The organism is Flavobacterium sp. C3NV, from assembly GCF_046825355.2.
In the GTDB taxonomy this organism is placed as follows: Bacteria; Bacteroidota; Bacteroidia; order Flavobacteriales; family Flavobacteriaceae; genus Flavobacterium.
Genome location: NZ_JBKQBJ020000003.1, coordinates 115,344 through 346,029 on the forward strand (window position 1 = coordinate 115,344; position 230,686 = coordinate 346,029).

Consider the following 230,686-nt stretch of genomic DNA (forward strand, 5'->3'; position numbering starts at 1 on the left):
TCCTCGGTAGTTTTTCGGCTTAAGCAATAAACAATCCCGGATTCATTGGGTTTATTTTCTACAAAATCAATAATTTGTTTTACACGATCTAGTGCAGGGCGAACTTCGAGACTTAAGTTTTTTCGATCAAAAGAAGCTACAAAAGTTTTAGGATTTCTTAAATTTAATTGCTTTGTAATATCTGTTCGCGTCGCTTTATCAGCTGTTGCTGTCAAAGCCAGAACAGGAGTAGAAGGGAAGCGGCTTTTTAAATACCCTAAATTAGTGTAAGCTGGACGAAAATCGTGTCCCCATGACGAAATACAATGCGCTTCATCAATTGCAATTAAACTGACTGTCAGTTCATTGAAAACAACATCAAGATAAGACAAGCTTTCCGGTGCAATATAAACGAGTTTGAATTTGTTAGATTTTAAATTATCAATATAAAATTGCTGCTCTTCGCTGGATTGGCTGCTATTGATATAACAAGCATTGATTCCGTTGGTTTTTAAGCTGTCAACCTGATCTTTCATCAGAGCGATTAGAGGCGAAATAACAATCGTGATTCCTGGCAAAACCAAAGCAGGTAATTGAAAACATATCGATTTTCCTCCACCAGTAGGCATTATTGCTAAAGTATCCTGACCTGAAAGTATTGTATTAATAATCGTTTCCTGATTGGGTCTGAATTTTTCAAAACCGAAATTCTCTTTTAGTTTGGCGTGTAAAATTTCTGAATTCATAAGGCTGATATTTACTGATTTTTAAATATAATAAAAGTTTAAATATAGTATTTTTCTTATATTTAAAAAATATGATTTTCTGCAATTAATAAAAAAAGGAACCCGAATAGAGTTCCTTTAGTTTATTTTGAAAGATGAGAATTAATCTTCGTCGTCTTCATCATCTTCGTCAGCAATATCATCTGGATCTTTATCCTCATCGTCATCATCATCTCCGCCGTCAGTATCTGGTTTGTCTATTGCATCATCGTCATCGTCATCATCAATATCGTCATCAAGATCAAGACCTTTTACTGGTTCGATTACATCAACATCTACATCGATATCATCGTCTTCATCGTAATTCTCTATTCTGTCAGCAAGTTTAGTACTAATTTTTACTAAATAAATAGTGTCTTCAGTACGAACTTCAACAGCTTCGATCAATTCGTTTTTAGCATTTCTAAAACGGATTACATCCGAATCATCATAACCATCAGGAAATTTTTCTACCAAAAGGTTCAAAATTTCGTTGGTAAGTTTAGCGTAGTCTACTATAACTCTTTTCATAAATATCCTATAAATCTAATAAGTAAGCAAAAATTAACGGAGCAACAATTGTAGCATCCGACTCAATAATGAATTTTGGAGTTTTAATATCTAATTTACCCCAAGTGATTTTCTCGTTAGGAACCGCTCCGGAATATGATCCGTAACTTGTTGTTGAATCTGAAATCTGACAGAAATAACTCCAAAACGGAATATCATGCATTTCCATATCCTGGTACAACATTGGCACCACACAAATAGGAAAATCTCCTGCAATACCACCACCAATTTGGAAAAATCCAATTCCGTTAGCACTGTTTTTTGGATACCAGTCTGAAAGGAAAACCATATATTCGATTCCTGACTTCATGGTAGAAGCTTTTAAGTCTCCCTTGATCACATATGAAGCAAAGATGTTCCCCATCGTACTATCTTCCCAACCTGGTACAATAATAGGTAAGTTTTTCTCTGCAGCTGCATACATCCAGCTATCTTTTAAATCTATTTCATAATATTCTTCTAAAACGCCAGATAACAACATTTTATACATGAATTCATGCGGAAAATAACGTTCTCCTTTGTCATCAGCATCTTTCCAGATTTTGTAAATGTGTTTTTGTAAACGACGGAATGCTTCATGCTCAGGAATACAAGTATCTGTAACACGGTTTAATCCTCTTTCAAGTAAAGCCCATTCGTCTTCTGGTGTTAAATCACGATAGTTTGGCACTCTTTCGTAGTGAGAGTGTGCTACTAAATTCATGATGTCTTCTTCTAGATTGGCTCCAGTACATGAAATAATCTGTACTTTATCTTGTCTAATTATTTCGGCAAAAATTTTACCAATTTCTGCTGTACTCATAGCGCCAGCCATACTTACCATCATTTTTGCACCATTTGCCAATTGTTGTTCGTATGCTTTTGCAGCATCAACTAAAGAAGCAGAGTTAAAGTGTAAATAATGTTTTTCAATAAACTGACTGATTGGTCCTTTCATTTTGTTTTTGTTTTTTTTTGTTTTTTTTTGAATTAAAAGTTTAACCTTTTAGATGGTACTGCAAATTAATAATTTTATAGATATTAACATTTAATTCACAGGTTTTTTTTTATACTTTTTTAGTATATCCTAAAATCTTCAATACATCGTCAGAAGTTTGTTGTTCTGAGAAAACTTCGGTGGCTAAAATACCATTTTCGTCACGATCTATTAAAATATGTTTAGGCTGCGGAATCAAACAGTGGTGTAATCCACCGTAACCTCCAATGGTTTCCTGATACGCACCAGTATTAAAGAAACCAATATACAATGGCTTTTCTTTGTTATATTTAGGCAAATAAATGGCGTTCATATTTTGCTCTGAGTTGTAATAATCGTCACTATCACAAGTCAAACCTCCTAATAAAACCCGTTCGTAAGTATCATTCCAACGGTTGACCGCCAGCATGATAAAACGTTTGTTTATAGCCCAAGTATCCGGCAAAGTCGTAATGAAAGACGAATCGATCATATTCCATTTTTCTCTATCATTTTGTTGTTTTTGATACAAAATCTGATAGATAGCGCCACCGCTTTCACCTACAGTAAATGATCCAAATTCAGTAAAAATATTAGGAACATCAACTTCGGCTTCATCGCATGCTATTTTGATCTGATTGATAATTTCATCAATCATGTATTGGTAATCATATTCGAATGCCAATGAATTTTTAATTGGAAAACCACCTCCAATGTTCAGGCCATCAAGAGTAGGACATTCCTTTTTAAGTGCAATGTATACTTTGATACATTTTACCAACTCATTCCAGTAATATGACGTATCGTTTATTCCGGTATTAATGAAAAAGTGAAGCATTTTAAGCTCTAATTTATCATTTTCCTGGATTTGTTTTTTATAGAATGCAACTATGTTTTTGTATCCAATCCCTAATCTTGAAGTATAAAACTCAAATTTAGGCTCTTCTTCAGCTGCAATACGAATTCCAATTTTGAATTTCCCTTTAATTTCAGCCTGTAACAAATCCAGCTCTTCATAATTATCAATTATCGGAATAGTATTTTTATGTCCGCTATTGATTAATCGCGCTATATTAGTAATGTATTCGTCTCTTTTAAATCCGTTACAAATAACATAGGTACTTTTGTTTATTTTACCATTTTCAAGCAAATTTTCTACTATATTAACATCAAAAGCTGATGATGTCTCAATGTGAATGTTATTCTTGAAAGCTTCATTCATAATATATTCAAAATGAGAGCTTTTCGTGCAATAACAATAGTAGTATTTAGCATCGTATTTATTCTTTTCCATTGATTTTCTGAACCAGGATTTTGCCTTGTTGATGTTTTCAGAAATTTGTGGTAAGTAAGTAAATTTTAAAGGCGTACCGTATTGTTCAACCAATTTCATCAAATCGATATTGTGAAATTGTAAGTTGTCTTTGTTTAATTTAAATTCCGTTTGTGGAAAATAGTAAGTTTGATTAATTAGATCAGAATATTTTGTATTCATTTAGTTTTCGATATTTAGAATTGTAATTTTTTAATTTAGTAAACTGTGCTAAATCTAAAATTCAAACCCTAATATTCGCAAATACAATTTGCAGTTTTTCGTTTTCTGCTTTTGAACATTGAAAAACATCAAAACAAAGCGGACTTTTACTATTATAAAAACGGTTCAACATCCTTAGTAAGGAACTATTGAGCCGGTTTCTATAAGAACTGAATTGTCTTTGTTTATTGTTTGTTTTCATCGTGGCAAATGTAAAAAATAATATATACCTAAAGCAAAGCTTTTTATTAAAAAAAGTTTAAGATTTATAATCTTGAAACGCGTCTAGAATCAATTTATTTTCAACGGATTGATTAATTTTTATTTTCCCGATTCCTTCAATTAATGCAAATTGAATCAAACCGTATTCATTTTTTTTGTCATGAATCAGCAATTCAAGGATCGGATCGATGTCATTTTCTTCTATTATAACATCGTCATAAATGCTTTTAATTGCGGTTTTAATTTCAGCATATTCGTCTGCTGTGATTAAGTTTTTATGTAAAGAGATATAACTTTCCAAAATCATTCCAATCGCAATGGCTTCACCATGTAACAATGTTTTTTTGGATTCACTTTCTAAAAAATAACTTTCTATCGCGTGACCTAAAGTGTGACCAAAATTCAGTGCTTTACGAATGTTTTTCTCTGTTGGATCCTGAATTACAATATCATTTTTAATTTCTACAGAACGATATATTAATTCATCGAAATCAGCAAAATCAATGGCTTTTAAGTCTAAAAATTGTTTCCAGTACGCTGCATCATATATAAGACCGTGTTTTAGCATTTCGGCCAAACCGGAACGCATTTCGCTTTGTGGTAAAGTTTCAAGGTAATTAGTATCAATAAGCACCATTTGAGGCACGTTGATAACACCAATTTGGTTTTTAAGATTTCCTAAATCCACTCCGGTTTTACCTCCTACAGAGGCATCAACCATAGATAATAGGGTAGTAGGGATATTAATAAAATCTACTCCGCGTTTGAAAGTCGAAGCTACAAATCCACCTAAATCAGTAACTACACCGCCGCCAAGATTGATAACAAGTGATTTTCTATCAGCGCCAAGTTCTGTTAATACCTTCCAGATTTCGATACAGGTTTCAATATTTTTATTGATTTCACCAGATTCAAACTCAATAATTTCTATTGTTAAATCGGTTTCAAGTAAAGGCAAAAACTTTGGTAAACAATACTCATTTGTTTCATTATCAACTATAATAAACAAATTAGAGTATTTATTTTCTTTTAAATGATTATTTAGGGCTTCGTAGGCATTTTGGTTAAAATGCACGAGATAATTATTAGCTTGAATCGATTGCATATTTCTGTAGTTAATTGAAACCGCAAAATAAGGCATTTTTAACTAAATAATATTCAAAGTTTTGTTCTAATTTGTTTTAAAATGAATGATTCTAATTAAGGTTTGGGTTATTTGTTTTTAATTTTTTAAAACCAATATTTCATAATAACGTAAACTCTTACTTAATAAATTAAGGTATTACATAATTTTGTTATCGATATTAAAAATTATGCTATGTTTTAGTAAATAATATTCAAAACTCTATCTATATTTGCACAAAAAACTGACCTTAATGGAAAAAATATTCGATAACACCCAAGTTGCATTTTCGTTAAAAAGCGATACAGAACTTGACAGAGCTTATTTTCTTTTTAAAATGATCGACAGCCAACCTTTAGTAAGGATAGGAACTGCTGTTACCAATTTTGCTATAAAAGCAAATCTTCCGGTAGAAGGATTAATTCGTGCAACTGTTTTTGACCATTTTTGTGGTGGTGTAAACGAAAATGATTGTATTACAGTCGTAGACAAAATGTTTACCAAAGGTGTTTCATCTGTATTAGATTATTCTGTTGAAGGAAAAGAAGAAGAGGAGCAATTTGATGCTGCTTTAGAAATGACTTTAAAAACGATTGAATTTGCCAAAGAACGTTTAGCGATTCCGTTTGCTGTATTTAAGCCAACAGGTTTTGGTCGTTTTGAATTGTATGAAAAATTAGGAGAAAAACAAACGTTGACTCCGGCAGAACAAGCAGAGTGGGATAGAGTAGTAGCCCGTTTTGATCATGTTTGTGGTGAAGCGCACAAAAAAGATGTGGCTTTATTAATTGATGGTGAAGAAAGCTGGATGCAGGATGCTGCTGATGATTTGGTTACCGAGATGATGCGCAAATACAACAAAGAGAAAGCGATTGTTTTTAATACTTTACAAATGTACCGTTGGGATCGTTTGGATTATTTAAAAAATCTACATGAAGTTGCCAAAAAAGAAGGTTTCTTTATCGGGATGAAATTGGTTCGTGGTGCTTACATGGAAAAAGAAAACAAACGTGCGGAAGAGAAAAATTATGTTTCGCCAATTTGTGTTTCTAAAGAAGCTACAGATATAAATTATGATGCTGCTGTACATTATATGTTAGAGCATTTAGAAATAATGTCAATTTTTGCAGGAACTCACAACGAATTGAGTTCTTATAAATTGATGGAAATGATGCAGGAAAAAGGAATTGCCAAAAATGATAACAAAATCTGGTTTGGACAATTATACGGAATGAGTGATAATATTAGTTACAACCTTGCTGAAAACGGTTATAATGTAGCGAAGTATTTGCCATTTGGACCTGTAAAAGATGTTATGCCGTACCTGATTCGTCGTGCTGAAGAAAATACTTCGGTAGCCGGGCAAACAAGCCGCGAATTGTCTATGATTAAAGCAGAACGTAAACGTAGAAAAGGGAAGTAGTTTTTAGTCTCAGTCTCGGTTTACAGTTTACATAAAAAAAAATCCAAATTCCAATCTTAACAATTGGAGTTTGGATTTTTTTTTATTGGAATTTTTAAGCTTTTTTAGAAAGAAACCTGGCATTGTAAAACGACCATTCCTAAGCGATCGCTTTGTTTGTATGCGCCAATAAGTGTTTTGTCGTAAACTGCTCTGTTTTGGTAATTCAAACTAAACTTTGGCCCCAAAGTTCCGGTTGTATAATAATTAACACCCAATTCATACATTGTCATTGGTGTGTCTAAAGCTTCTAAATCGGCAATTTGTGTTGCTGCGTAAGGCTGAAAACGACCTTTTTTAGCTTCATTATCTGATTTACCAAAAAGATATCCTAATTGAGCATAATAAATATTTCCAGTACCAACGCCAATAAATCCGGCACCAGAACCATTAATTAACGTATTATCTCCAATTGCAGGATTTGGTGTATTTACAGACTGAATATAGTTTTTACCGTAATCATTATTATTAAAAGCCGCATAAGCTGTTAGTGCAGCTCCTTTAGTGTTAATTGGACTATCATAAAAAACATCAAATCCTAAAACCTTCATATCATCATAAGCTACAGTTGCATCCGGCGTTAAATGCCACATCGCTTTGGCTTGCGTCATATAACCTAACGCTACATTGAAAACCTTTTTTGTTCCTAAATAAGTTCCTTTATGATACGCATCTTCAAGTGACTCCTTATCCAGGAAAGAATACGTTAGAATTCCGGAATATTGTGCTCTTGGAGTTTCAGTACTTACGGTAGAATTTAATCCAAGATTATTGTTTGAATTTCGATACGGATTTGTAATTGCTGCACGGTAATTAAATTTTCCTAAATATCCTTTTGCATAAATACTTAAATTTCGATTTCCAAAAGTTGATGATGTATTGGCAAATTGCTGATACATTGGCGTATCTAAAGTAAGTTGCGAAGAAGAACTATTTGCCGAATAACGGGTTGTTCCTGCTCCCCAAGCGGTTAATCCACCACCAATATGAAGTTTTTCGTTAAAATGATATTCTCCCAAGGCATCCATTACAGAAAGAGGTGCATTTGAAGGGCCGTTATTTTGGGTGAAATTAATATTATTTTGCCCTAACTGAAGGTGAAAAAAGATATTATCCGTAAGCATTCCCATGGCTTGTAAGCGCAGACGTCTAATTACAATATCATAGGCATCATTGACCTCTGTAGTTCCAATTTTACTATTAGGATTCAATTCTGAATATCTTCCCCAAACCTGAAGATTCATTCCAAATTTGATATATTTCGAACCGTCGGGAGTGATATTTACAACGTTAAAAGGTTTTTCCTGAGCAAGAACACTTATGGTGTTTAGGATAATAAATAATAAAATCAGGGCGAGTCTTAAATGTGGCATTTAGTTGTATTTAAAATTAATTATAGGCTTTTAGTTTTTAATAGTTGCTAAATTGAAGATTACTTAGGTTTTTATAAGTACCGTTTTCAAGATTTATTAATTCCTGATGTGTACCTTCTTCGGTTATTTTTCCATTATCTAAAACTAAAATTTTATCAGCATTTCTAATAGTTGACAGACGGTGAGCAATAATAATACTTGTTCTTCCTTCCATCAAAACTTCTAACGCTTCCTGAACTAATTTTTCGCTTTCACTATCCAAAGATGATGTCGCCTCATCTAAAATTAAAATACTTGGGTTTTTAAGCAATGCTCTGGCAATCGCAATACGCTGACGCTGACCTCCGGACAATTTCACACCGCGTTCTCCTACGACGGTTTCGAATTTTTCAGGGAAACCTTCAACAAAATTCAAAGCATTGGCTTGTTTTGCAGCCAGCATAATTTCTTCATCGGTTGCATCGGGTTTTCCGTAGGCTATATTTTCTTTTATGGTTCCACCAAATAAAATAACATCCTGAGGTACGATACTCATATTGCCACGAAGATTTTCTAAATCATAATCGTAAATATTTTTTCCGTCAACGGTAATTTCGCCTGATTCGATATCGTAAAAACGCAATAATAAAGAAGATATAGTAGATTTTCCGGCTCCACTTGGTCCGACAATCGCAATTTTCTGTCCGAATTCGGCAGTGAAGTTTACATCTTTAAGCACCTGAACTTCTTTTCTTGAAGGATAACTAAAAGCAACGTTTTTGAAAGAAACATTTCCTTTGATTTTTTCTAAAGGTTCTCCATTTTGCGTTGCATTTATTTTTTCAGGAGTTTCTTCAAGTAATTCAAAAACTCTTTCGGTAGCACCAATCGCTTTTTGAATTTGCGCATATAATTCGGCAATTCCTCCAAAAGAAGCTCCTACAAATGTTGAGTACAATACAAATGAAATTAATTGTCCTACGCTCATTTCGCCGGCAATGCTTAAACGTACACCATACCAAACTACAGCTACGATGGCACCAAACAAACAGAAAATGATAAAAGAGGCAAAGTAACCACGGTATTTACCGCCTTTGATAGCCAGTTTTACCACTTCGCTTATTTTTCCTTTATAACGGGCAACTTCATACCATTCGTTAGCAAAAGCTTTTACAATACTAATTCCCTGCATCGTTTCTTCTACAATAACCTGGCTTTCTGCCACCTGATCTTGTACTTGTTTAGAATATTTTCTAATAAAACGACCAAAGATTACGGCGGCAACCGCTACGAGAGGAACTACGGCCAACATTAGTAAGGTTAATTTAAAGCTTTCTGTAGCCAATAAAATAACGCCTCCAATAATTAGTATGAATTGACGTAAAAACTCTGCAATTGTTGATGTTAACGTATCTTGTATTTGAGTAATATCGGCACTAATACGGCTATTTAACTCTCCAACTCTTTTTTGGGAAAAGAAGGTCATTGGCAATTTTACTAAATTGGTATATAAAGACAAACGTAGGTTTGCTAATGTGTTTTCGGTAAAATTGACAAATAATGATAATCTGAAGAAAGAACAGAAGGATTGTAGAAACAGGATCACGATTAATCCCAATGCAATTTGATTGGCCTGATCGTTATCTTTGTTCTTGACACAATCAATTAACATTCCCATTAATTTAGGAAAGGCTAGGGCAGTGGCTCCTGTAAGTAACAGGAAAACCAAACCAACATAAAATTTCCATTGGTGTTTTCCGGCGTATTTGAATATTATGGTTGCTTTGTTAAGTGAAGTAGCGGTAATTTTTGATTTTGGTAAATCATTTTCTTTAAATCTTGCCATTTGAGTATACAATTAAGGTACGCAAATATAGGATTATAGCAAGTGAACACAAAACAATATTATAAATTAGGGGTGTTGATTTGTGTTTTTAACTAAATGTGCAGCAATCGCAAATTTTATTTCATTTTTAAAAAGCTGAAAAATAGATTAGTAAATAAAATCATTAAAATTTATTTCACTTTTTTTCTAAAAAGGCTTGCAAATACAAAATCTAGCTGTATATTTGCACTCGCAATCACAAACGATAGCAACCTAGTAAAATAGGGCGATTAGCTCAGCTGGTTCAGAGCACCTCGTTTACACCGAGGGGGTCGGGGGTTCGAACCCCTCATCGCCCACAAACTTCCAAAAACTCCAAAATCATTTGATTTTGGAGTTTTTTTATTTTGTAAAATCATGGAATTCATTGTTTATATATTATTCAGCGAAAGCAAGAATAAATTTTATATCGGATTTACTTCCAATCTAAACGAAAGAATTATTAGGCATAATCAAAAAAGCAAAGGTTTTACCGGAAATGTCAATGATTGGAAAGTTATTTATACGGAAAACTATAATACCAAAGAGTTAGCGCATAAAAGAGAATTACAAATTAAATCTTGGAAAAGCAGAATTAAGATTCAGGAATTAATATCTAAAAAAGATTAGCTCAGCTGCTTCGGAGCATTCCGATTTTTCATCGGAAGTGGTAGGGGGTTCGAACCTTCCGATAAAAAATCGGAACAAGCTATCATCGCCCACCAAGAAACTCATTAAGAAATTAAGGAGTTTTTTTTATGTATTACTTATTCGTATTTAACTATATGAGATTTTCTACTACTTTTCATTAATTCGTAAAATCATGTCGGCTATCATCTTTGTCTCATTATACGAAAATATTGGTTTAAAATAGTTTACATAACCCAGAAGCTCACTGACAGTCAGAATCTTCACAAACTGAAACTCTTCTTTTGGTTTTGTGTTAGTTAAAACAATGAGATTTTTTATTGGTATTTTTTTGTCACCCCAATGATGTGCATCTAAACTTAAATGATAACTACTCACGTCATTATTAAGTAGATAAAACAATGCAAAACTTGTTCTTTTAATTTGCTCTACAGGTGATCGTAAGCTCAAATTTTGTAATGATTTTTCACTCCAATTCTTTGTCTCAATAAGAAATATTCCAGCTGGCCCTACAAGTATATGGTCAATCTGAACGGACTTTATATAATCATTTTCTTGTCTATTATAGATTGCAGGTGAAAATGAAACTGAAAAGTCATTAATCAAAAAATACTCATCCGATAGAGTTTCTAATGTTTTAACTACTTTTTGTTCTCCTAACGCACCATAAATATAACTGTTGAACTCATCTATTGTCGTTTTTTTTCTTTCAAGTTCTGATAAAGGTTGTTGAACACTTTGCTTTACAGCTTCATTAAAATCTGAAATGATAAATTGATGACGATTGCTTTTAATTTGATAATTTTCAACTAGTTCCCTAATTGATATTTTTACCTGAATTTCAAAATTATGTTCTTTATGTTTAATTTTTTTTTTATAGTTCAAATGTTTTAAATCATTGGATAATTTTTGAAAAAAGCTTTTTGAAGGATTGGCAATTAAAATACTTAATTGTTGTTTCAGCTCATCAATTTCATTTGTCAATCTTAGAACCGATTCTTGTTTTTTTGTTTCGATTGCTGTTTCTAAATCCGGCAAATCTATGTTGAGCATATTTTTTTCTTCCTCAATCAGATTTTCGTGATAAGAAATTAATTGCTGTCGGAAAATTGCATATGATTTCTGAAAATCAATAACCTCCTTTAATGATTTGAAGTCATGAACATTTCTTTCCTCTAAATGTAATTTTAAAGCTGTTAGTGAACCAATCTTATTATAAGTCCTGCACATTATGTTTGCCAGTTGTTAATGTTGGATTTCATCAAATTATATTACCTGTAACTTAATACCGTTAATTACCTATTTTCTTTAAATAAAATTTTGCAGTATTTTTTGAACCTTTGCTTCTTCGCACAATTTTACCTGTTTGTATATTGTATACCAGAAGCTTATTATGTTTTATTTTATATTTTAAATGATAAGGAATTCCATTTTCAAATTTTAAATCATATAAATGCATATTTTGAAACTGATTGGTATCAATTGGTTTTTCCATTAATTCAGTCAGTGACAAAGTATCTGGTGCATCATTGTATTTTAGCTTGTCAAACTCTATATAGACAGTGTTATTTCTGGAGATTTTAAATTTCCCTGTTAAGTCTTCGTTCATCAAATCTCCGGCTTTATTAAATTTTACCGTACTGTCAGCATTAAATTTTATTTGGGTCACAAAAAAACCAAGCTGTGCAAAATTAGATCTATATGTTCCGCAAAAATTTCTGTTTGTGCTACATGAAACAAATAAAAGTAATAGGAGTAAGAAAGATATTTTTTTCATTAAAGATGGTTTTCAGTTTCGCTTATAATTTTTCCTAACTCGTTTATTTCAGCCTCAAATGGCATTAAAATAAGAAAGCTTTGAGCTGTACGATAGTTTTCATGCTAAATATAACAAAAATCTTTATTCTACATAATTAATCCATTCAAGTTGAAATAAATACACGTCACAATATTCTTCTTTAAAACTTTATAGTACATTGCATAGTGAACATACTTAATATACGATGGCTAAATACAAATTTTACATCATGGAAAACAGGACTTTTTAATATGAAAATAAAATACTACCAATACATATTCAGCCTTTTCTGCACATTTCTGATTGCTACAACCATCTCTTGTAATAATCAAAACCGATCTAATAAGGCTGAAAACAAAAGTGAAATCGGCGCCACAAGATTAAAATACACCACCGGAATTCGTTCCATATTAGAAGATAGTAAAGGAAATATTTGGTTTGGCAGTTACAATGAAGGAGTATGCTTGCTTCGTAATGGGAAGCTTCAATATTTTACGATAGAAAACGGATTAAGCCATAATCAGGTCAGGAATATTTATGAAGATAAAAATGGAGTAATTTGGTTTGAATGTGGCAAAGGATTAAGTATTTACGATGGACAGAAAATGGTTAAATACACTGAAACAAATTATAATTCAAAAAACGAATGGAAACTAAACGACAATGATCTTTGGTTTAAAGGTGATGCAATAGAAGCCTACAATAAAATCGAAGGAAACCCGGGCGTGTATCAGTACGACGGAAAAGAACTTTCTTATCGTGCATTACCTGTTAAAACAAAACCTGGACAAGAGAATCACTATTCAATTTCAACCAATTTTGTGAGAAGTAAAAATGGAACGCTTTGGTTTGGGACTTTTGGTGCTGTGATTGGGTATAATGACTCAGATTTTAAAATAATAGATGATGCCTTTTTAGAGCTAAATGATCAAACAGGACATTTGCATGCCCGCAGCATAATGGCAGACAGCAAAGGAAATCTTTGGATAGGTAATAATGGAATTGGTGTTTTGAAATATGATGGAAAAAAAGTAGTTAATTTCACAAAGCAGCAAAAACTAAAAAAAGAGGAAACCAAAGGCAATTCGCTTGAAAAAGTTTTTTCTATAGGAGAAGATAAATTAGGAAATATCTGGTTTGGAACTGCAGGATCCGGTGTATGGAGATACGATGGTAAGTCTGTGCAAAATTTCACTAAAGAGGATGGAGTAGAAAGCAACCATATTTGGACTATTTATAAAAGCAAAAAAGGAGAATTATGGCTTGGAGGAGCAAGTCCGAGTGGTGTTTATCGATTCAATGGCGTTTCTTTTGAAAGAAAGTTTTAAGTGGTAAATGACAGATCAATTTAAATCCGCTAAGATTTTCAATTACATTTAACCAGTTTAAGTTGTCTCATTTTTCCAACTTCTTCTTCATTTTCATAGCTCTGTTGTAAATAGTCTTTATAGAACCATTTACCATTTTGTTTTTCCAGATAACCTTTTATAACATTAAAAATCGGCTTTTTATTACTACTAAAATCAAACGAATCCTCGTGAATTCCAAACTGCTTCAATAGTGTCCATTTTTCATTACACAGCGAATATATTTCGCAACTATTGACTCTGCTCATGTCTAATTTGTCTATTACTAAAGCAATTTCGTCTTTGCGATCGCCATTAGTATCGCCAATATTAATTAAGCAATAAAACCCTTGCGCTGTACCCAAATGCAATGTATCAGGATTCGGTTTATTTATCGTCAAATACAAATCTGCTTTTTGGCTGTAAAACCATTTTTCGACAATATCCCAATCATTTTCAAAAGGATCAGGAGATTTCTCAATTTCAGTTTTGGTTTGTTTTGAATAATTATGCTGAAAAATAGTATCCTGCTTTCCGTTACCGTCAAAATCGCCAATTACAAATAGTTTTTCTAATTTATTAAATTTGATAGTCGTGTTTAGTGTATCAGAAGCAGCAGTGTTACCGGCTTTCTTCCTGCTATTTTGATTACAGCTAAAAAGCACAATAAGTAACATCAATATGCAAAATACCAGTTTCAATTTCATTTTTGTAAAGTTCTAAGAAGAAAAAAATAGCTCGTGATAAAATTATATCTAAGCTAGTATAAATAAGCCAATAAATTGCTTTTAGCAATAACAAAAAACTCCTTAAATAAGTTAAGGAGTTTTTTAATGTGATTTTTACTTTCTACTACATTTATGTCTTTTCTGTTTTTGGCAATTCTTTCCAGGAATAGCTTTTATGCACTATTTTCCAGTTGCCCTTATATTTCAGTATTAAAAAATAATCGGTAAAAGTTCGCTGATTCGGTATTACAATTTCTGCTTTTGCTATTGCAGTATCTTTTTCAATATCAATAGAAACAATGCTTCCAATTCTGTTTGTCTTTTCTCCCGTTTTTATGTTAGCAATATATCGTTCTCCTGAACGAATCCATAAAGTATCTTTTGCCACAGTGTATAAATTAAAATTAGGATCAAAAGCTTTGCGTAATCTTTCGGGCTGTCCGTTTGCCGTTCCTTCAATGTAATCGAGTAATATTTCTGTAATTTGTTCTAAATCACTTATTGCAAAAGTATTAGTGCTTTTTGAATGAGATTTTAAAATTTTAATCACCTCATTTGCCACATTTACACCAGAACTAGGATCTTGCCCGGTCACAAACCTGCCGTCAACAATATAAAACGCATCTCCGCCTTGATCAGAATACACAAATTTCCCCATATTACGTGTAATTTCTTTGTCTATCGAGAACGGAAATGCTTTATAATATTCGGCTTCTTTATTTTCGAAAATAGTGGGATATCCTGTAATTTTTTTTCCTGCATAAAGCGATTTTTTCTTTTCATCCTTCAAATTGATAATTCCGGCTGTTCCGTGGCAAATTGCAGCAATAACACCGTTTTTACTGTAAATACTTTTTGCAATTTTTTGAATCGTAAGGTCATCTGCAACTCCGAACATTGCTGCACCGCCGCCACTATAAAAAATCGCCGAATAGTCTTCGGATCTAATTTCAGCGGGTTTCTTAGTACGTTCTAATTTATCCATAAACCAACCGTCGTACAAATATTTTTTTTGCAGATTATCAGATGTATTTATGTAGCCAATAGGGATAGCTCCACCATTTGGACTAATAAAATCAACTGTATACCCGGCTTTTATAAACAAATCATAAGGTACGATAATTTCTTCGAAGTGATTCGCCGTTGGAATTTTAGTGTTTCCATAAAAATCCTGATTCGAAGTTACAAACAAGATCTTGTTTTGTGCATTTGTAACTATAGGCTTTAAACCTGCAATAACAAGTAATACGATTATTATTTTATTCATTTACTGAAAAATTATAAGGTTTTGAATTGAAGACACAGGGAGTATTATTTTGCTTTAGCTACTGTTGCTTCTACTGTTTTATGAGGTGTTCGGGCCGAAATTTTATCTACAATTAGCCAACCCTGATTTGTTTTTATAAAATGAAAATAATCTACAAATAACAGCGTTGCAGTACTGATTTCTACTTTTGCAACGGCCACATTGTTGGTTATATCGACAAATACAGTTCGAGCCGACCAATTCTTGGGTCTGTCGTGTTTTTGAAAGCCAGTAATGTATTTCGATTTAGTTACGACATTCACTTTATCATCAGCAAAATATTTCAATTGCCAGGTATCATGAAATGACGAACCTACTTTTATGGAATCTCCCGTAGCTTGCCCTTCTAAGTACAAATTGATCGTTTTTTCAATCAAAGCCAAATCATTCGTAGTATCACTTACCTGAGCATTTACATTAAGAGACAAAACAATAACGGAAACAAACAAAAACACTTTTCTCATTTTTAAAATTTTAAGTTATTAATAATGAGAGCAAATTTGCAGTATAGAAATGTTTTAGAGGTCTTAATTTATAAATTAGAACTCTGATTTTATAATATCAAACTCATTTTAAGTATGATTTTTGATATTCGGCAGGGGTTAAGCCGGTTGTTTTTTTAAAGGCAGTAAAGAAAGCCGATTTTGAATTGAAACCACTATCGTAACCTAAATTTTCGATCGTATAATTCGTTTCGGTTTCCAATAATTTTTTTGCTTTCTCGATTCTGTATTCTTTAATTAGGTTTGAGAAGGATTTGCCCAATACTTCATTGATATATTGAGACAGTATATGTTTTGTTACTTTTAATTCTTTAGCAGCTTCTTCAAGGCTAAAATTTGGATTAAGAAAAAGTTCTTTTTCAATTATAACCAACAATTTCTGATCGATCAGATGCAAAGTTTCCTTGTCAATTTCTTTGTTTTTGTATTTCTCTTTTTCATTAAAAAAAGTCGATTCACTATTTGTTTTAAAAATTAAAAGCAAAACAATTAAATACAAAATAAACGTAAAGGATAAAGCTCCAACAATGTACGAAGTATAAGCTGCCATGCTATAGGCCAACCATATAAATGCAACGCCAAAATAAATACTCAGAAACCAAACATCTATTCTTTTTAAGGTCTCTTTTTCTTTGATTTTTATAAAAATAGGGCGAAGGTATTTGAATGACAAAACAATATAAATGAACCATTGCGAATAAATGACACATACAATCCAATTACTCCAAATGGCCCGATGCTCAACATAAGGGTAAAAAAATCCTAAAATGGTAATTGCTGTCAAATAGGATATAACATGTTTTGCCCAATTTAGTTTTTCTTCTTTTTTATATGATTTTAAATATAAATAAAGAAAAGGCCCAATTAGAACGCAGGCCGAAAGACCTATTTGAATAAAAATATTAGACAAATGCGGATTAAAAAAGAAAAAAACCGATTTAAGAATTCTGATACTTAAAACCAGTAGGAGTAATGCTAAAAAATAGTTGGTGAAGTTTTTCTTTTTGGCATTTATAGCAAAATAGATCGAAAGTATAAAACCATTAAATGCTCCTAAAGCACTAAAAAAGAAAAGCAACTGGTTTGACTCTATCATTATTTTGTTTCGTTATTTTTTGCTCAGATGAATTACAATCTGGATATTCTTAAGGCGAATATAAGAAATATTTTTGCTACACTTTCTTAACTTTTTCTGATTGAATTCGAAATAACGGTTCATTATTATTCAATCGAAGCACTCTTAGAATAAAATTTATTTGTCTTTTTTATCGAATGATTGTGTAACAAATTAAGCAAAAGACTACATATACCATAGCAGTTAATACAAAACAACAAATAAAACTTAACGTATGAATTTATCACAATGGCTCGTTTTTATTTTAATCATGCAGATTGTTCATGGATTATCTACCTGGAAATTGTATGCAAAAGCTGGTAGAAAGCCTTTAGAATCATTTATACCCGTTTATAATTTAGTTATTTTAATGAAAATTATAAATAGACCTTGCTGGTGGGTTCTATTGCTTTTTGTTCCCATTATAAATCTATTGATGATTCCGGTAGTCTGGATCGAAACTATTAAAAGTTTTGGAAAAAGTTCCACACTTGATATTATTTTGGTTGTAGTAACATTAGGATTTTATATTACGTATTTAAACTACACATCTGAAAAACTAAATTATATAGAGAATAGAGATTTAAAGCCTAAATCGAATACAGAAGATACCATTGGTTCTCTTTTATTTGCTATTATTGTAGCCACATTGGTGCATACCTACATTATACAGCCTTATACAATTCCGTCTTCGTCATTAGAAAAAACATTGTATACCGGAGATTTTTTGTTTGTTAGTAAAATTAATTTTGGAGCAAGAACTCCTATGACTACCGTGGCATTGCCTATGGTGCATGACTCGATTCCTCTTACAGGCAAGAAATCCTATTTGTTTAATGATGATATTACTAAAAAAGAAACATCATTACTGAACAAGTTTCAATTACCGTATTTTAGATTTCCCGCGTTAGAAAAGATCAAACGTAATGAAATTGTAGTTTTCAATCAGCCTGCAGATACGCTGCGTGATATGGATAATTTTAATCCGGATCGAAATTACTACAAACCCATTGATAAAAAAACAAACTTAGTAAAGCGATGCGTAGGAATGCCAGGCGATTCTTTAGAAATTCGTGATGGAAATATTTACATCAATGGTAAGATAGATAAACTGCCTGAAAGTGCAAAAGCGCAATACAATTTTCTTGTAGATACAAAAGGCCAGCCTATTAGTCAGGATGCTCTTGTACACAGATATGGCGCCAGAGAAGGCATGAAGTATGAAAATGGAGATTTTGCACTTACAAACACGGGACAATATTTCCTGACGCTAACAGATAAAGAAGCGGCTACAATAGCCAATAATCCGGTTGTAAAAGGAGTTAAAAAAAATCTAACACCAAAAGGAGAGGATGGAGGTGTGTTTCCTCATATTCGTTCTTTGGGTTGGAACATAGATAATTTTGGCCCAATTTATATTCCTCAAAAAGGAAAAACGATACAATTGAACCTAAAAACACTTCCTTTTTACAAGAGAATTATTCAGGAATACGAAAAAAACACGCTAAAAGTCAATGGAAATGAGATTGTTATAAACGGAAAAGCAAGTACAACTTATACTTTCAAACAAGATTACTACTGGATGATGGGAGACAATCGTCAGAATTCTCTAGATGCCAGATTTTGGGGATACGTTCCTTTTGATCACGTAGTAGGAAAGCCTGTATTTATTTGGTTTAGCTGGGATAAAGATGGGAAAGGTTTTAATAAAGTAAGATGGAATCGCGTTTTTTCTGTAGTAAACGGAGACGGTGAACCTAAGTCTTATTTAATACATTTTCTAGTACTAATAGGTCTTTATATTATAGCTAGTAAAATAATAAAGAAAAAACGTAAAGCATAACTGAAATGATATGTTTGCCGAATAATTCTCTGAGATTTTACAAACAGTTTTAAAATAAGCATAAATAATAAAACTCCAAATTCATTACGATTTTGGAGTTTTTTATTGCTATAATCTTCGGGAAAATTTACAGCTTTCTGGATTTAATTTCTTTGTTCAATAAACTTAAATTGATAAGTATTGGCATAAAAATGATGGGCAATGTAAAAATTGGAACAAGTGTTGCGATAGAAACATTTTTAAGCCCTTTTACGCTTAAAATATAGACTATAATGCCAATGGCTAATAAAAAAATAACGCCAAAACCTATCGAGACGCCTTTAAATAAATCTCTCTTTTTTAATAATTTTTCGTTGCTTAGTTCTTCGTAAGTATTTTTCTTCATAGGTTAGTTTGGTTAATTTATTATGGAAATTTTGTTTGGTCTTTTTGGTGGTTTTTGATTTAAAATTTTACTGCTTTTTTTATAAACATCACTAATTCAACTTATACAAGTCAATTTAGCGCTATAAGCAACTTTATTTTGGCTAATATAACAAATATTTTCAGGACTATTTTACTAACTTATTTTGAATTTGAGACGGTAAATTTTCTGAACTTCTTATCAATTTTGGACATAAATACAATTCAAAAAAAAGCAATATTTATTTAAAAATGTTGTTTAATAAAAGCTCAATATTTTATAATTTTAACTGGATGTTATTGAGGAAGATTGACTTCATAAAAATGCATTTTATCGAAAGAAAAATGTGAGGTCTGTTTTAATGAAGAATGTTTATCTTTACTATTGAAAGTCCTATAATAAAAATTACGATACTCATTGTCAACTCATTTCAAATTGTTCGTTTATAGTACTTACTTGTTGTATCAACATATAATTTTAAAACCTATTGCATATGGCATTTGATCATTATATACAGATAGAAAGGGTTGAAAAACTTACCAAAAAAGAATTCATAGAAAATTATTATAAGCCACAAAAGCCTGTTGTAATTACAAAACAAATAGAAGACTGGCCCGCTTTTACTAAATGGAATTTAGAATTTATCAGAGAAATTGCAGGAGATAAAACGGTTCCCTTATACGATAGCCGTAAAACAGATTATACCAAAAAAGTCAATGAACCTGATTTTAAGATGACGATGTCTGAATACATTGATATTCTGGAAAAAGGCCCAACTGATCTTCGTATCTTTTTATACAATCTCATGAAAGATGTTCCGTCTATGAAGTCAGATATGCATTGGCCGCGCTTAGGTATAAGGTTACTGAAGAGTATGCCACTTGTGTTTTTTGGCGGTCAGGATGCCAAAGTATTTATGCACTATGATATTGATTTCCCAAATATTTTCCACGTTCATTTTGATGGTCAAAAGCAATGTGTTCTGGTAGATCCCAAAGAAACAAAATACATGTACCGACTGCCATATTCATGGTTATGCAATGAGGATATCGATTTTGATAATCCGGATTTCGAACGTTTTCCCGCACTCAGAAAAGTTACGCCTTATATCACTAATCTTAATCATGGCGAAATGCTCTATATGCCCGAAGGCTGGTGGCATTACATGAAATACCTTACGCCTGGTTTTTCGCTTAGTTTACGATCTCTTGCCGGAAGACCATCTAATTTATGGAAAGGTTTTGCCAATGTCGCCGTAATCCGATATTACGATAACTGGATGCGAAAAAGAAAAGGTCAGGAATGGCTGGATTATAAAGATGCCGAATCTATCCGCAGAACAAACGTAGAGTTAGAGGCAGCGGAATAATCCAAAAAAAGTTACGAATATCACAAACCACAAATAAAAAACTCCATTATTTCTAATGGAGTTTTGTGCTTAAAAAGCTTTTATTTTTCTATTCTTTTAAAGTCTCAAAATTGATGATTTTGAAAGCTTCCTTAATTTAAAAAACTATTGAAATATCGGTCTTTAATATTTATTCTTTAGCGGGCAGTTCCCTGATGCTGCAAAACATATTTGTTGTCAATTAACTCATTTACAATATTTAAAGCAGTTTTATCTGCACTTAGTCTATATTGTATATTAGCGCCTGAACTTTCATATTTTATTTTAAATACTTTATTATCAAAAGTGATAAGCTCTTCGTACAAAAACTTATCATAACCCGGATGTTTGCTGCTCATATTGTACCAGGTTGCTATCAAATTCTGGTCTAAATCATACACTTCGTATTTCTGAACTCCTAATGCTGTTGTAGAGACAATTTTTATATTCCCAATCTTTTTATTATTAGGATCTTTTGTTATTGCACTATAGATAACACCGGCATCGTCGATTGTAACCTGATAACCTTCAATACGTTTCTGTTTTCCATTTGCAGCATTTGCTTCATCTTTAATTTTATTACCTACACCCGAAGATTCTCCGTTTATAAAATTTTCGATAGCTTCAGTATTTAAACCGTCTGCACTTACAAAACCTTTATCGATAAAGGCTTCAATAACACTTTTTTGTTGGTTTAGCGGGTTAAACTTTTTATAATCAACTTCATTCGTTTTACCTGTTTTTGCACTCTTTAGAATCATCCATCTTTTACCTGTAGATTCTAAAAATTTTAATTCGGCACTTACAGAATACTGTTTGTCTAAACTTAAAATTTGAAGATTTGGTTTCTTGCCTTCGATATAAGCCACTGCCTTGTCATCGAGCTTTACTTCGTCGTTTTTAATTTTTATTTCCTGCGCAAAAGCACAAACTGTTAGTAACGCTGCAGTAACAGTACAAATTATTTTTTTCATTTTCTACTTTGGGGTTTTTAGTGTTTATTATTCTTTTATGAATTTATTAGAAACATCATTAATCTTATAGATATAAACACCTGATTGTAAACCAGAAACATCTAATTTGATGAAATCTTCGTTATTACCGGCAATATTTTTTTGCAAAACCAATTTTCCAGTTGCAGAAAACACCTTAAGACTTGCATCTCCTGTTTTATCAGTAGGGTTTGTAATATTCAAAACATCTTTTACCGGATTAGGATAAGCAACTAATGATTTAGATAAATCCTTCACTTGATTAACTGAAAGCGAACCTGTTAATGCATACACATCTTTTTTCGTAATATAAAGACCTGAATTATAAGTTGCTTTTTGAGTAATTAATTTATAATTGTTAGATAATGTCTTCACAATCAAAGCATCTTGTTTATCGCCAAATTGTTGTAACACATCTCCTTTTTCATTCAAAAGTGTCATTTTATGAACTCCTGTTGCGTTTACAGTAACTAATAAAAACTCTATAGAATTATCTGAATTAAACAATTTATCTGTAAATAGCTGTAGATTATTTACATTATATCCCGAATCAACAGGTAAGTTTAATGTAGCGTAAATGGAATGGTCTTCTTTATAAATTTTTAAAACATTGCTTGTATCATACGTGTAGTGATATGATGCAGTTTCTGTATTAAAAAAATAGCTTTGATCTGATCCTTCATCTTGGTTTATGACATACGAATGCTCAAGTGTTGCTTGAGAAAAAGAAACTGCAGAAGTTAAAAATAAAGTAATTAGAGTAATTTTTCTTATCATAATTTATTGTTTTTGGTTGGTTTGTATTTTATTAAATTTTAAAGACTGTGGTATTGTTATGAAACAGATATATTCTGGCGAAAGTAAATGTAATCGATTTTTTGTAAAATTTTGTAAATTTAAACACACTAATATTTTATTTTTTTAATACAAAAAAACTCCATTATTTCTAATGGAGTTTTGGTTGTTTTTTATAAATATCAAATCAAGGATAGATCATAAGGAATATAAAGGCGAATAAGTTTACGAGAAGCACAACTCCGTAAACGATGTTCGATTTGCCTTTGCTTAAAGATAACATTACCGTAAACACAGATAAAGCCAGCAGCACTATAGATTTTATATCAAGCCCCAGAATAATTGGCATATCCATAATAATACAAACTACTGCCACACTAGGAATTGTTAACCCGATACTTGCCAGGGCAGAACCTAAAGCTAAATTGATACTGGTTTGCAGTCTGTTTTTTCTTGCCGCAATAATTGCAGCAATCGCTTCAGGGAGTAAAATTATCGCAGCAATGACAACTCCAACCAAACTTTTTGGAAGGTGATAGCTCACAATAATAGTTTCGATAGTAGGAGATAGTGTTTTTGCCAATAAAACCACAATTCCCAAGCTCACGATCAGGAAAACAAGACTGGTATAAAAGGTTTTATTATCGATTGCTATAGGCTCAACTACATCTTCGTTTTCATCATCGCCAACCGTTAGAAAATATTGCCTGTATCTGCTGGTTTGTGCAAATAGAAAAGAGCCATAAATAACAAGACATGCTATAGAAGCAAAAACAAGTTGCGGAAAGGAGTAATAAGATCCTTTTACACTTTCGGTAAAAGTAGGGAAGACCAGTGTAAATACTATAATCGAAACCAGTGAAACCAAAGCAATAGTTACAGAAGAAACAGAAAAATTTTGTTCATAATGTTTTAGTCCGCCAATTAAAAGGCAAAGTCCGATAATACCGTTTAGAATCAGCATCGTAGCAGCATATACCGTATCTCTGGCTAAAGAAGCCGCCTCAGTTCCTTCTGACAGCATGAGCGATACAATAATCGAAACTTCGATAACGGTTATAGAGATAGCCAAAATAATGGTTCCGTAAGGTTCTCCAACTCTTTCTGCTATTACTTCTGAATGATGCACGGCCGACATAACACTAAGGATAAGCAATATACTGGCAATAACCTGAAAAATGCTGCTGTTGTCTACGAGTCCGCTAAAAAAAAGAATCCAGGCAAGTGCCGGAATGATGATAGTCCACTGAAGTAATCTTTTCATATATAAATGTTTTCTGCCAATAATTTTTAATGTAAAATGACATTTTAATTTCCCGTAATATAAGGCTTTTTACCGCAAGTACCAAAAACACTGGGGCATATACTTGAGAAACCAGCTCATAATAATAGTATCTTTAGCTTCTAAAAATCTTTTTTATTTAAAATTTTGAAGCATTATTTTTTAAACCAAAAACAAAAGATATAGAGGAAAATTTACTTTTTGCATCGGGTAATGGCAGCAAGTATTTTATTGTAGAAAATTTAAACTTAACGGTTGTTTTCACGCAGGGAAACTACCAATCGTTTAAAGCAAAACAAGCATTCGAAATTATGGCAAAGTATATTTTACCTCAATTTAAAAACTGAAAGACATAATTTTTTGCGAAGTTATTTTACTTCTTTATCATCAGATTTTTTAGTCAGCCTAACCAATCTTACCATTTGGTATATTGCATGATTTTTTTGCGACAAAGAGCGCGCAATTTCAGGAATGGCCTGCATATGAGATTCGCATAAATAACCAAACTCCAGTTCTGACGTTATTTTTGCATGTTCTGAAATTATTTTATTTATTTCTTCAGTCTTTACGGCAACTTCGATATAGACCAAATAAAATCCCTCTGAATAATCTAATGGCGAAGCTACATTTTTTAGAAAATGATTATAATTATTGTCTTCCATTTTGCAATTATTTTAAACAGGTTCCCAAAGTTCTATTTTATTGCCTTCTGCGTCCATAATATGCACGAATTTACCGTAATCGTAAGTTGCAATTTCATCAAGAACAGTCACGCCGTTTTCTTTGAGCTGATTGACAAGACCTTCAATATTTTGAACCGTATAGTTAATCATGAAATCTTTTTTAGAAGGGGAGAAGTATTCATCACCTTTCTTAAAAGGGCTCCATTGTACAGCATTTATTTTATCAGGATTATTAAAATCTCTGGACTCAAAAGTCGAACCCCATTCATTAACATCAAAACCTAAGTTTTTGGCATACCATTCTCTAGTTTCCTTTTGATTTTCCGAAAAGAAAAAAACACCTCCAATTCCTGTTACTTTTGGCGTCTTATCATTTGAAGTGACGTGTGTTATGTTATTTGAATCCTGCATAATACTTGTTTTAATTTATACATCCGGTTTATCAAATTTAATAAATTCATTTAAATAAAATTCAGTAAAACTATTTAGTTAGAGTTGGTTTCAAATTCAGTTTTAAATTGTTCAACTAACTCATAAAATAGTTGTATAGATTTTAAATGCTGTTCTTTAGTCACATTGCAATCAAATAGTTCTTCCCAAATTATACTTTCTGGTTCAAATCCTACACTGTATGCCAAAATCATATTTACCCATCCTGCAGTTGACTCAAAATAGCCCAACTTGTTGGCAATCCAATCAAAAAAAGGTTCGTTTATATTTTCAGGAACAATTTTATGATTTATAAGTGCCAGATAATATCCTGAAACAAATATTTTTATACTTTTAAGATTTACCTCTCCAGTCCACATTGCTGGTCTTTTTTCTATTTCTTTTAATAATTGGTAACATTCTATAATCATAAAAGTATGTCATTAAAAAATTATTGATTTCACTCCAGCGCTAATAAAAGAAGGTACATTCACTTAAAAAAAAGGAATTACTTAAGTTACAATTCTTTTGTCAATCGATCTAATTCCTTTAACAGCGTCGGAAATCTAAATTCTCCGGCCATACTGGCTACTTTTTCAAAAGCATCATCCAACTCAATACCAATAGCAGTAATATACAAAGGCTTTTTGCTATCGCCTCTCAAAAGAGCTAGTTTGTGTTTTTCGATAGCCGCAAAATTTGTTTTCGCAACACCAATAATCGGAATTTTACCCTCTAGTTTTTCGTACAAGCGACCTCCCAAACCGTATTTTTTTTCATCATCTAAATACACAAAACCATCTACAACAATGGCTTCAATATTATTTAAATCAATTTTATCTAATAAACTGAGAATACAAGGCAATTCTCTTTTGTAAAATTCTCCCGGTATATATTCTTCTACATTCTCAATAATTTCGGTGTGAATTTTAAAATTTTCACTTTGATTCCATTCTGTAAACTCAAGGCAAACCGTCTTTGCTTTTCCGTCGTAGTAATACGTATCGAAGGCTAATATCATTATTTATAGATTATTTGGGCTAATATATTTATTTTATTTTAAAATCGTCATTCAGTCCCTTTCCATCCAAAATCTGATCAATAGCTTTCTCCACTCTTGATTCTCTTGTTTTAGATTGTTTTGGAGATGAAAAATGCAGTAAATAAGCTCTTTGTCGTCCGGGAGTTAAAGCTTTGAATGCAGCTTCTAATTTTGAATCCTGATCTAATTTATTTTGAAATTCTTCTGCAACTTCAAATTCTTTGGTCTTCTTTAATTTCACCTTTAGACCCGATTTTTCAACTTCTATCGCTTGATAAATGTAAGTTTTTAGAATCGATTTTTGATCTTTAATTTCCTGAAGATTCGTAAACCGGATTTGTCTTGCTGCCTGAACATTTTTTGATTGCTGTATCAAAATTCCATCTGTATCGCTTAACAAAGCTCCCTTAAAGAATAAAAAAGCACAATACTCTTTAAAAGCGTGTATCAAAACAATATTACTGTTTTGAAAAGTATAACAAGGAGTTCCCCATTTTAACTCTTCGGTTAACTGACATTCTAATGCGATCTCACGTAGTTCTTCTTGTTCCTTTTGCCATTTTTTGGCTTCATCAAAATAAAAATCAACATTAGGATTCATAACATTTTATTTTAAATGAATTAAACACGCAACGATCCGCGAAAACCCCTTGCGGCATAATACGAATCTGCTCCGTTATGATATACAAAAACAGTATTGTAACGAAAATCAGAGAAGAGAGCACCGCCTAATTTCCTGATATTAGAAGGTGTTTCAATCCAGCTCGAGGTTTTAGTGTCAAATTTACCCAGTTGCTGAAGTTCTTTATATTGTTCCTCATTTAGGATTTTAATTCCCATTTCTTCGGCCATATTAAGCGCACTGTCTTTGGGTTTGTTTTCTTTTCTTTTTTCTAATGCTTCATGATCGTAGCAGATACTTCTTCGGCCTTTAGGACTTTCGGCGGCACAATCATAAAATATATATTCATCTGTTTTTTTATCATAACCAACTACATCCGGTTCTCCTTCAGTTCTTTCCATTTCATCCAAAGACCATAATTTATCCGGATTGACTTGTAGTTTTGCCAGTACTTTATTCCACTCAATACCTTTATGGCGCTCCATATTCTTTTCAAAACGAGCTTCTAAAATAGTAAGCAATTCTTCTTGTTGCTCTGTTGATAATTTATTTTTCATAACTTTTATTTTATGATTGAACCAAAATAAGTTTTCTTTCCAGGGGTCTAAAATACCAGGACACAATGGTTAGTACAAGTAACAATGTTGGCCCAAAAAGAGCAATAGAAGCATCGCCACAGGCCAAATGAGAAAAAACAGCGCCTGACATTGCAAAAAAGAACCCTGCGTAAGCCCATTCTTTCAATAAAGTAAATTTAGGAATTAATACTGCGATTACGCCTAATATTTTCCAAATTCCCAGAATAGTCAAAAAATAGACTGGATACCCCAAATGGTTCATCATATCTACTTCTTCTTTCATTTTTATTAATTGTACTACTCCGGTTACTGTCATTCCTAATGCAAGCCAAAGAGTAGCAATCCAATAGATAATTTTATTTCTTTTTGTCATGATATTTTATTTTAGTTGATTTACGATATCTTGTAATCTGTTATGTGCCATGTTTATACCTTGTGCAAAAGGCAATTTTAGCATTTGATCGCGAAGATCGACTGATTTATAAATAACATGCATCGTCAGTTTACTCGTTTCCTCAGAAACTGATTCGAAATCTAAAAACTCAAGCTGCGCTTCAAAAGGGGAGTTTTCCATTTCAAATGTTCGTGTTATTCTTTCATTTGGGCTATATTCATGAATTACTCCATTCGCCTTAAATACAACATTTCCGCGGGGATCGCTTGTCTCAAACTGATAACCGCCATATTTCTTATTTTCAAGTTTCAGTACTTTTGTACTCATCCATTGCGCTACAATTTCAGGCTCTGTATAAGCTTTGAACAGTAATTCTAACGGAAGATCAAACTCTCGTGTAATAACAAGATCCTGCTGACCATCTTTGGCATTAATTTTTGTTTTTAATTCCATAGTAGTTTATTGTTTAGGTTTGTAGTTTTTCATTATACTTTCTAATTTATTAAATCGGTCGTCCCACATTTGTCGAAAAGGTTCTATAAAATCAGCTACTTCTTTCATTTTTTTTGCATTTGTGAGGTAATAAATTTCCCTTCCGTTTTGATGCTGACTCAGCAATTCACATTCCGTAAGGATTTGAATGTGCTTTGAAATCGTCTGTCGTGACGAATCGAAATTTTCTGCTATAACACCGGGTGTCATCGCTTGTATCGCAACTAAACTTAATATTGCCCTGCGGGTAGGGTCGGCTATGGCCTGAAATACATCTCTACGAATTTCCATTGTGCAGTTATTTGACTGCAAATATAATGCAGTTATTTGACTGCGCAAAATATTTTATATTTTTTTTACTCAAAATGAATGAGTTACAAAAAAAAGCCTCTAAAATCTACTAATTTTAGAAGCTCAAATTTTTATTATTTTTAAGGAGATCACATCTAGTTGTATTTTGCCACGTTAATTTCAATATTAGCAAGAATGAGTATAATTATAATTTCGATAAAAAAATAAGCACATCCCAAAACGGTAATTTCTCTATGAAAATAAGTTAGAAACCCAATCGTTAAACAGCAATATAGAAGATTCACCAAAGAAATGATTCTAATATAGAACTGCCAGCTTTTTATCACAAATAAATAATTGATAAAAGAGTAGAGCGCTAAAACACAAGATAGTGTGGCGAGTATAATCAATACCTCTTTAGGTATTCCAACAGCGATTTCAAATCTAACCAATACAATTCCTAAGAAAAAAGCTGAAATCAAAGCGCCCAAACTATCTATTAAAAATATTTTTTTATGGTTTAAGATCATAGCTTTACCTTTTAAATAATACCTTTTTACTTAGCTGATTTTAAATAAATTAGCTAAGTAAAAGTAAGAATTAAAAAGTAAATTAACAATATATTAACACGATAAATTCATTTGTTTTTAAAGTAAAATGCTTTTTTGGATATTAATTTCTTCTAAGAAAGATTCATCATGAGAAACCACAATTAATGTTCCCTGATATTCATTGATAGCAGCCGTAAGGATTTCAACATTCTGAATGTCAAGATTATTCGTAGGTTCGTCTAATATAATAACGTCCGGCGACTCATTTCTAATCGTTAGGCAGCAAAGCATTAGTCGCATTTTTTCTCCTCCGCTTAAAGCGCTACAAGGTTTATCCCAGTATTCTTTATCAAATAAAAAGCGATTTAACCTCATTTTTATATCATGTTCTTCTAATCCTGAACTGTTAAACTGTTGCGCCTGATCGTAAACTTTAAGTTCATTATTGATAAGAGAATAATCCTGATCAATATAAACCGATTTGTTTTGCGAACTATAGACCGTTCCTGATTTAGGGTTTAATTTACCCAATATTATTTTGATTAAAGTCGTTTTTCCTGATCCATTACTGCCTTTTAGAGCAATTCTTTCTCCGCTCAGGATTTCGATATTCAAATCTTTTTTCCAAAGCAATTGATCTCTGTAACTAAAGTTAATTGCATTTGCCTTAAAAAGAATTTTTCCTTTATGCAAACCCGAATCATCAAAACCAAATTTCATCTGATCGATATCGGGTAGGGCAGAGCGTATTTCGCGTAGTTCTTTCGAGATACCATCTATTTTTTCTACATGAACACTTTTGAGTTTCGACGAACTATTCTCGGCATTATTCCGCAAAGTATTCATCATAATGCGTGCAACACCTGATTTCTCTTGTTTCTTTTTGCCTCGTGCATCCAGTTTTTGCTGCCTTTCCAGAGTTTCACGCTCTTTTTCTTTGGCTTTTTTCAAGGCTTTTTCTTTACTTTGTAAATCCTGGTTTAAAGCATTATTTTCAACTTGTTTTTGCTCAGCATAAAAGTCGTAATTCCCGCCATAAATAGTAATACCGCGTTTACTAAGCTCATAAACAGTATTCAAAAGATTGAGTAGTTTTCGATCATGACTCACAATAATTAAACTACTGTTTGTAGATGTAATAAAGTGATACAACAATTCTCTGGTTGCTTTGTCAAGATGATTGCTAGGTTCGTCAAGCAAAACCAATTCTGGTTCGTGAATCAAAATACCCGCGAGGAAAACTTTTGTTTTTTGTCCTCCGCTTAAATTTTCAATTTTTTCGGTTAAATCCAGATCAGATAATTGCCAATACTTTAATGCATTGCTGCAACGCTCCTCAATAGTCCAGTCATCATTTAATACATACAGATTTTCTTCCGTAACATTTCCATTCAGAATTTCTTTAAAAGCTTTGAGTTTGTCATGAACGCGTAAAGCTTCAGCAATTGTAAAATGATTGTATTGCCCGAAAATTTGCGGAATGTAATAAGGAGGAGAGCTAACTCTTAGATCTCCGTTTGATGGCTTTAATTCGCCGGCAATGATTTTTAACAGCGTCGATTTTCCGACTCCATTATTACCAATTAGTGCGATTTTTTCGTGATTATTTACTGTAAAACCAATATTGTCAAACAATAAATCACTGTTGTTGTGTTTATATGAAATGTTTTGTAGAGTAAGCATAATTTCTTTCTATAAAGATGAATAAATAGAGTAACCGCGATTGCAGTTTACCTTCTAAATTGCCTGAAAGAAATTATTTTTCACATAAATTATTACTTTTATTTAAGATTGCAAAGATACAATTTGTGTTTGATTTTGAAAATACATTCGATTTAAAAAGAAAACCACGCTAAATTTTACTTCAACGTGGCTTGATATATTGTTTGTTATAATGCTGAAAACTTACATTATATTTTTTTGAGGGTTATTTTCATCTCTTTGCTGTCTAATATCAGTTGATCATCTGTTATAGTGCTTTCACAAGGATATGGGGTTCCCGTTTCATCTTTTATCACTAAACTCTTTCCACCTTTTGTCAATGCAAAAGTCCCATTATTTATTTCATTTTGTAAATATCCCGTTACGTGTCCGTCTTCTGTAAAAGTTAATGTTCCGTTAGTCAGAATCACATTTTTTAAAGAATCCGAAAGCGGTATTTTAGGTTCAACAGCAGTGATTTTCCAAGAGTTTACCAGTTTATTGCGACCTTTATGGCATGAAATCATTAATACTGCTAATAATGCAATTGCGAAGATAAATAAGTTAGATTTTCTCATGATTTTGTGATTAAAGTTAGACCTTAGAAAATTACAAAATTATTTTTAATTAAAAATCTAAAAATCAAATATTTATAAATTAATCGATAAATAAACCTACAAAATTAAATTTCACATTCCGAATTTTAAGTTTTTGATTGCGTGGACATTAAGAAATTACGGTACGATCCGGAAAAGTTTGTTGTGAAGCATGTTTATCGTAATACCAATATCGATTGTAGAGGCCAAAAACACCCCTAAGCTAAAACTGATATTATCAGAAAATTTGAGATTTGGATTTTTTTGGAATTTAAAATTTCAAAACAGGAATTTGCAATTAAAATTTAAAAAATAGTCCGCGTAAACCCGTTCAATCCGTAAAATCCGTGGGCAAAAACACAATATTAAAAAAAAACTTAGCACCTCAGAACCTTAGCACCTTAGAACCTAAAAAAACTACTTCAAAGTCAAAGCTCCCAAAATCTCTTCATACATAAAAGGTCCTCCGGGATATTTGGCAGTATAATCAAGATTCATCCAGACCTGACCACGTTCATCTATATGATAATGAATCTTTTTACCGTAACTTTCTTTTACAAAAAGTACATTTTTTATTAGATAATTGACCTTTTCCAGATCGATCATAGAACCAATTAGTATTTCAGGGTAAATATGTCCTTTAGTATGAATTAACCTCGGAGTACCACCAATAGAGCGAATTGCGGCAGCCATTAAAATAGAATGATCGTCGCAATCTCCTGAAAAATATTCTAAAGATTCGCTCGCAGTAGCAATATAATCACCTTCTTTGGGATCGTTTACGTAATTCCAGCGGCTATTAATCTCTTTAAACACGGCAAAACACTGAATAATAGTTCTGTAATCAGAATATCCTTTTAGGCCTTTAAAATGCTTTGTTGTAGCCATTATCGCGAAATTTCGAACCTTTGGATTCTGATATTCGATGGCATTGATAATTTTTGATTTATTAGGAAACGGAAGCAGTTTTGCTACGATAATATCCTGCGGAAAAGGATTATCAGACATGGTATAAATCATCGAATTATAATCTTCGGAGATTTCACTAAAACCATAATTGCCAATAACACTTCCATAAATTAAAACCACTAAATAAACTGCAATACATAAAAGTATTATGGTTCGCAGGTACATTAACAGAAAGAAAATAGCAGCAAAAACAAATATAAAAATAAAGATACGGTCTAAATTAAAAGCCCATTCTAAATCAATCAGGTTTTGATGCAGAATGATAAAAATCGGAATCGTAATCAAAAGACTCAACAGCATAATAATAATCCTGTCCCAGGGAGATTTCACCTGTAGTTTGGATTTTAATTGCGGAAAGTCAATTTTAGGGAATTTTATCATAAGAATTCAAAAGCAAGTATTTAAAGCGCTTTTACCGTTTCAACAAAAGTACTTTTTTTATCAATAATTCCCAGATCAAATAACTGATTTTGAATTTTAATGAATGCTTTTTCACTTAAATTCTTCTGAGACCATTGTGTCAGTTTCAGCCATTCCTGAATATCTTCAATTTTTTGATTGAAAAGCTCTGATAATGTTTTGTCTATATTTGGAATCTGAGTAAAATCGTGCGTTGTTTTGTTTATAATTTCTAATATTTTCTCGACAATTTTTGGGTTCTTTTTCAAGAACTCATCACGAACGGTAATTACAAATGATGGCCATGGAGTAGGGCAGTCGCCAACTCTCCTGAAAATTCCCTGATCTACAAGCGGTTTAGTCATAAAACGTTCCCACATAAAATAATCTGCAGTTCCTTTTGTCAGGGCTTCAACAGCTCCGTCGATGGTATTAATGATTTCGAATTGTAAATTATCCGTTTTCCAGCCATTATCATGCGCGTTGACACAAGCCATTAGCTGAGATCCCGAACCTAATCTTGAAATGGCTACTTTTTTATCCTTAAGGTCTTTTACGGTATGAAAATCTGATTTTGCAGCAACATGTATTCCCCAAATCAAAGGCGATTGAACATAAATCTGAACAATTTTACTGGGATTTCCGGCAACAATATCCTTTACAATTCCTTCGGTTAAAATTACGGCAATATCAGCTTCTCCATCTCGAAGCATCTGACACATTTTACCGGTTCCTTCAGGAATGTTTTTCCATTGTAAATCTATGTTTTCTGCTTCAAATTCGCCATTTTCGATGCATAAATGCCATGGCAAATTGAAGTGTTCCGGGACACCTACAATTTTTACAGTTTTCATTTTAATTTAAGTTTAAGTTTGGTAAGCGTATTCTAAGTTTAGTTTCTTTTAATTATCTTATCGAATTGACATATTATCTAATTTTTCAATAAATCGGTTCTGTGTTTTTCAGAAAGACAAGGTTCTGCAAATTCTATAATTGCCTGCGATTCGTACTCATTCAATACACTTTTTACTAATGAATAATCTGTGTTTCTCACAATTTCAACAGCAAAAAAAGTGTCATTCAAAACTTCAGTTATGCAATTCAGAGCTTTTAGCTTTTCTCTGATAACTGCCGCATCAAATTCTTTTTCGAGTACTAAAACCTGAACAATCGAATTTCCTGAGCTTTCTATTGTTTCTTTGTGCATAAATGCTTTTTCATTTTCATCATATTCAGCACGAAAAATATCGTCTGTTGCAATCAAAGGTCCAAAAAACGGAATATTATCTAATTTGAAATATCCTTTTTCAGCATCAATAATTTCTGCCCACATGGTTTCTGAAACAATCTCTTCCAGATAGGTACTATAATATTTAAACAATATCTTTTTATGCGTTTCTGCCATTATCTAATTTGGTTTATGTGGTGTTCTAAATGGGTTACGTAATCAGTCATCAGAAATTTCAAATCAATAATCGATCCATCACTCAAAACAATTTTATAATCTAAAGCCTCATTATCAACAGATTTCATAATTCTAATAATCTGTTTGTTGATCACGAACCACAATTGTGTCAATTCATCAATATCCATTGTTTGATACTGATTTAAATTTACTAAATCTATTTGGTTATATGGCCTGTGCTGATAAGGTTTTTCTACATAATTTATTTCTGTAAAACGCACCAGATTATGAATAGCTGAATCTGTCAAATGGCCTAAAATTTCTTTTTTAGACCATTTTTCAGGTATTTTAGCTTCTAAAATTTCATTGCTTATCGTTGGGAAATAATTGACATTCTCATTCAATAATTTCTCAAATTTAAGAATAGCGTCTTCCATATATTATCTCATTTTCTAATGGACTAATTCTATAATTAATTCCCAGCCAGTTTATTCAATGTATACGTAATCAATTCATCAACTGCTTTGTATGGGTCCTCACTAAAAGTTCCGGTTGCACGATTGGCAATAATAGCATTCAATGACAATGCATTATGTCCTAAAAGCGCAGATAATCCATAAATAGCAGCGGTTTCCATCTCTAAGTTAGTAATTCTTTCGTCATTAAAACTAAAATTATCCATTTTACTGTTTAATTCTTCGTCCTGTATATTCAAACGCAATACACGTCCTTGTGGCCCGTAAAAACCTCCGGCAGTTGCAGTAATTCCTTTGAATATTTTATCCGATTCGATTATTTTTTCTAATGCTTCAGAACAAGCAATCGCATAAGGTCTTCCTTTTTTAATATCCCAATTAGTATGGTGTATAAAAGCATCTTCGATCGCTGCATTCGAAACTTCATCAATCAAATAGGAGCGAAGCATATTATCTAATCCTAGCCCAAATTTAGACATTACAAAACTATCCACAGGAATATCAGCCTGTAAAGAACCTGAAGTTCCAATTCTGATAATATTCAAAGAAGTCAATTCTTCTTTTGGCTGACGCGTTTTTAAATCGATGTTTACCAAAGCATCTAATTCATTCACCACAATATCAATATTGTCAGGACCAATTCCGGTTGACATTACAGATATTCTTTTGCCTTTATAAATTCCGGTTTGGGTTTTAAATTCTCTTTTTTGAGTAGAATATTCAATCGAATCAAAAAACTGAGTGATTTTTTCGACTCTGTTTTGGTCTCCAACAAAAATTATATCGTGTGCTATATGTTCAGGAAGAAGGTTTAAGTGGTAAACGCTTCCGTCTGGATTAAGTATTAATTCTGAATTTTGTATCATTTTTTTTAAGGTTCTAAGTTACTGAGTGACTAAGGTTCTGAGGTTTTCTTTAGGGCGTAAACTTTTTTTGCCCACAGATTCGACGGATTTTTTTTTCTGAAATTCCAAATTTTTAAATTCCAAATTCCAAATAATGAAATCTAAAATTAGTAATGAAAACATTTCAGGTCAAAGCTTTGCGAACTTATGCGTTTTTATTAAAACTTGTATTTATTATTCTTAGCGTTCTTTGCGGTTAAATTCGTCCAATTTGGAATTTGGAATTTAAAAATTGGAATTTCATTAATTTAACCTCCAACACGTTTCGTTTTAAATCCTTTTTCTTTTAAAATCACCATTATTTTATCACGATAATCGCCCTGAATAATAATCGAAGCATCTTTAAAAGTTCCGCCAACACTCAATTTTGTTTTAATTTCTTTGGCTAAAATTTTAAAATCTTCATCAGATCCTTCGTAGCCTTCAATAATAGTGGTGGCTTTTCCTTTTCTCTTTTCGAATTTACAAATCATAGGCTCTTTTTGAATGTAAAGCACATGATCCTGCTCCTGAACTTCTTCGGGTTCATTAGATTCTACGTGATCCGGGAATAAGTTTTTTAATTGATCTTGTAAGTCCATAAATTTTTTATGCTAAAAAATAAATTCCAAGCCTAAAGCTTTAAAAAATTAAATTCCAAATTCCAATAATGAGTTTGGAATTTGGAATTTTTTATTTTTTGGGAATTTATTTAAGTTTATTTTTTAATCAATCCCAAATCTACTAAACGTTCGTACAAATAGTCTCCCGCAGTAATATCTTCGAATTTTTTAGGATTCTCAGCATCAATACAGTTTTCTAAACAATCCAGACGCATATCGCTTACAGGATGCATAAAAAACGGAATAGAATAACGTGAAGTTCCCCATAATTCTCTTGGTGGATTTACCACTTGGTGAATCGTTGATTTTAACTTGTTGTTGGTATGTCTTGACAACATATCTCCCACATTAATAACCAATTGATCATCTTCAGCGATAGCATCAATCCATTCGCCATCGTGATTCTGAACCTGTAATCCTTTACCCTGAGCCCCCATCAAAAGGGTAATCAAATTAATATCTCCGTGAGCAGCGGCGCGAATGGCGTTTTCCGGCTCAGAAGTAATTGGTGGGTAATGAATTGGTCTTAAAATAGAGTTTCCTTCTTTTGCATATTGGTCAAAATAAAATTCATCTAAACCTAAATGCAAAGCCAAAGCTCTTAACACATAAACACCTGTTTTTTCAAGCATTTGATACGCTTCTTTACCTACAACATTAAAACGAGGTAATTCTTTTACTTCAACATTTTCAGGATATTCAGATGCATACTTAGAAGATGCATCAACATACTGACCAAAATGCCAGAATTCTTTCAAATCCCCCTCTTTACGCCCTTTAGCATGTTCTTTTCCAAAAGAAACATAACCTCTTTGCCCGCCAATTCCGGGAATCTCATAATTATGCTTAGTTTCTACTGGCAAAGCGAAAAATTTTCTAATTTCGCCATAAAGCTCGTCTACCAACTGATCATCTAAAAAGTGACCTTTTAGGGCTACGAAGCCAATGTTTTCAAATGCACTGCCGATTTCATTTACAAATTTTTGTTTACGTTTCGGGTCGTCCGAAAGGAAATCACGTAAGTCTACACTAGGAATGTTTTGCATACTTTACATTTTTATTTAATAGGATAAAAGGCGTTGTAAACCTTCTAATAACAAAGGTAGAGAATATTTTAGATTTGAATTTTAAAAGTTATAATAAAATTAAAAATTTGTAACAAAAATTAATAAAATTGTTATATTTTTCTATATTTGAAACACTAAAACCAAGAACCAAATGATCTTTTACAGACAAAACCTTACTGATACTCAATTATTAGATTTATATAAAAAAATTCTTAAACCTCGTTTGATCGAAGAAAAGATGCTGATCCTGATCCGACAAGGAAAAGTATCAAAATGGTTCTCCGGAATAGGGCAGGAAGCAATCGCAGTAGGCGTTACAGCTGTTTTAGACGACACTGAATATGTGTTGCCAATGCACAGAAATTTAGGTGTTTTTACCACAAGAAACATTCCGTTGCACCGCCTATTCTCGCAATGGCAAGGAAAAGCAAATGGTTTCACAAAAGGGCGCGATCGTAGCTTTCACTTTGGTACTCAGGAATATAAAATTATCGGGATGATTTCGCATCTTGGCCCGCAATTAGGGATCGCAGACGGAATCGCCTTAGCAGATAAACTTCAGAACAATAAAAAAGTCACCGCTGTTTTTACAGGAGAAGGCGCTACAAGCGAAGGAGATTTTCATGAAGCGCTAAACATTGCTGCCGTTTGGAAATTGCCGGTAATGTTTATTATCGAAAATAATGGTTACGGGCTTTCGACGCCTACAAACGAACAGTATTTGTGCGAAAACCTTGCTGATAAAGGAATTGGTTATGGCATTGAAAGTTATATTATTGACGGAAATAATATTGTTGAAGTTTTCAATAAATTGTCTCAATTAAAAGAAGATATGCAAAAAGATCCGCATCCGGTTTTATTAGAATTTAAAACATTCAGAATGCGCGGTCATGAAGAGGCGAGTGGTACAAAATACGTTCCGCAGGAATTGATGGACGAATGGGCCGCCAAAGATCCTGTAAGTAATTATAGGAATTACTTAACCGAAATTGGCATTCTTACCACCGAATTCGACGAGCAGTTACACGCTGAAATCAAACAGGAAATCGACGAAAATTTGGCCATTGCCAATGCCGAACCTGAAATTATACCAACTTATAGCGGAGAATTAGATGATGTTTATAAACCTTATGAACATGAAGAAGTTAATCCGACAGAAGAAGTTAAAAATATACGTTTTATAGATGCTATCAGATATAGTTTAGAGCAATCTATGAAACGCTATGGAAAACTGATCATAATGGGGCAGGATATTGCTGAATATGGCGGCGCTTTTAAAATTACAGATGGTTTTGTAGACTTGTTTGGAAAAGATCGCGTACGAAATACACCAATTTGCGAGAGCGCTGTTGTTTCGACCGCAATGGGCTTATCTATAAATGGTTATAAAGCCATTGTCGAAATGCAATTTGCCGATTTTGTTTCTACAGGATTTAACCCAATTGTCAATTTATTAGCAAAATCTCATTATCGCTGGGGCGAAAATGCAGATGTTGTCGTTCGTATGCCTTGTGGCGGAGGAACTCAGGCCGGGCCATTTCACTCCCAAACCAACGAGGCCTGGTTTACCAAAACTCCGGGCTTAAAAGTCGTTTATCCGGCTTTTCCGTATGATGCAAAAGGGTTATTGAATAGTTCTATTAATGACCCAAATCCGGTTTTGTTTTTCGAACATAAACAATTGTATCGCAGCGTTTATCAGGATGTTCCGGTTGATTATTATACGATTCCATTAGGAAAAGCAGCTTTATTAAAAGAAGGAAATCAGGTTACTATTATTGCTTTTGGCGCTCCGGTGCATTGGGCTTTAGAAACTTTGGCTAATAATCCTGAAATTTCAGCTGATTTAATTGACTTACGAACTTTACAGCCTTTGGATACCGAAACTATTTTTGCTTCTGTAAAAAAGACAGGAAAAGTAATTATTTATCAGGAAGACACTTTGTTTGGAGGAATAGCAAGTGATATTTCGTCCTTAATTATGGAGGAATGCTTTGAATATCTGGATGCTCCGGTTAAAAGAGTAGCGAGTTTAGATTCGCCAATTCCGTTTACAAAAGCATTAGAAGATCAGTTTTTACCTAAAAATCGTTTCGAGGAAGTTTTATCAGATTTATTGAAATATTAATTACAAATAGCAAATAGTTTTGCAGAAAGAACATTTTTTTTATCTTTAAACCATTAAAAAATTAACTTATGAAAAAACTATTTGTTTCAATTTTTGCGATTTCGCTTCTTTTTTCCTGTAATAAAAGTGGTAAGTCTAACGAAGATAAAGCTTTAGACGGAAAATTTGACAAGTATAAAGATGGTTTTGTAACCTCTTTGTGGAAAATTAATCCGGGTTGGGCTTCTGGCGTTGGGTATCATAAATACGATAGTATTTTGTCTATTCCGGATGCTAACGAAGAAAAAATACAACTTGATTTTGTCAACGCACAATTAGATTCCTTAAAACAATACAACGTTGAAAATTTGTCTGATAACAACAAGACCGATTTTCAAATGATTAAAAATCAGCTTGAAGCTACTATTTTTAGTATAAAAGAATTAAAATCGTCTGAATGGAATCCTTCTGAATACAATGTATGCGGATCTTTTGCTGAGATTCTAAACGGAAAATACGATTCTTTAGAAGTTCGTTTGCGTGCTTTTAATGCTAAAATGAACAATGTTCCGGCTTATTATGAAGCTGCCAAAAAGAACATCAAAAATCCAACAATTGAGCATACTGAACTTGCAATAGCGCAAAATTTAGGCGGTTCATCTGTTTTTGATACAGATTTAGCTGCAGCTTTAAAACAAAGTAAATTAAGCGAAACTGAGAAAAAAGAAATGCTTAACAAAGCAAAAACAGCTAAAAAAGCAATTACAGATTACGCTGATTGGTTGAAAAATTTACCAAACAAAACCCCACGTTCTTTTAGATTAGGATCTGCATTATATGCTAAAAAGTTCAATTTTGATATTCAGTCAAGCTATACTGCTGACGAGATTTTTAAAGTGGCAAACGATCACAAAAAAGACTTACACGATAAAATGTTTGTTTTGGCAGATAAACTTTGGACTAAATATAAAGGAACCGAAGCAAAACCAACCAACAAACTGGAGTTAATCAAACAAGTTATTGATAAAATTTCTTTGCAACACACCACTCCGGAGAAGTTTCAGTCTGAAATTGAGAAACAAATTCCGGAATTAACAGCTTATGTAAAAGCAAAAGATTTATTGTACATCGATCCGTCAAAACCACTTGTTGTTCGTAAAGAACCAGCTTATATGGCAGGTGTTGCAGGAGCATCTATTTCTGCACCCGGACCTTATGATAAAAATGCCAACACTTACTATAACGTGGGAAGCATGACAGGATGGACTGCTGAAAATGCAGAAAGTTATTTAAGAGAATACAACGATTATATTCTTCAGATTTTAAATATTCACGAAGCAGTTCCCGGACATTACACTCAATTAGTTTACAGCAATCAATCGCCAAGTATCATTAAATCGATCTTAGGAAATGGTGCAATGGTTGAAGGATGGGCAGTTTATGCTGAGAAAATGATGTTAGAAAGCGGTTATAAAAATTCTGATGAAATGTGGTTGATGTACTACAAGTGGAACTTAAGAGCTACATGCAACACAATTCTTGACATTAGTGTTCATACTAAAAACATGTCTAAAGAAGCTGCAATCGATCTATTGACCAAAGAAGCTTTCCAGCAACAAGCAGAAGCAGATGGAAAATGGAGACGTGTAACTTTATCTCAAGTACAATTATGTTCTTATTTTACAGGATATACTGAAATTTACAACCTAAGAGAAGAACTTAAAAAGAAAGAAGGGGATAAATTCAACCTGAAAAAATTCCACGAAAAATTCTTAAGCTTTGGAAGTGCTCCGGTAAAATACATCAAAGAATTGATGTTGTCTAAAGAGTAATTTTTACAGCGATTTTAATAGAAAAGGTTTGATGAGAGTAATTCTTATCAAACCTTTTTTCTTTTGTATGAATTTTAAAAATAAAATCACAAATAGAGATTTATCGCTACAACTATAATTTTTATCCCGTAGGGATTTCATATTGGTAGCATCAAATTAACGCGAAACATATTTGTCCCGTTAAGGACAATACGAGCCGAAAAAAGATATGTAGTCCTTTACGGGACACAGAAAACGTTGTCTACCATTTTCTACCAATATGAAATCCCTATGGGATAAATAATTTTGATGATAATAAAAACAATTAAAAAAATCCGTTTTTATCCGTGTTTTGCTTTAGCAATCCGTTTCATCCGCGTTCAAATTGCATTTTTAAATAATCACAACTAACCGTTTACCATCCGGAATTTCTTTATTCCAGGCTTTTTCAATATCAACTAAAGAAACAGTTTCAATATTTACTTTTAATTGATTTTGCGCAGCCAAAAGAAACATTTCCGGTAATATCTCCGAGAATAGTAATTTTACTTCCTCTTTTGTCCAGCTTCCTAAACCGGAACCTGATAATTGAAGATCTACGCTTCTTAAAATTCCTGATGATAATTGGATCGTATCACCCGCCATTCCTCCAATTGTCACATATCTTACTTTTGTTGTAAACGAACCATTTCCTTTTAGAGCCGTAAGAATTAATTCTGCGGGATGTCCCCATAAATAATCCAAAACAATATCTATCGGGGTATTTAAATGAATCGCTTTAAGTTGTTTAATAATCGTTTCATCATCTTGTTTTAAAGAAACAATTTCGTCAGCACCTAAGGCTAAAAGATTTTGAAGTGTTTTTTCATTTCTTCCGGTTACAATTATCTTTTTCGCACCATAATGTTTCGCAATCTGAATCGCCATTTGACCTGTAAAACCAGTAGCTCCGTTGATCAAAACTGTTTCTCCGGCTTGTATTTGTGCTCTAAATCTCAACGCCATTGCGGAACCTGCCACTGCATTTGGCATTGCTGCGGCTGTTGCATCGCTAATTCCGTCAGGCAATTTTACCATTCTGTTTTTTTCGACAAGCGCTTTTTCGGCAATGGTGCCGGAGATTCCGCGGGCATAAACTCGAGTTCCATCTTCTAAAATACCAATGGCGTCACTTCCAATTACGCTTCCGTTTTGATTTTCATTTTCTGATGAATAATGATCTCCGCTTACGATACCTTTATCGAGATTGGTAATCGCAACGGCTTTAACCGAAATTAAAACTTCATTTTCGTTTTGTACAACTGGCTCTGGAAATTCTGCATATTTTGGCATTTCGCCTTTTTTATAAATAACTGCTGCTTTCATAATTATTAAATTTTATAAAGCAAAATTAGGCAGCCGTTTATGGGGAGGCGATAACATTTGTTATCAAATATTTTTTTTTAAACCATATAAGCTATATAAGTTAATTTAAGCTTGACTTATATTTCCTTATATAGCTTATATGGTGAAAATGTTATTATTTCTTATGAACCAGTTTACTTTTGATTCGGCTTAAATGAACTGTAGTTACGCCAAGATAAGAAGCAATATAATGCTGAGGAACACGCTGAATAATTTGAGGTCTTTCTTCAATTAAATTAAGATAACGCTGAGTAGGAGAGTCCTTTATAAAAGATACAAAGTACTTCATATAATCGAAAGTACGTTGAAAAAGCATATCGATTAAACGATCTCTTAATTCAGGAATTTCTTTGATTTCTTCCAGAATTTTATCCAGATCACTTTTAGAAATCCACCACAAAACCGAAGGTTCAATGGTTTCAACAGACGCCTGGCTTGGAAATTTCTTCATGAAACTTTCGATAGAAGCCACACTCTGATTTTCGAAAAAAAACTGAGTCGTTAGATCTTTTCCGTTATTGTTAAACCAAACTCTGATACAGCCTTTTTCGATAATAAAAAGCTTTTTCGAGATTTCGCCTTCTTCTAAAAGAGTTGTTTTTGAAGCAACTTCAATGCAATTGAAATAACTGGTGTATTTCAGCCATTTTTCATCGGTTAAAGGAAATTTATTTCGGAATTGGTCAAACATAAATACTTAAATTATTTCTGTTTATCAATCAATTTTGCAATTCGAAAACTGTTTGTCATTAATAAATAACCAATTATAGCTTTACAAAAATAAAAGATAAGCCAACCAGATTTCGGATAGTCTTTGAAAAGAATTTTCTGTTGGAAAAAGATAAAAAATTCCTTGAACAAAATCGGAACATTTGTAATAAGCATTAATGCTCCAATAACAATTACAGCTATTGAAATTATTTTACTTTGACTCCAATTTAATTCTATGGTATTACTTTCAAAACCTGTGTCAAGTTTTAATTTGTCAATGATCCAATTCGCTTTAAAAAGAAATAATCGACAAACTAAATAAAATATAAAAAGAACAAGTAAAATACTAAAAATGAGAATAATCAAATTTTTAGCGTCTCCATTTTCATATAAAAAATAAATGGATGAAATCCACTCAGGAATTATTGATACAGCTTGAAAAATTAAAAACAACCCTAAAATTTTAATTAAGATGTTCCAAAAGGTTCTAATCGACATTATTATATTTAATTATTTAGTTTCTAATTCAAACAACTGCACTTGACTTTTCAAGCGATCAACTAACAAATTCATCATTCGTTTGTTTAAACTAGAGGAGTTCTGAATATAAATATCATATTCTTCAATAGTAAAAAGCGCCATGACAATTCCCTTAAGAGAATTTCTAAACTTAATATCTTTTTGTATAGAATTTTCGATTGTTTGAAGCTTCTTTTCAACCGTATAGGAATAAAAATCGGCTTTGTTTTTATTGACGTAGTTGATGAAAACCGCAATAAACAAATCATTTTGAAGTTTCAAAATAGGCCTAATCGTCTGATTTTGAAACAGCTCATCGGCTGAAGATTGAGCACTTACTGTTCCTAAAGTCTCTCCTCTGAATTCTCTTAAAAAAGCGTCTCTATCTTCCATGTTTTTTCTTTAAATTTAGAAAAAATTCTAATGCGAAAATTAATTTTACCAAGTGAATTATAAATAAAATTTCACCATATAAGTTATATAAGATATTATAAGGTTATCTGAAATGAGTTTACAAATCAACTTAAATAATCCAGAAAAAATAATCCAATAGCTTTAAATGAACTTACATAACTTATATGGTGAAAAAAGAAAAAATCCTTCAATCTATGAATATAAAATCTCTTTTGTTTTTAATTTTAATTCTAATTGTTTCCTGCAATTCTAAAGATAAAAAAAGCGAGTACAAGCATATGGTATATCACGCTGTACATGATAAAGACACAGCAGTTTTAACCCTAAATATTAATGATAAACGTTTTTTTGGTCATTACGAAAGATCTTATTACCAGCAAGGTAAAGACTCCGGAGATGTTAGGGGAGATATTAAAGGCGATACTTTAAGAGGCGATTTTCATTTTATATCCAACGGAGGAAGCTGGAAAAGGATTCCATTGGCTTTGCTCAAAAAAGAAAACAAATTATATTTAGGGACTGGCATCATAACCACATATTTCAATCTTCCATGTTTCATGCCCGGAACTCCAATAGAATACAATAATTCGAAGTTTGTTTTTGAAGAGGCTAAAAAATAGTTTTCAGTCTCAGTGGCAGTTTTCAGTTTCATTTTTTTTAACCGCAAGGAACGCTAAGTTTTTTTTTACTGGGCTAAAATAATCTCGCAAAGGCGCAAAGACGCTAAGTTTATAGTATTTATAGAATTCGCCATCTTAAATTAATCCCAAAATAAGCACATAAAGCTTAAAAAACTTTGCGACTCCGCGCCTTTGCGAGATTTTAAAAAAAAAAAAAAAGACACAAAGCTTTGCGAACTTTACTTATTCTAAAACATAAAATAGATTAAAATCTTAGCGCTCTTTGCGGTAAAAATTACACTCGAAGCAAAGCAACCTGAAACTAATTAATTGGTCCTATTGTAGAAGGCAATTCGAATATTTCAAGATCAAAATAAATAACCGAAGCCATAACATGATCAAAATAATCTCGCAAAGGCGCAAAGACGCTAAGTTTATAGTATTTATAGAATTTGCCATCTTAAATTAATTCCAAAATAAGCACATAAAGCTTAAAAAACTTTGCGACTCCGCGCCTTTGCGAGATTAAAAAAAAAAAAGACACAAAGCTTTGCGAACTTTACTTTTTCTAAAACATAAAATAGATTAAAATCTTAGCGCTCTTTGCGGTAAAAATACACTCGAAGCAAAGCAACCTGAAACTAATTAAGTGGTCCAATTGTAGAAGGCAATTCGAATATTTCAAGATCAAAATAAATAACTGAAGCCATAACATGATCAAAAATATCCGCCATAATATATTCGTAATTCGCCCAGCGCTTATCGCTCGAGAAAGCATAAATCTCTAACGGAACGCCATGAGCAGTCGATTGTAGCTGACGACACATGATATGCATATCTTTATTCAATCCCGGATGTGTTATCAAATATTGCATGATATATTTTCTAAACAAACCTAAGTTCGTCATATTACGGCCATTTAGCGAAAGCGATTTATCAACGCCACGCAAATCATTGTATTTTTCGATTTCGGCTTGTCTTGTTTCGATATAAGAACTGATAAGCTGCACGCGTTTCATATGATTCAAATCATCATTATTAAGGAAACGAATACTGCTGCTTTTGATGAGAATATGTCTTTTTATACGTCTTCCGTCAGATTTTTGCATTCCGCGCCAGTTCTGGAAAGAGTCGGAACTCAAGGCATAAGTCGGAATCGTGGTAATCGTATTATCAAAATTTCGAACCTTTACCGTAGTCAGATTTATTTCGATTACATCGCCATCGGCACCAAATTTATCCATTGTAATCCAGTCACCAATGCGCACCATATCGTTTATGGCAACCTGAACACTCGATACAAATCCTAAAATAGTATCCCTGAAAATCAAAATAATAATAGCCGAAAGTGTTCCCAGAATCGTTAAAAGTTCCCCTTTTTTGATCCCGAAAAGCGTCGAAATAATCATCGCCACACCAAAAATCCAAAGCACGATCATAATAACCTGAACAAAGCTGTCAATAGGTTTGTCGCTGTATTCAGGTTTTTGTTTTAGATAATCGCGTAAAGCATTAAAAATGGTTCTGATGATCCATAAACTAATCAAAACAATATAAATACCCACTATTTTTCCAAACAACGATTCCCAATATTCGTATTTATCGAGAATAATAGGAACGGCTTTATAGATAAAGAAAAACGGAATTAAATATGCCGTGTATTTTGTGGTTTTGTTATGAATAAGGTAATCATCAAATTTTGTTTTGGTTTTCTGGGCAAAAACAGCCGTTAAGGTTACCAAAACGAATTTTGCTGCATAATAAATGGCAAATGCCAAAGCTACCATGATAGCAATATTTAGGAAAAGGCTAATGTATGACGCAAAATTGCGGCTCATTCCCCAATCCCGAAAAAGCGGATATAAAAAGTTAAATATTTTATCCAAAAGTTTATGCATTATTTTCTAAGTATTTCTTCTCGATATAAAAAGTTCCAAACGGAATAAGAGAAGCAATAAGTATGATTCCAAAAGTTTTGAGATCCCAATTTTGTGATTTTCTAAGTAGCACAGCCAATATAATGTATCCTATAAATAATACTCCGTGAGTCATTCCTAACGGACGTAAAAAAGTATGATATAATTCCGGATTACTGTTTTTAATAACAAGCATATTAGCAAATAATACTAAATAAGAAATCCCTTCTAAAATTGCGGTAACTTTGAAAATCTTGAGCATCTATGTGATATTTTAAATTTGTTTGCGCAAAATTAAGTATTATCGTTGGTTTTTGCGGTATGAATCAGGAAAGTAATTTATTTTTGTAATCTTAAACTTTGATAATGAGTAAGCGCGATTTAAAAAAATATTTGGCCGAATTAAACAAGGAACAACTCGAAGAACAAATTATCGAGCTGTACGAAAAATTTGCGCCGGTAAAAGTCTACTATGATTTTGTTTTTAATCCTAAAGAGGATAAACTTTTGCAGGAATCTAAAGTCAAAATTTCGCACGAATATTTTCCTATAAAGAAACCCAACGCAAAATGGCGTCCAAAAGCCAAAATGCGTCGTTCTGTTGCCCAAAAAATCATTAAACATTTTATAATGATCGGGGTTGATCCTTTTGTCATTGCCGATATTATGCTCTATAACATCGAAATAGCGCAAACTTATTCCTCAAATAATTTCATTAAACAGGAATTATTTTACAAAAGTATTTTAAATTCTTTCGAGCAGGCAGTAAATTTTGTCATTTCTAACGGAATTTTATATGATTTTAAAGATCGAATTCTGGCAATCAAACAAGAAAATATTCAACAAAAATGGAAAAACAAGTATGATTTTGAGGCAATTTTAGAAAAAATTGACTTTTAAAGGCTTTTCTCATAAAAAATCTTATTTAAAAAAATCATTTATTTTACGTTAAAATAAGATGAATAACTGTTTTTTCGGTGTATTTTTGCAAAAATCCAAAAATAAACAATGTCTCAAAACACTTTAGAAATAGAAAGAGAAGAGAAAAAAGAACTTTATGCATACCAAAAAGGCGATATCGATGCCATTTTTGAACGTTTAGACAATGCTCCTTCGAAACATCATTTATTATATCAATTGCCTACTGGTGGTGGAAAAACAGTGATTTTTTCCGAAATCGTACGTCGTTATTTAGCTAATAATGATAAAAAAGTGGTGGTTTTAACGCATCGTATAGAACTTTGTAAACAAACCTCAAAAATGCTTAAAGGGTTTGGCGTTTCTAACAAAATCATTAACAGTAAAGTAAAAGAATTACCTGACCAAAACGATTTTTCTTGTTTCGTGGCCATGGTCGAGACTTTAAAAAACCGTATCAATGATGAGAAATTACACCTTGATAACATTGGTTTGGTTATTATCGATGAGGCGCACTACAATTCATTCAGAAAATTATTAAACTCATTCAAAAACGCTTTTATCCTTGGGGTAACAGCAACACCGTTGAGTTCGAATATAAAATTACCCATGCACCAGAGTTACGATGAACTTATTGTGGGAGACACCATTAGTTCATTGATCGACAAAGGTTTCCTTGCCCGCGCAACCACCTATAGTTATGATGTGGGATTAACATCACTAAAAGTAGGTATCAACGGAGATTACACCGTAAAATCATCAGATGATCTATATACGAATACCATCATGCAGGAAAAACTTTTGCATGCGTATACAGAACGTTCTCTTGGCAAAAAAACCCTGATCTTCAACAACGGTATTCATACTTCATTATATGTATATGAAACCTTTAGAGAAGCCGGTTACGACATTAGACACCTTGATAACACAAGCAGTTCAGAAGAACGTAAAGATATCCTGGCATGGTTTAAAAAGACTCCGGATGCGATTCTAACCTCTGTAGGAATCTTAACAACAGGTTTTGATGAGCCAACAGTAGAAACTATTATCCTGAACAGAGCGACAAAATCGCTTACATTATATTACCAAATGATTGGTCGTGGATCTCGTAAATTACCTGGTAAAGACGAGTTTACAGTTATTGATTTAGGTAATAATGCAGCACGTTTTGGTTTATGGAGTGAGCCGGTAAACTGGCAGCACATCTTTAAATCACCAGAATTCTATTTAGAAAATCTACGTGATGATACCGAGATCGAATTGTATTTCAAATACAGCATGCCACCGGAATTACGTGCGAAATTCGCCAAAACTGCCGACGTTACTTTTGATGTTGATGAAGAACATAAATTGATCATCAAACAAAATTTACGTTCAAAAGTAGTTTTAGATAAGTCATTAGAGCAACACGCAGCAATGTGTGTAGACAATACAGAAACGCTGCAAGAAGCAAAATCATTAGGAAGAGAACTAGACGACGATATCGATTGTCGTATCAAACGCTATTCTAAATGTTTGAGTCAATGTAGTAAAAATTACCGCGAATGGCTGGTTGATGATTACAAACTAAAACTGGTCCTGTTAATAGGTAAAAAGTATCGTGAGAAAATCATGAACGAACCGGACGAAGATTAAAAAAATTGTTTCAAGTTTTTTTTAGTTTCATATTGTCACGCTGAGCGATCCCGATAGTAATCGGGAGAAACGCGTTCAACATTGGAATTTTGAATTTTAAAAGTTTGGAATTTTAATAATCAGGAGCTATTTCCTGCTGTCCGCTATATCTTTTGCGCCGAACACCGGCACAAAAGGATGCCGCTACCATCAGGGCTAGGGCTTTAGGATTCATAAGAAGCAATAGTAACATTTATACACAATATATTTTATCCCGAGGAACTAGGGATGAAATAATTGAGAGAAAAAACAGAACCAAAGGTTCTAAAAAAATCATTTAAATCTGAGTAATCTGTGACAGAATCTAAAATCTAAAATCAGAACTCTACAATAATAAAAACAATGTCTAAACAATTCTCATCATTAGGAATTTCAGCACCAATTTTAAAAGCGTTAAGCGAATTGAACATTGTTGAACCAACAGAAATTCAACAAAAAACAATTCCGTTATTGCTTTCTGAAAGCCATGATGTTGTAGGTTTAGCCAAAACCGGAACGGGTAAAACAGCCGCTTTCGGATTACCATTATTACAATTAATAGATACTGAATCTTCAATTGTACAAGCAGTAATTTTGGTACCCACCAGAGAACTTGGACAACAGATATTCAGAAACTTAGAAGATTTCGGAAAACACATTCCAAATATTTCAATCGCTTCAACTTGTGGCGGAATTCCAATAAAACCTCAAATCGAGCGTTTATCACAGCCCACACATATTGTTGTAGCAACACCGGGACGTTTAATCGATTTGATTCAGCGTAAAGCAATTGACTTAAAACAAGCACAATATTTAGTTTTAGATGAAGCCGATGAAATGGTTTCGATTCTAAAAGAAAGTCTGGACGAAATCGTAGCCGAACTTCCTAAAAAACACAGAACTTTATTATTCTCGGCAACTTTGCCGGGAACAATAAAACAACTGATCCAGAATTACTTAAACAAAAACGTAGTTCAGGTTAGTGCCAATATGGAAACTGTTGGTAACCAAGGAATTGATCACGAATATATTGTAGTGGACCCAATCGAAAAATTGGATGTTTTAATGCATTTCCTGAATTCAAAAGATGGAGAACGCGGAATCATCTTTTGTAAAACCAAAGCTGCAGTAAACAAATTAGCTAAAAACTTAGCGATTAATCGTTTTTCTTCAGGAGCATTACACGGAAGTTTATCGCAGGGAATTCGTGACAGAATCATGGAGCAATTTCGTGAAGGACATATCAACATTCTGGTTGCAACCGATTTAGCGGCAAGAGGAATCGACGTAAAAGAAATTTCGTATGTCGTAAATTACCATTTACCGGATACGTACGAAAACTATGTTCACCGTAGTGGTAGAACTGCAAGGGCAGGAGCAAAAGGACTTTCTTTGACCGTTTTACAAGAAGAAGAAACCGCTGAAATCCCGGAATTCGAAAAAGAATTAGGTATTAAATTTACCCAATTCCAGAAACCTTCTGTAGTAAGTTTAGAAGAAAACAACACGCTTTTATGGGCGAAACAAATCTTCAAAACAAAACCCAATCACGATATTTCAGCCGATTTAAAAACAAAAGTAAAAACCGTTTTTCATCATCTTACCAAAGACGAATTAATCGAAAAATTGTTGGCCAATTACGTTTTGCAAAACAAAGTTGAAGTAACGGAAAAACCTGTTAAAAAATTCAAAAAGTAATAATACTGACATTTGTCATTGTATTTTAAAGTTGTACATTTAAGCTATATTTTTATAAAATCTACTTAAATAAAACAACATATATGAACATAGTTATTATAGGAGGTGGTTTTGCAGGTCTAAATCTCGCAAAAGAGCTTGTAGACCATCCTCAAATACAAGTAACCCTTGTAGACAAAAACAATTATAATTTCTTTCCGCCACTAATATATCAGGTTGCTACCGCTTTTTTAGAGCCTTCAAGTATCAGTTATCCTTTTAGAAAATTCTTTGCAGGCAAAAAAAACCTTCAATTTCGTTTAGGCGAATTGCTTTCTGTAGTTCCTGCCGAAAATAAAATAATCCTTAATAATGGTGAACTAACATACGATCATCTAGTTTTTGCTACAGGAGCTGAAACCAGTTATTTTGGCATGGAAAACGTAATGAAAAACGCCATCCCGATGAAAACCTTAAATGATGCCATCGAAATGCGTAATACCTTGCTTAAAAACCTGGAAAAGGCTGCTATTACAAAAGATATCCGTAAACGCCGTAAATTATTAACCATTGTAGTTGCAGGAGGAGGACCAACAGGAGTAGAGGTTTCAGGAATGTTTGCTGAAATGCGTAAAAATATCCTTTTAAAAGAATATCCGGAATTAGAAACATCAGCCAGTAATGTGTATTTGGTCGATGGGGGAGACGCACTACTCGCCCCAATGAGCAAAGCTTCGCAAGAAGACACATTAGACGCGCTTACTAAATTAGGAGTTGTAGTCAAGCTGCATACCCGCGTAGTCGATTATATTGATGATACTGTACATTTTGAAAACGGAGAAACTATCAAAACCAAAAACTTAATTTGGGCTGCCGGAGTTTCTGCAAAACTTTTTGACGGAATTCCAAAAGAAAGTTATGGCCGCGGAAGACGTATGGCAACAGATCAATACAATAAAGTAAATGGCTTGATTAATATTTATGCCATTGGTGACACAGCTATTTCAGCGGGAGATAAAAATTTCCCTGACGGACATCCGCAAGTGGCTCAGGTCGCTATTCAACAAGGATTAAATTTGGCTAAAAACTTTAAAGCATTAGTACAAAACAAACCTTTAAAACCTTTTGCTTATAATGACAAAGGCTCTATGGCGATCATTGGTAAAAACAAAGCGGTGGTTGATTTACCAAGTCCAAAATGGCATTTTAAAGGATTCTTTGCCTGGATTATCTGGCTGTTTATCCACTTGATATCCCTAATTACTTATAGAAACAGATTAAATACATTCTGGAACTGGATGGTCGCTTATTTTGCCAGAGATCAATCACTAAGAATGATTATCAGACCGGATAAAAGACAACAAAGCGAATAAGTAAATTCCAAATATTAAATTCCAAATTCCAATAATCAATAAATGAAAAAGCCAGAATTATTAAATTCTGGCTTTTTTATGCTCGTAATTTGTCATTTCTAAGAATGAAAAATGATTTGAAATTTTCATATTTTTTTATTCGATTTTTATCACTCCCAATTCATTGGAATTTGGAATTTCAAAAATTTGGATTTTTTAATTTTTAATGTCCCACCAAAACATCATCATCATTAGAAACTTCAACTTTTTCTTTAATAAAACGTTTACCGATATTTAAAACTATAAAGGCGATAATCGTTGTTGATGTCATAATAAGAACCATTGGCGCTACAGAATCTTTTACAAAAACTCCAACAGCAAATGATGCTAAAGCTCCTAATCCTAACTGAATAGCACCCATTAAAGCGGAGGCACTTCCGGCGTTTTTAGCAAAAGGCGCCATCGTAAGTCCGGCTGTATTTGGGTTTGAAATTCCCAAACATCCCAAAAACAAGAAAAGCATTGCGATTGTTTCGTATAATCCTAATAAATTATTAACAGCAAGTACCAGAAAAACGATGGCAATAACAGATTGTGTAATTAACGCGCCAAAAATCATTTGCTCACTTGAGAATTTCTTCAGTAAAACGGAATTCAATTGACTGGAACCAATAAAACTTACTGACATAAAAGCAAAAATCCATCCGTATGTTTTAGCATCTACGTGATAAATATCCATAAAAATGATAGGAGAGGCCGCTACGTAAGTAAATAAGCCTGAAAAAGAAATAGATCCTGTAAAGGCATAAGTAAAAAACTGAGGTTCTTTTAATACTTTTAAAAAGTTCGAAATGATCGGTTTTGGTTTTAATGAGATCGAAGTATCAGGTTTATAGCTGTTTGGCAAACCAACCTGGGCAGCAATTAAAATAGCGATTCCCATACACATTAGAATAAAAAATACCGTATGCCAGCCATAATCTTCTGTAACATAACCACCAATTGTTGGCGCCAACATCGGCGAAAGCCCCAAAACCAGCATTAATAAAGAGAAAACTTTTGGTATATCTTTTACAGGAAACAAATCTCGCACCATGGCTACAGAAGCTACTGTTGCTGCACAGCTACCAATTGCCTGAACAAATCGTAAAAGGATAAAAGAATCAATATCGGCTACATAAACACAACCTAATGAAGCCAATATGTAAACTAAAAGACCAATGAATAAAGGTTTTTTTCGTCCAAAACGGTCCAATAAAGGCCCGTAAAGCAATTGCCCGGCCGAAATTCCGATGAAATAACTGGACAAACTCATAGAGACTTTTGCAACAGTGGTATTTAGATCTTTAGCGATACCGGAGAAACCCGGTAAATACATGTCGATCGAAAAAGGACCAAGTGCTGTTAAAGAACCTAAAATCAGAATGAGTTTAATATATTTTTTTGTTGTCATTATCTTAAATAATTGCTTTTAATTTCCTGCAAAGGTAAATATTTAGTACCTTGTTATATAATCTTATGCATTTTTATATAAAAAGTGCATTGATTTTAAATCTAAAATTGAACTTCAATAATTGATTTTCAAACTAATCCTAAAAATTAAAATTTATGAAAAATTTCTCTTTACTATTCGCTCTTATTTTTACAACACTTTCATTTGCACAAACGATTACTTCTAAGAAAGAAGATGCAACTGCTGAACAATATGCACTTCTTCAAAAAGTAAATGAATATTATCCTGATATCACGCTAAACAAGTCTGTTACTAATTTTTATGCAGATGGAAAAATTATTGATACTCAGCAGGAATTTAATCTGGACACTTCGAAATTTTCAAGTTATAAAATTGGAATTGAGCCAGATAACAAAAAATTATTGTTCGAATATGTTTCTAATGAAACCGGAAAAGTTTACGGAGACGTTACGATTTTTAAAGGAAATGCTTTGAGAACGACTTTTTCAGAGAAAAACAATGAAATTAACGTAGCATTAAACGGAAAATCTGTTTATTTGAAAAAAATAAAATAATTTAATTTTTTACTCAAAATAAAAGCATTCGCCACGGTGAATGCTTTTTTGGTTTATATTTGAAACAAAATTTACAAACAAGACAATCCTAATGAAAAAAATCATTCTTTTGTTGCTATTAATTTCTTTTTCAGCACATTCACAAACAAATCGATTTACAGGCACATGGAGCACTGAGAATTGCAAGGATTGCAGCAAAGAATATGTTTTGACTTTAAACATAGCGCAATCAAACAGTAAAATATTCGGAACTGCAGAAATTACAAGCGCTAATGAAAAATTCGTTACCGGTGTTATGGAAATTACCGGATATGTATATGTGCTTGGCGAAAAAGCTCAAATCAGCATGAAATCTAAAAACGGTTCTGTAAGCGCAGTACTTTATGCAAATGAAGGCGTGATACAATTTACTAAACGAGGCGGATCTGATTTAGTTCCCAAAGAAACGATTCTCACGAAACTTTACGATTAAAAATTAAAATCAATTAAATATTGAATTAGTTCTGTATGAGGGTGAGAATTTAAAGTAACAAATATGAAACACTTTTTAAAAGCAAAGAATTTACAAAGCCTTACCACTGCTAACTGCAGTATTATATTTGAACTATAATTTATATTATGTAAAATAGAATATTTCAAAACCTTCTCCAATACGATCTTTCTCTTACGTCAAAACTTCGTAAGTAACTAAACAAACGAATTTTTAGAATTAATTACTCCTGCGTTTCGGTATATGCGCAAAATTTTAAATGATAATAATGATTTTAAAATCTTAAAAAGCCGTTTTTAAAGGCTGTAAATCAGCAAAGTTTAACATTTCCTTAAAATAATTACATTCTCGCTAAGATGCTTTCATTGTAAGACTTTATTTTATTATTTTTACATTCGATACTTTAAAAAAATTATCAAACGTATGAATACAATTGCTGAGCATATTGCAGATTTTTTAAAAGAATACCCGCCATTTGATAATTTAACTTTTCAGGAATTATCTGATATTGCTACAAACATTCGTGTAATCAATTTAGAAAAACACGCTGTACTTTTTCAAATAAACGACTTACTTCATGATAGTTTTTATGTCGTGGCTTCGGGTGTCATAAATTTAACCACAATTGCTGATGCCGAAGAAACGATTATAAACAAATGCCATGAAGGCGATATTTTTGGTTTACGTCCGTTTTTTGCCAAAAACAACTATATGATGACGGCAAAAGCACGCGAAGAAAGTATTATTTATGCTATTCCTATCGCCGTTTTTAGACCTTTTGTGGCTAATAATTCTGATGTTTTAAACTTTTTATTAGAGAATTTTGCCATCAATTCAAGACACGCAAAAGACAATGTAAACTCTAACGGAAAACTGATTTCTGATACTGCTTTCTACGTAGATCAGCAATCGGAAATGCAATATATTCAGTCACTTGCTTATAATAATTCACCATTAACAACTGAATCGAATCGTATTATTAAAGATGTTGCGATCCTCATGACAGAATCAATGGTAGATAATATTGTGATTTGCGAAAAGAATAATCCGATTGGTATTGTAACCAATGCCGATTTATCTTCTAAAATTGCAACAGGACGCTATCCTATCACAGAAACCATTGACAAAATCATGTCGTCTCCGGTAGTTACTGTGATCGAAAATGTTTCTCTTGCCGAAGCGCAATTGCTTATGCTTAAAAATAATGTAACGCATTTATGTGTTACTAAAGACGGTACAAGCAAATCTGCTGTAAAAGGAATCATTTCTGAACACGATTTAATTGTGGCTCAAGCTAGTAATCCTGGTGTTTTGATTAAAGAAATTAAACGCTCTCAGCTTCCAAAAGACTTAAAACAAATACGCGATCGTTTGTCTGATTTGATTCAGAACTCGATTCAGAAGAATATTCCGATTTCGCATATTAGTAATATTGCGAGCGAAATTAACCTGGCGATCATCAAACGTGCTGTTGAGCTTTCTATTTTAGATTTAGGCTCACCTCCTGCCCGTTTTGCATGGTTAAGCATTGGTAGTCAAGGCCGTAAAGAGCAATTATTACTTACGGATCAGGATAGTATTCTTATTTTTGAAGATGTTGCTCCTGAAAAATACAGAGAAGTAAAAGATTACTTTTTAAGACTGGCCAAAAGAACAACTTCTATATTAGAAAAAGTAGGTTACGAATATTGTCCAAACGGTCATATGGGAAGCAATATGTTATGGTGTAAATCATTGACAGACTGGACAAAACAATACAACAGCTGGATGAATACTCCAGGTGAAAACAGCAATGATTTAAGTAGTATTTTCTTTGATTATGAAATTGTTTTTGGAGAACCAAAGATCGAAGAAGTAATAGAAAACGTTATTTTCAAAAATGCTGTTAACAATACCTTATTTTTCGACTTTTTAGGTAATGATGCTTTAAAAAGAAATTCTCCTTTAAGTTTCTTCAAGAAATTTATTGTCGAAGAAGAAGGACCGCATAAAACAAAATTTGATATTAAAACCCGTGCGTTAATGCCATTAATTGATGCTGCACGTTTGTTAATTTTGAATGCTAATATCAAAGGAATCAAAAATACTTATTTAAGATTCAAACAATTAGCCATAACAGATTCTAAAAATGCCGAAATTTATTTGAGCTGTGCCGAAGCTTTTTTAACATTGTCAAAATTTAGAACTGTCGAAGGATTAAAGAATGACGACTCAGGACAATACATCAATTTGCGAGAAATGTCTAAAACAGACAAAGAAAAGTTAAAAAATGCCTTAACCCCAATGAAAGACCTTGAGGAACTGATTAAGAGTAAATTTCAACTTACACAATTCTCATAAATATGCTAGACTGGATTAAAAATATCAACAAAGAATATCCGGATTTCTGGAAAGAATACCTGACAAAATTCGAAACAAAACCTAACAGATTTGTAGTTTTATCTACCGAAACTTCTGGGTTAAACCCTAATAAAGATGTTATTTTATCTTTGGGTGCTTTTTCAGTAATTGATGATGGAATTGTAATAAAAGATAATTTCGAAGCTGTTTTGCTGCAATACAAATTTTTGCAGGATAATGGTCTTTCGAATGAGTTTATCATTGAAAGCAAAATGCTTAAAATGCCTGAGCCAGATGCTATTGAGGCATTTGTTAACTTTATAGGTAATTCTATTTTAGTTGGTCATCACATCAATTTTGATATTGAAATGCTAAATGCGGCGTTAGAACGTCTGGATTGTGGAAGATTGAAAAATGAAGCTCTGGATATTGATATGATGTACAGAAAATTAATGGATATTAATGACAAACAATTCTCTTTGGACGATTTGAGCGAAATTTACAAAATTCCAAAAAGTGACAGAAATTCTTCTTCTGAAGATGCGTATAAAATTGCGCTGTTGTTTTTGAAGTTGAAATCTAGATTGGGGATTAAGTAAAAAAAATAAACCATATAAGTTATATAAGAAAATTTAAGTTTTAAATTCTCAAAGCTTGTCATTCCGAGGAACGAGGAATCTCCATAAGAGACTCTACAAAGATTGACGATTTTGTTTGCGGAATTACTTGTGAAGATTCCTCGTTCCTCGGAATGACAAAATTGAGCTGAATCATTTTGCGAGACTTCGACTCCGCTCAGTCTGACAAATATTAGAACTTAGTTGATTTACACATATAAAAAATGCCTCTTAAAAAATTAAGAGGCATTTTTATTTGTCTATTTACTTTCAGAATTAAGAAATTCTTTCATTCTTAATTTCTTCCACAATTTCAGGATTCAATAACGTTGAAGTATCTCCAAAGTTAGAATAATCGCCTTCGGCAATCTTACGTAAAATTCTACGCATGATTTTTCCTGAGCGTGTTTTTGGTAAACCAGATACAAACTGAATTTTATCTAATTTAGCAATTGGTCCAATATGATCAGAAATATATTGATTGATCTCTTTGGTTAAGTTGGCTCTGTCTCTATACTCTCCAGTTTCTTTTAGAATTACGAAACCATATAAAGCATTTCCTTTAATATCGTGTGGGAATCCAACAATTGCAGATTCAGCAACCGCTGGATGCTCGTTGATTGCATCTTCGATAGGAGCTGTTCCTAAGTTATGTCCGGAAACAATTACAACATCATCTACCCTACCGGTGATTCTGTAATATCCAACTTCGTCTCTTAAAGCTCCGTCTCCTGTAAAATATTTTCCAGGGAAAGCAGAGAAATAAGTGTCTTTATAACGTTGGTGATCTCCCCAGATTGTTCTGGCAATTCCAGGCCATGGAAATTTAATACACAAACTACCTACAACCTGATTTCCTTCAATCTCATTGCGTTTTTCATCCATTAAAACAGGCTGAATTCCTGGTAATGGCAACGTAGCATAAGTTGGTTTTGTTGGTGTTACAAAAGCAATTGGAGAAATCATGATTCCACCAGTTTCTGTTTGCCACCAAGTATCAACCACTGGACATCTTTTATCTCCAACGTGGTCATTAAACCAGTGCCATGCTTCTTCGTTGATTGGCTCGCCTACTGATCCAATAACTTTAAGTGATTTTAGAGGATATTTTTGAATATAATCTAAACTTTCTTTTGCTAATGAACGAATAGCGGTTGGAGCTGTGTAAAACTGAGTTACTTTGTGTTTTTCGATAATATCCCAAAAACGGCTAAAATCCGGATAAGACGGAACTCCTTCAAAAATCACGGTTGTTCCTCCATTTAATAATGGTCCGTATAATATATAAGAGTGACCTGTAATCCAACCAATATCTGCAGTACACCAGAAAATATCATTTTCTTCGTGACTAAAAACATTTTTAAAAGTATAGGCTGTATAAACCATATATCCGGCTGTGGTATGCACCATTCCCTTAGGTTTTCCTGTAGATCCAGAGGTATACAAAATAAATAAAGGATCTTCTGCATCCATGATTTCAGCAACGCTATTATCTAAAGCCGCATCTAATAAAGGTTGTAACCATTGGTCACGTCCTTCTTTCATTTTAACATCAGTGTTTGTTCTTTTTACAACCAAAACGTTAGAAACAGACGGGCAAGTATCTAATGCTTCATCTACAATTCCTTTTAGGTCAATGTTTTTGTTTCCTCTGTAACCTCCATCTGAAGTAATTACCATTTTACACTCGCAATCGTTGATTCTTGCAGAAACTGCCGAAGCTGAAAATCCTGCAAAAATAACAGAGTGAATTGCCCCTATTCTCGCGCAAGCTAATACTGCAACAGCCAATTCAGGAATCATTGGTAAATAAATACAAACTCTGTCTCCTTTACGAACACCTTGCTCACGCAAAACATTCGCCATTTTCGAAACTCTTTCGTATAGTTCGTTATACGTTATATGTAAAGCACTTTCTGAGGGATCGTTTGGTTCAAAAATAATCGCCGTTTTTTCTCCTCTTTTACTTAAGTGTCTATCGATGCAATTTTTGGTAATGTTAACTTTTGCGTCAGTAAACCATTTCACTTCGGCATCAGCCATATTAAAATCAACTACTTTTTCCCATTGTTGGTACCAGGTAAAATTTTCTTCAGCAATCTTCCCCCAAAACTTCCTTGGTTCCCTTATTGACTTATTGTAATGTTTAAAATATTGTTCTAAATTTTCAATTTTATAATAACTCATATGTTTTTGGAATTTTTTTATAAATGTATTAAATATCAGCGTATTCTTAAAATTATTTAATTCATAAATTTTGTCTAAAAAAAACACATATTAAAAAAAATATTGCCTTTTTCTACATAAAGTATAAAATTTTACTTTTTTTAACAAAAAAGCATGTCGCAAAAAAGGCACAGTAAATAAATACCATGCCTTTTTATTTTAACAATTTCAATAACAATTAATTTTGTAATTCTGTATTACAATGCATCGGTCTATTTTGAAAATAGCAGCAGCTATATTAATTATAATGAAACTTCAACAAGTATATTTTTTACTAAATATACCCCTCATTAGGGATTAGCTTCACTTAACTTACTTACTCGCAGAAGTTAAGTGAATGCAATATGCATCTATATCCATTTTTTTTAATAAGTGCTTACTAATTCAAAATATCATACAAAACAAAGATACAGTGCAAATTCCACAACCGAATGTGTGGTAATTCCCAATTTATTATCCAATTTTTTTCATTGCAGTCATTGACTCTCTCAACCATGCTCCTACTTCTTCGATAGGGTGTTGACGAATTTCTTTGTTTACTGCTATTAAGATTGCATTGTCTACTCCGTTAGAAGTTGAGAATGGTTTTCCTATAATGTTAGTTTCAACAGTTTTCATATACTCCGTCAATAACGGTTTACAAGCGTGATCGAATAAATAACAACCATATTCTGCTGTATCCGAAATAACACGGTTCATTTCAAATAATTTTTTTCTTGCAATAGTGTTTGCAATCAAAGGTAATTCGTGTAATGACTCATAGTAAGCTGATTCTTCGATAATTCCAGCTTCTGTCATGGTTTCGAAAGCCAATTCTACACCAGCTTTAACCATTGCAATCATTAAAACTCCATTATCAAAATATTCCTGCTCAGAAATTGGAGCATCTGTTGGAGCTGTTTTCTCAAAGTTAGTTTCTCCTGTAGCAGCTCTCCATGTCAATAAATTTTTATCGTCATTAGCCCAGTCAATCATCATAGTTCTTGAGAATTCTCCTGAAATAATATCATCCTGGTGTTTTTGGAATAACGGACGCATGATGTCTTTTAATTCTTCAGCAATTTCGTAAGCCTCGATTTTTGCAGGATTTGATAAACGATCCATCATATTGGTAATACCACCATGCTTCAAAGCTTCAGTGATAGTTTCCCATCCGTACTGAATTAATTTTGAAGCATATGCAGGTTCGATTCCTTTTTCGACCATTTTATCAAAACATAAAATAGATCCTGTTTGCAATAATCCGCAAAGAATAGTTTGCTCACCCATTAAATCTGATTTTACTTCAGCTACGAATGATGATTTTAAAACTCCTGCTTTGTGTCCTCCGGTTGCTACAGCATAAGCTTTTGCCTGGTCTAAACCAGCACCGTTTGGATCATTTTCAGGGTGAACTGCGATAAGTGTTGGCACACCAAATCCTCTTTTGTATTCTTCACGAACCTCAGAACCTGGACATTTAGGCGCACACATAATTACCGTAATATCTTTACGAATCTGCATTCCTTCTTCAACAATATTAAATCCGTGAGAGTATGCTAATGTAGATCCTTGTTTCATTAATGGCATAATGGCAGTAACTACAGCAGTATGTTGTTTATCTGGTGTTAAGTTACAAACTAGATCAGCAGTTGGAATTAATTCTTCGTAAGTACCTACTGTAAAACCGTTTTCAGTAGCATTTTTATAAGAAGCTCTTTTTTCAGCGATTGCATCTGCACGTAATGCATATGAAATGTCTAATCCGGAATCTCTCATGTTTAAACCCTGATTCAAACCTTGTGCACCACAGCCTACAATGACAACTTTTTTTCCTGCTAATGCTGAAATTCCGTCTGCAAATTCTGATTGCTCCATAAATTCGCAAACGCCTAATTGTTCTAATTGTAATCTAAGTGGTAATGTATTGAAATAATTTGCCATTTTGTTTTTAATATTTAATGAGTGTTGTAATTTAATAATTGATTAATATGTAACTAAGATGATACTATTTGAATGTTTCTAGCAAAGATGAAATTTCCATTTTTTGTTTAGAAACTGATATTCTGCCCGAACGTACAAATTGCATAATGCCGTAAGGTTTGAATTTTGCATATAATTCTTCAATTTCAGAACGTCTTCCTGATTTTGAAATCACGAAGAAATCACGAGAAACGGTTACGATTGTTGCCTGACTTTCTTTGATGATATTTTGAATTTGTTTTTCATCAAACAATAAACTTGAAGCAATTTTAAACAAAGCATTTTCAAGATAAATAGTCTCTTCATCTGTATGATAAAAAGCTTTTATAACTTCAATCTGTTTTTCAATTTGCCCCACAATATTCTGAACCCATTTCTCCGTTGTATTTACAACGATAATAAATCTTGAAACATTCTCTATTTCTGATTCTGAAACATTTAGGCTTAATATGTTAATGTGACGCTTTAAGAATATTCCTGATATTCTATTCAACAATCCCACGTTATTTTCTGAGTATACCGATATGGTAAATGTTTTATCTTCCATGTTGTTTTGTTTAAAGTTTTTCTTGTTCCAAGTTTCAGGTTTCACGTTGCTGAGAACTTGAAACTTGAAACCTGAAACCTGAAACTTTTTTCTTTTTAGCTTAATCTAATTTCAGAAACACAAGCTCCTGTTGGAATCATTGGGAATACATTATTCTCTTTTTCGACCATAACTTCTAAGAAATAAGAATCTTTTGAGGCCATCATTTCTGCGACAGCGGCATCCAGATCTTCTCTTTGTGTTACTTTTTTAGATTTAATGTAATATCCTTCAGCAATGGCAACAAAATTTGGATTGATCATATTGGTTGAAGCATATCTATTATCAAAAAACAACTCTTGCCACTGACGTACCATTCCTAAGAATTCATTGTTTAAGATCACAATTTTTACCGGAACTTTTGTCTGGAAAATGGTGCCTAATTCCTGAATGGTCATCTGAAAACCGCCATCACCAATAATAGCTACCACTTCGCGATCCGGTCTTCCCATTTTGGCTCCAATTGCAGCCGGCAATGCAAATCCCATTGTTCCTAAACCACCCGAAGTAATATTACTTTTAGTAGTATTAAACTTTGCGTAACGGCAAGCAAACATTTGGTGCTGTCCAACATCTGAAACAATAATAGCATCACCTTTTGAGTGTTTGTTGATCATTTCCATGGTTTCACCCATAGAAATACCTTTATTATTTGTTGGGTTCAGCTCTTCATTTATAACTGTCTCTACTTCTATCTTAAGTAATTCTTTGAATTCGTTATGCCACAAATCATGTGATTTTGCCTCAATTAATGGCAATAACGCATTAAGAGCTTCTTTTACATCTCCTAAAACAGCTACTTCCGTTTTTACGTTTTTATCAACTTCTGCAGGATCAATTTCAAAGTGAATTACTTTTGCCTGTTTTGCATAAGTTTTTAAGTTTCCGGTAACACGATCGTCAAAACGCATCCCTAGAGCAATTAAAACATCGCATTCGTTAGTCAATAAATTTGGCGCGTAATTCCCGTGCATTCCCAACATCCCAACGTTTAACGGATGATCTGTAGGCAAAGCCGAAAGTCCAAGGATTGTCCAGCCTGCCGGAATTCCTGATTTTTCGATTAATGCTTTTAACTGCTCTTCGGCCTGACCCAAAATAATTCCCTGACCAAAAACGATAAATGGTTTTTTAGCGCTATTGATTAAGGCAGCAGCTTCGGCAACTTTGTCCAGATTTAATTTTGGAACCGGAACGTAACTTCTAATTCCTGTACATTTTTCATAACTAAATTCGAACTCATCAAACTGAGCGTTTTTAGTAATATCAATTAATACAGGCCCCGGACGTCCGGAACGCGCAATATAAAATGCTTTTGCAATGATTTCAGGAATTTCTGAAGCCTCAGTAACCTGATAATTCCATTTGGTTACCGGAGTCGAAATTCCGATAATATCCGTTTCCTGAAAAGCATCAGAACCCAGTAAGTGTTTCCCCACCTGACCTGTAATACAAACCATTGGCGTTGAATCTATTTGAGCATCTGCAATTCCGGTTACTAAATTTGTAGCTCCCGGTCCCGAAGTAGCGATTGCCACCCCAACTTTTCCTGTAGCTCTTGCATACCCCTGAGCTGCATGTGTTGCGCCTTGTTCGTGACGTACCAAAACGTGGTGTAATTGATCCTGAAATTTATATAATTCGTCGTAAACAGGCATTATGGCTCCTCCCGGATATCCGTAAACCAAATCTACTCCTTCTGCTAATAAACATCTTATAACGGCTTCTGCCCCTGATATTTTCATAGTATATCTTTTATTCAATGTCAAAAATCAATTTCAATATCAAAATTCAATGGCAATGGCAGAAATCAATTTTAATGATAAATTCTAAATTGATCTTTTTATATTTTATTGCTACTTGATTTTTGATGTCGTTATTGTAATTGAAATTGTTATTTGTTATTGTAAAATTATTTATCGGTAACGCAACCTGTAGAAGCGCTTGAAACCGATCTTGCGTATTTAAGCAAAACTCCTTTTGTAACTTTTAGCGGTGGCTGAACCCAAGCCGCTTTACGAGCTGCAAATTCTTCGTCAGATATCTTCAGGTCGATTGTATTTTTTACGGCATCGATCGCGATTAAATCACCATCTTTTACCAGTGCAATACCGCCACCATCATAAGCCTCTGGTGTAATGTGTCCTACGACAAAGCCATGTGAACCTCCAGAGAACCTGCCATCTGTAATAAGTGCACACGTACTTCCTAATCCGGCTCCAATAATAGCCGATGTTGGTTTCAGCATTTCAGGCATCCCCGGACCACCTTTTGGTCCACAATACCTGATGACGACTACATTACCCGGTTTTATTTTTCCGGCCTCAAGACCTGGAATTACTTCAAATTCACCTTCAAAAACTACAGCTGGTCCTTCAAAATATTCTCCTTCTTTTCCGCTGATTTTTGCAACAGCACCTTCAGAAGCAAGATTTCCGTATAAAACCTGAATATTTCCAGTTGGCTTTAACGCTTTTTGAATTTCGTGGATTACTTGTTGTCCGTCTTGTAAATCAGGAGTGTTGGCTAAATTCTCTGCTACTGTTTTTCCTGTTACGGTCAAACAATCTCCGTGAATCAATCCTACTTTCAATAAATATTTCATTATAGAAGGAATTCCTCCCACTTCATGAATATCTTCCATCATGTATTTTCCACTTGGTTTCATGTCCGCCAATACAGGTGTTCTGTCATTAATGGCTTGAAAATCATCCAAAGTAATTTCGATATCTACTGCGTGGGCCATAGCGATTAAGTGCATAACTGCATTTGTAGAACCTCCTAAAACTGCAACAATTGTAATGGCATTTTCGAAAGCTTTACGAGTCATGATGTCTCTTGGCTTAATATCTTTTTCTAATAATATCTTAATAGCTTCTCCTGCTGCAAGACATTCATCTCTTTTGTCCTGACTTAAAGCAGGATTCGAAGAGCTGTAAGGCAAACTCATTCCTAATGCTTCAATTGCAGAAGACATAGTATTTGCAGTATACATTCCGCCGCAAGCACCTGCTCCGGGACATGCATTTTGAATTACACCTTTAAAATCTTCCGGAGTAATTTCGTTTTTAACTTTTTTTCCTAAAGCTTCAAAAGCAGAAACAATATTCAAGGATTCACCTTTCCATTTTCCAGAGTGAATAGATCCTCCGTACACCATAATAGACGGACGATTTACTCTTCCCATCGCAATTAAAGCTCCGGGCATATTTTTATCACAACCAGGAATTGCAATAATACCATCGTACCATTGTGCTCCTACAACTGTTTCTATAGAATCTGCAATTACATCACGGGAAACCAATGAATAACGCATTCCTTCGGTACCATTAGAAATTCCGTCACTTACGCCAATGGTATTAAAAATAAGTCCGACCAGATTTGCATCCCAAACACCCTTCTTTACATCTTTTGCTAAATCATTCAAGTGCATGTTGCAGGTGTTACCATCGTAACCCATGCTCACAATACCAACTTGTGCTTTTTTCAAATCTTCTTCAGTTAAACCAATACCATACAACATCGCTTGCGCCGCAGGTTGTGTTTGATCTTGAGTGATGGTTTTGCTGTACTTATTTAATTCCATTATTGTATTATTTTATTTTAATTTTTATTCAAAAAAAAACCTTCCAGTATTTGGAAGGTTTCTAATATAGTTTTTCAATTATATTTATACCATTCCCGATGCAGATGTGCTAAACACATTGACAACAACGACAGAAGTAATAATAATTGAGATTTGCATCATTTATTTTTTAGTGTCACAAAAGTATGAAAACTTACAGGACTAAAAAAATAAAATCTCAACATTTCACATACTTCTTGTTATTTATTTCATTATTTTAATAAAAAACCTAAACAATCGTCGATTGTCCGATATGAACGTTGTCATTTCTAAAATATAACAGATCATCCTTGCTGAAAATAAAATTGGAGACAAACTCCCCTACTTCATTTGTACCGAATTTTGAATCTGGTTTTAAATCAACCGTAACAACTTTATATTCGATTGCTTTTTCAACCGCCTGATAAATTACATTTGCTTCTTTGAATAAACCAAAATGCTCTAACAACATTGCTGCTGATAAAATCGAAGCAATTGGATTGGCAATATTTTTTCCTTTTGCCTGAGGATAAGAACCGTGAATTGGCTCAAACAAAGCATTTTTTTCTCCTAAAGATGCTGATGCCAATAAACCGATAGAACCAGTAATAACGCTTGCTTCATCTGATAAAATATCTCCAAATAAATTCTCTGTCAAAATCACATCAAATTGTTTTGGATTCAAAATCAATTGCATCGCTGCGTTATCCACAAATAAAAAGTCTAAAGCAACATCTGGATAATTCGCGCTCACTTTCTGAACTACTTTTCTCCATAATCTTGAGGTTTCCAAAACATTTGCTTTGTCTACCATTGTCAGCTTTTTGCGTCGGTTTTGTGCCGATTTAAAAGCTAAATGTGCAATTCTCGTGATTTCTTCTTCTGAATATTCACATAAGTCTGAAGCGTGTGTCCCTTCTTCATTTAATGTTTTGGCTCCAAAATAAGCACCACCTGTTAATTCTCTGAAAATAGTAAAATCAGCTCCATCGATAATTTCTCTTTTTAAAGGAGAAGCATCAATCAAAGCTTTGTAAGGTTTTATAGGACGAATGTTGGCAAACAATCCAAGCTCTTTACGAAGCCTTAACAATCCCTGCTCCGGACGAACTTTTGCATTTGGATTATTGTCATATTTAGGATCTCCAATGGCGCCAAATAAAACTGCATCTGTATTTAAACACAAATTCAGTGTTTGCTCCGGCAATGGATTTCCCGTTTTGTCAATAGCAATTGCTCCCATGAGAGCTTCTTCAAAAACAAATTCATGATTGTACACTTCTCCAATCGCATACAAAGCCTTTTTGGCTTGTGCAATTACTTCCGGCCCAATTCCGTCTCCTGGTAAAACTGCTATTTTCAAATTCATAACGTCTCGTTCTTTATGTATTTAAATCCTTATTTTTTTGTCTTTGTTCTTTCGTCTTTATTCTATTTTCTTTGCTCTTTGCTCTTTTTTCTTTTTTCAACTAGCTTCTAACTAATTCGTCCTGAATTTTAGCAGCTTCAATAATTTGATGAATATCTGCATCTATCACTTCTTTTTTGATATCGGCAAATTTCAAAAATTCAATGTATACAATATCTAATTGTACTTTTGTAAGCTCGTAACCAACTTTTTTAGCACGGTAAGCCAAAGCAGCTCTTCCGCTTCTTGCTGTAAGTATAATCGAAGATTCATTGACACCAACATCAAGCGGATCCATGATTTCGTAAGTTGCTCTGTTTTTTATTACACCATCCTGGTGAATTCCGGAACTGTGTGCAAAAGCATTTGCTCCAACAATAGCTTTATTTGGCTGAACGATCATTCCCATACTTTCAGAAACTAATCGGCTCATTTCGTTCAATTCTCTTGTATTGATATTGGTATCTAAGTTTAAGTAAGGATGTTGTTTAAAAATCATTACTACTTCTTCAAGCGCTGTATTTCCTGCTCTTTCTCCAATACCATTAATAGTACATTCTATTTGTCTTGCTCCATTTATAGCACCTGCAATAGAGTTTGCAGTCGCCATTCCTAAATCATTATGACAGTGACATGAAAGGATCACGTTTTCGATTCCTTTTACGTTTTCTTTTAGATATTTAATTTTTGCTCCGTATTCTTCCGGTAAACAATATCCTGTTGTGTCTGGGATATTTAATACGGTAGCACCAGATTTTATCACTTCTTCACAAACCTTAGCCAAAAAAGCGTTATCAGTTCGTCCGGCATCTTCTGCGTAAAACTCAACATCTTCTACATAAGATTTTGCGTGTGATACAGCATATTTTGCTCTTGCGATAATATCTTCTCTTGTGGTATTTAATTTATGAAGTATGTGAGATTCAGATGTTCCGATTCCTGTGTGGATTCTAGGTCTTTTAGCATGCTTTAGCGCAGCTGCAGCAACATCGATGTCGTTTTTTACGGCTCTTGTTAGTCCGCAGACGGTGGCGTTTTCTACAATTTTACAAATCTCAGAGACCGATAAAAAATCGCCCGGACTTGACACAGGAAAACCTGCTTCGATAACGTCAACTCCCATTTTATCAAGTCGTTCTGCGATAACTAATTTTTGTTTAGTATCTAACTTACATCCTGGAACTTGTTCGCCGTCGCGCAAAGTGGTGTCAAAAATTTGAACTTTCTCTCTATTCATATTCATTTATTTAATGTAATTTCACATCTTGATAACAAATATATATTGTACTTCTTCAGTACGAAATTCATTTTAATGAAATTATACTGTTCATAAAGCAATTTATCACGTATTAAATAATTAACAATCAATAAGTTATACTATTATATTTTACAATGGCTAACCATCAAAAAGATTTCTTATTTGTATTAATAAAATCACTTTCTAAATCCGAAAAAAGACAGTTTAAGATTTTTGCAAGCCGTTTAGAGACGAGTTCAAATACGAAATTCATCGAATTATTCAATATCTTAGATAAATCTGAAAACTACGATGAAAAGCTTATTCTTAAGAGCGGGATCATTAAAAAAGTACAGTTATCTAACTTAAAATCATACTTATACAAGCAAATTCTGGTAAGTATTCGACTGAACATTCCTAGTCAGAACATTCGTTATCAATTGCGCGAACAAATAGATTTTGCCGGTATCCTATATAATAAAGGTTTATATAAACAGAGTTTGAAGATTCTGGATAAGACAAAAATCATTGCACTTGAAAATGATGAGAAATATATGGCGTATGAGATTGTCGAGTTCGAAAAACTAATCGAATCGCAATATATTACCCGAAGTATTCAGGGACGTGCCGATGAATTGGTTATTCAGGCCAAAGAATTAAACTATCGAAATACCATCTCAAGTAAATTATCGAATTTGTCGCTTCAGCTTTACGGAATCATGCTTAAAACAGGTTACGTTAAAAATGATGAGGAATATAAATACATTGATGATTATTTCAACAAACATATTGCCAAGTTAGACGAAAGCAAGTTTGGATTTCGCGAAAAGTATTGGTTTTATAATGCTAATTTATGGCGTAGTTTTCTTGTTCAGGATTTTCTGGCAAGTTATAAATATGCCTATAAATGGGTAACGTTGTTTTATGACAACCAAAATATGATTTATCAGAATCCGGTATTTTTTCTTAAAGGAAATCATTACTTTCTGGAATCTTTATATATGTTGAAATACAAATCGAATTTCAAAAAATACCTTTCTCTTTTAGAAGAAACAATTCAGGATGAAAAATTCCCTGTAAATGACAACATTGCATCGCTATCATTTCTATACGTTTACAACAATAAGCTGAATTTGCACATTCTGGAGGGCACGTTTGCCGAAAGCGAATATTTGATTCCGGAGATTTTAGATAAGATAAAAATTCATAGCGAACATCTTGATGAGCATCACGAAATGTTATTTTTCTATAAAATAGCCTCTATTTATTTTGGAAACGAAAAGTATAATGAATGCATCCTTTATCTGGATAAAATCATTAATAATAAAAACTTATCAATGCGAGAGGATTTAATGTGTTTTGCGAGACTACTGTCTTTAATTGCGCATTATGAGCTTGGAAAAGATTATTATCTTGAAAATCATCTTAAAAACACCTATAAGTTTCTAATAAAAATGAATGATCTTCATGAGGTTCAAAAAGAAATTATCAAGTTTTTAAGAAATCTAAACAACTTATATCCTGCAGATATCAAAAAAGAATTCATCAAAATGCGTTTGCGTTTTATTGAATTAGAAAAGAATACTTATGAAAAAAGAGCTTTTCTTTATTTAGATATTATTTCATGGCTTGAAAGCAAAATCGAGAATAGAAAAATTGCTGATATTATTAAAGAAAAAGCGAAGTTGAATAGTCGATAAAAAGTGAAAAACCAATTCTTTTAAATTCCAAATTCCAATAAAAAGATCCCAAATCCTAAATGGTTTGCGTCCCAACCTTTGTCAAAGTTTAAAACTTTGACAAAGGTCTTTGCGTAAAGTTATCGAATAAAAAAAATCCCAAACTCCAGTTAAGAATTGGAATTTGGGATTTTAAAAATTTTGGAATTTCAAAAAAGTTACTCCACAATATTAGAAGTAGTAACATAGAAATCCTTATCAACTATAACTTTTCTATCTTCATTATTTGTCTTTTCTGATTTCCATTCTGTTGTTGGTTTTAGCCAAATATCTTCACCATTCAAATTCACTTTTACCGGCATATCAAACTTAGCTACACAATTTGTCCAGTGGTATCCAAAAGATCCGTCTTTGAACATATATTCAAAAACAGGAATTTGAGTTGTGGTCAAATATTGGGCATAAACCCTGTTGAAGTTAATTCCCGATTGTGTATTGATGTAATCCTGGATTTGTTTTCCGGTAACAGTTTGATGATAAAAAGTACTGTTTAAACCTCTTAAAATAGATTTCCATTTTGCATCATCATTGATAATCTGGCGCATCATGTGCAGCATACTTGCTCCTTTTGGATACATATCGCCTGATCCTTCATTGTTTACATCATAGTTACCAATAATTGGCTTATCGTTTTTGATACCTTTTCTGCAGCCAATGATGTATTCTGCAGCAGCGTCTTTTCCGTAATAATATTCAAGGAAAAGACTTTCAGAATAGTTGGTAAAACTTTCGTGTACCCACATATCAGCGATATCTTTATAAGTGATATTATTAGCAAACCATTCGTGTCCGGACTCATGAATAATGATAAAATCAAATTTCAATCCCCATCCCGTTCCGCTTAAATCACGGCCTAAATAACCGTTTTTGTAGCCATTTCCGTAAGTTACGCTACTTTGATGTTCCATTCCTAAATAAGGAGCTTCAACCAATTTATAGCTGTCTTCGTAAAAAGGATACGGTCCAAACCAGTTTTCAAACGCTTTAAGCATTTTCGGGGCATCCTTGAATTGCTCTTTGGCTACAGCCAAATTATAACTCAAAACATAATAATTACAATCTAAATCGCCTTTTTCTCCTTTAAATTTCTCTGAGAAGTTTACGTAATCACCAATATTAATGTTTACACCATAATTATTAATTGGGTTCGAAACATACCAATTAAAGGTTTTGGTTCCGTCTTTTTCCTTTTTAACGCTTTGCAGTCTTCCGTTTGAAACATCAGTCAAATGTCCGGGAACATTCACACTAATCAGCATATTTTCGACTTCATCATACATATGGTCTTTGTTTGGCCACCAAACGCTGGCGCCAAGACCCTGACAAGATGAAGCAATAAAATCTTTTCCGTTTTTGTCTTTCTTCCAGGTAATTCCGCCATCCCACGGTGGATTTACTGCTTCTTTTGGTTTTCCTCCAAATGAAATAACGATTTCTTTAGTTTCCCCAATTTTTTGGGCAGCTGTTAATTCAATAAAAAAGGCATTTCCGTCTCTTTCAAATTTCAGTTCTTTGCCATCCTGAATCACTTTGTAGATTTGCATAGGTTCCTGCAAATCAATCTGCATTTTATTATAAGCTGTCAAAACAGTATAACGGACAGTATTTGACCCCTTAATCGTTTTTTCTTTTGGATCTACTTTTACATCTAAATGATAATATTTTAAATCCCACCAAGCGCGTTCTTTTGTAATGCTTCCGCGTAAAGTATCCTGATGTGTAAAAACCGTTTCAGACTTATTCAAAAGTCCTTGTGCATTGGCATTAAAACCAATTAAAAAGGCGATAAAAACGCCACCAAAGTATTTTTTCATACCAAATAAATATTTGCTTTTAATCGAAATAAAAAAGGCATTTCAACCTCTTTAAGCTTCAACAAATGTAAACATTCGAATCAAGTTTTAAATGATTTTATATTCCCGATTCGGAAAATTTAATGTTAAAATTCATTTATTCTTCTTTATTTTAGCCAATCAAATTCATTTATGTTATTTATGAAAATCAGTCCAATCGTCGTGTTTTTAAGTTTTATGTGTTCGATCACAAATTATTCGCAAAATATTGCCGTTCACAAAACGAATGACGAGATAAAAATTGATGGAGATTTAACGGATTGGAAAACTCCATTTTTAGGTCCGTTTGTTATTCATAATTCCAGAGAAAATGCTGCTCAAAATACTTTTGTTTCACTTTCGTGGAATGATGAAAACCTATATATCGCCTATCGTTCTACAGATTCTAAAATAATTGGCACGCCTCAAAAAAAAGATGCTTCGATTTTTACTACTGATGATTTAGTCGAATTTTTTATTGATCCTGATGGCGACGGCCAAAATTATATCGAAATTGGAGTGAATGCTTTTTCGTCTAATTATGATTTGTTGCTAAAATGTATTTCACCCAATTGTGGCGGTTGGAATACCGCTATGAGTTTTGATATTGCAGGATTAGAAACCGTAAGTAAAATTACTCCCGAAGGTTATAATACCGAAATTAAAATTCCTTTTGCCAGCTTACAAAATATTAAAAACGGCAATTTTACTCCGCCAAAAACAGGAACAAAATGGAGAGGAAATGCTTTTAGAATTGATTACGGTAACACAACAGAATACCTTGCATTACAATATTATAAGAGTTTAAAATATGGATTTCATCAACCGGAAGAATTTGCGGTTTTTGAGTTTGTGGAATAGCGTTGAGATGGCACGCGGATGACACGGATTCGCTTATGCGAAAACACGGATTTATACGGATTTTTTATTCTTTTTTATTAATTTCAATTTTTGTCAGACTGAGCGAAGTCGAAGTCCCGCAAAGTGATTCAATAAAAACTGAATTTTGGATTTTCGAAGTACTTTTTTTCTAATCTTTAATTGATAAATTGTGGTATCAAATTAAATTTAACTTCAGAATAAGGCAAATCATTAGCAGCTAAAAATTTAAAAACCTTATTATCTTCTTTCATTTTATAGATTTCAAATATAGACTTATTAGACTCTATATGAATATTTTGTAAAAACCTATCATTTAAATCTCCATAAACTTTATAAGTTTGTAAAAACATAGAAATTCCTTCCTTTAAAACTTGAGGATTAGTAAACTCTTTTGGAAGAAATATATTTATAAATGAATCATTATCTACATATATCTCGCCAGTGCTATCATTGATTGGGCTAAAATTACCATTAGGTGACTTTTCTAAAAACAAAATTAATCTCTGACCATTTTTTAGCTCTTTAATTCTTGGATCACAAATCCACTCATTCCAGATCGAAACCTTGATTTTTAAGGCTGATCTCCCTTTTACAAACTGGCTTATTGTAAACTCATATTCATTCTTTGAAACTTTAGAAATTGTCCCGTCAACTATTAAATCTGCCTTTGCAATAACAATTGAATAGGGCAATTCATGTTTTTTGAATCCGTAGTTTAAAGTTGGAAACAAAAATAAAAACAGGTATAAAAATAGTTTCATAAAATTATTGCTTTTAGCTAAAGTAATATTTTTTTGTCAGACTGAGCGAAGTCGAAGTCCCGCAAAGTGATTCAGCAAACGGGACTTCGACTTCGCTCAGCCTGACAAGATTGTGTTTACTTCTGACGTTTCTTCAAAACATCTACCACATCATTCAACTGAAAGCCTTTTGCTTGCAGTAAAATCAAATAATGAAATAATAAATCAGCGCTTTCGCTAAGGAATAAATCGTCATTATCATCTTTTGCTTCAATAACCACTTCTACAGCTTCTTCACCTACTTTTTGAGCTATTTTATTGATTCCTTTTTCGAATAAAGAAGCTACATAACTTTTCTCTGAATCGGCATTTTCTCTACGGGTTTTGATGGTGTTTTCTAATTGAGAAATAAAACCGTAGTTTTCTTTGTTTTCTTCCTGCCAACAAGTATCAGCCCCTGTGTGACACGTTGGTCCAACAGGTTTTGCCTGAATTAAAAGTGTATCGCCATCGCAATCATTTTTAATACTTACCAAATTCAAAAAATTACCACTCTCCTCGCCTTTTGTCCAAAGCCTTTGTTTGGATCGGCTAAAAAAAGTTACTTTTTGAGTTTCTATTGTTTTCTGAAGCGATTCTTCGTTCATATAACCCAGCATCAAAACATTCTTTGTTTCTGAATCCTGAATTATCGCCGGAATCAATCCGTGTGCACTTTTTATATCTACGTTCATTTTTATTTTAGATTTTAGTCCCGATAGCTATCGGGAAGATTTTAGATTTCTACACTCTATGATTATTTTATTTTAGAGTTCAGATTTTAGATTCTTAACATCTTTTCTAACTCTATTCTCTTTATTCTATTCTCTTTATTCTTTACTCTATTTTCTAAAGCCTAACCTCAATATCATTCTTCCTCAATTCTTCTTTCAAAGCCTTAATCTCAATTTCTTTAAAATGAAAAACACTCGCAGCTAAAGCCGCATCCGCTTTTCCTATTTTAAAGGAATCTACAAAATGCTGAATGTTTCCGGCACCTCCGGAAGCAATAATGGGAATATTGATTAACGTTGATAATTTAGCCAAGGCTTCGTTTGCAAAGCCATTTTTGGTTCCGTCGTTATCCATTGAGGTAAACAGAATTTCACCCGCACCGCGTTCTGCCACTTCTACAGCCCAATCGAATAAGTTTAGTTCAGTCGGAACTTTCCCGCCAACTAAATGTACAATCCATTGTCCGTCAATTTGTTTGGCGTCTATTGCCACAACAACGCATTGGCTCCCGAATTTCTGAGCCAAATCATTAATTAATTGTGGATTTTTTACTGCAGATGAATTGATCGAAACTTTATCAGCGCCGTTATTCAACAGAATTTCAACATCTTCAACAGATGAAATTCCACCGCCAACCGTAAAGGGAATATTGATTTTTTCCGCCACACTTCGTACCATATTCACCAACGTTTTACGACGTTCTTCTGTAGCCGAAATATCCAGAAAAACCAATTCATCAGCACCTTCCGCCGAATAAATTTCCGCCAATTCCACAGGATCGCCAGCATCACGTAAATCAACAAAGTTTACGCCTTTTACGGTTCTTCCATTTTTTATATCCAAACAAGGAATGATTCTTTTTGCTAACATTTTTTTAGTTGTTTCACTGAGATTCACGAAGATTTCACAAAGATTCGCAAAGATTTTTTTTATGAATCTTTGTGTTTTACTTTGTGCATCTTTGCGAAATAATCTACTTATTTAAAATATAATTTTCTAATTGTTTGAGAGTAATTCTGCCTTCATAAATTGCTTTTCCAATGATTGTTCCTTCACAGCCTAAGTCGGCTAATTTAGGCAATTCATCAAAAGTTGAAATTCCTCCTGATGCAATTAGTTTTACTCCAATAGCCTCTTTTAGTATTTTTTCATACAAATCAAAACTCGGGCCTTCCAGCATTCCGTCTTTTGCAATATCGGTACAAATAACATATTGAATTCCTTTTGATTGATAATCCTGAATAAACGGAATCAAATCTTCATCTGAATCTTCTAACCATCCTGAAACCGCGATTTTTTCGTCTTTGGCGTCAGCCCCAAGAATAATTTTATCAGAACCATATTCTGAAATCCATTTTTCGAAAATTTTTCTGTTTTTTACCGCGATACTTCCTCCGGTAATTTGGTTTGCACCACTTTCAAAAGCAATTTTCAAATCTTCATCGGATTTTAAACCACCGCCAAAATCAATTTTTAAAGTGGTTTGCGTCGCAATTTGTTCCAGAATTTTATAATTCACAATTTTGCTCGATTTCGCACCGTCAAGATCTACCAAATGTAAATATTCGATTCCGTGCGCTTCGAATGATTTCGCCACTTCAAGCGGATTTTCGTTGTAAATTATCTTAGTATCGTAATCGCCTTTTGACAAACGAACACATTTTCCGTCGATGATATCTATAGCTGGTATTATTCTCATTTTTTGATATTTTAGATTTTAGAGTTCAGATTTTAGATTATTGAAAAACGATTACTCTAAATTGATTTTTTAATTGAAAGTGATTTTTGATATGGTTATTGCAATTGGAATTTTAAAATTTTACATTTTTAAGAAATTTTCTAAAATCTTTTCTCCAACAGCTCCGCTTTTTTCAGGATGAAACTGAGTTCCGTAAAAATTGTCCTTTTGTAAAGCCGATGCATATTCCAATTCATAATTCGTTGTAGCAATTGCTTCATCGCAATTTGGAGCGTAAAAACTATGCACCAGATACATGAATTCATTCTCAGCAATTCCCTTAAACAAATCCGATTTTAAATCATAAATCTGATTCCATCCCATTTGTGGCACTTTTACTTTCGAAGTAAATTTAATCACATCAACATCAAAAATCCCCAAACCTTTTGTATTTCCTTCTTCAGACCAATTGCACATCAATTGCATACCGAGACAAATTCCCAAAACCGGCTGTTTCAAAGTCGGAATCAGACTATCTAAACCGCTTTCACGAAGTTTAGCCATAGCCGAACTTGCTTCGCCAACGCCAGGAAAAATCACTTTATCAGCCGCCAGAATTTCTTCCGGATTATTACTCAAAACAGCTTTAAAACCCAGTCTTTCAATAGCAAACATAATGCTCTGAATATTTCCTGCTCCGTAATTTATAATTACTATTTTCATAAAAAAAAGCTTTAAGCTTTAGGCTGTAAGCTTTAGGCCTAATGCCTATTGCCTACAGCTTATAGCGTTTTTACAACATCCCCTTCGTCGAAGGCAAAATCATTTTTTCTGTATCTCTTTTCACCGCTACTTTTATCGCTTTTGCGAAAGCTTTAAAAATAGCTTCAATTTTGTGGTGTTCGTTTGTTCCTTCAGCTTTGATGTTGATATTGGCTTTTGCGCCGTCAGAGAAGGATTTAAAGAAATGATAAAACATTTCTGTTGGCATTTTACCCACCATTTCACGTTTGAATTCGGTTTCCCAAACCAACCAGTTTCTTCCGCCGAAATCAATTGCCACTTGAGATAAACAATCATCCATTGGCAAACAGAATCCGTAACGTTCGATTCCTAATTTATTTCCTAACGCTTTAGCGAAAACTTCCCCCAAAGCAATGGCAGTATCTTCAATCGTGTGATGTTCATCGACTTCAAGATCACCTTTTACAAGGATTTCCAAATCCATCTGACCATGACGCGCAATTTGATCTAACATATGATCAAAAAAAGCGATTCCGGTTTCGATTTTACTTTTTCCCGTTCCGTCCAGATTCAAATCAATAAAAATATCGGTTTCATTCGTTTTACGCGTAATCGAAGCCGAACGTGCTTCCAATTTCAAAAACTCATAAATACGTTTCCAATCCGTTGTTTGCAGGATAATTGTGTCGTTTAATTCCTCACGTTTCGACGAAATTTCATTGCTTCCAATTCCGTCTGTCATATTCATGAAAATTGCCTTCGCTCCCAGGTTTTTCGCCAGTTCAACATCTGTTAAGCGATCTCCTAAAACAAAAGAATTCTCTAAATCATATTCAGGATTATTCAGATATTTAGTCAACATTCCCGTTCTGGGCTTGCGTGTTGGCGCATTATCTTCAGGAAAAGATCGGTCTACAAAAATCTCATCAAACAAAACGCCTTCATTTTCAAAGGCTTTCAGGATAAAATTCTGCGTTGGCCAAAACGTATCTTCCGGAAAACTATCCGTTCCCAACCCATCCTGATTGGTTACCATTGCTAATTCGTAATCTAATTCATTGGCAATTTTAACCAAATATTGAAAAGCTTTTGGATAAAATTCCAGTTTATCCAAAGCATCTAATTGTAAATTTTCTGGTTCTAAAACAATCGTTCCGTCACGATCGATAAAAAGTACTTTTTTCATAATTTATATTTTGAGAATAAAGAATATAGAGTAAAGAGAATAGACTTTTCATTCTATATCTAAAGTTGTTACATTTTTTTATTGGTTCTTTTCTCTATATTCTTTATTCTATTTTCCTATTTCAATAACTTCAATTCTCTAATTAAAACTGCATTTTCTTCCGGAATTCCAATCGTAAAACGCAGACAGTTTTCGCATAAAGGCTGAGTTGTTCTGTTGCGAATTACGATACCTTTTGCAATTAATTGATTGTATCTTTTATTAGCATCATCTACTTTTACCAGAACGAAATTAGCTTCTGTTGGATAAACTTTTTCTACAAAACTTACTTCAAGCAACACTTTAAGTAATTCTTCTCTCTGTTCAATGATAGAAGCTATTTCCTGCTTTATTTTATCTGAATCCTTCAAACGAACTATAGCTCTTTGCTGTGTTAATTCGTTGACATTATAGGGAGGTTTTATTTTATTCAAAACCGAAATCACAGCTTCAGAACCATAACAAATTCCCAAACGAATTCCGGCCAAACCATAGGCTTTTGAAAGCGTTTGTGTGATGACCAAATTTGGATATTCGTCGATTTCTGTTAGCCAGCTTTCTTTGTCCGAAAAGTCGATATACGCTTCGTCAATCACAACCAAACCTTTAAAGTTTTGAAGTAATTTCACCACGCTTTCATCAGAGAAAGAATTTCCTGTTGGGTTATTTGGCGAGCATAAAAAGATGATTTTTGTATTCTCGTCAACAGCATCTAAAATCTTATCAACCTGTGGCTGAAAATCTGTTGAAAGCAACACTTCTCTATTTTCTACCGCATTAATATTCGCCAGAACGCTGTACATTCCGTAAGTTGGCGGCAAGGAAATAATATTGTCTGTTTTTGGTTCGCAGAAAGCTCTAAAAAGCAAATCCAGAACTTCATCGCTTCCGTTTCCTAATAAAATCTGACTTGATTTTACATTATTATTCTTCGCCAAAATGGCTTTAACCGAACTCTGTTGCGGATCCGGATAACGATTCACGCCATTTTGAAACGGATTTTCATTGGCATCCAAAAAAATCATTTCGGCAGTATCAAAATCCTCAAACTCATCTCTTGCAGATGAATAAGGTTTTAATGTTTTTACATTTTCTCTTGTTATTGTATTTATATCGAATTCCATTATCTTATTTTTTAGAATATAGAGAAGAGAATAAAGAGAATAGACTTCTCACATTATCTATAATTTTTCTATTTTCTATATTCTTTGTTCTATATTCTTTGCTCTACATTCTTTACTCTAAACTCCTCAATCTCAAAGTAACCGCATTTTTATGTGCTTGCAAACCTTCGGCTTCGGCCATAACTTCAATCGCTTTACCTATGTTTTGAATTCCTTTTTCTGAGATTTTTTGGAATGTCATTGATTTCATAAAACTATCCAGATTTACTCCGCTATAATTCTTTGCGTATCCGTTTGTTGGTAATGTATGATTCGTCCCTGAGGCATAATCTCCAGCGCTTTCCGGCGTATAATTCCCAATAAAAACTGAACCTGCATTCAACACACCATTGCAATAGAAATCATCAAATTCTGAACAGATAATAAAGTGCTCCGGTCCGTATTCGTTGATTAAATCCAAGGCGATTTGATCCGTTTTAACATAAATCAGTTTTGAATTTTCGATGGCTTTTTTTGCAATTTCTTTTCTCGGAAGCGCTTCTACCTGAATTTGAACTTCTTTTTCTACAGCATCAATCAGTTTTTTTGAAGTTGAAACCAGAATAACCTGACTGTCAGTTCCGTGTTCTGCCTGAGACAATAAATCAGAAGCTACAAACGCAGGAACGGCAGTATCATCTGCCACAACCAACAATTCTGAAGGACCTGCCGGCATATCAATTGCTACTCCAAATTGTGTTGCCAATTGTTTTGCCACCGTTACAAACTGATTTCCGGGTCCGAAAATCTTGTATACTTTAGGGATTGATTTTGTACCGAATGTCATTCCTGCAATCGCCTGAATTCCGCCTACTTTTAGTATTTTGGTTACACCACACAATTTAGCAGCATATAAAATGGCAGGATTTATTTTTCCGGTTTTATCCGGTGGTGAACATAAAACAATTTCTTTACAACCCGCAATTTCAGCAGGAACTGCCAACATTAAAACCGTTGAAAATAAAGGTGCCGTTCCGCCCGGAATATACAAACCAATTTTTTGAATCGGTCTTTTCTCTTGCCAGCAATTTACGCCCTCAGTAGTTTCTATTAAAATTCGATCTGTTTTTTGAGCAGTATGAAACTTGTAAATATTTGCTTTTGCTAACTGAATTGCCTCTTTTAATTCAGTAGAAATTGAATTAACGGCTTCCTGAATTTCTTCTGATGAAACTTGGTAATTTTCTAAAGCAATTCCGTCAAAGATTGAAGTGTATTTTGCAACGGCTTCATCTCCTTTTTTCTGTACTTCTTTGAATATTTCTTTTACCGTAACTTCGATATCATCGATGGTTTTGGTTGGTCTTTTTAATATTTCTGACCAGGTTTCTGGTTTTGGATTGTCTATCTTATTCATAATATTTTATATTAAATTCCAAATGCTGTGTGGGTTTTAACCGCAAAGAGCGCAAGGTTTTTTTACTTTTCTTTGACTTTCTTTGTAAATATTAAGTTCGCAAAGCTGTTGTCGAAGTTTGGAATTTGGAATTTTTACATTGAAATTTTGAATCTTTTGGAATTTGGAATTTTTATATTGGAATTTCTTTTAAAGCACCATTTTCTCAATTGGACAAACTAATATTCCTTCGGCTCCGGCTTCTTTTAGTTTATCGATTACGTCCCAGAAAGTATCTTTATCGATTACGGAGTGAACGCTGCTCCATCCTTCCTGCGCCAGTGGCAAAACGGTTAAACTTCTTAAAACCGGCAAGATTTTACCAATTTCATCGATTTTATCGTTGGGAACGTTCATCAGAATATATTTTGAATTTCTCGCTCTTAAAACAGATTGTATTCTGAATTTTAGAGTATCGATGTGTTTCTGAATTTCAGGAGAAACTTTTGGAGAAACGGCCAAAACAGCTTCGCTTTTCAGGATTACTTCTACTTCTCTTAAATTATTTTTGAATAAAGTGCTGCCGCTTGAAACGATATCGACAATAGCATCGGCAAGACCAATGTTTGGGGCGATTTCTACAGAACCTGAAATTTGGTGAATATCAACTGATAGTCCAAAAGAGCTGAAATATTCATTTACTGTATTTGGGTAAGAAGTAGCGATACGCAAACCTGCTAAATCCTGAATCGAATTGTATTCGAAGGTTTTAGGAACGGCAACAGAAACCTTACATTTTGAAAATCCTAGTTTCTGAATCACTTCGATATGCTTTCCTTTTTCTACCAAAAGATTATCACCAACGATAGCAAGATCTACTACTCCATCAATTAAATATTGAGGAATATCTGAATTTCTTAAATATAAAACTTCAAGAGGAAAATTTGAGGCTTCGGCTTTTAGCTGATCGTTTCCGTTGTTGATCGAAATACCGCAATCTTTTAAGATTTGAATGCTGTCTTCGTTTAAACGACCTGATTTTTGAATTGCAATTTTTAACGTACTCATTTTTTTAGTTTTTGTTGGATTAATAGTTTGAGTACAAAGAATTGGTATAAAAAAACCCGTTTGATGTACTCAAACGGGTTTTAAAATATGATGATTTACATGCATACCATTAACACATCGCCTGAGAGCAATAATGAAAATGATGATGATGTAATTGAATTGAAATCATGATTTGTGTTGTGTTTTATTCTTTGATTCGGTTGCAAATATACTAGTTAATTTCATAAAAAAACAATTTTTAATTTAACTTAACTATAGTTTATTGTTAAAAAAAAGCCCGTGCCTTTATTTTATTAGATTTTTTCAATTTACGATAACGTTTTCATATTATCGTTAAAACTGAGTACAACAGTAGTTCCTACTCCTATCTCGCTATCGATTTTAAACTTAATATGAAGCAGTTCTGTAATTCTTTTTACAATAGACAAACCTAAGCCAGTTCCTTTAATCTCCGGATGATCTGTTGAATTGGATCTGAAAAACGGATTAAATATAGCTTCTAAATCATGTTGCTCAATTCCGATTCCGTTGTCTGAAATTTTACAGACTATTTTTTCGTTTTGTTTCGAAAGTAAAATAGTTACTTCCCCGTCTTTGTTTGTGTATTTTACTGCATTCGAAATAATATTTCTCAAAATCGTAATCACTAAAAAGTTATCAGATTGAATATAATAGTCCTCCTGCGCATCAAATTTAATCTTGATTTTTTGACGGTTTATTTTCTCTGAATTCAAGGTAAGAACATCCAAAATAAGGGAATTCAAATAAACAGATTCTGTCTTGATATTTTTGCTTTGGTTTTCAAAACGAGCCATTAATAACAGCTGATCTACCAGCATATTTAAGTGGTCCACTTCTTTTATGCAGTAATTAATTTTCTCTTCGTATTCCTTATTATCACGTGGTTTACGAATTAGCACTTCAAGTGTTCCTTTAATAACTGTAAGCGGTGTTCTTAGTTCATGAGAAGCATCAGAAGTAAATTGTTTTTCGCGTTCGATTGCGTCTTCAATACGGTTAAGAAGGTTATTTATTGTTTTAGAAAGCGTGTATAATTCGTCTCTGGTTTTGGGCAGCGGAATACGCGTTTTTAGATTATCTTTCGTAATAATTTTTGAGGTATTGATTATTGCATTTATAGGTTTTATACTTCGGCCGGCAAAGAATCTGGCAATAAAAAACAACAGCAATAAAATTCCTAAAAACGACAAACTCATAATATCAAACAAATTGTTTAATACCATTTTCGAATCTGACAAAGACATTGCTACAATAACATATCCTATTTTTTTGTTTCTGATATGCAGCGGAACCTGAATTTGCCTGATATCATGATCGCCCATTTTAGTATCAAACAATTCAAAATCTTCTACTGAATCATTAAATTTAAGTGTTTGTGTTTTAAGGTTGGGCGCTTTTTCTGTAATATTCTTATTTACATCCAGAAACTCAACAAATACAGGGTTTACATCTACTGTATTGTGCTCGCGTTCGTTCCATTCTTCTTCATCGATAAGGATTACTTTACCATCGACTTCTTTAATTTCTTCTTGATGATTCTGAATTTCAACCTTTATTTTTTCATCAATATGATTGTAAACGGTATGTTTTACAATAGAATAAATTACCGAAAAAACGACTACAATTAATAAGCCTGTGGTAATAATATAGTTTAAGGCAATTCTGTTTTTAAAAGAAAGCTGTATCATTTATAAGTCGTTAGCGATATAACCAATCCCGCGAATGGTTTTTATATAATCTTCTTCAATTTTTAAATTGAGTTTTTTTCGAATAGCGTTCATAAAAACATCAATTACACCGGTATCATATTCGAAATTAATCTCCCAAACGTCTTTTAAGATTTGATTTCGGGTACAAACTTTTCCTTTATTTTTTATCAGATAAGTCAGTAATTCAAATTCACGCTGGGTTAGCGCTATTTCATCCTGATTTTTAAGAACAATATGTTTTGATAAATCAATTTTGATGACACCTAAAGTTAAAATCTCTGAGCCTTTTTGATTTCTAAAATGAATTTTTATTCTCTCTACCAGTTCTTCAAAGCTAAAGGGCTTTTTTATATAATCGTTTGCTCCTGCTTTTAAGCCTTCGATCGTTTCCTGAACGGTATCTTTTGCGGTTAAAAAAATAATTGGAGTGGTTTGATCTTTAATCCTGATTGCTTTGCACAAATCTAAACCGTTAATTTTAGGAAGCATCCAATCGAGTAAAATCAAATCAAATTTCTGATTCTGAATCAATTCAAAACCTTTTGAACCATCATTTGCGGTGGTTATCTGATAGCCTTCTTCCTGTAAACCCTGCTGCAAAAACTGAACAATTCCTAACTCGTCTTCGACTATTAAAATATGCATTGGCCTTTTTTAATTAAGATTATATCTTCTTTTTATTATTCAAAGATAGATATTTTAGCTTTTAGAAATTGCTTAAAACCATTAGAATAGGAAAAACAACTTCATCTTAAGTAAACTTTAAGTTTACACTAAGCAAGGTAAAAGCATAACTTCATCTGGAACTAATTTATCGCCATTAATTTTGTAGAAAATTTATTTCATGACTTTTTACAAGAAGCTTTCTCCTTTTTACAATCTAACTTTGTTTTATTGTATCATCAGTTTTCTATTAAGAATAGTTTTATTATTTCACCCGATTACACAAAGTTCATTTACGATTCTTGAGTGTCTGAAAATCTTTGGTTTAGGATTTATTTCAGATGTATTCATTTTTATTGTTGCAAGTGTTTTTTTATGGCTTTATCTTATTTTTATTTCTAATGCTAAATACAATAAACCATCGGGCTATATTATTCTGGGCATTTTTATTGCGCTGTTTCTTTATGTCGCATCGGGAAAAAGTATTTTTGATGAGTACGGAGGCGCTTTGCCAAGAATTATTTTAATTTTTATCGGAATTAAAACAGCGCTTTTTGCTTTGTTACTTTTTCTTCCAAAACTAAGAGACAAAATCAGGTACTGGTTATTTGCTTTTGTCATTTTCCTATACGTTTTACTAATCCTGCAAAACGGAATAAGTGAGTATTTTTTCTGGAATGAATTTGGCGTGAAATACAATTTCATTGCTGTTAATTATTTGATTTACACCAATGAAGTTATCGGGAACATCATGCAGTCTTATCCAGTAATTCCAATATTTTCTGTTTTGTTTCTGGTAACGGCCATATTTACTTATTTCATTGTTAAAAGGTCTCGCAATTATATTGATGCGATTCCGTCTGTAACAGATAAATTGAAAATTACCGGAGTTTACGTTGTATTATTTATGATCTCTTTGGTAGCAATTCCTACACTGGCAAAAACTGAAAATTCCAGAAATGTTTTTGTGAATGAATTGCAGGCTAATGGTTTGTATAAATTTTATCTTGCTTTTGAAAACAATAAACTTGATTATTTTAAATTCTACAAAACACTTCCGGCAGAAAAAGCATTTAACCTTTTAAGACAACAGCTTCCTGGTATTTCAGGAGAAAATACGAAAAGAAACATTACGGGTGATTCTCTTGAAAATCATAAAAATGTGGTATTGATTACAATAGAAAGTTTAAGCGCTGAATACATGAAAATGTACGAAAATAAAGAAAACATTACGCCTTTTCTGGATAGTTTAGCTCAAAAAAGCTTGCAGTTTACGAATCTTTATGCGGCAGGAAACAGAACGGTTCGCGGACTGGAAGCGGTTACTTTATGTTTACCGCCTACGGCAGGCGAAAGTGTTCTAAAAAGAGAAGACAATAAAAACAAATTTTCGACCGGAGCAATTTTCAAAAAACGCAATTACAATGTAAAATTCATGTATGGCGGAGATGCTTTTTTTGATAACATGCAGGATTTCTATTCCGGAAATGGTTATGACATTGTAGATAAATCCAGTTTTTCGCCTGAAGAAGTTACTTTCGAGAATGTTTGGGGAGTTTGTGACGAGGATATGTACAACAAAGCAATTAAGGTGATGAATGCCGAAGCAAAGGAAAACAAACCTTTCTTTAATCATATTATGACAGTGAGCAACCACAGGCCTTTTACGTACCCAAATAATAAAATTGACATTCCGGGTGATATTAAATCGCGTGACGGCGGTGTTAAGTATACCGATTATTCGCTTAGAAAATTCTTTGCAATGGCGAGTAAACAACATTGGTTTAAGAATACTGTTTTTGTCATTGTTGCAGATCATTGTGCGTCGAGCGCAGGAAAAACACAACTTCCGTTGGACAAGTACAGAATTCCGGCTTTTATTTATGACCCAACAGCCCAACCTGAAAAATGTAATAAACTGATGTCGCAAATTGATCTTATGCCAACGCTTTTTGGTTTATTGCATTTTAGTTATGAAAGTAAGTTTTTTGGTCAGGATGTTTTGAAACCGGATTACAAACCGCGCGCTTTTATTGCTACTTATCAGGATTTGGGATTAATAAAAGATAATGTTCTGACCATTTTATCGCCTAAACAGCAAGTAAAACAGTTTAAACTAAAACCAGAATCAAAAGATGGTATTACGCCGGAATATCAAATTGATTATAACGAAAAATGCATGAAAACAGAAAGAACTGATTTGGTAAATGAAACAATTTCCTTTTATCAAACCGCTTCGGATATGCTGAAGAAAAAGAAATATCAGAAATAAATAAAATTCAAAATTTAAAATTTAAAAATTGATGGCGGGATGGCGCGCGGATGACTCGGATTTAAATGATTTACGCTGGTTTTATTTTTTTGCAATGCCTGTTTGTTATCTCTTGGTTTAAAAATTAAAGATCTTATGGAAACGAGTGCTCTAGCCCTGATAGAAGCGGTATCCTTTTATTTTTTTTCTTTAGAAAAAATAAAAGATACAAGCGTATAGCAGGAAATAGCTCCTAAAACTTCAGCTTTGCTTATATAAAACACTAAAAAAGCCTCAAATTCAAATGAATCTGAGGCTTTTTTTATATGTAAACTGAGACTGAAAACTGTCTTAGTCGTTTTGGTTTTTAAGTCCAAATAAGTTTCCTTGTTGAAACAACTTTTGATCGTCTTTTAATGACTGATAGTTTCTTTGTGTTACAGAAGGCGCATCTAAGTCGCTCAAATCTGGTTTTCCGGCGTTTACCCATGCAGTGTACCAAAAACTTGCAGTTGCTGTAATGGCTTTTCTCATTTGGCTTTCTACCATTCCGTTTAATTGTTCGTGTAGTTTCTTAGCGTAATCATCAGAAAAAACAGCTGTATTGTATTTACTTTTCAATACTTTTCCGTCAGCATCCATTTTAAAAACCTGGCTTTCCGGAGTAGCAGTTCTTAGTTTTTTATCGATGTCTAATAACGGTTTGGCTAAACTATGTGTGTCATTAATCATGTCCCAGGTTGCTTTATGAACATCTTCGTAATATTGAGCCTGAGGAACGTTTAACTTGTAATTTTTAGCAAATAACTCCGGTAATCTGCTTTCCCAAAGTGAATGAATTCCTTTTTGGTCGCTTAATTGTCCGTCATGATTGGCAGAAGTATGCAACGGCATATGTGCATCGCCAATATAATGACCTAAATCTGCAGCAAGAAACAAGATTTCTGCTCTGTTTTTATCTTTAAACGCTTTGGTTAATTTTACCATCATATCTTCGATATACCAAGGTAAAATTCCATTATCGTTTAGGAATTTAGCATCGTATTTTTTCTTTGCGGCTTCCATGGTTTGTGGTATACTGTCTACAGCACCAAAATTTTCCATGTCAAAATAATGCCTTGGGTTTTCATCTTTATAATTTAAAGCATATTTACGAATATCCGGAACTGATGCTTCTTGTGTAATAAAATCAATGTGGTTGTAAAAAAACACTTGTATTGATTGAGGTAAAGCCATTACTGCTGCTTTATTAATACGCTCATGGCCAACGATTCCCCATGATAGTGTCAAAAATCCAATAGCTAATACGAATAGGGCGATTAGTCTTGGCTTCATTCTAAAGTTTTTCATTTGTATTTTGTTTGAGGGTGCAAATTTATCCCATTTAAACTGAATTCAAAACAATAGTAGCTATTATTGTTATAATTTAATTCCTTTTAATTTTGAAAGCATTTTTGTGATATCAGTTCATATCAAAAGTTTCTTTGTAAATTCGTTTTGTTTTTTATTATAAAATTTAAATTTATGCGCCCTACTTATTTAAGTATTGTTTTCTTTTTAATTACTTCTGTTTGTGTTGCCCAAGACGATATTATTCAACTTAAATCTGTTAGCGACACTATTTTAAATCCTAAAAGAACCTTAAAGATAGCTGATCCTTTTGATGGTGTAAAAACCATGCAAAAGCTGTTTCCGGGTAAACTATATAAACTTTCTGATAACAATACTTTTTTGAGCTGGAAATGCAAAAGCTGTAAACCTACTGCTTATACTGACGTAAATGGTGTCGAAGGGGATCAAATGTTTCCGTACGAAAGAGGCGTTGCAACCAGAATACTTGAAAATATTGCTTATAAAGATTCTAAAGGAAATGAATTTAGATTGTTATTTTTTAACCATTCAAATTATGATGAAGACGGACTGCAAACCGGAAGATTTTCGGGTGGTTTGATTGGTGTTGCCAAGTTTGCAAAAAATGATAAAGTTTGGGAAATGAGATCTTTTCAGTCCGGAGTTGCTGCTTTTGGTGCTTTTGCCCAGGCTCCAAAACCTAAGCTTGTAGAAATTGGCGAAGACCAATATGCTTTTACTTTATTACATGTAAATGGTGGCGGTGGCGGACCTTTTGAAGGAACTCTTTATCTTATTGCCGGACTTGACGGTAAATATCAGCCTATTATGGAGGTTAACAACTATCAACTTACCAATGTGGCAAGTTTAAAATGGTCGAGCTCGTATAAAGTTGTAAATGATAACGGTAAGAAACATTTTAGAGATATTATTATAAAAACAAATGGCACGTTTAGCAAGGCAGCGAAAGCGAATGACGAATTTGAGGCAGATCCGCCTGAAGAAATAGCTGCAATGGCGAAATCAAAAAAACAATTTAATTTTGAGATTGAAAAACGCTTTTCATTTAAAGGTAAGTTTTACAAAATGATCGACAAGCCAATTGTTAAGTTTTCGAATGTAAAGTAAATTTTATTATTTAATTCAAATATAAAATTGAAGCCAAACCTAAACCAGCAATAAAGATCCAAAGAAAAACTCCCTGAAGCAAAGGCTTTACTCCTACTGCCTTTAAGGTATTTGTATTTAATGTTGCGCCAATTAAAAACAAAGTGATTGTTAAACCAATTTTAGCAACACTAACAATATAAGGCGCAATAACAGCCGTTTGAGGAACATAAGAATTGAATAACATTGCCAGAATAAACAAACCAATAAAGTATGGGATTTTTATTTTTTGAGATTTATTCTTGAAAATAAAAGCTGTTAAAAGAGAAATTGGAATGATCCACAATGCTCTGGCCAGTTTTACGGTTGTGGCAATTTGCAAGGCTTCGGCTCCGTATTTATTCGCAGCACCTACAACTGAACTGGTGTCGTGAATGGCAATAGCGCACCATAAACCAAATTCTTTTTGAGACAAATCGAGCTGATGCCCTATAAACGGAAAAACAAACAATGCAATTGAATTTAGAATAAAAATAACTCCCAAAGCTATTGAGGTTTGATTTTCGTTTGATTTGATTACGGGAGAAATGGCCGCAATGGCACTTCCGCCACAAATGGCTGTTCCGCAAGAGATTAAATGCGATGTTTTTTTATCGGTTTTAAGCCATTTTCCTAAAAATGTACCTAATATCAATGTACTAAAAATTGAGAATATTGTAAGCAAAAAACCTTCTTTTCCAGCTGAAATTGCTGCTGTAGCGTTCATTCCGAAGCCTAAACCTATAACCGAGAATTGTAATAAATACGTAATCGCAATGTGGTTGAATGCTACAAATGGATTCCCAAAAACATTTACCATAACCACACCTAACAATAAGGCGATTGGCGGAGAAATAATCGAAAATAAACACAATACAATTATTAAGGCAAAAATGGCTTGCTGCAGGTAAAGATTAATTTCGAATAAATGTGATGCGGTATGTTGTTTCGTTTTCAAAATAAGGAATTTGATATTTCCTTACAAAGGTCTGCCCTTTACACGATATTCACCAATCTTAAATTACAATCGGCTATAACTCTAAGTTATAATAACTAGATATATTTTGAATAAAAAGCTCTGACAAGGAATCGGATTTTCCTAATAAGGTGATGATATAGAAATAACGTTCGATAGATAAGTTCTCAACATCCAAAACTATTAATTCGTTATTTTTAAGCTCTTTATCCACCGCGTGTATTGACATAAAGGCAAAACAATCTGAGTTTAATAAATACGATTTTATGCTTTCTGTAGATCCTAATTGCATTTCGATTTGCAAATCGGTAATTTTGAAATCAATTTGTTTTAAGGCATATTCTATAACTTCAAGTGTTCCTGAACCACGTTCGCGTGTTATGAATTTCATTGCTTTTAAATCCTCAAGCGAGATTTCGTTTTGTTTTACCAAAGGATTTTTGGTATTGCAAACTAAAACCAATTCGTCTTTTAAAAACGGAATATACTTAATCGACTGATTTTTAGACTGCCCCTCTACAATTCCGATTTCGATTTCTTTGTTGATTAAGGCATTTTCGATTTGTTCTGTATTTCCGTTCAACAAATTGACTTTGATTTCTTGCTGTTTTTGATGAAAACGCGCTAAAACTGGCGAAATAATATATTGCGAAATGGTTGTACTTGCTCCTAACCGTAATAATCCCTGGCGTTCGCTGATAAAGGAGCTCATATCAAAGTCGATTTCGCGATAGATTTCGAAGATATTTTTGGTATGTTTTAGCAGAATTTCCCCTGCAGGAGTTAGTGCAATTTTAGAACCATTACGTTCGAAAAGTTTGGTTTTATAGGTTTCCTCAAGTTCCTGAATGTGTTTAGAAACCGCTGGCTGCGAGATGTACAATTCTGTTGCCGCCTTAGTAAAATTAAGTCGGAGTGCAACGGTGTAGAATACTTTTAGCCTAAAATCCATAATCATAATTTTTTAATTCGTAATCCACTTTCCTACACAATATTTCTTGCAATAAAATAATTTATAAAAAAAGTTCAGGTCGATACTCAAAATGCATTGTGTCATAATGTTTCCAATTTCCTCCCCAAATAAAGCCGTATTTTTCAAAAATTGAAACTAGCTTCAGGGGAATTTGATTTCTATATGAAAGATTAGATTCTTCATTTTTACATTTACAATCCCATTGCCAATAATTGGAATTTTTGACATTAATATCTATAGTCATTCCGTAACTATGCATACTCAATCGGTTTGTTCCTGAAATTTTTCTCCAACTAAATGTACCTCCAATAGCATTAATATATTTTTTAAATTCTGGATTATTATCTAATTCTGCCGAGAGTTTTTTTACAATTTTATCAATTCCATTTACGGTTGTTACTTTTATTTTTTGATTGACTAATTTTGGGCACCAAATAATTTCAATCATTTTTGATTCAACTTCTGATTTTGAATTTCCGTAAATTTTCTTAAAAAAAGCTTCATTTCGAATTCTTCCTGCATCATCCTTTGGAATTAAATTCTTATTTGCTTTAGTATAAACAAACCTAAATTGATCCTCAATATCTGGATTTTCTAACAATTCTTGATTCGTTTTATTTTTAAAATCATCATAAATCAAATTTGATTTATCACTAAAAATAATTTTATTATCTTTAAAACCAACAACTTGATCCGGGTATGCTTTAATTAATTTTTGAATATTCAATGGAATTTCTTGAGAAAAAACATTTTGGAATATAAGGAATAAAAAAAGGAATCGTTTCATTTAAAAACGTTTTAATTGTGAAGAACTAAAAGTCCATTCGGGTGTTTTGAGAGAGGTTCCGAAATCGACAGCGTACCAAGGACTCAACGAACTATTATTTGGATTTTTCAATATTTGAATTTCCTGTGCTGGCATATAGCTTTGTGCTAAAAGCATAATTTTTTGGTTGTTTTTTGGATTCACAGCTACATCAACAACAATAACAGCGTGACCTGGAAAGCCTCCTTTTATAAAAACATCTCCAATTTTTATGTCTAAAGCATTAATTGATTTCAGTTCTTTTTCTAAAGAAGCAGTTCCTGCGTACATAAAAACCGTCTCTAAATATTTCCAATAGGTTTGATAACTGTCAGATGGTTTTGCAGTTTTAACCCAACTGGTTTTGTTGCCTTTAATTGCAATTCTGTAACCTTCGACCCATTTGCTAAAATCAACACGAAAACCATTTGTGAAATTAAAATGTATTTTATCGTACTGTTTTTGGCTATAAAAATAATCCGCTCGCAAACGCATCACGGCATCAGCACATTGATGCAAATCCTGTTTCCCAATGGGTAAATCCACAACTGCTTCATAAATGTTTCGATTTGATTTTATAGTTCCATCAAAATACAAAACATCTGAACCTAAAGGTTTTAATGGAATATTTCGCAAAAAAAATGCAAACGAAGTTTTAGATTCCTCTTCTCTCACAAATCCCTGAGGTAGTTGAAAACGTTGCTGAATCGTGTTTCCCAAAAGATTGCTTTTGTTAGTATTATTTGTCTTTGAAAATGAAAAAAAACAAAAAAACACTATCGAAATTGCTACAATAAACAAGAATTTAAGTTTCATAATTTGGACTTTTAATTCATAACCACAAGATTACAAAAAGCTAGAAGGAATTAGAATATATTTCGATTACAACAATCCATTGTATTTTCTAACAAACCATTCCGCTGTCAATACAATAGCAATCAAAATCAGCAACCAAACCCAATCAATTAATGGTGTTTTAGTAGAGACATTTTTCTCAATCGATTTGTATTCTTTATTTTCTAAAAGCTGCTGAATCAAATCATCGGCCTGATCTTCGAAGAAAGCTTTTCCGTTGGTTTGCAGGGCTAACTGCTTCAGTTTTGTAACATCAGGATTTACAAATTGCTTTTCGATATCAAAATCCAGAATTTCAAAATGACTTGAATATATAGTGTTTGAATTTAACTCCTTTACAGTGAAATTGTATTTTCCGGCAGCTAAACCGTCCAGATTTGCTGAGAAAGAATTGTTTCCCTTTAGTAAATCGTAGTTTTTTGCTTGCTTCGTTTCGGCATTTGTAACGGTAATGGTGAGTCTGGCTTTTTCGTCGAACTCATAATTTTTATTGAAGTATTGTGCATTAATTACAATTGCTTCTCCTGAATTATAAAAGCTTTCGTGCGTTACTACTAGTGATTTTCTTGAGGTTGTCGAAGCAAGATACTGAATGATTTTGTCTATAAAAACATCATATTTCTCAAACGACTGATTGTCGATATGACTTTGCAAACGCCATTTCCAGCTATTTTCTCCTAAAAGAAAAGCAGTTCTCTTGCCTTGGTTTTCGGCGAAAGCCAATAAAGGCGCATTTGTAGCAACGTTTCTTATTTTGGATGAAAGTAAAACAGATACATTTCCGTTTGTTGTAATAGTTCCGAATAAATTTTGCAGCGGAGGAAAATTTTCAAAACCAATATTTTCTATTGCAAAAAGATTAAACTGCGATTGAAACTCTGATAAATAATCTTCTCTTTGTCCGCTCATTTTAAACACCAGACTATTTTGTTGTTGGTTTAGAAAATTAAAATCGGTGTTGTTTCCGGTAATGATAAAGGTATTTGTTCCGGCTAATTTGTTATTATCAAAAATAGCTTTAAAAGCCGATGTTGGCTGATATAAAACTAAAACCGAAACTTCTTGTAACTGATTAATATCATTTGGTTTAACCAATATCACTTTACGTTGTGCATTAACTTCTATCGATCGTTTTAATGCCGCAATATCGGGGTGATTTATAGCCGAAACTATCGCAATAGCCGACTTTTGATCGATAACTTCAACAGCAAAATTCTTGGTATTGTTGTAACTGTTTTTTTCTTTTGAACCTGATGAAATACTTGCTTTAAAAATTTGCAATCCTACTTTATCAGCAGGTAAGAGCAAGTTTAAAGTCGCTGTTTTTTTTGATGCCGAAAAAGAAACTTTCTCTTTGGCTACAACAGTATTTCCCTGCGAAATTGTAAAATCGGCATTTGCATTTTTATCTCCTGAATATTGAAGAAAAACTTCTACAGGAAATTTATTTTTATGAAAAGCGTATTTGTTTACGTTAAGCTGATTGATTTTAAGATCAAGAAACGTAGTTGTATCTCCCACAACCAAAGGATAAACTTTATTAACAGGATCAAAACGATATACATAATCGTTTCCTGTAGTTTGATTTCCGTCGGTAATAATAACCGTTGGGAAGATCAGATTTTTATTAATGCTCTTAAGATTCTTTGCAACTTCATCAATATTGGTTTGCTTGCCTTTGAAATCAAATTTGTCGGAAGGTTTAAAATCAGCATCAAACTGATAGGACTGAATTTCGAACTTTTCTTTAAGGGCAGGATTCGAAATTATTTTTTGATAAAGTTCTTCGGCTTTTTTATCCGATTTTAAAACTGCAATCGAACTCGAATTATCTACAGCAATTGCTAAAGGGGTTTTAGTAATTTCCAGGGAATTCTTTGTCATTATAGGATTTATCAATAAAACCAATAACCCAAAAATGGCCAAAAAACGTAAAAAAGCCAAAAACACAACCACACGGGATTTGTTTTTGGCTTTAAAAAAATATTGAAAATACGACAAACCACCAGCTATTACTAAAGAAAGTAATAATAATAGAATCGTGTTTGTAGTCATATTTTATAGTTTTCAGTGACAGTTTTCAGTAATCAGTGCTACTGAAAACTTAAACTGAGATTTATTCTTAGGTTAACATTCCTCCGCAAACATTAAGTACTTGTCCGGTAACGTAAGCACTCATGTCAGAAGCAAGGAAAAGACAAGCATTTGCAACGTCTTCAGCAGTTCCGCCACGTTTTAACGGAATTCCTTCTCTCCATCCTTTTACTACATCTTCGCTTAATTTTGCTGTCATTTCGGTTTCAATAAACCCCGGAGCGATTGCATTGCAACGAATATTACGAGAACCTAACTCTAATGCTACAGATTTTGTAAAACCAATTGCACCTGCTTTAGAAGCTGCGTAATTTGTTTGTCCGGCATTTCCTGAAACTCCAACTACAGAACTAATATTGATTATAGAACCAGCACGTTGTTTTAGAAAAGTTTTCTGAATTGCTTTTGTCATATTAAATACTGACTTCAGGTTTACATCTATAACCTGATCAAAATCAGCTTCAGACATACGCATCAACAAATTATCTTTTGTAATTCCGGCGTTGTTTATTAAGATATCTACTGTTCCAAAATCAGCTAAAACAGCATCAACAAAAGTTTGCGCTTCATTAAAATCGGCTGCATTCGACTGGTATCCTTTTGCTTTAATTCCTAAACCATTTAGTTCAGCTTCTAAAGCCTGTGCAGACTCTACAGACGAACTGTATGTAAACGCAACATTTGCGCCATGTTTAGCAAAAACTTCTGCAATTCCTTTTCCAATTCCACGGCTAGCACCTGTAATAATGGCAACTTTTCCTTCTAGTAATTTCATATTCAAAATTAATTTTAATTTTTATTTGTAGCTAATCCTGCTCCCGAAGCCTCGGGACATTTCAATCTTTTGCTTTAAAGAAAAAACAAAAGGTTTTCCATTTCTATCAGGGCTATGAATGACTTGTCAAATATATGATAATTCCCTTTTTAAAAAAATAACAATAGTATATTTTATGAATATGGATCTTACTTTAAAAAATTAAAGAGATAAAAAAAACCGTTTCAGGAATTATGAAACGGTTTTAAAAGAAATAATTTTATTAAAAGCACTCTATGCCATCAATTGTTGGTTTGCATATTGGTTCAACTGGTTTTATTTGTGGCTCCATAATGCATGGCCCATAATAAGGAAGCGGTGTCCAGGGAATCATACAAATGACAGTGCCGGCCCCACCCATTACATTTTTTTGTTCATTAATACTAAGTACTTCAACTCCTTTAAAATTTAAAATTGTTTTTAACATAGTGTTTAAATTGTTTGATGTTTTTGTATACTCAATCCTTTTTTGCCTGTTGAGTTTCAGACAAAAAATCAAATACAACTACTTGATTTTCAAGATAAATATACGAAAAAACATCAATTAAAATTCATTTTTATAAGATTTTATCTTTATTAAATAAAAAAGCAACTCAAAAAAATGAGTTGCCGATTTTCTAAATAAAAAACTAAAATAAGACTTAATTTTTGCTAATAACAAAAAATAAAATCCCCAGTATTGCTACCGAAATTAATATGTTGTAAACTGAAAATTTAAAATTCTCTGTACCATCATTTTTATCTTCTTTTCTTTTTTTTATTAAATCACTAATAATGAAAGGAATTAATACTAAAATAGAGAGGTATAAAAAATACCTACTGTATTCAGGAAATGTTAATGATATAGTCCAAAGAATTATTATACAAAAAAGGGTAACAAAACTTGGTAGTGTAATATACTTTTTGATCATATTGTTAACTTTTTTAATTAGTACTAAATCGAATGATTATTTTATATTTAAAATGAATTTAAAAAACAGCTCAAAAAAATTGAGCTGCTTTCAAATATTAATTATTACAATTGATAAGATGTCATTCTAAAACTACTTGCAGCACTTGTAAAAGTATAAATAACGTTAGTGTAGGTAATTTTAAAATTTTCTTTTTTAATATACAACCCTTTTGGATTTGTTAATTCATTGTCTATATCTTTTAAGAAAGCGTATGCTGCAGGTGCTACTGTCCAACCTGCATCTTTTAAGATGATAGTTTTATTTGCAGCATCTTCAACAGTTGTCACTAAATGACTTATAGCAGCTTTACCTCCATTAAATTGATATTGGATAAAAGTCTGATTAGACGCGTTATTAAAAACTAATTGCACTCTGGCAATAGACTGAGCTGCAGGTAAAGTAGCATTTACTTTATTAATTAAGAATCTAAAATAATCTGAAGTAGTTGGAGCTCCATATAAATTAGCTGCGATATAACCCAAAACCATTTGAGGATTTCCTTTTCCATTTAATAAAATCTTATAATCGTCAGTTACTATTGGTGGTGCATTTGTATACTTAATAGTGGCTTTAACTCCATCTTTTCCTGTTGCCACAAAACTATTATCTGTACTATTATAAAGGAAATCTGTAAGTTTTTGACCTTTAACATCTAATGGAATCTTTGAATAGACACCTGTAGGATTAAATGAAAAAGCTAAATCATAACTCGTATTAACAGCAGGATCTATAGAATACCCGGTACCAAAACGAGCATCAGTATTATAATCGAAATCATAGCTTTTAGTTGTTGTTCCGTCATTGATGTCTAATAATCTAAACAACGGACTAAACATATCACCCGTAATGTTCTCGATAATTGGTGTGTTTTTTGGTAAATCTGTCCAGTCTTGCGGCGTAGCCTTTACAAAACGCAGAAAATGTCCGTTTCTATTGGTTCTAAAAATAATATCCCCATTTTTTTGCCCATAGTAATAAAACTGAAAGTCACCTAAATAACCTTTTGCAAGAAGTCCCGCAGTAGGATAATCAGCTGCATTAGACAAAAGGTGAATTCTGTTTTCTGTTGTAAAAACCAAACTTACAGTACTTCCTACCTGAATATCATACTGACTTGTATATGTTTTTGTATCACTATCAAAATCTGATGCCATATCAACTTTTCCTTCTGGAAGGAATTTAAATAAATGTGTCCATCCTCCTAATTGTGTACTATCTGTATAATAGACAGCTTTCCATCCTTCTGCTGAAGAAAGCAGCAAATCATTTAATTCTTTCTGACGGCCGCTTAATCTCTCAGTAGCATTTTGATCAAATTTTGCGTCTACCTCCGGGCTTGAACATGACCCCAATAGCAAGGCTGCAAAAGAAATCATTAAGCACTTATATATATATTTTGCTTTCATAATATTGATTTTTATAAAAATTTAATATCTCTAATTATTTATTACCGCATCTGTATTTTTCTGAGCTTCATCTCTTAAAGCATAGAAATCTACGTTATATGCGTCTTTATAATATTTAACAACAATTGCCTCTTTTGCTTTAATGTTAGCTTTGGCAGTTGCATCTGTAACACCTGCTAATATTGCATCATATTCTGCTTTTGAACTTGTTAAAATTGTAGCTGCAGTTTCTGCAAAATCTTCATAAATATTTAATCTCGCGTAACTTGTTATAAACCCTAATGATCTTGAAGTAGCAGTTGCCTCATTATACCAAGTTGAAGTATATCCTGATGGTGTAAGTTTTGACCAAGCCTGCTCATCAAAAGGTTTAGTCTGGTTTAAAATATGTACATATTCGTGCTGAATAGTATGAATAAACTGTGTTACACTAGCTCTGCTTTTTTTGTTCAGGTTGTCAATTTGAAAAAGAGAAACTCTCTGCCCTGCTTCTGCAAGTCCCAATGTAACGGTACCATTTGTATTTAAGTTTACACCTCCAACAAGTACAAATTCTCTTGGAGCAATTTTCTTAACAAAATTTGCACCTCCAATAGTACTATAACTATCGATCCAGATTTTCTTAACCACTTCCATTGCCGGCTGTACTTTTGATACTAAAGGTGGAAATAAATACTTGTTATTGTCAACCAAATTTTGGTTCCACTCATAATATACAGCAATATTATAAGGATCTAAGAAATTAGTACCAATCCATTTGTCTAAATCTGTTTTTACCGGTACTGAAAAATCTAATTGGCTTTCTTTTGGCTGATCCTCCTGAGCGCAAGATGCAAGGAGTAAAACTCCGGCAATTACAACTGTTTTATATGTTTTGAATATTTTCATAATACTTTCTAATTAAAAATTTATCTAGGATTTTTTTCAATACCGTTATCTGAAGCTCTAAGCGGAATTTGTAATGCTCTCCTTTTATCGTCTTTTGCCAAAATATTGCTTCTTGTTATTTTACCAAATTGAAGCGTATTATGGGTTACAACAAGATTAAAACGCTTAACATCAAACCATCTAAGGCCTTCACGAAGAAAATCTTTTCTTCTTGCTTCAGCGATTGCTTTGATATAAGAAGCCTGAAGAGGAGTTAATGTATAAAACGGAGTAAACTCATTATCAATTACAGGATATTTTGCCGCTACTACTGTTTCGTTCAATATATCTGTTGCAGGATTGTATCCGGTCGTTCTGGTACCTAAAAAGAATCCTAACTCTGTATTAACTTCTGCAAATCTGTTTTTCATTACTAATGCTTCGATACGGTTCAGATACAATTCGTCATTACTAAATAGTACTGAGGCTGTATAAGGTATCCCTGTAGCAGATGTTAAGTTTGTAAATTTAAAATACTCATAAAGCTTAGGTGTAAAAACATTTGTACCTCCAAAATATTGACCATTAGCTCTAATTAAATTGGCTTTACCCCACATATTTGTCTGTGTTCCTAATAACTCATCTGATTTATTTCCCGGAAGACTAAATCTGTAAGTCGCAACTCTGTTAGCAATTGAATTTGGATAATTGATCAATAAATTAGTTTCTTGTTCTGCTCTCGAATATTCAATAGGCATTGTAGCAAAAGCTACTGCATTAAAAGCAGTCCAGTTTCTAATTTTTGTTGGTTTAGAACCAATTCCCTCAGTAAATTCAAGTACTTTATCCCAATCTCCTTTTATTAAGTAAAAACGGGCTGCAAAAGCTTTAGATGCATCAATGTTAAAATGAAATTTAGGTTCTTTATATTCATTTGTAATATATTTCAACCCTTCATTAATATCCTGCTCAATAAAATCAAATACTTCTTTTACCGTATTACGCTTGTATTTTGCTAATAATTCCGTTTCTGGTTTTGTTACATAAGGAACACCCAAATCTGTACCTGATGTTGCAGGATTGTAACGGTTTCCCCATAATTGAACCAGCATAAAATGATTGTAGGCTCTTGCTATTAATGCTTCTCCTTTTTGTGGATTCAGACTAGCTGGGTTTCCTAACTTTTCAATAGCTTCTAAAGCTTGGTTTGCTGCAGCAATTGCTTCGTATGATGCTGTCCAGAATTGACTTTCACTATCAGTTCCAATCTGGCTGTGCATTTCCCAGTTAAAGCTTTCCTCATTAACGACACTGCTGACAGCCGTTGACTCAGTATCAAAAACATTATCTGACATTACCTCGCCAATTGCGAAATAAGATTTGTTTGGATAAGCTGTAACTAGTAATTCTGATATTTTTTCAGGCGTATCTATTTGTGTTCTGTTATCTGGTATTTCTGAAAGAAACTCATCGCAGCTGCTTAAGCCAATCAGTAATAATAATGACAGTGTTATTTTTATATTTTTCATAATCAATTTTTATTGTTAAAATGAAAGATTTATTGCAAATGTATATTGTGCCGTAATAGGGAAAGCTACCCCTCCAGTGTTACGGAATTCAGGATCCTGTCCGTTTAATCTCTTATCAGAGTAAATCAACCATGGGTTAACTGCTGATCCTTTTAAATTAAAAGTAGCTAATCCTAATTTTCTCTTGAAATCATTTGGAAATTCCCATGCAAGAGAAATGTTTTTTAATCTTACAAAATCACCGCTTGCAATTCTAACATCAGAAAAGTTATAAGTATTATATGCAATTTGTAAATCGCTCGCACCATAATTTCTATTCATTAATCTATCTGCAATAACCGGAACATTTGTATTGTTTTCGTCACCAGGATTGATCCATCTGTTTGCAAAATCTTTTGTAAAAACAGTTTGGTCAGTATAAGTATTACTATAAACCGGGTTTAATCTTACTTTATTTCCTCCAGATCCTACAATAAACACATATAAAGTCAGGTTTTTGTATGTAAGTGTATTAGCAAGACCAACTGATTTGTTAGGTTCTACAGATCCTTCATATTTCAAGTACTTTGTAACATCATTAGTATCTTGAAAATTAGCATCAACAATATTACTTGTAGCACCATCTTGTAATTTAAAAGTTGGTAATCCTTCATTGTTTAATCCTGTAAATTGGTAAGAGTACAATGAATTTCTAGGACGTCCCACTGTGTTACCACCATTTGTAGCAATTAAATCAAAAACAGATGGTTTGTTAGCTAACTTTGTAACTTTTTGATCATAGATAGAAAAGTTCAACGTAGTAGACCATTTAAAATCATGAGAAGCAATGTTTTGAGTAGTAATACCAATCTCAAGACCTTTAGTCTCCATATCTGCATTATTTCCTTGTTTAATTTCTTGTCCTCCTACTCCTGAAGTAATTACATAATCGATCAAGTCAAATGCTTTACGACGGTAAACATCTGTAGTAAGTTGTACTCTGTTTCTAAACATTCCTAAGTCTAAACCAATATTTGTTTCATATTGTTTTTCCCATGTCAAATCTTTGTTTTGCAAATCTTCGATACGTATTGCGTTTTCTCTGTCACCAGTATTAAAACGGTCTGTGATATAACTTTTGTAAATAGCCAATGAATTTGTAGCTGGTCCTGCTGTTGCTGTAAGACCATAAGAAGCTCTAAGCGCCAAAGTATTAACAGGCTCTACATCTTTCATAAAACTTTCTTCTTTGATATTCCATTTACCACTCACTGTGTAAGTAGGAAGCCATCTTGAAGAACCGCTATCACCTTGTCTGTTAGATCCATCATAACGACCTGTAAAAGAAGCCGTGTAACGACGATCGTAGGTATATCCTACCTTACCAAAGAAACCAACTGTACGCTCTCTTTCTGCTCCAAAATCATAGTAAGAGTTTCCTTCATTTATTAATTTTTCAATTAATTTAGGATCAGTAAAAGAACTAAGTCCTTTTGCATATTGAATACCTGCTGCAGTAAAGTTGTCATTATTTCTGTCTACAGATCTAAACTCTGTACCAAAAAATCCTTCAACTTCATGTTTTACATCAAATGTATTTCTGTAAGTAATACTATTTCTAATATTGTATGAAGTCATATCATTAGTGTATTTTCTTAAGAAACCACCATTTGGCAATACAGAAATTTTTGGAGCGGTTAAATCATTTGGATTTTGATATAAGAAAACGTTATCTTTTTGAATTTGAGTATTTAAATTTTCACCTACCCCTGCATTGTAAGCACCTACAACATTTGAATCTTCATAAATTTTGTGCTCTCTTGATGTATTAGCATAACGTGCAGAACCTGTAAAATTATAAGTTAAGTTCTTGTTGATTTTGTAATCTACATCACCCTGAAAACGAATATCCTGTACTTTAATTCCAAGTGTATTATTCTTCAATTCGTTCAGAATGTTCATTGGAGCCCAGTTATTTTGGTAATATTCTAAATTACCTTTTTCGTCATAAGGTCTAAGCGTTCTGCTTGTACTTAATACATAATTGAATGGGTTGATATCAAAATCTCTGGTAATTTTACCAAATACAACATCATTTTTACTTTCATAAGTACCAGGAGCTTCCTGATCACGAATAGATCCTAAAGTAGATAAAGTAACTGTTAATCTGTCATTGATAAAGAATGTACCTTTAATATTTGATGATAGTTGTTTTACATTATCAGCCAAAGTCCATCCCGGATCTGTATAATAACCTAAAGAAGCATAGAATGTATTGTTTTTTCCACCACCAGAAAAACTTAATGAGTGATTTTGAGTGATAGATGGTCTAAATAAAACTTTGAACCAGTCAGTATTTCCTAACTCGTATTTTTTCAAAAATTCATTAACATAAGGCTGCTCATTTTTAACACCGTATAAACCATTTGACTCTTGGTAAAGATTTACTTGTTTTGCCAAAATACCATAAACACCGCTAAATCTGGCTGTTAATGATGAGCTTTGATCTAAGTAACCTTTTGATCTCATTTCCTGAAAAACACTCATAGATTCCTGAGAATCTAAAATATCGTATTGAGTATAGCTTGGAACTGTTCTTACTGTATTTTCTACAGAATAATTGATTTTTAAAGGAGAATCTCTACGTCCTTGTTTAGTTGTAACAACTACAACCCCATTTAACGATCTTGAACCGTAAATAGAAGTAGCCGATGCATCTTTAAGAATTTCAATACTTTGAATATCATTAGCATTTAATCCTGCAACAGCAGAACTTAATAATGTAGCTGAATTTCCTGAAGCTAAATCTGCAAATGAAACGTTAATGATATCTTCCTGAACAATACCATCAATAACCCATAATGGTTTAGTATCTCCAAAAATAGAAGAAGATCCACGCACGGTAATTTTAGGAGTGGCACCAAAAGATCCTGTTACGTTTTGTACAGTAACCCCGGCAGCTTTACCCTCGATCATTCTGCTTACATCTACAACACCATCAACTTTTAATTCAGCACCTGAAATTTTACTGATCGCACCTGTAAAGGTTCTTTTAGAAGTTTTCTCGTAACCTGTTGTAACTACAACTTCTTTTAAGTTTTGTCCTTCTTCACTTAAAACAATTGTTGGATTAGTGTTTCCTATCCCAATTTCTTTGGACTCCATTCCAACATAAGAAATCACAAGTTTGTCATTATTTGATGGTACTTCGATAGTAAATCTACCATCAAAATCAGTAAGAACCGCAATTTTTGTTCCTTTTACCAACACTGTAGCTCCTGGAAGTGGACTACCACTTGCATCGGTAACTACACCCTTGATGATTGGACCTGCAGTCAATATCTCAAACAAAGAATTACCAGCATCTAATCCTGCAAAGGAATCTGTTGCTGCATTTTTTTGCAAAACAATTTGATTACTTACTTCCGTATAAGTTATATTAAAGGGTATTAAAATTCGGTTAAGAATGCTTGACAGCATTTCCTGATCGGCATCTATACTTACCTTTTGGGTAAGCTGAGGCAATCTTGAGTTATAAGAAAATTTTACGTGAGCAGATTTTTCCAGCTTAGTCAAGGCGTTATCTAATGTTAGATTCGCAACATTGATGGTAACCTTAGTATCTAGTTTTTTTTGCCCATTTACATTATTTGCCATGGCAACACTTGAAAATACAAGCGCCAACACAAACTGAAATAGTGTTATTTTCATGATTCGATGGAGTAATCGTTGTTTAACAACTGGTTTTTTCATAATTTTGGATTGTTTTGATTAATACTTATTCGAGTGTATTTTGAAACGTAATGAATAACTCTTTACAGAGAGAAATTCAACTAATTTAAGTGTCGATAATGTTACAGCATTTCGGCACTTTTTTTCTGCATAAATCATCTTTTACATAGGCATTTATTATTATTGGTTTTAGCTTGGTTTAGTTTTTTTTTGGATTTATTTAAATTTAATTCGACTATGTAATTACAGTTACAGAGAGAACTAATTACATCCCTGAGATGTTATAATGATCTGATTGCCATTCATTTCAAAACTAGTATTATTGCCTATGCTATTACAGACAATTTTTAGTTTTTCTGTTAAGGGCTGATCACTGAGTGAAGTCGTTAAATGACATTCTTTCAATTTATCTTTAGGATAATCTATATCTACCAGATAGGCTTGTTCTATTGTTTCAAAAATCTGGGCTACAGGAATATCAGTAAATTCAAAGCTCAATTGCTCGATATTACCAACACTACGAGTTAGTGTTTCATCCTGAGTGATATTCGTAATTTTATTGAAACTTAAATCGCTGCGTAAAAAACGAAGCGCCTGATTAGGAAGCAAGATCACTTCTTCCTGATTTGATTTAGAAACTAAATCATTCGATTTTACCCTAACTTTACCGGTGCGCACAAGAACTTCTACATCAGGCTGATCAGAATAAGCTTTTACTCTAAAACTGGTTCCGACTACCTTTGTAACAATTTCGTTTGCATAAACAAAAAAAGGCTTTTTAGGATTTTTACTAATTTCAAAGAAACCTTCGCCAGATAGATACACCTTTCTTTCGTTCCCGGTAAAGATTTTAGGATAACTTAATTTACTATTGGGTTGTAATAAAACCGAACTACCATCAGATAATGTGATGATTTGTGGTTTGTTTGAATTATTGGTTTGCTCCACCAATCCTTCGCTATTTTCGTCGATAAGTTCTTTGTAGGTAACTACTTTACTTTGCGGGCTCAATTGATTTTGATAAAACCAAATTGATATCAGTCCGATCACTACAGCAGCTGCAACAGAGCTAAAGATTTTTTTTCTAAGAAATTTTACTTTTGAGTCCTGGATTAAGTCGTTTTGAGTTTCTTTCTCTTCAATTTTAATCCATGTGGTTTGTAAAGCATTATGAAGATCAGATGCCGATAAGTTAGTTTCCGGCACTTTCATCGCCAATAATAACAATCTTGCATCTTCTACCAACTTAGCACGTTGGCGGCTTTCTAAAGTCCACTCTTCCCAACCATCTTCGTCAATTTTATTTAAAATCCATGACTGGAATGATTCGTCAGATAAAAAATCTTCAATTTCGGTATATTTATTACGTTTTTGCATCTAAAAATGAGGTTACAAAAACATAGAGGACAGTTCTTTTATTATATACTCACCAAATTGTGATTTTTTTTACATTTTTTTAAAATAAAATTAACAAGCCATTGAAGATAGTACAACGATTAATGAAATACTACCCTTCCATTCTTTGCGCAAGGTAAGTAAACCGCGATGTAACAAGTTACTTGCCGATTGATAATTAACATCTAACATGTCTGCAATTTGCTCGACTGTTAAGCCTTGATGATAACGCAAATACAACGCTTCTTTTTGTCGTGCCGGCAAATCATTTAGTAATTTATTAAGATAAACAACCTTTTCTTTGGTTGCATAATCATCATCCATAAGGTCGTGTTCTACAGAGAATTCCAATAAAAATGCTATAGCATCTGTACTCGTAGATTTACGAAAAATATGATCACGCTCGTACAAACGCGCTATTCTCTTACGTACACTTGATAATAAATAAGCTTTTACCACAACAGAACTTTGAAGCCCGTTGCGATAGACCCAAATATCAGTAAAAACATCCTGAACACAATCCTGCACTTTTTCAGCATAAGGAGAAAGTGAGTTTCCGTAATTAACCAGGTCTGCGTAGTATTTCTCAAATAAGGTTGAGAATGATTTTTCATCTCCGTCTTTCAAGTTATTCCAAAGCGTAATGTCGTCAAAAGTTTTGAACTGTAAATTTTTTGTCTTCATATTAATTTGGGGTAGAATTCTTGAAAATAAGCACTTAGTTTTAACATAAAGAATACGGTTTTTTAACATTATTCTCTAGTTCTGTGCGATAAATATATAAAAGCAAAAATACAAAACCAATTTTTTTACATAGAAGAAACTGATCCGTAACATAGAAAAAAGCCTATATCAACTGATTTAATGAGGTATTAGCGTGAATTAAAAAAAATACAATAATTTAAAATAGATATTTATTGTAAGATTAAACCACCATGTTTTTTTATCATATTTTTAACATTTATAAAAATGTAAATTATACACCTTTACAAAAAAACTTCATTGACAATAAATTTTCTGTCAGATTGAAAATTGGGATCAATTAAAATATGAGATCATCTAATAAGAAAAATAAAACCAAAGATTTTAAACCCTAAAACCCGATGTAAAGTATATAAAGAGCCCGAACTTCAATTAGGCATTCGATGATTTTAAAACTAATTATAAAAACCAAGTAGTAATTAAGCAAAAAAAAAGTCTTACTAAAAATTAGTAAGACTTTAATTATAATGAGAATAAAACCGACTTAGAAAGCCACATTCCATCTAGGTAATTTTGCATTTTCATCTAAGAAATTTTGTAAAACCTGTCCTTCAACCGCAGTTGGAATTGCTTTTACATCTGCATTAAAAGTTTCGTACCAAACCACTTCAAGAGCAGAGATAGTCTCTAGTTTCATTTGAGCCGGCCATGAATATTTTCTTCCGGTTTTAGCAAATTGGTGTCCGTTTACGATTTTATCGTATAAACCTCCATTTTTACTTTTTAAAGTTCCGTCATTCTGAACAGTTCCTGTAGAACCTACCATGATCAATTCTTTTGCATCACCTTCAACAGCATAAACAACAAAAACTCCTGCACCTTCAGATGCATTACAAGCTTGTTCTAAACTATCTTCAATAGTAAAAGTAAAACTATTGCTTACTTTAAATTTTTCTAATTCTTTGTACATATTTCTTATTTTAAGCTTCTAAGAAACTAAGGTTCTAAGTTGCTAAGTTTTTAAATTATATTCCAACATTTTGAAAATGTAAAAAAGTCTCAACAAAATATTGAGACTTTTTTTTGGAATTTTTTATTTTGAATATTAGAGATTATCCTAATATTTCTTTTACTTTTTTACCAATTTCAGCTGGTGAATCAACAACGTGAATTCCGTTGTCTCTCATAATTTGTTTTTTAGCAGCAGCTGTATCATCAGAACCACCAACAATAGCACCTGCGTGACCCATTGTTCTACCAGCAGGAGCAGTTTCTCCAGCGATAAAACCAACAACTGGTTTACGGTTACCATCAGCTTTAACCCATTTAGCAGCATCAGCTTCTAATTGACCTCCAATTTCACCAATCATGATGATAATTTCAGTTTCAGGATCATTCATTAATAATTCAACAGCTTCTTTAGTTGTAGTTCCAATAATTGGATCTCCACCAATACCAATAGCTGTAGTAATTCCTAAACCTTGTTTTACAACCTGGTCAGCAGCTTCGTAAGTTAAAGTTCCTGATTTAGAAACGATACCAACTGTTCCTTTTTTGAAAACGAAACCTGGCATAATACCAACTTTAGCTTCACCCGGAGTAATTACTCCCGGACAGTTTGGTCCGATTAATCTAGAATTTCTTTCTTTAACATAATTATTTGCTTTAATCATATCTGCTACAGGAATTCCTTCTGTAATAGCAATAATTACTTTAATTCCAGCATCAGCAGCTTCCATAATTGCATCAGCAGCAAAAGCTGGTGGTACGAAAATGATAGATGTATCAGCTCCAGCTTGATCAACAGCATCTTTTACTGTATTAAAAACCGGACGATCTAAATGGCTAGTTCCTCCTTTACCCGGAGTAACACCACCAACAACATTAGTACCGTACTCAATCATTTGAGAAGCGTGGAAAGTTCCTTCACTTCCTGTAAATCCTTGAACAATTATTTTGGAATCTTTATTAACTAAAACACTCATGATATATATTTTATGTAGTTTTTAAAATTGTGATGCAAAAGTAAGGTTTTGTAACGTATTTTAACCTTTTTGTCTTCAAAAAAATTAAGAAAATTGACTCATTTGATAACCGCGATATAATTTATCGTCTTTTATTTGCCAAATTGTAGAGAAATGGGCCAATAACATCTCTTCTCTTGGGTTCTCAATCGTTTTCACAAAATGAGAATATCGTATCGAAACCAAGTCGTCTTCAGCCAGAATGTGACTTATTCTTACCTTTGATCGCACGTAAGCGCGACTAAGTTCATTGGCCATATCCAACATCGAATTATAATCCATTTCGATTAATCCTTTGGTACTGTGCCAATCTAATTTTACCTCGGGATGTAAATAAGTTTTCATTACTTCGGTATCAATTAAGGCATCTGACTTGTAAAATTTCTGAACAAATTCTTTAATAGACATATTACTTCAATTTATTTAAAATTTCAGGAATCTTTTTGATATTGGCTAATTGTTTCAACTTCTCTCTTGATTCTTCGATTGGAGTACCAAAATAAGATTTTCCTCCTTCAACCGATTTAGTAACACCTGTTTGTCCCATAATAACAGCCTTTGCTCCTATCGTGATACCACTTGTAGTACCAACCTGTCCCCAAATAGTAACTTCATCTTCGATAATAACACAACCAGCAATACCAGTTTGTGAGGCAATTAAACACTTTTTACCTATTACAGTATCATGCCCAACATGTACCTGATTATCTAGTTTCGTTCCTTCTCCAATAGTAGTATCTCCTGTAACGCCTTTGTCGATTGTACAAAGGGCTCCAATACCAACATTGTCTTCGATAACGACTCTTCCGCCAGAAATTAACTGATCGAAACCATCAGGACGTTTTTTATAATAGAATGCATCCGCTCCTAAAATTGTTCCGGCATGAATAATAACATTATCCCCAATTACTGTATGGTCGTAAATAGTGACATTAGGATGTATCAAACAGTTTTTCCCGATTGTTACATTGTTTCCAACAAAACAATTGGGCTGAATCACAGTTCCTTCTCCAATAGTTGCAGAAAGAGCAATAGATACGCTTGTTGCCTGAAAAGGTCTAAAATGTTTGGTCAGGGTATTAAAATCTCTAAAAGGATCATCAGAAATTAAAAGAGCTTTACCTTCCGGGCAATCTACTTTTTTATTAATTAAAACAATAGTAGCAGCCGATTGTAAAGCTTTGTCATAATATTTTGGATGGTCGACAAAAACAATATCTCCTGGTTCAACAACATGTATTTCGTTCATGCCTGAAACCGGAAAGTTTGGGTCACCAATAAATTCGCATTGAAGCAAATTTGCAATTTCTTGTAAAGAATGAATCTTTGGAAATTTCATATATATTAGTTTTTAGTCTCAGTTTTCAGTCTCAGTTTTCAATCTATATCAAGAACTGATAACTGCGACTGAAAACTGAAAACTTATAAAAACTACTCTTTTACACGCTCCATATAATTACCAGAAGCGGTATCAATTTTAATTTTATCACCTTCGTTAATGAACAAAGGAACGTTTACATTTGCTCCAGTTTCTACCGTAGCAGATTTTGTAGCATTTGTAGCTGTATTTCCTTTTACACCTGGCTCAGCATAAGTAACTTCAAGAATTACAGAAGAAGGCATATCTACTGATAATGGTAAATCTGTTTCAGTATTTACCTGAACCATTACGCTTGTTCCTTCTTTTAATAATCCCGGAGCATCCAGAATATTTTTGTTTAAAGAAATTTGCTCAAAAGATTCTGTATTCATGAAATGAAACTCATCTCCTTCAGCATATAAAAACTGGTAATTATGCGTTTCTACACGCACATCATCAATTTTATGTCCTGCAGAAAATGTATTATCTAATACTCTTCCTGTAGTTAAACTTCTCAATTTTGTTCTTACGAAAGCTGGACCTTTTCCAGGCTTTACGTGAAGAAACTCGACTATTTTATAGATATCGTGATTAAATTTAATACACAATCCATTTCTAATATCTGATGTAGATGCCATTTTTTTTTATTTTAGATTTTAGAATGTAGATTTTAGATTCCTGAAGAATTAGTAATCTACATTTTTTTTATTTTAGATTTGAGAATGTAGATTTTTAGCTTATCTAAAAATTTAATTCTTAATGTCTATTTTATAATGTTTTAATATTCTTTATTAATTTTATATAAAGCCAGAAATCTAAAATCAGAAATCTAAACTCTAAAATTTTAAAATTAATAATTCCCTGAATAACCTTTCATAATTCCTCTTGAAGAATTTCTGATAAAATCCAGAATTTCATCTCTCTCAGGAGTGGCTTCCATTTCAGCTTCAATAATACTTAAAGCTTGTGTTGTATTGTAATTTTTCTGGTATAAAATTCTGTAGATTTCCTGAATTTCTCTGATTTTCTCAGTAGTAAAACCTCTTCTTCTCAAACCAACTGAATTGATTCCTACATAGGATAACGGCTCTTTTGCTGCTTTTGTATACGGAGGAACATCTTTTCTTACCAATGATCCACCGGAAATCATAGCATGATCTCCAATATGAATAAATTGGTGAATAGCTGCCAAACCGCCAATTACAGCGTGATTACCAACTACAACGTGACCTGCCAAAGCAACACCATTTACGATAATAGCATTATTACCAATCTCGCAATCGTGAGCAATGTGAGCGTAAGCCATAACTAAACAGTTATTACCTAAAATTGTTTGCCCTGAAGCAACTGTACCTCTATTGATTGTTACACACTCTCTAATAGTACAATTATCTCCTATAATAGCTAAAGAATCTTCTCCTCCAAATTTTAAATCTTGCGGCACTGCAGAAATTACTGCTCCTGGAAAAATATTACAATTTTTTCCAATTCTTGCGCCTTCCATGATGGTTACATTTGAACCAATCCACGTACCATCACCAATAATGACATTATTGTGAATTGTTGTAAAAGGCTCAATTACAACATTTTTAGCGATTTTCGCGCCAGGATGAACATATGCTAATGGTTGATTCATCTGTGAGTTTTATATTTTATATTAAAATAATCTAATTTGGGCAACAAACGTAAACAATAAATTTGATTAAACTATTATTGTTTTCTTGCAATTTGAGCCATTAATTCTGCCTCTGTTACCAACTTTCCGTTTGCGTATGCATTTGCCTGCATATGACAAATTCCTCTTCTGATAGGAGAAATCAATTCGCATTTGAAAATTAAGGTATCACCCGGCAATACTTTATGCTTAAATTTAACATTATCAATTTTCATGAAATATGTCAAATAATTTTCAGGATCCGGAACTGTACTTAATACTAAAATTCCACCTGTTTGCGCCATTGCTTCAACAATTAAAACACCTGGCATAACCGGAGCTTCAGGAAAATGTCCTACGAAGAAATTTTCGTTCATCGTTACATTTTTCATCCCCACAACATGACTGTCAGACATTTCTATAATTCTATCGATTAATAAAAACGGAGGTCTGTGTGGCAAAACCGCCATGATTTTATGAATATCCATCAATGGTTCCAGATTTAAATCATAAACCGGAACATGATTTCTTTGTTCAATTTTAATAATTTTCGCTAATTTTTTGGCAAATTGTGTATTTACATAATGCCCTGGCTTGTTAGCGATAATTTTTCCCTGAATTCTAACACCAATCAAAGATAAATCTCCAATAACATCAAGCAGTTTGTGTCTCGCAGCTTCGTTTGGATAGTGTAAAGTAAGGTTGTCTAAAACTCCGTTTGGTTTAACTGAGATTTTATCTTTTCCAAAGGCTTTCTTTAAATTCTCCATTGTAGATTCAGATATTTCTTTATCTACATATACAATAGCGTTATTTAAATCACCACCTTTTATTAATCCGTTTTCTAATAGAGATTCTAATTCGTGCAAGAAGCTAAAAGTTCTTGAATTAGCAATTTCTTCTTTAAAATCAGCAATACTTTTTAGAGTTGCATTTTGCGTACCTAAAACTTTAGTACCAAAATCAACCATTGCAGTTACCTGATAATCATCGCTTGGCATAACCAGGATCTCGCTTCCTGTAGTTTCATCAGTAAACGAAATTACTTCTTTTACTACATAAACATTACGTTTAGCATCTTGTTCTTCGATACCAGCTTTTTCGATCGCTTCAACAAAATATTTTGATGAACCATCCATAATAGGAAGTTCAGAGGCATTTAATTCTATAATAACGTTATCCAGATCACAACCAACTAAAGCCGCTAAAACGTGTTCCGGAGTTTGAATTTTTACACCAAGTTTTTCTAAATTTGTGCCTCTTTGCGTATTAACAACATAGTTAGCATCTGCTTCGATCACGGGCTGACCTTGCAAATCAACTCTTACAAAAGTGAAACCATTATTTATTGGAGCTGGTTTAAAAGTCATTGTAACTTCTTTTCCAGTGTGTAATCCAACGCCTGTTAGTGAAATTTCATTTTTGATGGTCTTCTGTTTAACCATTATTTCCATTTTTTGGGTTTATTATTTGTTTTTTTAATTCTTCAACTTCGGCAACTATTTTAGGCAGATTTTTGAAATGTACATACGATTTGTTAAAATCAGTATACGCAAGAGAAGGTGTTCCCTGCAATGTTTCATCATCTTTAATGTTTCTTGCTACTCCTGACTGAGCCTGCAATCTCACATTATTACCTATAATTAAGTGGCCTGCGATACCTACTTGCCCGCCAATCATACAGTTTTCGCCTATTTTTGTAGAACCGGCTACACCTGATTGCGCTGCAATTACAGTGTTTTTACCAATTTCTACATTATGGGCAATCTGAATTTGATTGTCTAATTTAACTCCTTGTCTAATAATTGTAGAACCAAGAGTTGCTCTGTCTATCGTGGTATTTGCTCCTATGTCTACATTATCTTCAATGACAACATTCCCTATTTGAGGAACTTTGCTATACACGCCTTCTTCATTTGGCACAAAACCAAAACCATCTGCTCCAATAATAGTTCCTGAATGAATTGTACAATTGTTCCCAATTATAGTTTCAGAATAAATTTTGGCGCCTGCAAAAATATATACATTATCCCCAATAACAACATTATCACCAATAAAACTGTTTGGATAAATTTTTACGTTGTCGCCTAAAACCACATTTTGTCCTATATAACTAAAGCTTCCCAGGTATAAATTCTCTCCGTATTTAGTACCTTCAGTTATAAAAGATTGCGCTTCTATTCCGTTTTTATTCAATTTTACCTGATTATAAAATTGTAAAAGCTTAGAAAAAGAGGCATAAGCATCTTCTACTTTTATTAAAGTGGTGGTAATATCCTGTTCAGGTATAAAGCTGTCATTAACTATAGTTACTGATGCTTTTGTAGTATATATGTAGTTGATATATTTTGGATTAGCCAAAAAAGTAAGCGATCCCTCCTCACCTTCTTCTATTTTAGACAGCCGAGAAACTTCTGCATTGGGATTCCCAACAACTTCTCCTTCTAAAATTCCTGCTATTTGTTCTGCTGTAAATTTCATTGCGACAAAAATATAAAAAATAGATTTTAAATGTTAATTTTAGATAAGTTGTTTTGGAAAACAGATGTAATATTTTGTAACTAGTTTAGATAACGATTTCAAATTCAGCTGATCAGAAGCTTCAACAACATCCTCAATTGTTTTATCTTTTTTGAAAATTCGTATTGGTTCAGCTTCTTTGCTATACGCCTGATTTTTTATTTTTCCTCTAAAAATAAAATATCCGGCTTCTAACTGTGTAATATGGTGCGCATTAGCAAATTCTTCCTTTAAAGATTGAGATTCTTCTGCAGAAATTTTCTCTGCACTTAATTTAATTTTTAATAAATCTCTATTAATCAACATTTTACTTAAAGTAGAAAGCACAAAATCTTCTTGCTTTTGCCATGCTTTCAAAGCGCTAATAATATCAAAATCATCTAGTTGCGAAAATAAATCTAATTTATCAGCATCAAAATCTTCCAAAGTCACTTTATTTTGCATAAAATACAAAAGCGGCTCACTGCAAGGCAAATTAATTCCTTTTAATGTTAATTCTTTGGCTCTTTTTAGTACATTCATCAAAATTAACTCTGCAACCAAACTTGTTTTATGCAAGTATGCCTGCCAGTACATTAATCTTCTTGAAAGCAAAAATTTCTCTACCGAGTAAATTCCTTTTTCCTCAATTACCAAAACACCATCAACAACATTCATCATCTGAATCAAACGTTCAGAATTGACATTTCCTTCGGCAACACCAGTGTAAAAACTATCACGTTTCAAATAGTCCATTCGATCCATATCCAACTGACTTGAAATCAATTGCAACATAAACTTCCTGTGGTATTCTCCTTTAAAAACCTGAATTGCCAGACTCAGTTTTCCGTCAAATTCATCATTCAACTGATTCATGAATAATAACGAAATCGCTTCATGATTCACATCTTCGACAATACTTTTTTCCATTGCATGCGAAAATGGCCCGTGACCAATATCGTGCAGTAAAATAGCTATTAACAAAGCACATTCTTCATCGCTTGAAATAGCAACTCCTTTAAAACGAAGCGTTTCAACTGCTTTTTGCATTAAATGCATGCAGCCCAAAGCATGATGAAAACGCGTGTGATTGGCTCCGGGATAAACCAAATACGACATTCCCATTTGCGAAATACGGCGTAAACGCTGAAAATACGGATGCTGAATTAAGTCGTAAATAAGTTCGTTCGGGATAGAAATAAACCCGTAAATGGGATCATTGAATATTTTTAACTTATTGATCTGAGTCACTATTTGGTTCTTTTTAGGTCAACAAATATAAGTAATTAACTATAAACAGCTTTGTGTTTTTCATTTAAAAATTGACATTAAATTGTCGTGATTTTCAATGTAATACTAAATTCAAAAAAAGTTTTTATAAAAAAATCAACTTTTGTTATTCTGAAATTTATACTATTTTTAATACTTTTTAAGTTCTATACCTCTAAATTGCATTAAAATTAAATACGTTTATGGATAAGATAAAAATACTTTGGGTCGATGATGAAATCGATCTTTTGAAACCACATATATTATTTCTGGAGAAAAAAAACTACGCTGTAACCACTTGCAACAATGGTTTAGATGCTATTGCCTTATTTGAAGAAGATAATTTTGACATTGTTTTTCTTGATGAAAATATGCCGGGAATGAGCGGTCTTGAAACACTTTCTGAAATGAAAGAAAAAAAATCAGCCATTCCGATGATTATGATTACCAAAAGCGAGGAAGAATACATAATGGAAGAAGCCATTGGTTCTAAAATCGCTGATTATTTGATCAAACCGGTAAATCCAAATCAGATTTTACTGAGTTTAAAGAAAAATCTGGACCATTCAAGATTGATTTCTGAAAAAACAACCCTTGATTATCAAAAGGAATTTAGGAAAATCTCTATGGAAATGGCGATGGTAAACTCCTATGAAGATTGGGTAGAATTGTATAAAAAATTAATTTTCTGGGAATTAGAATTAGAAAACATCAACGATCAGGCAATGATTGAAATTCTTGAATCACAAAAAGTTGAAGCCAATTCGCAATTCGGAAAATACATCGAAAGAAATTATGAAGACTGGTTTGCTCCAAAAGCAGATAAACCAATTCAATCCCACAATTTATTTAAGGAATTGGTAGTTCCTGAAATCAAAAAGAAAGACAAACCAATTTTGTTTGTTGTAATTGATAATTTACGTTACGACCAATGGAAATCTTTTGAAACCGTTGTAGCAAATTATTACAAATTAGAAAAAGAAGTTCCTTATTTCTCTATCCTTCCAACGGCAACACAATATGCCAGAAATGCTATTTTCTCTGGTTTATTGCCAACAGAAATGGAAAAACAATTTCCGCAATACTGGAAAAATGACGTTGAAGACGGCGGAAAAAACCTTTACGAAGCTGAATTTCTTTCAGCTCAATTAAAACGTTTGGGTTTAAATATTAAAGAAGATTATTTTAAAATCACCAATTACGCAGGAGGAAAAAAACTAGCAGAAAACTTCAAAGCACTTAAAGGCAATGATTTAGTTACCGTAGTATACAATTTTGTTGATATGTTATCTCACGCAAAAACCGAAATGGATGTTGTAAAAGAACTAGCTTCTGATGATAAAGCGTATCGCTCACTGACTTTAAGCTGGTTTAAAAATTCTCCGCTTCTAGAAATTATTCAACAAGCACAACTTTTAGGTTTCAAATTGATCCTGACTACAGATCACGGAACAATTAATGTAAAAAACCCGTCAAAAGTGGTGGGAGATAAAAATACAAGTTTAAATTTGCGCTATAAAACAGGTCGTAGTTTAACGTACGAACAAAAAGATGTTTACGTGGTAAAAGAACCAAAAGACATTGGTTTACCGGCTATAAACATGAGTAGTTCGTTTATTTTTGCTAAAAATGATTTCTTTTTAGCCTACGTAAACAACTACAATCATTATGTGAGTTATTACAGAAATACATATCAACACGGAGGAATTTCATTAGAAGAAATGATTATTCCGTTCTTGGTTTTTAACCCGAAATAGAAAAGTTTTCAGTCGCAGTTTGCAGTAAAAAGAAATTTGCCACAGATTTCACAGATTAGAAAAATCAATAAAATCTTTTAATCTGTGGCAAAAAAAAACGCAGTTTACAGTGCTCAACTGAGACTGAAAACTGTGACTGAAAACTCAAAATTGAGACCATAATTAATAAGCAATAAAAATGAATATCGTTTTTTCATTAGACCAAATCAAAGAAGTAGCAGAGAAAATTTTAGCTCAAAACCCAAAGAAAATTATTCTTTTTAATGGAGAAATGGGAGTTGGAAAAACCACTTTAATCAAACAACTTTGTAAAAGTCTGGGAGTTGAAGATGCTACAAGCAGCCCAACTTTTTCTTTAGTTAATGAATACTATACTTCTAACAATCAGATCGTTTATCATTTTGACTTTTACAGATTAAATAAAGAAACTGAAGCGCTTGATATGGGAGTGGATGATTATTTGTATTCCGGAAATTGGTGTTTTATTGAATGGTCTGAAAAAATTGCCAGTTTAATTCCTGAAGAACATTCGGTCGTTACTATTGAGTTATTAGCAGATGGAAAAAGAGAATTGATATTAGAATAAATATTCCGCAAAGATTCACCAATATTTCGCAAAGGTTCGCAAAGCTTTTATCATAATTTTTTGTGTGACTTTGCGAAATCTTCGTGAATCTCTGTGAAACAATATACATATATAAATGAATACCGTAGAAATTATTCCCTTTTCTCCAGATTTAAAAGAACCCATCAAAACTTTAAACAAAGAATGGCTTCAAAAATATTTTAAAGTTGAGGAAAAAGATGAAATAGTACTTTCGAATCCGCAGGAAGAAATTATTGATAAAGGCGGATTAATTTTCTATGCTAAATATAAAGGTGAAATTATAGGAACCGTTTCTTTAATGAAAATTGATCATAACACATTTGAATTGAGTAAAATGGCTGTTTCAGATAAAGCGCAAGGTCTCGGAATTGGGAACAAATTACTAATTCATTGTTTGGCTGTAGCCGAAGAAAACAACATAAAAAAACTCATTTTATATTCGAACCGAAAATTACTTCCCGCAATTCATCTATACGAGAAATTCGGTTTTATCGAAGTTCCTTTAGGAAATGTAAGTTATGAAAGAGCCGACATTAAAATGGAAAAAATTATACCTTAATTTAATGACATAGTATTAGCAGAATTTTTACACTGATTTTAAAACTTTTTACGTAATTTGTACTCTTAATTTTTCGCACAACCCATGTCAATCACCTTAACTCCATTTACGAAACAACAATTGTTGCCACAAGAAGAAAAACTTGAAGTTGGCCGATTCAAAAGAGAACTTTTTATAGGAATCCCTAAAGAAACAAGTTATCAGGAACGTCGTATTTGCTTAACTCCAGACGCCGTAAACTCTTTGACTTACGAAGGTCATCGTGTTATGATTGAATCCGGAGCCGGAGAAAGTTCCAGTTATTCTGATAAAGAATATTCTGATGCGGGAGCTGAAGTAACAAAAGATACCAAGAAAGTTTTTGGATGTCCGATGTTACTAAAAGTAGAACCTCCTACTATAGCAGAAATTAAAATGATTAATCCGGAAACGATAATCATTTCGGCTATTCAGTTAAAAACCAAAAAGAAAGAATATTTCGAAGCTTTGGCACAGAAAAAAATTACCGCACTTGCTTTTGAATATATCAAAGATGAGGACGGTTCTTATCCTGCTGTTAAATCGTTAAGCGAAATTGCGGGAACAGCTTCTATACTTATAGCTGCAGAATTGATGATCACAAACGAATTTGGAAAAGGACTTTTATTCGGAAACATTACCGGCGTCCCTCCTACCGAAGTTGTGATTTTAGGTGCAGGAACAGTTGGTGAATTTGCCGCTAAAACTGCTATTGGTTTGGGAGCAAATGTAAAGGTTTTTGATAATTCGATTACAAAATTACGTCGTTTACAAAACAACTTAAATCAAAGAATTTTCACCTCTACAGTGCAGCAAAAAGCATTATTAAAAGCGTTAAGACGCTGTGATGTCGCTATTGGTGCCATGCGTGGCAAAGAACGCTGTCCGATTATAGTGACAGAAACAATGGTGGAACACATGAAAAGAGGCGCTGTAATTGTTGATGTAAGTATCGATACCGGAGGATGCTTTGAAACATCGGAAGTTACAACTCACGAAAAACCGACTTTTATAAAAAGCAATGTTTTGCACTATTGCGTTCCTAATATACCTTCAAGATATTCCAAAACTGCCTCATTATCAATAAGTAACATACTAACTCCTTATTTATTACAAATTGCTGAAGATGGAGGTCTGGAAAGTGCCATAAGATGCAATAAAGGTTTAAAAAACGGAATCTATCTTTATCACGGAATTTTAACCAACAAAGCAATTGGCGAATGGTTTGATTTACCGGATAACGACATCAATTTACTTGTATTTTAAGGGAACTTTAATGTACCTTTGCAAAAATTTTATTTCATGAAGTTCGTACACCGTTTTGCATATTATCTTATTGGTTTAGTTATGGGATGCTTTTTTGTAGCCCTTGTTTTTAGCGGAAAAGATACCCGTTGCAACTATTTTCCTAATGCCAGAGTTTTAAATAGTTTACGCACAAAACCTTTCCAGTATTCTGAAAAAGCAGTTCAGACTCTAAACGAAAAATGGATCGATACGGCTGATATTAAAAACACATTGAAATTTGGAGATGTTGATTTTGATCAAAGTAATGTTCCGTTCAAAAAAGGAAAACTTTACATTATCGAAGGAAAAACAGTTAAAAACCAAGAGATTATCCTTAAAGTAATTAACTACGAAAACAAAGCAGTTTTAGACGAGATTATAAAGAAACCTGTCGAAAAATAACAACACGGATTTCACTAATTTTCACGAATTCGAATTTGAAAAAAATTATACAATTCGTGAAAATTTTTGAAATTAGTATTCAATTACCATTGAATCTCCTTCATTCCTTTTGATTTCAAAAAAGCATTTGTGAGACTAAAATGTTTATTGCCAAACCAAAAACCTCTATTAGCACTTAAAGGAGACGGATGTCCGGATTTTAAAATATGATGTTTTGATGCATCGATCAAAGACGCTTTCTTTTGAGCAAAACCTCCCCAAAGTAAAAACACCACATTTTCTTTTTCAGCAGAAATTTGTTTAATCACAGCATCTGTAAATTTTTCCCAGCCTTTTCCCTGATGACTTCCTGCTTCAGATTGCCTAACAGTTAAAGTAGCATTTAAAAGAAAAACACCCTGATCTGCCCAACGTTCTAAATTTCCTGTTTTAGGAATAGGTAAATTTAAATCGGTTTCGATTTCTTTGAAAATATTTTGAAGAGATGGCGGAAATGGAATCCCGTCGTTTACAGAAAAACACAATCCATTTGCCTGATTAGGTCCGTGATAAGGATCTTGTCCAATTATCACAACTTTTACCTGATCAAAATGACAATGATCAAAAGCTGAAAAAATCTGACTCCCTTTTGGATAACAAACCTTAGTAGCATATTCAGATTTTACAAAGTCAATCAATGAATTGAAATATGGTTTTTCAAATTCTTCATTCAAAACCGGTTTCCAGGAATCATGCATTTTTATGTCCATATCTTTTTTTATGCGAATTTCAGGATTTTTTTATTCAAATCATATTTAGCAATCATAAATTTAGATATAAACTTTGTAGAATTGAATACTAATGTTTTCGTACTTTTGCGTGTACTTTGTTAAAGAAAATAAATGATATCCATTACCGAAAAGACATTACAAGATTTACAATTCCCTACAGTGCTCGAAACTATTTCAGCAGGCTGTAATACAGATATAGGAAAAGAAAAAGCTTTAAGAATAACACCATTTAGAGATAAAGAAACTTTGATGCAGGCTTTAATGCAAACTTCAGAGTATGTTTCGTCTTTTGAAAATAATAACGCCATTCCCAATCATGGGTTTGATGCCATAACGCACGAAATTAAATTTCTGGCAATTGAAGATAGTTTCCTGGAAGTAGGAAGTTTTAGAAAAATTGCGACACTTTCATCAACAGCAAATTTCTTGTTGAATTTCCTTAAAAAGTTTGATGACTACTATCCAAACTTAAACGCAAGAGCTTCAAGAGTTGAATATACTAAAGATATTGTAACTCTCATAGATGCAATTGTAGATAAATACGGAGAAATCAAAGACAATGCTTCACCGGCTTTATTGAGTATTCGCCAGAATATGAATATCGTTCGTGGTAAAGTAAACCAAAGTTTTGGAGTAGCACTTTCTCACAATAATAGTCTTGGTTATTTAGATGACATTAAAGAAAGTTTTGTGCAAAATCGTAGAGTGCTTGCCGTTTTAGCAATGTATCGCCGTAAAGTAAAAGGCTCGATTTTAGGAAGTTCTAAAACCGGAAGTATCGCTTATATCGAACCTGAAGCTACTTTGCAATATTCCAGAGAATTAGCAAATCTTGAATACGAGGAAAAAGAAGAAATTACCAGAATTCTAAAACAATTATCAAATCAAATTCGACCATATTTACCTTTATTAGTTGAATATCAGGAATTTTTAAGTGATATTGATGTCGTTGCAGGAAAAGCAAAATATGCGAATAGAATAAACGGAATACTACCAACAATCACCGAAGAAAGAAGATTGTTTTTTAGAGAAGCGTATCATCCTATTTTGTATTTGAATAACAAACAAAAAAACGAAGTTACACATCCGCAAACAATTGAATTAAAACAAGATAACCGTATTATTGTCATTTCAGGACCAAATGCGGGAGGAAAAACAATTTCGCTTAAGACAGTTGGTTTATTGCAATTGATGTTGCAATCCGGTATGTTAATTCCGGTTCACGAACGTAGTGAAACCTTTTTGTTTGATAGAATTCTAACAGATATTGGTGACAATCAATCTATTGAAAACCATTTGAGTACTTATAGTTACCGATTAAAAAACATGAATTACTTTTTAAAGAAATGTAATAAGAAAACTATGTTTTTGATTGATGAGTTTGGTACAGGTTCTGATCCTGAATTGGGTGGCGCTTTGGCTGAAATTTTCTTAGAAGAATTTTATCATCGTGAAGCTTTCGGAATTATAACAACGCATTATTCGAACTTGAAAATTCTTGCAAACGAATTGCCTTTTGCCACAAATGCCAATATGATGTTTGATGAAAAGTCATTGGAACCGATGTATAAATTGGCTCTTGGTCAAGCTGGTAGTTCGTTTACTTTTGAAGTTGCATTGAAAAACGGAATCCCGTTTGGATTAATCAATCGTGCCAAAAAGAAAATCGAAGTTGGAAAAGTTCGTTTTGATAAAACCATTGCAACACTTCAGAAAGAAAGATCGAAGCTTGAAAAAACTTCTATAAATCTTAAAGAAGAAGAAACCCGAGCTCGTGAAGAAAGCAAAAAGATGGAAAACATCAATGTAAAAATAAAACAGAAATTAGAAAGCTATCAGGAATTATATGATAGCAACCAAAAGACAATTTACATTGGTCAGAAAATAGAAGACATCTCGGAGAAATATTTCAATAATAAAAATAAAAAAGAATTGATTGGGGAATTTTTGAAAATCATAGAAATTGAAAATTCAAAACGTAAAAAAGCAACTCCAAAAGAAACCAAAGCTATAATCGAAAAGAAAAAAGAAGTTATCGCCGAAGTTTCGGTTCAGGTTGAAGAAATTCGAAAAGAGAAAAAAGAAAAGAAACTCAAACCTGTTATTGAAAAACCAAAACCAATTTTAAAAGTTGGCGACAGAGTCCGAATGCTCGACGGAAGATCTGTTGGAAGTATAGACTCGATAGAAAAAAATAAGGCAACAGTAAATTACGGGATTTTTACTTCGAAAGTAAGTTTGGATGAATTGGAATTAGTTGAGGCGGCTAAGAAATAAGTTTTCAGTCTCAGTGACAGTTTTAAGTTTTAAAAAGACTAAAATTCTAGAAAAAATTAAAATAAAGCGATTTTAGGATAGATTTTAAAAAAGACGATTAAGAAGATAGATATTTTATAAAAATCGCTTAAAATTTATTTATGGAAGCGATTTTTGATTCATAAAATCTATTGGTTTTATATTATAGATAGTAAAAAATTATACCTATTATTATTACTATTTTCAATTCTAAGAAGGAGAAATAACAAACCAGCATCAGCTTTGTCAAAGTTTTAAACTTTGACAAAGCTTAAAACTTGAAACCTTAAACTTGAAACTTTTCCAAATGGAAGACCTTCCTAAAAACAAAAAAATAATTCTTTTCGATGGCGTTTGCAATTTATGCAACGGTGCAGTTCAGTTTATTATTAAACATGACAAAAAAGATATTTTTAGATTTGTGGCTTTGCAATCAGAATTGGGAATCGAGATCTGTAAATACATAGGTGTTGATCAAACTAAAATTGACAGTATTATTTTATATCATCCAGGCGTTGCTTATTATTATAAATCTTCAGCAGTTTTGGAAATTGGAGAAGATTTAGGCGGAATTTATAGCTTTGCTTCTATTTTAAAAATTTTCCCTGAAAAACTTCGAAATTATATTTACGATTATATTGCTAAAAACCGTTATAAATGGTACGGCAAAAAAGAAAGCTGCATGATTCCTACTCCGGAGTTGAAGGCGAAATTTATTTAAATTCCAAATTTTAAAAAATTCTAAATTCCAATTATCGTCAGTTTTGTCATCCCGAGGAACGAGGGATCACACTCGGAACTCCGCAATCTAAATCGCTAATCTTTGTCAAGCTTCTAATGTGATTTGCTTCGCTAGTCGCTATCGCTCAAGTCTCCTCCGTCGAAATGACATATAATAATAGAAAAAATCCCAAAACTCCAGTTTTTAAGTTGGAATTTGGGATTTTTAAATTTTAAAATTTATTAGAAAATTATCTAATTAACTTTCTGTATTTCAAACGTTTCGGAGTTAAATCACCACCTAAACGTTTCTTTTTGTTTTCTTCATATTCAGAGAAACCACCTTCGAAATAATAAACTTCAGAATCTCCTTCGAAAGCCAAAATGTGTGTACAAATTCTGTCTAAGAACCATCTGTCGTGCGAAATAATAACGGCACAACCTGCAAAATTCTCCAAACCTTCTTCAAGTGCACGAAGTGTATTTACATCCAAATCATTCGTAGGCTCATCCAGTAAAAGTACGTTTCCTTCTTCTTTCAATGTCATTGCAAGGTGCAAACGGTTACGCTCTCCACCCGATAACATTGAAACTTTTTTATTTTGCTCTCCTCCACCAAAGTTGAAACGAGATAAGTAAGCTCTTGAGTTCACTTGCTTTCCGCCCATCATAATTAATTCCTGACCGTCGGCAAAATTTTCCCAAATAGATTTATTCGGATCTATGTTAGAGTGAGACTGATCTACGTAAGCGATTTTTACCGTTTCTCCTACTGAAAATTCTCCGCTGTCTGTAGCTTGCTCTCCCATAATCATTTTGAAAATGGTCGATTTACCAGCACCGTTTGGCCCGATAATTCCAACAATTCCGGCTTGTGGCAAAGTGAAATTTAAATTATCATACAATAATTTATCTCCAAAAGCTTTGGCAACATTCTTCGCTTCAATAACATTGGTTCCTAAACGTGGACCGTTCGGGATATAGATTTCCAGATTTTCATCCAGTTGTTTTTGGTCTTCATTCAATAATTTGTCGTAATTCTGTAAACGTGCTTTTTGCTTTGTCTGACGTCCTTTTGCTCCCTGACGAACCCAGTCAAGCTCACGCTCTAACGTTTTTCTACGTTTAGAAGCTACTTTTTCTTCTTGTGCCATACGGCTTGATTTTTGGTCTAACCAAGAAGAATAATTTCCTTTCCACGGAATACCTTCTCCTCTATCCAACTCAAGAATCCATCCTGCAACATTATCAAGGAAATATCTATCGTGCGTTACAGCGATTACAGTTCCTGCATATTGTGCTAAATGCTGCTCTAACCAAAGTACAGACTCAGCATCAAGGTGGTTGGTTGGCTCATCAAGTAACAATACATCAGGCTGTTGCAATAACAAACGACATAAAGCCACACGACGGCGCTCTCCTCCTGAAAGGTTTTTGATAGGCGTATCACCTTCCGGAGTACGCAAAGCATCCATTGCAATTTCTAGTTTGGTATCGATTTCCCAAGCGCCAAGAGCATCAATTTTGTCTTGTAAAGCGGCCTGACGATCCATCAACTTATCCATTTTATCAGGATCAGAATAGTTTTCTTCAAGACCGAATAAATCATTAATTTGATTGTACTCTTCTAAAACTGCCATCGTTTCTGCAGCTCCTTCACGGACAATTTCGATAACGGTTTTAGAATCATCAAGAATTGGTTCTTGCTCTAAATACCCTACAGTATAACCCGGTTGAAAAACAACATCTCCCTGATAATTTTTATCAACTCCCGCAATAATTTTTAAAAGAGAAGATTTTCCTGATCCGTTAAGTCCTAAAATACCAATTTTAGCACCGTAAAAGAAACTCAGATAGATATTTTTAAGTACTGGTTTGTCTGCTCCCTGATAGGTCTTACTCAATTTCTGCATTGAGAAAATTACTTTCTTATCGTCTGACATGCTTATTTATTTTTTAATTTTTATTATTATTTTTTATTAACCTATAATATTGCAATTATATTGTTGCAATTGATATCGAAAATATTATACTCTGCCTTTTAAAGCATTAAAAACCCAAGCGTTAGCAAAAAAACCAACACCCACTGCTACAAACCCCCAGCCAGAGACGTCTCTGTATCTGAAAGCGCCAAGACCTATAAGCAACAATCCCATAAGTACCATTATAAAAGTAGCCCATCCTAGAACGGTATTTTTATTCATTCCCATAATTGTGTAATTATTATTTTGAAAGTAGTAATTTTTTTAGAGATGCAAATATCGTGAATTTTCACGGCTTAATTAAATATTTTATACAGCATTTCTTTTAATAAATCTGCCTGAGGTAAAGCATTGGCTCCTACGCCTTTACTTTTAACATCAACATCACGCAGTGCTCCTACGATCTGACTCACTTTTCGCATTGGGTAATTCTTAATTGCTAAGTCATATTCCTTTAAAAAATAAGGATTTACACCAATTGCCGAAGCTACATTTTTAGGATTTTTATCCTTAAGTCCATGATACTTTAAAAGCTGAACAAAGAATCCAAAAACCAATCCTGTTGTCATTACCAATGGATATTCTTTTGGATTATGAGCGAAGTTCTCGGCAATTTTGTATGCTTTCAGTTGATTGCGTTCGCCAATGGCTTTTCTGAGTTCGAAAACATTATAATCTTTACTAAAACCAATATTTTCCTCGATATGTTGTGGCGTAATTACAGTGCCCTGGGGCAAAATAATCTGTAATTTTTCTAATTCATTGTTGATTTTACTCAAATCTGTACCCAAAAACTCAACTAACATAGCATTTGCTTTTGGGTCGATCGTGTATTTTTTTCCGGCAAGTACGCGTTTTATCCAGTCGCCAACCTGATTTTCGTATAGTTTTTTACTTTCGTAAACGATTCCGTTTTGCGCTAATAATTTGGTTACTTTTTTACGTTTATCCAGTGTTTTGTATTTGTAACAAAAAACCAGAACAGTAGTTTCCATAGGATTATTTACGTAAGATTCTATCTTATCAATTGTTCTTGACAAATCCTGAGCTTCTTTTACAATAACAACCTGGCGATCAGCCATCATAGGATAGCGTTTGGCTGTAGAAACGATATCTTCTACAGTAACATCTCTACCATATAAAACCGTTTGATTGAATCCCTTCTCCTCTTCCGAAAGTATATTCTGCTCAATATATTCCGATAATTTATCAATATAATAAGGCTCCTCGCCCATCAAAAAATAAATTGGTTTGATATTTCCGGCTTTGATATCGTTAACAATTTTTACAACTTCGTCCATTTATTTTGATTGCAGATTTTAGATTTCAGATTTCAGATTGAAAACCCTAATCTTTAAACTTATTTTATATTTTTGCGCTATGCAGCAATTAAATTTTCCTTCTTATACTTTCCGATTCAAAAATAGCGAAAATAAAGTGTCTATTTTCGATGAAATCAGGAAAAAATTTATCATTCTTACCCCAGAGGAATGGGTGCGTCAGCATGTAGTTCATTATTTAATAGATGAGAAAAAATACCCTAAATCTTTAATCAATGTTGAGAAAGTTTTAACAGTCAACGGGTTACGAAAAAGATACGATGTTGTGGTCTTTAATCCGGATGGTTCTATACATATATTAGTAGAATGTAAAGCGCCCAGCGTAAAGATTTCGCAGGCAACTTTTGATCAGATTGCCCGTTATAATATGACAATGAAGGCACGGTTTTTGAATGTGACAAACGGTCTAAGTCATTTTTATTGTCAAATGGATTTTGAGAATGAAAAATATGAGTTTCTAAGAAGCTTGCCGGACTACAAAGAATAAATAGTATTAAAAATAAATAAAGTTACTTTTGGATAAAATTGCAGTTGTCATTTTAAATTGGAACGGCGTAAAATTGTTAGAGCAGTTTTTACCCTCTGTTGTTCAATTTTCGGAAGGAACCCAAATATATGTCGCTGATAATGCTTCGACAGACGATTCTATAAATTTTATCAAACAAAATTTTCCCACCATAAAAATAGTTGTAAATAGTGGTAATCATGGCTTTGCAAAAGGTTACAATGATGCTTTGCAACATATTAATGCTGAAATTTATGCCTTAGTAAATTCAGACATTGAGGTGACCGAAAATTGGCTAAACCCTATTATTGAAACTTTCGATAAAGAAAACCAAACCGCTATTATTCAGCCTAAAATTCTTGATTTTAAAAATAAAGAATACTTTGAATATGCTGGTGGAGCCGGTGGATTTATTGACAAGTACGGTTTCCCTTTTTGTCGTGGACGTATTTTTGACACTATTGAAAAAGACAATGGCCAATACGATGATAATTGTGAATTATTCTGGGCTTCAGGAGCTTGTTTTTTTATAAGAAGTGAAGTTTATCATGAATTAGGAGGTTTTGATGAAAGCTTTTTCGCGCATCAGGAAGAAATTGATTTGTGCTGGCGTGCTGCCAATGAAGGACATATCATTAAATACAATTCAGGATCAGTTGTTTATCATGTTGGAGGAGCAACTTTGCAACAAGGAAATCCTAAAAAAACCTATTTGAATTTTAGAAATTCATTATTAATGCTTGTCAAAAACTTACCCAAAAAAGGTTTGTTTTTTGTGATTTTCTTCAGAATGGTTTTAGACGGTATCGCCGGTATCCGTTTTCTTACACAGGGAAAATTTGCACATACTTTTGCAATTTTGAAAGCGCATTTTTCATTTTATTGCATATCTTTAAAATATCTGCGTGAACGAAAAGATTTTCAGATACAGCAATACTATACTGTAAAAAGTATCGTTTTCTTGTATTACATAAAGAAACTGACCGTATTTAAAGAAATCTTTAACAGTAATCAAAATATTAAAAACTAAATTTGTAATCAACGTTTAATTAAATATAATACCTATGAGAAAAATAGTAATTGCACTATCAGTATTAATGGCCTTAACTTCGTGTGTATCGAAAAAGCAGTACGCAGCATTAGAAGCTAAGAACAAAGAGACACAAGATTTATTAAACTCTTGCACAGTAAAACTAAATGCTTGTTTAGAGGAAAAAGCAGGATTAGCAGCTACAGCTGAAAGTTATAAAGCACACAATCAAGACTTAATAAGCACTTCTAAAGATTTAACTGTATTAACAACTAAAGGAGCTGAAAATCTTGAAAAATCATTAGAAAGTTTAAAAGAAAAAGATTTAAAAATATCTAGACTTCAGGATGCATTAACTAAAAAAGACAGTGTAACTTTAGCTTTAGTTACAAGCTTAAAAGGTGCTGTTGGAATTAATGATCCGGATATCGAAATCAACGTAGAAAAAGGAGTTGTGTTTATTTCTATCGCAGACAAATTATTATTTAAAAGCGGTAGCTATGATGTAACTGACAAAGCTAAAGGTGTTTTGGCTAAAGTTGCAAAAGTAGTAAACGACAAGCCAGATTTCGAATGTATGGTTGAAGGTCACACAGATAACGTTCCTTACAAAAGCAACGGAATTTTGTTAGACAACTGGGACTTAAGTGTTAAACGTTCTACATCTATTGTACGTGTATTAACAAATGATCTTGGTGTTAACCCTGCAAAATTAATCGCAGCTGGTAGAAGTTCTTATGTACCATTAGTTGCTAATGATACTCCAGAAGATAAAGCTCGTAACAGAAGAACTCGTATTGTGGTTATGCCAAAAATCGATCAATTCTATGATATGATTGAAAAAGAAATGAAAAAACAACAAAAATAATTTACGTTTTTCACATACTTTATTAAACAGAAAAAGCAGGTCAATTGACCTGCTTTTATGTATCCCTAACTTTTTTAATAACCAATTAAATATAAATTAAGAATAGCATTATCTTTAAACTAACTAAATTTTAACTAATCTAAAGTTAGTTATTTATTTTATAATATTATTCGATTTCAGTTTTTTTTTACAAATAGCAAATAATTACTATTTCTTATTGCCCGGTAATTTAATTAATCCCGTAATTTAGTGGCAACATATCTCCTACTTTCTTTTCTGAAATTTTACCCGAAAAAAGTATACTCTCAATATTTGAATTATTTCCGTACTTATAAATATAGAAGCTGTCCGTTTGAAAAGTAATCTTTGACTCCTCTGTTCTGTTAAATGCAATATTATAAGCAGCAAAAATATCTTTTAGATTTCCATTTTTAATTTCTCCTTTTGGCTGTGGCAAAATTTCAACTTTTACAAAATCTTCCTCTTGAGTAATTTTAAAACGCGTAAGAGGATCTATGCTATTATCATCATTAAGCAATAAAAATTTCTTTATTCCCCAATCTTTCTTAGCAAAATTTCTAAAAAACTGCATTTGTGAGCCTTGAAAGGTTTTTTCTCTTCGTTCTAAAACTGCGACTGAATTATCAATGTCTTCAAATCTACTTACACCTCCGTAGAAGTTTTTGATAACATCTTTAGAACTAATACTTAATTTACTAAAAGCAATTTCAAAAACTACTAATTCAAAATCAATTTTATAACCTAAAGATTCATTTACAATTGTTAGAGGTTTATCTGATGAGGCGGTGAAAATTAGTTTTTCTTTGTCGTATTTAAAACGAAGATCTGATTCGTTTTTTATCACACAAGATTTTGAATTATTTGTTTTACCCAAAAAGTATTCTCTAAACAATTTTAATTTCTGTTCTCTGGTAAACAATTCATTTTTTGTGATGACTACTTCTTTAAGTTCATTTTCGGAAACAGTAAGGCTAACATTTAATGGCTTCGAAGCATCAAGTCCTGTAAGATATTCTGTTTGATATCCCATGAAACTTATCGCTAAAATATTATTTGCATTGGGTTCATACTTAATGCTAAAATCACCGTTTGCATCTGAAATTGTTGAAATTGTAGTTCCGTCAAAATAAATATTTACGCCTTCGAGTGGAATATTATCTTTACCGGAAATTTTACCTTTAAGGATGTTTTGCGAAAATATAGTAACAGAAGAAAATAAGAATAAAAAAAGATAGAGGTTTTTCATAAAACAGAAAAGGTTTGGTTAATTTTTAGCTAATTAACCAAACCTTTTTATATTATCCTAGATAATTAATAAAATATTCTTACAAAATATCGATATCGCCTTTTCCTTCTCTTATTATAACCGGTTCATGTTCTGACAAATCTATAATCGTCGAACCTACATTGTCTCCGTATCCTCCATCAATAACAAGATCAACAAGATTTTGCCATTTCTCAAAAATCAATTCCGGGTCTGTCGTATACTCAATTACATCATCTTCATCACGAATAGAAGTCGATACAATAGGGTTTCCTAATTGGCGAACAATTTCCAGCGCAATATTATTATCAGGGACACGAATACCCACTGTTGTTTTCTTTTTAAACTCTTTTGGCAAATTATTGTTTCCAGGCAAAATAAAAGTATATGGCCCAGGCAATGCTCTTTTCAGGATCTTAAAAGTTGAAGTGTCAATCTGACGAACATAATCTGAAAGATTGCTCAAATCATGACAAATGAATGAGAAATTAGCTTTCTCAAGCTTAACTCCTTTTATTTTTGCAATTTTCTCTAATGCGCGCGAATTGGTAATATCACAACCTAAACCATAAACGGTATCTGTTGGATAAATAACTAAACCTCCGTTCTGAAGCACTTTTACCACTTTGGCAATAGCGGCTTCACTAGGTTTGTCCGGATATATTTTTATGAACTCAGCCATTTTTCTTTTTAGAATAAAGATGTTAGATTATAGAATAAAGATTATTCTTTATCCATTTTAAAACTTTCAGTGTAAACAATGCCTATGTTATTATACCAAATAAATACAATTAAAAAAGCTGATAAATTTTAATAAAATTAAGTTTCTCCAATCTTTTTTCTTGCATCTATTTTCTTTCTTCTCTTTTACCCAATAACGTCTAATTTCGCAAATCGAAGCAATAGCTTTTTAATTCCTCCTACTTCAAATTTTATTTCGGCTTTTTTATCAGCACCAACACCTTCTAAATTAACCACTTCGCCTTTTCCAAAACGTTCGTGCATTACAACATTTCCAATGGTTAATGAATTATCGAATAAATTCGGCGCAGCACTATTAGGATTATTACCGGCAACAGGTTTCAATTTACGAATGTTCAAATCAGGTTTTGGCTGATTATCAGTAACGTGTTTCGGCGGTGTTGATCCAATAGGTTTTGCTAAACGTAATTTCGATTTGTCTACATCTCCAAAAATATCCCCATCAATAGGCGATTTGTATCGGTAATTTGTTTCAGCCGGAGTTAAATATTCAAGATATTGTCCGTCGATTTCCTCAATAAAACGTGACGGCTCACTATCTGTCAGTTTCCCCCAACGGTAACGGGATTGCGCATAAGTTAAATAAGCCTGATGTTCTGCACGAGTTAAAGCTACGTAAAATAATCGACGTTCTTCTTCTAATTCACTTCTGGTACTCATACTCATCGCACTCGGAAACAAATCTTCCTCCATACCCACTACAAAAACATGAGGAAATTCAAGTCCTTTTGCTAAGTGAATGGTCATCAATGCCACACGATCTTCATCAGATGTGTCTTTATCCAAATCAGTTGCAAGCGCTACATCCTCCATAAATTCAGACAAAGCCCCTCTAGCACCATCAATTTCTTTTTGTCCTTCAGTAAAATCTTTTAAACCGTTTAAAAGTTCTTCGATATTCTGAATTTTTGCCATTCCTTCCGGAGTAGCATCTTTTTTTAATTCCTGAACCAATCCGGTTTTTTTAGCCACATAATCTGTTATATAAAATGCATCCTGATTTTGATCAATCACCTGAAAACTCTGAATCATCGTAACAAAATCATTGATTTTATTCTTTGTTCCAGTGTTTAGTTTTAGGTCGATTTTATCAATATTCACCATCACTTCCCAAATCGAACGTTTGTAATGGTTGGCAGCAATAGTCAGTTTTTCGACCGTTGTATCACCAATTCCACGCGCAGGGTAATTGATCACACGAACAAGCGCTTCTTCATCTTTTGGATTAATTACCAAACGCAAATAACACAAAACGTCTTTAATCTCCTTACGTTGGTAGAATGATAATCCACCATAAATTCGATACGGAAGATCACGTTTTCTCAAGGCATCCTCCATGGCACGTGATTGTGCATTGGTACGATATAAAATTGCAAAAGAACCATTGTGAAGCTGATTTTGCATTTTTTGTTCAAAAATCGTACTGGCTACAAAACGACCTTCTTCGGCATCAGTCAAACTGCGATGCACTTTTATCTTTTGCCCAAAATCATTTGCTGTCCAGACTACTTTGTCCAGTTTTGTTTTATTATGTTCCATTACAGTATTTGCCGCTTCAACAATATTTCTTGTCGAACGGTAATTTTGCTCTAAACGAAACATGATCACACCTTCATAATCTTTCTGGAAATTCAAAATATTATTAATATTCGCCCCACGGAAAGCATAAATACTCTGCGCATCATCTCCTACCACACAAATATTCTGAAATTTATCAGACAAAGCCCTTACAATCAAATATTGAGAGTGATTTGTATCTTGGTACTCATCAACCATAATGTATCTAAAACGGTTTTGATACTTCGCTAAAATCTCAGGAAAACGGGTCAGTAATTCATTGGTTTTCAACAACAAATCATCAAAATCCATTGCTCCAGCTTTAAAACAGCGCTCTACATATTGCTGATAAATTTCTCCCAACCTTGGTCTTTTTGCCATTGCATCGGCCTCTACCAATTCAGGATTATTAAAGTAGGCTTTTACCGTAATCAAACTATTTTTATAATTAGATATACGTCCTAAAATCTGTTTTGGTTTATAAACATCGCGATCCAGCTGCATTTCTTTAATAATAGAAGAAATCAGTCTCGCCGAATCCTGAGAATCATAAATCGTAAAATTCGATGGATATCCCAAATGATCCGACTCTGCACGAAGAATACGCGCAAAAATCGAGTGAAAAGTTCCCATCCAAAGATTCTTTGCTTCAGAGGCGCCCACAATATCCGAAATCCTGTGTTTCATCTCACGAGCAGCTTTGTTCGTAAAAGTAAGCGACAAAATATTGAACGCATCAACACCCTGCGCCATCAAATAAGCAATTCTAATCGTTAAAACACGGGTTTTTCCTGAACCTGCACCAGCAATAATAATCATTGGCCCGTCTTTCTTCAAAACAGGCTGTCTCTGTGCTTCATTGAGCTGGTCAATGTATTTTTGCATGAAATTTTTCTCCATAATTGATGCAAAAATAAGAATTTAAAAAGAAAGTTCCTAAGGTACTAAGGTGCTGAGTTGCTAAGTTTTTTTTGAAGCAAAACAATAAGCTTTTCATGAAACATTGTTCCCGCTTTCGGCTATATCTCTCCGTTCCACTGCGAGGATACCGCCTCTATCGGGGCTAGATTAGAAACAATTGGCTTTTTTAAGAAAGTTGCTGAGTTACAAAGATTCTAAGATGCTAAGTTTTTTTTCGGAATTTAATTGATAAGACAAATAATTCATAAAGTTTTCATCGTAACTATTAGTAAAAACCTTAGAACCTTAGAATCTTAGTGTCTTAGCACCTTCATTTATAAAATACATCATAAGCAAATCGTATCAAAGTGCCCACAACCACAATCAAAAAGAAAATCCTGATAAAACCATTTCCTTTATTAATGGCGAGTTTTGCACCAAGCCATCCGCCAAGTCCGTTGCTAATAGCCATAGGAATTGCAATCGACCAAATAATTTTTCCTTTGATCATAAACAAACAAATCGAGCCAAAATTAGTTGCCAGATTTACCATTTTAGCATTCGCGGAAGCGTGCAAAAAATCAAAACCCAAAAGCGCTATGAAGGCAACCACAAAAAAACTTCCTGTTCCCGGCCCAATAAATCCGTCGTAGAAGCCAACAATGATACTAATTACAACGGCATAAATAATTTGCGTTGTAGCCGAATGATCTTTGGCTACATGTTGACCGAAGTTCTTTTTCGCATAAGTATATATAAACAGTAACGATAAAACCACAAGCAAGAGAGGTTTCATAAAATCATTGCTAACCAATGTTAATATAGTAGAACCTAAAAATGCCGAAGGAACTGCCAGACACATCATGATCAAAAGTAACTTCCACTGAATCACTACTTTTTTCATGTATTGAAAAGCCGCAAAAGCAGTTCCGCTAAAAGCAGGAATTTTCAAAGTTCCTATAACTGTCGAAACAGGCAAATTGGGCAATAAAATCAATCCCATTGGTGTCTGAATCAATCCTCCTCCGCCAACAATTGCATCAATAAATCCGGCTGCAAATGCAGCTAAACAAAGAAAAAATATGATGTATGAATCCATTATTATTGTGTTTCAGGCGGTTTTAAAAAATCCCTACAAAAGTAAACTTCCATTTTTATTTATTACAAAAAAATTAAAGTGGATTTCTCCTCAAAAAGTATATTTTTGTTGAAAATTTGAACCAAATGGATTTTAATAGAATTATAGAATTAGCCAGTTATACTTTACCAGCCATTGTTACCGGATTCGTGGCGTATCGTTTTTTTGAATTGTACATCAAAAACAACGATAAAAAACGTGCTTTTTTATTAAACAGAGAATATCAAAAGCAATCTTTGCCAATACGTTTGCAGGCTTACGAGCGCATGACTTTATATTTGGAACGTATCAACCTGACTAAATTATTGATTAGAGTTGCACCAATATCAAACGAAAAACACGATTACGAAAACTTTTTAATCGATCAGATCGAGCAAGAATTCGAACATAATCTAACACAGCAAATTTACATGTCTGACGAGTGTTGGACAATTATCACAACTGCCAAAAACTCAACCATTCAAATCATCCGAAAAGCTGCCATGAGCGATCGTGTTGACAGCGGAGATAAATTGCGCGAAGTAATTTTGAATGATTTGCTAGAGAAACAATCACCAAGTAATGCTGCTTTAGCTTATATTAAAAATGAAGTTTCAGAGTTGTGGTAAACTTAATTTTAGAATTCAGATTTTAGATTTTAGATTATGCTTAGGCGATCTAAAATCTAAAATCTGCAATCGATTTTTATTTCCACCAGTTTTGTTTTGGCTTAACTTCCCATCCATTTTTTAAGTATTTTTGAGAGATACTCAGATCTCCAGCTCCAATATCAAAATCACAATTTACGTTGGGAACCCTATAATCTCCCCAATTGCAAATTTTATCTTTTCCGGAATTATTAGATTTCCATATACCAACAAATGCATTATTAAAATAGTTATCTCTGTAACTTTCAATATCATTGTATTTGACTAAATTATGTTTATTGATATAAAATATGGTTTGCAGTTTCCCCTGAAATTCTCCCGTATTTTTTTGACTTTTATTTTCAACAAACTTATAATTAGCCGTCAGTAATCCCTGGCTTTTTATACCTGCATTTTTATACTCATCATCAACGCCAAATTTTGACTTTTTTAGTTCTTGTATTTTTACGATGGTTATTGTACCTGTAAAATCACCAATATTCGATTTAACACTCGATTTACCATGAACTATATATTCTGTTTTATTTTTTTCATTTCTTTTAATTGATGTCAATTTTATCAATATTCTTTGGTAATTATCGCCTATAACACCGACAACGGCATCACTTTCAGTTGTATTCCATAAACCTGAAAAATCATAATTGGCATACTTATCTATTTCATTTTTCTGAAATAATTCTGAATTATCCCAAATAGAACTTCTGCATATATTATTCTGACTAAAGGCATTTATATTAAAGAAGACGAAGAGAAATACAATTACATTTTTCATATTTTCGAAATTTTATCTCTATGCTATTTGATTTTTTAAATTTATTTCTTTCAAAATTGTCTGAGTCCAATTATCATCTGTTTCAGAAATTATAATAGTTTTAAATCCATATTTTTCGCCTTCTCTTTCAACACCAACTGAATCATCTACATGAATATCAATATTAAATATTGGCGGAAATTTCGAGCAATAAACATTTGTTTTACGAAGTTTTTTTTGATGCTTTTGCTGATTTATTATAAAATCAGCAGATATTCCGTAAGAATAAAACATCCATTTTATCCTGGATTCTCTTCTGTATGAAGTGGTGTAAATATAAATTTTATGATTTTGTTTTTTTAATACCTTAAATAAATCTATTGTTCCTTTTCGCAAACTTTCGGCACCTAAAAATTGATGAAACAAATTTGATTTTTCTATTTCAAACTTATTTGAGATTAAAGTATCATCAAGGTCAAAAGATATTATCATAAATCATTATCAAGCTAAAATTACCTATTATCACTCATAACTTCGGACTTATTCTGAGCGTATTCGTAACCTTGCTCCCACCATTCTTTCATCACTTCTTTATTAAAAATCAAAGCATTATCAGTCAGTTTTGTGGGTGTGTAATATAAGTTAAGTTTCACATTCTTATTATTTGCCATCAGTTTTCCTATAGCAATGTCATGTTTTTCAACCTGATCTAATGCAATTCGGAACAAATCGATCATTAACGAAAACGGATTTTTACCAATAACAGTTTTATTCATATTCACTTCGGTTTCAAGAATAATGACATCAATTTCGGTTGCACCACGGTTAATTGCTTCGCGAATCGGAACCAGACTTGAAAATCCTCCGTCGCCATATTCGAAGTTGTCTTTCTCTACCAAACTCATAAACGGAACGTAATTACTTGAAATCCAAGACCAATCACAAAACTCTTCGTAAGTACAATCTTTTATCGATTTATATTCTGATTCGTTTTTAGTAAAATTGGTGACAGTAATGACAACATCGTTTTTCTGTTTCTTTAGTTTATTAAAATCTGATAAAGAAAAGTTATTCCTGATATATTTCTTAAGTCCTTTACTTTCTCCAAAGGTTCTTTTTCCTTTAAAAAACTGACGTAAAACATTGAAGTGATTTATAGTAACAATATCTACTCCTCCTTTGGTTTTAATCACAAAGGGACAAATATTAAAAATATTCGCCATCGTAACATTGGTATAAATAGAGTGAATTTGTTTAATATGCCCCAGGGCCAAATGCGGAATAAGTAAGCTGCCTGTAGAAGTTCCCAGAAACAAATCATATTCGTGATTTTTTTCTTCTATTAAATATTGCGCTACACCACCGGCAAACGCCCCTTTACTTCCTCCACCAGAAATAACCAATGCTCTCATAAATATTATTGTAGGTTTTGTATTTATTTAGAAAATAGATTAAAGAATAAAGAGCAAAGACTTTTTATTTGTTTTTAAATCTTTACTCTTGCCCTTATCCTCTATATTCTATTCTCTTTCTTCTATTCTCTTTCTTCTATTCTCTTTCTTCTATTCTCTTTCTTCTATTCTCTTTACTCTATTCTCTTTACTCTATTCTCTTACTTCTATATTCTACTCTTTCAACAAACGATTCAATTGAAATTGTTCTTCGGGGTTCAAATTAGGCAAAATTCTTTCAAACGAAGCACGCATCTCAGAATTTTTTAATAAAACTCGAATTGTATCTCTTCCGTATTTTGAAAATTGCCACATATGATGCGTTGTTGCACTAACTAAATTACTTAAAACCTGATCGTTAATTATTTTGAAAGCGATGAGTTTTTCAAGTGCATTTTGTCGTGTTGTAGCTTCGTATTTTACAGATGAAAATGAAATTAGCTCATTGGCCAGAACATCTGGATTATCGCTATAATCCGGAGTCGATAATGCTAATGAAAGCCATAATGTTCGAAGATTAAAATCGTTGAAACCAATCCAGTTTTTAGACTTGTTTAAATATTCTGTTCGATGATCCGGGAAGTTTTTCCATAAATAAAACAATGCAATTTCCTGTGTCTGATAGGATGTATCGTCTAGTAAGGTTTCATAATGTGTTCTAAAATCTTCCGGAATTTTCGACAATGATCCTGCAACAGCTTGTCGGACTTGCACATTGTTGGTTTGCAAAGCGATTAGCAAAAGTTCTTTTTTTACTTCGTACTTTTCAGTTTCTATTTGGCTTACAATTCCTTCTTTTACAGTTTCGTAAACGTTTGATTCTAAAGTTTTCCTTAAAAATTCTATTTTCTCCGGCAATGGCGTTTTCTTTAGTTTGTCAACTTCTAAACGAACTTGAATTGCTTTATTTTTACTCAATAAAGCATTCGCTGTTGGTGTATCAAAGGCTGTCGATTCTAACCAGGTTTTCTGAAATTTATCCAAATCAAAATCAGATACCTTTTTGATTTCATCAAAGAAGTTTTGTGTATTTACCGTTTGATAGGCATACTTTTTCAGATAACTTTTTATAGCTTTTTTGAAGGCTTTATCACCAATAGATTCATGCAAAACAAACAAAGCCCAAGCACCTTTTTCGTAAAAAGTCAATGAACTCGCTTTGGCATTCAAAACCGGAACAGAATCGGTTCTTGAAGCAAATTTTATCTGCTGCGCCGTTTCATACAATTTCGAATAGAAAAAATCATCTCCGTAAATTTCCCTTTCGGCCAATGCGGCATAATAAGTTGCAAAACCTTCCTGAAGCCAGTGATGCGTACTGCTTTCGGCTGTAATTAAATCGCCAAACCAGTGATGCGCTAATTCGTGAGCGTCAACATTGGTATAATTACGATCTGTAAAACCTATCGAATCAACGATATAACGTGTTGCAAAAAGTGTAGTGGTTGTATTTTCCATACCGGCATACAAGAAATCGCGAACCGGAATTTCTCTGTAAATTTCCCAAGGATACTTCACTCCTATTTCTTTCTCTAAAAAATCAAAAATACGTTTTGAGTATCTGTAAGTAGGCTCAAAACGGCTGGCATCTTTATTCTCAAAATAATATTCTAACGGAATTTTAGATTTTGCTTTAAATTCTTTTTTATCATATTTTCCAATGGCAAGCATCAACAAATAAGAACTCATTGGTTTTTCCATTTGATATTGCCAATTAATGGAATTTCCTTCTGGTTTCTTTTCTTTTAAAACTCCGTTCGAAACAACCTGATACTCTTTCTCGTATGTGATGCCCAAGCTAAAGATGACTTTTTCGTTCACGTCATCAAAACTCGGAAACCAATTGCTGGTATATCTTCCTTGACCTTGCGTCCAGATTTGAGTTTCTGTATTATCAATATTTATAAAGTACAAAGCCTGTTTTGGTTTAACAGAATACTCGAAAGTCAATTGGTTTTCCCCTTTCTGAAAATGATTCACAATCTGTAATTCTTTACCGGTATTAATATAAACAACGTCTTTATTATCAAGCTGAACATGAGAAAACTCCATGTTTTTGGCATCGATTTTAATCGTATCAATGGGTTTTAAAACCTCAAATCGATAATCGACAATTCCGTAAACCGATTTATCTGTGGCATTTAATTTCAATTGCCCGTTAACCGATTTAAAATCGACAAATTGGGTTTGTTGTGCAAAAACGAAACTGGTAATAAATAAGAGGATATATTTCATTGAGAATTAAAGTTTCATAGAATCCGTTTCCCAAGAACTTGGGTTGGTTTTTATATAATTATAAATAGTTTCGAATCTTTTGTAATTACGAACGATATGGTCATGATAATTAGATTGCCATATCGAAGCAGATCCATTAATTTGTTTTGTAGTTACCGATTTAAAGATAGCAACAAATGATGATATAGAATTGGGTTTTCGAGATAATTCATATCCATATTTATTCGCGTAATTATTCTCATGGTTATTCTGTAGAGACGCACTGCAGTGCGTCTTCGCAACGTTTGTCACATTATTTGTCGAACTGTTTGTCAAATTGTTTGTCAAATTGTTTGCCGCAATATCTGTTGTCGATGTGCCGGACGTAGACGCACTGCTGTGCGTCTCTACGATATGCGATCGTTCAATTTGCAATCTTTCAATTTCTCTCTTTTGGATATCTGTATGTAAATTATTTGTTTCTGTATCAATTTCATTATTTTGAATTTCTATCAATAAATGAATATGATTTGGCATGACAATCCAATTATGAAAAAACCAATTTTTACGAATTTTTATAGATTTCAATAATTCATTTTCTACAATTTGACCGTTTTTGTTTAAAATCATTTTATCCTCTTCAATAGATCCAAAAAGATATTCTCTATTTTGAGTGACCATAGTAATAAAATAAACTGCTGAACTGGAATAATCCCAATTTTTCAATCTATTTGAATCCATTTTAAACTTATCTTGAAATAATGTCATTTTTTGGCGTGTAAGAATCCCAAAGTTACAAAGGTTTCATCAACAAATCGAATGAAATTTGTATGTTTACCTTAGAAAATTACAACAAAGTGTCAACACCAAAAAAAGCCTTATTTAACTGGAGCAGCGGAAAAGATTCTGCTTTGGCATTATATAAAACATTACACAATCCTGATTTTAAAATCGAATATTTACTTACGAGTGTAAACCAGCAATTTCAGCGAATTTCTATGCACGGCGTTCGTGTCGAATTATTAGAAGCGCAGGCTAAAAGCATTGGTTTACCTCTTAAAATCATGCAAATTCCTGAAATGCCAACAATGGAAGTGTATGAAAATGTGATGACTGAAACTTTAGCCACATTAAAAAACGAAGGAATCACACATTCGATTTTTGGTGATATTTTCCTCGAAGATTTACGCCAATACCGAGAAAATCAATTGGCAAAAATGGGTTTTGAAGGTGTTTTTCCTCTTTGGCAAATTCCAACCCAGGATTTAATTCAGGAATTTATTTCGTTAGGGTTTAAAACAATTGTGGTTTGTGTAAACGAACGTTATCTCGATAAAAGTTTTGTTGGCCGAATTATCGATCAGGAATTCATAAACGATTTACCTGAGAATGTAGACGTTTGCGGTGAAAATGGCGAATTTCATACTTTTACTTTTGATGGTCCGATTTTTTCAGAACCTGTACAATTTGAAATGGGCGAAATTGTTTATCGAAAATACGAAAAGCCTAAAACCGAAGATTCCTCAAATACTGCTTGCGATACAAGTGCCAGCGACGCTTTTGATTTTGGATTTTGGTATTGTGATCTAATTCAATAAAGATGAAAATATTCTATTTCAAAAGGCTTTGCAAACTTATGCTATTGATAACTATCGCTTTGACATGCCAGAGCTGTTTGGTAAGCCGTTGCAAGAGACCACAAATTACGGGTTATATTTATGATTCTATCAGTAGAAAACCAATTGAAAATTGCAAAGTTGGAGAAAATCTAACAGACTCAAAGGGCTATTTTCAATTAAAAGAATTACGTTATTCTGAGTTTACTTTTATAGGGTATGAAGCGCCGCCATTAACGGTAAATGAAGCAATTATTAAAGACGGTTACGAAAATAAATCAATACAATTATTTAATCCGTTTGGAGGCGGAATCAGAAAAGGAGCTGTTCATAATTGTGATACCATCTTCTTAAAAAGAACTCCAATAATAGCTGTCGAAAAATAATTTATTTAATTCAGTTTTAATCCCAATATTAATTTCATTAAACCATAATATGCCTGTAAAAGAAATTAGTTCAGAAATAAAAAAGGTTTTAGAATTCCTTACTGAAATAGGAATTGATGTCATTGAAAAAGAAGTAAACGAAAGTTTTTTACCCGGATTAAGCCTGGGGCAAAATTGCATTTGTATTGATTATGATAAATTATTATATCCTGGCGATATTTTGCACGAAGCGGGACACTTAGCCGTCACTACATCTTCTGAAAGAAATACAGTTGGAACAAGCGAAATGTCGCCGGAATGGCCAACTCAGGCCGAAGAAATAGCAGCAATTTTATGGTCTTTTGCTGCTGCAAACTATTTACAATTGCCCCTTGACTTTGTATTTCATCCTAATGGCTATAAAGGTGCTTCGGATTGGTTTATTTCGAATTTTAGTGATGAAAATTATATTGGATTGCCTTTTTTAGAATGGATTGGACTTACCTTAAGTAAAGATCTTGCACTTAAAGAAGGCAAAGAAGCTTTTCCTGTAATGCAAAAATGGTTAAGGGATTAATTTTAATTATTAGAAAATTTTCTAATTTTAAAAATTATTCTGAATACATATTCAGCAAATTCGTAACAGTATTCCAATTTCGCATCGTTACGATAACATTCAGTTTTTTCTCGATATATTTACCTTCAAGTCTTGTTTTTCCGGCTCCAACAGCATATTTAATGAAAATTCTGTTTCCGTCAATACTGGCTTCATCCGGTTTAAACTGACTGATTTTTAAATCGTTTATATTTTCCTTCTTTAATTCAACCGAAGTAAAAGCAACATATAGTTTTTTTGTATCTATATCTTTTTCTTTTAAGAAAGGGCTGTTTTTTAAACACAATTCCAGGTCTTCTTTTTTAATGACAATAGTATAAACTTCATGTCCAAATACCTTAAAAATTTCCTGTTTGATTATAAAACCAACTTTAGAAGCACTTTCTTCCTCAGTATCGACAAAAACATTTCCGGATTGCAAATAAGTGCGCACATTTGTAAAACCAATATTTTCCAACATGGTTTTCAAAGCTTCCATTTTTATCATATTGTGACCAGAAACGTTGATGGCGCGTAAAAGTGCTAAATGTGTTGTCATTTTTTTTTAGAAATTATTTTTTCAAAGGTATTATTTTCTAAGCTTTAAATTCAATTTTAAAATTAAATAAGGCAACCCCAAAAAGCAATTTACTTAGACAAAGCATGTTCTTTTGCGTATTTTTTCTTTTCAGACCTTGAAAATTCTTTCGTTATAACAGCTTCATTAGACAATACTGTATATTCTTTTTTTGCTTCTATCTGAACATCACCTTCCTGTGTAACAAAAACCGGTGTGATAAACTTAAAATTACTTTTCTGATTTTTTATAGATACTTTTTCAGTTTTAAAAATATTGCCGGACAAATAATAAACGTTAAAATCCAATCGGTAACCTTCATTATCATACAATTCTACAATACCTAAATTCGTTTGAGGATCAACATTTTGACCTAATTTTACAAATATTCCGTTCTTTTTAAAGCCTTTATAAGTAGCATACGTGCCATCAGCATGTTCTACAGTAATCATATTTCGCATACTGGTATAATGAACTTTCAAATTGGGATTATTATCGTATTCGTTTTTGACCAAAACGACAATTCCTTTTCTCATACTACAAATCGTATCTGCTTTTTCCGGATGAACAACATACGATTTCCAATTTGAAACTTTTTCTTGCCCTAAAAATTTTTCGCCAATATTTCCTGCTTCATAAACTTTTATCTTTTTTCCGTTCTTGAATGGTAATGTATAATGAAACAAACTATCAACTTTAGGGTTAATTTCTCCCATAATCGTAGAATAACGAATTGCATAGCCAATTCCTCGAGATTTATCATTTGGTCTCAGTCTTGTAACGGTTCCGGAATACCCGGTTATAATTCCTTCGTAACTTGTAACATCGCAATTGGTTACATTCGAAAGTTCAATATTTACAGTGTAAGTTCCGGGAACTTTTTTCTCATAATTCAAATCGACACTTTTATCATCATTTACTTTTGATGTAATCGTGATAACTTGATTTTGAGCGGATAATTTAAAACTGATTAAGAATACAAAAAGAAATTGAAATACAAAAAAGACACTATTTTTCATGTTGGTTTAGGTTTGTTTGGTAGTTAGTTTTGATGAAACAATAATACTCCTTTTTTTAAACTTATAGCTTTTTTCTGATTTAAATCACAGAAAATAATCTATTTTTAATTTTCCCAACAAAAAACTATCTTCGCTTTTCTGAAAGAAAGAGAAAAGAATAAAGAAAATAGAATATAGACAAAAGTCTTAACTCTATTTTCTTTATTCTTTATTCTATTTTCTAAAACCTAAAGATCTAAAATCTAAGCAGTCTAAAAAATGTCTAATAATCTCCTTGAAACCCCAATCGAATACTTAAAAGGTGTTGGCCCAAGTCGTGGCCAATTGCTTCGTAAGGAATTGGGTATTCATAAATACAGGGATTTAGTCAATTTTTTTCCCAACAGATATATTGACAGAACACGTTATTATAAGATTAACGAACTACAGAATACAGGTGCCGAAGTTCAAATTATTGGTAAAATCATCAATATAAAAACAGTCGAATTTGCTAAAAACAAAAAAAGATTGGTTGCCACTTTCGTGGATGATACAGGGCAAATTGACCTGAATTGGTTTCAGGGACACAAATGGATTCGGGAGAGTTTAAAACTGAATGAAGTTTGTGTAATTTTTGGTAAATGTTCGCTTTACGGAAGTCAGTTTAGTATGGCGCATCCGGAAATTGAATTGTTGAGCGAACACGAAAAAAGCCTTCGCTCTGCCATGCAGCCTGTTTATCCTTCGACTGAAACCCTGACCAATAGAGGAATTTCTAATAGAACGATCAATAAAATGATGGAGCAATTGTTTCTTGAAACTCAGGCTTTGTTTACAGAAACTTTCCCACCTTATCTAATCGAAGAATTAAAACTAATCTCGAAAAGAGCCGCTTTATTCAACATACATTTTCCTAAGAGCACTGACGCTTTGGCGAAAGCCCAATTTCGATTGAAATTTGAAGAACTTTTCTTTATTCAGTTGCAATTGATCACCAAAAACCTGATTAGGAAACACAAAATAAAAGGACATCCGTTTACAAAAGTAGGCGAACTTTTTAATGATTTTTACCAGAATCATTTACCGTTTCAGCTTACCAATGCTCAAAAAAGAGTGGTAAAAGAAATTCGTTCAGACATGGGAAGTAATGCCCAAATGAATCGATTGCTGCAAGGAGATGTAGGTTCAGGAAAAACCATTGTGGCTTTTTTGAGTATGCTTTTGGCTATCGACAACGGTTTTCAGGCTTGCTTGATGGCGCCAACAGAAATCCTAGCCAATCAGCATTTTATTGGATTGTCTGATTTGGCTCAAACCTTAAATCTTAACATCAAAATATTAACGGGTTCGACTAAAATAGCCGCTAGAAGAGTTATTCATGAAGAACTGGAAAACGGAAGTTTACACATTATAATTGGTACGCATGCTTTGCTTGAAGATAAGGTGAAATTCCAAAATTTAGGTTTGGCAGTTATTGATGAGCAGCATCGTTTTGGCGTGGAACAGAGATCAAAATTGTGGAAGAAAAACGATATTCCGCCACATGTTTTGGTGATGACCGCCACTCCTATTCCGAGAACTTTGGCGATGAGTTTGTACGGAGATCTCGATATTTCAGTCATTGATGAATTGCCTCCCGGCAGAAAACCAATTCAAACCGTACATCGTTTTGATAGTAACCGACTGAAAGTATGGAAATTCCTGAGAGACGAAATCGCGCTTGGAAGACAAATTTATATTGTTTACCCGCTAATTCAGGAATCCGAAAAAATGGATTACAAGGATTTAATGGATGGTTACGAAAGTATATCACGTGATTTCCCGTTGCCACAATATTCGATTTCTATCTTACACGGAAAAATGAAACCGGCTGATAAAGATGCCGAAATGAAACGTTTCTCTGAAGGAAAAACCAATATCATGGTCGCAACAACCGTAATTGAAGTTGGTGTAAATGTACCTAACGCAAGTGTTATGATTATCGAAAGTGCCGAACGTTTTGGATTGTCGCAATTGCACCAATTACGTGGCCGCGTAGGTCGTGGTGCCGAACAAAGTTATTGCATCCTGATGACAAGCCACAAGTTAAGTGACGATAGTAAAACCCGAATGCAAACCATGGTACAAACCAATGATGGTTTCGAAATTGCCGAAGTAGATCTTAAACTACGCGGCCCGGGAGATTTAATGGGAACACAACAAAGCGGTGTTTTAAATCTTCAAATTGCTGATATTGTGCGCGACAGAGATATTTTAGGCTTAGCCAGAAACTACGCCATGAAAATCCTAAAAGAAGACGGTCCTTTACAAAAACCGGAACATGCCGTTTTGAAAGCCGTTTTTATAGAGCTGACTAAAAAGAAGAATATTTGGAATTATATTAGTTAGGAAAGGAACTGAGGTTCTGAGGTGCTAAGATTCTGAGGTTTTTTTTTTAAGGTTCAAAGTGGCAGAGGGACAAAGGAACAAAGTTGCTAAGATACTGAGTTTAAAAAAGTATAAAGGTTTGGAAGTTGGTCGCGAGGATTCAGCATAAAAAATTGGAATTTCTTAAAAATCTTAGAACCTTAAAAAAAAGCTTCACTGCATTACATCTAAAAATTTAATAACTTTTTCCAGGTGATTTAGATTTGTTGGGGGACAAATTTTAAGATTAAAATTTAGTTCACACAATGAAGCATATCTTTTTTACATTCTCTATTTTTTAGAAGGCGTTTTCTTTTCGAATAAACCGCTAAAGAGTCCTTTGCTTATTTTATTTTTATCGTCTTTTCCTGTAGCAATCAGATGATCAACATATTCCATATAAGTCTTTTTGCGTTCTTCCAGAAAGCCAATTAAATAATCTTCTGATGCGCCAAGACCACTTACTTCTTCGATATGAAGTAGTTTTTTATATAAAGGTTCTATAAATTTAACGATGATATTATCCGGGACAGATTTTCTGGTTCCGAAATAACCTGCAATTTCTCCGTCACCATCCGCAATGATTTTAAAATCAGTAACTACCCAATAATACCTTCCTGTTTTTGACATGTTTTTTATAACAACATGAATGTTTTCGCTCGATTTTATGCTGTCCCATAAGAATTTGAAAATTACTTTTGGCATATCAGGATGGCGTATCACATTATGAGGCTGGCCGATAAGCTCATGCTCATCATAACCCGACACATCTATAAAAGCTTCATTTGCATATAAAATAGTTCCTTTTGTATCTGTTTTACTTAATAATACTTTAGTTTTATTCCAATCGACTTCTCTGTCTGATGGAGTCGGGCGAGTAATTCTGGTATCCATAAATTTTGTATTTTAAATTAATTTTGCCTGTAAACTTTGGCCTGTAAAGTATATTCTAATTAAGTTTTCTACATCCATCAACTTTGACCTCTGCTGCTAGTCGATTTAACATGAATGTCGTTCACCAAATCGTCAATTTTTTTCGCACTTTCTCTCATCATTTCGAGATAACTCAAAAGTTTATCATTATCAGTATGTCCTTTTGAAACATCAATAAGTTTTAAAACCGAATTTACAGGCAACTTTAGATCAAGAGTAGTTCTGTGAATAAAATCATTATAGTCTTTAGTGGCGCTCATCGAACTGTATTTTGCTGATGCTAATTTGATATTTTCCAATTCATATTCATCAGAAATTTTCGAAATATGGTTTTGGCTATGTTCCTTAAAATAATACGCCCAATATCCGTTCATAAAGAAAACAACCGCTGCTAAAACGACATGAATAATAAAGGTTTCAAGATCAAAGTTTACCTGAGAAAAATAAAGCTGTAATCCTTTTGGATCTGTATATACATAGTTTTGCATGTATGCCAAAGCTCCGTGATGCAAGACTACTAAAAGTGTAAGCGGTATCTGCAGTTTCCAGTTTTGATAGATAATCAAAATCGTACTCGCAATAAAAACCGTAAAATGCATCTCGAATAATCCGTGCATCTGGTAGATATACTGCGCCATAAAAATAGCCAGAACAACTGCTAAAACGTATTGATAAAAATTAGAATTCTTAATCAAAAATTTGGCCGAATAGTACAATAAAAGATTCAAAGTCCCTACTCCCACTCCAATTTCAAAAGTGTCGTATTTAAAGGCTAAGGCAATTCCCAGAAGGAAATAAATAGCAAGGACATAATTGATAATCGTATCTGATTTTTGTGTCATTGTCGACATAAAATTGTGCAGATAATCACGTTCATTCAAACTGGCTTTTGTTTTCATAAATTAAAGAAATTAGGTTAAGAAATAGATTTATTTAGTGCATTTTGGTAGCGAACATCCATAGGCTCTCAGAGCCAAAGCATCAAACGAAGGGGACTTGGTTTGTTTTAATAAAGCATCAATTGCCATTTGCGCATAATTACTATCAGCATTGGTACAATATCTTGTTTTGTTGTAGTTTCCGCGGTAATATAATTTTCTTGAACCATCTAAAAGCACGGCCTGAGGCGTTGAGAAAACACCACAGTTTTTTGCTATATTTTCATCAAAGTAAACCGGAATTTTGGCATCAAATTTTTTCTGAATCTCTTTTATTGTAAAGTCTTTTTGCTTGTTGAGCACTACAATTTTAAAATTAATCTGATCTCCGTATTTTTTAATAAGGCCGCTTACGTGAGGAATATTAAAGCGGGAACAAGGACAATCCGGATTGAAAAAGTGAAGAAAAATTGGCCTCGTGTCTGTAACACAACATTTAAGTTCTATTTTACTTCCCATGGCTATCTCATGATAGTTTTTAGGAACTGGTGTTGGTAAACTGTATTTGAATTCGTTTTGCCAGAATAAAACAGAAATAGCAGCGCATAATAATAACATCCATAAGCCAACAAGTAATTTTCTTAGCATAAAAGGCAGTTTTTTGGGTTACAAACAAAAAAGTTTAAACGATTGTTAAATAATTTATTTTAATATGAAATAATTTTAACTTAAAAACAAATAAAAAACCTACACATTTAACCGCTTAATCACCAAAAACATTACTATTCTCACAAAAAAATTATCATTTTGTTTAAGCATATCAATGTTACGAATAAAATCGATAAACTGCAAAAAAAATCAGACAAAATACTAACAAATGTTAAAACGCCTGCTTTTACTTACTTTAAGTAAAACTTTTAAGAAGGAAAACTTAAGTTGGATAACACAAAAAGCATCTTTTAATGTCTAAGAAAGACCTAAACATTAAAAAAAATGTCAATAATTAAAAATAAAATCAAATAGAATTAAACCTTTTAGCACGGAGCTTATCTAATTACAAAAAAGCCACAAAAAAAGCTGTTAAAAAACGTATAAAATTAATATTAACCAAGTGTTAAATAAAACCCAACATCTTTAGTTTTCGTTTCAAAAAGTTAAATTTGCAGGCTTACTAAAAACACATACCCAAAAAACATTTACCTCAATTTTATGAAAGTAAAAAACCTTATTTATGCCCTGCTGATTATATGCATCGGAGGCTTTATAACCTACAGAATAGTTTCTAACAAAAAGAAAAACGAAGAGTCAAAAAATTTTGGCGACAAAGACAAGCCTACAACAGTAACAGGAATTGTAGTAAAAACTGCTACTTTCGATAATAACTTATCACTTTCAGGATCGATTGAGGCAAATGAACAAATAGAAATTCATAGTGAAGTTTCGGGAATTGTTGAAGGGATTTATTTTACTGAGGGTAGTTTCGTAAATAAAGGTCAGGTTCTGTTTAAGGTAAATGATATTGAACTTAAAGCACAATTAAGACAGGCTGTAACCAAAGAAGGTCTGGCTGGTGAAAACGAAAGAAGAGCAAAATTACTGCTTCAGAAAGAGGCTATTAGTCAGGAAGAATTTGATGTTGCCAATGCTGATTATGCTTCGATGAAAGCACAAACGCAATTAATAAGAGCACAAATTGCAAAAACGGCTGTAAAAGCACCTTTCTCAGGTAAAATTGGTTTGCGCTCTATATCACCGGGAACTTATATTACGCCAACCGTTTTGGTGGCCAAATTAGTGAATACAGGAAAATTAAAAATTACATTTTCTGTTCCAGAAAAATATGCTTCGCAAATAAAGTCGGGTTCAACAATCGATTTTTCGGTTTCAGGATCAGATAAAGTGTATAATGCAAAGATTTATGCGATTGAACCGGAAGTTGAAGTAGCAACACGTACCTTAAAAATTCGCGCTATTGCAGATAATATCGACGGAAAACTTTTTCCTGGAACTTTTGCAGATGTAAAACTACCTTTAAACATTATTAAAGATGCGATAGTGGTGCCTTCAGAAGCGATTGTACCTGTTCAGAGTGGTAAAAAAGTGTACGTAGCTAATATGGGAAAAGCCAAAGAAGTGATGGTTGACGCTACTACAAGAACCGATTCTTCGATTTTGATTTTATCAGGATTAAAAGCCGGAGATACCTTGATTACCAGTGGCGTAATGTCATTAAAAAATGAGGCTCCTATAAAAGTTAAAGTAAAAAAATAATTTTAAGTTAAGAGTTATGGGTTATGAGTTAGATCTGAGTTGTAGGTTTTAAGCATCAAGTCTTATTTCTATTTTCTTTATTCTATTTTCTAAAATCTAAAATCTGAACTCTAAAATCCAAAATCTCACATGAGTTTATCTACTACTAGTATAAAAAGACCTGTTTTAACCATTGTACTGAATCTTTTGATTATTTTATTCGGTTTCATTGGTTATACGTTTTTGGGTGTTCGCGAATTTCCTTCGATCGACCCTGCACAGGTTTCCATTAGAACCAATTATACAGGAGCCAATTCTGATATTATAGAATCACAAATTACAGAACCTCTTGAAAAAGCCGTAAATGCAATTGACGGGATTCGAAACATCACATCATCCAGTAATCAGGGAAGCAGTAATATTACTATCGAATTTAATCTGGATAAAAATCTTGAAGAAGCCGCAAATGATGTTCGTGACAAGGTTTCGCAAGCTGTTCGAAGCCTGCCTCAGGATATTGATGCGCCGCCGGTAGTTTCTAAAGCCGATGCTGATAGTGAATCTATTATTTCGATGACGGTACAAAGTGACAGCAGAAGTTCTTTGGAATTAAGTGATTATGCAGAAAATGTTATTTCGCAGCGTTTAGAAACGATTCCCGGAGTAAGTGGTGTTCAAATTTGGGGACAAAAACGTTACGCCATGCGTTTGTGGATTGATCCGATAAAATTAAACGCTTATAACTGTACGGTTTCTGATGTTCGAAATGCCTTAAACGCACAAAACGTAGAATTACCTTCGGGAAAATTAACCGGAAACAATACAGAATTAACCGTAAAGACCATTGGAAATCTTTCGAAACCGGAAGAATTTAATGATATTATCATTCGAACAGACGGAGATAAAATTGTTCGTTTGAGTGATGTTGGCGGTGCTGAACTAGGACCTGAAAATATTGAAACATCTTTAACATCCTCAGGACTTCCAATGATTGGTATGGCCATTGTACCAATGCCGGGAGCCAATTATCTGGATATTTCGAAAGAATTTTACAAAAAATATGATGCTTTAAAAAAGGATCTTCCAAAGGATATTAAACTAAATATCGCGCTTGACAATACCCTTTTCGTAAAAAAGTCGGTACATGAAGTAGCCGAAACTTTAGGTATTTCGATTATTCTGGTAATCATCATTATCTATTTGTTTTTTAGGGATTGGGCGATTGCGTTCAGACCTTTAATTGATATTCCGGTATCTTTAATTGCTACGTTTTTTATTATGTGGCTTTTTGGATTCTCAATCAACGTATTAACTTTATTGGCCATTGTATTGGCAACCGGTCTGGTGGTGGATGACGGAATTGTAGTAACCGAAAATATCTTCAAAAAAGTCGAAGAAGGAATGTCGCCTATCGAAGCAGCTATAAAAGGTTCTAACGAAATTTTCTATGCTGTAATCTCGATTTCCGTTACACTTGCTGCGGTATTCTTGCCTGTAATTTTCTTAGAAGGTTTCGTAGGCCGACTCTTTCGGGAATTTGGGGTCGTCATTGGAGCCGCGGTTTTAATTTCAGCTTTCGTATCGTTGACTTTAACGCCAATGCTGAATGCTTATTTAATGAAAGGCGGAGAACAGAAAAAATCGAAATTCTACATAAAAACCGAACCATTTTTTGAAAAATTAAATAGTGGATATGCAGCTTCATTAGGCCGATTCATGGAAAAAAAATGGATCTCCTTCCCTATTCTTATTGCTTGTTTTGGATTGATTTATTTATTTTTCACCATACTCCCAAAAGAAACTGCACCTTATGATGACCGTAGTTCTGTAACGATGCGTATGACAACTCCGGAAGGTTCTTCTTATGATTATACCAACCGTTTCATGCAGGAAATGTCAAGATTGGTGGATGATTCTATCCCGGAGAAAAAAGTAAGTTTAGTTATTACCGCTGGAGGTTCAGGAGGTTCTGCAACAAATTCAGGTTTTATCAGACTTTCACTAAAAGAACCAAACGAAAGAACCAAATCTCAAAAAGATATTGCGGATCAGTTAACCAAATGGACTAAAAAATATCCGGACGCTAAGACATCTGTAATTCAGCAGCCTACCATTGCCGTAAACCGACGTGGTGGACTTCCGATTCAGTACATTATTCAGGCTCCAAATTTTGAAAAACTAAGAGAAAAAATTCCACTTTTCATGAGTGAAGTGGGTAAAAGTGATGTTTTCTCGACTTCAGATGTCAATTTAAAATTTAATAAACCTGAAATCAACGTAAGTATCGATCGCGAAAAAGCCGAGAGTTTAGGAATATCAATTATGGATATCGCTCAGACTTTGCAGCTTTCTTTAAGCGGACAACGTTTTGGATATTTCATTAAGAACGGAAAACAATATCAGGTAATTGGTCAGTTTGATCAAAAAGACCGTTCGAAACCATTAGATTTAACATCGATGTTTGTGAGAAACAAATCCGGTCAGTTGATTCAGATGGATAATGTCGTAAAGGTCGAAGAGCAAAGTAACCCGCCTCAATTGTATCATAATAACAGATACATGTCAGCAACGGTTTCTGCAGGTTTGGCGCCGGGCAAAAGTATCAGCGATGGTATTGAAGAAATGGATCGAATTAAAGCTAAAGTTTTAGATCAGAGTTTTACCACTGATTTAAGTGGAGAATCGCGAGATTTTGTCGAAAGTAGTTCAAATACTTCTTTTGCCTTTGGATTGGCTTTGTTATTAATCTTTTTGATTCTTGCCGCACAATTCGAGAGTTTTATCGATCCGTTGATTATTATTCTGACCGTGCCAATGGCCGTTGCAGGAGCTTTATTCTCCTTATGGCTATTCAATCAAACCTGGAATATTTTCAGTCAGATTGGTACCGTAATGCTTATTGGTCTGGTAACTAAAAATGGTATTTTGATTGTAGAGTTTGCCAATCAGCTGCGAGAACAGGGAAAACCAAAAATGGAAGCGATTCTTGAAGCATCAGAAGCACGTTTACGCCCAATTTTAATGACGAGTTTAGCCATTGCCTTAGGAGCATTACCAATTGCAATGTCACTTGGAGCGGCATCTACGAGTAGAATCGGGATGGGAGTTGTGATCGTGGGGGGAACTATTTTCTCATTAGCATTGACACTTTTTGTAATTCCTGCTATTTATTTGATGTGGTCTAAAGCCAGAAAACATTATCCGGAATTTGATCATATCGAAGAATACGAAAGAGAGAGCCATAAATAGATATTAAAATTTGAAATAATATAGAAGCTGTGAATTTCGTTTTTAAAGTGTCATTCGCAGCTAACCATTCATCATATGAAAACTAAAATAACATTAATAAGTCTCGTTTTATTTTTGTTTTGTGTAGCAAAAAGCAGCGCACAGGAAATCCTGACTATCGAAGACGCTATGAAAATAGCTTTAGAAAATAACTTCGAAATTAAGATTGCTAAAAATAATTCAACAATAAGCGAAACCAACGTAACTGTTGGAAATGCTGGTATTCTGCCAACTGCAACAGCTAATATTGTAGACAATAACAACGTTACAAACTCAACACAGGTACGTCAGGACGGAACATCAACTACATTAAATAATGCCAAAAACAACAGTTTAACGTATGGAGTTAGTTTAGGCTGGACTGTTTTTGACGGAATGAGAATGTTTGCCCGATACGATCAGTTAAAAGAGCTTCAAAAATTAGGCGATGCCGAACTAAAAAGAACGGTTTTAATGAAAATTGGTCAGGTAAATTCTGCTTATTATGATTTGGTACAACAACAACATCAGTTATCAGCTTTAGATACTACAATTGTAATTTCTAAACAAAGAGTTCAATTAGCACAAAACCGTTTCACCATTGGTAAAGCTTCAAAATTAGAAGTTTTAAATGCGCAGGTCGATTTAAACACAGATCAGGTTGCTTTATTAAGACAAAAAGAATCGTATAAAAATGCCAAGATTTTACTGAATCAGTATTTGGCACGTGATCCACAAATCGATTTTACAGTAACGGATTTGGTTACTGTAGATAACAAACTGGTTTTGATAGACTTAATGGATCTGGCAAAAAAACAAAATCCGGCTTTAGAAGCGCAGGTTATCAATAAACGAATTGCAGAATTACAACTAAAACAAGTAAAAGCAAGCCGATATCCAACTATAAATTTAACTTCTGGTTATAATTTTTCTGAAAGCCAGTCGAGTTTAGGATTTACAAGCGAAAACTCTTCAAAAGGTTTTAATTATGGTTTTAATGCTTCGCTGAATCTTTTTGATGGATTGAATCAGCATAGGAATGAAAAAGTTGCCAAATTGCAAATTGAAAACTCTCAAATTGCTATTGAGCAACAAAGCTTGATTTTGAATACACAATTGAGCACGGCTTTTCAAACCTATTTAACCAATTTAGAATTAATTGATCTTGAAGAAGATAATCAGGCAATCGCCAAACAAAATTTAGACATTACGCTTGATAAATTTAGAATTGGAACCATTACGACTCTTGATTTTAGAACAGCTCAATTGAATTATGTGAATGCAAAAGTACGCTACAGCAACGCACAATATGAGGCTAAATTATCTGAAATTGCACTGAAAGAATTAGCAGGAAATATTAATTTTTAGATTAAATTTGTTTCAAAACAAATTTAAATGATCTCATATAATACCAAGGACTGGTTTACTTTTATTTTCCACGTTCATAAATCAGATACAGTAAGAAAACTGTTTCCGATAATGATTGCTATCGGAATTTATTCTTCTATAATTGGATATCTTGAAATCGCCTATTTTAAAGTAGGCAAAAACGATTACATCCATAACATTCCCATCATGCACGGAATGTTAGGTTTTGTAATTTCGTTATTACTTGTTTTTAGAACCAATACTGCTTACGATCGTTGGTGGGAAGGACGAAAATTATGGGGAGGCCTCGTAAACAATAGCCGTAATCTGGCTATTAAGCTTTCGGCAATGCTGAAAGATGAAAATGATCGAAAATTCTTCAGAAAATTCATTCCCACTTATGCTTCTATTTTGCACAGGCATCTTCATGATTCTGAGACCAGTAAACAGCTATTTGATGATGTAGATTTAGAAATTGATCATCATAAACACAAACCGAATCAGGTAAAAAGAATGATGTTTCATAAGATCAATGATTTGTATGATTCTAAAAAAATTACCGGAGATCAGCTTATTATTTTAAACGAAGAATTACAATCTTTTACAGATATCTGCGGTGCCTGCGAAAGAATTAAAAATACCCCAATTCCCTATTCCTACAGTGCTTTTATAAAGAAATTCATTTTCTTTTATACCATGACATTGCCTTTTGGTTACTCGATTAGCCTGGGGTATTTTGTTGCTCCGGTTGTTGTTTTTATTTTTTATGTACTGGCGAGTTTAGAGCTTATTGCAGAGGAAATTGAAGATCCGTTTGGTGATGATGAAAATGATTTGCCAACCAAAAAAATTGCAGAGAATATTAAAAAACATGTAGAAGAACTGATTTAATTAAACGTTAAATCTCCGGTTGCTATTCATATTTTTATTAAATTTAAAGTCTTACTTAAAAATTTAATCACAATGAATAACCAACGTGCTTTAATAAATCCTCCGCATCTGTCAAATGAAAAATCATTAAAAACACTTGTTGAGAACAGGACTGTTTATACACTTAATCATTGTGAACTCAATATTTTTGAAACCTACGAATCTGCAAAATCAGTGCCACTAAAATTTAACGATTTTGCGGTGACCAGCATGTTGAGAGGAAAAAAGATAATGTATCTTTTTGATGAACCCGGATTTGATTATCTGCCCGGAGAAACAGTTGTAATTCCTCCAAATGTTGAAATGAAGATCGATTTTCCTGAAGCATCAAGAAAAAATCCAACGCAATGTCTGGCACTGGCAATCGACCAATCTAAGATAAACGATACCTTAAATTTTCTGAACCAACATTATCCTAAAGAAGGCAGCGATTGTTATTGGCAATTAAATCATCAAAACTACTTTTTTTATAACAACATAGATCTTGCCATTACAACCAATAAATTGATCAAAGAATGCATGGGCACTTCTATGACAAAAGATGCTTTGGCCGACTTGACTTTACAGGAATTGATAATTAGAATTATACAAACACAAACTGCAAAATCAATCGATCAGGGAGTTTCTGTTTCTTCAAACAATCCAATTTTTGAAGTTACGGAGTTTATAAGGCTTAATTTAAAAGAAAATATAAATCTGAAAAGCCTAAGCGAAAAAGCTTGTATGAGTACAGCTTCTTTTTATCGCTTTTTCAAACGGGAATTAGGCATGAGCCCGATTGAATATGTTTTGAATGAAAAAATAAAGCACGCCAAGAAACTACTAAAAAATCCCGGCATCCAGATTAACGAAGTTTGTTATTTATCAGGTTTTGAAGATGCCAATTACTTTATTCGGTTGTTTAAAAAACACGAGGGAATCACGCCTAAGCAGTATCAGTTGTTGTATGTTAATTGAAAGCGGCTAAGATTCTAAGATGCTAAGGTTCTGAGTTTTTTTTTTAAAGTTGCAAAGGTTCAGAGAGACAAGGGGACAAAGTTTTTTTTAAAAAAGTTGCAAAGGTTCAGAGGAACAAAGGAACAAAGTTTTTTTTTGAATGTTTATTCTGTAATATTTATTTCTCAACCTTTATAAATCAACCTTTATAAATCAACCTTTATGAACACAACGTTTATAAAAACACAACGTTTATTGTAGAGACGCACAGCAGTGCGTCTACGCTCCTATTTTCCATACCAATTTTACATGCAATGCGTTAGACGCACTGCTGTGCGTCTACTACGGTCAATCTTTGTGCATCAAAACCTTTGAACCTTTGTTCCTTTGCTCCTTTGTTCCTTTGAACCTTAGAACCTTAGCAACTTAGAACCTATTCAATAAAACGAAACGGTTCCAAATTTTTCTCCTCTTCTTCGGTAAAAATTCGGTATTCGATTTGGAATGTTTTCTTTAAAGGCGTTTCTAGCGAAAAACCGCCAACTCCAAAAGCGTCGATCACTTTTAGCGTAAAATGCGCGTGTTTCCAATATTCGAATAAATCCTTATCTACCCAAAATTCTGTATCTTCGATAGTTCCTATACAAACATCTCCCATTCGCTGATAATATCCGCCTTTTTCAAAACATTGAGGCTGCGTTCCTTCACAACAACCTCCAGCCTGATAAAACATCAAATCACCGTGTTTTTCTTTTAGAATATTGATCAGTTCAATAGCTTTATCTGTAGCATCTATTCTTTTTATCATGGCTTTTTATATTAAAAAAAGCAACAAACTTATTTCGTTTGTTGCTTTCATGATTAATTTAAGGTTTTGCAATCTCAAGAACTACCCTTCCTTCTATCTGACCTTTTTTCATTTTATCAAAAACGTCATTAACATCTTCTAATTTTGCGGGAGTAATTGTTGCTTTTACTTTTCCTTCTGTGGCAAATTCTATTGCCTCTTTCATATCCTTACGTGTACCTACAATCGAGCCGCGAATTGTTATCCTGTTTAAAACAGTATCAAAAATTGATAAATCAAAATTTCCCGGAGGAAGTCCGTTGAGTGCCATTGTACCTTTTCGTCTTAATGTTTCAAGACCTTGCTTGAAAGCTATAGGCGAAACGGCTGTAACCAATGCCCCATGCATTCCACCAACTTCTTTTTTCAAGAATTCTCCAGGATTTTGATTTTTTGCGTTTACTACTAAATCTGCTCCAAGTTTTTTAGCCAGATCAAGCTTGTCATCTGCAACGTCAATTGCAGCAACATGCATTCCCATTGCTTTGGCGTATTGTACGGCAACGTGTCCCAGTCCGCCAATTCCTGAAATGGCTACCCATTCTCCAGGTTTTACTTCAGTTTCCTTAAGACCTTTGTATACGGTTACTCCGGCACAAAGTATGGGTGCCATTTCCATAAAATTCACATTCGATGGTAAGAGACCAACATATCTTGCATCGGCAATTACGTACTCGGCAAATCCACCGTCTACACTATAACCTCCATTTTGCTGGCTGTCGCATAAAGTTTCCCAGCCTGTAATACACTGGTCACATCCTCCACAGGCACTGTAAAGCCATGGCACACCAACGGCATCACCTTCTTTTACGTTTTTTACATCCTGACCAACGGCTACAACATATCCTACGGCTTCGTGCCCAGGAATTAACGGCATTTTTGGCTTTACGGGCCAGTCTCCTTCTACTGCGTGTAAATCAGTATGACAAACGCCACTCGCAATCACCTTTACAAGGATTTCGTTTTTACCCGGGCGTTTTACTTCAACTTCTTCAATTTTCAAAAGAGAACCAAATTCTCTTACAACTGCAGCTTTCATTGTTTTTGGCAACATAGTTTATTGATTTGCAAGAGCAGTAAGTGATTTGCTTACTGCCCTTTGGTTTATACAATTCTTTAAAAGAAGCCTAATTTCTTTTTGTCATAAGAAATCAGCATATTTTTTGTCTGACGATATTGCCCCAACATCATTTTATGGTTTTCGCGACCAATTCCGGATTGTTTATAACCTCCAAAAGGCGCTCCGGCCGGATAAGAATGGTATTGATTGATCCAGACACGACCTGACTGAATCGCTCTTGGTACCTGATAAATTTCATGTGCATCACGTGTCCATACTCCGGCACCTAAACCGTACATAGTGTCATTGGCAATTTCTATAGCTTCTTCGGTAGTTTTAAAAGTGGTAACAGCGAGAACGGGTCCAAAAATTTCTTCCTGAAAAATTCTCATTTTGTTATGTCCTCTAAACAAAGTTGGCTTGATATAATAACCGCCTTCAAGATCTCCTCCTAAGTGGTTTTCATCTCCTCCTGTCAAAAGCTCTGCTCCTTCTTCTTTACCTAATTTTATATAAGACATGATTTTTTCTTTCTGAACCAATGAGGTCTGAGCACCAATCATAGTGGTCTTATCGAGCGGATTTCCAGCAATAATAGCCTCAGTTCTTTCAATTACTCTGGCGATAAACTTGTCATAAATATCTTCATGAATCAGTAATCTTGACGGACAAGTACAAATTTCGCCTTGGTTTAGAGCAAATAATACAGCACCTTCGATCGCTTTGTCGAAGAAATCATCATCGTGATCTGCTACTGACGGGAAGAAGATATTTGGAGATTTACCACCCAGTTCTAACGTTACCGGAATAATATTTTCTGTAGCATATTGCATTACTAAACGTCCCGTAGTGGTTGACCCTGTAAATGCCGCCTTAGCCACTTTTTTATTGGTAACCAACGGACGACCAAGCTCTGCACCAAAACCGTTTACAATGTTTAAAACTCCCGGAGGCAAAATATCACCTATTAATTCCATCAAAACTAAAATAGAAATCGGCGTACTTTCTGCAGGTTTCAAAACAATTGTGTTTCCTGCTGCCAGCGCCGGAGCGATTTTCCAAACAGCCATTAGAATAGGGAAATTCCACGGAATAATCTGTGCAACAACCCCTAATGGTTCACTTAAAGCAATCGAAACCGTTTGTGAATCCAATTCTGCAATAGAGCTTTCTTCGGCACGAATTACGCCTGCAAAATATCTAAAATGGTCAATTGCCAACGGAATATCTGCCGCAAGTGTTTCACGAATTGGTTTCCCGTTATCGATGGTTTCAACTGTTGCAATATATTCCAGATTGTCTTCTATCTTTTGCGCAATTTTATTTAGTAGAATGCTTCTTTCCGTAACAGAGGTTTTTCCCCATGTTTTAAACGCTTCATAAGCTGCATCAACAGCTAATTCTAAATCTTCTTTTCCTGAATGTGCTGCTTTTGTAAATACTTTTCCATCAATTGGAGAAAGAACGTCAAAATATTCTCCTTTTACCGGAGCTGTAAATTTTCCGTTGATATAATTATCATATTTTACCTTAAATTCAGGTTTTTGTGTGGCATTGTTCATAATTTGTTTTTTTTTGATTCATTCCAAATTTAGTTTCATAAATTGAAACAGAATAGCACTTTTCATTCATCTTGTAGCACAAAAATTACACATTCGTTTTTATAACTAACTTTTAATATTTAATTATCAAAATATTGGCGATAAAAATGTAAACTACTCAATAGCAATAGGTTTTATATAAAATAAAAACGACTAGAAAAAACCAAATAAATTGTTTCTTACTACCACACGCAATCCTTATATTTGTATCCTTATACAAGAATAAAAAAGTTAACATGAAAATATCTTACAACTGGTTAAAACAATTTATTAAAACAGACTGGACATCAGAACAAACTTCAGAATTACTTACAGATTTAGGTCTTGAAGTAGAAGTTGTCGAAAAATACCAATCAGTTAAAGGCGGTTTAGAAGGAGTAGTTGTAGGACACGTACTTACTTGCGAAAAGCATCCTGATGCAGATAGATTAAATATTACAACTGTAAATATTGGTTTAGAAGCTCCTATACAAATTGTTTGTGGTGCAGCGAATGTTGCAGCAGGACAAAAAGTTCCTGTAGCTACTATAGGTACAGTTTTATATGATAAAGATGGTGCTGAATTCACTATCAAAAAAGGCAAAATTCGCGGACAGGAAAGTCACGGAATGATTTGTGCCGAAGATGAACTAGGTTTAGGTACAAGCCATGACGGAATCATGATTCTGGATGAAAAATTAGTTCCGGGAACACCGGCTGCAGACGTTTTTCAGGTTGTTAATGACGAAGTATTCGAAATTGGTTTGACTCCAAATCGTGCCGATGCCATGAGCCATCTTGGAACTGCACGTGATTTAAGAGCTGGAATGCTGCAACGTGGTGTAAACGTAGAGTTGATCACGCCATCTGTGAGTAATTTTAGAGTAGACATGCGTACTTTAAAAATTGATGTTAATGTAGAAGAACCTCTTTTGGCTCCTAGATATTGCGGTGTTACCATTTCAGGAATTTCTGTTCAGGAATCTCCGGCCTGGTTACAGGATCGTTTGAAAGCTATTGGATTAACTCCAAAAAATAATATTGTCGATGTTACTAATTATGTTTTACATGAATTAGGACAGCCTTTGCATGCGTTTGATGCTGCAAAAATCAACGGAAAGATCATTGTAAAAACTCTTCCTGAAGGTACTAAATTTGTAACTTTAGACGATGTTGAAAGAACATTACATAAAGAAGATTTAATGATTTGCGACGAAAAAGGTCCGCTTTGTATTGCGGGAGTTTTTGGAGGAAAAAAATCAGGAGTGTCTGATGGTACAACCACTATATTCTTAGAAAGTGCTTATTTTGATGCTGTAAGTGTTCGTAAAACAGCAAAAAGACATCAATTGAATACGGATGCTTCTTTTAGATTCGAAAGAGGAATTGATCCAACAATTACAGAATACGCATTGAAACGTGCAGCGCTGCTAATTTTGGAAGTTGCAGGCGGAAAAATAACGTCTGATGTTGTAGAGGTTTATCCTAAAAAAATAGAAGATTTCTCTGTTTTATTGAATTTCAGCCATGTTTCTAAAATTATCGGACAGGAAATTCCAAAAGATACCATCAAAAAAATCCTGGTTTCTTTAGACATAAAAGTAAACAGCGTTTCTGATTCAGGTTTAGGGTTAACAATTCCTGCATATCGCGTAGACGTGCAACGTGAAATTGACGTGATTGAAGAGATTTTAAGAGTTTACGGATATAACAATATCAATTTCTCTAAAAAATTCAATGCCACGGTATCAAATTCGCCAAGAACAGAAGATTATAAAGTACAAAATGTAATAGCATCACAATTGAATTCTCAGGGATTTCATGAGATGATGGCCAACTCTTTGACAACAGCTGCTTATGCTAAATTATCGACTGCTTTAAAAGAAGAGCATAATGTTACGATGCTGAATCCGCTAAGTAGTGATTTGTCTACTATGCGTCAATCTTTATTGTTCTCTGGTTTAGAAGCGATTTCGTATAACATTAACAGAAAAAATTCTGATCTAAAATTATTCGAATTCGGAAAATCATACCATAAATATCTAAACGGATACGAGGAGCACAAACATTTGACTTTACTGATCTCAGGAAACAGAAATAAAGAAAGCTGGACCAATCCGCAAAAAACTACTGATTTCTTTTTATTAAAAGGATATGTAAAAGGAATCCTGGCTCGTTTAGGAATTGATAAAATTTCGAATGCTCCGGTACAATCTGATATTTTCTCAGAAGGAACCGCTATTTGCTACAACAATGACACTTTGGTAGAAATGGGTGTGGTTAAGAAATCAATCTTAAAACATTTCGGAATCAAGCAAGATGTTTATTTTGCTGATTTTAACTGGGATTTAGTGCTAAAAATAATCACTGGGAAAATCAAGTATTCTGAAATCCCTAAATATCCTGAAGTTCGCAGAGATTTAGCTTTATTGATTGATAAGAACACCACTTACGAAAGCATTTTTAACCTTGCTAAGCAAACAGAAAAGTCACTTTTGAAAGATGTTAACTTATTTGATGTTTATGAAGGCAGTAAGCTTCCTGAAGGCAAAAAATCGTATGCTTTGAGTTTCACCATTCAGGACAATACAAAAACGCTTACAGACGCTCAAATTGATAAAATCATGTCGAAACTGCAAAATACTTTTGAGACAGAGCTTGGAGCTAGTTTGAGATAAAATTAGTTATAGTAAAATATAAAATCCCAATACTGAAATTTCAGCATTGGGATTTTTTTTGTTATTGCATTTATCCTTAATACGTGATTGCAGCAAAAAAAGGATGGTCCTTAATTTTTTCTCTTCCGTTTAAAAAAGTTAACTCCATAAGGAAATTACATTGTACAATTTCCCCTCCTAACTTCTCGACCAATTCACAAACTGCTTTAGCGGTCCCTCCTGTCGCTAAAACATCATCATGTAACAAAACCTTGTCTCTCTTTTTTATTGCATCTGTGTGCATCTCTAAGCTATCTGTACCGTATTCTAACTCGTAAGAAGCCGAAATGGTTTCATACGGTAACTTTTTAGGCTTTCTAACCGGAACAAAACCTGCATTTAATTCCTGTGCCAATAATATACCAAAGAAAAAGCCACGACTCTCTGCTCCTACTACTTTATCTATTTTTTGTCCGTTTAAAGATTCTATTAAAATATTAAGGCATTCTTTTGTCGCAATTGGGTCATTTAACAGCGGAGTGATGTCTTTAAACAAAATTCCTTCTTTTGGAAATCCCTGAATATCACGTACATAATTTTCAATCTTCATTTTTTTTTATTTTTATGTTATTTTATGCTTGTTTATGTCACATTTATGTCTATCTTTGCACCCGCAATAAGCAATCAACAAAGCTACGAAAAATTAGCTAATTGATAACAAAAAGGCCTCGTGGCGCAACTGAATAGCGCACTTGATTACGGCTCAAGAGGTTACTGGTTTGAATCCAGTCGAGGTCACTACAAAGCCAAACGGCGTCAATTAAAGACAATTGACGCCGTTTTTTATTTATAGAATTATTAATCAATACCTTCGTATTTTTTTTGTTTTTGTTTCCTTTTTTAAAGACATAAAAATCAGGAAATAGTTGATAAAAAAAAATGACCAATCTAATAAATATAACAGAAATTGTAAATTCAAAGTGCAATAACTTAACAGGATTCGAGCACTACATGTATAGCAAATTAGAGTTTCACACTCGCATGGATTCCTATTTTTGAGAATATTTCCGTAAGTCGTTATTAAGGTTTTAAAACACGGCATAACACATATATATTCTACAAATAATTCAAAAATTAATTTTGCAGAGTTTTGTGACAGAATCGTGGCGCATGGAGTTTTTGAAAAGTAGAAACTTAGCAAAATCAAGGCTTGACGAGTTTAGGTTCGAAACTGCAGATACCAAGATTATGATACAAAAATATGAGTATTACAGCCAGGAGATTATACTTTCTAACTAAACAAAAATATGCTAATTCAAATGATTTTGATTTAGCATTTTTAAAACTATAGATAATTCTGAAAGGCTTCAGCTGCTTTCTTTTGGTAGGCATCTTTAAGAGATATAACCGTTGCTTCACGTAGCATATTTTTGCCCTGGATGGGAATGGTTGAAAGACCTATATCATCAACACTAACTTGCGTCAGAATTGTATTCCAAACACCCGTTTTAACCAGTTCCAACAATGTAGAAATATCATTTATTTCGACCAGTACATTAGGTTTGAGTTTTTTTAGTTTCAACAGGTTGTTTATGAATTGAATGGTACTGTACCCGCTGTCGGGAAAAGCAAGAGGCAAATCCATGATTTCTTTCAAGGAAATGGAAGATCGTCCTGCAATATTAGAATTTTTAGAAACTACTAAGGTCATAGGAGAAGAAAACAAGCTTCGATACCTGAGATGCACATCATCAGCTTGTTCTCTAAAGGTTAGTACAAAATCTAATTCGGTAGAATTAAGCCTATCTATCAGTTCTGTCGATGTTCCAAATACGATCTTCACTTTAATATCAGGGAATTTTTCCGAAAACAAAATCAGTGCTCTGGTAAGAAGGTTCCGTAAAGCATAAGTAACACCTATTGATAAACTCCCCACATTGAGATTATTCAGATCTTTCATCATTATAAGCCCATCATTGGCACGGCTAACACTTTGAAATGCAAATTCCGAAAACAGTAATCCAGCCTCTGTGAGTGTAATTCTTTTTCCAATACGGTTGAATAAAGGAACATTAATTTCTTCTTCCAATTGCTTTATCTGCTGTGAAAGGGTACTCTGACTTATATTCAGTTGGTTGGCTGCTTCTGTAAAATTGAGAAGTTCCTTAGCTTTCAGAAAGTATCTAAGCTGACGTAGTTCCATTTTTAAATCGGTTTTTACGATTGATTTAATCGAAATAAAGCGTTTTGCAAATTTATAAAATCTACAGAGATTTGCAGTATTAATATAAATAATTTTAAAGATGAGTGATTCTTCGAACCTTCCTCTCTTAAACAAAAGAAAGGACATCGGTACTATTACCTTAAAAACACTTGATCATTACGATTTATCTAGTAAAGAAAAAGATTTTTTAAGTCGGCACAAACCAGAAAACAAACTAATCATATACGGCACACTTGCTCCGGGTAAGCCGAACCATCATAAGATAAGCCACATCAAAGGCGAATGGAAATCGGGTCTATTGAAAGGGGGAAAACTTGAAACAAAAGGCTGGGGTGCAGAACTTGGCTTTAACGGTTTTGTACCAGTTTCTGAGAATGAACAGACAGATATCCCCTGCTATGTTCTCTTTTCAGACGATTTGCACAAAAACTGGGATTATCTGGATGAATTTGAAGGCAGTGGCTATAAACGAATACTAGCGATATATGAACTTGAAGACAAAAAACAGAGTATTGGGTACCTATACGCAATCAACGGCTAAAAAGCCTTTTGTACTGCCCTTACTAGAAGATATAAAAAGTAACGAAAAGGTTGATAAAGAAAGTAAAAGGTTCCGGAATATACAATTGACTATTTTTCTTTCTGGACTTTCGGTTTTTGCACAATTATATCTTTTTCAGCCACTCTTGTTGACACTAGCCAATGAATTCGGAATTTCGGCAGGTGATAGTTCATGGCTGGTATCTTCCTCTACACTAGGAATGGCTCTGGGTCTTTTATACTTTGCATTCAAATCAGACAGTTTCTCCCGTAAAAAGCAGATGCTTTTTGCAATGGTATCTTCTTCTATTCTGACCATTGCTTCAGTCTGGATATATAATTTTCCGCTTCTTATTTTAATTGGTATCATTAAGGGTTTTGTTATAGCGGGAGTTTCATCTGTTGCATTGCCATATTTAACTGAAGAAGTAAAACTTTCCGCGTTAGGTCTTGCTATTAGCATGTATCTTAATGGAAATACAATTGGGGGAATGAGCGGCAGAATTGTAACTACAGTCTTGTATGGTGAAATAGGTTGGCGCAATACAATAATGATTATAGGCATTATCAGCATGATCTTATCAGTTGTCTTCTGGAGATACTTTCCCCAGTCCCGTTTTTTTCAACCACAAAAGACAGACTTTACTCTGAAATATAGGGAAATGAAAAGTTTTGTTTTTGATTCATACATGTTGCGCTTATATATTATAGGCTTTTTGATAATGGGAACTTTTGTAAGTATATATAATTACCTTACTTATAACCTGGAAGCTCCACCCTTTTCATTGAGCCATATTTTCATCGCTTTTATTTTTATGATTTATACTTTTGGTTTGCTTGGCACTACTATCATCGGAAGGTTATCCGAAAGATTTGAAACTCGAACGCTTCTAATCAGTTCCCTTTTGTTAATGATTATAGGCATAATATTATTGCTTTCAGGTAGTCTAATGTTCGTTATCGTGGGGCTGATAATTTTAACACTAGCTTTTTTTGCTTCACACACTATGGCAAGCCGAATGGTGGTGTTGCACGCCAAAACAGGCAAAAGTTCCGCTACCTCACTCTATTGGTTATTCTATTATTTGGGTTCGGCAGTTATGGGAAGTGGTACTGGATATCTTTTACATGCTACTTCTTGGAGCGTTTTTGTATGGTTACTTGCCGGAGCAGTATTTGTCACGCTTTTATTATCCTATAAAAGTTGAAAATCTCATTTAAAGATATTGATCACGCAAATGCTAAATCAAAAGCAATAATCACAACTCCGTAGTAGTGAGATTGATTTGTAATTCTAATATGTCCTAATTAATATTAGGTGTCAATCAGTATGTATATTTCTCATATGCTCATTGACACCTTTTTGTGGTATTTAAAATATCCGTATTTGATTTTTTACCTGATATCGCTATCTTGATCTTTACTTTGCTAATATCATTCTATTAGATAGTTATTTTGCATTTATATTCCAATAGAATTTATACGATATAATTTACTAACATTATCGCGTTTTACACCTTGAACAGTTATTCAGGTAACACTATTCACAAGCACTCAAAGCCAAGTCGTTAATCTCAGCTACACGGTGCAAATGTTCAATACCTTCTATAAATCCTGAACTTAAAAAAGCAACTGTTAGATCTCGTTCTGGGTCAACCATCCAAGCTGTTGATCCTCCACCCATTCCCGCTATTGCTTTTTCAGACGCAGTACTACCGCAGGGAGTTAAGAAATGTCCTTTGCCACGAGTATAACCCCCAATAAGATGAAAATTAGCAGGAAAAGACACGCCTCTTTTCTCGTTTTCTGCAAAATCCCAAGCGTGGTTAATCATATCTCCGGTACTGTTTTGACTTGCATACTCAAACAATGATTTAGATATCAAGCGATATTTCCCGGTATTTCCCTGTTGACGCATAGCATCAGCAAATTTAAATAAATCGTCAATGGTTGTAAAGCCTCCACCGCCAGGCACAATGCCATTTGCAAAGGAATCAAGCATTGTTGCTGTGACAGCAGATGAAGGTGTACTCATTTTTTCAGTATAGGCAACTGGAACACGGCGAGAGTTGTTTGGTTCTGACAGGCCAAATGAAGTGTCATACATTTCTAATGGTTCAAACAGATCTTCACGGGCAATGTCTTTAAATTTACGCTTTTTAGGATCAGTTAATTCTATCATTTTTCCAACCAAAGCGTGACTTGCAATTTGAGTATAAGCAGAACGAGAACCAGTTTCGTAAACGAGCGGTTGTGAAGAATAAGCTGTAATCATTTTATCCAAATCAATCAAATCAGCAATAGAGTAAGGAAAAGGCGGAGCAATTGATGCATGCACTCCCGCTGTGTGGTTTAGCAAGTGGCGAAGCGTAATTTTGTCTTTACCAAATGTGCTGAAATTTGGAATTATATCACCAACAAAAGTATTTAATGACAATAGTCCTTTATCTACAAAATGTAGTGCCAATGCAGATGTAAAAGATTTAGCACAAGACATCGTCAAGTAAAGATCTTCAAAACTACTTTCACGCAAGCCACTGGCAGTACCAAAAGTTTTTCTGTATCCAATTTTGCCACCACGAGCAACAATAACTGCAGCCCCAAAAGTTTGACCATTATCAATGCGTTTCTGAATGGCATTATCTAAATTCTTTAAAGCCTGTTCATTCAATCCAATTTCTGACGGTTTTTTGATTTCAAAGTCCATATTTTTTTTACATTTTTTGATATTCTTAGAGCAAAGATAAACTCGTGAAAAACAATTCTTCTTAAATTAATTTAAGAATTAAAAATGCAACACTATTTATTTATCCCTTAATAATGTTGCTTTTAAATTACTATACCAAACGGGTGTTAATCCTAAGAAACTTGCGATATCTTGCGATTTGAATCGATGAAAAATATCTGGATAATTTAGCCAAAGCCATTTTAAAAATTCTATTTTTGAAAGGCCAATTTGATGGTTTTGAATTTGATTCATGAGTCCGAAAGATTTTAGACTTCCTTTTAATGCAAACTCAAAATAAACTTCATCCTTCAATCCTGATTTTAGTATATCGAGAATATTAATCTCTAAAACTTCGGTGGATTCATTGGCAACAATTTGATATTGAACGAATGAGTTATGACTATTTATATAAATACTCCCTACAATAGGAATTAAATCTTCAGAATGAAACATAATCGCTCGTCGATCGCCCTTCTCTGTAAGAACATAACGTACCATACTTCCTTTTAAAATATAGAAAATTTTAGAACTTTGAGCCTTTTCCTCTACTAAAACATCATTTTTTTTACTGGTAAAAATTCGAGCATTTTCAATAAGAACTTGCATAAATTCTGAACTAATTTTTTTTGGAAAAATCGATCGAATGATTTTAATTTGTTTAGAAGTTAGCATTTCATAAAAAAAAATGTTAGCAATCGGGTTCTCTCGTATATGTAAGAATCAAATATAAGAAATTAAATTCTTTAAAAGTTAATCCACTAATTTACAGAATGACTTAAATATAGATATCTGTAAACATTTGATTTTTTGTTTCAAGATGTGAAAAACCTCAATTAAAAAGAAGAAATCTAGTATTAGTGGTAATTTAGGAGTTGGAGCTAAAAACTTTTTAATCTATGGAAGGGACCTCTTTTGCTACAAATAATTAAGGCGGTTTTTAAGACATTTCATTAGACTGCCTTTTGTGGCAGAATCGGGGCACACCAGTATTGTAAAAATAGAAAACGAGCTATGATAGCCAATCCAACTGTTAGGTTCGAATCTGCGGCTGAACATTTATTTTATTCTCCGACTAAATTTTGTTCAATAAAAATTACATTTTTCAATAGCTAAGCCAATACGAGGTTTACAGTAATTATTAGTTATAAATCGGCATCAATCCCCAACAGGACATCCAAACCAAATTGCTCAAGCCACTGAAAGTCATGCCCTACCGGTAGTAAGCCAATCTCTTTAAATCTTCTATAAAATTTATTGAAATTTGTCCTTTAGAGGTCACAAAAGCCAAATGGCGTCAATTGAAGACAATTGACGCCATTTTTTTGTATTTACTACCAAATAAAGTTACTTGAATCATTTTTGCTTTTTTTAGGAATAGCTCTTACCTAGAATGTCATTTTAAATTTTATAAAAAGACAAAAATACTATTAGAAAAAAATCATCACATCTCATCCCTTATTAAATTATGATCACGTTAAAAAACATTGCTAAATTTGCAACATACCCTTCCCCTTGACACATAACTATCATACAAGATCAAAAGAAAAATGAAAGAAAAAAGAACAGCACTTCTCGTAATGGACATGCAGTCTGCGATAGTAGACAGATATCCTAATAGCACAGCAACAATAAATAATGTTGCAGAAGCAATTTTAAATGCACGAAAAAATAAAATATCCATTATTTATGTTGTAGTTGGCTTTCGACAAGGCATGCCGGAGGTGGGTGCTAATAACAAAACTTTTTCTGCTAGTAAAGAACGTATGGTAAATGCCGATGTAAACGAAATGATGAAGATACATCCTTCATTGACTCCGTATGAACACGATATAATTGTAACCAAACGCAGATATAGCGCTTTTACAGGAAGCGACCTTGAATTAATATTGAGAAGCCAAAATATAAATCATCTCATCCTAACGGGTATTGCTACAAGTGGTGTAGTTTTATCAACTATTAGAGAGGCTTCTGACAAGGACTTTAACTTAACAGTTCTTAGTGATTGTTGTGCTGACGGAGATGAAGAAGTTCATCACATTTTAACCACTAAAGTTTTCCAAATGCAGGCAGATGTTATTCCTCTAAAACTATGGATCAGCCAAAGCTAAATAATCTGATACTCTTTATCGATCAAAATTATCTATAATCTAAGTATTTCAACAGCATTTTTAAAGGCAAAAACGTTTCACGTATAATTTTGTCCGTTTGAGTTATTTTTTTTTACGTTCTGTCACAAGTGCCTTTTATGTTTGCATCATCAAACTAAAAAAGGCTTTTGCCTGATAACATTTAAAAAATAGTAAATCATGAAAAATTTATTTTTGCTCTGCATTGTTCTGGTCTCTTCAACCGCTTTTAGCCAAAGTCTTTTTGAAAGACTTCATTTTGGTCTGAAAGCTGGGGCTAATTACAGTGATTTTTACAATACCAATTTTGAGACCGAAGGTTTGCCAGGATTTCATGCCGGTGCAATTGTCACTTTTGATATCAATCAAAACTGGTCTATACAGGAAGATTTTTTATATTCTACGCAAGGCGCTAAATTAAAAGGAGGATTCTCTGATGGAAAAGACATTGAACTTTCTTACATATCTGTACCAATCGTAGTAAAATACAAAACCAACTTTGGATTGTATTTTGAAGCAGGACCTCAAGTTGGAATTCTGGCTTCACAGGACTTTAAAGAAATTACAAATAACGATGCTGATTTTGCAGAAAAAATTGATGGCGGTATGGTTGGGGGTATCGGCTATCAATTTTCAAACGGACTTGGTATTGGCGCGCGATATTACATGGGATTGACTGATCTCAGCAAAACAAAATCAACGACTATAAATACGGACTTTCAAAATCATATGTCACAAGTAAGTCTTTTCTATATTTTTTAAATTAGACATATCTCATTTTACAAACAAAAGTTAAATAATACCTCCTGCATTTACAGGCGGTATTATTTGTTGTTCAAAATTACAAGAGCAGTATTACTATTTTTTGTACTTTCCCTAAATTTTGCATACCAAAAATTAAAACGGATTAAGTTCTGTATCAAAAATATAAAAGCATAATCATGAACAATATCGCCAAATCTTTCTCTCCTTTAATTTTGAGGGAGATTTATAAAATGAATATTTTTTTGACGTTGTTTATCTCGTTAATTGCTTTGTTTTTTCTTATTATTTTTAAAAACTCAGGAGCTCTTATCCTTTTTATGACCTTAAAAAGTCTGTTTTATATTTTCACTGTAACTTTTTCACTTTCAGCTATATTGGAGTTTTGTGCCGTTAAATTTCCTAATGATATTAATAAGTTTAGGCTTTGGCGTTACTTGGCAAGCTTTTGCACTTCCATTTTTCTTCAAATGTTATTATGGCCTTTTTTTGCTTACATGGCACATATTTCTTGGAGTGCTGACAATTTAGAGCTAATTATGACCTTTTTAGCAGAAGCTATTTTTATCACCATTTTAATATTGCTGTTACAAGATTTTGCAATTTTAAGATTAGCTAAAACACAAGCCGAAATTGAAAATTCAAGATTACTGCTTCGCACGGCAGAAGCTGAAAACCTGCTTTTGAAACAGCAGATTCATCCGCATTTTTTATTCAACTCTCTCAATACGCTGAAAGCCCTATATAAAAAAGACCTTGTTCTTGGAGAGCATTATCTAATTCAGCTGGCTGGATTTCTTAGAAGTGCCGTAACCCTTAATGATAGCATGGCTACTACATTGCAGGAAGAACTGGATTTTTGCCAGAACTATCTTGAAATGCAGAAAATGAGATTTGGTGAGGCCTTAGAATGGGACATTAAAATAAATGATTCTGAGATGCTTAAATGTACTGTGCCAACCTTCTCCCTTCAGCCTCTGGCAGAAAATGCGATCAAGCACAACAGGTTTACCAAACAGCAGCCCTTACGGATTAAAATAGAGCAAACAGGAGAATACATATCAGTATCCAATACTATGAATGTTAGATGTCCCAGTGAAACATCCTTAAAAAGTGGACTGGCAAATCTGGCTGAACGCTGCCTGATTTGGTCCGGAAATGAAATTATAATCAACAACGATGGCGTAACTTTTTCTGTAAGCTTTAAAATAAATACCGATGAAAATCATAATTATTGAAGATGAATCGCTCGTAGCAGAAGATCTAGCATCAAGCCTGAAAAGCAGCAATTCCGAAATAGAAATCACTGCCCTTTTAGGATCTGTTAAAGAAGCAATTGCTTATTTTAAAAATAATCCGCAGCCTGATCTTATCTTTAGCGATATCCAATTAGGAGATGGTTTGAGTTTTGAAATTATTCAAGATGTACCTTTAAATGTTCCGGTAATCTTTTGTACAGCTTTTAATGAATATGCCCTTGATGCTTTTAAAGCTAATGGTATTGAATATATTCTAAAACCCTTTAGCGCAGCCGAGTTAAAAATTGCTTTGGGTAAATTTCATAACATGCAGCACATAATGAGCCGCCAGATTGCTGCACAGTATCAAAAAGCAATGGAAACCATTTCAAATCTTCAGCAACCCATTAGCAGTACTATAATGGTAAAATACAGAGATCGCCTTCTTCCTTTTACATTAGAAAAAATTGCTTTATTTTATGTTGAAGCTGAAACGACAGTTATGCTGGCGCATAATGGTAAAAGTTACAGCTTGACAGAAAGTCTTGAAGATCTTGAAAAAAGAACACACAGTTTTTTCTTCAGAATGAACAGGCAGCTTCTTGTAAACCGAAACGCAATTGCTGATGTTACCGATTATTTTCCGCGAAAGCTAAAAATAAACCTTACATTTCCTTTTCATAAAGATATTTTTGTCAGCAGAGAAAAAAGATCTAAAGTATTGGCGTGGTTAGAAAATTGATTTTTCAAAAGTAGTAACTTGTAAAATAAAAACAATGAAAATTACTGCTTACAGGCTTCAATATTATTTGCAAGAAATTCTATCAGTCACCATGTTATGGCTTTTTGGCGGACTGCTTTTTGTATACATAAAATTTAATGATATCCCCCAACAGTATCATTTCCATTGCCTATCCTCTCATTCCTGGAATGACAAAAAAGTGGATTTATGAATTTTCTGCAATAACCTGCATTTGTATAGGATTGCTAATGGGTGTTTTCCATACTCTGGTTTATCCTAAAATGATAAAAACCAGAAATATTATTCTCACTATTTTTTTACGCATAACAGTTTTTACAGCACTCACAACAGCTCTTATTTTAGTTGCTTTTCAATTCTCAGGCATGCCTTCAAATACCTGGAAAAGTAATTCGCTGCCCGAGGGTTCAGGGGTGAGCGTTATGATTTCGATGATTTTAATGGAAATTCTGGTAGGAATGGTAGTTACAATCCGTACTAATATGGGAAAAAACTACTTTAGAAATTTCATTCGCAATGCCTATTTTACCCCTTCACTTGAAGACCGAATTTTTATGTTTATGGATCTTAAGGACTCTACATTATTAGTAGAAAAAATGGGAAGCAAGAAATTCAGCAGTTTTATTCAGGATTGCTTTAAAGATATTTCTGCCATTGCGCTGGATTTGGGTAGTGAGATTTACCAATTTGTTGGAGATGAAGCCGTGTTGAGCTGGCAGATTAAAACAAATAAATGTTTTAGTAATGCGCTTCAAATGCATTTTTCCCTGATGAAACTTTTGGAGAAAAAAAGACAATATTATATTGATAAACACCGTAAATTTCCAGAATTTAGAAGTTCTATACATTCTGGAATTGTGTCTGCTGCGCTTGTTGGAGTCTATAAAAAAGAAATGGCCTATCATGGAGGAGTGCTAAATCTATGTTCAAGGCTTCAGAAAGTATGCCGTGATCATGATGCTGATTTAGTTATTTCTGAAAATTTTCATAACCATTTAATTGTTGATTATCCCTTTATATTTTTACCTATCACAGATATTGAATTAAAAGGGATTTCAGAAAAACAACTTGTTTATAAGGTAATGATAGATACTGCTAGCTTAAACCAATACTAGATTATACTTTATTCTTTTCCTAAATAATTTTCCATTTTCAATTCTCTCTAAACAAACTTTTTTTTCTACAAAACGGTTCACCCGTAAGATTGTCCGTTTGACTTAATTTTTTATGCTTTTTAAGCAACTGCTCTACTACTTTCGCAGAACAAAATCTTAAAAATCAACATAATGATTCAAACGAAAATCCCTCAGAAAGGCTGGCTTATAGTCTTTATAATCCTTTTATGCCTTGGTCGCTCTTATGGCCAAAATATCACTATCAAAATTTCGGGCATCCGTTCAGAAAAAGGACAAATTATACTAAATGTTTTTAAAAACAGCAAAGATTACGAAAATGAAAAAGTTTCGAAAAAATTAATCTTTGATAAAAAAGCAATCAGTAATGACCTCTTAATTATTAATTGTGATCTCGATCCGGGAACATACGGCATTACACTTATTGATGATGAGAATAAAAATGGAGAACTAAACAAAAACCTCATTGGTATACCCAAAGAAGGTTTTGGTTTTTCTAATTTCTATATGGAAAAGATGAAAAAACCGGTATTTGATGATTTTAAAATCACCATAAAAAACCCAAACAACAAAATTACCATTAAGGTAAAATATATGTAATGCAATTAAAAAAAGAAGAAGTAAAAACCAAAATTAAAATTATGAAAACTAAAATCTTTATTCAATTAACGGCTGCAGCAGCGCTGATCTTTTTATCCTCTTGTGATAATAATGAAGTAGATCCGTTTGGTTCTGCGCGCCTTAAAGTCGTAAACGCGGCTCCCAAATCAGGTTCACAAAAATTTGTTATGGCAAACATTCCCTACATTGGCAATCTGGATTATTTGGATCATTCGGTAACTTACCACGATGTAGCTGTGGGGAACAACTTGGTAAGCCAATTTAGAGATGAAAATGATAATGATTTGTATGCCAGTGAGGAACTTGATCTTGACGATGACAGAAGGTATACCGTATATCTTACGGGAGAATCAAAAGGCGATGCAGAAGTAAGGCTTTATGAAGATAATATAACGGCTCCGGCAAGTGGAAAAGCAAAAGTAAAATTCATTCATCTAAGCGGCGGAGCTCCTGCGAATATTGATTTTCTTGATACTCAAGGCAATAATCTGGCCTCTAATGTTGCGCGCTACAGTCAAAGTAATTACGCTGAAATTAATGCTGGTTCGCTAGGCATTCAGGTACGCGGAACTGGAGCATCTGATAATCTGGCAACGCTGCCAGAAACAGATTTTGCGGCCGGAAAAGTGTACACCGTTTTTATCGCTGGATCGTCTGGACAAGGATACAGAATCGAACAAATTTCGCATAATTAATTTTATCATTTTTTCTATATAATAATAACAGACCTCTAAAAACGATTCATTTTTAGAGGTCTGTTATTTTTTCAATAATGTCTGTGCTAATATAATAATCCCGCCCTCTCCTCTAAAAAGTCCTATTAGAAATAGGACTTTTTCATGCTTAAATATTATGGAATGGATACCTTTTTTGCCACAAAAAGTTAAGGCGGTATCTTTTACATTACTTAAATGAAGTAAAAAATATTAGAGTATATTTTGTGGCAAAATCAAAAATAATACGATATCAATTTTCTCTCAATCCCCAACAGGACATCTAAATCAAATTTACAAAGCCAATGGAAGACACACACTACAAGTAGTAAGCCAATCTCTTCAAATCTTCCATAAAATTTATAGAAATTTGTCCAGTTGAGGTCACTACAAAAAACGCTAAATCTTTCGATTTAGCGTTTTTTTTATGCTTTTTTCATACTATTTACTCCAGTTTTAGGATCAACACTAAAACCTAATTTTTCATGTTTCGAGTTTTTCATAAAAAATCCTTAGACTGTTTGAAATAAACAGTCCTAAAGTAGCACTATTAGAGATATAATCGGAGCTGGACGATGGTTCGAAATCCCGTTAAGGATATCGGTTTTTTTCTCTTTTGACTTACCACAGTTTTTTTTTGAGGTTAAATATAAAATAACTGCAAAATGGACTTAATACATTTTCTGTCACAAAAGCTAAGGCGAATTTCAAATAAATAAACAATCGCGGAACTATCCGTAGAGATTTTTTATCTCCGACATAACAAAGGTACTTTGGGTACTCCCTATACTTTCAACTGATCCCAATTTATTAAAAACAAAATCCTGATAATGCTTCATGTCTTTGGCAGAAACTTTCATTAAAAAATCGTAATCACCAGAGATATTGTAACATTCCACAACTTCTTCTATTTTCATAATATCACTAACAAATTGATTGCCAATATTGCGATCGTGCTGTTTAAGTTTGATATTACAGAAAACAATAAACCCTCTGTTTAGTTTTTCTGCATCTAACAAGGCTATATATTTTTTAATATAACCATTGTTTTCCAATCTTTTAATTCGCTCAAAAACAGGCGATGCCGAAAGATTTACCATCTTAGCAAGCTCTTTTACAGTATATTTAGAATTATCGTGTAGTATATTTAATAACTGAAGATCAATATCGTCTATCTGCTCCATAAAATTTTTATTTTAAATTTTGGTTTAATTTATTTCTAAATTAGAATAAAATTCTTTAAATACAATTAAAAGCAACACAAAAATCTTATTTTAAACAAATTAAAAACACAACAACCTGCAAAACGTATTTTTACAGTATAAAAATCTAAAAGGTATTATTTTATAGCAGTAAGCGTCATCCTTGGTGCCCTTTATCGGAAAAAGATAAAGGGCCAAGCCATAAATAAAAATTATATTTCTTTTCGTCGGGCCATACCCTGAGCGATGATACTAGCGGCAATCAATTGCAAGGCATGGTAAAGCATAAGAGGCAGCAATACGATGCCAGTGATGGTACTGTGCTGAAAAAGTACTTTTGACATAACTGTGCCATGTACCAATGACTTTTTAGACCCGCAGAATAAGACAGTAATACGATCTTCATCTGAAAAACCAAGCAGGCGGCTGAGTAGTCCGACACAAAAGAATACGGCAAAAAACAACGCCATCATCCCTGCAGCAAGCCCGGCAAGTTCAAGGGCGGTGAAGCCTTCAAAAAGATGTTCGGAAAATGACTTGCAAAACGACGTGTAGATAATCGTTAGAATAACTGCCTGATCGAAATATTTGAGCTGTTTCTTGTATTTTTCGGCAATGGCACCTAAACGGGAATTGAGGCTTATGCCAATGATGACAGGCAGCAATACTTGAAGAATCAGCTTTATAACGATTTGACTGACATCAAAATCGCCTGTCGCAGAAGCTATAAACAGCCCAACCCATAGAGGCGTAACGATTACTCCGATCAAACTGGAAATGCTTGCATTGAAAATGGCTGCAGGAATGTTTCCCTTAGCTATGGAAACCATGACCACCGAAGAGGAAACTGTAGACGGCAATGCTGCCAGAAAAAACACACCCAGCCAAAGCAGCTCAAAGCCGTTATTTACAAACAACGGACGAAATGCCAAAACAATGAGCGGAAAAAATAAAAAGGTTGTCAATTGGACGACAATGTGCATTTTCCAATTGGAAAGTCCGGCTTTTAGTTTCTCAGCACTTAGTCGCATGCCATAAAACAAGAAAATCAAAGAAACGCCAGCATTGGCAATCTCCTCCAGCGAAACAGGTTCTTTGACCATACCTGGCTTTGGCAAAAAATAAGCCATCAGAATCATGGTGGCTATCATTAACAGGAAACCGTCGAAACCTGCTTTTTTTAATACTTCTAATAATTTCTTCAATGTGTTTTAAATATTATTCCTCCGTTGAAGCACGGATTTCATTATCAATATATTGAGACTAAATCCCAAGTTCTTTGCGTATAATTTCTGCTCCTGAGCTTAAAGCACTTAACTTACCTCTGGCTACATCTCTAGATAACGGTGCCATACCGCAGTTTGTAGAAGGGTAAAGATTTTCGGCATCTACAAACTCAAGAGCTTTACGCAGGATAGCAGCTACTTCTTCTGGTGTTTCGATAGTGTTGGTTGCCACATCAATGGCACCTACCATTACTTTTTTACCGCGAACAAGTTCCATTAAATTTAAAGGCACATTAGAGTTGTGACATTCTAAAGACACCACATCAATTTTAGATTTTTGAATTTTCGGAAAAATTTCTTCATATTGTCGCCACTCTGAACCTAATGTCTTTTTCCAATCAGTATTTGCCTGTATTCCATAACCATAGCAAATATGAACCGCAGTTTGACAGTGTAAACCTTCAATGGCTCTTTCTAATGCTGCCATTCCCCAATCGTTTACTTCATCAAAGAACACATTAAATGCAGGTTCATCAAACTGGATAATATCTACTCCTGCATCTTGAAGTTCTCTTGCTTCTTCATTGAGTGCTTTCGCAAATTCCCACGCCAATTTTTCCCGGCTTTTATAATGGTCGTCGTACAAGGTATCTACCATTGTCAGCGGGCCTGGCAATGCCCATTTTATAGGCTTGTTAGTCTGTTTACGTAAAAATTTAGCATCTTCAACAAAAACTGCTTTTTGACGTGCAATCTCACCTACAACCACTGGAACACTCGCGTCATAACGGTTACGGATTTTTACTGTTTTACGATTTTCAAAATCTACACCACTTAAATGCTCGATAAAAGTCGTTACAAAATGCTGACGTGTCTGCTCGCCGTCACAAATGATATCTAGATCTGCCAATTGCTGTTCCTGCAGCGAAATGCGCAAAGCATCTTGTTTGCCTTCAAGCAGTTGATCGCCTTCTAATTTCCATGGTGACCAAAGTTTTTCGGGTGGTGCAAGCCAGGCAGGTTTGGGTAAACTTCCAACAATAGAGGTAGGTAATAATAATTTCTTCATAGTAATATAATTTTAATGCATTGTAATCAATTAAAGAGTAAAATTAGCGGACCATTGTTCCAAGAGGCTTTTGTAAGGCTTAATGAAATGCTCTTCTGCATATTTTCCCTGTTCAACAGCCAATCGGCTGCGCTCTTCGCGGTCATAATCCACACGAGTCAGTGAATAATCTTCGTGTTTAAGATTAGGTTGATAGATTTTCCCAGCCACTGAATTTGCATTGTAAATTTCAGGGCGATAAATCTTCTGGAAAGTCTCCATTGTGCTGATTGAGCTGATTAATCCAAGATCAGTATAATCAGCAAGCAGATCTCCGGAATGATAAAAAGCCATCGGTGCCACACTATTCGCAGGCATGAAAAAACGAACTTTTAAGCCCATTTTAGAGAAATATTCATCAGTGATAGAATACTGGTCCTGCAGATACTCAAAACCCAGAACCGAATGCTGATACGCAGTGCGAGTATAAGTTTTGTTGCTCGATACACTTAGACAAATGATCGGTGACATCTTAAAGTGCTCTTTATAAGTGGCTGAATTGACAAAACACTTATAAAGTTTTCCGTGCAAATCACCAAAATTTTCAGGAATACAAAAATTAGGTTTATTTTTATTATGCTCGATCAATAAAATACTGAAATCATAATCACGAACATAAGACGAAAAATTATTTCCGGCAATACCTTCGATACGCTGACTAGTCTTGCGGTCAAAAATATTCGTTTTTAAAACTTCAATCAACGGCAGATTGTTAATACCATTCTTATCATCAATACTCATCGTTACTGTGATGATTTCAAGTCCTACAAGGTAACGATCAGCTTTTGGATTATCAAAATGAGCCAATGCATTGAATCGATTGTTAATCATATTTAATGCATTACGTAAGTTTTGTTGGCGATTACCTCCTCTGGCCAGATTTGCAAAATTGGTTGTCAAACGCGTTTCACTTGAGGGGTGATAGTTTTCATCTAAACAAGTGCTCTTTAGTGTGAATGCAAAATCATTCGGGATTGTATTCTGGGTGTTTACACTATTCTGCTTTTCGTTTATTCCCCTATCTTCTTGTATGTTCGCTTTCATATGATGACAATGTTTAGTTTTTTTACCCTGCAAATTTGAATATAAAAGATTAAATATTTTTATTTAAACATAAAATCAGTTAATTATTCTTTTTAGATGTATTCCAAAAGATTATTAATCTTTAAATAAATATAATAATGAAAGGAAACAGATAAATATTCTTTAGTGGCCTAAGATGATTGATTTGGAGTTTCCCCGAGCACTTCAAAAACTCGAAAAAGAAAACAATATCATTTATATTTGTCAAAATTTAAGATAGAAATAGTAATGAATTTGATAGAAAATTTAAAATGGCGCTACGCCACAAAAGCTTACAATGACATTAAAGTAACAGAAGAGAAGATCGATCAGATCTTAGAGGCTATAAATCTTTCAGCATCTTCTTGTGGTCTGCAATCTTACCGTGTTTTTGTTGTAAGCAACCCGGAAATTCAAAAAAAATTAGGTGCTGATTCGTATAATGGACAGATTAGCTCTTGCTCTCATTTATTGGTTTTTGCTGCATTCACTGACATGTCTTCAACTTACATTGACGATTATATGGCAATGACAGAAAAGCAAAGAGGTCTTGATACTGGTGCCTTATCAGGATTTAGAAATGGATTGCATTCCTATTTCAGCACTATTAACGCAGAGCAAAAAGCACTTTGGGCGGCCAAACAGGCTTATATTGCACTAGGAACAGCACTTATTGCTGCAGCAGAATTGAAAGTGGATGCCACTCCTATCGAAGGATTTAATGCCGCCACTATTGATGACGTTTTGGGTTTGAAAGAAAAAGGGTTGCATTCTACAGTTATCCTCGCTTTAGGATATCGGGATTCCGAAAAAGACTATATGGCAGCTACGAAAAAAGTTCGTTTACCTATAGATGAAATGATAACGAAAGTTTATTAATGTTATAAGAATACATATGTTTTAACGTTTAACCCTTACAATGGATCAATCCTAAAATCTGTGGATATAGAAAAAATTACCACGGAGAACGCAAAGTTTTTTAAATATACCAAGTTTAGAAAAAAACACAAAGTTCACAAAGCTTTGTGGACTTTGATTGTGTAAACACTACTTAAATCTTAGTGAACTTTGCGAATCCCGATAGCTATCGGGATTGAGTTCTCTGCGTTAAAAATAATTAGGGAATATAAAATTTTCAATGTTTATCCACAACATTCATTGTTGATACCTTGGATTTTTATAAATTCTTAAAAGATCCCGGAAACTTCCCAATAAATTTTATTGGGAAGTAAAGTTTTAATTGAAAAAATTACTTCTTTTAAATTATCTGTAATTTCAATTTTTAAAAAGTACCTTACTATACCCTTTCAATTTTACAAATAAAACAACAGGCTTCTGAATTTCTTGCGTGAAGATATTCAACATCGCTTTTTGTTTCAAAGATCTCAGCAATTAGTAAATCGATATCATTATCTCCAACTAATTTAGTAAAAATCATTTTTTGTTCTTTGGTATAGCCGATTAGAGATAAAGGGAAATTTTCTTTATCTGCTTTTAATTCTGTGGGAAAATTATAAATATTTGAATATTGCTCCACTTCATTTTTGTGAATAAATATAGGCCCGGATTGATTAAAAGCATTGTTTTCTGAAAACGGACTATAAGCAAAAACCAAACGAATATCCTGACCAACATTAAATGGTTTCAACGAAATTCGGCATGGTCCTTTTCCTGTTGCTAATTGCTCGTAAACTTCATTACCAAAATTATCAATATTTGTTTTCCGAATTTGGCTTACAAAATCTTTAGACAACGGAACAATTTTAAATTTTTTCATATTTTCTATATTTTAAATCAAAACAAATTTATATTCTGTTCCTTTTATTAAAAATCTGTTTCTTGCTCAATTAAATCCCTAATATTTACGGTTCGATTTTTTTTACAAGGAATTCTTAGTGGTAAGAAATAATTTAAAAAATTACAGATCAATTTTAAACCGTTTATATATTTTAAATAGAAAACCAACAATATATAATTATTGGCAAATATTAACTATTTTTGAATAGTAGCTTGTATTGGCTGCCAGTAGTACTAAATGATATGAGCACAAAGAAATTAAATTCTACAAATACTTTAAATGAATATTACCTTGATGAAAGATGCACTTTAAACAAGGTTGTACGTATTATTGGAAAAAGATGGGTTTCGGAAATTTTAGTACTTATAAAACAAGATATTACACGTTTTTCTGGTTTAAAAGAATGTTTAAATGGCATTTCGGATAATGTACTTTCCAAAGTTTTAAACGAATTGGTTGCGGCTAAATTAATTGAAAAAGAAGTTTTTAAAGAAATTCCGCTTCGTGTAGAATACAGTATTACAGACAGTGGACAGGAATTAGTTAAAGTCTTGCACGAACTTTGTAATTGGGGCAAACAGCATATTCCTTATGAAATTCGTATTCAGCCAACTTCAATAAAAAAACCTTAAGGTTTATCTGTTATCATTTCAGCTGTTTTTTCTTTTTAAAAAGAACGATTATTATATCCTGAAACTAATAAATGTTTTATAGGCAGTAATAGCGCTTACTCACTTATTTATGAGTAACTCACAATTGGCGAACACGGATTAACAGCTTTGATTAAGCCCTACATTTGTAGTGCCAATTGAGAAACGAAGTCTGGAATATTGTATTTAGAATCAGATTTTGTATATCCTCATTGACTTTTAATCCTATGAAAGCTTATCAAATAACGAAGGACTATAGCATCGAAACTTTAAAACTAGTTGAAAAAAAGAATACCAAACTCCTTCCAGATGAAATTTTAATTCAGATAAAAGCTGTTTCTCTAAATTACAGAGATTTGCTGGTCATTAAAGGCGTTGATAAATGGAAACCGCCTGTTGGACGAATTCCCGTTTCTGATGGCGTTGGAATTGTAGTAGAGACTGGAAATCAGGTAACGGAAGTAGCCGTAAATGATCGTGTCGCAGGTTTATTTTTCCCCAATTGGATGGATGGAAAACTGTCTTCTGAAAAATTAGTCAATTCATTGGGAGGAAATGCCAATGATGGAATGCTTCAGGAATATGTTATCTTAAAAGAAAATGAAGTAATTAAAGTTCCTGATTATCTTACCAATGAAGAAGCAGCTACCCTGCCCTGTGCCGCAATAACTGCCTGGCATGGCTTAATGGAAAAAGGAAATATCAAAGCCGGCGACAGCGTATTGATACAAGGAACTGGCGGAGTATCCTTATTTTCAATGCAGTTTGCATTAGCTGCAGGCGCAGAAATAATTTTATTATCCGGAAGCGATGACAAGTTAGAACGTGCAAAAAAACTGGGAGTAAACCATTTGATCAATTATAAAAGTGTACCGCAATGGGAAAATGAAGTCATAAAAATCACCAACGGACTTGGAGCAAAACACATTGTAGAAGTTGTAGGCAGTGATCATATAAACAAATCTATCAAAGCCGTTGCGCTCGACGGTACGATATCTGTAATAGGAATAATGAACGGACTGACCGGAAATATAAATACCGCACAATTAATGAGCAAACAAATTAAATTGCAGGGCATAAACGTTGGTTCTAAAGAAATGTTCCTGAGAATGAATAATGCATTAGAAGCAAAAAAAATTCATCCCATTTTAGATTCCGGTTTTTTGTTTCAGGATACAGTCGATGCTTTTAAAAGGCTTGAAAGCGGATCACATTTTGGGAAACTGGTTATCACATTTTAAAATATATCATCACTAATTAAATACTGGCAAATTATGAACTGGAATGATTTTAAATTCATGGAATACGAATTTAAATCAATCACAAACAGGACATTCAAACCAAATTCATAAAGCCAATGAAAGACAGGCACTATATATAAGTAAGCCAATCTCTTCAAATCCTCCATGAAATTTATAGAAATTTGTCCTCTCGAGGTCACAAACAAGCCAAAAGGTGCCAATTGGAGACAATTGGCACCTTTTTTATACCTAAACATAACTAAAAACTTACGTTTATGTGGCAGGGCTCATCCTTTCCAATTCCTGACAGAAAATTTAAACCCTGCCTGTACAGATATTAATGTAATCAGGAGCACCAGAGTATAACAATAAGTAATTCCCATAACTGAACAAGGGTCTTCTATCTAACAATCAATGCAATACTGGTTTTAGCATACTGGTTAATTGCAATTTTCACTTCATCAAAATTGGGTGGTGAGAGTTTTGGTTTATAATTTTTAGAAAATCCAAATCCTTCTGTCGGATAACCAATCATATTTCTATCACATTTTCCGTTATTATTCAAGTCTTGATAAACAGCAATAGCATAATCGCCATCCGGTAGGTTTTTGAACGTGTAGACCACTTTATCTTCTGAAGCTTTTACTTTTCCGGTGGCAATCTGTGACGCATTATCAAGAAAGCCTTTCTCTTTATCATACAATCCAAAAAAAACAGATCCTTTGCCGGGTTCGACGCCAGATACTTCAACGCTGAAATTATGTTGTGCAAACAATGCTGAATTAACTGTTACAAGTATGATTAAGCTTATCATTTTAATTTTCATAATTAATATTTTTTACGATTTATAATAGAACCTTTTCTAGCTTCTCTTTCTCTAATTGGTTAAAAAAGTGATTCATTTTTGTTACATTCCCCTTTTTAAACGCCTGGTAGGGTTCTGATTGTGAGAGCAGCCATTTTTTTATAATACTTTTAAAAATGAAGGTGATCTTTTTTTGGAGAGGATGAATTTTCTGGCGGACCATCTCGAAATAATCGTTCAAATTTTGCTGTCTAAAACCTAGAATATTATCTAAATCTTCACCATCTTTTAAAATCCCACAGTGAAAATTTTTCTCTGCAAATGCCTTTTGTGGAAAATCAGCTTCGCCTAAGCCAAATTCAGCAAACATTTTGTCCAGAAAAGATCCATAAGTAATAACACAATCCTCTCCCCCTCCCAAGTTGAATATTTGCTTCTCTAGTTTTTTTTGGTTTTCAATTGCTCTAGCAAAAGCTCTACCCGTATCTTTTGGCGTGCAGATTTCCATTGGTGTATCCAGTGGCATATGAAACATCAATTTGGATATCTTATGGTTACCCATAATTGCAGCCAGACGAAAAATACTCCATGATAATTTGGATTTCCCTATCAACGACTCACACAACACCTTTGTTTCTCCATACTGATCTCCCGGACTGGGCTGCAAAATATCACCGATACTTATCTGGGGATTCTTCATCCGATCACCATAAACTGAAATACTGGAACTAAAAATCAAATAACAATCCGGTGAATTCTGCTCTAAAGCGTAAATAAGATTTTCGGTCCCTCTCACATTGACATTGTAAGCCATATCCGGATCTATATCTGCAAGAGGTGGAATGACAGCTGCCAAATGGATGGCTACATCCTTATTTTGGGCAACTTTTAGCACTTCTTCTCTATTGCTGATGTCGCCATACATAATCTCTACACGAGATCGAAAGGGAGCCAGTTTTTTTACCGAATTTTGAGTTTTTAAATCAAAAACCGTTATTTCATAATCCGTATGCTGAACCAGATGCTGTAAAGTTTCAAATCCTACAGTTCCAGATGCACCGGTCAGAAGTATTTTTTTTCGTGATATTTTATTTTCCATTTTTTTTTAATTTAAGATTTGTCCTTTTCAATCCGCTTAAATTTTGATCAAAAAGCTATATTTGTTATACAATTTGTTCAATATGTAACTTTGTGTTCTTTTTGATTACTACGTAAAACTATTACAGAAGAATGTATTTGCTGTTTCAAAAAAGGATGCTACTGTTCATTAGCGAACAAAGACTAATGCTTTTGTAGCGTATATAAAATAATTTGTGATGGATTTAAGAAAAGACAGAAGGGTTCAGTATACTAAAAAAATATTGCGTGAAGCATTATTTATTTTGCTGCACGAGAAGGGATTAAGCGAAATCACCATAACCGAACTGTGTAAAACAGCCGATGTCAACCGCAATACATTTTATCGGCATTATAATATTCCGCTGGATATACTGCTTGAAATAGAAGATGATGTTTTTGAAAAACTCTCAGCGGTTTTGCGTAAAAGCACCAATATGGATGATGTGATACTGCTCAGCTGCCAGTTACTGGAAAGCGATAAACAGATGAGTAAAATTGTATTTACCAAAGCGGATGGAAGCGGAATTCTGTCGCGAATACTAAGAAGTGTTCGGACTAATTTTCCAGTTGAAAATCAAATAGAACTTACTGCCGAAGTAATGCCTTTTGCTGAAATGGCATACCAATTTGGCGAAAAAGGAAGTATTGCTGTCATCAAAAATTGGATCGAAAATGATTTCTCTATTCCTGCTGAAAGTATTGCACAAATGATAAGTTATCTGGTAAATAAACTCAATAAATTATAGCAATTTTTAGTCATACAAAACCTTTAATTACGATACTGATCTAAAAATACATTTAAAGCCTTTGAAGGTGCTTCATCATTTCTATAAATTAATACTGTGGTCATCGTGGCAAGTTCTTTCGTTAAAGGAAAAGTCTTTATATTTCTGTTGCTGTAATACTGATTTACCACTTCTGCAGGAAGTATACTAATACCAAGACCTGCCTCCACAAAATTAATAACACCTTCGATCGAATTGATTACGGTACTTTTATAGCGGAGGATTCCTTTTGAACCGAGCCAGGTTTCAAGTCGCGACCTGAAAAAACAACCTTGCTCAAAAACTACTATTTTCAAAGGTTCTTGTTTCAATAGTACCGAAAGCTTATCCACATCACCACCTGCAATTATTACAAGTTGTTCATCACGAACAATAAGCTGCTGTAAACCCGGAATATTTATGGGTGCTGCAACAAAAGCAGCATCCAGTTTATAGCTGATTACATCGTTTATCAATGCTGATAACATCGAAGAATAAAATTCAAGCTCTACATTGGGATAAAGTTCTGCAAAACCTTTGATGATTTCGGGCACCTTAAGAGCCATAGTGGTCTCAATACATCCTATGCGTATTGTCCCTCCTATTTTGTCTGCACTCTGTATATCACTTTTTGCATCATCCAATAATCGCCCTATTTTTTTAGCATATTGTAAAAGTGTTTCCCCTGCTTCAGTTAGAACCACTTTTCTGGATACTCTTCTAAACAGTTCAGCTCCAAATTCATCTTCGAGATTTTTTATGCGAGCCGTTACGTTTGATTGTACCGTAAAGGTTGCTTCTGCAGCTTTTGTAAAACTTCCGAGTGTTGCTGCGGCTTCAAATATTTTCAGGTCATTACTATTCATAGTATCACTTTTAGTGATTGATTAGATCGTTATAAATCGTTTTAAGGTATCAAATATAGTGTGTATTTTTGTCTTAAACAATTGAAAACATGAAAAACACAATTAAATCCTTAACTCTAATTCTAGCTCTAATTATGCTACAACAAACAGCTGTAAATGCACAAGTTAAAAACTCTTTAACTACAAATGAGAACACTGAAATTCAGACCACTCATTACAATAACACGGAAGTAAACGGACTAAAGATATTCTATCGTGAAGCAGGATCTAAAGATGCTCCAACTTTATTGTTACTGCATGGTTACCCGACATCATCTCATATGTTTAGAAATCTTATTCCAATTTTAAGCAAAAAATATCATGTAATAGCTCCGGACCTGCCTGGTTTTGGCTATTCAGATGCTCCGGACTATCTTAGTTTTCAATATACTTTTGATAATCTTGCCAACACTATGCAGGGATTTATCGATAAGCTTGGATTAAAACGTTTTGCTATTTATGTATTCGATTATGGCGCACCAACCGGATACAGACTTGCTCTTGCTAATCCTGAAAAAATAACCGGCATTATATCACAAAATGGCAATGCTTATGAAGAAGGTTTGAGTACAGGCTGGAATCCTATTCAGAAATACTGGAAAGATCCTTCGCAGGCTAACAGATACGCTCTTAAGGATTTTGTTTCAAAAGAATCAACTTGGTTTCAGTATCACGAAGGTGCTTCGGATGTTTCTCTTATCGCACCTGAAACATACACATTAGACCAGTATTTTCTGGATCGCCCGGGAAACATCGAGATACAGCTTGACTTGCTAAAAGATTACAGAACCAATGTTGCTTTATATCCTAAATTTCAAGCTTATTTTAGAGATAAAAAGCCTATGATGTTAGCTGTTTGGGGCAGTCAGGACCCTTATTTTCTTCCCGCAGGAGCAGAAGCGTACAAAAATGATAATCCAAATGTTACTGTAAAATTTTATAAAACGGGTCATTTTGCCCTTGAAACTCATTATAAAGAAATCGGAACTGATATATTGTTATTTCTTGCCAAACTTCCTAAATAATTAGCCAATGAAAGACAGACGCTAAATATAGTAAGCCAATCTCTTCAAATCTTCTATAAATTTTGTAGAAAATTGTCCTGTTCCTTTCACAAAAATTAAAATCCCATCTCTAACGGAATGGGATTTTTTTTATGGATAATATATAGCTTTATTAACTTAAGTAACTAGTTATATAATAGATAGTTTTTTATTTTATAAAATCTCAAGCAGAAATCTTGTTATTTCCTTAATCAGGACATAAGTTTTTTTTAGTACCTAAAAATAAGCTGGTTTGCTAAAAACGGGTAAATATACGTACTCTCAAAATATTTATTCACAGTACTTTAGTAGTATAATAAAGACCATTCAAACAAAAAAATAGTCGCAGTCGAATTTGAGAATTCACATTGTATTTTAAAAGCCGTCTTTTACCTGTAATAATTACTCCCATTAAAGGGAAAAGTTTTATAAAAAATGCCATGAATTCGACTGTTTTTTAATCTATAAAATATGTTCTATCTTAAAAAAATGAACGCTAAAAAACTAAAACTAATGAATTTATCTCCCATTCAAACTCCTGGTGTTTACATTCAGGAATTAAATACTTTTCCAAATTCTGTTGTTGGAGTTGCTACCGCAGTACCAGCATTTATAGGATACACACCTCAGGCTGCTTACGAAGGAAAATCGTATACGAATGTGCCAGTAAAAATCACATCATTTGCTGATTTTCAGGCTTTTTTCTGTTTGCCAGATCCACCTGCACCTGCAAATCCTTCTAAACAGTACAATCCTGAATACTATTTGGTGGAAGAAAAAAGCCAGCCATTAAAGGGTGACTACATCCTCATTGCAGGAACCTATTATTCAATAATTCCAGATCCTAACACGGTTTACTATTTATATAACAGCGTAAGGCTTTTTTATGAAAATGGCGGTGGAGATGCTTATATAGTTTCTGTAGGCAGTTATGGACCTCCGTTAAAGAAACCCGCGGCTCTTGGAGTTCCAGTTGTAAACCTAAATGTGCAGCTGGATGATTTAATCAAAGGTCTTTCTATATTGACAAATGAACAGGAACCAACAATGTACATTTGTCCCGAAGCTACTTTATTAAACCTGGAAGACAATGGAACATTAATGCAGTCAATGCTTCTTCAGGCTACAAAAATGCAAACAGCAATGTGCCTGTTTGACATTATTGGCGGTAACGCGCCAGATCCTGTTTTGTATACTCAAGACATTACAAACTTCAGAATGAACACAGGTTCTGTTGGGTTAAGCTACGGAATGGCATATTATCCTTTTATAGGGACAACGATAATGCAAAATTCTGAGTTTGATTACACTAATTTATTTGGCGGAGATTTAAAACAATTAGAAGCCATTCTTAATCCTCCAAGCGCTCCTAATCTTGCCGTTGCTGCCATTATTGCCAATATTCAAAATCCTGCAAGCACTTTAACTGTGGTTCAAAATCACAATGCGCTGCTTATTGCAAGCCAGACTTATTCCTTGATTATCAAACACATCGTCGCTGATGCTAATATTCTTCCTCCAAGCGGAGGCATGGCAGGAGTCATTACTACAGTAGATAATTCCATTGGTCCATGGGAGGCCCCTGCCAATACTTCTATTGTTGGCGCAGCATCATTACCTATTTCTCTTTCAGACAGCCAGCAAGGAAATTTAAATCTTGATGCCGTCTCTGGTAAATCAATTAATGCTATCAGAACATTTAACGGCCTGGGAATTCTAATCTGGGGAGCAAGAACACTAGACGGAAACAGCCCGGACTGGCGGTATATTCCCGTGAGAAGAACAATGATATTCCTAGAACAATCTTGCAAACTCGCTGCTCAGGCATACGTATTTCAGCCTAATGATAAAAACACATGGCAAGCTGTAATTGCTATGATCAGCAGTTTTCTTACTTCAATCTGGAAACAAAGAGGTTTGCAGGGAGCCAGTGCTTCTGACGCTTTTTCTGTAGCCTGCGGATTGGGCTCGACAATGACTGCAGATGATCTTTTAAATGGTTTTATGAATGTAACAATAAAAGTCGCTGTTGTTCACCCTGCCGAATTTATTGTTTTGACATTTCAGCAGCAAATGGCAACTTCTAGTTAATTAAATAAGTACTCAAATAAGCAATTTTAATTTAAAACTTTGATTCGAAGTAAATCCTGGAACAGAATTTTACCAATCGAAATAAGAATCTTGTTATCAAAAAACAAAAACTGTAACGAAAAATTCATTTTTACACTAAAAAATCCTACTATCTAATGAGCACTTCAACCGAAATAAAAAGTGGCGGAATCGCAACATTTTCAGTAATCGTTAATGGTACGCCAATATCCAATGAACTGAGCGTACTTTCAATTTATATTGAAAAAAAAGTAAACCGAATTGCTTCAGCAAAAATCACAATTCTGGACGGAGAAGCCAGTTCAGGTACCTTTGATGCTAGTTCTTCTGCTGTTTTTGTGCCGGGAGCAGCAATTAGTATTGAGGCAGGATATGACAACAATAATGCTATTATTTTCTCAGGTTTAATTGTGAGTCAGACCATTCGTGTTGATAATCTGGCAGGATCATCTTTAGAAATTGAATGCCGTGATAATGCTGTAAGAATGATTGTAGGTCGTAAAAGTCTCACCTTTTCTAAACAAAAAGACAGTGAAATTATATCGTATATAATAGGAAACTATTCCGGCTTAAGCGCAGATGTTACTGCAACAAGCACAACTTGGCCGCAACAAGTCCAGTATTATGTTACAGATTGGGATTATATTATGGCTCTTGCCGAGGCAAATGGGCTGATTGTAACAACATTAAACGGCAAAATTTCGGTAAATCCTCCTGATAAAAACACAACCTCTGTCCTGACGGTAACATATGGCGATAATCTGCTTGAGTTTAATGCCAAATTAAATGCTGTTACTCAATTAGGGAGCGTCGCCGCCAATAGCTGGGATTTTAAGACTCAAACGGTTGTAAGTGGTAATGCTGTTCCAAATGTTTCAGGAGCTGGAAATTTAACCACAAAAAAACTTTCTGAAGTTGTTGGACTTTCTGCCTATCAGCTACAGACTTCGGCACCTTTAGAAACTGCCGATTTAAGTAATTGGTCCAAAGCACAAATTATCAAAAGTGAATATTCTAAAATAACGGGAGAAGCAAAATTTCAAGGCACAAATTTAGTTGATCCCGGAAAATATATGACCGTCGCAGGTCTTGGAGATCGTTTTAACGGCGATTATATAATTGGAGGAGTTGTACACGATTTGTCGCAGGGAAACTGGATTACAGGAGTTACACTCGGACTTTCTCCTTTTTGGTTTACCCAGGAGCAAGATGTTGCGGCACCACCCGCTTCCGCACTTGTTCCCGGAGCAAAAGGTCTCCTTAACGGAACTGTAAAACAGATACATGAAGATCCCGATTCTCAATACCGGGTTTTAGTTGATGTTCCCTTATTAGATCCAAATGGTGCAGGAATATGGGCCCGTTTTACCAATTTTTATTCGACAAGCGGAGCCGGAGCTTTTTTCATGCCCGAAATTGGAGATGAAGTCATTCTGGGTTTTATAAACGAAGATCCACGTTATCCCATAATACTTGGAAGCGTTTATAGCAGTAAAAACATTAAGCCTTTTACTGGTTTAGATCCAAATCAAGAAAATTCAATAAAAGCCATTGTTACCAAATCAGGCATCTCTGTACAATTTGATGATGAGAACAAAATATGGACCGTAGCAACGCCTAATAAAAACACGATCATTATTAGCGATAAAGACAAAAAAATCACGATCCGGGACGAAAATGAGAACAGCATCATAATGTCAAACGATGGTATCGATTTTTCAAGTCAGAAAAACATCAATATTTCAGCCAATCAAAATATAAACATCAAAGGAAATCAAGGTGTTACAATACAGTCAAGTGGCGGAGATATCTCATTAAAAGGCCTGAACATCAAAGAAAACGCAGACATGCAATACAGCGCTCAAGGCGGACAAATGGCGCAAATATCCGGAGGAATGCAATTAACACTGAAAGGTGCAATGGTAATGATTAATTAGCTTCACTAAATTAATTACAATTTAAGTTTTGTCAAAGTTTTAAATTTTGACAAAGCTGGCTCAAAAGTTTAAAGCGTCGATTAAACGAATTAAAAATTAACAATTAAACAATTAAAATTATGCCACCAGCAGCAAGACTTACAGACTTTCATGAATGCCCAATGATTACTCCCGGGCTGCCGCCAATTCCGCATGTAGGCGGACCTATAATAGGACCAGGTGCACCTACAGTTTTAATAGCGGGACTGCCCGCCGCCAGAGTTGGAGATATGTTAGTTTGTGTCGGACCGCCAGATTCTATCATTACAGGCTCGGCAACGGTTATGATATGCGGTATGCCTGCTGCGAGAATAGGAGACAAAACCGCTCATGGGGGATCAATTGTTCTTGGAGCATTTAATGTGATGATTGGTGGATAATACACCGAATAAAGGTTTGGAAAAATTAATGGCTAAAAAATATTCATTTGGCAGGCATCTTCTGCACATCTATCAAAATGTAAATTTCACAACAAAAGCCTTTTTTACTGTAAGGACCTAATTCAATTACTGACTTAATTTTAGGGGTATTAACAAACTAAAAATAAAGTCATGGAAAATTCAAACCAATACACAGCCGAAGAACTGCAAAAATGTCCTTATCATAACCCACAGCAAGTTGCTGCCAGCAATGACGATCCGCGTGAGAATGCAAACACAGGAGACTGGGGTGATTTAGATGAAGACGACGAAGCAGGAACAGATCCCGACCGTCAAGAGAATGGAGGAAACGACAACTCAGGGGGAGCAGGAAGTAGCGGAAGTGCAGCAACAAACAGTTAATACTCTATGCGGCCCTGACGCCGCATACAAATTGAAAATTCTTTTTGCCCAGTATTTTAATTAACAAAGCAAGAAGCAAAATGCAGATAAAAAAGCAATAAAACTTTACTACAGGTTTTATTGCTTTTTTTAATTTCCAGAAACCATCTCGTTAAAATTTGGCAATTTCCGTCAATTTTATAACAGAAGTTCCCTGAGGTAATTTCCACGGTGCTTTAGCAAGCTTCATCGCCAGTGTTTCGGTCGGAAGTGGTTTGTATTTTTTAAACAGTCCTAAACTATTAAAAAAACCAAGTGTCTTTACCATTATTTTCTCGCCTGTCCTGTCTGTCCCCGAGCGCAATAATGGTCCCGGCCTGAATATAATATACTGCCCAAAATTCAGCTCTGTAATGGCACTTTCCAATTCTCCTTTCATTCTGGAATAGAAAATCCTGCTCTTTGGGGAAGCATCAGCAGAGGAAACCAATACAAAGGAATTTACTCTGTTTTTTCTTGCGATAGCAGCAAATGTTGCGGGAATATTAAAATCAATCTCCCATTGCTTTTCTTTTGAGCCAGCCGCTTTCAGTGTTGTTCCAAGACAGCTGAACAGAACATCTCCCGTGATATATTGCTCATATTCTTGCACACTGGAAAAGTCAATTACATGCTCTGTCAGTTTTGGATGTGATCTGCCTGTGGGCCGCCGTACAAAAATCGATACTGAAGTATAGTCATCATCCTGAATTAGCTCATTGAGCAAAAATTTTCCGGTGGAGCCCGTAGCTCCTATAAGTAGTGCCTTCATAAATTATATATTTAATGGTAATCTCCCGTTTGCCTGCAATTTCAGTCAGGCACCTGATTACGTTACTGTTAAGATAGGAAAAAAAAATCATTTACCAAAGTAGCCTGTGGAACATCAGAAATAATCAATAACGCTTTCAACATCCTGATAATTATATAAATTGACAATTCTATTGTATAAAGTGAAGCATTATTTAACCTGTAATTTTAAATTAATTAAAACAGTATAACATTTTAAACAAACAGAAAATATGGAAAACTTAATCAATCAGGAAAATCTTGAAGATATCAGAGCATTAATAGAAAATAAAATTGCGGACGTTCCAGGCGAGTTGATTCTGTTTGGAGCAATAGGCACACTGCTTTTGTCTTCTTATTTAAATAAAACCGGACATACACAAGCCGGTTCCATCATAGGAACATTATCCGTTCCAATAATAGGAATAGGCCTTGCAAAATATAAGGACGTTTTAAAATCACAAATTGAAAATTATCAGGCACCAGCACAAGAAGGCGCTTAGTACTGATTTTAGGATTTGGTTGAAATTTTTTTTATACTCATTATAATTTACTAATTTGGTATAATGGGATATAAAACAATTTTTCATATTGACGACGATGATGACGATATTGACTTTTTTGCCACGGCTGTAAATCAATTATCTGCTGCTGTCAGCTATTTTTCATTTACAAATGCCGGCGAAGCTTTGCAAAAACTTGTAACCGGTGAAACACCTCCCGATGTTATCTTCCTTGATCTTAATATGCCCGTTATTAACGGGCAGGAATTCCTTTTGAGGCTCAAAACTATTGAGTCCCTTCAGGATATTCCGGTCATCATACTTTCGTCCTCATCCGACCCTTACACCATTGAGCAGTTAAAAACTCAAGGCGCCATCGATTTCCTGACAAAGCCCTCCGGGATAAAAGAATTGATAAACCTGCTGCGCCCTTATCTAATTTAAGCACTATGAATATCGAAAACGAACAAGAACTTCATTTATTGGTTATGAGCGCGCCGGTTGGAATTTGTGTCTTAGATGCTGCAACCCTTACACCCGAAATTGTAAATGACAGTTTTATCGCTGTAGCGGGAAAATCAAGGCAAACCATTCTTGGCAATTTTTACTGGGATACTTTCGCTGAAGTACGCCAATATTATGAAACCGCACTTGAAACTGTTATCAGAGAAGGTAAGCCGTATTCTGCAGATGAAGCAGAAATGATACTGATCCGACACGGAAAGCAAGAGAGGGTGTATCTTACTTTTGTCTATACGCCTTTAAAAAACAGTACAGGAAAAGTCAAAAAAGTTGCCGTCTGGCTTCTCGACAATACGCTTCAGGTAAAAAGCAGACTCAAAGTGGAAGAAAGTGAAAAGTTTGCACGAACCGTATTCTACAATTCGCCTGTAGCGAAAATTGTCTATGTTGGAACCGATATGATAGTTCAGGAAGCCAATGAAAAAATGCTGGAAATACTTAACAGGGATTTATCCATTATTGATGTTCCCATATTGGATTCGGTACCGGAACTTAAAAAAACAAAGCTATTTGAAGAATATCTGCAAGTTTTGAAAACTGGAGAAATCTATACCAAAACTGCCCAGGGCATCGAATTAATTAAAGATGGCCTTCCTTATAAGGGCTATTATGATTACACCTATAAACCGCTGCATGATGCACGAGGCATAATTTACGGCGTAATGTTTACCGTCATTGATGTGACTGATAAGGTAATCGCCCGCAATAAGCTCGAAGAAGCTGAACTGAGCATGAGAGGTGCTGTCGAATTGGCACAATTAGGTACCTGGAGTATTGATGTAGCTACAAATGGGCTTACCTATTCACCCCGTTTAATAGAATGGTTTGGCTACGATCCTGCTGCACAGGATTATAATCAGGTGATTCCGATACTTTCTGAGGAGGATCAGGAAAGGGTTGCCAATGCGGTAGCCTGGGGACTTAATCCTGAATCAGGAGGATTGTATGATGAAATTTATACTGTAATTCATCCCACAACCGGAAAGAAAAGGATGTTGCATGCTCAGGGTAAAACTGTATTTGATCCCGAAGGCAGGCCTGTGCGAATGAATGGAACTGCGCAGGATATTACTTTGCAGGTTGAAGTTCAGATGGAACTGGAAGATCAGGTGCAGCAGCGCACTGAAGAAATCGGTGCTGTTGTGGAAGAACTAAGAGCAACCAATGAGGAATTAGAGGAAGCGAACTTACAATTGATTCACATGAATCAGGAACTTGCCCAATTTGCCTATATTGCTTCTCATGACCTGCAGGAGCCTCTTCGTAAGATTGGTACTTTTGTTCAGCTTCTGGAAGGAAAAATTGCAGACCATCTTGATGAAAAATCACATAGTTATATAGCCAAAATTAAGGATGCCAGTATACGCATGGGCGCCCTTATACGAGATGTACTGGCCTACTCTGCCCTGCCCAAAAACCAGGAGGTTTATGTAACTGTAAATCTTGAAACGATTGCCAGTCAGGCACTCGAAGATTATGATTTAAGGATGGAGCAGACAGGTGCAACGGTTACCTGGAATACACTTCCTGAAATCAAAGGTATTCCCCTGCAAATGTCTCAGCTTTTTTTCAACTTAATTGGTAATTCCTTAAAGTTTATTCAGCCTGGCGTGCCGCCTAAAATTCAAATCAATTGCAGTAATGCCACGGCTGAAGAAATAAAATCGGTAAACCTAAAGACAGGCGCTGCATATTATAAAATTCAATTCTCAGATAACGGTATCGGTATGAGCCCGGAAAATACCCAACAAATTTTCAATATATTTCAAAGACTGCACAGAAAAAATGAATTTGCAGGCACCGGAATAGGTCTGGCAATGTGTAGAAAAATTGTCCAAAATCATAATGGAGAAATCAACGCCGAAGGAAGCAATGAAAAAGGAGCTGTATTTAACGTCTACCTGCCGATGGAAAAGTAATGATATAAAAAAAACCTGCAGCCAGTTATTACGGCTGCAGGTTTAAAAAAAATAAAAAAATAATTAACCAAGGCAGCATCTTATCTGCCTTTCTTTGTACTGGTAGAATCTGTTTTTACGGCAGCTGTTCCTTTTTGAACCGTACCGGCAGATCCTGAACCAGTGGAACCTTCACCAGTTGCCCCAGTTGTTCCTTCACCCCTCACAGTAGTGGTATCAGAATCTGGTCCTACCGTATCAACAGTGGTCTGGGTAGAATCACTGCCAGAGATATAAGTATCCTCACTGGTGGCTTCTTTCTTTTTGCAGGATATAGCAGTTATTAATAAAATAGTAAGAAATGTGGTTTTAATCAGCGTCTTCATAACCTTTGATTTTTAAGTTTGTATGTATCAAAGTTACTGTTGTATGCGTCCTTAAAGTTATATGATTCTAATTCTTATTTACAAATTTTAGACATAACCAGCTCTATATCAAACACTAAACCCGTTACCCTGTTACATTTAATACTTTAAAATATTACCACGTCATTTTAACCCGGCTTCCCCCTGCAATTTTATATGAAATCTGTTCAGCCTTTATCTCGCTCGCATTGATGCTGTTTTTATCTGCAATAATTTCGATTTGTAATTTTAACTTTTTGGGAAATATAACTTTCAAATTACACTCAAAAATTTGGGTGCCTAAAACTGTAAATGTGAGTGTCTTTTTTGATTTCTTCAGATTGGTAATCGGGTAATCCGAAAATAGCAGAAACTCTTCCTCTTTTACTTTATGATATTGCCTGGTCAAAACGCCAAAACCTACACCAGCGCCATAGACCTCCTGACCTACCTGTCCGCTTTTTTCCCAGCCGTTGTACAAGTCTTCTACTGGGATCCAGAGCTCTTTTACAATTTCACCAGTCTTTACTTCTTCAGAAATCATATCTTCCGGAAGTTTGGTTGGATAATAATATGGCAACCTGCTTACAGCATATTTTAGAAATTCCGGTATTAAAATTTTTAAGGATGGAAGTAATTCTATTGCCTCCGATTGTATGAGATACTCAGATAGTCCTGCGTAAACTTCCATCTCCTCATATGCTGCTGTATAGGGTGCATTATTAAGTGGAAATACAGAAAAATAATTTGGATAATTTTTACCAAATCCATACTGGCAATCCCAGATCTGCATGTTCTTAAAAAGACAGGCAAGACAGGCGTAGCTCAAATCAAGATATTCCTTTTTATTGGTAATTTTATATAATTCTAAAAGGGCTCCCGCAGCAAAAGCAGTATTATTGGCCTGATACAGAATATTAAACCCGCAGCCAACAAGTTTTTTTACCGCTTTTTCGGCCTCACGCAGGTAACGTTTATTCTTGGTGAGTCGGAATATTAAAAGCATTAAATGCGCGTAAGATCCCGGTACATCTTTTTCACCTCCTTTTCCAGGTTCAGTTTCTTTTTTGATGACCTCTAATGTATCCATTTTATAAAATACCGGCCACTCATAATCAAAATGGTGCGCCACCTTAATGGCAAATTCAATGGATTTTAAAACTAGTTCTTCCGCCTTCTTTTCACCATTCAGGGCAAGCCTGGCAAGGTTCATCAGTGGATGATGCAGGTACCAGGAATCCATAACCATTTCCTGCTTCTGTTCCTCTGATTTATCCAGTTTGTCTGATAGTTCGGGAAGCCAGCGATTCATTGTTTTTACCTTTGGATCGTAAAACTGTTCTATTGCTTCAAGCAATTCATTATACATAGGATGTGTTTCTCCATACCAGTCTTTAAGCTCATTGAGGGGCATCAGCACAGCAAGCTGCACCATGACTTCCGCTGGTGTATCATAGTCACACAGATAAGCATTTAAATAGGAATTTCCGTTTGTCTGTGTCCAGCAGCCCTTGCTTTGCTGCAGATCATTAAGGCAGTATTGTGTAATGTCCGGCCAGTTATGATAAATAACTTCGGGATGGGGAAGCAATTTATAAACCTCCGCCAGATTATTTAAAAACTGCTGTGTTTCCTGTATTTCATTATCGATAGTTTCTTCTGAGAACAAAATATAGGCATCTGAAATAATATAAGCTTTATCAGATGGCAATGGCTTCTCTTTTGTTACAGGAAGCTGAAAACCTATTTCCGGCCATGTTCCTCCTATCGTATCATCAAGCATAGTTCCTGTAGCTTCACAATACGGACTCAAAGAACCGAGATTTTGAAAGTAAAAAACAGAACCTGTTTTTGGTTTGGTCATACTCGCCAACAGTATTCCGGATCTGGAACCCATTTGATTCATGTGTATAGTACCATTAGTATTCTCTACATTTCCCTGTTTTGTAACAGCAATAATATCACGTGGCCAAAATGGAATCAGCAGCGGTATATTAGCTTTAAACGAGGTGGTATAATGCAAAAGAACTGCGTCGCTGTCTGGGAAAGTAACACAAACTTCATATTTACCAAGCCTTGTTTCTAAATTAATGACTAAAAGTGCTCCGTCATCCAGTAAATTAGTTACTTCAAAACAGCTGTTCATTCCAAATGCAGCGCGAAAAGCCATTTTCCCGCGATCAGGCCAACTGGACACAATCCATAGAGAATCGCCGGTATTAAAAGCCTGAAAAGTATAGTTCTTAAATTCCTTTTCCCAAATTACGGTGCTGTTTTCTAAATCGGCATGCACGGTAGCAGCCCAGGGTGAAATAGTATGCATAAGTTATTGGTTTAAAAAATTGCTGTAATTTTCGAATATCTAATAGTAACCTGCTTAAACTGAATTTTTAAATTGTTTTTCTAATTACACTATTTCAGTAACTGGCGATTTTACCTTTGAAAACAATTTGACTATCAGCAGCTTCAGACGATTTTGATAATCTTCCATCAGCCACTCTTTATAGTTCCTGCTGGCATTCTCGAGGCACTTCACATATTGTTTCACCCTCCATTCAATTTCCGGCTGGAGCGCCTCAGCCAGTGCAACAGCTTCCGAAAGTGTATCGGCATTTTCCATGCACATTTTAGCCTGTTGCCTGATCGATTCCTGAATGACAGTTTTAGGTTTTTTATCCATATCAAGTGCTTCATGATAGGCTGACTCGACATCAAAAGTCATCTCAAGAGTATTAGGAAACTTGGCGCGGAGCTCGGCTGATAGACCATGCGACTGAACAGCCGAATTTCCTGTGGCATGATACTGCAGCTGTTTGGCGAATTCCTCGGGTCTTTCAAAAACAAACTGCCAGTCTACAGGGTTTTGCCACTCCCCAAAACGCTGAATATTATTTCCAAGATCGGTAATTCCAAATGTTTTTTTGGATGGAAGTCTTCGCGACCCACGACCTATCATTTGGTGATACAGGGTAATAGACGTAGTGGCTCTGTTCAGGATTATATGCTGAATGGTAGGTTCGTCAAATCCCGTAGTAAGAATTGAAACCGATGTTAGCACCGCATCTTTTGTTTTCTTAAACCATTTAAGGATTTCTTTACGGTCCTCATCGGATGTTTTATTGTCCAGATGTTTTATCGCTATGCCGGCTTCCTGAAACGTATCTAATACCTTTTGTGAAGTTGCAATACCGTTATTAAAGATCAGTGTCTTTTTTCCGAGGGCATTCTCTCTGTATGCTTTTAGCAACAAATCCTGCATGGCCACTGAACTATACAGTTCATTTGATGAACTTACCGTATAATCACCGTGGATTCCTTTTTTCAACGTATTAAGTTCAACTTCAAAAACGAATGACTTTGGTTTCGCTAAAAAACCTTCATTAATCAGGTTTTCAATACTTTCTCCCTTTACAAGTGTTTCGTAATGACGGTTCATGGGTTTCGAAATATCACTGCTAAAAGGTGTTGCGGTAACACCAATGATAAAAGCATTCTTAAAACTTCCCATTAACTTTCTGAAGGAATTATGATGCGCTTCATCAATAATAACAAGTCCCACATCACGGGGTTTTATTTTCTGTGATTTTATCCTGTTGCGCAGCGTTTCTACCATCGCTACATAACAATCGCAGCCTTTTTTAAAATTACCGCTGGCACTATTTATCGTGCAGTTCTGCACACCAAGACTTTTTAGCACAGTAGAGGTTTGCTTGCATAATTCTTTGCGATGGGTAAGTATAACAACCTTTTTACGATATTGCGCTATATATCTTCTGGCAATTTCTGAAAATACAACAGTCTTGCCTCCGCCAGTAGGGAGCTGATACAAAAGTCTTGTGGTAGCTGTGTCCCCTATTTTTTCAAAAATAGATTCAATATCTTTTTCCTGATAGGCATAAAAGGAAGCCTTGGATTGTATTTTAGTTGTCATTTTAATTTCTTTATTTGATATTACTTGAATTGTAGCAATACGTTCAGGCTCAAATCCAATAATTTTCATGACCTGATTATCAAATTCCTGCTGTAGATTTTGCCTTTCCTTAAAAATAATTTTATCATTAGCGTTAGTAATAATTTTATATCTGCACTAAATCTATTGATGTGGATCAATTATCTTTTATTACATAAAATTAGTGAGGAAGTGATCATCAGTTTTACAACATTATTTAGCATTATTATAATATTTTATTCTGCTTGCTCTTGCTCAAATTGTTTTAAACTAAATATAATTGCAGCTGAAGTATCCTTTAGTACAAAAAAAAATCTGCACCCTAAAAGTGCAGATTTTTTTGTTTTATGATTTTTAAGAGCAGATCTTGAATTACTTCCAAGGATCCAGTACTACCTTCACGCAACCGTCTTCTTTTTTATTAAAAATTTCGTAGGCATGTGAAATCTCAGACAAAGGCAGTCTGTGGGTAATTATATCATCCAACTGCACTTTTCCCTGAACCACATATTCTAAAAGTTTGTCGATGTGTTTATGCGCCGGAGCCTGTCCTCCCTTTAGAATAATTCCCTTATCGAAAAACTGTCCAAGAGGAAAATTATCATAATTTACGGGATACACGCCAAGTACAGATACAATACCGCTTCGTCGTACTGCACTCATACAAGCTTCTAAAACTTTAATCGAGCCTTTTTCAAAGTTAATCGTAGCTTTTATTTTATCTGTTATACTTCTTTCAGGTTCGAATCCTACAGCATCAATACACACATCCGCGCCACGTCCGTTGGTAAGTGACCTGATATGCTCTACCACATCTTTGGGATCTTCCCACAGTATTGTAGTAGATCCTGAAGAAACTCTGGCTTTGTCTAAGCGGTACTGCAGTGTGTCGACCACAATAACCTGAGCCGCACCTCGCAGCCAGGCACTCTTGGCTGCCATTATTCCAACAGGGCCTGCGCCGAAGATCGCAACGGTCTCCCCTCCTTTTACTTCACCCCAATCTACACCGGTATATCCTGTAGGAAAAATATCAGTCAGAAAGAGTACTTGTTCATCTGTCAGGTTATCAGGCACAACCCTTGGACCATAATTGGCGTAAGGTACTCTTACATATTGTGCTTGTCCTCCATCATATCCTCCATACAAATCTGTATAACCAAAAAGCGCTCCTCCCTTTTCTGTTAAAATTCCGCCCTCTGGACCATAGTGCTCAGGGTTGCTGTGTTCACAGTTTCCCGGCACATCATGGTTACAGAAAAAGCAGTTTCCGCATGCTACTGGAAAAGGAACTACCACACGATCTCCCCTTTTAAGATGTGTAACGGCTGAACCTGTTTCCTCTACTATTCCCATAAATTCATGTCCCAATACCATTGGAGATGTAGGCATAGCACCCGAATAAATATGCAGATCCGATCCGCATATGGCTGTTGAAGTCACTTTTAGAATAATATCGTCCTGTGCATTGATTTTTGGATCTTCTACTGTATCGTATTTAACGGAACCCGGTCCGTGAATAACTGCTGCTTTCATGGTTTTTGTTTTAGAATTAATAGAAAGCTAAGTAACTCTAATTTAAACCATTAAACTTACAGGATATCTTAAAATTCTTATATTTAAAACATAATAAAACAATGAATTCATTAAAAAAATCATCATTAAATCAAGCGCGTTTACAAAATCAAATTAAAAAAAATCAAAAAAAAAAATCGGAACAAAAATAATTCTGTTCCGATTTAATGAGTTAATCTTTTTAAGGATAACTTATAACAACTTACTATTCCTCATCACCTTCAGTGGCATCAAAATTTATAGTATTGTAGGCAGCTTCTGTTAAGGTAACGTCAGCTTCTTTTTCTTCATTTAAAGTCTGAACTAATAATGAAACAGCTTCATCTTCGCCAAGAGTTTTAGCAAACGCAGCCAGGGTACCATAAGTTGCGATTTCGTAGTGTTCGATTTTTTGCGAAGCAGCTATAATACCTGCATCACGAACTGCACCCGGTTCTGTTTCTTCCAGAATACCTTCGCCTTCTTTAATAAGACCATCCATAGCATCGCATTTTTTGGCAACGGCCTTTTCTCCAACTGAAGCAAATACTTCTTCTAGTCTGGAAACCTGACCCTTAGTCACTTCTAAATGATCATTGATAGCATCAATTAAATTTTGCGATGTAGCATTCTTCGCCATTTTCGGAAGAGCTTTAACCAAAGCTTTCTCAGCCCAGTAGATATCTTTTAATGAATCTACAAATAAATCTCTTAGTCCTTCGGCAGCAGATGCTTTTGGTTTTACAGTTCCTTTAGGAGTACTTGTTTTATTGTCAGCTGTTTTTTTACTTGCTGCACTTTTAGTTGCTGAACTGCTTTTAGCTGCAGTTGTTTTTTTAACCGTTGTTTTTGTATTTGAATCTTTCATGATATGTTTTTTTTAAAATTTGTTTTTCAAATGTACCACCGCTCTTTTTCAATTTTCTTATACAATTATTATACTTTGTTTCAATATTTAAACATCTACTAATCAAGCATTAAACAAATATTAATTGTGTAATAAAGTGTGAAAATTATATAATTTTTGAAGAGTGTACCAGCCTAATTTTGACTAATTAATTTATCATTATAAAATGAAAGTAATCCATCCTATCATTATAGTATTCGCTTTACTGAGCATACCAAATGTTGCATTGGGACAACAGATTCAAACTGATCGTCCTACTGAAACAGAAAGTCCCACTACCATTGTCGCTCAACATTTACAAATGGAAAATGGTTTCTCTTATGAAAAAGAAGGCAATGAAAAAACATTTGAATTACCTGAAGTTGTTCTTCGATACGGTCTATTCAAAAATGCTGAGGTTCGAATGGAAACTGCCTTTAAAACTAGCCATGAAGAGTCGGAAAAAGCGTATGGAATCAAGCCCGTAACTCTTGGCTTTAAATATCATTTAATAGATCATAAAGATTTACTACCCGATGTAGCCTTATTAGGCCGTATCAGTATACCATGGATGGCGGACAAAAGTTTACAGGAAGAAAATTACAGTCCGGAAATACGATTACTTGTCCAGCATGATCTATCTAAAAAGACGCATTTAAGCTATAATCTGGGTGTTGAATGGACCGCCGAAAATGCATGTCCGGAATATATCTACACTCTTTCTGCTGATCATTCTGTAAGCAAAAAAATTAAAATATTTGTCGAAACCTATGGATTGGCCGTATCCCATCAACATGCAGAAAATAATGCCGATGCGGGTTTACTCTTTTTATGGAGTAAAAATTTGCAGTTTGACTTTATGGCCGGCACGAGCCTGATGCATGCACACGCTAAAAAGTTTGCTGAAGTTGGACTATCCTATAAAATATAATAGTTAGCGGTGGTGTTGGTAAAATATTGGACTGCCTGTTCTTCGTCAGTAATAAAAACTATTTCACTACTGTTTTGAAGTTCGTCGAAAACTGCAGACATGTTTATTATGCCTGCTTTTTTGGCAAATAGATCCAGAATACAGTTCCTTTTCCAGGCGTACTCGTAAAATTAATAATTCCGTTATGATTTTCAATAATACGTCGGCACAGCGCGAGACCAATTCCGTTCCCGCCATATTGGTCTCTCTCATGCAATCGCTGGAACATATTAAAGATCCGATTTGAATATTGGCTATCAATTCCAATTCCATTATCTGTAATTGAAATGATGTCGTAATTTCCAGGTAAAGCCAAGTGATCCTGGTTATCGGGCATCATTTTCGCAGAAATTGTAACTACGGGAAGTTCTGTATTAAATTTAAGAGCATTATTTACAAGATTATAAAACAATTGTCGCAGCTGCGTATTTAAGCCTAAAACACTTGGCAATGACTCAATAGTAATCACTGCATTTTTTTCTTCAATGATCATGCTTAAATCAACCAAAATTTCCTCAGCTATTTCGTTAAGGTCTACTGGTTCAAAAACTTGCTTGTTATTGTCTATTCTTGAATAATTCAAAACGTCCGTAATTAAATCTGATAATCGTGTTGCGGATATTGTTATACGGTCAAAATAAAATTTCTTCTTTTCTTCTTCTGATAAATGCTCACCGGCGCGGGAAAGCATGATCATAATTTTACGAAGTGGTTCTTGTAAATCGTGGCTCGCAATATAGGCAAACTGCTCTAACTCTTTATTTTTAAAAATTAATTTAGAGTTGGCACTTTCCAATTCGCGCTGAATCATTTTTAATTCTGAATTATCTTTCAGCGTTTCAACGATCATTTTTTGTGCATTAATATCTGTAAAATAAACCAGCCAACTGTTGAAAGAGCCGTCTTCGGATTTATTTGGAATCATACTAACCAGATGCCAGAGATATTCAGAAGTATCTGTAATTCTGATTTCTCCAGAAAAGGACGATCGGTTTGCTTTTGCCTTATTCCACCCTTCAACAATTATTTCAATATCATCCGGATGAACAAAATTCATCAAATTTTTTCTTTCAAAGTTAGGTAGAGGTACTTTAAAAAAATTCAACAAGGATTCATTATAAAGCAACACCTTATTTCGGTCATTAACCTCACAAATTAAAATAGGGATTGCATTGGCTAATTTTCTGTATCGGTTTTCACTTTCTGCAAGCTTCTCTGATAACGCAATTAGTTCAATGTTTTTTTTCCTAATCTCATCATACGGAGATAAAGGAGGTTCAAACTTAAAATAATCAATAAAAGACTTGATCTTTGTTTCTGAAAGAAGTCCAGGCGAAATTACCGGCTGAATTATTCTGGTGGTAGATTGATTGCCTTTAAAACTGTATTCGATATCGCCGGAAATTTTCGATGCGTAATTAAAAGCCTCCGGGTTATAGCTTTTTAAATCAACACTATCAGTAATGATCGCTTCAATTTGTTTTTGTGTTGCCTTAATGGTATTGATACCAATGACCAAAACTGAATTCTTCCCTTTTGCAATGGCACATCTGGCAATTTCAGAAACCGCTGTTGAAAATCTGGTCTGAAATGATGAAGGCATACCACACATTTCGGCAATTTTCATGCATCGCTTATGGGCAAGTATCAAGTCCATTTCATTATCAAGATTTATTTTTATAATCTCTTTCATGGCGCTTACATTATTTTACCGACAAGAATTGATGCGTCATCCGTTCCTCTGATGTTTTCTTTAAGGATCGCCGATGCAATTATGCCCGAATGTTGTTTTACTATTGAAGTCATTTCGTTTAGATTCCATCTAGTCCTCAATCCATCACTGTGCATGACAATAATTTGATGTTTTTTATAAGGAACTGTCGTTTTGTTTAAAGTACGGGGAATATTATGACCAATAATTCCGTTATATGGTGTATATGTTTTATTTTCTAATCCGTCATAAATACGGGTACTTATATTACCGATACCGCATATATTCCAGACTTCTGATTTATAATCTACCGATGCTATTGTTCCCACAAGTCCCCTGCTCTTTTTAACCTTGGAATGAATATCTCTGAGAATTTCTGAAGGTTCCGTTTCTATTGACTGTTTAAAGGCTTTTATGGCCAGTTGCACAGCTTCATTTGCGTTTTCACCATGACCTAAGCCATCTCCCAAAAAAATTTGAAAACCTCTTTTTGTTGCTTTAATATGATAACCGTCTCCGCAAATTTTTTCGCCTGGGTAGTTTACCGCAATACCGGCATAGTTCAAACCACTTTGTAAAGAAGGCAAAGATATATCAGCCTTTTCACCGATCTTGATGTATTGCACACACCCCCAATTTTTCATGGAATAGATCTGAAAATCATTACTCAGTCTTTTAATGGCTCCTAATCCATTGCCCAGCGTGTTGGATGAAGAATAGCCATCGTTCATCACTTTGGCTAAATTTTCGAACCCCACACCTTTATCCAGACAGTATAGTTCTATTATTTTATGTTCATCTTCTAAATTAGCACGATAGAGCAGTTCTCCTCCCTTTGCATATTTGATGAGGTTAGAAGTTAGCTCTGCCACAATAATATCTGTTTCAGCGGCTCTGTGTGGTGTAAATCCTATGTGAAGTGCAAGATTGTGTATTTCTCTTTTTATAAAAGCGATCAGACTGCGATCGTCAATTTTATAGCTGGAAAACGTATTATCCATTTTTCCATTTTGTTATAGTAACGGTGGTTCCGTTGCCGAGTTCTGTTTTAATGTCAAATTCATTGACAAGTCTTTTTGTACCGGGAAGTCCTAATCCTAAGCTTTTTCCTGTACTGTATCCATCTTTCATCGCCAATGATATATCTGCTATTCCGGGACCTTTATCAATAAAAGTTACACGTACGCCATTATCACGGCCATTACTGACCGATTCAATGATTACTTTCCCGCCACCTCCATATTTTAGGAGATTACGGACAAGTTCGCTTGTTGCAGTAATTAATTTGGTTTGATTTAAAATGCTCATACCAATTTTTACCCCGTATTCTTTTACACGGTTGCGTAACGGCACCACATCTTGTTCTCGTATAATTAAAGCTTCTTCTTTACTATTCGTTATCGTCGTCATAATCCTGCTCTTCATTATCGCTAGTGTGCATTTTTGAGCGCAGTAGATCCATGCCTTTTTCAACATTAAGGGCACTTATAACTCCGTTTAAAGACAATCCAAGTTCAACAAGTGTAATAGCAACAGCAGGCTGCATTCCTACAACAACTGTTTGCGCATCCATTATTTTAGACATTACGGCTATATTTCCTAAAATACGCCCCATAAAGGAGTCGATTATTGAAACCGCCGATATATCAATTAACACTCCTTTTGAGCTATGTTTGCTTATGGTGTTAATTAAATCTGATTCAAGATTTTCAGCAAGTTGGTCGTACAAATCTACTTGTATGGTAACAAGCAGAAAATCACCCATTTTTAGTATAGGAATTCTATCCATATCAATTATTAAATCTTAAACTATTTTTCTTTTAACGACTGTAAGCTGCAACATATCAAATGCTGTTTTAAGAGCGCTTGCAAGTGTGGCTTTAGTGATAATACCGGTAAGATCAATACCTAAATGCACTACAGTTTGTGCAATTTCTGGACGAATACCGCTAATAATACATTCTGCTCCCATTAAACGTGTAGCGCTAACAGTTTTTATAAGATGCTGAGCTACAAGAGAATCTACTGCCGGAACACCAGAAATATCAAGAATCGCAATAGAACTTCCGGTATCTACAATTTGTTGTAGTAGATTTTCCATTACAATCTGTGTTCTTGAACTGTCTAAAGTTCCAATAATTGGTAAAGCAACAATACCATCCCATACGGTAATAACCGGAGTAGAAATTTCACTAATTTCATCCACTTGTCTTGATATTACATCTTCTCTACCTCTCATGAAAGCTTCGAAAGTCATAATAGTCATATTATCAAGAATCTCATTCAACTGTAAATTGGCTTGATACAATTGTTCTGAATCTTTTATCAGTTCTGAAAGAATTTGTGAAGATGCTTGTTTGAAAGTGGTTAAATATTGTGCATTTTCTCTTGGAGAAAATCCTCGTTTTCCTCTTGAAGATGATATACCTACAATTAAATCCTCTACTTTTTCAAACTCAGGAGAGTCCTGAAATTTACCATTTAATGTAGCTACTGCACTTAAAAATAGTGAAGCAAATTCTTTAGATTCTTCTTCTTCTACTGCTCCGTCATCTGACCCACTTTCGATTAAAAGTTTGGACCATATTGTTAGTAATTTATTTTCGTGCTCTTTTAAGCCCCCTAGGAAGTTGTTTTGCATGTGGTATCTTTTTGTAATTTTCTTAAACAAATATAGACTTTTAAAAATTGGTAAATGAGAAATGGTTTATTAAAAATAAAGCCGGTATTGTAAAACTGGAGGCTACGAATAGCCAAAGCTGAATTGACTTACTTAACCCTGTTTATCAGCACTTTAAAAACAAAAAATTCAATTATGGACACAAAATTATAACTAGCTGATTCCGATTCCCTCCATGCTATTTAAAATACGCAATGAGGCTGCTTCGCAAAAATCTAATCCGGAATAATCAGGATTATAACCTCCAATGTAAGGAACAGCCATAATGTACAGGTTTTCGTTGTACGCTCCGTACTGATCAATAATTTGAAAATTATCATTAATGGCAATTCCTGAAACGCTTAAAAAGTAGCTTCCGGTATTGTCTTTTTCTATGGAATTATTGCCTTCTGAAAAAGCCAGATGCCCTATTTCTTTTGACTTGAATTTTAGCTTCGCAGGTGTAATTGCTTTTTGTGCAAGTAAACTTTTAAAAGGAAAATCAGCATAAGATAAATGTGGCTGGCCCACACAATCAATAAACGTTTCATAATACACCGATTTAGGATTATTATCCTGATCAGCAAAATGATATAAAATTCCTCCGTCGTTTTGAGGCTCTACAGTACTTTCTGCGCCAACGGGAATAATATCCAAAACGCCTGCATGATGAAGAGCTAGTAATTCTGTACAGGATTTTTGCGGAACAAATGCTATTACAATCGAAATCAAAGGCATAAGCACTTTTTGAAGGCGCTGCATATCTTCTGCCGAAAGGTATTTTGCAGGATGATTCATAGCAAAACTCAACACTGCCAGCATTTCTTTCCAATATACTGATTCCTGCCTTTTTATGGATTTTTCTGCCTGAATGTATTCTGCTTTTAAAAGCTGAAATGGTTCCAGACGTTCGCGAAGTTCCATCATTTCCACTACAAAATCTTCAATACTAAGATCTTTAATTCTATTATAAAAATCAGGATCCTTTTCCCTGAAAATCTCTTTGAAATCCTTTTGAAAAACAAAATCCAAAGACAGAAAACCATCATTGTTTTTTCTGTGAAGTTCAATTTCTTCTTCTGTAAGAAGCGAGTCATTATTAAGATGCGAATCTTCAAGATGAAACCGGACTGCAGGAAGCATTCCGCTTCTCGAATGCATGATCATTTTAAAATCAGGGCTTTCAGCATGACTTTGAAAGCTTACATTTCCGTCTTCATCTTTTTCAAATGAACCATTTTCTCTTGCAAGTGTTCGTATCGCATCAATAGCGGTCAATGAAGATCCTTTTATCGCTACGGCATGATTCAGTTTAAGTAAAAGTTTTGATGGCGGATATGGAGCATCATAATACCCTTTAACCTTTCCTTCATATCGCACTGGCCAATTATGTCCGGTACAGATTACTACATAATCAAATTTATCTTTACCGGTAGTAGTTTCTACCCAAACTTCTTTCCCCTGTTCATTGTAACTAATATCCATAACATTCGTTTGATAATGCACTCTGGTTACAATCCCGGCTTCATCCCCTTTTTGCTGCAATAGTTTAAACTGGTCGGCAAGATAATATCCAAAAAGTAATCTCGGCAATACTTTATATTCATTAAATTTATCCGAATCAACATTAAACCTTGCCAATAAATCTGCAGGAACGGTTAAAATCCATTCTGATATTGAAGTAACAATTCCGGGCGTTTCGTTATCAGATACATTGGTTACATGCTCATCATTTGCTCCTTCATGACTATAGGGCATTCCTGCGCCAAGAGTGCTTTTTCGTTCATAAATATCCACTTCAAAATTAGATTTTCCGGATTCTACCAGCCTTTTGTACATAAACAGTCCGCTTGGTCCACCGCCTAAAATTGCAATTCGCTTTTTCATTATTTCCGTTTTCATTTTCGTTCTGTTATCGTTTCTATTTAAAGTATTGTAAGCATTATTCTCAAAGCCATTTTTTTCTTTTAAACCAAAGAAAAATTATTAACGAAACTAAGACCATTACAATCATGGTAATGGGATATGCCCAGTAATAATTGAGTTCCGGCATAAATTTGAAATTCATTCCATAAATTCCTGCTATAAAAGTAAGCGGCATAAAAAAGACCGAAAATACGGTAAGCACTTTCATAACCTCGTTTGTTTTTCTGGCCGATAAGGAGAGGTAAATATTCAGTAATTCTTTGGCATCTTCCTGAACCTGATCATTGAGCATCAAAAGTTTGGTATGAAGATCATGAACATCCCGAAGTGCCGGAGCTTCTTCCCCTTCAGCACGAATTGAATTTACGACTTCATTACTCAGTAAAAGCAGTTTTTTATACAGCCCCGCCCTATTTTTCAGGTAATAAATAGCCTCGATCATATCGGTAGGAATATTTTTTTTCAAAAATAATTTCGATTCATAACCGTCTATTTCATTAGATAAATTGATGGCAGGCTGCTCAAAAGAATGTAAGGCATCGCGAACAATATGAATTGCAATACCTGTACTTGATTTAACTCTACCGGTATCTACATATGTCTCTTTTATCACCGAAATTAATGGCTGTGCTGTACGATGAACCGTAATAATAAAGGATTCGTTATAAAAAATGGCAATTTTACAACTCAGAGTCTGAACGGTCTGCAGTTTTTCCTTATTGTCATTCACAACTCTTATAATAATGAAATGGGTATTATTATGCTCTTCAAATTTAGGAAGATGATCCGGATCAAGACAATCCATTAATGCATAAGAATTTAGGTTGTACTTTGTACTAATAGCTGAGAGTTCCTCGCTTGTTGGGTCAACAGCATCAATCCAGATAATCCCGGTATCTTTTATAGTACAATTAGTTATAGGCATTTTGATTGTTTTTCTTATTAACTAAATTTTGTTAGCTGTTGTTCGCATCATTATCCTCTATTAACATCAAATTTTATTATCCAGATTTGGTTCAATTCTTCAAGGAAATAATTTATTCAAAACTTTTTATTTGAGAATCTACATTCTCTGTTCTTATAAAATTTATCAGAGATTTCAAAGAATAAAAGTATTTCAGTCCGAATCAATATGATTACATCTTGTCGGTTATTTTTTTCAAAATTACAAGTTAGTTAATGGTAAACTTAAAGTCATTTATAATGAGAATAGTTTAAGGAGACCACTATTATTATAGACTTAATCGAAGCTGAGCAATGGTTCGAAATATCATTAGGGAGATAGGATTTAAAATAAGTATCGTAATAATAATGAATAACAAGAATTCATTCTCTAAATTTACCGTTATATAATCCAACTGCCTGCAACATGAACAAAGTAATTTCAGAAAATGGTACCCTACTCTTAGGAATAGAAAAATCTGAAATTAATATATTCAATACCCCTTTACAATTTGGCGAATATACTATCTTATTGATAAGTAAGGGAGAAGGAATTTATCATGTCGATTTTGCATCGTTTCCATTTAAAGCTCCGGCAATATTATTTTCGACACCGCAGCAATCAATTTCCATTAGCGAAATCACACCCGTAAACTACACGACATTACAATTTCACGGTGATTTTTACTGCATTGAATACCATAGAAATGAAGTTGCCTGCAATGGCTTACTATTTAATAATATTTATGCTGAACCTTCTATAAAATTAAGCACTGAACAGCATCAATTATATTGCGTGTTAGTTGATCATATTATTGATGAGATGAAACAGCCAACTCCTTCAGAAATTGTATTAAGATCTTATCTTCAATTGATACTGGCCAAATCCAGCAGTCTGAAAATAAATAGTGAAAAGCAAAATTTTCAAAAAGATGAAAAGATGGACCAGTTTAAAATATTGCTGGAAGAAAATTTCTTAACCCTTCATAAAGCAAGTGATTATGCGGCATTACTTTCAATGACTGCCAATAACTTTACGAAACAGTGCAGTAAACGTTTTAATAAAACGCCCACTCAAATGATTCAGGAAAGGCTAATTTTGGAAGCAAAAAAACAACTTCACCTTACCCGATTAAGTATTAAGGAAATTGCTTATGCCTTAAAATTTCAGGATGAATATTATTTCAGTCGGGTATTTAAAAAAAAGACAAAAGTTTCTCCTCAAAACTTCAGGAAAACAACTGGTATCTCTATTGTGGCAGATTTGTCTAAGTAATAGCATTTTTTATCCATTTCTTAATTCTTATTTCAGCTCTAAATTTGCCTTGTTAATTATTACTAAAATTTAAAAACAAAGCAATGAAAAATTCTCTTTTAAACACAATAGCAAATCTTGATAATCTGGGTAAAAATGCCATACGTGCCGGTATCGTAATCGTTTTTTTATGGATTGGCGGACTTAAATTTTTTACTTATGAAGCTGATGGAATAGTGCCTTTTGTGGCAAACAGTCCTTTTATGTCTTTTTTCTATCAGAATCCATCTGAGTATAAACAATACAGCAATAAAGAAGGTGAATTAATTACCGAAAATCACCAATGGAACATTCAAAACAATACCTATGTTTTTGCAAATGGCTTAGGAATTTTATTAATTGGTATCGCTTTTCTGGTTGCCATTCATAACTGGGCTCCTCTGGCAAGTATGTTTGGAAGTATACTGGTATTTATTCTTACTCTTGGTACACTTTCATTTTTAGTGACAACCCTTGAAAGCTGGGTGCCGCATTTGACAGATTACCAATATGGATTTCCTTATTTATCAGGGCGCGGACGATTAGTACTTAAAGATATTGTTATACTTGGAGCCTCATTAATTACAATGAGCCAGTCAGCATCACTTTATCTCAAAAGAAAAAATATATAAATTTATGATTCAAAAAAAGCTATCAATCATTTGTAATATAATGACTGGTAGCTTTTATGATAAACTTATAGAAAGCCAATCTCTTCAAATCTTCCATAAATTCTATAGAAATTTATGTCTCTTAACCGTCAATAATGACTTTTCGGTGTTTTATTCCCCATTCTGCAAGATCGTTGATGATTGTTTTTAATGTCAATCCATACTCCGTCAGCTGATAATGGATTGTAACAGGCTGCGTATCGAGAACTGTACGTTTAATCAATTTATTTATTTCCAAGTCCCTCAATTCCTTGCTTAACATTTTATTGGAAATCCCGTTTACATCATTTAAAATATCTGTAAATCTTCTTTTATTATGATAACAGATTGATGAAATTATAGAAATCTTCCATTTTCCATTCAATATATCCATTGTATCATGGACAGCCATTATCTCTTTTCTGTGTTCAACCTGACATTCGTTACTCATAAGTTACTTTGTTACTCAAACGTTACTGTTACTTTTAGTTACAAAGTAACAAAAATAAACTTAACTGAATTAACTTTGCCTGTATAAATTTAAAATATAGAAAAAATGAATTTCACAAATAAAAATGTTCTCATAACAGGAGGAACTACAGGAATTGGATTAGCAACAGCAAAAGAATTCATAAAATCAGGCGCTAACGTTTGGATCACAGGAAGAAACAGCGAAAATCTTAAAAATGCAGCTGACGAAATTAACAATTCCAATTTAAAAACTATTGTGGCTGATACTGCAAATTTATCTGATCTTTCGCTACTAGAAAAAGCTTTTGCAGAAAGTGGGAATAAATTGGATACTCTTTTTTTAAATGCAGGAATAGCAACATTTAGTTCTATAGAAGAAGTAACAGAGGCTGATTTTGATGCGCAGTTTAATACCAATGTCAAAGGTCATTTCTTTACACTTCAGAAATTACTTCCTCATCTGGCAGAAGGTTCATCGGTAATTTTTACTTCGTCAACCGTTGCCACAGCCGCCAATTTGGGAAGCAGTGTTTATTCGGCTACAAAAGGAGCATTAAATAAAATTGCTCAAATCGCTGCAAACGAATTAGCTGGAAGAAAAATTCGTGTCAATATTGTGAGCCCTGGTCCGGTTTCTACACCTGGACTTCATAAAGCTGTACCAGAAGATGCAAAAGAATTTCTGGCCACTGCTACTGCAATGCAGCGATTAGGCGACCCGGCAGAAATCGCGAAAACCGTATTGTTTCTCGCTTCAGATGATGCAAGTTTTATTACCGGAACGGAGCTGTTAGCAGATGGAGGCTATATAAATTATGCTTTAAAATAAATTTCAACACTTTCAAATTGAAAAGCTTCAGATTTCTCTGGAGCTTTTTTTATTGCCATTCCTGCAACTCTTTTAATTCTAAAATCTTAATGAAATAAAAAAATCTGCCTCAAAAGAAGCAGATTTATATCATTAAAAAAAAATAATCTTAGTTATTGGTCACCGAAAGCTTAACTTCAATATTAGATCTTGTTGCATTTGAATAAGGACAAATCTGATGCGCTTTTTCTGTTAATTCCTGAGCTTCTTCAATAGAAACTCCCGGAATATTCACATCCAATTCTACTGCCAGACCAAAACCACCGTCTTCATTTTGTCCAATGCTTACTTTTGCAGCTACCGAAGTTTCGCCGGTTTGCGTTTTTGATAAAGTAATAACACGATTTAGTGCACTATCAAAACACGCTGAATATCCTGCTGCGAAAAGCATTTCCGGATTTGTAAAATCATCATTGGCTCCGCCTAAAGCTTTGGGCATTCTTACCTCAAGGTCCAAAATTCCGTTTTCACTTTTTACCTGTCCGTTTCTTCCGCCTTTTGCAGTAACGCTCGTTGTATATAATGTTTTCATTTTATTGCTGAATTTTATTTAAAATTTTCTGAACAGTCTCTTTGAGTTCGAATAGATCTTCGGTCGTTAGATTTAGTTTCTCCTTCATTTTTACCGGAATTTCACAGGCTTTTTGCTGTAAATTTCTTCCCTGCTCAGCTAAAAAAACCTGAACCACTCTTTCATCTTCTTTTTTTCTTTCTCTAATGACAAAACCCTTAATTTCAAGTTTTTTTAGAAGTGGTGTTAAAGTCCCACTGTCGAGATACAGTTTTTCGCCTATCTGATTAACAGTCAAGCCATCCTTTTCCCAAAGCACCATCATCACAAGATACTGCGAATAAGTAATATCAAGTTCATTAAGAAACGGCCGGTACAAACCGATAATTTCTTTTGAGATAACATAAAGAGGAAAACAAAGTTGGTTTTCCAATTTGGGCGGGTGGTAATCTTCCATAATTTAATGACAAAAAGTAGAATTCAAATACTATTTTCTGATGATAAATTCCTCCATAGGAATTCTAACTTTCTTCATATGCGAAAGCCAGTCGTTTTCGATGTCTCTGTAACCCAGATATAAAAGTGTAACACTTTTTAGTCCTAATTCCCTAAGACCCAAAATCTCATCTACCACTTCATTGCTAAAACCTTCAGCCGGAGTAGAATCAATCTTCAATTCGGCTGCCTGAGCCATTGCCAAACCTAATGCAATATAGGTTTGTCTTGCTGTGTGCGCAAAATGCTGTTCAGGAGTCTGAGCTCCGTAGATTTGCTTGATCTGATCAGTATAACTGCTGAAACGACCTCTTGGTAATTCTCTTACATCAGTGTGATGATCATAAACTTTATCGATTTTCTCATCAGAATAACTGTCCCAGGCTGCAAAAACCAGTACATGAGAACAATCCCTCATAACTTCCGGATTTAATGCACCTTTTACCATCTTCTCTTTCAATTCCTGATTTTCTACAACAATTACACGAAAAGGCTGTAAACCAGATGAAGTCGGAGCTAATCTTGCCGATTCTAAAATTTTATTTAAATCCTCTTCTGATACTTTTTTTGTTGAGTCGTATGCTTTTACGGCATGTCTCCAGTTTAAATCTTCTATTAATGACATTCTTTATTATTTTATAAATTAAACATCTGATTCTTAAAAATTATTTGAATCAAAATAACCCTGCAAAGATACATGATAATTAAATTGCATACAATTTAATTTTACGAAATATATTTTTTAACTTAACTCTAAAATATTTATTTCAATTGATATTTATAATACATCAGAACAAGACAATAATAAAAAAGCACTGAAAACTCCTCATTTTCAGTGCTTTTTTGATGCTTTATAATTTACTTATATTATTTCAATTGAGTAGTATTTACTCTTGTTGGCGTATCTTTTCCGCTGATAATCGAAGAAGAACTTAATGCAATTGATTTTATTATTTGGGTCATGTTATCAATATCTAAGGTTTCAAATTCGTCATCTACTGTGTGATACGTTGGCTCATTATCCATTTTTGAAGTAGAAATAGTATGAGCAGGAACTCCAAGCTTGGCTAAAGTAGCATTGTCTGAGCGGTAAAATAATTGTTGTTCCGGATAAGGATCTGCATAAAATTTAAAATTTGTTGCTGCTAAATTAGTTTGTAAAATGGAACCCATATTCGACTTTTCGAAACCTGTAATATAAGCAGAGTTTTTACCCCATTTAGATTCTGTTCCTATCATTTCAATATTGAACATCGCAATCACTTTTTCCGGCTCAAGCTGTTTAGAAAAATATTTGGCTCCATAACCCCCTATTTCTTCCGCTACAAATGTGGTAAAAATAATAGTACGCTCATTATTGTTTTGTTTTTTAAAATATTTAGCAAGCATAATTACTGCTGTTGTTCCGGCGGCATCATCATTGGCACCATTATAAATAGAATCTGTTGCAGTATGCGGAGCACCTTCTTCGGGAGAGCCTACTCCTAAATGATCATAATGTCCTGAAAAAATCACGTACTCATTTGGCTTACTTTTTCCGGGTAATATTCCAACAACATTATTCAATGTTTTTTTGGAGATTGTATTCGTTAATTCAACAGAAAAAGTGGTTGCTTCTGTTGTACCAAAAACAAACATAACCGTATTGTTTCCGGGAGTAGCATTTATTCGATCAATGTGTTGAATATTGGGTAAAACATTATCAAATGACGGGTCAACTAATACCAAAAGATTTTTGGGACTTTTATAATACTCATTAAATTTCTGGCCAAAGTTATCTCCTTTACTGATTTTTACAATAGAAATATCGCTTTTTTCCGTTAAAGAAACCTGAGGAAGATAGGAGAATGTTGCAACCTGATTATTATTTATTTCTTTACCATCTATAGTAATTTTTGACGAAACCGCTGTAGAGGCAGTCAGTGAAAATTCTTGTTTGTAATTCGTTGCTGTATTAAAAGTTTGCAAACCAATAGCTTTAAACTCTGATTCTATAAAGGCCGATGCTTTGTCAATACCGGGAGTAAAAGTTCTCCTGCCCTGCATATCATCAGCCGAAAGTATTTTCTCTATACGAGTTACTTCCTTGTTCGTAATAATTTTATCAATCGATTGTCCCTGTACAGTATAACATTGACTTAGAACAAACATACTAACAATAATTTTTTTCATATTTTACTTTTATAAATAATATTTTGGTTAAACCAAAAATACGTTAATTATTTGCACAACTTAACGCGAGTAAAAGTTTTTGATTGAAAAAACTGAGGTTCTCTTGCAGCTATTAGAATTAGGGCGAAGACTGGAACCAAAAGAAATTTCTATGCTGGAGCAGAAAGATGTAATTGAAGACAGCCTGCTGAAACAAATTTCGGCTGTAATAAAAATTCCTGTTGAAGCTTTTCAGAATTTTGATGAGGAACAAGCGATAAATATTATTTCTAATACTTTTGATAATTGTCAGCAACCTGCATCTGTATTTTACAATTCTACCATTAATCAAATTGATCAATTCATTAAACTACACGAAGAAAAAATTGCGTTATACGAACGTATGTTGAAAGAGAAAGATGAAATGATGGTGAGGCTTGAAAAATTGATTAATAAATAATTATTTTTAAAATATATTAATACTATTGAAGAGACTTTCGAGTCTCTTTTTGTTTTGGAAGATTATTTACGGTTGCGAATTAAGGAGACATTCGTACATCTTTTCAAAGAAAATTACTCGGTAAAATGGGGCTGACAGCTAGAGTTTCGCTTTGTGCTTAACAATGAAATCTAGCTGTTAAATATTTTCAATTACCATGAATCATCGCAAGTACATTCTTCGATAAATCCTACTTTATAAAAATTTAATAGTTTAAAAGTAGCTTTAAAAGTTTCATCGTATTTAAAGTTCAGTAGCTTTTTTAAAATTTCAACGTGATTTCGTCCAGTTTTATCTGATTTTGTATGAATGATTTCATTTCTCAAATCTCTTAGATTATGAATATGAGCATTTGTAGGATTTGGCTTTGCGAAAAAATTTACTCCTAAAGCTTGAGGTAACACTTTCGTTAATTTATCATTAAATGAAATTGAATACTGAATTTGATTCTTGTTGTAAATTTCAGTTTTTTTGTCACTCGTAATTTTATATTCGAATTCTTCGGGTATTATGTCATTAATAAAACATTCTATTGATGTGAAGAGACTAATTATACAAGAACTTGCTGTTCCATGATAATCATAGGCGAAACTAAAGTTTATTTCACTTGCGTTTGAAATATCAGCTAAATTTTTAACTAAATTTTTTCGTTGTTCTTTTCTTTGAATATTAAGATTATAAGCAAAATTATAATTAACTAGAGAAAAGTCAGGAACAGGAATCATACATTGTCTTCCATTATCATTATATATGAAACTGAAAATTTTTTCATCCAATTCAGTTGTTATGATGACAAAATTATCCTTAGAATTTTCCTTAAGGAATTTTTGGTCGATTTCTTTTATTTTAACTTGCTTTCCCACTTCTCCTAGCCTACTGTCATTTTGCAATTGATTATGAAATAGAAAGTTTCTTTTAATATGTTTCATCTTAAACAATTAATTTAATAAGGATTATAGCTAATATTAAAAAAAAATAAACTCATATGTACACGCTTTTTTGTTTACATTGAGAGTTTCTATCTCTTTTCAATCTTAATTTTATTTTTTTTAAGTCATTTTCTTCAGCTTAGAGCTAACCTCTCAAATTGTAATGGATGTTTCATTACAAACTTTAGTGATCACCTATGTACCAATGTTAAACCGATGTTCCCTGAAGTAATTAGAATTTTATATTTCCAGACTCAATCTCGATATTATTTACATCAGATAAATCATCAAATATAGAATCTCTAAAGGTGCCAGAGTTTAATCCATTGACATTTTCCCAACCATCTTTGATATTATCGTATAAAGCTTTTATAAATTTAAAATATAAACCTTTTACTTGAAAATGAATTTCTTCAGAGTATTCTAGTGTTTCAAACTTAACATCTGACCTTTTAGCGATTGGGTATCTTCCCCAAAATGTAATGCAATCAGATAAAATTTTAAGTATTTTTTTATCTTGAACAGTAAGTTGAATTTTTTTTATGGTCTTAACTAAATTTACTAAATCATGATTCTTTGAAATATCATGGCTTAAAAAATACCCCTTAGTTAAGTTCTTATCTTCAGAAATCAAATAACCTTTAATTACATTTTCAATTGCAAAGCCATAATTTAAAAAAAATTGATCTGATAAAGTTTTTCCAGCATTAAAATAGGGAAATCTATTTACCTCATAAGTAGAGTGTTTTATAATTAACTCTGCCGTGTCTTTTAATCTATCACCGAAATAATACCAATTTAAAGGTAACGCTTCAATGTCAAATTTATAATCTTTATTTTCTAACATTCTTAAATAATTTTAGATAGATTCTATCATTTGATAGCGCTAAGGATCAAAGATGCGAATTTTTTCAGTTGGACGTAATTTTTTTCATGTACAAAATAAATGAAACGTAGCTAAGAAATCTTAACATATTTCAATGAATTAAAGCAACAGTGCAAAAACCCGCGGTTAGTATTCAGTTTTACTACCAATTTTCGTAAAGACTTGCAAGCATTTCTTGAGTATTTTCAACGTAATTATCAATTAGCATTGCAACTCCATCAAACACAAAGCAAACTCTAACAAAAGTCTCTCTAAGGTTGTTTAGATTTACGTATTCTAAAACTTGAGTTTTTTGCCCGCTTTTATCAACAGGATATCTGAAAGCCATCGACGATGGGTCAACATCAGAAATTTCATTGATTAAACTATGGATAATTTGGAAATCTTTTGTAGTCGGATCTTCACCAATAGCTTTATACGCAGCTCGAAATTCTCCATAAAGATTTTGAAGTTGATGATGAGCAGGAAAATCTCTTGTTTGATTAATACAAAAGTTCAATCCTTGAATGAGTTCTTTTAATCTCAATTCTAGATAATGTCTTATTAAAAAAATTGCTGGGTAAATATGATAATCCCTAACTGATTTATCCTTCAATGCCAAATCAATTAGACTAATTGCCGAAGTTTGATAACCATCCGCGTAATTGCCAAATTCTTGAAACGATTTATTTAGCCATGCTATTTCATGTTGATCGCCATCTTCTTTAAAAAACTTATCTCCTTTTTCAGGATATCTGATTTCTTCTTCGTATAATTTCATTGATAATTATTGATTAATTTATTTTAATACTTACATTCATTAATATTTTTGCCCTCTCTATGAAGTGTTCTTTATGCTACGCAAATATCTTTGACTTTGCACCATTTTAAACAAATATAATGGAAAAATAGAGACTTCATAAAGTCTCTGACTTTAAAACTAATTTTATTATTATATTTTCTTCTGAATGTACAAATCCTCTACAATGACAAAAGCTAACTGTAAAAAATGTGAGACTTTTTATCAGGTTTATAATTTCTAAGGAACAAAAAAATTCCGCAAAGTCAGAAACATTTGCGCAGCTTTACATGAAAATACTTCAGAGAGCAGTGGAAAAAATCTATACTTCTCACTCCTATAAATTTAAATCTAAAAAATATTAATTTATACCACAAATAACATTTAGGCTTTTAATGATATTCTTAAATCTTATTGTGGACATGATTATTATTTTCATATCTCAAATTTGAGAGATAACTAAATAATTATCTAACACTTCAAAATATGAATGAAAATATTTTTAAAACAAAAACTGATTTAGATCCTTCAGAGTATAAAAAATTATTTGGAGATCCTTTTTGGAATGAACAAGGAAGCTCAAAGGCTAGAAGCTTTTATCAACAACTGAACGAACGAGAAAAAGCTTTAATGTTAAAAAAGAATTACCTTGAAATGATTAAAAAAGCCAGGGAAAGAAATTTCGATATGGCGGCCGATTGTTTACAATGGTGGTTGGACGGTTCAGGATTTACAAAAACCATGGACTTTAACTGGTTGAGAAGACAAAGGGAAGTTATTGCTGCTGAAAATGTAAATATTGAACGTTTTGAAATTGATTATGACACTAAATTTGGACTTTTTCTGCTAATTCTAGAAGAAGGAAAAACTAAGAAATTTTCAACACACTATGACAGACAATTTACAGGTGGGATTTTTGGCGAGTTATATTATACTAGTGGCACTAGTATTTTGACTTCAAAATGTATTTTTAATGTCACTAATAAGGGGAAAGATAATTATATGTTATCAGGACACATAATTCATTCTTGGCATGATAGATATGATTGGCATAAAGGGGCAAATGCTTACATACCCAGCTTTGGAAGTGTAAAGGATTCTGATGCATTGTTGGTTGAAAAATATTGCGGGGCAAAACCGTATGAAATGAGAAGTCAGTGGAAACAAAGTTTCAACGTAATTTTTAAATTTACATCTTCAGGAGAGTTAAACCTTAAATTAAAATAGAATAATGAAAAAGAAAATATACATAACCTTAGCCACTCTAGTTCTTTTATTTGCTGCTTACTATTATTGGGAAAATAGATATGTCGAACTTCGTCCTGTAATTTCAAAAGGATACGACCGCCAAATAGTATTCTTTCAAAATGACTACTATAAATTTGCTAAACCAAATGAGATTTCTCCTAGTTACTATAAAAACATAAAATGGATTTTGGATGATTCTAAAGTGGATTATATTGAAGAAAACGGAATTATTTATGTTCGAAATAAATTCCTGAACGACATGGAGATGGTTTGGAATTATTCCAATAGAGCTACTGGTACTAAGTATTTTAAAATAGAGAAGGAAATGGATAGTATTAATCTTATTTCTGAAAAGGAATATGTAGCGTCAAGGAGAAAAAAAATAGACTCTATTTTAAAAACTATAAAGACAGATTCTATTAAATTTCATGAAGATCAAGAAAATAAAGAGAATTAAAACTATTCTCATTTCAATAACATCCTCTCAGTAATTATCTTATTTGAAGAAGCATCAATTCCCGTAACTTCGGCATACTTTACATTTGGTAACCAAAAAGAGCCTCCCTCAATGCGCACAAATATTTTTTCTACCTGTATTTTTTTCTGATTTACATTTGCAAAGACATGATATTTTTGATCTGAATCTACCTTTTTCAAGGTTAAGGGCAACTTTTTATAGGATACAAACTGAAACTCAAACTCCTCATTATTCAAGGATTTACTTTCTATTCCGTATGCGAATTTGCGCTGCATATAACTAAAATCTTTCTTCTCTCCTTTGTCAGCATATCGAATCCAATACGCTTTTATAGGATTGGTTTTGTCTATTTTTCCGTTTTCCTGATAGTTTATAGCATAAATAGCAGTGTTTGTATTGGGGTCACGCTGAATGTAAAACAGCATATTATCTATGTTTTTAGGCGTAGGGAAAGTCAATGGCGACGGATTTTTGGATTGTGCCAATAAGTTTTCAGAATATATATTTACTAAAATCGTTATAACGATTAGTGATTTTGTAAAATATTTAAATGGTAATTTGTTCATAGAGAAATTTTTATATAACATTGGGTGTAATTATTTAAACACACTTCAACTCCGCTCAGTGCAGGCTCGAAACATAGATTTGGGGCGCTTAAAAAAGGCATTTCACTTGTTTACAAAAAACATAGTTGACTATGTGTTTGAAACTGAGTTTAAGCTTTTAGAAAATAAAATTATTTCAAATCAAATCCGTTTTTATCCGCGTTTTTACGAAGTAAATCTGTTTTATCAGCGTCGAAATTAGACGCTGATTTTACTGATTCGCAAAAGCGAAAACGCTGATAAAAACGGATTTCCCTAATACTTTCCTGATTGAACCATTAAATAATTTATTGCAAATCAAATCTGTTTTTATCCGCGTTTTTACGAAGTAAATCTGTTTTATCCACGTCAAAATTAGACGCTGATTTTACTGATTCGCTAAAGCGAAAACGCTGATAAAAACGGATTTCTCTAATACTTTCCTGATTGAACCGTTAAATAATTTATTGCAAATCAAATCTGTTTTTATCCGCGTTTTTACGAAGTAAATCTGTTTTATCTGCGTCAAAATTAGACGCTGATTTTACTGATTCGCAAAAGCGAAAAAACTGATAAAACTGATTTTCTAATTTGATTCGATTACATTCTGTTTATCGTTTGCCCTAAAAACCCAATTTTTAATCAGTGGATAATTAAAACCATAAGAAACAAAACTATCGATGATTAATCTTCCGATTCTGTAATCGATTTGAAATGATTTTTGCAAAATAAGTGTACCAAATGATTTCAAGGAAATACTTCCCAATACCACCAATGCAAATTTAAAAAGCTGACTATTGATATGGCTGCTATAACCCGATTGATTTTTAAATACCCAAAATCTATTGATACTGAAATTGACAATTGCGCCAACGGTTCCGGAGATTAGAATAGAAAAGGTAAAATGCAATTTGAATACTTCTGTCAATAAAATCATTAAGCCATAATCAGTAATGCCGCCTAAAAATGCCGCAACTTGTGCTTGCAGAAAAGTGGAAATGGATTTTTTGCTGAACATATCAGTCTTGGTTTTTATCTCTTAAATCGCCCAGCTTTAAAAGTTTTAAGCTATCAATAACATTGATTATAAATAAGATAATAGCGATTGAACCAGCCAAATAGGTAATTGATCCGTGAAATAAAACTTCCAGGATTAAAATGAAAGCAATAATAAACCGAAGTTCTGTTGGTCCAACAAAGCCGGAATCTATACTATATTCATTGGTTATTTTGTAGCGCAACTGACTGATGATGATCGACCAGCCATACAATGCGACAAAAGAAAAGGCTACTATTTGTGTGCCACTTTCAGCATAAATGTAGTAACCAAAACCTATAAGTACAATACCAATCCAATCGGCAATAATATCGAGTGCAAAACCGTACCAACGGCGCGGAATATTTCTATAATAAGCCAATCTTCCGTCTAAAGAATCGCCTAACCAATTTAAAGCCAACCCAATAATACCCAAAAGCAAATACCAGTTGGCTAAATAAGTACCTAAAACAAAAGCCAGGAAAACTAATCCCGAACCCAATGTACCCATTAAAGTGAGCAAGTTGGGCGAAATGAATTTAGGTACCTTTGGCAGCAAAAATACAATTGTGGACTGTTCTGCTCTTTTTAAAATATTAGTTCGCTTACGGTCAGAAAATGTTCTTTGCACAATTTCGCTATAACCTTCAATGTGTGTTTCCTTCTCCATTAATAGCGCAATATTTGTAGGCCTGATACTATAGCCAGTTCTACTTTTGTAATTTTAAATTTTATTTTTCTTTGCGTATTTTTAAAAAAATCGATGGTACTTTTTAGCTTACCTGATCTAACCAGATAACTAAATGCGATTACAATCAGCATATTATTTAACAATGCCCGCAAAACGTTGATAGAAAACAGTTGGGCTGTTCTCATTTTTGGGAGCATATTTTCCTGCTATAATCGGAATATAAATAACCCTTCTTCTACTCTCTTCTCCGCGGATAGTTGATTCTGCCACTCTGTGCCACAAACGGCCATCGTGAATGGTTAAATCTCCCGCTTCCGGAGTGATGGAAACTTCCTGTGGATCAGGTTTATTATCTAAAAAGTACTTTTTACGAAAAAGCATTTGATAAATACTTTGCTTGTGCGTACCCGGAATGATTTTAAGACCACCATTTTCTGGTTGTAAAGTACTCAAGTGAATCCCCACATTGAGCATTGGGTTTAATTTGGCACCATAAAAAATATCTCTCAAACCATCTGTATGCCAGCCCATTTTAGTAAACTTACTTTCCGGCCCATTGATATAATGATTAAAAACCATTCCGTCTTTTTCTTCAGTACCCAATCTCGAGCCCTCGCCAGCCAATGGTAATAAACTATTGAATCTTGGATCAAGTAAAAGACCGCTTAAGGTTTGATGATGTTGATTGATAAAAGCAAAACGTTGTACAATTGGTGAGCCGTCTAAATCTTTTCCGTATTTGATTGGAACACCGTTTACTTTTTGAAGATCGTTGTCAATCCATTTTTGCTCTACTTGTTTTGAAGCATCAATGATGGATGAAACCGTTTCCGGATTTATAAATTTTTTGAAATGGATGAATCCATGTTCGTTAAAAAACGCAATTTGCTCATTAGTTAATTGCTCAGTAAGGGTAAAGGTTTTATAAGAAGATACCATGATAATATAGATTTAATAAATGAAATAATATAGTTTGTAATTTTATCTAAAACAGAATAACAACAACAGCAACAACAAAACATTAGCATGTTGGCGTGCATTCGGTTTTCAGATAAATTAAACATATTTCCTCTATTATTTGACATACTCTATAGAATTAGTAGAATTTAATACAAATTTAATATAATTTTTTATTTTACAAAGAATATTTTTTTTATTTTTTCGAAAAAATTAAATTTTATAAATTCCGGCTGCCGTTTTTTCGATAAAAGCCTTTGGTAATATACGGTTGGCATAAACCGAAATGATATTGGTAAAACCCGGAATAACTTCTGATTTTTTGCTGAACATGGCTTTTACGGCCATTTTTGCAACTTCATCAGGCTGCATATTAAACTTTTCGGCCATTTTGCTAAAAGCGTTTAAGCCAGCTCTTGCAGCAAAACCAGTATCAACAGGCCCAGGACTAAAACAAGTTACTGAAATTGAAGTTGGGGCAAGTTCGAAACGCAGGGCACGCGTAAATGATAAAACAAAAGCCTTTGTAGCCGAATAAACAGCCAGCGTAGGTACAGCCTGGTAGGCAGCAGTACTGGATATATTTAAAATGTAGGCTTGTTTTTCTTGTAAAAGTATAGGCACTAATAAATGCGAAAGTTCTACCACTACATTCATATTTAGTTGCATCATACCAAGCTGATCGGTTAGTAAAGACTGACTAAAATCTCCCCACACTCCATAACCGGCATTGTTAACTAAAATGCCAACGGGATAGTTATTTAATTTTATCCAATCGGTTACTTTTTGCGATGCATCATTTGTCGAAAGATCAATTGCTAAAACAGCCGCATTGATGCCGTATGTTACTTGCAGATCATCAGATAGTGCTTTTAATTCGGCTTCACTTCTTGCAACAAGCAATAGTGGATAACCTTGTTTGGCCAATTCATAAGCAATAGATTTTCCAATGCCTTTGCTGGCGCCGGTTATTAAGGCATACGGTTTCGTTTTTTCGCTCATTTTATCAATTTAATCATCCAAATATAAAGATTAATTGTAAACCGTTGGGTGTGCGACATGCATAATGGCCTCCGCTCCTATTCTCTCGCTGTTTTATTCAGGATTTAAAGAAACCTGCAAAATATAAAAACTGCTATGCCGCTATTTTTAAAAGAATGGTTATTATAGTATTTATTCAATCATTTTTTTAAACAACATTTTCATAGATTCTGGATCTATTGTATTCATATCTAACAACTTTAATGATTTAACCATTTTAATTGTAGTTGTTTTATATTTTTGAAAATGAGGTGTTTTTAAATGTGATTGATAAGCATCGTTATCATTATAGATTTCTAATATTCGTATTTGAGTCGAATCAGTTTTTTGATACATCGGAAATATAGCCAGTACACCGGCTTCCAGTTTTACCGACGCTGAAGCCTCCTCTTTTAAAATGGCTTTATATTCGGATAAATGTTCAGGGTGAATTTCAATTTCCGAAATACGAACTATCATATCTTTGTTTTGGGCCGACATATCGCTGAAAGTTAAAAGCAGTATTGCCAATAGTAACTGTAAAAATAAACTATTTCGAAAACTGCTCTGAACATTATGGATTAAATTTTTCATTTACAAGGCTTTAATATTATAATAAAAATTCTTTAAGGTGAAGAGGATAATTCTCTAAAGATACCAAAATATCGCGGTCTTTAAAACTTCAAAACAATTATAATACGGAATAATAGCAACACCGTAAAAACAAAAACGCTCTCTTTTCGAGAACGTCTTGTTATATCATTTAATCTTTATTATAAATTATCATTAAAGAAACTTCCTAATTTATCAAAAGGAATCACATCTACTTTATCATACAAATCAACGTGAACTGCATTTGGTATAATTATTAATTGTTTTGGCTCATTTGCCGCTTTAAAAATATCTTCACTAAAATATCTTGAGTGCGCATTTTCTCCCGCGATTAAAAGCATTGGTCGTGGTGAAATTTCTTTTACATAATTGAGTATTGGCATATTCATAAACGAGATCGAATTGGTTACCAGCCACGCTCCGTTTGAATTCACAGAATTAACTTGAAAACCACGCGGCGTTCTGTAATAATCAAAATATTCTTTTACAAATTGTGGCTCATCGCCTTTCAAGGCTTCTGGTAAATTTCTTGGTCTAGCTGCCGGTTTTCCGTTTTCGGCATCTTTCCAACGCTGCTCACCCAAAGTTTCCAATGTTTTGGTTCTTTGTTCCGGAGTTACAGCATCATTATAGCCTTTTGACATTACTCTTGTCATATCGTACAAACTTGTCGTCGCAACGGCTTTTACCCGCTTATCAATGGCAGTTGCATTTAGAGCAAAACCGCCAAAACCACAAATACCGATGATTCCGATTTTATTTCTGTCTACATTTTTTTGTAATCCTAAAAAATCAACCGCGGCGCTAAAATCTTCAGTATTGATTTCCGGAGAGGCCAGATTTCGTGGTTCACCTCCGCTTTCTCCTGTATATGATGGGTCGAAAGCCAAAGCTATAAAACCACGTTCTGCCATTTGGCTGGCATATAATCCTGATGATTGTTGTTTAACCGCTCCAAATGGTCCGCTGATGGCTAATGCAGACAATTTTTGGTTTCCTGCATTTTTCGGAAGGTATAAATCTCCGCTTAATGTAATACCGTAACGATTTTTGAAGCTCACTTTTTGACGGGTTACTTTATCGCTTAATTGAAAAGTATAATGCTCTTTTGATATATTCATTTTTTCTGAATTTAATTGTTCTTTTTTTTGTGCAGATATTTGCCCTGTTATCAGGAATAGTATTGCGATTGCGAATGATTTTTTCATTTTATTTTTGATTTTATATTTTTCATAATGATCTGATTTTAATTGTTTTAGAAAAATTCACAACTACATTTCAGTTTCAAAATCATATCTTTTAAGGTTGAATATTTTTAATGAATTTTGCAGGAATTCCACCAACGACGGTATTATCAGGAACATCTTTAGAGACTACAGCTCCTGCTGCGACAACTGCATTTTCTCCAATTGTTACGCCGGGCAAAATCGTAGCATTGGCGCCAATCCATGCATTTTTTTTGATGAGAATTGGTTTCCCTTCTAATCCTTTTCTTTCCTCAGGATTTAATGGATGGTTTTCGGTAATGAGACTGACTTTCGGGCCAATTAAAACATCGTCTTCAATGGTAATTCCGCCCAATGCCAAAAACGTGCAGTCAAAATTGATGAATACGTTTTTACCAATTGTAATGTGTTTTCCACAATTGATGTAAAGAGGTGTAAATACGGCAACATCCTGAAGTTCTTTATCTAAAATCCTGCTTAACAACTGCGTAATTTCTTCAGGATTTACAGCATTGTTCATCTGAATCAGTAATGCTTTCACAGCAAATGCTTCTTCCCTCAATCTGCCCATTTGCGAATCGTTAGGAAGTATGGTTTCACCTGCTAAAAGTCGCTCAAAAATATCTTTTTGAAATGGTGTGGAATCGGAAATAGGATTTGAATCTGACATAATATTTGAATTAAATAACCAGATACAAAGGTAAGACTGCCTTTACGCAAAGCAGTAACGATTATCAAACCAAAGATTAAGAAATTCAAACTTCTGCTAAGCGAAATGCAGAGGGATTAGTGCCCGTATTTTTTTTGAAGAAATTATTAAAGTAAGTGGGGTAATCAAACCCAAGTGCG

General features: G+C 33.7%; 216 protein-coding genes, 2 tRNA genes and 1 pseudogene (2 of these 219 only partly in view). 72 read left to right on the forward strand and 147 right to left on the reverse strand.

Annotation, left to right across the window (positions count from 1 at the left end):
* The 5 genes from recQ to aroB form a co-directional block, all read right to left on the reverse strand.
* Window positions 1-725 carry the 5' end (the start) of a DNA helicase RecQ gene (gene recQ / locus ACIDC4_RS05645; protein ID WP_412042123.1) on the reverse strand. It extends 1,384 nt beyond the left edge of the window, so only the first 725 of its 2,109 coding nucleotides appear in the window; it begins with the start codon at window positions 723-725; its stop codon lies beyond the left edge, outside the window.
* A 141-nt stretch (window positions 726-866) separates the two neighbouring features.
* On the reverse strand, window positions 867-1,274 hold the full coding sequence (locus tag ACIDC4_RS05650; protein WP_230038769.1) for a DNA primase: 408 nt from the start codon (window positions 1,272-1,274) through the stop codon (window positions 867-869).
* A 7-nt stretch (window positions 1,275-1,281) separates the two neighbouring features.
* Window positions 1,282-2,250, reverse strand: coding sequence for a deoxyhypusine synthase family protein (locus tag ACIDC4_RS05655; RefSeq protein WP_056253513.1), 969 nt, complete (start codon window positions 2,248-2,250; stop codon window positions 1,282-1,284).
* 109 nt (window positions 2,251-2,359) lie between these two features.
* Window positions 2,360-3,763 carry a type III PLP-dependent enzyme domain-containing protein gene (locus tag ACIDC4_RS05660; protein WP_412042124.1) on the reverse strand — a complete coding sequence of 468 codons (1,404 nt, stop codon included), beginning with the start codon at window positions 3,761-3,763 and terminating at the stop codon, window positions 2,360-2,362.
* Window positions 3,764-4,061: 298 nt separating this feature from the next.
* Window positions 4,062-5,129: a 3-dehydroquinate synthase gene (gene aroB, locus ACIDC4_RS05665; RefSeq protein ID WP_412042125.1), complete on the reverse strand. Its 1,068-nt coding sequence runs from the start codon at window positions 5,127-5,129 to the stop codon at window positions 4,062-4,064.
* A 271-nt stretch (window positions 5,130-5,400) separates the two neighbouring features.
* Here aroB and ACIDC4_RS05670 point away from each other — a divergent pair, with 271 nt between their 5' ends.
* Complete coding sequence (locus tag ACIDC4_RS05670) at window positions 5,401-6,570, forward strand: proline dehydrogenase family protein (RefSeq protein ID WP_263758947.1); 1,170 nt, start codon at window positions 5,401-5,403, stop codon at window positions 6,568-6,570.
* A 104-nt stretch (window positions 6,571-6,674) separates the two neighbouring features.
* On the opposite strand, the gene ACIDC4_RS05675 is transcribed toward ACIDC4_RS05670, so the two are convergent.
* Together ACIDC4_RS05675 and ACIDC4_RS05680 are read right to left on the reverse strand one after the other, a co-directional pair.
* Window positions 6,675-7,982, reverse strand: coding sequence for a porin family protein (locus ACIDC4_RS05675; protein ID WP_412042126.1), 1,308 nt, complete (start codon window positions 7,980-7,982; stop codon window positions 6,675-6,677).
* A gap of 37 nt (window positions 7,983-8,019) precedes the next feature.
* Window positions 8,020-9,807, reverse strand: a complete 1,788-nt coding sequence (locus ACIDC4_RS05680; RefSeq protein WP_230038759.1) for an ABC transporter ATP-binding protein — start codon at window positions 9,805-9,807, stop codon at window positions 8,020-8,022.
* A gap of 263 nt (window positions 9,808-10,070) precedes the next feature.
* On the opposite strand from ACIDC4_RS05680, the gene ACIDC4_RS05685 reads away from it, so the two are divergent.
* Window positions 10,071-10,145 (forward strand) — tRNA-Val (locus ACIDC4_RS05685).
* A gap of 58 nt (window positions 10,146-10,203) precedes the next feature.
* Window positions 10,204-10,455 carry a GIY-YIG nuclease family protein gene (locus ACIDC4_RS05690; protein WP_412042127.1) on the forward strand — a complete coding sequence of 84 codons (252 nt, stop codon included), beginning with the start codon at window positions 10,204-10,206 and terminating at the stop codon, window positions 10,453-10,455.
* A 168-nt stretch (window positions 10,456-10,623) separates the two neighbouring features.
* On the opposite strand, the gene ACIDC4_RS05695 is transcribed toward ACIDC4_RS05690, so the two are convergent.
* Both ACIDC4_RS05695 and ACIDC4_RS05700 read right to left on the reverse strand, forming a co-directional pair.
* A complete protein-coding gene (locus tag ACIDC4_RS05695) occupies window positions 10,624-11,703 on the reverse strand; it encodes a nuclease-related domain-containing protein (RefSeq protein ID WP_412042128.1) in 1,080 nt (359 codons plus the stop codon).
* Window positions 11,704-11,764: 61 nt separating this feature from the next.
* Window positions 11,765-12,250, reverse strand: coding sequence for a hypothetical protein (locus ACIDC4_RS05700; RefSeq protein ID WP_412042129.1), 486 nt, complete (start codon window positions 12,248-12,250; stop codon window positions 11,765-11,767).
* Window positions 12,251-12,522: 272 nt separating this feature from the next.
* Here ACIDC4_RS05700 and ACIDC4_RS05705 point away from each other — a divergent pair, with 272 nt between their 5' ends.
* On the forward strand, window positions 12,523-13,599 hold the full coding sequence (locus ACIDC4_RS05705; protein ID WP_412042130.1) for a ligand-binding sensor domain-containing protein: 1,077 nt from the start codon (window positions 12,523-12,525) through the stop codon (window positions 13,597-13,599).
* Between the two features lie 38 nt (window positions 13,600-13,637).
* On the opposite strand, the gene ACIDC4_RS05710 is transcribed toward ACIDC4_RS05705, so the two are convergent.
* The 4 genes from ACIDC4_RS05710 to ACIDC4_RS05725 all read right to left on the reverse strand — a co-directional run bounded on the left by ACIDC4_RS05710 (window position 13,638) and on the right by ACIDC4_RS05725 (window position 17,250).
* Window positions 13,638-14,324: a hypothetical protein gene (locus ACIDC4_RS05710; protein ID WP_412042131.1), complete on the reverse strand. Its 687-nt coding sequence runs from the start codon at window positions 14,322-14,324 to the stop codon at window positions 13,638-13,640.
* Window positions 14,325-14,475: 151 nt separating this feature from the next.
* A complete protein-coding gene (locus tag ACIDC4_RS05715) occupies window positions 14,476-15,612 on the reverse strand; it encodes a nuclear transport factor 2 family protein (RefSeq protein WP_412042132.1) in 1,137 nt (378 codons plus the stop codon).
* 44 nt (window positions 15,613-15,656) lie between these two features.
* Window positions 15,657-16,115, reverse strand: coding sequence for a nuclear transport factor 2 family protein (locus ACIDC4_RS05720; RefSeq protein ID WP_412042133.1), 459 nt, complete (start codon window positions 16,113-16,115; stop codon window positions 15,657-15,659).
* 103 nt (window positions 16,116-16,218) lie between these two features.
* Entirely contained in the window at window positions 16,219-17,250 is a 1,032-nt protein-coding gene (locus ACIDC4_RS05725) for a helix-turn-helix domain-containing protein (RefSeq protein WP_412042134.1), read from the reverse strand.
* A 253-nt stretch (window positions 17,251-17,503) separates the two neighbouring features.
* Here ACIDC4_RS05725 and lepB point away from each other — a divergent pair, with 253 nt between their 5' ends.
* The gene (gene lepB, locus ACIDC4_RS05730) at window positions 17,504-19,111 is read left to right on the forward strand and encodes a signal peptidase I (protein WP_412042135.1); all 1,608 of its coding nucleotides are present in this window, start codon (window positions 17,504-17,506) and stop codon (window positions 19,109-19,111) included.
* 127 nt (window positions 19,112-19,238) lie between these two features.
* Here the strand turns inward: lepB and ACIDC4_RS05735 are convergent, their stop codons facing one another.
* The gene (locus ACIDC4_RS05735) at window positions 19,239-19,496 is read right to left on the reverse strand and encodes a hypothetical protein (RefSeq protein ID WP_412042136.1); all 258 of its coding nucleotides are present in this window, start codon (window positions 19,494-19,496) and stop codon (window positions 19,239-19,241) included.
* Window positions 19,497-20,007: 511 nt separating this feature from the next.
* Between ACIDC4_RS05735 and ACIDC4_RS05740 the strand changes: the two genes are divergently transcribed.
* Complete coding sequence (locus tag ACIDC4_RS05740) at window positions 20,008-20,883, forward strand: cupin-like domain-containing protein (protein ID WP_412042137.1); 876 nt, start codon at window positions 20,008-20,010, stop codon at window positions 20,881-20,883.
* Between the two features lie 176 nt (window positions 20,884-21,059).
* Here ACIDC4_RS05740 and ACIDC4_RS05745 read toward each other — a convergent pair whose 3' ends face one another.
* The 21 genes from ACIDC4_RS05745 to ACIDC4_RS05845 form a co-directional block, all read right to left on the reverse strand.
* Window positions 21,060-21,875, reverse strand: a complete 816-nt coding sequence (locus tag ACIDC4_RS05745; protein ID WP_412042138.1) for a hypothetical protein — start codon at window positions 21,873-21,875, stop codon at window positions 21,060-21,062.
* 27 nt (window positions 21,876-21,902) lie between these two features.
* Complete coding sequence (locus ACIDC4_RS05750; RefSeq protein ID WP_412042139.1) at window positions 21,903-22,670, reverse strand: T9SS type A sorting domain-containing protein; 768 nt, start codon at window positions 22,668-22,670, stop codon at window positions 21,903-21,905.
* 205 nt (window positions 22,671-22,875) lie between these two features.
* Window positions 22,876-23,952, reverse strand: coding sequence for a calcium:cation antiporter (locus ACIDC4_RS05755; protein WP_412042140.1), 1,077 nt, complete (start codon window positions 23,950-23,952; stop codon window positions 22,876-22,878).
* 386 nt (window positions 23,953-24,338) lie between these two features.
* The gene (locus ACIDC4_RS05760) at window positions 24,339-24,632 is read right to left on the reverse strand and encodes a hypothetical protein (protein WP_412042141.1); all 294 of its coding nucleotides are present in this window, start codon (window positions 24,630-24,632) and stop codon (window positions 24,339-24,341) included.
* Between the two features lie 12 nt (window positions 24,633-24,644).
* Window positions 24,645-25,064, reverse strand: coding sequence for a VOC family protein (locus tag ACIDC4_RS05765; RefSeq protein ID WP_412042142.1), 420 nt, complete (start codon window positions 25,062-25,064; stop codon window positions 24,645-24,647).
* Window positions 25,065-25,138: 74 nt separating this feature from the next.
* Window positions 25,139-25,513, reverse strand: a complete 375-nt coding sequence (locus ACIDC4_RS05770; protein WP_412042143.1) for a hypothetical protein — start codon at window positions 25,511-25,513, stop codon at window positions 25,139-25,141.
* Window positions 25,514-25,599: 86 nt separating this feature from the next.
* The gene (locus tag ACIDC4_RS05775; protein ID WP_412042144.1) at window positions 25,600-26,103 is read right to left on the reverse strand and encodes an endonuclease V; all 504 of its coding nucleotides are present in this window, start codon (window positions 26,101-26,103) and stop codon (window positions 25,600-25,602) included.
* A 28-nt stretch (window positions 26,104-26,131) separates the two neighbouring features.
* The gene (locus tag ACIDC4_RS05780; protein ID WP_412042145.1) at window positions 26,132-26,725 is read right to left on the reverse strand and encodes a YdeI/OmpD-associated family protein; all 594 of its coding nucleotides are present in this window, start codon (window positions 26,723-26,725) and stop codon (window positions 26,132-26,134) included.
* Between the two features lie 20 nt (window positions 26,726-26,745).
* Entirely contained in the window at window positions 26,746-27,303 is a 558-nt protein-coding gene (locus ACIDC4_RS05785; RefSeq protein WP_412042146.1) for a DUF4256 domain-containing protein, read from the reverse strand.
* 10 nt (window positions 27,304-27,313) lie between these two features.
* Entirely contained in the window at window positions 27,314-27,697 is a 384-nt protein-coding gene (locus ACIDC4_RS05790) for a DoxX family protein (protein ID WP_412042147.1), read from the reverse strand.
* 6 nt (window positions 27,698-27,703) lie between these two features.
* The gene (locus ACIDC4_RS05795) at window positions 27,704-28,171 is read right to left on the reverse strand and encodes an SRPBCC domain-containing protein (protein WP_412042148.1); all 468 of its coding nucleotides are present in this window, start codon (window positions 28,169-28,171) and stop codon (window positions 27,704-27,706) included.
* 6 nt (window positions 28,172-28,177) lie between these two features.
* Window positions 28,178-28,501 (reverse strand): ArsR/SmtB family transcription factor, encoded by a 324-nt coding sequence (locus tag ACIDC4_RS05800; RefSeq protein WP_194614580.1) that lies wholly within the window; start codon window positions 28,499-28,501, stop codon window positions 28,178-28,180.
* Between the two features lie 647 nt (window positions 28,502-29,148).
* Complete coding sequence (abc-f, locus tag ACIDC4_RS05805; RefSeq protein WP_412042149.1) at window positions 29,149-30,735, reverse strand: ribosomal protection-like ABC-F family protein; 1,587 nt, start codon at window positions 30,733-30,735, stop codon at window positions 29,149-29,151.
* Between the two features lie 227 nt (window positions 30,736-30,962).
* A complete protein-coding gene (locus ACIDC4_RS05810; RefSeq protein WP_412042150.1) occupies window positions 30,963-31,331 on the reverse strand; it encodes a hypothetical protein in 369 nt (122 codons plus the stop codon).
* A 435-nt stretch (window positions 31,332-31,766) separates the two neighbouring features.
* Complete coding sequence (locus ACIDC4_RS05815) at window positions 31,767-32,699, reverse strand: transglutaminase-like domain-containing protein (protein WP_412042151.1); 933 nt, start codon at window positions 32,697-32,699, stop codon at window positions 31,767-31,769.
* A 20-nt stretch (window positions 32,700-32,719) separates the two neighbouring features.
* A complete protein-coding gene (locus tag ACIDC4_RS05820) occupies window positions 32,720-33,571 on the reverse strand; it encodes a substrate-binding domain-containing protein (RefSeq protein ID WP_412042152.1) in 852 nt (283 codons plus the stop codon).
* Between the two features lie 77 nt (window positions 33,572-33,648).
* Window positions 33,649-34,122: a DUF4265 domain-containing protein gene (locus ACIDC4_RS05825; RefSeq protein WP_412042153.1), complete on the reverse strand. Its 474-nt coding sequence runs from the start codon at window positions 34,120-34,122 to the stop codon at window positions 33,649-33,651.
* Window positions 34,122-34,559 carry a DinB family protein gene (locus ACIDC4_RS05830; protein ID WP_412042154.1) on the reverse strand — a complete coding sequence of 146 codons (438 nt, stop codon included), beginning with the start codon at window positions 34,557-34,559 and terminating at the stop codon, window positions 34,122-34,124. The genes ACIDC4_RS05825 and ACIDC4_RS05830 overlap by 1 nt, the downstream gene beginning before the upstream one ends.
* A 35-nt stretch (window positions 34,560-34,594) precedes the next feature.
* On the reverse strand, window positions 34,595-35,464 hold the full coding sequence (locus tag ACIDC4_RS05835; protein ID WP_412042155.1) for a nucleoside phosphorylase: 870 nt from the start codon (window positions 35,462-35,464) through the stop codon (window positions 34,595-34,597).
* Window positions 35,465-35,751: 287 nt separating this feature from the next.
* A complete protein-coding gene (locus tag ACIDC4_RS05840; protein WP_412042156.1) occupies window positions 35,752-36,084 on the reverse strand; it encodes a translation initiation factor in 333 nt (110 codons plus the stop codon).
* 116 nt (window positions 36,085-36,200) lie between these two features.
* Entirely contained in the window at window positions 36,201-37,151 is a 951-nt protein-coding gene (locus tag ACIDC4_RS05845; protein WP_230038676.1) for an isopenicillin N synthase family dioxygenase, read from the reverse strand.
* A 172-nt stretch (window positions 37,152-37,323) separates the two neighbouring features.
* On the opposite strand from ACIDC4_RS05845, the gene ACIDC4_RS05850 reads away from it, so the two are divergent.
* Window positions 37,324-39,300: an alpha-ketoacid dehydrogenase subunit alpha/beta gene (locus tag ACIDC4_RS05850; RefSeq protein ID WP_412042157.1), complete on the forward strand. Its 1,977-nt coding sequence runs from the start codon at window positions 37,324-37,326 to the stop codon at window positions 39,298-39,300.
* Window positions 39,301-39,368: 68 nt separating this feature from the next.
* Complete coding sequence (locus ACIDC4_RS05855; protein WP_412042158.1) at window positions 39,369-41,111, forward strand: DUF885 domain-containing protein; 1,743 nt, start codon at window positions 39,369-39,371, stop codon at window positions 41,109-41,111.
* 372 nt (window positions 41,112-41,483) lie between these two features.
* Here the strand turns inward: ACIDC4_RS05855 and ACIDC4_RS05860 are convergent, their stop codons facing one another.
* The 4 genes from ACIDC4_RS05860 to ACIDC4_RS05875 form a co-directional block, all read right to left on the reverse strand.
* On the reverse strand, window positions 41,484-42,455 hold the full coding sequence (locus tag ACIDC4_RS05860; protein WP_412042159.1) for a quinone oxidoreductase family protein: 972 nt from the start codon (window positions 42,453-42,455) through the stop codon (window positions 41,484-41,486).
* A 154-nt stretch (window positions 42,456-42,609) separates the two neighbouring features.
* Complete coding sequence (locus ACIDC4_RS05865; protein ID WP_412042160.1) at window positions 42,610-43,185, reverse strand: Crp/Fnr family transcriptional regulator; 576 nt, start codon at window positions 43,183-43,185, stop codon at window positions 42,610-42,612.
* 11 nt (window positions 43,186-43,196) lie between these two features.
* Window positions 43,197-43,703 carry a hypothetical protein gene (locus tag ACIDC4_RS05870; RefSeq protein WP_412042161.1) on the reverse strand — a complete coding sequence of 169 codons (507 nt, stop codon included), beginning with the start codon at window positions 43,701-43,703 and terminating at the stop codon, window positions 43,197-43,199.
* A gap of 12 nt (window positions 43,704-43,715) precedes the next feature.
* A complete protein-coding gene (locus tag ACIDC4_RS05875; RefSeq protein ID WP_230038662.1) occupies window positions 43,716-44,117 on the reverse strand; it encodes a glyoxalase in 402 nt (133 codons plus the stop codon).
* Between the two features lie 215 nt (window positions 44,118-44,332).
* Here ACIDC4_RS05875 and ACIDC4_RS05880 point away from each other — a divergent pair, with 215 nt between their 5' ends.
* The gene (locus ACIDC4_RS05880; RefSeq protein ID WP_412042162.1) at window positions 44,333-44,758 is read left to right on the forward strand and encodes a hypothetical protein; all 426 of its coding nucleotides are present in this window, start codon (window positions 44,333-44,335) and stop codon (window positions 44,756-44,758) included.
* Window positions 44,759-45,399: 641 nt separating this feature from the next.
* On the opposite strand, the gene ACIDC4_RS05885 is transcribed toward ACIDC4_RS05880, so the two are convergent.
* On the reverse strand, window positions 45,400-46,656 hold the full coding sequence (locus tag ACIDC4_RS05885; RefSeq protein ID WP_412042163.1) for a mechanosensitive ion channel family protein: 1,257 nt from the start codon (window positions 46,654-46,656) through the stop codon (window positions 45,400-45,402).
* Window positions 46,649-46,936 (reverse strand): DUF3817 domain-containing protein, encoded by a 288-nt coding sequence (locus tag ACIDC4_RS05890; RefSeq protein ID WP_173972873.1) that lies wholly within the window; start codon window positions 46,934-46,936, stop codon window positions 46,649-46,651. The genes ACIDC4_RS05885 and ACIDC4_RS05890 overlap by 8 nt, the downstream gene beginning before the upstream one ends.
* A gap of 104 nt (window positions 46,937-47,040) precedes the next feature.
* Here ACIDC4_RS05890 and ACIDC4_RS05895 point away from each other — a divergent pair, with 104 nt between their 5' ends.
* The 4 genes from ACIDC4_RS05895 to ACIDC4_RS05910 all read left to right on the forward strand — a co-directional run bounded on the left by ACIDC4_RS05895 (window position 47,041) and on the right by ACIDC4_RS05910 (window position 52,295).
* The gene (locus ACIDC4_RS05895) at window positions 47,041-47,574 is read left to right on the forward strand and encodes a DUF6155 family protein (protein WP_412042164.1); all 534 of its coding nucleotides are present in this window, start codon (window positions 47,041-47,043) and stop codon (window positions 47,572-47,574) included.
* 108 nt (window positions 47,575-47,682) lie between these two features.
* Window positions 47,683-49,227: a DEAD/DEAH box helicase gene (locus ACIDC4_RS05900; RefSeq protein WP_230038652.1), complete on the forward strand. Its 1,545-nt coding sequence runs from the start codon at window positions 47,683-47,685 to the stop codon at window positions 49,225-49,227.
* 381 nt (window positions 49,228-49,608) lie between these two features.
* Window positions 49,609-50,943: a DEAD/DEAH box helicase gene (locus ACIDC4_RS05905; RefSeq protein ID WP_412042165.1), complete on the forward strand. Its 1,335-nt coding sequence runs from the start codon at window positions 49,609-49,611 to the stop codon at window positions 50,941-50,943.
* Window positions 50,944-51,026: 83 nt separating this feature from the next.
* Complete coding sequence (locus ACIDC4_RS05910; RefSeq protein ID WP_412042166.1) at window positions 51,027-52,295, forward strand: NAD(P)/FAD-dependent oxidoreductase; 1,269 nt, start codon at window positions 51,027-51,029, stop codon at window positions 52,293-52,295.
* A 202-nt stretch (window positions 52,296-52,497) separates the two neighbouring features.
* On the opposite strand, the gene ACIDC4_RS05915 is transcribed toward ACIDC4_RS05910, so the two are convergent.
* Window positions 52,498-53,727 (reverse strand): multidrug effflux MFS transporter, encoded by a 1,230-nt coding sequence (locus ACIDC4_RS05915; protein WP_412042167.1) that lies wholly within the window; start codon window positions 53,725-53,727, stop codon window positions 52,498-52,500.
* A 155-nt stretch (window positions 53,728-53,882) separates the two neighbouring features.
* On the opposite strand from ACIDC4_RS05915, the gene ACIDC4_RS05920 reads away from it, so the two are divergent.
* The 4 genes from ACIDC4_RS05920 (at window position 53,883) to ACIDC4_RS05935 (ending at window position 57,731) form a co-directional block, all read left to right on the forward strand.
* Entirely contained in the window at window positions 53,883-54,302 is a 420-nt protein-coding gene (locus tag ACIDC4_RS05920) for a hypothetical protein (RefSeq protein ID WP_412042168.1), read from the forward strand.
* 91 nt (window positions 54,303-54,393) lie between these two features.
* Window positions 54,394-54,774 (forward strand): hypothetical protein, encoded by a 381-nt coding sequence (locus ACIDC4_RS05925; RefSeq protein WP_412042169.1) that lies wholly within the window; start codon window positions 54,394-54,396, stop codon window positions 54,772-54,774.
* A 441-nt stretch (window positions 54,775-55,215) separates the two neighbouring features.
* Window positions 55,216-57,132: a DUF294 nucleotidyltransferase-like domain-containing protein gene (locus ACIDC4_RS05930; RefSeq protein WP_412042170.1), complete on the forward strand. Its 1,917-nt coding sequence runs from the start codon at window positions 55,216-55,218 to the stop codon at window positions 57,130-57,132.
* Window positions 57,133-57,134: 2 nt separating this feature from the next.
* Window positions 57,135-57,731, forward strand: coding sequence for a 3'-5' exonuclease (locus ACIDC4_RS05935; protein ID WP_173972864.1), 597 nt, complete (start codon window positions 57,135-57,137; stop codon window positions 57,729-57,731).
* Between the two features lie 294 nt (window positions 57,732-58,025).
* Here the strand turns inward: ACIDC4_RS05935 and acs are convergent, their stop codons facing one another.
* The 7 genes from acs to ACIDC4_RS05970 form a co-directional block, all read right to left on the reverse strand.
* Complete coding sequence (gene acs / locus ACIDC4_RS05940; protein ID WP_412042171.1) at window positions 58,026-59,936, reverse strand: acetate--CoA ligase; 1,911 nt, start codon at window positions 59,934-59,936, stop codon at window positions 58,026-58,028.
* A gap of 492 nt (window positions 59,937-60,428) precedes the next feature.
* Entirely contained in the window at window positions 60,429-61,898 is a 1,470-nt protein-coding gene (gene ilvC, locus ACIDC4_RS05945; RefSeq protein ID WP_412042172.1) for a ketol-acid reductoisomerase, read from the reverse strand.
* 64 nt (window positions 61,899-61,962) lie between these two features.
* On the reverse strand, window positions 61,963-62,484 hold the full coding sequence (gene ilvN, locus ACIDC4_RS05950; protein WP_065450139.1) for an acetolactate synthase small subunit: 522 nt from the start codon (window positions 62,482-62,484) through the stop codon (window positions 61,963-61,965).
* Between the two features lie 95 nt (window positions 62,485-62,579).
* Window positions 62,580-64,268, reverse strand: a complete 1,689-nt coding sequence (ilvB, locus tag ACIDC4_RS05955) for a biosynthetic-type acetolactate synthase large subunit (RefSeq protein ID WP_412042173.1) — start codon at window positions 64,266-64,268, stop codon at window positions 62,580-62,582.
* A gap of 167 nt (window positions 64,269-64,435) precedes the next feature.
* Window positions 64,436-66,109 carry a dihydroxy-acid dehydratase gene (gene ilvD / locus ACIDC4_RS05960; protein ID WP_412042174.1) on the reverse strand — a complete coding sequence of 558 codons (1,674 nt, stop codon included), beginning with the start codon at window positions 66,107-66,109 and terminating at the stop codon, window positions 64,436-64,438.
* Window positions 66,110-66,377: 268 nt separating this feature from the next.
* Entirely contained in the window at window positions 66,378-67,496 is a 1,119-nt protein-coding gene (leuB, locus tag ACIDC4_RS05965; protein ID WP_412042175.1) for a 3-isopropylmalate dehydrogenase, read from the reverse strand.
* Between the two features lie 100 nt (window positions 67,497-67,596).
* Complete coding sequence (locus tag ACIDC4_RS05970; protein WP_230038621.1) at window positions 67,597-68,772, reverse strand: 2-isopropylmalate synthase; 1,176 nt, start codon at window positions 68,770-68,772, stop codon at window positions 67,597-67,599.
* 155 nt (window positions 68,773-68,927) lie between these two features.
* Here ACIDC4_RS05970 and ACIDC4_RS05975 point away from each other — a divergent pair, with 155 nt between their 5' ends.
* A complete protein-coding gene (locus tag ACIDC4_RS05975; RefSeq protein ID WP_412042176.1) occupies window positions 68,928-70,472 on the forward strand; it encodes a hypothetical protein in 1,545 nt (514 codons plus the stop codon).
* A 197-nt stretch (window positions 70,473-70,669) separates the two neighbouring features.
* On the opposite strand, the gene ACIDC4_RS05980 is transcribed toward ACIDC4_RS05975, so the two are convergent.
* Entirely contained in the window at window positions 70,670-72,325 is a 1,656-nt protein-coding gene (locus ACIDC4_RS05980) for a M1 family metallopeptidase (RefSeq protein WP_412042177.1), read from the reverse strand.
* A gap of 180 nt (window positions 72,326-72,505) precedes the next feature.
* On the opposite strand from ACIDC4_RS05980, the gene ACIDC4_RS05985 reads away from it, so the two are divergent.
* Window positions 72,506-73,204, forward strand: coding sequence for a carbohydrate-binding family 9-like protein (locus ACIDC4_RS05985; RefSeq protein WP_412042178.1), 699 nt, complete (start codon window positions 72,506-72,508; stop codon window positions 73,202-73,204).
* 176 nt (window positions 73,205-73,380) lie between these two features.
* Here the strand turns inward: ACIDC4_RS05985 and ACIDC4_RS05990 are convergent, their stop codons facing one another.
* The 11 genes from ACIDC4_RS05990 to ACIDC4_RS06040 form a co-directional block, all read right to left on the reverse strand.
* Window positions 73,381-73,986, reverse strand: coding sequence for a hypothetical protein (locus ACIDC4_RS05990; RefSeq protein ID WP_412042179.1), 606 nt, complete (start codon window positions 73,984-73,986; stop codon window positions 73,381-73,383).
* A 116-nt stretch (window positions 73,987-74,102) separates the two neighbouring features.
* Window positions 74,103-74,705: a bifunctional phosphoribosyl-AMP cyclohydrolase/phosphoribosyl-ATP diphosphatase HisIE gene (gene hisIE, locus ACIDC4_RS05995; RefSeq protein ID WP_412042372.1), complete on the reverse strand. Its 603-nt coding sequence runs from the start codon at window positions 74,703-74,705 to the stop codon at window positions 74,103-74,105.
* Window positions 74,706-74,853: 148 nt separating this feature from the next.
* Window positions 74,854-75,609, reverse strand: a complete 756-nt coding sequence (gene hisF / locus ACIDC4_RS06000) for an imidazole glycerol phosphate synthase subunit HisF (protein ID WP_412042180.1) — start codon at window positions 75,607-75,609, stop codon at window positions 74,854-74,856.
* A gap of 103 nt (window positions 75,610-75,712) precedes the next feature.
* On the reverse strand, window positions 75,713-76,438 hold the full coding sequence (gene hisA, locus ACIDC4_RS06005) for a 1-(5-phosphoribosyl)-5-[(5-phosphoribosylamino)methylideneamino]imidazole-4-carboxamide isomerase (protein WP_412042181.1): 726 nt from the start codon (window positions 76,436-76,438) through the stop codon (window positions 75,713-75,715).
* Window positions 76,439-76,558: 120 nt separating this feature from the next.
* On the reverse strand, window positions 76,559-77,140 hold the full coding sequence (gene hisH / locus ACIDC4_RS06010) for an imidazole glycerol phosphate synthase subunit HisH (RefSeq protein WP_412042182.1): 582 nt from the start codon (window positions 77,138-77,140) through the stop codon (window positions 76,559-76,561).
* 70 nt (window positions 77,141-77,210) lie between these two features.
* Window positions 77,211-78,347 (reverse strand): bifunctional histidinol-phosphatase/imidazoleglycerol-phosphate dehydratase HisB, encoded by a 1,137-nt coding sequence (hisB, locus tag ACIDC4_RS06015; RefSeq protein WP_412042183.1) that lies wholly within the window; start codon window positions 78,345-78,347, stop codon window positions 77,211-77,213.
* A 116-nt stretch (window positions 78,348-78,463) separates the two neighbouring features.
* Window positions 78,464-79,510 carry a histidinol-phosphate transaminase gene (gene hisC, locus ACIDC4_RS06020; RefSeq protein ID WP_412042184.1) on the reverse strand — a complete coding sequence of 349 codons (1,047 nt, stop codon included), beginning with the start codon at window positions 79,508-79,510 and terminating at the stop codon, window positions 78,464-78,466.
* Window positions 79,511-79,622: 112 nt separating this feature from the next.
* A complete protein-coding gene (gene hisD / locus ACIDC4_RS06025) occupies window positions 79,623-80,906 on the reverse strand; it encodes a histidinol dehydrogenase (RefSeq protein WP_412042185.1) in 1,284 nt (427 codons plus the stop codon).
* 189 nt (window positions 80,907-81,095) lie between these two features.
* Window positions 81,096-81,953, reverse strand: a complete 858-nt coding sequence (hisG, locus tag ACIDC4_RS06030) for an ATP phosphoribosyltransferase (protein WP_115845717.1) — start codon at window positions 81,951-81,953, stop codon at window positions 81,096-81,098.
* 308 nt (window positions 81,954-82,261) lie between these two features.
* Window positions 82,262-83,662, reverse strand: coding sequence for a sensor histidine kinase (locus ACIDC4_RS06035; RefSeq protein WP_412042186.1), 1,401 nt, complete (start codon window positions 83,660-83,662; stop codon window positions 82,262-82,264).
* A complete protein-coding gene (locus ACIDC4_RS06040; protein WP_412042187.1) occupies window positions 83,663-84,328 on the reverse strand; it encodes a response regulator transcription factor in 666 nt (221 codons plus the stop codon).
* 199 nt (window positions 84,329-84,527) lie between these two features.
* Between ACIDC4_RS06040 and ACIDC4_RS06045 the strand changes: the two genes are divergently transcribed.
* On the forward strand, window positions 84,528-86,618 hold the full coding sequence (locus tag ACIDC4_RS06045) for an LTA synthase family protein (protein ID WP_412042188.1): 2,091 nt from the start codon (window positions 84,528-84,530) through the stop codon (window positions 86,616-86,618).
* Between the two features lie 330 nt (window positions 86,619-86,948).
* Here the strand turns inward: ACIDC4_RS06045 and ACIDC4_RS06050 are convergent, their stop codons facing one another.
* Entirely contained in the window at window positions 86,949-87,947 is a 999-nt protein-coding gene (locus ACIDC4_RS06050) for a zinc dependent phospholipase C family protein (RefSeq protein WP_412042189.1), read from the reverse strand.
* Window positions 87,948-88,121: 174 nt separating this feature from the next.
* On the opposite strand from ACIDC4_RS06050, the gene ACIDC4_RS06055 reads away from it, so the two are divergent.
* Complete coding sequence (locus ACIDC4_RS06055; RefSeq protein WP_412042190.1) at window positions 88,122-89,075, forward strand: hypothetical protein; 954 nt, start codon at window positions 88,122-88,124, stop codon at window positions 89,073-89,075.
* 10 nt (window positions 89,076-89,085) lie between these two features.
* On the opposite strand, the gene ACIDC4_RS06060 is transcribed toward ACIDC4_RS06055, so the two are convergent.
* The 22 genes from ACIDC4_RS06060 to ACIDC4_RS06165 form a co-directional block, all read right to left on the reverse strand.
* The gene (locus ACIDC4_RS06060) at window positions 89,086-90,051 is read right to left on the reverse strand and encodes a YeiH family protein (RefSeq protein WP_412042191.1); all 966 of its coding nucleotides are present in this window, start codon (window positions 90,049-90,051) and stop codon (window positions 89,086-89,088) included.
* A 73-nt stretch (window positions 90,052-90,124) separates the two neighbouring features.
* Window positions 90,125-91,021, reverse strand: coding sequence for a LysR family transcriptional regulator (locus ACIDC4_RS06065; RefSeq protein ID WP_412042192.1), 897 nt, complete (start codon window positions 91,019-91,021; stop codon window positions 90,125-90,127).
* 61 nt (window positions 91,022-91,082) lie between these two features.
* Entirely contained in the window at window positions 91,083-91,829 is a 747-nt protein-coding gene (locus ACIDC4_RS06070; RefSeq protein ID WP_412042193.1) for a M15 family metallopeptidase, read from the reverse strand.
* Complete coding sequence (locus ACIDC4_RS06075) at window positions 91,830-92,663, reverse strand: DUF4846 domain-containing protein (RefSeq protein WP_412042194.1); 834 nt, start codon at window positions 92,661-92,663, stop codon at window positions 91,830-91,832.
* Window positions 92,664-92,729: 66 nt separating this feature from the next.
* Window positions 92,730-94,757: a hypothetical protein gene (locus tag ACIDC4_RS06080; RefSeq protein ID WP_412042195.1), complete on the reverse strand. Its 2,028-nt coding sequence runs from the start codon at window positions 94,755-94,757 to the stop codon at window positions 92,730-92,732.
* A gap of 67 nt (window positions 94,758-94,824) precedes the next feature.
* Complete coding sequence (fabG, locus tag ACIDC4_RS06085; RefSeq protein WP_412042196.1) at window positions 94,825-95,571, reverse strand: 3-oxoacyl-[acyl-carrier-protein] reductase; 747 nt, start codon at window positions 95,569-95,571, stop codon at window positions 94,825-94,827.
* Window positions 95,572-95,833: 262 nt separating this feature from the next.
* Window positions 95,834-96,037: a hypothetical protein gene (locus ACIDC4_RS06090; protein WP_412042197.1), complete on the reverse strand. Its 204-nt coding sequence runs from the start codon at window positions 96,035-96,037 to the stop codon at window positions 95,834-95,836.
* Between the two features lie 588 nt (window positions 96,038-96,625).
* Window positions 96,626-97,969, reverse strand: a complete 1,344-nt coding sequence (locus ACIDC4_RS06095) for a DUF4302 domain-containing protein (RefSeq protein ID WP_412042198.1) — start codon at window positions 97,967-97,969, stop codon at window positions 96,626-96,628.
* Between the two features lie 30 nt (window positions 97,970-97,999).
* Window positions 98,000-98,857, reverse strand: coding sequence for a zinc-binding metallopeptidase (locus ACIDC4_RS06100; RefSeq protein ID WP_412042199.1), 858 nt, complete (start codon window positions 98,855-98,857; stop codon window positions 98,000-98,002).
* Between the two features lie 20 nt (window positions 98,858-98,877).
* Window positions 98,878-100,365, reverse strand: a complete 1,488-nt coding sequence (locus ACIDC4_RS06105) for a RagB/SusD family nutrient uptake outer membrane protein (RefSeq protein ID WP_412042200.1) — start codon at window positions 100,363-100,365, stop codon at window positions 98,878-98,880.
* 15 nt (window positions 100,366-100,380) lie between these two features.
* Window positions 100,381-104,097 (reverse strand): SusC/RagA family TonB-linked outer membrane protein, encoded by a 3,717-nt coding sequence (locus ACIDC4_RS06110; RefSeq protein ID WP_412042201.1) that lies wholly within the window; start codon window positions 104,095-104,097, stop codon window positions 100,381-100,383.
* Window positions 104,098-104,337: 240 nt separating this feature from the next.
* Complete coding sequence (locus ACIDC4_RS06115; RefSeq protein ID WP_412042202.1) at window positions 104,338-105,453, reverse strand: FecR family protein; 1,116 nt, start codon at window positions 105,451-105,453, stop codon at window positions 104,338-104,340.
* Window positions 105,454-105,543: 90 nt separating this feature from the next.
* Complete coding sequence (locus tag ACIDC4_RS06120) at window positions 105,544-106,155, reverse strand: RNA polymerase sigma factor (protein ID WP_412042203.1); 612 nt, start codon at window positions 106,153-106,155, stop codon at window positions 105,544-105,546.
* A gap of 562 nt (window positions 106,156-106,717) precedes the next feature.
* On the reverse strand, window positions 106,718-107,143 hold the full coding sequence (locus ACIDC4_RS06125; RefSeq protein WP_412042204.1) for a hypothetical protein: 426 nt from the start codon (window positions 107,141-107,143) through the stop codon (window positions 106,718-106,720).
* Between the two features lie 142 nt (window positions 107,144-107,285).
* Window positions 107,286-108,158, reverse strand: a complete 873-nt coding sequence (sucD, locus tag ACIDC4_RS06130) for a succinate--CoA ligase subunit alpha (RefSeq protein WP_065450100.1) — start codon at window positions 108,156-108,158, stop codon at window positions 107,286-107,288.
* Window positions 108,159-108,242: 84 nt separating this feature from the next.
* Window positions 108,243-108,605, reverse strand: a complete 363-nt coding sequence (locus ACIDC4_RS06135) for a nuclear transport factor 2 family protein (protein ID WP_412042205.1) — start codon at window positions 108,603-108,605, stop codon at window positions 108,243-108,245.
* A gap of 1 nt (window position 108,606) precedes the next feature.
* On the reverse strand, window positions 108,607-109,536 hold the full coding sequence (locus ACIDC4_RS06140; protein ID WP_412042206.1) for a UDP-3-O-(3-hydroxymyristoyl)glucosamine N-acyltransferase: 930 nt from the start codon (window positions 109,534-109,536) through the stop codon (window positions 108,607-108,609).
* Window positions 109,537-109,628: 92 nt separating this feature from the next.
* A complete protein-coding gene (gene efp / locus ACIDC4_RS06145; protein ID WP_035680954.1) occupies window positions 109,629-110,195 on the reverse strand; it encodes an elongation factor P in 567 nt (188 codons plus the stop codon).
* Window positions 110,196-110,407: 212 nt separating this feature from the next.
* Complete coding sequence (lpxA, locus tag ACIDC4_RS06150; protein WP_065450097.1) at window positions 110,408-111,193, reverse strand: acyl-ACP--UDP-N-acetylglucosamine O-acyltransferase; 786 nt, start codon at window positions 111,191-111,193, stop codon at window positions 110,408-110,410.
* A gap of 74 nt (window positions 111,194-111,267) precedes the next feature.
* Window positions 111,268-112,656, reverse strand: coding sequence for a bifunctional UDP-3-O-[3-hydroxymyristoyl] N-acetylglucosamine deacetylase/3-hydroxyacyl-ACP dehydratase (locus ACIDC4_RS06155; RefSeq protein ID WP_412042207.1), 1,389 nt, complete (start codon window positions 112,654-112,656; stop codon window positions 111,268-111,270).
* Complete coding sequence (gene lpxD / locus ACIDC4_RS06160; RefSeq protein WP_412042208.1) at window positions 112,649-113,692, reverse strand: UDP-3-O-(3-hydroxymyristoyl)glucosamine N-acyltransferase; 1,044 nt, start codon at window positions 113,690-113,692, stop codon at window positions 112,649-112,651. Before lpxD ends, ACIDC4_RS06155 begins: the two co-directional genes overlap by 8 nt.
* A 39-nt stretch (window positions 113,693-113,731) precedes the next feature.
* Window positions 113,732-114,961, reverse strand: a complete 1,230-nt coding sequence (locus ACIDC4_RS06165) for an HD domain-containing protein (RefSeq protein WP_412042209.1) — start codon at window positions 114,959-114,961, stop codon at window positions 113,732-113,734.
* A 221-nt stretch (window positions 114,962-115,182) separates the two neighbouring features.
* Here ACIDC4_RS06165 and porX point away from each other — a divergent pair, with 221 nt between their 5' ends.
* The 5 genes from porX to ACIDC4_RS06190 all read left to right on the forward strand — a co-directional run bounded on the left by porX (window position 115,183) and on the right by ACIDC4_RS06190 (window position 119,609).
* Window positions 115,183-116,736, forward strand: a complete 1,554-nt coding sequence (gene porX / locus ACIDC4_RS06170; RefSeq protein ID WP_412042210.1) for a T9SS response regulator signal transducer PorX — start codon at window positions 115,183-115,185, stop codon at window positions 116,734-116,736.
* 178 nt (window positions 116,737-116,914) lie between these two features.
* Window positions 116,915-117,322: a tRNA (adenosine(37)-N6)-threonylcarbamoyltransferase complex ATPase subunit type 1 TsaE gene (gene tsaE, locus ACIDC4_RS06175; protein ID WP_412042211.1), complete on the forward strand. Its 408-nt coding sequence runs from the start codon at window positions 116,915-116,917 to the stop codon at window positions 117,320-117,322.
* A gap of 115 nt (window positions 117,323-117,437) precedes the next feature.
* Window positions 117,438-117,902: a GNAT family N-acetyltransferase gene (locus tag ACIDC4_RS06180; protein WP_412042212.1), complete on the forward strand. Its 465-nt coding sequence runs from the start codon at window positions 117,438-117,440 to the stop codon at window positions 117,900-117,902.
* 84 nt (window positions 117,903-117,986) lie between these two features.
* Window positions 117,987-119,186, forward strand: a complete 1,200-nt coding sequence (locus ACIDC4_RS06185) for an alanine dehydrogenase (RefSeq protein ID WP_412042213.1) — start codon at window positions 117,987-117,989, stop codon at window positions 119,184-119,186.
* Window positions 119,187-119,222: 36 nt separating this feature from the next.
* Window positions 119,223-119,609: a DUF4258 domain-containing protein gene (locus tag ACIDC4_RS06190; RefSeq protein WP_412042214.1), complete on the forward strand. Its 387-nt coding sequence runs from the start codon at window positions 119,223-119,225 to the stop codon at window positions 119,607-119,609.
* Window positions 119,610-119,692: 83 nt separating this feature from the next.
* Here the strand turns inward: ACIDC4_RS06190 and ACIDC4_RS06195 are convergent, their stop codons facing one another.
* On the reverse strand, window positions 119,693-120,358 hold the full coding sequence (locus ACIDC4_RS06195; protein WP_412042215.1) for a uracil-DNA glycosylase: 666 nt from the start codon (window positions 120,356-120,358) through the stop codon (window positions 119,693-119,695).
* A gap of 132 nt (window positions 120,359-120,490) precedes the next feature.
* Between ACIDC4_RS06195 and ACIDC4_RS06200 the strand changes: the two genes are divergently transcribed.
* Both ACIDC4_RS06200 and ACIDC4_RS06205 read left to right on the forward strand, forming a co-directional pair.
* On the forward strand, window positions 120,491-122,656 hold the full coding sequence (locus tag ACIDC4_RS06200; protein WP_412042216.1) for an endonuclease MutS2: 2,166 nt from the start codon (window positions 120,491-120,493) through the stop codon (window positions 122,654-122,656).
* Window positions 122,657-122,981: 325 nt separating this feature from the next.
* Complete coding sequence (locus ACIDC4_RS06205) at window positions 122,982-123,395, forward strand: thiol-disulfide oxidoreductase DCC family protein (RefSeq protein WP_412042217.1); 414 nt, start codon at window positions 122,982-122,984, stop codon at window positions 123,393-123,395.
* A gap of 250 nt (window positions 123,396-123,645) precedes the next feature.
* On the opposite strand, the gene ettA is transcribed toward ACIDC4_RS06205, so the two are convergent.
* From ettA to holA, 3 genes are all read right to left on the reverse strand, one after another.
* Window positions 123,646-125,337 carry an energy-dependent translational throttle protein EttA gene (gene ettA / locus ACIDC4_RS06210; protein ID WP_026985169.1) on the reverse strand — a complete coding sequence of 564 codons (1,692 nt, stop codon included), beginning with the start codon at window positions 125,335-125,337 and terminating at the stop codon, window positions 123,646-123,648.
* Between the two features lie 84 nt (window positions 125,338-125,421).
* Window positions 125,422-125,604 carry a CAL67264 family membrane protein gene (locus tag ACIDC4_RS06215; RefSeq protein WP_035680915.1) on the reverse strand — a complete coding sequence of 61 codons (183 nt, stop codon included), beginning with the start codon at window positions 125,602-125,604 and terminating at the stop codon, window positions 125,422-125,424.
* A 68-nt stretch (window positions 125,605-125,672) separates the two neighbouring features.
* Window positions 125,673-126,677 (reverse strand): DNA polymerase III subunit delta, encoded by a 1,005-nt coding sequence (gene holA, locus ACIDC4_RS06220; RefSeq protein ID WP_412042218.1) that lies wholly within the window; start codon window positions 126,675-126,677, stop codon window positions 125,673-125,675.
* A 79-nt stretch (window positions 126,678-126,756) separates the two neighbouring features.
* On the opposite strand from holA, the gene ACIDC4_RS06225 reads away from it, so the two are divergent.
* From ACIDC4_RS06225 to ACIDC4_RS06235, 3 genes are read left to right on the forward strand one after another with little or no spacing between them, the layout of a single operon-like run.
* Window positions 126,757-127,203, forward strand: coding sequence for a type I restriction enzyme HsdR N-terminal domain-containing protein (locus tag ACIDC4_RS06225; protein WP_412042219.1), 447 nt, complete (start codon window positions 126,757-126,759; stop codon window positions 127,201-127,203).
* Window positions 127,204-127,231: 28 nt separating this feature from the next.
* Window positions 127,232-128,251 carry a glycosyltransferase family 2 protein gene (locus ACIDC4_RS06230; protein ID WP_412042220.1) on the forward strand — a complete coding sequence of 340 codons (1,020 nt, stop codon included), beginning with the start codon at window positions 127,232-127,234 and terminating at the stop codon, window positions 128,249-128,251.
* A 34-nt stretch (window positions 128,252-128,285) separates the two neighbouring features.
* Window positions 128,286-129,119: an OmpA/MotB family protein gene (locus ACIDC4_RS06235; protein WP_412042221.1), complete on the forward strand. Its 834-nt coding sequence runs from the start codon at window positions 128,286-128,288 to the stop codon at window positions 129,117-129,119.
* Window positions 129,120-129,348: 229 nt separating this feature from the next.
* Here ACIDC4_RS06235 and ACIDC4_RS06240 read toward each other — a convergent pair whose 3' ends face one another.
* The 4 genes from ACIDC4_RS06240 to ACIDC4_RS06255 all read right to left on the reverse strand — a co-directional run bounded on the left by ACIDC4_RS06240 (window position 129,349) and on the right by ACIDC4_RS06255 (window position 134,722).
* Window positions 129,349-130,386 (reverse strand): carboxypeptidase-like regulatory domain-containing protein, encoded by a 1,038-nt coding sequence (locus ACIDC4_RS06240; RefSeq protein WP_412042222.1) that lies wholly within the window; start codon window positions 130,384-130,386, stop codon window positions 129,349-129,351.
* 79 nt (window positions 130,387-130,465) lie between these two features.
* Window positions 130,466-131,086, reverse strand: a complete 621-nt coding sequence (locus ACIDC4_RS06245; protein WP_412042223.1) for an L-threonylcarbamoyladenylate synthase — start codon at window positions 131,084-131,086, stop codon at window positions 130,466-130,468.
* Window positions 131,087-131,271: 185 nt separating this feature from the next.
* Complete coding sequence (locus tag ACIDC4_RS06250) at window positions 131,272-133,608, reverse strand: ATP-dependent helicase (RefSeq protein ID WP_412042224.1); 2,337 nt, start codon at window positions 133,606-133,608, stop codon at window positions 131,272-131,274.
* Window positions 133,609-133,954: 346 nt separating this feature from the next.
* The gene (locus tag ACIDC4_RS06255) at window positions 133,955-134,722 is read right to left on the reverse strand and encodes a sulfite exporter TauE/SafE family protein (protein WP_412042225.1); all 768 of its coding nucleotides are present in this window, start codon (window positions 134,720-134,722) and stop codon (window positions 133,955-133,957) included.
* Window positions 134,723-134,847: 125 nt separating this feature from the next.
* Between ACIDC4_RS06255 and ACIDC4_RS06260 the strand changes: the two genes are divergently transcribed.
* Window positions 134,848-135,369 carry a DUF7935 family protein gene (locus ACIDC4_RS06260; protein WP_412042226.1) on the forward strand — a complete coding sequence of 174 codons (522 nt, stop codon included), beginning with the start codon at window positions 134,848-134,850 and terminating at the stop codon, window positions 135,367-135,369.
* Between the two features lie 76 nt (window positions 135,370-135,445).
* Here ACIDC4_RS06260 and ACIDC4_RS06265 read toward each other — a convergent pair whose 3' ends face one another.
* The 5 genes from ACIDC4_RS06265 to ACIDC4_RS06285 all read right to left on the reverse strand — a co-directional run bounded on the left by ACIDC4_RS06265 (window position 135,446) and on the right by ACIDC4_RS06285 (window position 140,592).
* Window positions 135,446-136,180 (reverse strand): ecotin family protein, encoded by a 735-nt coding sequence (locus ACIDC4_RS06265; protein WP_412042227.1) that lies wholly within the window; start codon window positions 136,178-136,180, stop codon window positions 135,446-135,448.
* Window positions 136,181-136,198: 18 nt separating this feature from the next.
* Window positions 136,199-136,651 (reverse strand): HAD family hydrolase, encoded by a 453-nt coding sequence (locus ACIDC4_RS06270; RefSeq protein WP_412042228.1) that lies wholly within the window; start codon window positions 136,649-136,651, stop codon window positions 136,199-136,201.
* 20 nt (window positions 136,652-136,671) lie between these two features.
* Window positions 136,672-137,571, reverse strand: a complete 900-nt coding sequence (locus ACIDC4_RS06275; RefSeq protein ID WP_412042229.1) for a patatin-like phospholipase family protein — start codon at window positions 137,569-137,571, stop codon at window positions 136,672-136,674.
* Window positions 137,572-137,784: 213 nt separating this feature from the next.
* Window positions 137,785-139,845: a M1 family metallopeptidase gene (locus tag ACIDC4_RS06280; protein ID WP_412042230.1), complete on the reverse strand. Its 2,061-nt coding sequence runs from the start codon at window positions 139,843-139,845 to the stop codon at window positions 137,785-137,787.
* A 6-nt stretch (window positions 139,846-139,851) separates the two neighbouring features.
* The gene (locus tag ACIDC4_RS06285) at window positions 139,852-140,592 is read right to left on the reverse strand and encodes a transposase (protein WP_412042231.1); all 741 of its coding nucleotides are present in this window, start codon (window positions 140,590-140,592) and stop codon (window positions 139,852-139,854) included.
* A gap of 62 nt (window positions 140,593-140,654) precedes the next feature.
* Between ACIDC4_RS06285 and ACIDC4_RS06290 the strand changes: the two genes are divergently transcribed.
* From ACIDC4_RS06290 to ACIDC4_RS06300, 3 genes are read left to right on the forward strand one after another with little or no spacing between them, the layout of a single operon-like run.
* A complete protein-coding gene (locus ACIDC4_RS06290) occupies window positions 140,655-141,422 on the forward strand; it encodes a Dph6-related ATP pyrophosphatase (RefSeq protein WP_412042232.1) in 768 nt (255 codons plus the stop codon).
* A gap of 38 nt (window positions 141,423-141,460) precedes the next feature.
* Window positions 141,461-141,826, forward strand: a complete 366-nt coding sequence (locus ACIDC4_RS06295) for a peptidase associated/transthyretin-like domain-containing protein (RefSeq protein WP_488381131.1) — start codon at window positions 141,461-141,463, stop codon at window positions 141,824-141,826.
* 49 nt (window positions 141,827-141,875) lie between these two features.
* Window positions 141,876-142,382: a hypothetical protein gene (locus ACIDC4_RS06300; protein WP_412042234.1), complete on the forward strand. Its 507-nt coding sequence runs from the start codon at window positions 141,876-141,878 to the stop codon at window positions 142,380-142,382.
* Between the two features lie 34 nt (window positions 142,383-142,416).
* Here ACIDC4_RS06300 and ACIDC4_RS06305 read toward each other — a convergent pair whose 3' ends face one another.
* Both ACIDC4_RS06305 and ACIDC4_RS06310 read right to left on the reverse strand, forming a co-directional pair.
* Entirely contained in the window at window positions 142,417-142,959 is a 543-nt protein-coding gene (locus ACIDC4_RS06305) for a DUF1697 domain-containing protein (protein WP_412042235.1), read from the reverse strand.
* 89 nt (window positions 142,960-143,048) lie between these two features.
* Window positions 143,049-143,996 carry a hypothetical protein gene (locus tag ACIDC4_RS06310; protein ID WP_412042236.1) on the reverse strand — a complete coding sequence of 316 codons (948 nt, stop codon included), beginning with the start codon at window positions 143,994-143,996 and terminating at the stop codon, window positions 143,049-143,051.
* A gap of 258 nt (window positions 143,997-144,254) precedes the next feature.
* On the opposite strand from ACIDC4_RS06310, the gene recG reads away from it, so the two are divergent.
* Window positions 144,255-146,363: an ATP-dependent DNA helicase RecG gene (gene recG, locus ACIDC4_RS06315; RefSeq protein WP_412042237.1), complete on the forward strand. Its 2,109-nt coding sequence runs from the start codon at window positions 144,255-144,257 to the stop codon at window positions 146,361-146,363.
* Window positions 146,364-146,672: 309 nt separating this feature from the next.
* Here the strand turns inward: recG and ACIDC4_RS06320 are convergent, their stop codons facing one another.
* From ACIDC4_RS06320 to ACIDC4_RS06330, 3 genes are all read right to left on the reverse strand, one after another.
* Window positions 146,673-147,275: a PAS domain-containing protein gene (locus ACIDC4_RS06320; protein WP_412042238.1), complete on the reverse strand. Its 603-nt coding sequence runs from the start codon at window positions 147,273-147,275 to the stop codon at window positions 146,673-146,675.
* Between the two features lie 77 nt (window positions 147,276-147,352).
* Window positions 147,353-148,213 (reverse strand): histidine kinase, encoded by an 861-nt coding sequence (locus ACIDC4_RS06325; RefSeq protein WP_412042239.1) that lies wholly within the window; start codon window positions 148,211-148,213, stop codon window positions 147,353-147,355.
* A gap of 30 nt (window positions 148,214-148,243) precedes the next feature.
* A complete protein-coding gene (locus ACIDC4_RS06330; protein ID WP_412042240.1) occupies window positions 148,244-148,840 on the reverse strand; it encodes a peroxiredoxin family protein in 597 nt (198 codons plus the stop codon).
* 561 nt (window positions 148,841-149,401) lie between these two features.
* Between ACIDC4_RS06330 and ACIDC4_RS06335 the strand changes: the two genes are divergently transcribed.
* From ACIDC4_RS06335 to ACIDC4_RS06355, 5 genes are all read left to right on the forward strand, one after another.
* Complete coding sequence (locus ACIDC4_RS06335) at window positions 149,402-150,463, forward strand: efflux RND transporter periplasmic adaptor subunit (RefSeq protein WP_412042241.1); 1,062 nt, start codon at window positions 149,402-149,404, stop codon at window positions 150,461-150,463.
* Between the two features lie 129 nt (window positions 150,464-150,592).
* A complete protein-coding gene (locus ACIDC4_RS06340) occupies window positions 150,593-153,691 on the forward strand; it encodes an efflux RND transporter permease subunit (protein WP_412042242.1) in 3,099 nt (1,032 codons plus the stop codon).
* 75 nt (window positions 153,692-153,766) lie between these two features.
* On the forward strand, window positions 153,767-155,077 hold the full coding sequence (locus tag ACIDC4_RS06345; protein WP_412042243.1) for a TolC family protein: 1,311 nt from the start codon (window positions 153,767-153,769) through the stop codon (window positions 155,075-155,077).
* A 27-nt stretch (window positions 155,078-155,104) separates the two neighbouring features.
* The gene (locus ACIDC4_RS06350) at window positions 155,105-155,968 is read left to right on the forward strand and encodes a bestrophin family protein (RefSeq protein ID WP_412042244.1); all 864 of its coding nucleotides are present in this window, start codon (window positions 155,105-155,107) and stop codon (window positions 155,966-155,968) included.
* Window positions 155,969-156,040: 72 nt separating this feature from the next.
* Entirely contained in the window at window positions 156,041-156,964 is a 924-nt protein-coding gene (locus ACIDC4_RS06355) for an AraC family transcriptional regulator (RefSeq protein WP_412042245.1), read from the forward strand.
* 412 nt (window positions 156,965-157,376) lie between these two features.
* Here ACIDC4_RS06355 and ACIDC4_RS06360 read toward each other — a convergent pair whose 3' ends face one another.
* From ACIDC4_RS06360 to ACIDC4_RS06370, 3 genes are all read right to left on the reverse strand, one after another.
* Window positions 157,377-157,751: a DUF779 domain-containing protein gene (locus ACIDC4_RS06360; protein ID WP_412042246.1), complete on the reverse strand. Its 375-nt coding sequence runs from the start codon at window positions 157,749-157,751 to the stop codon at window positions 157,377-157,379.
* Window positions 157,752-157,809: 58 nt separating this feature from the next.
* Window positions 157,810-158,844 (reverse strand): alcohol dehydrogenase AdhP, encoded by a 1,035-nt coding sequence (gene adhP / locus ACIDC4_RS06365; RefSeq protein ID WP_412042247.1) that lies wholly within the window; start codon window positions 158,842-158,844, stop codon window positions 157,810-157,812.
* Between the two features lie 62 nt (window positions 158,845-158,906).
* Window positions 158,907-160,412, reverse strand: a complete 1,506-nt coding sequence (locus tag ACIDC4_RS06370) for an aldehyde dehydrogenase family protein (RefSeq protein ID WP_412042248.1) — start codon at window positions 160,410-160,412, stop codon at window positions 158,907-158,909.
* Window positions 160,413-160,687: 275 nt separating this feature from the next.
* On the opposite strand from ACIDC4_RS06370, the gene pheT reads away from it, so the two are divergent.
* Window positions 160,688-163,108, forward strand: coding sequence for a phenylalanine--tRNA ligase subunit beta (gene pheT, locus ACIDC4_RS06375; protein WP_412042249.1), 2,421 nt, complete (start codon window positions 160,688-160,690; stop codon window positions 163,106-163,108).
* 76 nt (window positions 163,109-163,184) lie between these two features.
* Here the strand turns inward: pheT and ACIDC4_RS06380 are convergent, their stop codons facing one another.
* The gene (locus tag ACIDC4_RS06380; protein WP_412042250.1) at window positions 163,185-163,697 is read right to left on the reverse strand and encodes an adenine phosphoribosyltransferase; all 513 of its coding nucleotides are present in this window, start codon (window positions 163,695-163,697) and stop codon (window positions 163,185-163,187) included.
* Between the two features lie 114 nt (window positions 163,698-163,811).
* Here ACIDC4_RS06380 and ACIDC4_RS06385 point away from each other — a divergent pair.
* Window positions 163,812-163,885, forward strand: a tRNA-Arg gene (locus tag ACIDC4_RS06385).
* 547 nt (window positions 163,886-164,432) lie between these two features.
* On the opposite strand, the gene ACIDC4_RS06390 is transcribed toward ACIDC4_RS06385, so the two are convergent.
* On the reverse strand, window positions 164,433-165,290 hold the full coding sequence (locus tag ACIDC4_RS06390) for a LysR family transcriptional regulator (protein ID WP_072971769.1): 858 nt from the start codon (window positions 165,288-165,290) through the stop codon (window positions 164,433-164,435).
* Window positions 165,291-165,390: 100 nt separating this feature from the next.
* Between ACIDC4_RS06390 and ACIDC4_RS06395 the strand changes: the two genes are divergently transcribed.
* Window positions 165,391-165,852: a gamma-glutamylcyclotransferase family protein gene (locus ACIDC4_RS06395; protein ID WP_086065187.1), complete on the forward strand. Its 462-nt coding sequence runs from the start codon at window positions 165,391-165,393 to the stop codon at window positions 165,850-165,852.
* A complete protein-coding gene (locus ACIDC4_RS06400) occupies window positions 165,824-167,059 on the forward strand; it encodes an MFS transporter (protein ID WP_412042251.1) in 1,236 nt (411 codons plus the stop codon). Before ACIDC4_RS06395 ends, ACIDC4_RS06400 begins: the two co-directional genes overlap by 29 nt.
* Window positions 167,060-167,391: 332 nt before the next feature.
* Here ACIDC4_RS06400 and ACIDC4_RS06405 read toward each other — a convergent pair whose 3' ends face one another.
* Both ACIDC4_RS06405 and ACIDC4_RS06410 read right to left on the reverse strand, forming a co-directional pair.
* The gene (locus ACIDC4_RS06405) at window positions 167,392-168,558 is read right to left on the reverse strand and encodes a serine hydrolase domain-containing protein (protein WP_072970832.1); all 1,167 of its coding nucleotides are present in this window, start codon (window positions 168,556-168,558) and stop codon (window positions 167,392-167,394) included.
* Window positions 168,559-168,654: 96 nt separating this feature from the next.
* A complete protein-coding gene (locus ACIDC4_RS06410; protein ID WP_302095993.1) occupies window positions 168,655-169,251 on the reverse strand; it encodes a cyclic nucleotide-binding domain-containing protein in 597 nt (198 codons plus the stop codon).
* Between the two features lie 875 nt (window positions 169,252-170,126).
* Between ACIDC4_RS06410 and ACIDC4_RS06415 the strand changes: the two genes are divergently transcribed.
* The 7 genes from ACIDC4_RS06415 (at window position 170,127) to ACIDC4_RS06445 (ending at window position 175,914) form a co-directional block, all read left to right on the forward strand.
* The gene (locus tag ACIDC4_RS06415; RefSeq protein WP_412042253.1) at window positions 170,127-170,687 is read left to right on the forward strand and encodes a cysteine hydrolase family protein; all 561 of its coding nucleotides are present in this window, start codon (window positions 170,127-170,129) and stop codon (window positions 170,685-170,687) included.
* A 198-nt stretch (window positions 170,688-170,885) separates the two neighbouring features.
* Window positions 170,886-171,467 (forward strand): porin family protein, encoded by a 582-nt coding sequence (locus ACIDC4_RS06420; protein WP_412042254.1) that lies wholly within the window; start codon window positions 170,886-170,888, stop codon window positions 171,465-171,467.
* Between the two features lie 179 nt (window positions 171,468-171,646).
* Entirely contained in the window at window positions 171,647-172,705 is a 1,059-nt protein-coding gene (locus ACIDC4_RS06425) for a sensor histidine kinase (RefSeq protein WP_412042255.1), read from the forward strand.
* Complete coding sequence (locus ACIDC4_RS06430; protein WP_412042256.1) at window positions 172,686-173,447, forward strand: LytR/AlgR family response regulator transcription factor; 762 nt, start codon at window positions 172,686-172,688, stop codon at window positions 173,445-173,447. The genes ACIDC4_RS06425 and ACIDC4_RS06430 overlap by 20 nt, the downstream gene beginning before the upstream one ends.
* 137 nt (window positions 173,448-173,584) lie before the next feature.
* Window positions 173,585-174,580, forward strand: coding sequence for an adenylate/guanylate cyclase domain-containing protein (locus ACIDC4_RS06435; protein WP_412042257.1), 996 nt, complete (start codon window positions 173,585-173,587; stop codon window positions 174,578-174,580).
* A gap of 171 nt (window positions 174,581-174,751) precedes the next feature.
* Window positions 174,752-175,198: a DUF2141 domain-containing protein gene (locus ACIDC4_RS06440; RefSeq protein WP_412042258.1), complete on the forward strand. Its 447-nt coding sequence runs from the start codon at window positions 174,752-174,754 to the stop codon at window positions 175,196-175,198.
* Between the two features lie 41 nt (window positions 175,199-175,239).
* A complete protein-coding gene (locus ACIDC4_RS06445) occupies window positions 175,240-175,914 on the forward strand; it encodes a DUF4397 domain-containing protein (protein WP_412042259.1) in 675 nt (224 codons plus the stop codon).
* Window positions 175,915-176,663: 749 nt separating this feature from the next.
* Here the strand turns inward: ACIDC4_RS06445 and ACIDC4_RS06450 are convergent.
* The 4 genes from ACIDC4_RS06450 to ACIDC4_RS06465 form a co-directional block, all read right to left on the reverse strand.
* Window positions 176,664-177,116 (reverse strand): Lrp/AsnC family transcriptional regulator, encoded by a 453-nt coding sequence (locus ACIDC4_RS06450; RefSeq protein WP_035644147.1) that lies wholly within the window; start codon window positions 177,114-177,116, stop codon window positions 176,664-176,666.
* Between the two features lie 230 nt (window positions 177,117-177,346).
* The gene (locus ACIDC4_RS06455; RefSeq protein WP_412042260.1) at window positions 177,347-178,339 is read right to left on the reverse strand and encodes a bile acid:sodium symporter family protein; all 993 of its coding nucleotides are present in this window, start codon (window positions 178,337-178,339) and stop codon (window positions 177,347-177,349) included.
* Between the two features lie 58 nt (window positions 178,340-178,397).
* Window positions 178,398-179,429, reverse strand: a complete 1,032-nt coding sequence (locus tag ACIDC4_RS06460; RefSeq protein WP_412042261.1) for a methionine synthase — start codon at window positions 179,427-179,429, stop codon at window positions 178,398-178,400.
* Between the two features lie 30 nt (window positions 179,430-179,459).
* Complete coding sequence (locus ACIDC4_RS06465) at window positions 179,460-180,512, reverse strand: DUF1852 domain-containing protein (protein ID WP_412042262.1); 1,053 nt, start codon at window positions 180,510-180,512, stop codon at window positions 179,460-179,462.
* A gap of 267 nt (window positions 180,513-180,779) precedes the next feature.
* On the opposite strand from ACIDC4_RS06465, the gene ACIDC4_RS06470 reads away from it, so the two are divergent.
* Window positions 180,780-181,409 carry a nitroreductase family protein gene (locus tag ACIDC4_RS06470; protein ID WP_412042263.1) on the forward strand — a complete coding sequence of 210 codons (630 nt, stop codon included), beginning with the start codon at window positions 180,780-180,782 and terminating at the stop codon, window positions 181,407-181,409.
* Between the two features lie 418 nt (window positions 181,410-181,827).
* On the opposite strand, the gene ACIDC4_RS06475 is transcribed toward ACIDC4_RS06470, so the two are convergent.
* A complete protein-coding gene (locus tag ACIDC4_RS06475; protein WP_412042264.1) occupies window positions 181,828-182,307 on the reverse strand; it encodes a DUF1203 domain-containing protein in 480 nt (159 codons plus the stop codon).
* Between the two features lie 263 nt (window positions 182,308-182,570).
* Here ACIDC4_RS06475 and ACIDC4_RS06480 point away from each other — a divergent pair, with 263 nt between their 5' ends.
* The 3 genes from ACIDC4_RS06480 (at window position 182,571) to ACIDC4_RS06490 (ending at window position 184,585) form a co-directional block, all read left to right on the forward strand.
* Window positions 182,571-182,960, forward strand: a complete 390-nt coding sequence (locus ACIDC4_RS06480; RefSeq protein ID WP_412042265.1) for a winged helix-turn-helix transcriptional regulator — start codon at window positions 182,571-182,573, stop codon at window positions 182,958-182,960.
* A gap of 245 nt (window positions 182,961-183,205) precedes the next feature.
* Complete coding sequence (locus ACIDC4_RS06485) at window positions 183,206-184,219, forward strand: zinc-dependent alcohol dehydrogenase family protein (protein ID WP_412042266.1); 1,014 nt, start codon at window positions 183,206-183,208, stop codon at window positions 184,217-184,219.
* 165 nt (window positions 184,220-184,384) lie between these two features.
* Entirely contained in the window at window positions 184,385-184,585 is a 201-nt protein-coding gene (locus ACIDC4_RS06490; protein WP_412042267.1) for a hypothetical protein, read from the forward strand.
* A gap of 34 nt (window positions 184,586-184,619) precedes the next feature.
* Here ACIDC4_RS06490 and ACIDC4_RS06495 read toward each other — a convergent pair whose 3' ends face one another.
* Together ACIDC4_RS06495 and ACIDC4_RS06500 are read right to left on the reverse strand one after the other, a co-directional pair.
* Window positions 184,620-185,045, reverse strand: a complete 426-nt coding sequence (locus ACIDC4_RS06495) for a DUF2141 domain-containing protein (RefSeq protein WP_412042268.1) — start codon at window positions 185,043-185,045, stop codon at window positions 184,620-184,622.
* Between the two features lie 19 nt (window positions 185,046-185,064).
* Window positions 185,065-186,123 carry an NAD-dependent epimerase/dehydratase family protein gene (locus ACIDC4_RS06500; RefSeq protein WP_412042269.1) on the reverse strand — a complete coding sequence of 353 codons (1,059 nt, stop codon included), beginning with the start codon at window positions 186,121-186,123 and terminating at the stop codon, window positions 185,065-185,067.
* Window positions 186,124-186,340: 217 nt separating this feature from the next.
* On the opposite strand from ACIDC4_RS06500, the gene ACIDC4_RS06505 reads away from it, so the two are divergent.
* A complete protein-coding gene (locus ACIDC4_RS06505; protein WP_412042270.1) occupies window positions 186,341-186,889 on the forward strand; it encodes a TetR/AcrR family transcriptional regulator in 549 nt (182 codons plus the stop codon).
* A 23-nt stretch (window positions 186,890-186,912) separates the two neighbouring features.
* On the opposite strand, the gene ACIDC4_RS06510 is transcribed toward ACIDC4_RS06505, so the two are convergent.
* Window positions 186,913-187,773, reverse strand: a complete 861-nt coding sequence (locus ACIDC4_RS06510) for a LysR family transcriptional regulator (protein ID WP_412042271.1) — start codon at window positions 187,771-187,773, stop codon at window positions 186,913-186,915.
* Between the two features lie 89 nt (window positions 187,774-187,862).
* Between ACIDC4_RS06510 and ACIDC4_RS06515 the strand changes: the two genes are divergently transcribed.
* The 5 genes from ACIDC4_RS06515 (at window position 187,863) to ACIDC4_RS06535 (ending at window position 193,722) form a co-directional block, all read left to right on the forward strand.
* A complete protein-coding gene (locus ACIDC4_RS06515; RefSeq protein WP_412042272.1) occupies window positions 187,863-188,837 on the forward strand; it encodes an alpha/beta fold hydrolase in 975 nt (324 codons plus the stop codon).
* Window positions 188,838-189,344: 507 nt separating this feature from the next.
* Complete coding sequence (locus tag ACIDC4_RS06520) at window positions 189,345-190,946, forward strand: phage tail sheath family protein (protein ID WP_412042273.1); 1,602 nt, start codon at window positions 189,345-189,347, stop codon at window positions 190,944-190,946.
* 155 nt (window positions 190,947-191,101) lie between these two features.
* Window positions 191,102-192,901 carry a type VI secretion system tip protein VgrG gene (gene vgrG / locus ACIDC4_RS06525; protein WP_412042274.1) on the forward strand — a complete coding sequence of 600 codons (1,800 nt, stop codon included), beginning with the start codon at window positions 191,102-191,104 and terminating at the stop codon, window positions 192,899-192,901.
* A 119-nt stretch (window positions 192,902-193,020) separates the two neighbouring features.
* Window positions 193,021-193,320, forward strand: a complete 300-nt coding sequence (locus ACIDC4_RS06530) for a PAAR domain-containing protein (protein WP_412042275.1) — start codon at window positions 193,021-193,023, stop codon at window positions 193,318-193,320.
* A gap of 171 nt (window positions 193,321-193,491) precedes the next feature.
* Complete coding sequence (locus ACIDC4_RS06535) at window positions 193,492-193,722, forward strand: hypothetical protein (RefSeq protein WP_412042276.1); 231 nt, start codon at window positions 193,492-193,494, stop codon at window positions 193,720-193,722.
* Between the two features lie 151 nt (window positions 193,723-193,873).
* Here ACIDC4_RS06535 and ACIDC4_RS06540 read toward each other — a convergent pair whose 3' ends face one another.
* Window positions 193,874-194,512 carry an NAD(P)H-binding protein gene (locus tag ACIDC4_RS06540; RefSeq protein ID WP_412042277.1) on the reverse strand — a complete coding sequence of 213 codons (639 nt, stop codon included), beginning with the start codon at window positions 194,510-194,512 and terminating at the stop codon, window positions 193,874-193,876.
* A 250-nt stretch (window positions 194,513-194,762) separates the two neighbouring features.
* Between ACIDC4_RS06540 and ACIDC4_RS06545 the strand changes: the two genes are divergently transcribed.
* From ACIDC4_RS06545 to ACIDC4_RS06555, 3 genes are all read left to right on the forward strand, one after another.
* Window positions 194,763-195,032, forward strand: a complete 270-nt coding sequence (locus ACIDC4_RS06545; RefSeq protein WP_412042278.1) for a hypothetical protein — start codon at window positions 194,763-194,765, stop codon at window positions 195,030-195,032.
* Between the two features lie 63 nt (window positions 195,033-195,095).
* On the forward strand, window positions 195,096-195,476 hold the full coding sequence (locus tag ACIDC4_RS06550) for a response regulator (protein ID WP_412042279.1): 381 nt from the start codon (window positions 195,096-195,098) through the stop codon (window positions 195,474-195,476).
* Window positions 195,477-195,520: 44 nt separating this feature from the next.
* A complete protein-coding gene (locus tag ACIDC4_RS06555; RefSeq protein WP_412042280.1) occupies window positions 195,521-197,473 on the forward strand; it encodes a PAS domain-containing sensor histidine kinase in 1,953 nt (650 codons plus the stop codon).
* Window positions 197,474-197,553: 80 nt separating this feature from the next.
* Here the strand turns inward: ACIDC4_RS06555 and ACIDC4_RS06560 are convergent, their stop codons facing one another.
* The 5 genes from ACIDC4_RS06560 to ACIDC4_RS06580 all read right to left on the reverse strand — a co-directional run bounded on the left by ACIDC4_RS06560 (window position 197,554) and on the right by ACIDC4_RS06580 (window position 204,227).
* Window positions 197,554-197,838, reverse strand: a complete 285-nt coding sequence (locus ACIDC4_RS06560) for a hypothetical protein (RefSeq protein ID WP_412042281.1) — start codon at window positions 197,836-197,838, stop codon at window positions 197,554-197,556.
* Window positions 197,839-197,992: 154 nt separating this feature from the next.
* Window positions 197,993-200,179 (reverse strand): glycoside hydrolase family protein, encoded by a 2,187-nt coding sequence (locus ACIDC4_RS06565; RefSeq protein ID WP_412042282.1) that lies wholly within the window; start codon window positions 200,177-200,179, stop codon window positions 197,993-197,995.
* 84 nt (window positions 200,180-200,263) lie between these two features.
* Window positions 200,264-201,856, reverse strand: coding sequence for a DEAD/DEAH box helicase (locus ACIDC4_RS06570; protein ID WP_412042283.1), 1,593 nt, complete (start codon window positions 201,854-201,856; stop codon window positions 200,264-200,266).
* Between the two features lie 321 nt (window positions 201,857-202,177).
* The gene (locus ACIDC4_RS06575) at window positions 202,178-203,341 is read right to left on the reverse strand and encodes a zinc-dependent alcohol dehydrogenase (RefSeq protein ID WP_412042284.1); all 1,164 of its coding nucleotides are present in this window, start codon (window positions 203,339-203,341) and stop codon (window positions 202,178-202,180) included.
* Window positions 203,342-203,585: 244 nt separating this feature from the next.
* The gene (locus tag ACIDC4_RS06580; protein ID WP_412042285.1) at window positions 203,586-204,227 is read right to left on the reverse strand and encodes a YciE/YciF ferroxidase family protein; all 642 of its coding nucleotides are present in this window, start codon (window positions 204,225-204,227) and stop codon (window positions 203,586-203,588) included.
* A gap of 205 nt (window positions 204,228-204,432) precedes the next feature.
* Here ACIDC4_RS06580 and ACIDC4_RS06585 point away from each other — a divergent pair, with 205 nt between their 5' ends.
* Window positions 204,433-205,176 (forward strand): transporter, encoded by a 744-nt coding sequence (locus tag ACIDC4_RS06585; RefSeq protein WP_412042286.1) that lies wholly within the window; start codon window positions 204,433-204,435, stop codon window positions 205,174-205,176.
* A gap of 106 nt (window positions 205,177-205,282) precedes the next feature.
* On the opposite strand, the gene ACIDC4_RS06590 is transcribed toward ACIDC4_RS06585, so the two are convergent.
* The 7 genes from ACIDC4_RS06590 to ACIDC4_RS06620 form a co-directional block, all read right to left on the reverse strand.
* Window positions 205,283-206,908 carry a sensor histidine kinase gene (locus ACIDC4_RS06590; protein WP_412042287.1) on the reverse strand — a complete coding sequence of 542 codons (1,626 nt, stop codon included), beginning with the start codon at window positions 206,906-206,908 and terminating at the stop codon, window positions 205,283-205,285.
* A gap of 5 nt (window positions 206,909-206,913) precedes the next feature.
* Complete coding sequence (locus ACIDC4_RS06595) at window positions 206,914-207,927, reverse strand: SpoIIE family protein phosphatase (RefSeq protein WP_412042288.1); 1,014 nt, start codon at window positions 207,925-207,927, stop codon at window positions 206,914-206,916.
* Window positions 207,920-208,336, reverse strand: a complete 417-nt coding sequence (locus ACIDC4_RS06600) for an anti-sigma regulatory factor (RefSeq protein WP_412042289.1) — start codon at window positions 208,334-208,336, stop codon at window positions 207,920-207,922. The genes ACIDC4_RS06595 and ACIDC4_RS06600 overlap by 8 nt, the downstream gene beginning before the upstream one ends.
* Entirely contained in the window at window positions 208,317-208,715 is a 399-nt protein-coding gene (locus ACIDC4_RS06605; protein WP_412042290.1) for an STAS domain-containing protein, read from the reverse strand. Before ACIDC4_RS06605 ends, ACIDC4_RS06600 begins: the two co-directional genes overlap by 20 nt.
* 15 nt (window positions 208,716-208,730) lie before the next feature.
* The gene (locus tag ACIDC4_RS06610; protein WP_412042291.1) at window positions 208,731-209,567 is read right to left on the reverse strand and encodes an STAS domain-containing protein; all 837 of its coding nucleotides are present in this window, start codon (window positions 209,565-209,567) and stop codon (window positions 208,731-208,733) included.
* A 192-nt stretch (window positions 209,568-209,759) separates the two neighbouring features.
* Window positions 209,760-211,472, reverse strand: coding sequence for an FAD/NAD(P)-binding protein (locus ACIDC4_RS06615; RefSeq protein WP_412042292.1), 1,713 nt, complete (start codon window positions 211,470-211,472; stop codon window positions 209,760-209,762).
* Between the two features lie 61 nt (window positions 211,473-211,533).
* On the reverse strand, window positions 211,534-212,436 hold the full coding sequence (locus ACIDC4_RS06620) for a magnesium transporter CorA family protein (protein ID WP_412042293.1): 903 nt from the start codon (window positions 212,434-212,436) through the stop codon (window positions 211,534-211,536).
* Between the two features lie 444 nt (window positions 212,437-212,880).
* Here ACIDC4_RS06620 and ACIDC4_RS06625 point away from each other — a divergent pair, with 444 nt between their 5' ends.
* On the forward strand, window positions 212,881-213,729 hold the full coding sequence (locus ACIDC4_RS06625) for a helix-turn-helix domain-containing protein (protein ID WP_412042294.1): 849 nt from the start codon (window positions 212,881-212,883) through the stop codon (window positions 213,727-213,729).
* Between the two features lie 83 nt (window positions 213,730-213,812).
* Window positions 213,813-214,379 carry a DUF417 family protein gene (locus tag ACIDC4_RS06630; RefSeq protein ID WP_412042295.1) on the forward strand — a complete coding sequence of 189 codons (567 nt, stop codon included), beginning with the start codon at window positions 213,813-213,815 and terminating at the stop codon, window positions 214,377-214,379.
* Between the two features lie 121 nt (window positions 214,380-214,500).
* Here ACIDC4_RS06630 and ACIDC4_RS06635 read toward each other — a convergent pair whose 3' ends face one another.
* Window positions 214,501-214,809, reverse strand: a complete 309-nt coding sequence (locus ACIDC4_RS06635; RefSeq protein ID WP_412042296.1) for a winged helix-turn-helix transcriptional regulator — start codon at window positions 214,807-214,809, stop codon at window positions 214,501-214,503.
* A gap of 144 nt (window positions 214,810-214,953) precedes the next feature.
* Between ACIDC4_RS06635 and ACIDC4_RS06640 the strand changes: the two genes are divergently transcribed.
* On the forward strand, window positions 214,954-215,697 hold the full coding sequence (locus tag ACIDC4_RS06640; protein ID WP_412042297.1) for an SDR family oxidoreductase: 744 nt from the start codon (window positions 214,954-214,956) through the stop codon (window positions 215,695-215,697).
* 148 nt (window positions 215,698-215,845) lie between these two features.
* Here the strand turns inward: ACIDC4_RS06640 and ACIDC4_RS06645 are convergent, their stop codons facing one another.
* The 4 genes from ACIDC4_RS06645 to ACIDC4_RS06660 form a co-directional block, all read right to left on the reverse strand.
* Window positions 215,846-216,268, reverse strand: coding sequence for an organic hydroperoxide resistance protein (locus ACIDC4_RS06645; RefSeq protein ID WP_412042298.1), 423 nt, complete (start codon window positions 216,266-216,268; stop codon window positions 215,846-215,848).
* 1 nt (window position 216,269) lies between these two features.
* Window positions 216,270-216,704: a MarR family winged helix-turn-helix transcriptional regulator gene (locus tag ACIDC4_RS06650; RefSeq protein ID WP_412042299.1), complete on the reverse strand. Its 435-nt coding sequence runs from the start codon at window positions 216,702-216,704 to the stop codon at window positions 216,270-216,272.
* A gap of 30 nt (window positions 216,705-216,734) precedes the next feature.
* Window positions 216,735-217,367 (reverse strand): NAD(P)H-dependent oxidoreductase, encoded by a 633-nt coding sequence (locus ACIDC4_RS06655; RefSeq protein ID WP_412042300.1) that lies wholly within the window; start codon window positions 217,365-217,367, stop codon window positions 216,735-216,737.
* A gap of 242 nt (window positions 217,368-217,609) precedes the next feature.
* Window positions 217,610-218,914 carry a M20/M25/M40 family metallo-hydrolase gene (locus tag ACIDC4_RS06660; RefSeq protein WP_412042301.1) on the reverse strand — a complete coding sequence of 435 codons (1,305 nt, stop codon included), beginning with the start codon at window positions 218,912-218,914 and terminating at the stop codon, window positions 217,610-217,612.
* Window positions 218,915-219,036: 122 nt separating this feature from the next.
* Here ACIDC4_RS06660 and ACIDC4_RS06665 point away from each other — a divergent pair.
* A pseudogene (locus tag ACIDC4_RS06665) lies at window positions 219,037-219,353 on the forward strand (XRE family transcriptional regulator); the annotation flags it as partial.
* Window positions 219,354-219,544: 191 nt separating this feature from the next.
* On the opposite strand, the gene ACIDC4_RS06670 reads toward ACIDC4_RS06665, so the two are convergent.
* The 3 genes from ACIDC4_RS06670 to ACIDC4_RS06680 form a co-directional block, all read right to left on the reverse strand.
* Window positions 219,545-220,321 (reverse strand): hypothetical protein, encoded by a 777-nt coding sequence (locus ACIDC4_RS06670; RefSeq protein WP_412042302.1) that lies wholly within the window; start codon window positions 220,319-220,321, stop codon window positions 219,545-219,547.
* 232 nt (window positions 220,322-220,553) lie between these two features.
* A complete protein-coding gene (locus ACIDC4_RS06675) occupies window positions 220,554-221,168 on the reverse strand; it encodes a hypothetical protein (protein WP_412042303.1) in 615 nt (204 codons plus the stop codon).
* A 181-nt stretch (window positions 221,169-221,349) separates the two neighbouring features.
* A complete protein-coding gene (locus ACIDC4_RS06680; protein WP_412042304.1) occupies window positions 221,350-221,967 on the reverse strand; it encodes a hypothetical protein in 618 nt (205 codons plus the stop codon).
* A 504-nt stretch (window positions 221,968-222,471) separates the two neighbouring features.
* Here ACIDC4_RS06680 and ACIDC4_RS06685 point away from each other — a divergent pair.
* Together ACIDC4_RS06685 and ACIDC4_RS06690 are read left to right on the forward strand one after the other, a co-directional pair.
* Entirely contained in the window at window positions 222,472-223,212 is a 741-nt protein-coding gene (locus tag ACIDC4_RS06685) for a hypothetical protein (protein ID WP_412042305.1), read from the forward strand.
* Between the two features lie 4 nt (window positions 223,213-223,216).
* On the forward strand, window positions 223,217-223,690 hold the full coding sequence (locus ACIDC4_RS06690; RefSeq protein ID WP_412042306.1) for a hypothetical protein: 474 nt from the start codon (window positions 223,217-223,219) through the stop codon (window positions 223,688-223,690).
* 8 nt (window positions 223,691-223,698) lie between these two features.
* Here the strand turns inward: ACIDC4_RS06690 and ACIDC4_RS06695 are convergent, their stop codons facing one another.
* The 9 genes from ACIDC4_RS06695 to ACIDC4_RS06735 form a co-directional block, all read right to left on the reverse strand.
* The gene (locus ACIDC4_RS06695) at window positions 223,699-224,277 is read right to left on the reverse strand and encodes a DUF4833 domain-containing protein (protein WP_412042307.1); all 579 of its coding nucleotides are present in this window, start codon (window positions 224,275-224,277) and stop codon (window positions 223,699-223,701) included.
* Between the two features lie 604 nt (window positions 224,278-224,881).
* A complete protein-coding gene (locus ACIDC4_RS06700; protein ID WP_412042308.1) occupies window positions 224,882-225,313 on the reverse strand; it encodes a GtrA family protein in 432 nt (143 codons plus the stop codon).
* A 1-nt stretch (window position 225,314) separates the two neighbouring features.
* A complete protein-coding gene (locus ACIDC4_RS06705) occupies window positions 225,315-226,001 on the reverse strand; it encodes a CDP-alcohol phosphatidyltransferase family protein (RefSeq protein WP_412042309.1) in 687 nt (228 codons plus the stop codon).
* 153 nt (window positions 226,002-226,154) lie between these two features.
* Window positions 226,155-226,961 carry a phytanoyl-CoA dioxygenase family protein gene (locus ACIDC4_RS06710; protein WP_412042310.1) on the reverse strand — a complete coding sequence of 269 codons (807 nt, stop codon included), beginning with the start codon at window positions 226,959-226,961 and terminating at the stop codon, window positions 226,155-226,157.
* 231 nt (window positions 226,962-227,192) lie between these two features.
* A complete protein-coding gene (locus ACIDC4_RS06715; RefSeq protein ID WP_412042311.1) occupies window positions 227,193-227,981 on the reverse strand; it encodes an SDR family NAD(P)-dependent oxidoreductase in 789 nt (262 codons plus the stop codon).
* A 171-nt stretch (window positions 227,982-228,152) separates the two neighbouring features.
* A complete protein-coding gene (locus ACIDC4_RS06720; protein WP_412042312.1) occupies window positions 228,153-228,593 on the reverse strand; it encodes a putative quinol monooxygenase in 441 nt (146 codons plus the stop codon).
* Between the two features lie 179 nt (window positions 228,594-228,772).
* The gene (locus ACIDC4_RS06725) at window positions 228,773-229,819 is read right to left on the reverse strand and encodes an alpha/beta hydrolase (protein ID WP_412042313.1); all 1,047 of its coding nucleotides are present in this window, start codon (window positions 229,817-229,819) and stop codon (window positions 228,773-228,775) included.
* Window positions 229,820-229,910: 91 nt separating this feature from the next.
* Window positions 229,911-230,507 carry a DapH/DapD/GlmU-related protein gene (locus ACIDC4_RS06730; RefSeq protein ID WP_412042314.1) on the reverse strand — a complete coding sequence of 199 codons (597 nt, stop codon included), beginning with the start codon at window positions 230,505-230,507 and terminating at the stop codon, window positions 229,911-229,913.
* A gap of 85 nt (window positions 230,508-230,592) precedes the next feature.
* Window positions 230,593-230,686, reverse strand: the 3' portion of a protein-coding gene (locus ACIDC4_RS06735) for a helix-turn-helix domain-containing protein (protein WP_412042315.1). It continues 785 nt past the right edge of the window; 94 of the gene's 879 nt are visible here — the last part of the coding sequence; the start codon falls outside the window, past its right edge — the gene reads right to left on this strand; the stop codon is at window positions 230,593-230,595.

Excerpts from the sequence above, each read along its gene's own strand:
- ACIDC4_RS05975 (WP_412042176.1), top strand. The coding sequence starts at position 68,928 with ATGGCTAACCATCAAAAAGATTTCTTATTTGTATTAATAAAATCACTT.
- ACIDC4_RS06405 (WP_072970832.1), bottom strand. The coding sequence starts at position 168,558 with ATGGACTTTGAAATCAAAAAACCGTCAGAAATTGGATTGAATGAACAG.
- ACIDC4_RS06200 (WP_412042216.1), top strand. The coding sequence starts at position 120,491 with ATGATATCCATTACCGAAAAGACATTACAAGATTTACAATTCCCTACA.
- ACIDC4_RS05690 (WP_412042127.1), top strand. The coding sequence starts at position 10,204 with ATGGAATTCATTGTTTATATATTATTCAGCGAAAGCAAGAATAAATTT.
- ACIDC4_RS05810 (WP_412042150.1), bottom strand. The coding sequence starts at position 31,331 with ATGAGAAAATCTAACTTATTTATCTTCGCAATTGCATTATTAGCAGTA.
- ACIDC4_RS05795 (WP_412042148.1), bottom strand. The coding sequence starts at position 28,171 with ATGGAATTAAAAACAAAAATTAATGCCAAAGATGGTCAGCAGGATCTT.
- ACIDC4_RS06595 (WP_412042288.1), bottom strand. The coding sequence starts at position 207,927 with ATGGATAATACGTTTTCCAGCTATAAAATTGACGATCGCAGTCTGATC.
- ACIDC4_RS06185 (WP_412042213.1), top strand. The coding sequence starts at position 117,987 with ATGTCAATCACCTTAACTCCATTTACGAAACAACAATTGTTGCCACAA.
- ilvN (WP_065450139.1), bottom strand. The coding sequence starts at position 62,484 with ATGGAAGATAAAACATTTACCATATCGGTATACTCAGAAAATAACGTG.
- ACIDC4_RS06450 (WP_035644147.1), bottom strand. The coding sequence starts at position 177,116 with ATGGAGCAGATAGACGATATTGATCTTCAGTTATTAAATATACTACAC.
- ACIDC4_RS06100 (WP_412042199.1), bottom strand. The coding sequence starts at position 98,857 with ATGAAAATATTCAAAACATATAAAACAGTTGTAATTGCCGGAGTTTTA.
- ACIDC4_RS06470 (WP_412042263.1), top strand. The coding sequence starts at position 180,780 with ATGAATTTGATAGAAAATTTAAAATGGCGCTACGCCACAAAAGCTTAC.
- ACIDC4_RS06490 (WP_412042267.1), top strand. The coding sequence starts at position 184,385 with ATGAAATTTATAGAAATTTGTCCTCTCGAGGTCACAAACAAGCCAAAA.
- ACIDC4_RS06500 (WP_412042269.1), bottom strand. The coding sequence starts at position 186,123 with ATGGAAAATAAAATATCACGAAAAAAAATACTTCTGACCGGTGCATCT.
- ACIDC4_RS06545 (WP_412042278.1), top strand. The coding sequence starts at position 194,763 with ATGGAAAACTTAATCAATCAGGAAAATCTTGAAGATATCAGAGCATTA.
- hisA (WP_412042181.1), bottom strand. The coding sequence starts at position 76,438 with ATGAGAATAATACCAGCTATAGATATCATCGACGGAAAATGTGTTCGT.
- aroB (WP_412042125.1), bottom strand. The coding sequence starts at position 5,129 with ATGCAATCGATTCAAGCTAATAATTATCTCGTGCATTTTAACCAAAAT.
- acs (WP_412042171.1), bottom strand. The coding sequence starts at position 59,936 with ATGAGTTATTATAAAATTGAAAATTTAGAACAATATTTTAAACATTAC.
- ACIDC4_RS05935 (WP_173972864.1), top strand. The coding sequence starts at position 57,135 with ATGCTAGACTGGATTAAAAATATCAACAAAGAATATCCGGATTTCTGG.
- ACIDC4_RS06355 (WP_412042245.1), top strand. The coding sequence starts at position 156,041 with ATGAATAACCAACGTGCTTTAATAAATCCTCCGCATCTGTCAAATGAA.
- ACIDC4_RS06675 (WP_412042303.1), bottom strand. The coding sequence starts at position 221,168 with ATGTTAGAAAATAAAGATTATAAATTTGACATTGAAGCGTTACCTTTA.
- ACIDC4_RS06080 (WP_412042195.1), bottom strand. The coding sequence starts at position 94,757 with ATGACTACAAACACGATTCTATTATTATTACTTTCTTTAGTAATAGCT.
- ACIDC4_RS05790 (WP_412042147.1), bottom strand. The coding sequence starts at position 27,697 with ATGACAAAAAGAAATAAAATTATCTATTGGATTGCTACTCTTTGGCTT.
- ACIDC4_RS06380 (WP_412042250.1), bottom strand. The coding sequence starts at position 163,697 with ATGAAGATTGAAAATTATGTACGTGATATTCAGGGATTTCCAAAAGAA.
- ACIDC4_RS06575 (WP_412042284.1), bottom strand. The coding sequence starts at position 203,341 with ATGAAAGCAGCAGTTATTCACGGACCGGGTTCCGTTAAATACGATACA.
- ACIDC4_RS06215 (WP_035680915.1), bottom strand. The coding sequence starts at position 125,604 with ATGGGAATGAATAAAAATACCGTTCTAGGATGGGCTACTTTTATAATG.
- ACIDC4_RS06330 (WP_412042240.1), bottom strand. The coding sequence starts at position 148,840 with ATGCTAAGAAAATTACTTGTTGGCTTATGGATGTTATTATTATGCGCT.
- ACIDC4_RS06655 (WP_412042300.1), bottom strand. The coding sequence starts at position 217,367 with ATGTCATTAATAGAAGATTTAAACTGGAGACATGCCGTAAAAGCATAC.
- ACIDC4_RS06495 (WP_412042268.1), bottom strand. The coding sequence starts at position 185,045 with ATGAAAATTAAAATGATAAGCTTAATCATACTTGTAACAGTTAATTCA.
- ACIDC4_RS06310 (WP_412042236.1), bottom strand. The coding sequence starts at position 143,996 with ATGAAAAATAGTGTCTTTTTTGTATTTCAATTTCTTTTTGTATTCTTA.
- ACIDC4_RS05915 (WP_412042167.1), bottom strand. The coding sequence starts at position 53,727 with ATGACAACAAAAAAATATATTAAACTCATTCTGATTTTAGGTTCTTTA.
- lpxA (WP_065450097.1), bottom strand. The coding sequence starts at position 111,193 with ATGAATCAACCATTAGCATATGTTCATCCTGGCGCGAAAATCGCTAAA.
- tsaE (WP_412042211.1), top strand. The coding sequence starts at position 116,915 with ATGAATATCGTTTTTTCATTAGACCAAATCAAAGAAGTAGCAGAGAAA.
- ACIDC4_RS05905 (WP_412042165.1), top strand. The coding sequence starts at position 49,609 with ATGTCTAAACAATTCTCATCATTAGGAATTTCAGCACCAATTTTAAAA.
- ACIDC4_RS05680 (WP_230038759.1), bottom strand. The coding sequence starts at position 9,807 with ATGGCAAGATTTAAAGAAAATGATTTACCAAAATCAAAAATTACCGCT.
- ACIDC4_RS06560 (WP_412042281.1), bottom strand. The coding sequence starts at position 197,838 with ATGAAGACGCTGATTAAAACCACATTTCTTACTATTTTATTAATAACT.
- ACIDC4_RS06480 (WP_412042265.1), top strand. The coding sequence starts at position 182,571 with ATGAGCACAAAGAAATTAAATTCTACAAATACTTTAAATGAATATTAC.
- ACIDC4_RS05670 (WP_263758947.1), top strand. The coding sequence starts at position 5,401 with ATGGAAAAAATATTCGATAACACCCAAGTTGCATTTTCGTTAAAAAGC.
- ACIDC4_RS06680 (WP_412042304.1), bottom strand. The coding sequence starts at position 221,967 with ATGAAATTATACGAAGAAGAAATCAGATATCCTGAAAAAGGAGATAAG.
- ACIDC4_RS06040 (WP_412042187.1), bottom strand. The coding sequence starts at position 84,328 with ATGCATATTTTAATAGTCGAAGACGAGTTAGGAATTGTTCAGTTTTTG.
- porX (WP_412042210.1), top strand. The coding sequence starts at position 115,183 with ATGGATAAGATAAAAATACTTTGGGTCGATGATGAAATCGATCTTTTG.
- ACIDC4_RS06535 (WP_412042276.1), top strand. The coding sequence starts at position 193,492 with ATGGAAAATTCAAACCAATACACAGCCGAAGAACTGCAAAAATGTCCT.
- ACIDC4_RS05850 (WP_412042157.1), top strand. The coding sequence starts at position 37,324 with ATGATCTTTTACAGACAAAACCTTACTGATACTCAATTATTAGATTTA.
- ACIDC4_RS05775 (WP_412042144.1), bottom strand. The coding sequence starts at position 26,103 with ATGATATTAGCCTTCGATACGTATTACTACGACGGAAAAGCAAAGACG.
- ACIDC4_RS06195 (WP_412042215.1), bottom strand. The coding sequence starts at position 120,358 with ATGGACATAAAAATGCATGATTCCTGGAAACCGGTTTTGAATGAAGAA.
- ACIDC4_RS06610 (WP_412042291.1), bottom strand. The coding sequence starts at position 209,567 with ATGCAAAACAACTTCCTAGGGGGCTTAAAAGAGCACGAAAATAAATTA.
- ACIDC4_RS06275 (WP_412042229.1), bottom strand. The coding sequence starts at position 137,571 with ATGAGAGCATTGGTTATTTCTGGTGGAGGAAGTAAAGGGGCGTTTGCC.
- hisF (WP_412042180.1), bottom strand. The coding sequence starts at position 75,609 with ATGTTAGCAAAAAGAATCATTCCTTGTTTGGATATAAAAAATGGAAGA.
- ACIDC4_RS06270 (WP_412042228.1), bottom strand. The coding sequence starts at position 136,651 with ATGATAATATCTTTTGACCTTGATGATACTTTAATCTCAAATAAGTTT.
- ACIDC4_RS05745 (WP_412042138.1), bottom strand. The coding sequence starts at position 21,875 with ATGAAAAAAATAATTTGTACTGTTACTGCAGCGTTACTAACAGTTTGT.
- ACIDC4_RS06705 (WP_412042309.1), bottom strand. The coding sequence starts at position 226,001 with ATGGAGAAGGAAACACACATTGAAGGTTATAGCGAAATTGTGCAAAGA.
- ACIDC4_RS05710 (WP_412042131.1), bottom strand. The coding sequence starts at position 14,324 with ATGAAATTGAAACTGGTATTTTGCATATTGATGTTACTTATTGTGCTT.
- ACIDC4_RS06720 (WP_412042312.1), bottom strand. The coding sequence starts at position 228,593 with ATGAAAAATTTAATCCATAATGTTCAGAGCAGTTTTCGAAATAGTTTA.
- ACIDC4_RS06180 (WP_412042212.1), top strand. The coding sequence starts at position 117,438 with ATGAATACCGTAGAAATTATTCCCTTTTCTCCAGATTTAAAAGAACCC.
- ACIDC4_RS06605 (WP_412042290.1), bottom strand. The coding sequence starts at position 208,715 with ATGGATAGAATTCCTATACTAAAAATGGGTGATTTTCTGCTTGTTACC.
- ACIDC4_RS06515 (WP_412042272.1), top strand. The coding sequence starts at position 187,863 with ATGAAAAACACAATTAAATCCTTAACTCTAATTCTAGCTCTAATTATG.
- ACIDC4_RS05720 (WP_412042133.1), bottom strand. The coding sequence starts at position 16,115 with ATGAGAAAAGTGTTTTTGTTTGTTTCCGTTATTGTTTTGTCTCTTAAT.
- ACIDC4_RS06290 (WP_412042232.1), top strand. The coding sequence starts at position 140,655 with ATGTTTACCTTAGAAAATTACAACAAAGTGTCAACACCAAAAAAAGCC.
- ACIDC4_RS06615 (WP_412042292.1), bottom strand. The coding sequence starts at position 211,472 with ATGAAAAAGCGAATTGCAATTTTAGGCGGTGGACCAAGCGGACTGTTT.
- ACIDC4_RS06140 (WP_412042206.1), bottom strand. The coding sequence starts at position 109,536 with ATGAAATTTCCAAAGATTCATTCTTTACAAGAAATTGCAAATTTGCTT.
- ACIDC4_RS05865 (WP_412042160.1), bottom strand. The coding sequence starts at position 43,185 with ATGTTTGACCAATTCCGAAATAAATTTCCTTTAACCGATGAAAAATGG.
- ACIDC4_RS06070 (WP_412042193.1), bottom strand. The coding sequence starts at position 91,829 with ATGAAACGATTCCTTTTTTTATTCCTTATATTCCAAAATGTTTTTTCT.
- ACIDC4_RS05695 (WP_412042128.1), bottom strand. The coding sequence starts at position 11,703 with ATGTGCAGGACTTATAATAAGATTGGTTCACTAACAGCTTTAAAATTA.
- ACIDC4_RS06235 (WP_412042221.1), top strand. The coding sequence starts at position 128,286 with ATGAGAAAAATAGTAATTGCACTATCAGTATTAATGGCCTTAACTTCG.
- ACIDC4_RS05800 (WP_194614580.1), bottom strand. The coding sequence starts at position 28,501 with ATGGAAATTCGTAGAGATGTATTTCAGGCCATAGCCGACCCTACCCGC.
- ACIDC4_RS06710 (WP_412042310.1), bottom strand. The coding sequence starts at position 226,961 with ATGGTATCTTCTTATAAAACCTTTACCCTTACTGAGCAATTAACTAAT.
- ACIDC4_RS06585 (WP_412042286.1), top strand. The coding sequence starts at position 204,433 with ATGAAAGTAATCCATCCTATCATTATAGTATTCGCTTTACTGAGCATA.
- ACIDC4_RS05735 (WP_412042136.1), bottom strand. The coding sequence starts at position 19,496 with ATGAAGAAAAATACTTACGAAGAACTAAGCAACGAAAAATTATTAAAA.
- lpxD (WP_412042208.1), bottom strand. The coding sequence starts at position 113,692 with ATGAAATTTACAGCAGAACAAATAGCAGGAATTTTAGAAGGAGAAGTT.
- ACIDC4_RS05860 (WP_412042159.1), bottom strand. The coding sequence starts at position 42,455 with ATGAAAGCAGCAGTTATTTATAAAAAAGGCGAAATGCCAAAATATGCA.
- ACIDC4_RS05970 (WP_230038621.1), bottom strand. The coding sequence starts at position 68,772 with ATGAATAGAGAGAAAGTTCAAATTTTTGACACCACTTTGCGCGACGGC.
- ilvC (WP_412042172.1), bottom strand. The coding sequence starts at position 61,898 with ATGGCAAATTATTTCAATACATTACCACTTAGATTACAATTAGAACAA.
- ACIDC4_RS05990 (WP_412042179.1), bottom strand. The coding sequence starts at position 73,986 with ATGAAACTATTTTTATACCTGTTTTTATTTTTGTTTCCAACTTTAAAC.
- ACIDC4_RS06600 (WP_412042289.1), bottom strand. The coding sequence starts at position 208,336 with ATGACGACGATAACGAATAGTAAAGAAGAAGCTTTAATTATACGAGAA.
- ACIDC4_RS06360 (WP_412042246.1), bottom strand. The coding sequence starts at position 157,751 with ATGATAAAAAGAATAGATGCTACAGATAAAGCTATTGAACTGATCAAT.
- ACIDC4_RS05900 (WP_230038652.1), top strand. The coding sequence starts at position 47,683 with ATGTCTCAAAACACTTTAGAAATAGAAAGAGAAGAGAAAAAAGAACTT.
- ilvD (WP_412042174.1), bottom strand. The coding sequence starts at position 66,109 with ATGGAATTAAATAAGTACAGCAAAACCATCACTCAAGATCAAACACAA.
- ACIDC4_RS06530 (WP_412042275.1), top strand. The coding sequence starts at position 193,021 with ATGCCACCAGCAGCAAGACTTACAGACTTTCATGAATGCCCAATGATT.
- ACIDC4_RS06670 (WP_412042302.1), bottom strand. The coding sequence starts at position 220,321 with ATGAAACATATTAAAAGAAACTTTCTATTTCATAATCAATTGCAAAAT.
- ACIDC4_RS06095 (WP_412042198.1), bottom strand. The coding sequence starts at position 97,969 with ATGAAAGCAAAATATATATATAAGTGCTTAATGATTTCTTTTGCAGCC.
- ACIDC4_RS06265 (WP_412042227.1), bottom strand. The coding sequence starts at position 136,180 with ATGAAAAATGTAATTGTATTTCTCTTCGTCTTCTTTAATATAAATGCC.
- ACIDC4_RS06630 (WP_412042295.1), top strand. The coding sequence starts at position 213,813 with ATGAAAAATTCTCTTTTAAACACAATAGCAAATCTTGATAATCTGGGT.
- ACIDC4_RS06250 (WP_412042224.1), bottom strand. The coding sequence starts at position 133,608 with ATGCAAAAATACATTGACCAGCTCAATGAAGCACAGAGACAGCCTGTT.
- ACIDC4_RS05880 (WP_412042162.1), top strand. The coding sequence starts at position 44,333 with ATGAATATAAAATCTCTTTTGTTTTTAATTTTAATTCTAATTGTTTCC.
- ACIDC4_RS06300 (WP_412042234.1), top strand. The coding sequence starts at position 141,876 with ATGCCTGTAAAAGAAATTAGTTCAGAAATAAAAAAGGTTTTAGAATTC.
- ACIDC4_RS05985 (WP_412042178.1), top strand. The coding sequence starts at position 72,506 with ATGAAAATCAGTCCAATCGTCGTGTTTTTAAGTTTTATGTGTTCGATC.
- sucD (WP_065450100.1), bottom strand. The coding sequence starts at position 108,158 with ATGAGTGTTTTAGTTAATAAAGATTCCAAAATAATTGTTCAAGGATTT.
- ACIDC4_RS06690 (WP_412042306.1), top strand. The coding sequence starts at position 223,217 with ATGAAAAAGAAAATATACATAACCTTAGCCACTCTAGTTCTTTTATTT.
- ACIDC4_RS06065 (WP_412042192.1), bottom strand. The coding sequence starts at position 91,021 with ATGGATTTTAGGCTAAAAGTATTCTACACCGTTGCACTCCGACTTAAT.
- ACIDC4_RS06255 (WP_412042225.1), bottom strand. The coding sequence starts at position 134,722 with ATGGATTCATACATCATATTTTTTCTTTGTTTAGCTGCATTTGCAGCC.
- adhP (WP_412042247.1), bottom strand. The coding sequence starts at position 158,844 with ATGTTGCCAAAAACAATGAAAGCTGCAGTTGTAAGAGAATTTGGTTCT.
- ACIDC4_RS05830 (WP_412042154.1), bottom strand. The coding sequence starts at position 34,559 with ATGGAAGACGCTATTCTTAAATTTGAGAAATTATTGAATGAGAATGTC.
- ACIDC4_RS06205 (WP_412042217.1), top strand. The coding sequence starts at position 122,982 with ATGGAAGACCTTCCTAAAAACAAAAAAATAATTCTTTTCGATGGCGTT.
- ACIDC4_RS06725 (WP_412042313.1), bottom strand. The coding sequence starts at position 229,819 with ATGAAAAAATCATTCGCAATCGCAATACTATTCCTGATAACAGGGCAA.
- ACIDC4_RS06435 (WP_412042257.1), top strand. The coding sequence starts at position 173,585 with ATGATATCCCCCAACAGTATCATTTCCATTGCCTATCCTCTCATTCCT.
- ACIDC4_RS06520 (WP_412042273.1), top strand. The coding sequence starts at position 189,345 with ATGAACGCTAAAAAACTAAAACTAATGAATTTATCTCCCATTCAAACT.
- ACIDC4_RS05835 (WP_412042155.1), bottom strand. The coding sequence starts at position 35,464 with ATGATACAAAATTCAGAATTAATACTTAATCCAGACGGAAGCGTTTAC.
- ACIDC4_RS06570 (WP_412042283.1), bottom strand. The coding sequence starts at position 201,856 with ATGAAAATTATTGGATTTGAGCCTGAACGTATTGCTACAATTCAAGTA.
- ACIDC4_RS05870 (WP_412042161.1), bottom strand. The coding sequence starts at position 43,703 with ATGTCGATTAGAACCTTTTGGAACATCTTAATTAAAATTTTAGGGTTG.
- ACIDC4_RS06105 (WP_412042200.1), bottom strand. The coding sequence starts at position 100,365 with ATGAAAAATATAAAAATAACACTGTCATTATTATTACTGATTGGCTTA.
- ACIDC4_RS06035 (WP_412042186.1), bottom strand. The coding sequence starts at position 83,662 with ATGATACAGCTTTCTTTTAAAAACAGAATTGCCTTAAACTATATTATT.
- ACIDC4_RS05885 (WP_412042163.1), bottom strand. The coding sequence starts at position 46,656 with ATGCATAAACTTTTGGATAAAATATTTAACTTTTTATATCCGCTTTTT.
- ACIDC4_RS06465 (WP_412042262.1), bottom strand. The coding sequence starts at position 180,512 with ATGAAAGCGAACATACAAGAAGATAGGGGAATAAACGAAAAGCAGAAT.
- ACIDC4_RS06580 (WP_412042285.1), bottom strand. The coding sequence starts at position 204,227 with ATGAAAGATTCAAATACAAAAACAACGGTTAAAAAAACAACTGCAGCT.
- ACIDC4_RS06340 (WP_412042242.1), top strand. The coding sequence starts at position 150,593 with ATGAGTTTATCTACTACTAGTATAAAAAGACCTGTTTTAACCATTGTA.
- hisC (WP_412042184.1), bottom strand. The coding sequence starts at position 79,510 with ATGGAATTCGATATAAATACAATAACAAGAGAAAATGTAAAAACATTA.
- ACIDC4_RS06280 (WP_412042230.1), bottom strand. The coding sequence starts at position 139,845 with ATGAAATATATCCTCTTATTTATTACCAGTTTCGTTTTTGCACAACAA.
- ACIDC4_RS05725 (WP_412042134.1), bottom strand. The coding sequence starts at position 17,250 with ATGATAGAGTCAAACCAGTTGCTTTTCTTTTTTAGTGCTTTAGGAGCA.
- hisD (WP_412042185.1), bottom strand. The coding sequence starts at position 80,906 with ATGAATAAGATAGACAATCCAAAACCAGAAACCTGGTCAGAAATATTA.
- ACIDC4_RS06440 (WP_412042258.1), top strand. The coding sequence starts at position 174,752 with ATGATTCAAACGAAAATCCCTCAGAAAGGCTGGCTTATAGTCTTTATA.
- lepB (WP_412042135.1), top strand. The coding sequence starts at position 17,504 with ATGAATTTATCACAATGGCTCGTTTTTATTTTAATCATGCAGATTGTT.
- ACIDC4_RS06415 (WP_412042253.1), top strand. The coding sequence starts at position 170,127 with ATGAAAGAAAAAAGAACAGCACTTCTCGTAATGGACATGCAGTCTGCG.
- ACIDC4_RS05660 (WP_412042124.1), bottom strand. The coding sequence starts at position 3,763 with ATGAATACAAAATATTCTGATCTAATTAATCAAACTTACTATTTTCCA.
- ACIDC4_RS06090 (WP_412042197.1), bottom strand. The coding sequence starts at position 96,037 with ATGTTAAAAACAATTTTAAATTTTAAAGGAGTTGAAGTACTTAGTATT.
- ACIDC4_RS06555 (WP_412042280.1), top strand. The coding sequence starts at position 195,521 with ATGAGCGCGCCGGTTGGAATTTGTGTCTTAGATGCTGCAACCCTTACA.
- ACIDC4_RS05785 (WP_412042146.1), bottom strand. The coding sequence starts at position 27,303 with ATGAAAAATAAATTATCAACAGAGCAACAAGAAGAATTGCTTACTATT.
- holA (WP_412042218.1), bottom strand. The coding sequence starts at position 126,677 with ATGGACGAAGTTGTAAAAATTGTTAACGATATCAAAGCCGGAAATATC.
- ACIDC4_RS06225 (WP_412042219.1), top strand. The coding sequence starts at position 126,757 with ATGCAGCAATTAAATTTTCCTTCTTATACTTTCCGATTCAAAAATAGC.
- hisH (WP_412042182.1), bottom strand. The coding sequence starts at position 77,140 with ATGAAAATAGTAATTATAAATTACGGAGCAGGAAATATTCAGAGCATT.
- ACIDC4_RS06320 (WP_412042238.1), bottom strand. The coding sequence starts at position 147,275 with ATGGATACCAGAATTACTCGCCCGACTCCATCAGACAGAGAAGTCGAT.
- ACIDC4_RS06390 (WP_072971769.1), bottom strand. The coding sequence starts at position 165,290 with ATGGAACTACGTCAGCTTAGATACTTTCTGAAAGCTAAGGAACTTCTC.
- ACIDC4_RS05770 (WP_412042143.1), bottom strand. The coding sequence starts at position 25,513 with ATGATTATAGAATGTTACCAATTATTAAAAGAAATAGAAAAAAGACCA.
- ACIDC4_RS06510 (WP_412042271.1), bottom strand. The coding sequence starts at position 187,773 with ATGAATAGTAATGACCTGAAAATATTTGAAGCCGCAGCAACACTCGGA.
- ACIDC4_RS06430 (WP_412042256.1), top strand. The coding sequence starts at position 172,686 with ATGAAAATCATAATTATTGAAGATGAATCGCTCGTAGCAGAAGATCTA.
- ACIDC4_RS06295 (WP_488381131.1), top strand. The coding sequence starts at position 141,461 with ATGCTATTGATAACTATCGCTTTGACATGCCAGAGCTGTTTGGTAAGC.
- ACIDC4_RS05920 (WP_412042168.1), top strand. The coding sequence starts at position 53,883 with ATGAAAAATTTCTCTTTACTATTCGCTCTTATTTTTACAACACTTTCA.
- recG (WP_412042237.1), top strand. The coding sequence starts at position 144,255 with ATGTCTAATAATCTCCTTGAAACCCCAATCGAATACTTAAAAGGTGTT.
- ACIDC4_RS06050 (WP_412042189.1), bottom strand. The coding sequence starts at position 87,947 with ATGAAAAACTTTAGAATGAAGCCAAGACTAATCGCCCTATTCGTATTA.
- ACIDC4_RS05855 (WP_412042158.1), top strand. The coding sequence starts at position 39,369 with ATGAAAAAACTATTTGTTTCAATTTTTGCGATTTCGCTTCTTTTTTCC.
- ACIDC4_RS06565 (WP_412042282.1), bottom strand. The coding sequence starts at position 200,179 with ATGCATACTATTTCACCCTGGGCTGCTACCGTGCATGCCGATTTAGAA.
- ACIDC4_RS05650 (WP_230038769.1), bottom strand. The coding sequence starts at position 1,274 with ATGAAAAGAGTTATAGTAGACTACGCTAAACTTACCAACGAAATTTTG.
- leuB (WP_412042175.1), bottom strand. The coding sequence starts at position 67,496 with ATGAATTTGAAAATAGCAGTTTTACCAGGAGACGGAATTGGGCCGGAA.
- ACIDC4_RS05895 (WP_412042164.1), top strand. The coding sequence starts at position 47,041 with ATGAGTAAGCGCGATTTAAAAAAATATTTGGCCGAATTAAACAAGGAA.
- ACIDC4_RS05765 (WP_412042142.1), bottom strand. The coding sequence starts at position 25,064 with ATGCAGGATTCAAATAACATAACACACGTCACTTCAAATGATAAGACG.
- ACIDC4_RS05740 (WP_412042137.1), top strand. The coding sequence starts at position 20,008 with ATGGCATTTGATCATTATATACAGATAGAAAGGGTTGAAAAACTTACC.
- ettA (WP_026985169.1), bottom strand. The coding sequence starts at position 125,337 with ATGTCAGACGATAAGAAAGTAATTTTCTCAATGCAGAAATTGAGTAAG.
- ACIDC4_RS06420 (WP_412042254.1), top strand. The coding sequence starts at position 170,886 with ATGAAAAATTTATTTTTGCTCTGCATTGTTCTGGTCTCTTCAACCGCT.
- ACIDC4_RS05750 (WP_412042139.1), bottom strand. The coding sequence starts at position 22,670 with ATGATAAGAAAAATTACTCTAATTACTTTATTTTTAACTTCTGCAGTT.
- ACIDC4_RS06540 (WP_412042277.1), bottom strand. The coding sequence starts at position 194,512 with ATGAAGGCACTACTTATAGGAGCTACGGGCTCCACCGGAAAATTTTTG.
- hisG (WP_115845717.1), bottom strand. The coding sequence starts at position 81,953 with ATGAGTACGTTAAAAATTGCAATTCAAAAATCAGGTCGTTTAAACGAA.
- abc-f (WP_412042149.1), bottom strand. The coding sequence starts at position 30,735 with ATGCTTACTCTACAAAACATTTCATATAAACACAACAACAGTGATTTA.
- ACIDC4_RS06135 (WP_412042205.1), bottom strand. The coding sequence starts at position 108,605 with ATGTCTATTAAAGAATTTGTTCAGAAATTTTACAAGTCAGATGCCTTA.
- ACIDC4_RS06075 (WP_412042194.1), bottom strand. The coding sequence starts at position 92,663 with ATGAAACTTAAATTCTTGTTTATTGTAGCAATTTCGATAGTGTTTTTT.
- ACIDC4_RS05760 (WP_412042141.1), bottom strand. The coding sequence starts at position 24,632 with ATGGAAGACAATAATTATAATCATTTTCTAAAAAATGTAGCTTCGCCA.
- ACIDC4_RS06715 (WP_412042311.1), bottom strand. The coding sequence starts at position 227,981 with ATGAGCGAAAAAACGAAACCGTATGCCTTAATAACCGGCGCCAGCAAA.
- ACIDC4_RS06350 (WP_412042244.1), top strand. The coding sequence starts at position 155,105 with ATGATCTCATATAATACCAAGGACTGGTTTACTTTTATTTTCCACGTT.
- ACIDC4_RS06120 (WP_412042203.1), bottom strand. The coding sequence starts at position 106,155 with ATGAAGACAAAAAATTTACAGTTCAAAACTTTTGACGACATTACGCTT.
- ACIDC4_RS05700 (WP_412042129.1), bottom strand. The coding sequence starts at position 12,250 with ATGAAAAAAATATCTTTCTTACTCCTATTACTTTTATTTGTTTCATGT.
- ACIDC4_RS06695 (WP_412042307.1), bottom strand. The coding sequence starts at position 224,277 with ATGAACAAATTACCATTTAAATATTTTACAAAATCACTAATCGTTATA.
- ACIDC4_RS06345 (WP_412042243.1), top strand. The coding sequence starts at position 153,767 with ATGAAAACTAAAATAACATTAATAAGTCTCGTTTTATTTTTGTTTTGT.
- ACIDC4_RS06260 (WP_412042226.1), top strand. The coding sequence starts at position 134,848 with ATGGATTTTAATAGAATTATAGAATTAGCCAGTTATACTTTACCAGCC.
- ACIDC4_RS06285 (WP_412042231.1), bottom strand. The coding sequence starts at position 140,592 with ATGACATTATTTCAAGATAAGTTTAAAATGGATTCAAATAGATTGAAA.
- ACIDC4_RS06305 (WP_412042235.1), bottom strand. The coding sequence starts at position 142,959 with ATGACAACACATTTAGCACTTTTACGCGCCATCAACGTTTCTGGTCAC.
- ACIDC4_RS06335 (WP_412042241.1), top strand. The coding sequence starts at position 149,402 with ATGAAAGTAAAAAACCTTATTTATGCCCTGCTGATTATATGCATCGGA.
- ACIDC4_RS06055 (WP_412042190.1), top strand. The coding sequence starts at position 88,122 with ATGCGCCCTACTTATTTAAGTATTGTTTTCTTTTTAATTACTTCTGTT.
- ACIDC4_RS06485 (WP_412042266.1), top strand. The coding sequence starts at position 183,206 with ATGAAAGCTTATCAAATAACGAAGGACTATAGCATCGAAACTTTAAAA.
- ACIDC4_RS06650 (WP_412042299.1), bottom strand. The coding sequence starts at position 216,704 with ATGGAAGATTACCACCCGCCCAAATTGGAAAACCAACTTTGTTTTCCT.
- ACIDC4_RS06110 (WP_412042201.1), bottom strand. The coding sequence starts at position 104,097 with ATGAAAAAACCAGTTGTTAAACAACGATTACTCCATCGAATCATGAAA.
- ACIDC4_RS06660 (WP_412042301.1), bottom strand. The coding sequence starts at position 218,914 with ATGAAAAAAATTATTGTTAGTATGTTTGTTCTAAGTCAATGTTATACT.
- ACIDC4_RS05655 (WP_056253513.1), bottom strand. The coding sequence starts at position 2,250 with ATGAAAGGACCAATCAGTCAGTTTATTGAAAAACATTATTTACACTTT.
- ACIDC4_RS05925 (WP_412042169.1), top strand. The coding sequence starts at position 54,394 with ATGAAAAAAATCATTCTTTTGTTGCTATTAATTTCTTTTTCAGCACAT.
- ACIDC4_RS06620 (WP_412042293.1), bottom strand. The coding sequence starts at position 212,436 with ATGCCTATAACTAATTGTACTATAAAAGATACCGGGATTATCTGGATT.
- ACIDC4_RS06730 (WP_412042314.1), bottom strand. The coding sequence starts at position 230,507 with ATGTCAGATTCAAATCCTATTTCCGATTCCACACCATTTCAAAAAGAT.
- ACIDC4_RS06700 (WP_412042308.1), bottom strand. The coding sequence starts at position 225,313 with ATGTTCAGCAAAAAATCCATTTCCACTTTTCTGCAAGCACAAGTTGCG.
- ACIDC4_RS06505 (WP_412042270.1), top strand. The coding sequence starts at position 186,341 with ATGGATTTAAGAAAAGACAGAAGGGTTCAGTATACTAAAAAAATATTG.
- ilvB (WP_412042173.1), bottom strand. The coding sequence starts at position 64,268 with ATGAAAATATCAGGGGCAGAAGCCGTTATAAGATGTTTATTAGCAGAA.
- ACIDC4_RS06045 (WP_412042188.1), top strand. The coding sequence starts at position 84,528 with ATGACTTTTTACAAGAAGCTTTCTCCTTTTTACAATCTAACTTTGTTT.
- ACIDC4_RS05780 (WP_412042145.1), bottom strand. The coding sequence starts at position 26,725 with ATGAATCCTAATGTTGATTTTTATTTTGATGAAGCCAAAAAATGGCAA.
- ACIDC4_RS06425 (WP_412042255.1), top strand. The coding sequence starts at position 171,647 with ATGAACAATATCGCCAAATCTTTCTCTCCTTTAATTTTGAGGGAGATT.
- ACIDC4_RS06445 (WP_412042259.1), top strand. The coding sequence starts at position 175,240 with ATGAAAACTAAAATCTTTATTCAATTAACGGCTGCAGCAGCGCTGATC.
- ACIDC4_RS06645 (WP_412042298.1), bottom strand. The coding sequence starts at position 216,268 with ATGAAAACATTATATACAACGAGCGTTACTGCAAAAGGCGGAAGAAAC.
- ACIDC4_RS05820 (WP_412042152.1), bottom strand. The coding sequence starts at position 33,571 with ATGAAAACTGTAAAAATTGTAGGTGTCCCGGAACACTTCAATTTGCCA.
- ACIDC4_RS06190 (WP_412042214.1), top strand. The coding sequence starts at position 119,223 with ATGAAGTTCGTACACCGTTTTGCATATTATCTTATTGGTTTAGTTATG.
- ACIDC4_RS06325 (WP_412042239.1), bottom strand. The coding sequence starts at position 148,213 with ATGAAAACAAAAGCCAGTTTGAATGAACGTGATTATCTGCACAATTTT.
- ACIDC4_RS05825 (WP_412042153.1), bottom strand. The coding sequence starts at position 34,122 with ATGGCAGAAACGCATAAAAAGATATTGTTTAAATATTATAGTACCTAT.
- ACIDC4_RS05840 (WP_412042156.1), bottom strand. The coding sequence starts at position 36,084 with ATGGACTTACAAGATCAATTAAAAAACTTATTCCCGGATCACGTAGAA.
- ACIDC4_RS05675 (WP_412042126.1), bottom strand. The coding sequence starts at position 7,982 with ATGCCACATTTAAGACTCGCCCTGATTTTATTATTTATTATCCTAAAC.
- ACIDC4_RS06550 (WP_412042279.1), top strand. The coding sequence starts at position 195,096 with ATGGGATATAAAACAATTTTTCATATTGACGACGATGATGACGATATT.
- efp (WP_035680954.1), bottom strand. The coding sequence starts at position 110,195 with ATGGCATCTACATCAGATATTAGAAATGGATTGTGTATTAAATTTAAT.
- hisB (WP_412042183.1), bottom strand. The coding sequence starts at position 78,347 with ATGAAAAAAGTACTTTTTATCGATCGTGACGGAACGATTGTTTTAGAA.
- ACIDC4_RS06155 (WP_412042207.1), bottom strand. The coding sequence starts at position 112,656 with ATGGTTAAACAGAAGACCATCAAAAATGAAATTTCACTAACAGGCGTT.
- ACIDC4_RS05755 (WP_412042140.1), bottom strand. The coding sequence starts at position 23,952 with ATGAAAAGATTACTTCAGTGGACTATCATCATTCCGGCACTTGCCTGG.
- ACIDC4_RS06625 (WP_412042294.1), top strand. The coding sequence starts at position 212,881 with ATGAACAAAGTAATTTCAGAAAATGGTACCCTACTCTTAGGAATAGAA.
- ACIDC4_RS06125 (WP_412042204.1), bottom strand. The coding sequence starts at position 107,143 with ATGTACAAAGAATTAGAAAAATTTAAAGTAAGCAATAGTTTTACTTTT.
- ACIDC4_RS06245 (WP_412042223.1), bottom strand. The coding sequence starts at position 131,086 with ATGGCTGAGTTCATAAAAATATATCCGGACAAACCTAGTGAAGCCGCT.
- ACIDC4_RS06635 (WP_412042296.1), bottom strand. The coding sequence starts at position 214,809 with ATGGCTGTCCATGATACAATGGATATATTGAATGGAAAATGGAAGATT.
- ACIDC4_RS06410 (WP_302095993.1), bottom strand. The coding sequence starts at position 169,251 with ATGCTAACTTCTAAACAAATTAAAATCATTCGATCGATTTTTCCAAAA.
- ACIDC4_RS06240 (WP_412042222.1), bottom strand. The coding sequence starts at position 130,386 with ATGAAAAACCTCTATCTTTTTTTATTCTTATTTTCTTCTGTTACTATA.
- pheT (WP_412042249.1), top strand. The coding sequence starts at position 160,688 with ATGAAAATATCTTACAACTGGTTAAAACAATTTATTAAAACAGACTGG.
- ACIDC4_RS06460 (WP_412042261.1), bottom strand. The coding sequence starts at position 179,429 with ATGAAGAAATTATTATTACCTACCTCTATTGTTGGAAGTTTACCCAAA.
- ACIDC4_RS05815 (WP_412042151.1), bottom strand. The coding sequence starts at position 32,699 with ATGATAAAATTCCCTAAAATTGACTTTCCGCAATTAAAATCCAAACTA.
- ACIDC4_RS06590 (WP_412042287.1), bottom strand. The coding sequence starts at position 206,908 with ATGAAAGAGATTATAAAAATAAATCTTGATAATGAAATGGACTTGATA.
- ACIDC4_RS05705 (WP_412042130.1), top strand. The coding sequence starts at position 12,523 with ATGAAAATAAAATACTACCAATACATATTCAGCCTTTTCTGCACATTT.
- fabG (WP_412042196.1), bottom strand. The coding sequence starts at position 95,571 with ATGAAATTACTAGAAGGAAAAGTTGCCATTATTACAGGTGCTAGCCGT.
- ACIDC4_RS05980 (WP_412042177.1), bottom strand. The coding sequence starts at position 72,325 with ATGAAAAAATACTTTGGTGGCGTTTTTATCGCCTTTTTAATTGGTTTT.
- ACIDC4_RS06115 (WP_412042202.1), bottom strand. The coding sequence starts at position 105,453 with ATGCAAAAACGTAATAAATATACCGAAATTGAAGATTTTTTATCTGAC.
- ACIDC4_RS05715 (WP_412042132.1), bottom strand. The coding sequence starts at position 15,612 with ATGAATAAAATAATAATCGTATTACTTGTTATTGCAGGTTTAAAGCCT.
- vgrG (WP_412042274.1), top strand. The coding sequence starts at position 191,102 with ATGAGCACTTCAACCGAAATAAAAAGTGGCGGAATCGCAACATTTTCA.
- ACIDC4_RS06640 (WP_412042297.1), top strand. The coding sequence starts at position 214,954 with ATGAATTTCACAAATAAAAATGTTCTCATAACAGGAGGAACTACAGGA.
- ACIDC4_RS05890 (WP_173972873.1), bottom strand. The coding sequence starts at position 46,936 with ATGCTCAAGATTTTCAAAGTTACCGCAATTTTAGAAGGGATTTCTTAT.
- ACIDC4_RS05875 (WP_230038662.1), bottom strand. The coding sequence starts at position 44,117 with ATGGAAGATAGAGACGCTTTTTTAAGAGAATTCAGAGGAGAGACTTTA.
- ACIDC4_RS06475 (WP_412042264.1), bottom strand. The coding sequence starts at position 182,307 with ATGAAAAAATTTAAAATTGTTCCGTTGTCTAAAGATTTTGTAAGCCAA.
- ACIDC4_RS06395 (WP_086065187.1), top strand. The coding sequence starts at position 165,391 with ATGAGTGATTCTTCGAACCTTCCTCTCTTAAACAAAAGAAAGGACATC.
- ACIDC4_RS05845 (WP_230038676.1), bottom strand. The coding sequence starts at position 37,151 with ATGCAAAACATTCCTAGTGTAGACTTACGTGATTTCCTTTCGGACGAC.
- ACIDC4_RS05910 (WP_412042166.1), top strand. The coding sequence starts at position 51,027 with ATGAACATAGTTATTATAGGAGGTGGTTTTGCAGGTCTAAATCTCGCA.
- ACIDC4_RS06685 (WP_412042305.1), top strand. The coding sequence starts at position 222,472 with ATGAATGAAAATATTTTTAAAACAAAAACTGATTTAGATCCTTCAGAG.
- ACIDC4_RS05930 (WP_412042170.1), top strand. The coding sequence starts at position 55,216 with ATGAATACAATTGCTGAGCATATTGCAGATTTTTTAAAAGAATACCCG.
- ACIDC4_RS06370 (WP_412042248.1), bottom strand. The coding sequence starts at position 160,412 with ATGAACAATGCCACACAAAAACCTGAATTTAAGGTAAAATATGATAAT.